The organism is Rhodopirellula bahusiensis (assembly GCF_002727185.1).
Lineage (GTDB): Bacteria > Planctomycetota > Planctomycetia > Pirellulales > Pirellulaceae > Rhodopirellula > Rhodopirellula bahusiensis.
The window spans coordinates 1-215,000 of record NZ_NIZW01000003.1 but is presented as its reverse complement, the minus strand read 5'-3'; the positions used below and the strand labels follow the sequence as shown (position 1 = coordinate 215,000).

167 protein-coding genes are annotated in these 215,000 nt (G+C 56.3%); 90 read left to right on the top strand and 77 right to left on the bottom strand.

The window, feature by feature from the left end; translation table 11 throughout:
• Positions 1-533: 533 nt before the first annotated feature.
• The 7 genes from CEE69_RS06245 (at position 534) to CEE69_RS06215 (ending at position 10,969) form a co-directional block, all read left to right on the top strand.
• Positions 534-2,189, top strand: a complete 1,656-nt coding sequence (locus CEE69_RS06245; RefSeq protein WP_233214909.1) for an ATPase with chaperone activity — start codon at positions 534-536, stop codon at positions 2,187-2,189.
• A gap of 381 nt (positions 2,190-2,570) precedes the next feature.
• Positions 2,571-3,779, top strand: coding sequence for a c-type cytochrome domain-containing protein (locus CEE69_RS06240; protein WP_099259952.1), 1,209 nt, complete (start codon positions 2,571-2,573; stop codon positions 3,777-3,779).
• 2 nt (positions 3,780-3,781) lie between these two features.
• Entirely contained in the window at positions 3,782-6,151 is a 2,370-nt protein-coding gene (gene ppk1, locus CEE69_RS06235) for a polyphosphate kinase 1 (RefSeq protein WP_233214908.1), read from the top strand.
• Positions 6,152-6,163: 12 nt separating this feature from the next.
• A complete protein-coding gene (locus CEE69_RS06230; RefSeq protein WP_099259862.1) occupies positions 6,164-6,526 on the top strand; it encodes a hypothetical protein in 363 nt (120 codons plus the stop codon).
• The gene (locus CEE69_RS06225) at positions 6,523-8,856 is read left to right on the top strand and encodes a hypothetical protein (protein ID WP_099259861.1); all 2,334 of its coding nucleotides are present in this window, start codon (positions 6,523-6,525) and stop codon (positions 8,854-8,856) included. The genes CEE69_RS06230 and CEE69_RS06225 overlap by 4 nt, the downstream gene beginning before the upstream one ends.
• Positions 8,853-9,968, top strand: a complete 1,116-nt coding sequence (locus CEE69_RS06220; RefSeq protein WP_099259860.1) for an ABC transporter ATP-binding protein — start codon at positions 8,853-8,855, stop codon at positions 9,966-9,968. Before CEE69_RS06225 ends, CEE69_RS06220 begins: the two co-directional genes overlap by 4 nt.
• Positions 9,965-10,969 (top strand): class I SAM-dependent methyltransferase, encoded by a 1,005-nt coding sequence (locus CEE69_RS06215; RefSeq protein WP_099259859.1) that lies wholly within the window; start codon positions 9,965-9,967, stop codon positions 10,967-10,969. Before CEE69_RS06220 ends, CEE69_RS06215 begins: the two co-directional genes overlap by 4 nt.
• Before the next feature lie 9 nt (positions 10,970-10,978).
• Here CEE69_RS06215 and CEE69_RS06210 read toward each other — a convergent pair whose 3' ends face one another.
• Entirely contained in the window at positions 10,979-11,764 is a 786-nt protein-coding gene (locus CEE69_RS06210) for a DUF1559 domain-containing protein (protein ID WP_099259858.1), read from the bottom strand.
• A 174-nt stretch (positions 11,765-11,938) separates the two neighbouring features.
• Here CEE69_RS06210 and CEE69_RS06205 point away from each other — a divergent pair, with 174 nt between their 5' ends.
• Positions 11,939-13,531: an ABC transporter permease gene (locus tag CEE69_RS06205; protein ID WP_099259857.1), complete on the top strand. Its 1,593-nt coding sequence runs from the start codon at positions 11,939-11,941 to the stop codon at positions 13,529-13,531.
• Between the two features lie 13 nt (positions 13,532-13,544).
• Here CEE69_RS06205 and CEE69_RS06200 read toward each other — a convergent pair whose 3' ends face one another.
• Positions 13,545-14,924 (bottom strand): hypothetical protein, encoded by a 1,380-nt coding sequence (locus CEE69_RS06200; protein ID WP_099259856.1) that lies wholly within the window; start codon positions 14,922-14,924, stop codon positions 13,545-13,547.
• 41 nt (positions 14,925-14,965) lie between these two features.
• Positions 14,966-16,405 carry an FAD/NAD(P)-binding protein gene (locus CEE69_RS06195; RefSeq protein WP_099259855.1) on the bottom strand — a complete coding sequence of 480 codons (1,440 nt, stop codon included), beginning with the start codon at positions 16,403-16,405 and terminating at the stop codon, positions 14,966-14,968.
• Positions 16,406-16,622: 217 nt separating this feature from the next.
• Between CEE69_RS06195 and CEE69_RS06190 the strand changes: the two genes are divergently transcribed.
• The 4 genes from CEE69_RS06190 (at position 16,623) to CEE69_RS06175 (ending at position 19,638) form a co-directional block, all read left to right on the top strand.
• A complete protein-coding gene (locus CEE69_RS06190) occupies positions 16,623-17,135 on the top strand; it encodes a MarR family winged helix-turn-helix transcriptional regulator (protein WP_099259951.1) in 513 nt (170 codons plus the stop codon).
• Positions 17,136-17,204: 69 nt separating this feature from the next.
• On the top strand, positions 17,205-18,821 hold the full coding sequence (locus tag CEE69_RS06185; protein WP_099259854.1) for a YeiH family protein: 1,617 nt from the start codon (positions 17,205-17,207) through the stop codon (positions 18,819-18,821).
• Complete coding sequence (locus CEE69_RS06180) at positions 18,818-19,069, top strand: hypothetical protein (protein ID WP_099259853.1); 252 nt, start codon at positions 18,818-18,820, stop codon at positions 19,067-19,069. The genes CEE69_RS06185 and CEE69_RS06180 overlap by 4 nt, the downstream gene beginning before the upstream one ends.
• Before the next feature lie 122 nt (positions 19,070-19,191).
• Positions 19,192-19,638, top strand: coding sequence for a GNAT family N-acetyltransferase (locus CEE69_RS06175; protein ID WP_099259852.1), 447 nt, complete (start codon positions 19,192-19,194; stop codon positions 19,636-19,638).
• 51 nt (positions 19,639-19,689) lie between these two features.
• Here CEE69_RS06175 and CEE69_RS06170 read toward each other — a convergent pair whose 3' ends face one another.
• The 3 genes from CEE69_RS06170 to CEE69_RS06160 all read right to left on the bottom strand — a co-directional run bounded on the left by CEE69_RS06170 (position 19,690) and on the right by CEE69_RS06160 (position 21,057).
• On the bottom strand, positions 19,690-20,547 hold the full coding sequence (locus tag CEE69_RS06170) for a pirin family protein (RefSeq protein WP_099259851.1): 858 nt from the start codon (positions 20,545-20,547) through the stop codon (positions 19,690-19,692).
• A gap of 79 nt (positions 20,548-20,626) precedes the next feature.
• Positions 20,627-20,818, bottom strand: coding sequence for a hypothetical protein (locus tag CEE69_RS06165; protein WP_039963739.1), 192 nt, complete (start codon positions 20,816-20,818; stop codon positions 20,627-20,629).
• Positions 20,818-21,057 (bottom strand): hypothetical protein, encoded by a 240-nt coding sequence (locus CEE69_RS06160; protein WP_233214906.1) that lies wholly within the window; start codon positions 21,055-21,057, stop codon positions 20,818-20,820. Before CEE69_RS06160 ends, CEE69_RS06165 begins: the two co-directional genes overlap by 1 nt.
• A 451-nt stretch (positions 21,058-21,508) precedes the next feature.
• Between CEE69_RS06160 and CEE69_RS06155 the strand changes: the two genes are divergently transcribed.
• From CEE69_RS06155 to CEE69_RS06120, 8 genes are all read left to right on the top strand, one after another.
• Positions 21,509-23,044 carry an arylsulfatase gene (locus tag CEE69_RS06155; protein WP_008663678.1) on the top strand — a complete coding sequence of 512 codons (1,536 nt, stop codon included), beginning with the start codon at positions 21,509-21,511 and terminating at the stop codon, positions 23,042-23,044.
• A 180-nt stretch (positions 23,045-23,224) separates the two neighbouring features.
• Positions 23,225-24,184 (top strand): AAA family ATPase, encoded by a 960-nt coding sequence (locus CEE69_RS06150; RefSeq protein ID WP_099259850.1) that lies wholly within the window; start codon positions 23,225-23,227, stop codon positions 24,182-24,184.
• A 43-nt stretch (positions 24,185-24,227) separates the two neighbouring features.
• A complete protein-coding gene (locus CEE69_RS06145) occupies positions 24,228-25,154 on the top strand; it encodes a DUF58 domain-containing protein (protein WP_099259849.1) in 927 nt (308 codons plus the stop codon).
• Positions 25,154-25,666, top strand: coding sequence for a DUF4381 domain-containing protein (locus CEE69_RS06140; protein WP_099259848.1), 513 nt, complete (start codon positions 25,154-25,156; stop codon positions 25,664-25,666). Before CEE69_RS06145 ends, CEE69_RS06140 begins: the two co-directional genes overlap by 1 nt.
• Complete coding sequence (locus CEE69_RS06135; RefSeq protein ID WP_099259847.1) at positions 25,660-26,697, top strand: VWA domain-containing protein; 1,038 nt, start codon at positions 25,660-25,662, stop codon at positions 26,695-26,697. The genes CEE69_RS06140 and CEE69_RS06135 overlap by 7 nt, the downstream gene beginning before the upstream one ends.
• Positions 26,694-27,650 carry a vWA domain-containing protein gene (locus CEE69_RS06130; protein ID WP_099259846.1) on the top strand — a complete coding sequence of 319 codons (957 nt, stop codon included), beginning with the start codon at positions 26,694-26,696 and terminating at the stop codon, positions 27,648-27,650. Before CEE69_RS06135 ends, CEE69_RS06130 begins: the two co-directional genes overlap by 4 nt.
• Entirely contained in the window at positions 27,647-28,273 is a 627-nt protein-coding gene (locus tag CEE69_RS06125) for a tetratricopeptide repeat protein (RefSeq protein ID WP_099259845.1), read from the top strand. Before CEE69_RS06130 ends, CEE69_RS06125 begins: the two co-directional genes overlap by 4 nt.
• A 227-nt stretch (positions 28,274-28,500) precedes the next feature.
• Positions 28,501-29,805: a BatD family protein gene (locus CEE69_RS06120; RefSeq protein WP_099259844.1), complete on the top strand. Its 1,305-nt coding sequence runs from the start codon at positions 28,501-28,503 to the stop codon at positions 29,803-29,805.
• Between the two features lie 347 nt (positions 29,806-30,152).
• On the opposite strand, the gene CEE69_RS06115 is transcribed toward CEE69_RS06120, so the two are convergent.
• A complete protein-coding gene (locus tag CEE69_RS06115; protein ID WP_099259843.1) occupies positions 30,153-31,568 on the bottom strand; it encodes a carbohydrate porin in 1,416 nt (471 codons plus the stop codon).
• A 198-nt stretch (positions 31,569-31,766) separates the two neighbouring features.
• Between CEE69_RS06115 and CEE69_RS06110 the strand changes: the two genes are divergently transcribed.
• The 3 genes from CEE69_RS06110 to CEE69_RS06095 are packed head-to-tail and all read left to right on the top strand — an operon-like array spanning position 31,767 to position 35,662.
• Positions 31,767-32,744, top strand: coding sequence for a hypothetical protein (locus tag CEE69_RS06110; RefSeq protein ID WP_099259842.1), 978 nt, complete (start codon positions 31,767-31,769; stop codon positions 32,742-32,744).
• Positions 32,741-34,690: a mu-protocadherin- cell-suface protein gene (locus CEE69_RS06100; RefSeq protein ID WP_199169805.1), complete on the top strand. Its 1,950-nt coding sequence runs from the start codon at positions 32,741-32,743 to the stop codon at positions 34,688-34,690. The genes CEE69_RS06110 and CEE69_RS06100 overlap by 4 nt, the downstream gene beginning before the upstream one ends.
• 33 nt (positions 34,691-34,723) lie before the next feature.
• Positions 34,724-35,662 (top strand): hypothetical protein, encoded by a 939-nt coding sequence (locus tag CEE69_RS06095; RefSeq protein ID WP_099259840.1) that lies wholly within the window; start codon positions 34,724-34,726, stop codon positions 35,660-35,662.
• Positions 35,663-35,728: 66 nt separating this feature from the next.
• Here the strand turns inward: CEE69_RS06095 and CEE69_RS06090 are convergent, their stop codons facing one another.
• Positions 35,729-37,138 (bottom strand): DcaP family trimeric outer membrane transporter, encoded by a 1,410-nt coding sequence (locus CEE69_RS06090; RefSeq protein ID WP_099259839.1) that lies wholly within the window; start codon positions 37,136-37,138, stop codon positions 35,729-35,731.
• Positions 37,139-37,608: 470 nt separating this feature from the next.
• On the opposite strand from CEE69_RS06090, the gene CEE69_RS06080 reads away from it, so the two are divergent.
• The 6 genes from CEE69_RS06080 (at position 37,609) to CEE69_RS06055 (ending at position 43,909) form a co-directional block, all read left to right on the top strand.
• A complete protein-coding gene (locus CEE69_RS06080; protein ID WP_233214903.1) occupies positions 37,609-37,950 on the top strand; it encodes a DUF3302 domain-containing protein in 342 nt (113 codons plus the stop codon).
• The gene (locus CEE69_RS06075; RefSeq protein ID WP_099259836.1) at positions 37,947-38,132 is read left to right on the top strand and encodes a hypothetical protein; all 186 of its coding nucleotides are present in this window, start codon (positions 37,947-37,949) and stop codon (positions 38,130-38,132) included. Before CEE69_RS06080 ends, CEE69_RS06075 begins: the two co-directional genes overlap by 4 nt.
• Positions 38,129-39,253, top strand: a complete 1,125-nt coding sequence (locus tag CEE69_RS06070; protein ID WP_099259835.1) for an HlyD family secretion protein — start codon at positions 38,129-38,131, stop codon at positions 39,251-39,253. The genes CEE69_RS06075 and CEE69_RS06070 overlap by 4 nt, the downstream gene beginning before the upstream one ends.
• Positions 39,254-39,320: 67 nt before the next feature.
• Entirely contained in the window at positions 39,321-40,727 is a 1,407-nt protein-coding gene (locus CEE69_RS06065; RefSeq protein ID WP_233214902.1) for a hypothetical protein, read from the top strand.
• A 234-nt stretch (positions 40,728-40,961) separates the two neighbouring features.
• Entirely contained in the window at positions 40,962-42,434 is a 1,473-nt protein-coding gene (gene cls, locus CEE69_RS06060; protein WP_099259833.1) for a cardiolipin synthase, read from the top strand.
• A gap of 152 nt (positions 42,435-42,586) precedes the next feature.
• Entirely contained in the window at positions 42,587-43,909 is a 1,323-nt protein-coding gene (locus CEE69_RS06055) for an APC family permease (RefSeq protein ID WP_233214901.1), read from the top strand.
• A 50-nt stretch (positions 43,910-43,959) separates the two neighbouring features.
• Here the strand turns inward: CEE69_RS06055 and CEE69_RS06050 are convergent, their stop codons facing one another.
• Entirely contained in the window at positions 43,960-44,664 is a 705-nt protein-coding gene (locus CEE69_RS06050) for a potassium channel family protein (protein WP_099259949.1), read from the bottom strand.
• Between the two features lie 252 nt (positions 44,665-44,916).
• On the opposite strand from CEE69_RS06050, the gene CEE69_RS06045 reads away from it, so the two are divergent.
• Together CEE69_RS06045 and CEE69_RS06040 are read left to right on the top strand one after the other, a co-directional pair.
• Positions 44,917-46,359, top strand: a complete 1,443-nt coding sequence (locus CEE69_RS06045; protein ID WP_233214900.1) for an efflux RND transporter periplasmic adaptor subunit — start codon at positions 44,917-44,919, stop codon at positions 46,357-46,359.
• 3 nt (positions 46,360-46,362) lie between these two features.
• Positions 46,363-49,473, top strand: a complete 3,111-nt coding sequence (locus CEE69_RS06040; protein ID WP_099259832.1) for an efflux RND transporter permease subunit — start codon at positions 46,363-46,365, stop codon at positions 49,471-49,473.
• 290 nt (positions 49,474-49,763) lie between these two features.
• Here the strand turns inward: CEE69_RS06040 and CEE69_RS06035 are convergent, their stop codons facing one another.
• A complete protein-coding gene (locus tag CEE69_RS06035; RefSeq protein WP_099259831.1) occupies positions 49,764-50,918 on the bottom strand; it encodes an AI-2E family transporter in 1,155 nt (384 codons plus the stop codon).
• A gap of 175 nt (positions 50,919-51,093) precedes the next feature.
• The gene (locus CEE69_RS06030; protein ID WP_099259830.1) at positions 51,094-51,915 is read right to left on the bottom strand and encodes a carboxylesterase family protein; all 822 of its coding nucleotides are present in this window, start codon (positions 51,913-51,915) and stop codon (positions 51,094-51,096) included.
• Between the two features lie 389 nt (positions 51,916-52,304).
• Here CEE69_RS06030 and CEE69_RS06025 point away from each other — a divergent pair, with 389 nt between their 5' ends.
• Positions 52,305-55,448, top strand: a complete 3,144-nt coding sequence (locus tag CEE69_RS06025) for a sulfatase-like hydrolase/transferase (RefSeq protein ID WP_099259947.1) — start codon at positions 52,305-52,307, stop codon at positions 55,446-55,448.
• Between the two features lie 22 nt (positions 55,449-55,470).
• On the opposite strand, the gene CEE69_RS06020 is transcribed toward CEE69_RS06025, so the two are convergent.
• Both CEE69_RS06020 and CEE69_RS06015 read right to left on the bottom strand, forming a co-directional pair.
• The gene (locus tag CEE69_RS06020) at positions 55,471-56,193 is read right to left on the bottom strand and encodes a phytanoyl-CoA dioxygenase family protein (protein ID WP_099259946.1); all 723 of its coding nucleotides are present in this window, start codon (positions 56,191-56,193) and stop codon (positions 55,471-55,473) included.
• Positions 56,194-56,240: 47 nt separating this feature from the next.
• Positions 56,241-60,530: a sulfatase-like hydrolase/transferase gene (locus CEE69_RS06015; protein WP_199169804.1), complete on the bottom strand. Its 4,290-nt coding sequence runs from the start codon at positions 60,528-60,530 to the stop codon at positions 56,241-56,243.
• A 190-nt stretch (positions 60,531-60,720) separates the two neighbouring features.
• Here CEE69_RS06015 and CEE69_RS06010 point away from each other — a divergent pair, with 190 nt between their 5' ends.
• Positions 60,721-61,272: a sigma-70 family RNA polymerase sigma factor gene (locus CEE69_RS06010; protein ID WP_233214899.1), complete on the top strand. Its 552-nt coding sequence runs from the start codon at positions 60,721-60,723 to the stop codon at positions 61,270-61,272.
• Positions 61,269-62,645 (top strand): FecR domain-containing protein, encoded by a 1,377-nt coding sequence (locus CEE69_RS06005; RefSeq protein WP_099259829.1) that lies wholly within the window; start codon positions 61,269-61,271, stop codon positions 62,643-62,645. Before CEE69_RS06010 ends, CEE69_RS06005 begins: the two co-directional genes overlap by 4 nt.
• An 18-nt stretch (positions 62,646-62,663) precedes the next feature.
• Here the strand turns inward: CEE69_RS06005 and CEE69_RS06000 are convergent, their stop codons facing one another.
• The 3 genes from CEE69_RS06000 to CEE69_RS05990 all read right to left on the bottom strand — a co-directional run bounded on the left by CEE69_RS06000 (position 62,664) and on the right by CEE69_RS05990 (position 64,870).
• Positions 62,664-63,641, bottom strand: coding sequence for an alpha/beta fold hydrolase (locus CEE69_RS06000; RefSeq protein ID WP_099259944.1), 978 nt, complete (start codon positions 63,639-63,641; stop codon positions 62,664-62,666).
• 115 nt (positions 63,642-63,756) lie between these two features.
• Complete coding sequence (locus CEE69_RS05995) at positions 63,757-64,227, bottom strand: nuclear transport factor 2 family protein (RefSeq protein ID WP_099259828.1); 471 nt, start codon at positions 64,225-64,227, stop codon at positions 63,757-63,759.
• Between the two features lie 49 nt (positions 64,228-64,276).
• The gene (locus CEE69_RS05990) at positions 64,277-64,870 is read right to left on the bottom strand and encodes a carboxymuconolactone decarboxylase family protein (RefSeq protein WP_008672844.1); all 594 of its coding nucleotides are present in this window, start codon (positions 64,868-64,870) and stop codon (positions 64,277-64,279) included.
• Positions 64,871-65,093: 223 nt separating this feature from the next.
• Here CEE69_RS05990 and CEE69_RS05985 point away from each other — a divergent pair, with 223 nt between their 5' ends.
• A complete protein-coding gene (locus tag CEE69_RS05985) occupies positions 65,094-66,701 on the top strand; it encodes a sigma-54-dependent Fis family transcriptional regulator (protein ID WP_199169803.1) in 1,608 nt (535 codons plus the stop codon).
• A gap of 53 nt (positions 66,702-66,754) precedes the next feature.
• Here the strand turns inward: CEE69_RS05985 and CEE69_RS05980 are convergent, their stop codons facing one another.
• Positions 66,755-67,561: an SDR family NAD(P)-dependent oxidoreductase gene (locus CEE69_RS05980; protein ID WP_099259826.1), complete on the bottom strand. Its 807-nt coding sequence runs from the start codon at positions 67,559-67,561 to the stop codon at positions 66,755-66,757.
• Between the two features lie 177 nt (positions 67,562-67,738).
• Positions 67,739-68,125 carry a winged helix-turn-helix transcriptional regulator gene (locus CEE69_RS05975; RefSeq protein ID WP_008672847.1) on the bottom strand — a complete coding sequence of 129 codons (387 nt, stop codon included), beginning with the start codon at positions 68,123-68,125 and terminating at the stop codon, positions 67,739-67,741.
• 153 nt (positions 68,126-68,278) lie between these two features.
• Between CEE69_RS05975 and CEE69_RS05970 the strand changes: the two genes are divergently transcribed.
• The 3 genes from CEE69_RS05970 (at position 68,279) to CEE69_RS05960 (ending at position 71,139) form a co-directional block, all read left to right on the top strand.
• Positions 68,279-69,265 carry a zinc-dependent alcohol dehydrogenase family protein gene (locus CEE69_RS05970; protein WP_099259825.1) on the top strand — a complete coding sequence of 329 codons (987 nt, stop codon included), beginning with the start codon at positions 68,279-68,281 and terminating at the stop codon, positions 69,263-69,265.
• Positions 69,266-69,409: 144 nt separating this feature from the next.
• Positions 69,410-70,333 (top strand): LLM class oxidoreductase, encoded by a 924-nt coding sequence (locus CEE69_RS05965; protein ID WP_099259943.1) that lies wholly within the window; start codon positions 69,410-69,412, stop codon positions 70,331-70,333.
• Positions 70,333-71,139 carry an SDR family NAD(P)-dependent oxidoreductase gene (locus tag CEE69_RS05960; protein WP_099259824.1) on the top strand — a complete coding sequence of 269 codons (807 nt, stop codon included), beginning with the start codon at positions 70,333-70,335 and terminating at the stop codon, positions 71,137-71,139. Before CEE69_RS05965 ends, CEE69_RS05960 begins: the two co-directional genes overlap by 1 nt.
• A gap of 80 nt (positions 71,140-71,219) precedes the next feature.
• On the opposite strand, the gene CEE69_RS05955 is transcribed toward CEE69_RS05960, so the two are convergent.
• The 3 genes from CEE69_RS05955 to CEE69_RS05945 are packed head-to-tail and all read right to left on the bottom strand — an operon-like array spanning position 71,220 to position 74,146.
• Positions 71,220-72,296, bottom strand: coding sequence for an SDR family oxidoreductase (locus CEE69_RS05955; protein ID WP_099259823.1), 1,077 nt, complete (start codon positions 72,294-72,296; stop codon positions 71,220-71,222).
• Positions 72,296-73,669 (bottom strand): alkyl/aryl-sulfatase, encoded by a 1,374-nt coding sequence (locus tag CEE69_RS05950; protein WP_099259822.1) that lies wholly within the window; start codon positions 73,667-73,669, stop codon positions 72,296-72,298. The genes CEE69_RS05955 and CEE69_RS05950 overlap by 1 nt, the downstream gene beginning before the upstream one ends.
• Before the next feature lie 45 nt (positions 73,670-73,714).
• Complete coding sequence (locus CEE69_RS05945; protein WP_099259821.1) at positions 73,715-74,146, bottom strand: MarR family winged helix-turn-helix transcriptional regulator; 432 nt, start codon at positions 74,144-74,146, stop codon at positions 73,715-73,717.
• A gap of 443 nt (positions 74,147-74,589) precedes the next feature.
• On the opposite strand from CEE69_RS05945, the gene CEE69_RS05935 reads away from it, so the two are divergent.
• The 7 genes from CEE69_RS05935 to CEE69_RS05905 all read left to right on the top strand — a co-directional run bounded on the left by CEE69_RS05935 (position 74,590) and on the right by CEE69_RS05905 (position 86,522).
• Positions 74,590-75,534 carry a nucleotidyltransferase domain-containing protein gene (locus CEE69_RS05935; RefSeq protein ID WP_099259819.1) on the top strand — a complete coding sequence of 315 codons (945 nt, stop codon included), beginning with the start codon at positions 74,590-74,592 and terminating at the stop codon, positions 75,532-75,534.
• Positions 75,531-76,310, top strand: a complete 780-nt coding sequence (locus CEE69_RS05930) for a nucleotidyltransferase domain-containing protein (protein WP_099259818.1) — start codon at positions 75,531-75,533, stop codon at positions 76,308-76,310. Before CEE69_RS05935 ends, CEE69_RS05930 begins: the two co-directional genes overlap by 4 nt.
• 104 nt (positions 76,311-76,414) lie before the next feature.
• Positions 76,415-78,775 carry a DUF1549 and DUF1553 domain-containing protein gene (locus CEE69_RS05925; protein ID WP_099259817.1) on the top strand — a complete coding sequence of 787 codons (2,361 nt, stop codon included), beginning with the start codon at positions 76,415-76,417 and terminating at the stop codon, positions 78,773-78,775.
• A 6-nt stretch (positions 78,776-78,781) separates the two neighbouring features.
• Entirely contained in the window at positions 78,782-80,122 is a 1,341-nt protein-coding gene (locus CEE69_RS05920) for a DUF1501 domain-containing protein (protein WP_099259816.1), read from the top strand.
• Positions 80,123-80,199: 77 nt separating this feature from the next.
• Positions 80,200-81,831 (top strand): PPC domain-containing protein, encoded by a 1,632-nt coding sequence (locus CEE69_RS05915; protein WP_233214897.1) that lies wholly within the window; start codon positions 80,200-80,202, stop codon positions 81,829-81,831.
• Positions 81,828-84,578, top strand: coding sequence for a WD40 domain-containing protein (locus CEE69_RS05910; RefSeq protein ID WP_099259814.1), 2,751 nt, complete (start codon positions 81,828-81,830; stop codon positions 84,576-84,578). Before CEE69_RS05915 ends, CEE69_RS05910 begins: the two co-directional genes overlap by 4 nt.
• A gap of 117 nt (positions 84,579-84,695) precedes the next feature.
• Positions 84,696-86,522: an SHD1 domain-containing protein gene (locus CEE69_RS05905; protein ID WP_099259813.1), complete on the top strand. Its 1,827-nt coding sequence runs from the start codon at positions 84,696-84,698 to the stop codon at positions 86,520-86,522.
• 147 nt (positions 86,523-86,669) lie between these two features.
• Here CEE69_RS05905 and CEE69_RS05900 read toward each other — a convergent pair whose 3' ends face one another.
• Positions 86,670-88,025 (bottom strand): sulfatase, encoded by a 1,356-nt coding sequence (locus CEE69_RS05900; RefSeq protein ID WP_099259812.1) that lies wholly within the window; start codon positions 88,023-88,025, stop codon positions 86,670-86,672.
• 316 nt (positions 88,026-88,341) lie between these two features.
• Here CEE69_RS05900 and CEE69_RS05895 point away from each other — a divergent pair, with 316 nt between their 5' ends.
• The 4 genes from CEE69_RS05895 to CEE69_RS05880 all read left to right on the top strand — a co-directional run bounded on the left by CEE69_RS05895 (position 88,342) and on the right by CEE69_RS05880 (position 94,502).
• The gene (locus tag CEE69_RS05895; RefSeq protein WP_099259811.1) at positions 88,342-89,967 is read left to right on the top strand and encodes an ExeM/NucH family extracellular endonuclease; all 1,626 of its coding nucleotides are present in this window, start codon (positions 88,342-88,344) and stop codon (positions 89,965-89,967) included.
• A 109-nt stretch (positions 89,968-90,076) separates the two neighbouring features.
• The gene (pta, locus tag CEE69_RS05890; RefSeq protein WP_099259810.1) at positions 90,077-92,176 is read left to right on the top strand and encodes a phosphate acetyltransferase; all 2,100 of its coding nucleotides are present in this window, start codon (positions 90,077-90,079) and stop codon (positions 92,174-92,176) included.
• Entirely contained in the window at positions 92,173-93,285 is a 1,113-nt protein-coding gene (locus tag CEE69_RS05885) for an acetate/propionate family kinase (protein WP_099259809.1), read from the top strand. Before pta ends, CEE69_RS05885 begins: the two co-directional genes overlap by 4 nt.
• 185 nt (positions 93,286-93,470) lie before the next feature.
• The gene (locus tag CEE69_RS05880; protein ID WP_099259942.1) at positions 93,471-94,502 is read left to right on the top strand and encodes an aldo/keto reductase; all 1,032 of its coding nucleotides are present in this window, start codon (positions 93,471-93,473) and stop codon (positions 94,500-94,502) included.
• Positions 94,503-94,548: 46 nt separating this feature from the next.
• Here CEE69_RS05880 and CEE69_RS05875 read toward each other — a convergent pair whose 3' ends face one another.
• Positions 94,549-94,869 carry a VF530 family protein gene (locus CEE69_RS05875; RefSeq protein ID WP_099259808.1) on the bottom strand — a complete coding sequence of 107 codons (321 nt, stop codon included), beginning with the start codon at positions 94,867-94,869 and terminating at the stop codon, positions 94,549-94,551.
• 182 nt (positions 94,870-95,051) lie between these two features.
• Here CEE69_RS05875 and CEE69_RS05870 point away from each other — a divergent pair, with 182 nt between their 5' ends.
• Positions 95,052-97,346, top strand: a complete 2,295-nt coding sequence (locus tag CEE69_RS05870; protein WP_099259807.1) for a VIT domain-containing protein — start codon at positions 95,052-95,054, stop codon at positions 97,344-97,346.
• Positions 97,343-98,017 (top strand): rhombosortase, encoded by a 675-nt coding sequence (gene rrtA, locus CEE69_RS05865; protein WP_099259806.1) that lies wholly within the window; start codon positions 97,343-97,345, stop codon positions 98,015-98,017. The genes CEE69_RS05870 and rrtA overlap by 4 nt, the downstream gene beginning before the upstream one ends.
• Positions 98,018-98,351: 334 nt before the next feature.
• On the opposite strand, the gene CEE69_RS05860 is transcribed toward rrtA, so the two are convergent.
• Positions 98,352-99,044 carry a transposase gene (locus tag CEE69_RS05860; protein WP_099259805.1) on the bottom strand — a complete coding sequence of 231 codons (693 nt, stop codon included), beginning with the start codon at positions 99,042-99,044 and terminating at the stop codon, positions 98,352-98,354.
• A 495-nt stretch (positions 99,045-99,539) separates the two neighbouring features.
• Here CEE69_RS05860 and CEE69_RS05855 point away from each other — a divergent pair, with 495 nt between their 5' ends.
• The gene (locus tag CEE69_RS05855; RefSeq protein WP_099259804.1) at positions 99,540-101,369 is read left to right on the top strand and encodes a Xaa-Pro dipeptidyl-peptidase; all 1,830 of its coding nucleotides are present in this window, start codon (positions 99,540-99,542) and stop codon (positions 101,367-101,369) included.
• Between the two features lie 53 nt (positions 101,370-101,422).
• On the opposite strand, the gene CEE69_RS05850 is transcribed toward CEE69_RS05855, so the two are convergent.
• Positions 101,423-102,754 carry a hypothetical protein gene (locus CEE69_RS05850; protein ID WP_233214896.1) on the bottom strand — a complete coding sequence of 444 codons (1,332 nt, stop codon included), beginning with the start codon at positions 102,752-102,754 and terminating at the stop codon, positions 101,423-101,425.
• Positions 102,755-102,944: 190 nt separating this feature from the next.
• Between CEE69_RS05850 and tssK the strand changes: the two genes are divergently transcribed.
• The 16 genes from tssK (at position 102,945) to CEE69_RS05770 (ending at position 124,569) form a co-directional block, all read left to right on the top strand.
• A complete protein-coding gene (gene tssK / locus CEE69_RS05845) occupies positions 102,945-104,441 on the top strand; it encodes a type VI secretion system baseplate subunit TssK (protein WP_233214895.1) in 1,497 nt (498 codons plus the stop codon).
• Positions 104,441-105,085: a DotU family type IV/VI secretion system protein gene (locus CEE69_RS05840; RefSeq protein WP_099259801.1), complete on the top strand. Its 645-nt coding sequence runs from the start codon at positions 104,441-104,443 to the stop codon at positions 105,083-105,085. The genes tssK and CEE69_RS05840 overlap by 1 nt, the downstream gene beginning before the upstream one ends.
• Positions 105,086-105,118: 33 nt before the next feature.
• Positions 105,119-106,864, top strand: a complete 1,746-nt coding sequence (locus tag CEE69_RS05835; RefSeq protein ID WP_099259800.1) for a type VI secretion system protein — start codon at positions 105,119-105,121, stop codon at positions 106,862-106,864.
• Positions 106,865-107,015: 151 nt separating this feature from the next.
• Positions 107,016-108,089 carry a type VI secretion system protein TssA gene (tssA, locus tag CEE69_RS05830; protein ID WP_099259799.1) on the top strand — a complete coding sequence of 358 codons (1,074 nt, stop codon included), beginning with the start codon at positions 107,016-107,018 and terminating at the stop codon, positions 108,087-108,089.
• Between the two features lie 70 nt (positions 108,090-108,159).
• Complete coding sequence (gene tssB, locus CEE69_RS05825; RefSeq protein WP_008656326.1) at positions 108,160-108,684, top strand: type VI secretion system contractile sheath small subunit; 525 nt, start codon at positions 108,160-108,162, stop codon at positions 108,682-108,684.
• Between the two features lie 47 nt (positions 108,685-108,731).
• On the top strand, positions 108,732-110,234 hold the full coding sequence (gene tssC / locus CEE69_RS05820) for a type VI secretion system contractile sheath large subunit (RefSeq protein ID WP_099259798.1): 1,503 nt from the start codon (positions 108,732-108,734) through the stop codon (positions 110,232-110,234).
• 53 nt (positions 110,235-110,287) lie between these two features.
• The gene (locus tag CEE69_RS05815; RefSeq protein WP_099259797.1) at positions 110,288-110,767 is read left to right on the top strand and encodes an Hcp family type VI secretion system effector; all 480 of its coding nucleotides are present in this window, start codon (positions 110,288-110,290) and stop codon (positions 110,765-110,767) included.
• 11 nt (positions 110,768-110,778) lie between these two features.
• Positions 110,779-111,333 carry a type VI secretion system baseplate subunit TssE gene (locus CEE69_RS05810; RefSeq protein WP_008656329.1) on the top strand — a complete coding sequence of 185 codons (555 nt, stop codon included), beginning with the start codon at positions 110,779-110,781 and terminating at the stop codon, positions 111,331-111,333.
• Between the two features lie 180 nt (positions 111,334-111,513).
• Positions 111,514-113,415 (top strand): type VI secretion system baseplate subunit TssF, encoded by a 1,902-nt coding sequence (gene tssF, locus CEE69_RS05805; protein WP_099259796.1) that lies wholly within the window; start codon positions 111,514-111,516, stop codon positions 113,413-113,415.
• 85 nt (positions 113,416-113,500) lie between these two features.
• The gene (gene tssG / locus CEE69_RS05800) at positions 113,501-114,550 is read left to right on the top strand and encodes a type VI secretion system baseplate subunit TssG (RefSeq protein ID WP_099259795.1); all 1,050 of its coding nucleotides are present in this window, start codon (positions 113,501-113,503) and stop codon (positions 114,548-114,550) included.
• A 22-nt stretch (positions 114,551-114,572) separates the two neighbouring features.
• Positions 114,573-116,567, top strand: a complete 1,995-nt coding sequence (tssI, locus tag CEE69_RS05795) for a type VI secretion system Vgr family protein (protein ID WP_099259794.1) — start codon at positions 114,573-114,575, stop codon at positions 116,565-116,567.
• A gap of 84 nt (positions 116,568-116,651) precedes the next feature.
• The gene (locus tag CEE69_RS05790; protein ID WP_099259793.1) at positions 116,652-117,566 is read left to right on the top strand and encodes a DUF6931 family protein; all 915 of its coding nucleotides are present in this window, start codon (positions 116,652-116,654) and stop codon (positions 117,564-117,566) included.
• Positions 117,566-117,856 (top strand): PAAR domain-containing protein, encoded by a 291-nt coding sequence (locus CEE69_RS05785; RefSeq protein ID WP_099259792.1) that lies wholly within the window; start codon positions 117,566-117,568, stop codon positions 117,854-117,856. The genes CEE69_RS05790 and CEE69_RS05785 overlap by 1 nt, the downstream gene beginning before the upstream one ends.
• Before the next feature lie 3 nt (positions 117,857-117,859).
• Positions 117,860-122,281 (top strand): carboxypeptidase-like regulatory domain-containing protein, encoded by a 4,422-nt coding sequence (locus CEE69_RS05780; protein WP_099259791.1) that lies wholly within the window; start codon positions 117,860-117,862, stop codon positions 122,279-122,281.
• A 46-nt stretch (positions 122,282-122,327) separates the two neighbouring features.
• Positions 122,328-123,098 (top strand): hypothetical protein, encoded by a 771-nt coding sequence (locus CEE69_RS05775; RefSeq protein WP_233214894.1) that lies wholly within the window; start codon positions 122,328-122,330, stop codon positions 123,096-123,098.
• A gap of 421 nt (positions 123,099-123,519) precedes the next feature.
• Positions 123,520-124,569 carry a hypothetical protein gene (locus CEE69_RS05770; RefSeq protein WP_099259790.1) on the top strand — a complete coding sequence of 350 codons (1,050 nt, stop codon included), beginning with the start codon at positions 123,520-123,522 and terminating at the stop codon, positions 124,567-124,569.
• Here the strand turns inward: CEE69_RS05770 and CEE69_RS05765 are convergent, their stop codons facing one another.
• From CEE69_RS05765 to CEE69_RS05755, 3 genes are all read right to left on the bottom strand, one after another.
• On the bottom strand, positions 124,570-129,144 hold the full coding sequence (locus tag CEE69_RS05765; protein WP_233214893.1) for a vWA domain-containing protein: 4,575 nt from the start codon (positions 129,142-129,144) through the stop codon (positions 124,570-124,572). It abuts the gene before it with no gap.
• 304 nt (positions 129,145-129,448) lie between these two features.
• Positions 129,449-132,697, bottom strand: coding sequence for a DUF6797 domain-containing protein (locus CEE69_RS05760; protein ID WP_233214892.1), 3,249 nt, complete (start codon positions 132,695-132,697; stop codon positions 129,449-129,451).
• Between the two features lie 130 nt (positions 132,698-132,827).
• Positions 132,828-134,327: a B12-binding domain-containing radical SAM protein gene (locus CEE69_RS05755; RefSeq protein WP_158230975.1), complete on the bottom strand. Its 1,500-nt coding sequence runs from the start codon at positions 134,325-134,327 to the stop codon at positions 132,828-132,830.
• A gap of 124 nt (positions 134,328-134,451) precedes the next feature.
• On the opposite strand from CEE69_RS05755, the gene CEE69_RS05750 reads away from it, so the two are divergent.
• A complete protein-coding gene (locus tag CEE69_RS05750; RefSeq protein ID WP_099259786.1) occupies positions 134,452-134,910 on the top strand; it encodes a hypothetical protein in 459 nt (152 codons plus the stop codon).
• Here CEE69_RS05750 and CEE69_RS05745 read toward each other — a convergent pair.
• The 4 genes from CEE69_RS05745 to CEE69_RS05730 are packed head-to-tail and all read right to left on the bottom strand — an operon-like array spanning position 134,885 to position 139,097.
• The gene (locus CEE69_RS05745) at positions 134,885-136,750 is read right to left on the bottom strand and encodes a YHYH protein (RefSeq protein ID WP_099259785.1); all 1,866 of its coding nucleotides are present in this window, start codon (positions 136,748-136,750) and stop codon (positions 134,885-134,887) included. The genes CEE69_RS05750 and CEE69_RS05745 overlap by 26 nt on opposite strands.
• Positions 136,747-137,484 carry a hypothetical protein gene (locus CEE69_RS05740; protein WP_099259784.1) on the bottom strand — a complete coding sequence of 246 codons (738 nt, stop codon included), beginning with the start codon at positions 137,482-137,484 and terminating at the stop codon, positions 136,747-136,749. Before CEE69_RS05740 ends, CEE69_RS05745 begins: the two co-directional genes overlap by 4 nt.
• Positions 137,485-138,582: an anti-sigma factor gene (locus tag CEE69_RS05735; RefSeq protein WP_099259783.1), complete on the bottom strand. Its 1,098-nt coding sequence runs from the start codon at positions 138,580-138,582 to the stop codon at positions 137,485-137,487.
• Positions 138,579-139,097: a sigma-70 family RNA polymerase sigma factor gene (locus tag CEE69_RS05730; protein WP_099259782.1), complete on the bottom strand. Its 519-nt coding sequence runs from the start codon at positions 139,095-139,097 to the stop codon at positions 138,579-138,581. Before CEE69_RS05730 ends, CEE69_RS05735 begins: the two co-directional genes overlap by 4 nt.
• A 206-nt stretch (positions 139,098-139,303) precedes the next feature.
• On the opposite strand from CEE69_RS05730, the gene CEE69_RS05725 reads away from it, so the two are divergent.
• Together CEE69_RS05725 and CEE69_RS05720 are read left to right on the top strand one after the other, a co-directional pair.
• Positions 139,304-141,151, top strand: coding sequence for an SMP-30/gluconolactonase/LRE family protein (locus tag CEE69_RS05725; protein WP_099259781.1), 1,848 nt, complete (start codon positions 139,304-139,306; stop codon positions 141,149-141,151).
• 814 nt (positions 141,152-141,965) lie between these two features.
• Positions 141,966-143,783, top strand: a complete 1,818-nt coding sequence (locus CEE69_RS05720) for a serine/threonine-protein kinase (protein WP_233214891.1) — start codon at positions 141,966-141,968, stop codon at positions 143,781-143,783.
• A 350-nt stretch (positions 143,784-144,133) separates the two neighbouring features.
• On the opposite strand, the gene CEE69_RS05715 is transcribed toward CEE69_RS05720, so the two are convergent.
• Positions 144,134-145,966 (bottom strand): sulfatase-like hydrolase/transferase, encoded by a 1,833-nt coding sequence (locus tag CEE69_RS05715; protein WP_099259779.1) that lies wholly within the window; start codon positions 145,964-145,966, stop codon positions 144,134-144,136.
• A gap of 287 nt (positions 145,967-146,253) precedes the next feature.
• Positions 146,254-147,630: a hypothetical protein gene (locus tag CEE69_RS05710; protein ID WP_099259778.1), complete on the bottom strand. Its 1,377-nt coding sequence runs from the start codon at positions 147,628-147,630 to the stop codon at positions 146,254-146,256.
• A 320-nt stretch (positions 147,631-147,950) separates the two neighbouring features.
• On the opposite strand from CEE69_RS05710, the gene CEE69_RS05705 reads away from it, so the two are divergent.
• The 3 genes from CEE69_RS05705 (at position 147,951) to CEE69_RS05695 (ending at position 150,658) form a co-directional block, all read left to right on the top strand.
• Positions 147,951-148,250, top strand: a complete 300-nt coding sequence (locus CEE69_RS05705; protein ID WP_233214890.1) for a hypothetical protein — start codon at positions 147,951-147,953, stop codon at positions 148,248-148,250.
• A gap of 292 nt (positions 148,251-148,542) precedes the next feature.
• Positions 148,543-149,643, top strand: a complete 1,101-nt coding sequence (locus tag CEE69_RS05700) for a quinone-dependent dihydroorotate dehydrogenase (protein ID WP_099259777.1) — start codon at positions 148,543-148,545, stop codon at positions 149,641-149,643.
• 79 nt (positions 149,644-149,722) lie between these two features.
• Positions 149,723-150,658, top strand: coding sequence for a ThuA domain-containing protein (locus tag CEE69_RS05695; protein WP_099259776.1), 936 nt, complete (start codon positions 149,723-149,725; stop codon positions 150,656-150,658).
• Positions 150,659-150,743: 85 nt separating this feature from the next.
• Here CEE69_RS05695 and CEE69_RS05690 read toward each other — a convergent pair whose 3' ends face one another.
• From CEE69_RS05690 to CEE69_RS05635, 13 genes are all read right to left on the bottom strand, one after another.
• Positions 150,744-151,439: a class I SAM-dependent methyltransferase gene (locus tag CEE69_RS05690; RefSeq protein ID WP_099259775.1), complete on the bottom strand. Its 696-nt coding sequence runs from the start codon at positions 151,437-151,439 to the stop codon at positions 150,744-150,746.
• A complete protein-coding gene (locus CEE69_RS05685; RefSeq protein WP_099259774.1) occupies positions 151,429-151,896 on the bottom strand; it encodes an Rrf2 family transcriptional regulator in 468 nt (155 codons plus the stop codon). The genes CEE69_RS05690 and CEE69_RS05685 overlap by 11 nt, the downstream gene beginning before the upstream one ends.
• A 219-nt stretch (positions 151,897-152,115) precedes the next feature.
• Positions 152,116-153,339 (bottom strand): IS630 family transposase, encoded by a 1,224-nt coding sequence (locus CEE69_RS31890; protein ID WP_158230974.1) that lies wholly within the window; start codon positions 153,337-153,339, stop codon positions 152,116-152,118.
• 138 nt (positions 153,340-153,477) lie between these two features.
• A complete protein-coding gene (locus tag CEE69_RS05675; protein ID WP_233214889.1) occupies positions 153,478-154,095 on the bottom strand; it encodes a hypothetical protein in 618 nt (205 codons plus the stop codon).
• 384 nt (positions 154,096-154,479) lie between these two features.
• The gene (locus CEE69_RS32765; protein WP_199169802.1) at positions 154,480-154,641 is read right to left on the bottom strand and encodes a hypothetical protein; all 162 of its coding nucleotides are present in this window, start codon (positions 154,639-154,641) and stop codon (positions 154,480-154,482) included.
• On the bottom strand, positions 154,638-155,726 hold the full coding sequence (locus CEE69_RS05670) for a DUF1559 family PulG-like putative transporter (RefSeq protein WP_099259939.1): 1,089 nt from the start codon (positions 155,724-155,726) through the stop codon (positions 154,638-154,640). Before CEE69_RS05670 ends, CEE69_RS32765 begins: the two co-directional genes overlap by 4 nt.
• A 415-nt stretch (positions 155,727-156,141) precedes the next feature.
• Positions 156,142-158,337 carry an ATP-dependent DNA helicase RecG gene (gene recG / locus CEE69_RS05665; protein WP_099259938.1) on the bottom strand — a complete coding sequence of 732 codons (2,196 nt, stop codon included), beginning with the start codon at positions 158,335-158,337 and terminating at the stop codon, positions 156,142-156,144.
• Between the two features lie 9 nt (positions 158,338-158,346).
• Positions 158,347-159,156: a TatD family hydrolase gene (locus tag CEE69_RS05660; RefSeq protein ID WP_099259773.1), complete on the bottom strand. Its 810-nt coding sequence runs from the start codon at positions 159,154-159,156 to the stop codon at positions 158,347-158,349.
• A gap of 69 nt (positions 159,157-159,225) precedes the next feature.
• Positions 159,226-159,495: a hypothetical protein gene (locus CEE69_RS05655; RefSeq protein ID WP_099259937.1), complete on the bottom strand. Its 270-nt coding sequence runs from the start codon at positions 159,493-159,495 to the stop codon at positions 159,226-159,228.
• Positions 159,496-159,627: 132 nt separating this feature from the next.
• A complete protein-coding gene (locus CEE69_RS33625; protein WP_099259772.1) occupies positions 159,628-159,792 on the bottom strand; it encodes a DUF2256 domain-containing protein in 165 nt (54 codons plus the stop codon).
• A gap of 25 nt (positions 159,793-159,817) precedes the next feature.
• Positions 159,818-161,098: a serine--tRNA ligase gene (gene serS / locus CEE69_RS05645; RefSeq protein ID WP_099259771.1), complete on the bottom strand. Its 1,281-nt coding sequence runs from the start codon at positions 161,096-161,098 to the stop codon at positions 159,818-159,820.
• Between the two features lie 156 nt (positions 161,099-161,254).
• Positions 161,255-162,664 (bottom strand): COG3014 family protein, encoded by a 1,410-nt coding sequence (locus tag CEE69_RS05640; RefSeq protein WP_099259770.1) that lies wholly within the window; start codon positions 162,662-162,664, stop codon positions 161,255-161,257.
• A complete protein-coding gene (locus CEE69_RS05635) occupies positions 162,661-163,563 on the bottom strand; it encodes a penicillin-binding protein activator LpoB (protein ID WP_099259769.1) in 903 nt (300 codons plus the stop codon). Before CEE69_RS05635 ends, CEE69_RS05640 begins: the two co-directional genes overlap by 4 nt.
• Positions 163,564-163,834: 271 nt before the next feature.
• Between CEE69_RS05635 and CEE69_RS05630 the strand changes: the two genes are divergently transcribed.
• The 5 genes from CEE69_RS05630 to CEE69_RS05610 all read left to right on the top strand — a co-directional run bounded on the left by CEE69_RS05630 (position 163,835) and on the right by CEE69_RS05610 (position 172,297).
• Positions 163,835-164,317 carry a hypothetical protein gene (locus CEE69_RS05630; RefSeq protein WP_099259768.1) on the top strand — a complete coding sequence of 161 codons (483 nt, stop codon included), beginning with the start codon at positions 163,835-163,837 and terminating at the stop codon, positions 164,315-164,317.
• Complete coding sequence (locus CEE69_RS05625; protein WP_099259767.1) at positions 164,314-165,636, top strand: glycosyltransferase family 4 protein; 1,323 nt, start codon at positions 164,314-164,316, stop codon at positions 165,634-165,636. Before CEE69_RS05630 ends, CEE69_RS05625 begins: the two co-directional genes overlap by 4 nt.
• A 278-nt stretch (positions 165,637-165,914) precedes the next feature.
• Entirely contained in the window at positions 165,915-166,841 is a 927-nt protein-coding gene (locus CEE69_RS05620) for an SMP-30/gluconolactonase/LRE family protein (protein WP_099259766.1), read from the top strand.
• Positions 166,842-166,895: 54 nt separating this feature from the next.
• Positions 166,896-168,233, top strand: coding sequence for a metallophosphoesterase family protein (locus tag CEE69_RS05615; protein WP_199169801.1), 1,338 nt, complete (start codon positions 166,896-166,898; stop codon positions 168,231-168,233).
• Positions 168,230-172,297 (top strand): ATP-binding protein, encoded by a 4,068-nt coding sequence (locus CEE69_RS05610; protein WP_099259765.1) that lies wholly within the window; start codon positions 168,230-168,232, stop codon positions 172,295-172,297. The genes CEE69_RS05615 and CEE69_RS05610 overlap by 4 nt, the downstream gene beginning before the upstream one ends.
• Before the next feature lie 157 nt (positions 172,298-172,454).
• Here the strand turns inward: CEE69_RS05610 and CEE69_RS05605 are convergent, their stop codons facing one another.
• Together CEE69_RS05605 and CEE69_RS05600 are read right to left on the bottom strand one after the other, a co-directional pair.
• Positions 172,455-172,916 (bottom strand): hypothetical protein, encoded by a 462-nt coding sequence (locus tag CEE69_RS05605; RefSeq protein ID WP_233214886.1) that lies wholly within the window; start codon positions 172,914-172,916, stop codon positions 172,455-172,457.
• Positions 172,877-173,833 (bottom strand): HD-GYP domain-containing protein, encoded by a 957-nt coding sequence (locus CEE69_RS05600; RefSeq protein WP_099259764.1) that lies wholly within the window; start codon positions 173,831-173,833, stop codon positions 172,877-172,879. The genes CEE69_RS05605 and CEE69_RS05600 overlap by 40 nt, the downstream gene beginning before the upstream one ends.
• 278 nt (positions 173,834-174,111) lie before the next feature.
• Between CEE69_RS05600 and CEE69_RS05595 the strand changes: the two genes are divergently transcribed.
• Positions 174,112-175,308: a glycosyltransferase family protein gene (locus tag CEE69_RS05595; RefSeq protein WP_099259763.1), complete on the top strand. Its 1,197-nt coding sequence runs from the start codon at positions 174,112-174,114 to the stop codon at positions 175,306-175,308.
• 135 nt (positions 175,309-175,443) lie between these two features.
• Here CEE69_RS05595 and CEE69_RS05590 read toward each other — a convergent pair whose 3' ends face one another.
• Together CEE69_RS05590 and CEE69_RS05585 are read right to left on the bottom strand one after the other, a co-directional pair.
• The gene (locus tag CEE69_RS05590; protein ID WP_233214885.1) at positions 175,444-177,492 is read right to left on the bottom strand and encodes a hypothetical protein; all 2,049 of its coding nucleotides are present in this window, start codon (positions 177,490-177,492) and stop codon (positions 175,444-175,446) included.
• Positions 177,493-177,626: 134 nt separating this feature from the next.
• Positions 177,627-179,090 (bottom strand): tetratricopeptide repeat protein, encoded by a 1,464-nt coding sequence (locus tag CEE69_RS05585; protein ID WP_099259762.1) that lies wholly within the window; start codon positions 179,088-179,090, stop codon positions 177,627-177,629.
• Positions 179,091-179,354: 264 nt separating this feature from the next.
• Here CEE69_RS05585 and CEE69_RS05580 point away from each other — a divergent pair, with 264 nt between their 5' ends.
• Positions 179,355-180,176 (top strand): DUF6690 family protein, encoded by an 822-nt coding sequence (locus CEE69_RS05580; RefSeq protein ID WP_099259933.1) that lies wholly within the window; start codon positions 179,355-179,357, stop codon positions 180,174-180,176.
• A 39-nt stretch (positions 180,177-180,215) separates the two neighbouring features.
• Here the strand turns inward: CEE69_RS05580 and CEE69_RS05575 are convergent, their stop codons facing one another.
• Both CEE69_RS05575 and CEE69_RS05570 read right to left on the bottom strand, forming a co-directional pair.
• On the bottom strand, positions 180,216-181,211 hold the full coding sequence (locus tag CEE69_RS05575) for an NAD-dependent epimerase/dehydratase family protein (protein ID WP_099259761.1): 996 nt from the start codon (positions 181,209-181,211) through the stop codon (positions 180,216-180,218).
• Entirely contained in the window at positions 181,211-182,611 is a 1,401-nt protein-coding gene (locus CEE69_RS05570; protein WP_233214884.1) for a TCR/Tet family MFS transporter, read from the bottom strand. The genes CEE69_RS05575 and CEE69_RS05570 overlap by 1 nt, the downstream gene beginning before the upstream one ends.
• Positions 182,612-182,909: 298 nt before the next feature.
• Between CEE69_RS05570 and CEE69_RS05565 the strand changes: the two genes are divergently transcribed.
• On the top strand, positions 182,910-183,854 hold the full coding sequence (locus tag CEE69_RS05565) for a DUF4261 domain-containing protein (protein ID WP_233214883.1): 945 nt from the start codon (positions 182,910-182,912) through the stop codon (positions 183,852-183,854).
• 16 nt (positions 183,855-183,870) lie between these two features.
• Here the strand turns inward: CEE69_RS05565 and CEE69_RS05560 are convergent, their stop codons facing one another.
• The 5 genes from CEE69_RS05560 to CEE69_RS05540 form a co-directional block, all read right to left on the bottom strand.
• On the bottom strand, positions 183,871-185,184 hold the full coding sequence (locus CEE69_RS05560) for a PQQ-like beta-propeller repeat protein (RefSeq protein WP_233214882.1): 1,314 nt from the start codon (positions 185,182-185,184) through the stop codon (positions 183,871-183,873).
• Positions 185,185-185,485: 301 nt separating this feature from the next.
• On the bottom strand, positions 185,486-185,851 hold the full coding sequence (locus CEE69_RS31885; RefSeq protein WP_143549172.1) for a hypothetical protein: 366 nt from the start codon (positions 185,849-185,851) through the stop codon (positions 185,486-185,488).
• Between the two features lie 391 nt (positions 185,852-186,242).
• Positions 186,243-187,550, bottom strand: coding sequence for an amidohydrolase (locus CEE69_RS05550; protein ID WP_099259759.1), 1,308 nt, complete (start codon positions 187,548-187,550; stop codon positions 186,243-186,245).
• On the bottom strand, positions 187,547-191,056 hold the full coding sequence (locus CEE69_RS05545; RefSeq protein WP_099259929.1) for an amidohydrolase family protein: 3,510 nt from the start codon (positions 191,054-191,056) through the stop codon (positions 187,547-187,549). Before CEE69_RS05545 ends, CEE69_RS05550 begins: the two co-directional genes overlap by 4 nt.
• A gap of 194 nt (positions 191,057-191,250) precedes the next feature.
• A complete protein-coding gene (locus tag CEE69_RS05540) occupies positions 191,251-191,724 on the bottom strand; it encodes a YaiI/YqxD family protein (RefSeq protein WP_099259928.1) in 474 nt (157 codons plus the stop codon).
• Positions 191,725-191,877: 153 nt separating this feature from the next.
• Between CEE69_RS05540 and CEE69_RS05535 the strand changes: the two genes are divergently transcribed.
• The 7 genes from CEE69_RS05535 to CEE69_RS33075 all read left to right on the top strand — a co-directional run bounded on the left by CEE69_RS05535 (position 191,878) and on the right by CEE69_RS33075 (position 202,537).
• Positions 191,878-194,124, top strand: a complete 2,247-nt coding sequence (locus tag CEE69_RS05535; RefSeq protein ID WP_099259758.1) for a sulfatase/phosphatase domain-containing protein — start codon at positions 191,878-191,880, stop codon at positions 194,122-194,124.
• Positions 194,125-194,362: 238 nt separating this feature from the next.
• Positions 194,363-195,538 (top strand): patatin-like phospholipase family protein, encoded by a 1,176-nt coding sequence (locus tag CEE69_RS05530; RefSeq protein WP_099259927.1) that lies wholly within the window; start codon positions 194,363-194,365, stop codon positions 195,536-195,538.
• A gap of 212 nt (positions 195,539-195,750) precedes the next feature.
• Positions 195,751-197,622 carry an endo-1,4-beta-xylanase gene (locus CEE69_RS05525; RefSeq protein ID WP_099259757.1) on the top strand — a complete coding sequence of 624 codons (1,872 nt, stop codon included), beginning with the start codon at positions 195,751-195,753 and terminating at the stop codon, positions 197,620-197,622.
• Between the two features lie 52 nt (positions 197,623-197,674).
• A complete protein-coding gene (locus CEE69_RS05520; protein ID WP_099259756.1) occupies positions 197,675-198,997 on the top strand; it encodes an APC family permease in 1,323 nt (440 codons plus the stop codon).
• 285 nt (positions 198,998-199,282) lie between these two features.
• Positions 199,283-201,040, top strand: a complete 1,758-nt coding sequence (locus CEE69_RS05510; protein ID WP_099259755.1) for an FAD-dependent oxidoreductase — start codon at positions 199,283-199,285, stop codon at positions 201,038-201,040.
• A 138-nt stretch (positions 201,041-201,178) separates the two neighbouring features.
• Positions 201,179-202,315, top strand: coding sequence for a BNR-4 repeat-containing protein (locus CEE69_RS05505; protein WP_233214879.1), 1,137 nt, complete (start codon positions 201,179-201,181; stop codon positions 202,313-202,315).
• A 15-nt stretch (positions 202,316-202,330) separates the two neighbouring features.
• Complete coding sequence (locus CEE69_RS33075; protein ID WP_233214878.1) at positions 202,331-202,537, top strand: hypothetical protein; 207 nt, start codon at positions 202,331-202,333, stop codon at positions 202,535-202,537.
• Positions 202,538-203,168: 631 nt separating this feature from the next.
• On the opposite strand, the gene CEE69_RS05495 is transcribed toward CEE69_RS33075, so the two are convergent.
• Complete coding sequence (locus CEE69_RS05495) at positions 203,169-203,582, bottom strand: hypothetical protein (protein ID WP_099259753.1); 414 nt, start codon at positions 203,580-203,582, stop codon at positions 203,169-203,171.
• Between the two features lie 325 nt (positions 203,583-203,907).
• On the opposite strand from CEE69_RS05495, the gene CEE69_RS32395 reads away from it, so the two are divergent.
• Complete coding sequence (locus tag CEE69_RS32395) at positions 203,908-204,252, top strand: hypothetical protein (RefSeq protein ID WP_158230973.1); 345 nt, start codon at positions 203,908-203,910, stop codon at positions 204,250-204,252.
• Between the two features lie 90 nt (positions 204,253-204,342).
• Here the strand turns inward: CEE69_RS32395 and CEE69_RS05480 are convergent, their stop codons facing one another.
• The 18 genes from CEE69_RS05480 to CEE69_RS05390 all read right to left on the bottom strand — a co-directional run bounded on the left by CEE69_RS05480 (position 204,343) and on the right by CEE69_RS05390 (position 214,892).
• Positions 204,343-204,702: a hypothetical protein gene (locus CEE69_RS05480; protein WP_143549171.1), complete on the bottom strand. Its 360-nt coding sequence runs from the start codon at positions 204,700-204,702 to the stop codon at positions 204,343-204,345.
• A gap of 164 nt (positions 204,703-204,866) precedes the next feature.
• On the bottom strand, positions 204,867-205,412 hold the full coding sequence (locus tag CEE69_RS05475; protein ID WP_099259750.1) for an HAD family hydrolase: 546 nt from the start codon (positions 205,410-205,412) through the stop codon (positions 204,867-204,869).
• A 253-nt stretch (positions 205,413-205,665) separates the two neighbouring features.
• Positions 205,666-206,058: an SMI1/KNR4 family protein gene (locus tag CEE69_RS05470; RefSeq protein WP_099259749.1), complete on the bottom strand. Its 393-nt coding sequence runs from the start codon at positions 206,056-206,058 to the stop codon at positions 205,666-205,668.
• Positions 206,059-206,257: 199 nt separating this feature from the next.
• Positions 206,258-206,587 (bottom strand): hypothetical protein, encoded by a 330-nt coding sequence (locus CEE69_RS05465; protein WP_099259748.1) that lies wholly within the window; start codon positions 206,585-206,587, stop codon positions 206,258-206,260.
• 160 nt (positions 206,588-206,747) lie between these two features.
• The gene (locus tag CEE69_RS05460; RefSeq protein WP_143549168.1) at positions 206,748-207,146 is read right to left on the bottom strand and encodes a hypothetical protein; all 399 of its coding nucleotides are present in this window, start codon (positions 207,144-207,146) and stop codon (positions 206,748-206,750) included.
• A gap of 137 nt (positions 207,147-207,283) precedes the next feature.
• Complete coding sequence (locus tag CEE69_RS05455) at positions 207,284-207,760, bottom strand: hypothetical protein (protein WP_143549170.1); 477 nt, start codon at positions 207,758-207,760, stop codon at positions 207,284-207,286.
• A gap of 137 nt (positions 207,761-207,897) precedes the next feature.
• Complete coding sequence (locus CEE69_RS32390; RefSeq protein ID WP_099259746.1) at positions 207,898-208,248, bottom strand: hypothetical protein; 351 nt, start codon at positions 208,246-208,248, stop codon at positions 207,898-207,900.
• Between the two features lie 170 nt (positions 208,249-208,418).
• The gene (locus CEE69_RS05445; RefSeq protein WP_158230972.1) at positions 208,419-208,922 is read right to left on the bottom strand and encodes a CbrC family protein; all 504 of its coding nucleotides are present in this window, start codon (positions 208,920-208,922) and stop codon (positions 208,419-208,421) included.
• Positions 208,923-209,253: 331 nt separating this feature from the next.
• The gene (locus tag CEE69_RS05440) at positions 209,254-209,538 is read right to left on the bottom strand and encodes a hypothetical protein (protein ID WP_099259744.1); all 285 of its coding nucleotides are present in this window, start codon (positions 209,536-209,538) and stop codon (positions 209,254-209,256) included.
• 159 nt (positions 209,539-209,697) lie between these two features.
• A complete protein-coding gene (locus tag CEE69_RS05435) occupies positions 209,698-210,177 on the bottom strand; it encodes a hypothetical protein (protein ID WP_099259743.1) in 480 nt (159 codons plus the stop codon).
• Positions 210,178-210,315: 138 nt separating this feature from the next.
• Positions 210,316-210,759 carry a hypothetical protein gene (locus tag CEE69_RS32385; RefSeq protein ID WP_158230971.1) on the bottom strand — a complete coding sequence of 148 codons (444 nt, stop codon included), beginning with the start codon at positions 210,757-210,759 and terminating at the stop codon, positions 210,316-210,318.
• Between the two features lie 150 nt (positions 210,760-210,909).
• On the bottom strand, positions 210,910-211,302 hold the full coding sequence (locus CEE69_RS05420) for a hypothetical protein (RefSeq protein WP_099259740.1): 393 nt from the start codon (positions 211,300-211,302) through the stop codon (positions 210,910-210,912).
• 242 nt (positions 211,303-211,544) lie between these two features.
• On the bottom strand, positions 211,545-211,925 hold the full coding sequence (locus CEE69_RS05415; protein WP_158230970.1) for a DUF4304 domain-containing protein: 381 nt from the start codon (positions 211,923-211,925) through the stop codon (positions 211,545-211,547).
• A gap of 193 nt (positions 211,926-212,118) precedes the next feature.
• Positions 212,119-212,466: a hypothetical protein gene (locus tag CEE69_RS05410; protein WP_099259738.1), complete on the bottom strand. Its 348-nt coding sequence runs from the start codon at positions 212,464-212,466 to the stop codon at positions 212,119-212,121.
• A gap of 183 nt (positions 212,467-212,649) precedes the next feature.
• Positions 212,650-213,048, bottom strand: a complete 399-nt coding sequence (locus CEE69_RS05405; protein WP_143549168.1) for a hypothetical protein — start codon at positions 213,046-213,048, stop codon at positions 212,650-212,652.
• Positions 213,049-213,195: 147 nt separating this feature from the next.
• Positions 213,196-213,789 (bottom strand): hypothetical protein, encoded by a 594-nt coding sequence (locus CEE69_RS05400; RefSeq protein WP_158230969.1) that lies wholly within the window; start codon positions 213,787-213,789, stop codon positions 213,196-213,198.
• 167 nt (positions 213,790-213,956) lie between these two features.
• Positions 213,957-214,340 carry a hypothetical protein gene (locus CEE69_RS05395; RefSeq protein WP_233214877.1) on the bottom strand — a complete coding sequence of 128 codons (384 nt, stop codon included), beginning with the start codon at positions 214,338-214,340 and terminating at the stop codon, positions 213,957-213,959.
• 150 nt (positions 214,341-214,490) lie between these two features.
• On the bottom strand, positions 214,491-214,892 hold the full coding sequence (locus tag CEE69_RS05390) for a contact-dependent growth inhibition system immunity protein (RefSeq protein ID WP_099259734.1): 402 nt from the start codon (positions 214,890-214,892) through the stop codon (positions 214,491-214,493).
• Positions 214,893-215,000 lie beyond the last annotated feature (108 nt).

The window sequence follows — 215,000 nt, the reverse complement described above, 5'->3', positions numbered from 1 at the left end:
CCGGAGTTGGCCGTTTTCTTCAAAAAAGTTTTTTGAAAGACACTCGAAAGCATCACAAAAAAACCTTCCGTCTCCCGCTTCTTCTCGGCCACCGAAGTGGCTTGCTGTCAGCGAGGTGCGGGAAGATATGGGTACTCTTCGGATGTCGCAAGGGCCGTTGGTGAATTTATTGCAAATTGTTTTGAAGGTTTCTTGCTCGCACACATCGACAATCGCCGTTTGGCACCGCAAATCACGTGGTTCGTCCTCCTTTTGAGCTCCCGAAGTTTCTTCTGGGCTTCCGGTGCTAGGCCCATCGCTTTGACTTGAATCGATCTGAGAACGTGCGGTTTGTGCCACTTTCCCCCTCCGGGAGAGCGATCGACCGCAGACAAGGTCGATAAAACGCTTGCCTCTTCATCTTCAAAACAAGAGAAGCAGCGGAATCCATCGGCAACGCGAAGCGAGTGAGCACGCATCAATCGCCGAACCGGGTTTCAGCATGGCCGTTCAACTTTGTCCGCCTGATCCTCCTCTTCCTAATGCAACCCGCCATGTCTCAGTCTTCGGGAACCTCGCCTTCAGGAAACGTCGACAGTCAGTTGGACAACCTAATCAACCGTATTCACGCCTTGAGCGGTGATAAATCAGGTGGCGTCCCGTCCGTTTCCGGCAAACCAGCCGTAGCCGGGACCGCACCTGCTTCTCCCGGTAGCCGGCCAGCGGTTCCGCCCGCGACACCCACCCCAGCCCAAACAACTCCTCCGAAGAACGCGGCCCAGCCAAATCCCGCCGCCGCATCTCGCCCTTCGGAAGCGGCACCGGCCCAGCGTCCCCCGACCCCGCCAACTGCAGCGGCCACCCCACAGAACCGTCAGGCCGGACAAAACCGCCCCGCCCCGCCGCGACCTCGGCCCGCTCAAACTGCCGGATACCAACCCAACCGCGATGAACCATGGCGTCCCGCGGAGCCTGAATCGATGCGGGCTGGTCACATCAACGAAACGCTCGTTGAATCGATCATTTTCCGGTTCATCCTCAACGCGGGTGAAGTCGAAGGCCGGCGCATTGCGGACCAAGTCCAGCTGCCCTTCCGCTTGATTGAACCCATCTTAGAACGTTTGAAGATGGACCAGTCGGTTGCTTACAAAAGTGCAACCGCCACCAATGACTATGTGTATGTGCTAACCGAGTCGGGCCGAGCCATCGCCCGCAATCACCTGCATGACTCCACCTATCATGGAAGCTGCCCGGTCAGATTGCCTGACTACATCGAGAGCGTCAAACTTCAAACGATCGAAGGCCAATATCCAAAACGAGAGGACTTGCAGCGAGCCTTCAGCGACCTGTTGATCAATCCAAAAATGCTTCACCGGCTTGGGCCTGCCGTGGCCAGTGGACGCGGGATGTTCTTGTTTGGATTCCCTGGCAACGGCAAGACCTCCATCGCCGAACGAGTGACTGGAGCCTTCGGGAAGTACATCTGGATTCCGCGTGCGGTCGACATTGACGGAGACATCTTGCGTGTCTTTGACCCTATGAATCACGAAGCCGTCATGCCAGAAACCTCCGGTGGATTGCTGAATTCCGGAAGCTTTGACAAACGCTGGGTACGAATCAAACGCCCCACAATCGTGGCGGGTGGTGAACTGACGATGGAGATGCTGGAAGTCCTCAACAACACCACCAGCAACATCAGCGAAGCGCCGCTGCAGATGAAAAGCAACTGCGGAACGTTGGTGATTGATGACTTTGGTCGCCAAAAAATGTCCGTCGACCAGCTATTGAACCGGTGGATCATTCCACTCGAAAAGCGCTATGACTTTCTTAACATGGCATCAGGCAAGAAGATCCAGGTTCCCTTTGACCAATTAGTTATATTCAGCACCAACCTGGAACCCAAAGACTTGGTCGATGACGCGTTCTTGCGTCGGATTCCTTATAAGATCGAAGTTGAGAACCCGCCCGAAGCTGATTTCCGCAAGCTATTTGAAATCATGTGCAAGGTCACAAAGATCCCTTATAACGCCGAAGCTGTCGACTACTTGGTAAAGACTCATTACTTGCCCGTTGATCGCCCGTTTCGCAACTGCCAGCCACGAGATTTGCTGCTTCAGGTTCGGAACTACTGCCTCTACAACAACCTCGAGGTGGAGCTCAAAAAGGAGTACTTCGACTTCGCCTGCGACAACTACTTCTCGGTGATGTAAGCCCGCGAATTCGAGATGCACGCCCGCGAATTCGGCTCCGGCGACCGTCTGGATTACCAGCGACAGACACGGACTCTTCCCAGCGGCACATCAGCAAGGTGATCGATCCATCGGCGGGCTCTATACGCCCACGGAGCAGCTACCCAGATGCTGAAGCTGCCGCATCCCGCTCAAATCGCACCGCCAATCGGCGTGAATAGCGGTGTCGGAGCGAATCGACACTCGCTCCTGGCTTGCCCACCGTCTTCGCTCAGGTTGCAATCTTGATTTGGCAGCCACTCATTCGCCGGTACAATGAGCGGCCCCCCTTCGCTCATTCCAAATGAGTCCCGCCCCCCATTCTGCATTCCCCTCATGTTCATCTTTTCTGCTTTGCTGCCGATGCCCGAACTTCACTGCCGTCGAACCCCTGCCCTGTCAGGCCAACGGTCCGCCCTTTCTCCCCTGCTTTCACTGCTTCTTCTCTTCCCGCTGGTGCACGCCGGAACGGCCAATTCCGCCGAAGAAGAAGCAGCGGAAGCCAACGTGATCCGAATGCCAGTCGATGACGAGGGTCTGGTCGTCGATTTCGAACGGGATATCGCTCCGATCTTCCGGCAACACTGCTTGGAATGCCACGGAGCCGAAGAAGCGAAAGCCGACTTCCGGGTCGATGATCGGGACACCGTGTTTGGATACGTCTATGGAGAGGACCTGGAATCGAGCTCGATGTACATCGACTATCTGATCAGCGAAGACGATGACATGATGATGCCGCCTCGCAGTCATGGGGGCCCCCTCGCTCCAGCTGAGCTGGCACTGATTCGGATCTGGATCGAAGAAGGTGCGAACTGGCCCGACGAAGCCAACGTGGTTCAACCTGACCTGGATGGTTCGGGGCAACCGATTGAACTCGCCGATGGCATCCGCAAAGGAGTCGATCCCACCAACGCTGGTTTGCTAGCCCGAGTTTGGTCGTTCCAAGGTTTCCTTCACCCGGCCACCGTTCACTTCCCCATCGCTCTGTTCTTGATGGGCGGGATGTTTGTCGTGCTGGGATGGAAGTGGCCCACGCTCGGGACACAAATCCCGCTGGCTTGTTTGCTGCTCGGTGCCGCGACCGCGATTGTGGCGACCATGATGGGTTGGTCATTCTCGGTCGAAAAAGGCTACGGCTCTTGGACCAAGGTCAACTTCGATTCCGAGCTGTTCTGGCATCGTTGGTCGGCCATCATCGTGACTGTCCTCTCCAGCATCTTCGCCATCCTCGCTCTGATGTCTTTGCGAAGCGACGATGCAGCGGGACGCCAACGCCTCACAAACGTTTGGAAAATCGGATTGCTGGTCGTTGCTGGCATGGTTGGTGCAGTCGGTCATCAGGGCGGCGAGTTGACCTACGGAAAGGACTTCTACCCCAAAGCGATCAGCATTCTCCTGGGCCAACCCTGGCCGCCAGAGTCTGCTCCCGAAACAGCTCAAGAGAGCGTTTCAGAAGAAGTCGACGCGTCTGAAATCACAGGCGATGCGGCAGCCACCGACTCGACCGCCCAGACCAACACGTCCGTTTCCCACGTCGCCATTCATTTCCTCTCAATATCTTCGCGAGCTTGACGTTGTCCCACGATCCCGCCCCCTCCCAGTCTGTCGGCAAACGTCCTCCCAAAAGCACGAAAACGGCTTCGCGAAAGAAAGTGGACACGGGAGTCGCTGATGCGCCCCGGTTCATCAACCGCGAATTGGGCTGGTTGGAATTCAACGCTCGCGTCTTGGATCAGGGGGACGATCCGTCGGTACGACTGCTGGAACGAGCCAAGTTCCTGGCGATCACCAGCTCGAACTTGGACGAGTTCATGATGGTTCGCGTCGGCAGCTTGAAACTGCAAGCGATGGGAGGCGGTGGACGCCGCGACCCATCCGGTCGTACCGCGACCGAGCAGTTGCAGGCGGTTTCGAAACGATGCCAAGAACATGTCGATCGGCAATACGAATTGCTTCGAAACGAACTGCTGCCATTGCTCAGCGAACACCAGATCAACCAAATCGATCCGGCAAAATGCAGTGATCGACTGCTCGCCGCCGCGGAACGACATTTTCGCGGGGACGTGCTGGCGGTGCTGTCGCCGCAAGCGCTTCACGATCGCCGTTTTCCCATGCTTCCCGGCTTGGGAATCCACCTGTGCGTGCAACTTCGTCCAGGCGATGAGATCGGACCGCAACTGACCCCGCCGCCATCGGACTCACTCGACGACCGAGTCCCCACGAACCAACAGCGGCAATCCGATTCCGCGAACAACTCAACCGGAGACTCGGCTGCTTCCCAAGACGCGGAACCAGAGACCCATTTTGCCGTCATTCCGCTCGGCCGCACCTTGGGCCGCGTGATCCCACTCCCGATCGAAAAAGCTCCCGTCGAAAAAGGCCTCTCCCCCGCGGACGCCAGCGACGACTCGCCCGTCGAATCGGGCTACGCCTACACGCTGCTCGAAGACTTGGTCTCGCATTTTGTTGACGAGTTCTTTCCCGGTCGCGAAGTGATCCAGTGCAAACCGTTTCGCATCACCCGCAACGCTGACATTGAACTACGTGAAGACGGCGCGGGTGACTTACTCGGCGGAATGGAAGAGGTCCTGGAAAGCCGACGTTTGTCTGACGTCGTTCGACTGGAGATCGATGCCAACGCGAACCCCGACATTCGCGACTACCTGACCAAAAGCTTCGAAGTCGATCCGCAGTTCGTCTTTGATATCGATGGCCCATTGGATCTGACGTATCTGTTCTCGCTGCATGGCCTGAAGGGAATGAACTCGCTACGGGACGAGGAATGGCCTCCGCAACGGAGCCCCAAAATCGATCCCGCCGAATCGATGTTCACGTCGATCTCCGACGGAGACATCATGCTGATGCATCCGTACGAGTCCTTCGATCCGGTGGTGCGATTGCTGGAAGAAGCCGCGGTGGACCCAGACGTCTTGGCCGTCAAACAGATTCTGTATCGAACCAGCCGCAACAGTCCGATCGTGGCCGCGCTCATGCGTGCGGCAGAGCGAGGCAAATACGTCACCGCGATTGTGGAACTGAAAGCTCGTTTCGACGAAGCCCGCAACATCGAGTGGGCTCGCGAAATGGAACAAGCCGGCGTGCAGGTCATCTACGGCATTCGCGGATTGAAAACGCACGCAAAGGTTTGCATCATCGTTCGCCGCGAACCTCAAGGCCTCGTGCGTTACGTTCATTTCGGAACCGGCAACTACAACGAAGTCACCGCTAACTTGTACGGCGACATCTCGGTGCTGACCTGCGACGAGATCCTGGGCACCGACGCAACAATGTTCTTCAACGCCGTGACCGGAGCCAGCCAACCGCAACCGCTGCAGCAACTCGGGATGGCCCCACTGACGCTGCGTCGCCAAGTCCTGGATTTGATCCAAGGCGAAACCGAACGTTCACGTCAGGGACAAAAGGGCGAAATCATCGCCAAGATGAACGCGTTGGTGGACACCGAAGTCATCGACGCGTTGTACCTGGCCAGCCAAGCGGGGGTGAAGATTCGCCTGAACGTGCGTGGCGTCTGTTGCCTGCGACCTGGCGTTCCGGGCATGAGCGAAACGATCGAGGTTGTTTCCATCGTCGATCGTTTCTTGGAGCACGCCCGAACGTTCTATTTCCGTCACGGTGGTGATCACGAAATGTTCATCAGCAGTGCGGATTGGATGCCTCGTAACCTGGATCGTCGCGTCGAACTGCTCGTTCCCGTCATCGATCCCGAAGCACGCAAGCGTCTTCGAGAAACGCTGCAGCTGTATTTCCGTGACAACCAAAATGCATGGCGGATGCAGCCCGACGGAAGTTACCAGCGTTTGAAGCCTCGCAAGCACGAAGCCCCCATGCGGGTTCAAGAGACACTGTATCATCAGGTGGTCGAGAATCGAAAAGCGGCCAAGCACGATCCGCAATCGACTTTCGAAACTCATCGTCCTGATTGATCTCGTCTCTGATTGACACAGCGCATGCCTGCCCCCGAACCGATCATCACGCCCACGCCGTCGATCCAACCGGTCATCCGCAGCCGCGTGCTGCCTCGCGTTTCGTTCCGCATGATGATGGCGATGACGGCCGTTGCCGCCATCCTCGCCGCAATCACGCGAGCCGCGGGCAACGGGGCGGTCTTTGCCAAAGCCGTTCTCGCCACCGTCGGTGTTTTCGCCGTCTTTTTCGCAATGGCCGCTGGTGCCTTTCTGGTTTCCTGGTTGGTCGCTCGATTGACCATCGGTCGCGTCGACCAATCTCGCCAAGGCAGCCCATTCGCGAAAGATGAATTGCCGCCGCAATTGCTCAAGCCTCGGGAGAAAGAACTATGAATCGCTCGAAGCTTGCTTTCTGTATCACCGTTGCCTTGCTGCTGGTCGGATTCTCGACCCCCAGCGTTCGTGGGCAGATGTTCCCTGCCAGCGAAGGCATTTGGATCAACGACGGCTACAACACCACGACTTTCTCTCAAGGGAAAACCAATCCACTGGGGTATCGGATTAGCGTCCTGGTATCCGCACCGGACTTGCCTGAAACACAGCGAGTCGAAATTAGATTCACCTCGAGAGTCGGGCCCACCACAGCAGACCAAAATTTCACCTTGGTTCTCCAACCTCGTGCAAATGGGCACAGTCCACCGCAGTCGGCCTTGGAAGTCGAGATTCCATTTCAAATCCCAGAAAATTCCACCACGCAAACCATCATCCGCCACGTGCCAAAAACGTCGTACGGAGATGGCTATGACGTAACGGTTTTGGAAGACGGTCGTTCGATCACGCAAGTTCCCCAAGAGATCGGCAAACTGCTGCAACGGTACACCGCGGTGGACCGCGGAATGAAAGACGAACTGCGTTGGCGATTGATCTGGATCAACTCCGACGAAGACATGGACCTGCGCACCAAATCATTGCAGTCGCTAGTCGAATCCACGTTTGACATGCAGTGGGACGCGGATTCGTTCCAGCCCAATATGATCAAAGTGGATGACGACGGTCACGTCAATGAACCATCCGTTGCCGTGCAATCACACGATGCTGATGACCTGCCTCAGGACTGGCGATCGTTGCTACCGTTCGACGCGATTGTCATTCATCGCGAGGACTATCTCCGATACAAATCGGAACAACCACCATGGTGGAAACCACTGATGCAGTGGGTCCATGGTGGCGGAGTGATTTTGATTCGTGGAACCCAACCCGATCAAATCAACGATACGCAAAAGATCAGCACATCCACCCCCGCACTGGATGCGGGTGCGATCGACGCTCTTGCCATGACCGCCTCGCAGACACTTCGAACCAACGCCGCGAGTATGTCGAGCAACTGGGCTCAACTCAACGCCATCGATCAGCAATTCGGCGGGATCGGGGAAACTGTTCAGAATGAGATCGATGTCTTCGAGAAATTCCGCCTCTCCGTTGAGAACGCGTTGAGCAGCAACAGCCCGGGTCTGCGTCTGGGTTCCTCCAAAGGAATGACGGCGTTTCCGTACGAAGCAGGCTTCCTCGTTCAGCTGCCCGCTCGCGATGCCAATCAACCAGTCGACATACTGGACTGGCGAACAACTAAAAGAATGCTGGGCTTCAACGCCTACCGAACACTCCGCCGTGGCGTCGACCCAATGATCGGCACCCAACGCTTCTTTGAGTGGCTGATTCCCGGTGTCTCTCAACCTCCCGTTTACACCTTCATGGGATTCCTGGGTCTGTTCGTGGTCTTGGTCGGACCGGTGGCCTACCGAAAAACAACCAAGAGCGGACGCAGCTACCTCATGTTCTTGATCGCTCCAGTGCTCGCCATCGCCACCACCGCCGCGATGATGGCTTACGGAATCATCGCCGATGGCTTTGGCACACGGCTGCGAGCTCGACAAATCACCTGGGTCAGCGCCGATGGTGACGCGATGTCTCGAACCCGCTCGACTTACTTCGCCGGCATTCGGCCCTCCAACGGTTTGCAGTTCCCAGCCAATGCCTCGGTCACGGTGCTGCTCGACAACGAAGAAACCAGTTGGGAAGACCGCGTCGATGAACGCTTCGAAACTCGCGGAAGGGTCACGGTTTCCGACGACGAAATTCGCTTCTCGAGCCGCCTGTTGCCCAGCCGCCAACAGCGTCAGTTCGTGGTCGAACAACCTCGCGACCAATTCGGCACCGTTCGAATCACGGAATCTGAACCAGAAGCTGTCAAACGCGTCAGTGTGGAAGTGAAGAACGAATGCCAGCTGCACCTGCAGGAGATTTTGGTCCGCGACCAAGACGGATTGTTCTTCATGGCAGAAAACGTGAGTCCAGGTGAAACCGCTCGCGCCAAGCTACTGGCGTCGCTCGAAGCATCCAAGTTGATGGGAGAATGGTACAAACGCCAATGGCTCGTGAACACGAAGACGAACCGACAATCCGACTCGGCGGATCAACAAACGCGACGCCGAATGCTGACCCAGACATTTGATGTCGTCAACAAAATCAGATCGACACTCAGCCTGACCGCCGCACCCACCGACGGAGTGTTTGAGTACGAGCTTCAGCAACGCATGCAATTGGGCAAATCGCTGCCCAACAACTCTTACATCGCCCTCGCGGACTTGTCCGACGACGTCCCCGCAATCGATGGTGTCTCCATCGAAAACAGCATCCACTTCGTGATGGGAGACCTGCCATGAGCACGACCTCGCAAGACTCCCAATCAACTTCTCAACCTACGAGCTCGGCGACCTCCGTTCATAGCACCGCCGGAGTCCACACGGGCACGGCGGATTGCATCGAACTCCGTCGGCTGCACCGCTACTTTGGCAAGACTCACGCCGTTCATGACATCTCGTTTTCGGTTCGACGAGGACACGTTTTCGGCTACATCGGTCCCAACGGTGCCGGCAAGACAACGTCGATGCGAATCCTTGCGACGCTGGATCTGCCCAGCTTTGGCGATGCGTTCGTCGATGGGTTCTCAGTCGTCAACGATCCCGAGCTCGTTCGCAGTCGACTTGGGTTCATGCCCGACAGCTTCGGCACCTATCGAGACGTCAACTGCGAGGAGTACCTTGACTTCTTCGCTCGCGCCTACGGTTTGACCGGTCGTGATCGCACGCGACGTTTGCGAGAAGTGCTGGAATTCACCGGCACGGTCGGTATGAAGGACAAACCGATTCGTGGGTTGAGCAAAGGCATGAAGCAACGGTTGTGCCTCGGCCGCGCCCTCGTGCATGATCCCGCCGTTTTGATTCTGGATGAGCCCGCGGCCGGACTGGACCCTCGAGCTCGAATTCAGTTGCGGCAAATGATTCGCCAACTGGCCAATCGTGGCAAAACGGTTTTGATCAGCAGCCACATTCTGACTGAACTCGCCGAAATGTGTGACAGCGTCGGCATCATCGAACAAGGTCAATTGCTGGCCACCGGCAGCGTCGAAGACATCCAGCGTCAACGCGTCCAGCACCGCGAACTCACCCTGCGAGTGCTCGAACGCGCAGGAGAGGCCGCGGACTTGATCCGCAATCATCTTGCGGAACAGTCTTCTCAAACTCAATCTTCTAGCTCAAACGGTGCCCCCGTCGAAAATTCATCCGCTGACAATGGCGAACAAACCCTGCCGCCCGCATCCCAAGTCGTCGTTGATGGCGAACTGGTGCGATTCGAGTTTGAAGGCGACGTCCGCGACCAAGCCAACCTGATTGCTTGGCTGGTCGGACAAGGCTTCCTCATCGCCGAAGTCGCGGCACACAAAAAGAGCCTCGAGGATGTCTTCCTCCAGGTCACCGAAGGATTGGTTCAATGAGTGACTTCTTTACCCCGCCCAAACCCGTCACTCCCCTGCCCTCGCCCGAAGTCACCGCTCGACAAAGCGAAGAGTTTGCGGCAAGACTTCGCAAACGTGCCAAACACCTTCGTCGCTGGCCCACGAAACAAGACATCACGTGCTTCCGATTGTACGAACGCGATGTTCCCGAGGTCCCCTTGGTCGTCGATCGATACGAAGACCATTTGCACATCGGCGAATTCGAACGTCCCCACGATCGCAGCGATGAAGAACACGTCGTGTGGCTGGAACACATGGTCAAGGCCGCTGCCAAAACACTGGACGTGCCACGTTCCAAGGTCTTCTTCAAACAACGCAAACGCCAACGCGGAACGGCCCAGCACGAAACCGTGGCGAGCCGACACTACCAGATCGAAGCCAAAGAAGGCGGCTTGAAATTTCAGGTCAACCTGTCGGACTACATCGACACCGGTTTGTTTCTCGATCACCGCATCACCCGATCGATGGTTCGTGATGAAGTCGCCGGCAAACGATTTTTAAACCTCTTCGCCTACACGGGTTCATTCACGGTTTACGCCGCCGACGGGGCCGCGGCATCCACGACCACGGTGGATTTGTCGAACACGTATTTGACGTGGGCGAAAGAGAACATGCATCTGAATGGGTTCAATGGCGATTCGCATGAATTCATCGCCGAGGACGCGATGGCGTTTGTCAATAACCTCCCCGCCACGGCGGTTTTCGATGTCGCTTTCGTTGATCCACCCACATTCAGCAACAGCAAACGCACCCAAAAGGACTGGGTCGTGCAGGACGACTACATCGACTTGCTGCAGCAGACGCTCAAGCACATCGCACGCGACGGAGTCATCTATTTCTCAAACAACTACCGGCAGTTTCAGATGGACGAATCCGCTTTTCCTGGCGCTAATGTCCATGAAATCAGCCGACAAACCGTCCCGGAAGACTTCCGCAATCGCCGCATTCACCGGTGCTGGCGGATCACTCGCACCAGCTGACCGAAACTATCACAACCCCGTGTAGTCTTCGCCTCCGTCCTTGGTCACCAAAGCTTCGAGAAGACCGCGTTCAATCGAATTGGTTATAAATTTGACCGCACCATCGCCAAGCAAGACGTTGCCACCACCCACATGCGAGTCATTCTCTGATCGTTCAAGCAATGTTTCCAAATCAATGTCCTCGGGGCTCATCCAGTGAACCTCGTTTTCATTCTCGGTTTCAACCACCAAAATCGTACTGGCCAAGCCATCGCTTACCTGACCGAACTTGGTCGGGATCGCACCCTCAAACATGCCGGACGGATCCACGACCGCGACGTAAGTCGTCATCAATGGGTCGCCCACCTTGGAAGGACAGGCATAGGCAGGCACCACAATGGATGCCACCGCGGCGTTCTCCGGCGCATCCCATGGTTTCGAAAGATCAATCTGCTGATGCAGGGCTTGTTGCTCCATGAAAGGCAGAATCGCCACTCGCCAACTGTGCAGTCGATTGCCATCCTCATCGACCGTGTACGCCGGCGGCAATTGATTGTACGCGACGTGATAGTTGTGCAGGGCCAGCCCGATCTGCTTTATGTTGTTGCTGCAACTCATTCGCCGAGCGGCCTCGCGTGCTGCCTGCACTGCAGGAAGCAATAGACCGGCACAAACTAGCAATCCGAAGAACCCGACTCCCAACACGGCAACGATGCATCCAACATTGTTTCTCTTCGGCTGAACCAACTGAGCCTCAACCGGCATCGTGTCGGCATAGGGATTCCCAGGAACGAGTGGATCAGACGAATCGGACATGGAGATCTCGATGCGGAAGGATGGAAAAAAATCGCGAATGGGCGAGCACCGGCATTCTACTCTTCTCGCGAGCGGTGTGCTGAACGAGCGAGCATCAGCGTGAACCACCTCATGACGGGGCAAAAACCAGTATCATTCAGGACGCCCCTTGTCCTTCACTTCTGTTGAAATTGCATGAGCACCGCATCGATATCGGAAACAAGTGCCTCCGCCCACGAGAACGCAGCGTCATGGTTGCTGCGTTTGGATGATTGGGCCGAACGAATGGGCGATCGACTCAATCCGATTCTGATCAAAGAAACTCGCCAAGCCCTCAAGAGCCGTCAATTCGTCGTCACGTTTTCTGTGCTGTTGGTCGCCGCGTTTGCGTGGACTGTGATTGGCAGCCTGATGTTGATGCCTCAGATTTACACGTCACCCTCGGCACCTCGGTTGTTGATCGGTTACTACTTCGTGCTCGCTGTGCCGATGCTGCTGATCGTTCCGCTGGCCGCCTATCGATCGCTCGAAGCAGAAATCGATGACGGGACATTGGAACTGCTTTCGATCACTTCGCTGAGTGCCTGGCAAATCGTGATGGGCAAACTGGCCAGTGCGTCGCTGCAAATGATGCTGTACCTGATCACGCTGTTCCCTTGCGTGGCCTACGCCTACACCCTGCGAGGCATCGATTTGCCGACCGTGGGCCTGATCATGGCGATGCTGATCGCCAGCGGCTTGCTGCTAACCGTCGTCGCCTTGTCATTCGCACCGCTCGCTCGCGGTCGCACCGGACGCATCTCAACTCTGCTGGTCGTCCTGATGGTCCTGATGCTTTGCGAGTACTTGGTCGGTGCCGCTGCGGTCGCATTGATTCTCTACGGCAATCCACTGGCCGCCGGTTGGACCACCTTCATCTTCGTCGCTAGCCTGCTCACCGCGATTTGCTTGAGCCATCTGCTGCTGACAACCACCGCCGCCCAACTCACGCCAGAAAGCGAAAATCGATCCAGTGGCATCCGTTGGTCCATCCTGGTTCTCACCGCCACCCTGATCGGATTGGCGACGTTTGCGATGGAGTGGAACCCAGGCGATGACCAAGAAGGATTGATTCTTTGGTTCCCGGTCGGGTTGATTCTGGCGGGAGTCTGGACCGGGGCTGGCGCCATGATGGCGGCCGAATCCAGCAGTCTGACTCCGCGAATTCAGCGAGAGTTGCCCGGCAACTTTCTCAGCCGGTTGACCCTCACGTTCCTGACGCCCGGCCCCGCAACCGGATTGGTGTTCGCCAGTCTTGGATCAATCCTCGTCGCGTCGGTGCTGATGCTGGCCGCCTATCGAGCCGAATCGATCGTCGGGATGCGACTCCCAGCAGGAGCCTACAACAGCTTGTTCCAATTGGTCGTCGCCTACACCTCGTACTTGCTGATCTTCCTTTTCTGCGTCCGCTGGATCGTGGCCTTGGTCCGAATCAACAACAACCCGCGAGTCGAAATCGGATTGGCCGCGTTCATCGTTGTCGCAGTGCTCGCCTCCCTGATCCCCTATTCGATCGGGTTGCACATGAACGACTACCGCCAATACAACTACTCGGCCTGGCAGATCACCAACTGGGTTTGGACCATTGGAATGATCATGGACCGAAGCGTGTCCGACCTCCTGATTGGAGCGTTGGGCACATGCGGTCTGATTGCGATTCTGTTCTCGATCGCTACGGTTGGCGAACGATCGCTGGCGATCAAAACCGCCACTCCGGAAGCCGTCTTGGCCGCTAGGGAAAAGAAGTGACGCTGCGATTGACTCAGGCAGAACGTGCCAAAGAAGACGCCGGCGCCGAGTCGTCGGTTGCCATGGCCACCGCGTCGGGCCTGCCGGTGTGGTGAATACTGACGACGAGCAACGCGAAAACCAACCAAGGTGTCAGTACGAGAATCCACACCAGCGTCACGTTGTTCACGCTCAACGATGGAGCGACCCACAACAATAGGATCGCCGAGGCCGCTTCAACCATCGGTTTGATCATCCCTTTGACGACCACGATCGTTTCCCTGCGAACGTCGTGTCGCAAAATCGAAAAAGCCGACGCTAACCCAGGATCATGCAGCGATCGACGCAGCACGTTCAGCCCGCTGCCAATCGTCACGATGATAAACAGGTACGCAATCTGGGGCGACGCCAGCATCGCCAACGCAACGGCCAGCAACGAAAGCGGATACAGCAGCAACACCCACCCGATTCCCAATCGGTCCAACAATTTGCCTGCTGCCGAAACCTGCAACAACAAGATGATGGCATCGTTGATCGCATAGAACGCGGCAAAGTAAGCGATGATGTGCTCTTCGTTCCCGAGATGATATTCCGTGACGATCACGTTCCACTGATAACCCATGAACGTTAGCGCCACGACTTGAGCCGCCATCAACGCACCCAACGCCCACCGATAGTGGCGAACCCGTTGATAGCGATCGACCAGCGATTCCTTCGGGTCCGGCAAATTGAGCCGCGGCGGTGAACTTGTCCGCGCGGCACTCGCCCGCACCGAACCCGTGCGTGGCAGAAAGCGGATCACGCTGATCGTCATCAGGTCCAACGCAACGGCTCCGTACAGGAACACTTCGCCGGAAACCTGGGCGGCCTCCAATGACAAAAGCCCGCCCATCACCACGCCCGCCAAAGTCGCTCCCGTGGCCACCCACACATAAGGTCGCTTGGTTCCCGCCGATCCAAATGCATCGTTGCTCAGCGTCGTGACATAGACAGAATTCAAGCAACCGCGGACTTCGGCGAGAACAAACAACACGCCGAGCAAACTCAACGAATGAGGCGACAACCCCAAGGTCCAAGCCAGCCCAAGCGAGGCAATTGCCAACGTCGCCCAAGTGAACCCCAGTGCACTATGCGGCGATGATCGGCGTACCACCATTCGGGTCACGGCGGACATCAACACAACGACAACCGCCGCCCCAACCAACGCGTGCGGCAAGTGCGATGTGCCGATGCGAGATAGAAACAAGCCCACACCGACTGCTCGCGTGACGACGTACGAAGCCGCGGTCAAAAACGAAAACAACGTGATCGCGACCGTTCCCTCTGGAGCACTGTTTGCGTTTGGAAACAACGCCGCCAGATGCGAAATCGTTTGCCAGTTCCGTGGTTCGATTTGTGATGCAATCCGATTCACGCCAAACTCCAGGTGACGGCTTAACCAATCGCTAATTCTGATCAGATGCAGTACTCGGTCGTGTCCGGACTCGGAACAACGACGGGTTCTTGATGCAGAATCGACTGGGCGACCAAGTACGCTTGCTGCCGCAGTTCAGGCACCGCGACGCTTTCCCACAACGTGCCTTTCAAGATTGGACCAATCGCGTACATGAAAGGAGTGGGAGCACCGCCTTTCCCGATCACCGTGAAGTCGTCCGTCACGGCGATTCCCATGTCCATCTCATCCGGCCGAGCCAAACCTCGCTCGAACAAATTGCGATACAGCGGCAATGCCGAATCAGAGAACCGAGACTTGGGTCCCGTGCAGTTGATCACCAAGTCACCCTCGATTTGCTTGGCCGATCCCTCGCGGTCAACGATCTGTATCTCGATGCCATGCTCGCCTGATGCCAGTGACTCAATCGTCGCCGGCGTGATCGTCAACTGACCGCAATCCAACGCATCCGTGATCGCATCATGGATCGGTCCCGCAATGCGGTGGCGAATCACATTCCAATCCGCCGAATACTTCTTCAGGAACAACGTGCGTTCCTCCAGCGACAATGCTTTCCACAACTGTTGCGTTCGACCTCGCAACTTGTCGACCGCGATCGCCGGGTTCTGACTGACACCACGCAGTCGCTCACAATCGGAACGAATCAATTTCACCAGTTCTTTCAGCGAACGCGTTTGTCCATCATCCGGGACCGCATGCGGCCATTCGATGCCTCGGAAATGACGTTGCGGCAACATGCCATTTCGCGAAATCGCGGTGACCTTTCCGTTCCAGCCTTTGTTGCGAAGCGTCACGATCACATCAACGGCAGTCAGCCCCGTGCCCAGAATCACGATGTGCTGATCGTCGTTGGGCAGGTTCTCGTGCCAGTCCTTCCAAGGGTTCCCGCAATAACGTCGATCATTGGCTAGCCTCTTCGCACCGGGCAATCCCGCCGGCGGTTGGTTGCCGGTCGCCAGCAGAATGGACTCCGCTTCGATCGGCTCGCCATTTTCCAGCATCACCACGCCGCCCTGGTTCGAACCAGGCTCAACGCCACGCGGAATGACATCCACAGCAGAATCTTCCACCACTTCGCACTGCACATGCGATCGAGGGTCGGCCGTTCCCAAGTAGTGCGACGCCATCCCACGGATGTAATCACCAAAGATTCGACGAGGAATGAACGTCTCACGAAGCGTGTGGTCATCGATCGCATCGAATTCCGAGCGTGAACGCAGCCACTCGAAAAAGTGTGTCGGTTGATCCGGGAACGCGGACATATTCCGAGCGGCGACATTCAACAGATGCTCGCCGCGTGTCGTTCCATACGCGGTCCCCCGACCGAATGGACGTCCGGAGTTGACGATTACAACTCGCTGAGGTGACGTGGCAAAGCGGGCAAGGTTGACGGCGGCCAGCGTTCCGCTGAATCCACCACCGATGATGGCCGTGGTTGGCATGACGACAAATCGATTGAAAAGGAGTGAGCGTGACGTGTCTCATTGACACACGCGGTTAGCAAGAAGTTTGCGGGGAGGCGGGATATCACCCTCTGGCAAATCGATCGAAAACCGAATGCATCAGAGCTTGATACGCGAATACTTTATCGGTAAAGTATTCGTGCGTCAACTGATCTTTCCTTCCGCTGCCTTTGCAAACTTCCCTTCGGCTTCACCGATGAACGATCTGTCCAAAGAACTTCACCGCTGCCAACCATTCGCGAGCATTGACCAAGAAGCCGTCCTCAGCCTCGTGCGCACTGGCGACCAACTCGACAATCATTTGGCACGTTTCTTCCGACAACACGACATGACGTTCTCGCAGTACAACCTGCTTCGGATCTTGGACATGGAGGATCGACCGCTGACGTGCAGCGAGATCGGCGAGCGTCTGGTCCAAGTCGTTCCGGCCGTCACGGCGCTCGTTGATCGACTTCTCAAACGCGATCTCGTCACGCGAGAACGATCCGAAACCGATCGCCGCACGGTCTATGTTGCGATCACCAAGGAAGGCCGCAAACTGGTCACACCCATCGTTGAACATCTTCGCGAACTCGAACACGAAGTCATGAGCGAGCTGAAACGCCGCGAACAAAAGGAACTGATCCGACTGCTGCAACTGGTGCGAACCAGTATGAACAAAGCGGTCGAGCGGCGCGCCAGCGAATCACTTTCAAGTTCCGGCCTCTGATACCGCTCAGCGTCACGCTTCCCTTTCTCCATTTCGTTTTCCCTCCCCTCCCACCTGCCTCTCCCGCCAATGAACCCCAACACACCTTCCGCCGAGAACGGCGACACCGCCCCCGCTGATGATGACGCCACCCTCGCCACCCCACCACCGCGACCGAGTCTTTGGAAAGACATGACAACCAACGAAGACTGGTGGGCAATTTGGTGCGCCGCGTTGCTGCTACTAATCGCCTTCGCGGCGGTCTGGATTGGCCAACCTGAAAACTTGAGCGAATTGGTCGCCGGGTCAGCCACGGAAGAAGTCTCGTCAGTCGAAACGACTCCGGAAAACGCAGCTTCTTCACTTGAAGAAGCAGATGAATCAATCGAGACCGAAGACACGGAATCAACAGAAGACGCTGGGTCAGATCAAATCGAGACGCAAGCAGACGGTGAGCAAGAAGAGGCGGAAGAAGAGCCATATGAATACGCCAGCCCACTCAAGCCTTACCTTGCCAAACCCGGCAAGTGGACCGACAACCCGCTCGATGCCATCTCATCGAGTTGGCAGGGCATCCTCGGCGTCTTTCTCGTCATTTCGGCGCTCTTCGCTTTCGCCAACCAGATGCGAGGCAAATCCGCCTCGGCATTCTTGGCTGCTTTCCCAGTCGTATTCCTGTTGGCAACGCTGGCTTATTGGATGTCAGGCCAAAGTGTGGTCAAAGCCTACAACCTTGAATACGCGTTATGGGCCTTGCTGGTCGGATTGATCATCAGCAATACCATCGGCACACCTGACTTTCTACGTCCTGCAATTTCAACCGAGTTTTTCATCAAGACAGGCTTGGTTTTGCTTGGTGCCGAAGTCCTGATGAGCCGCTTGCTGGCGTTGGGTTTGCCCGGCGTGTTCGTTGCCTGGTTGGTCACTCCCGTTGTCTTGATCACGACGTATTGGTTCGGCCAAAAGATCCTGAAGATCAAATCCAAATCGCTCAACATGGTGATCTCCGCCGACATGTCCGTGTGTGGTGTGTCCGCCGCAATCGCGACCGCGGCGGCGTGTAAAGCCAAGAAAGAAGAGCTGTCCCTTTCGATTGGTTTGTCTCTTGGTTTCACCGTCATCATGATGGCCGTGATGCCCGCTGTGATCACCGCGGTGGGAATGGATCCGATCCTGGGCGGTGCTTGGCTGGGCGGCACAATTGACGCGACCGGTGCCGTGGCCGCCGCCGGCGCGGTGTTGGGCGATGAAGCACTCGAGGTCGCCGCCACCGTCAAGATGATTCAAAACATTTTGATCGGCGTGACCGCGTTCTGCGTGGCCATCTACTGGGTCACGTTTGTCGAACGAGATCCAGCCGGCCCAAGGATCGGGATCTCCGAAATCTGGTATCGCTTCCCCAAGTTTGTAATCGGCTTCGTCTCGATGTCGATTCTGTTTTCAATCCTGTATTCCTACATGACCAACGGTCCCGAACTCATCAATGCGATGATCGGTGGCTCCACCAAAACGCTTCGTGGATGGTTCTTCTGCCTCGCGTTCGTCAGCATCGGACTGGAAACCAATTTCCGGCAATTGCTGCCACAACTGAAGGGCGGCAAGCCGCTTGTTCTGTACGTGTGCGGCCAATCACTCAACTTGGTTTTAACGTTGGTCGTCGCCTACTTGATGTTCAAAGTCGTCTTTGCCGACACGGTGGCTCCATGAGCGTCAGCGAACGTTGCTACCGAATCGGTGCATTTGCCGGACTGATCGCCTTGCTTTCGGTCATTTGGCTGGTAGTCCTTCCCACTTATGCTCGCCAGCCAAAGATGCAGCAGCATTTGAAATGGCTCGACGACCAGGGCATCGACCCCAGTGCGATGTACTACACCGAATTGGAGGTCATGGAAGACATCCTCGCCAAGCAACGGCTGGCAGAACTTCGCCAGAAGAGCGACCGTTCCAGCCGATAGCTTTGCCATCGTGGCAAGAAATCAAACAAAGGCCGAACCTTCATGGCTCGGCCTTTGTCTCTCCGGCCGTATCGCAATGAAGCCGATCTTCAGTGCCACCGACGCTTGCAACCATCCACGGAATGAATCCAGTGATACGCAGCTACGAATCCACCGACCTAGACGAATTGCTAGACGTTTGGACATCAGCCTCAAAAGTGGCTCATCCATTTCTTAGCCCCGAGTTTCTCGCTCAAGAGCGCGAAAATATTCCGGCGATCTATCTGCCCAATGCGGAAACTTGGGTCTACGAATTGGACGGGGCCGTTGTCGGATTCATCGCCTTGCTAGGCAACGAAGTCGGCGCGATCTTCGTTGATCCAACGCATCAAAAACGTGGGATTGGCCGACAATTGATGGACCACGCCGTGTCGGTTCGCGGTGACTTGGAACTGGAAGTGTTTGTCGACAACCCTATCGGCCGCGGCTTTTACGAACACTACGGCTTCGTCTCACTGGAGCAGAAGCTCCACGAGCCATCCGGACACTCCGTCCTTCGTCTGCGATACGAAACCGCTTCGACCGCTTGACGCAAGTTACTTCTAAGCGATCGCATCAATCGCCCTGGCCAAACAAGTCATTCAGTCCAAGCGGCCCATTTTCCCCGCTTGGTAGTCGGTGACGGCGGCGCGGATTTCTTCGCGAGTGTTCATCACGAATGGCCCCTGCCCCACAACGGGCTCGCCAAGTGGCTCGCCGGTCATCAACAAGACGCGGGATTCAGACTTCGCTTCCAAAACCACTGAGTCGCCAGAGCGTTCCAACAACGCTAGCTCAACCGCTTGAAGCGAATTCTCGTTGACCTGCACGGTTCCTTTTTGAACGATCACAACGCACGTGTGTCCCGAGGGAACCGTCAGCGTTGTCGCTGCTTTTCCGGTGAGCTGAATGTCCCACAAGTTGATGGGCGAGAACGTACTGGCCGGTCCCTTTGCATCCCCAAACTGCCCCGCAATCACACGAACCGTTCCGGCATCGTCTGACAACACAACTCGAGGGAACTGGTCGTCACGCAGATCTTGATACTTCGGCGGTGCGGTCTTGTCGGTCGATCGCAGGTTCACCCATAGCTGAACCATCTCCAAAGTCCCTCCTTCGTTCGCGAATCGACGGCTGTGGAATTCTTCGTGTACGACGCCAGAGGCCGCCGTCATCCACTGCACATCGCCGGGGCCGATTGCACCTCGGCTGCCACTGGAATCTCGGTGCTCGAGTTCACCCTGGTAGAGAATCGTCACGGTCTCAAAACCACGATGTGGATGTTCACCCACACCGCGTTTCGCTTCGTCGGGTGCAAAGTCATGCGGCCCGGCATAGTCCAGTAACAAAAACGGATCGAACTCGTTCCCACCGGCGTACGAGAACAAACTTCGAACCGGGAAACCGTCGCCCACCCAGTGTTGCGGTACGTCCCGAATGACTCGCTGAACCGTTTTCATTGCACTTACCCCGCGTGAGAGTTCCGAACTCCTCTCCTTCTACGCCAGATCCGACGCGGCAACAAGCGTCCGAATCTACTTAGGTGAAGTCACCTCGCTCGTTGCCTTCATCGTCGTATCGAATGAACGCAAAGTACACGAACGACACCGGCAAGCACGGCAGCAGTAGCAGGTAGTACCAGGAAATAAAGAACGCAAACGCGAAAATGATCGAGACAAAAATCATCCAGACGATTTTCGTGTCACGCCATAAACCTCGAAACTGTTCCATCAATTCACTTCGTTTGCTTGGCGTTGGTGGGGAGCTTCCGCCAGCCAATCCGGCTGGTGTGCAATTCCGATGACCAATTTGCCAAAGGTGACATCGGGTAGAGAATCTCTTTTTTTACATTCAAATCGATCGCGAAACGACTGCGATGCGAGCAACACGTCCGACAATCCAATCCACTGCGTCGCCGCAAAAACGATTCGCGTCAAAACATTATGCCTTCCAAAGACGTTGATGGGCATGCGTGGTCATCCGGATGCGACGTTCTGTCCCGAACCTCAAAGCAAATGCATTGACTTTGAACGGACACTTCAAACAGATCGCCAAATCGAGCCAGCAACCGCCAACCTCTTTTCAAAGGTGGCGTTGCACCACAAATGATTGCGTTGCGGCGACAGATGCGAAACAAAACCTGCTGGATCGAGATCCTACGTAGACAGACAAAAGGATTCCCAAGTCCATATCGTTTCTCGAACTTTACCCACAGCGTCAGGACTTCGCATCACCGACTCGAGGACGAACGCGCGAGTTCAAATCGATCGACTTGGAAAAACCAACTCACCTCGCATGAAATCTCAGTGAACCCAGTTGAACGAACTGGGTGACTAGCGAAGAATGACGCGGGTTGCGAAATGCACCCTTCTCTGTCCCGACTTCTTTCGGAGCCAACCGATGTCCGTTGTTTCAAGACTCGTGCTCATAGCGGCAGCTGTCCTGCCCGCACTGTCGCTGCAAGCCCAAGACAAGCCCAACATCGTCGTCATTTGGGGTGACGACATCGGCGTGCACAACATCAGCGCCTACAACCATGGTGTGATGGGTTATAAGACGCCCAGCATCGATAGCCTCGCCAAAGAAGGCGCGATGTTCACCGATGCTTATGCCCAACAAAGCTGCACCGCTGGACGAGCCTCATTCATCCTTGGCCAGCACCCATTCCGCACTGGATTGCTGACCATCGGAATGCCAGGGAGTGAACACGGGATTCCCGATTGGACACCAACCATCGCCGATGTGTTGAAAGAGCAAGGCTACACCACCGGCCAATTCGGAAAGAACCACCTGGGCGACCGAGACAAGCACTTGCCCACCAATCACGGATTCGATGAATTCTTCGGCAACCTCTATCACCTCAATGCCGAAGAGGAACCCGAAACCTACTACTATCCAAAAGATCCTGAGTTCCGGAAAAAGTATGGACCTCGCGGGGTCATCCATTCCTTCGCCGATGGTCGCTTGGAAGACACCGGTCCGCTCACCAAAAAACGCATGGAAACGATCGACGAAGAAGTCCACACCAAAGCCATGGACTTCCTCGAACGAGCAACAAAGTCAGAGAAGCCAGCTTTCCTTTGGTACAACTCGACTCGCATGCACGTGTGGACTCACCTGAAGAAAGAATCGCAAGGCCGAACCGGCATTGGGCTGTATCCAGACGGAATGGTCGAGCATGACGACTATGTCGGCAAAGTGCTCCAGAAGATCAAAGATCTCGGCATCGAAGACAACACGATCGTGGTCTATAGCACCGACAACGGAGCTGAAACATTCAGTTGGCCCGATGGAGGCATCACGCCTTTCCATGGCGAAAAAGGCACAACCTGGGAAGGCGGTTTCCGCGTCCCATTGTTGGTCAAATGGCCCGGCGTGATCGAGCCTGGCACGGTCTACAACGACATCATTTCGCAAGAAGATTGGATGCCCACTTTCGCAGCCGCGGCGGGTGAGCCCGACTTGGTCGAAAAGATGAAGAAGGGTTACAACGCGAACGGAAAAGAATTCAAGGTTCACCCGGACGGCTACAACTTCTTGCCATACTTCAAGGGCGAAGCCAAAGAGAGCCCACGCAAAGAGATCTACTACTTTGGTCAAGGCGGCGACCTGAACGCGGTGCGAGTCCAAAACTGGAAGATCCACTTCGCGACCGTCAATGGCAATATTGCCACCGGCACCCGAGAAATCCCGGGCTGGCCGTTGATCATCAACCTTCGCGCCGACCCTTATGAAAAGATGTGGAAAGAAGGCACGCTTGGTTACTTCCGTTGGTACGCCGACAACATGTGGACCTTCGTCCCCGTGCAGAACTACATCCAACAGTTCATGGCGACCATTCCGAAATACCCGTGGCAAGCGGGATCCAGCCTGAACGCGGCCGGCATCAACTATCAAACGTTGAAAGCCCAAGAGTGGATCAAGAAACTCGAACAAGTTTCTCCGCCACGTAATTAGGTCGGCTCTCGTCGATCAGGCTCGGCTGAACATCATCCGCTGAGCCGCGAAACTCTGCATCAACGGCCTCAACCCAATCCTGGGGCGAGGCCGTTTTCTATGGCATCCACACCACGACGTTGCGATGTGCAAGCGAGGCCATTACAACCAATCCTTCCTCTTCTCCAATGGAGTGATTCCATGACGCCGCGGGAAACAATCGAGCAGATCTCCAACGCGATGAACGCGGCCGTCATTGGTCAGCAACCTGTGGTGGAACGAATTTTGGTCGCCTTGCTGGCCAAAGGTCATGTCCTGATGGAAGGCTTGCCCGGCACCGCAAAAACTCGCTCCGTCAAAACGCTGTCCAAACTGGTCGACAGCCAATTCGGACGCATTCAGTTCACGCCCGACTTGCTGCCATCGGACGTCACCGGATCAGAAATCTATCGCGAACAAAATGGCACATTTGAATTTCAAGAAGGACCGATCTTCGGCAACTTGATTTTGGCCGACGAAATCAACCGGGCACCCGCCAAAGTGCAATCGGCTCTGCTGGAGGCAATGGAAGAACGGCAGGTCACGGTTGCATCGCAAACCCACACGCTGCCGGAACTGTTCATGGTGCTGGCGACCCAGAACCCGATCGAGCAGGAAGGGACTTACCCACTGCCCGAGGCGCAAATGGATCGCTTTATGCTGTACGTGCGAGTGGACTATCCCGAGGACATGGACGAAGCATCGATTTTGAAACTCGTCCGCGGCGAAAAGACCGGTGCAACCTCCGCGGCAACCGAAGCGATCTCGCAGCAATTGATCTTTGACGCACAGAAAGAAGTCGGCACCATCCATGTCGCCGAATCGGCTGAAAAGTACATCGTCGATTTGGTCATGGCGACACGTCACCCGGATCGCTACGAAGGCGATCTTCCCAAGTGGATTCGGCTCGGTGCCAGCCCCCGTGGAACGCTGGCACTGGATGCCGCGGCACGAGCCCATGCCTGGTTGGCCGGTCAAGACTTCGTTTCTCCCGACAACATCCGTGCGATGGCTCCGGCCTGCTTGGCTCACAGAGTCCACCTGACCTACGAAGCCGAAGCCGCCGGTGTGACTCGCACCGACGTGATCGATGCTTTGTTGAAGAACGTGGTTCCAGTCTGAATCGAGTTTGCTTTCGAATGCCCGCTTTGAACGAAGGCTGCCCATGTCCGCCCGAGTCACTGTCACATTTCAAGATCTGCTTCAATGCAAAGCGGATGCGCGCGGGTTCTCACTCCAACCGCGCCAACCCGTTGGTTCCCTGCTAGCCGGACGCCACGCATCGCGCCTTCGCGGTCGCGGATTGTCATTTGAAGAGCTTCGCCAATACCGACAGGGCGATGACATTCGCCAAATGGATTGGAAAGCGACCGCGCGTCTGCGATCGCCGCACATCCGAGTTTACAGCGAAGAACGCGAACGCCCGGTTTTGCTGCTGATCGATCAACGCACTCCCATGTTCTTTGGGAGCCAGCGAGCGATGAAATCCGTCGCGGCTGCGGAACTGGCCGCGATGGGTGCTTGGCGTTCGCTTGCCAGTGGCGACCGCGTCGGCGGGTTGGTTTTCAATGAAAACGAAATCGCGGAAGTCCGCCCTCACCGCAGCCAAACTCGCGTTCTGCATCTGCTGCATCAAATCGTTCGGCTGAATCAAACCCTTGCTGCACCGTCGTCCGCGACGACACCGCCGCCCGCTTCACCAATCACGTTGAACCAGGTTCTCGAGAACGCGTCGCGAATCGCTCGGCATGATCACTTGGTAATCCTGGTCAGCGACCTCGACGGAGCCGACGAAGAAACCAGTCGCCTCGTGACTCGGATCGCCGCTCACAACGATGTGCTTGTCACGGCGGTCTACGACCCGCTTGGCATTCGATTGACCGGTGCCCCTGGCATGCTGGCCAGCCACGGCGGACGAACCTGGGAAATCCCGGACCACGCCTCCTTTCCCGAAGACTTCCAGGCAGCGTTCGGGCAAGTCCTCACGCGTTGGCGAAGCGTCTTTCGATCGTTGCAAATCCCTCTGATGCCGCTTTCCACAGCGCGGCCCGTCGCCGAGCAAATCCGCGTTCTCTTTGGGAACACCGCGTGATGAAAGCCAGCGACCCAGCCAGCCTCGATCGCCTGAACGACATCGTCGTTCCCGCTCCCGTTTCGTGGTGGCCACTCGCGCCGGGATGGTACGTGCTGTTTGCCATTCTGTTGACAGTGGGCGTTTGGCTGGCATGGAAGAACTGGCGGACTTGGAAAGCGAACGCCTACCGCCGCGAAGCAATCCACGAACTGGAATCTGCTAACACGGTCGGTGCCATCTCCGAGCTACTCCGCCGCACCGCTTTGACAACCACCTCGCGATCCGAACTGGCGACGAAGACTGGCGACCGTTGGCCTGATTGGTTGTCACAACAATTTCGAAACACAACCCACCCATCGATATCGCCAACCGTTCGCGAGCAATTGGCAACCGCGGCCTACCGCGACGACACGGGGCAAGAATCCCTCGACGAACTGAAGGCGTTCGCCGCTGCTTGGATCGCCCAGCATTCCACCAACCATGCTGCCTCAGCCGACACGAACGCGACCAGCGAGGAACGATCATGTTGACGTTCGCTTACGCTTGGTGCTTCCTTTTGTTGCCGGTGCCTTGGTTGGTGCGAGCGATCTTGCCGCCCAAACAACGCCACCAGGTTTCCGTCCAAGTTCCCTTCGGCAATCGACTGCAACAAGTCTTGGGTGGCACCACGTCGACAACCACCCAGCCGCGAAACTGGTCTCGTCGCCTGATTGCGATCGTCGTTTGGTGTTGTGTCTTGATCGCAGTTGCCCGACCACAATGGCTGGAACCGCCCATCACCAAAGAGATCCCCACCCGAGACCTGTTGCTGCTGGTCGATCTGTCGGGCTCGATGGCACAGGAAGACTTCCAAAACGACGCGGGCAAGAATGTCCCCCGGCTCGATGCGGTCAAAGAGGTCCTCGAAGACTTTCTCGCGAAACGCAAGGGCGACCGCGTGGGCTTGGTCGTCTTCGGCGATGCGGCGTACCTCCAAGCCCCATTCACCACCGACCTGCAACTCTCTCAAGAATTGCTCGGTGAATGCGAAGTCGGTATGGCTGGCCCTCGAACCGCGTTCGGGGACGCCATCGGGTTGGGAGTCAACTTGTTCGACGAAGATACCAAGCGAGCCAAAACCATCATCGCACTGACCGACGGCAATGACACCAAGAGCAAGGTTCCTCCGGTCGAAGCCGCTCGCGTGGCAGCTCAACGAGACATCAAGATTTACACCGTCGCGATCGGTGACCCCACCACCGTCGGCGAAGACAAACTGGATGAACAAAGTCTGAAAGATGTCGCCTCGGAAGCCGGTGGCAAATACTTCTTCGCTGCCGATCGCGAACACTTGGCGGGCATCTACGACGAACTCGACAAAATCGAAACGAAGAACATTGAAACCATCAGCCACCGCCCACGCACAGACATTTACTACTGGCCGCTTCTAGTCGCATTGCTGCTGTCGATGCTTGAAAAAGCCATCGCGACTTGGCGAGGCCGACGTCACACGGCGCCCGCCGAACAAGACCGACGGATCCACGTCAATCCAATCACCGGCGAGATGGAGGTGGCGGCATGATCGACACCTGGAACGCACTTCACTTCATCCGTCCGGCTTGGTTGCTGCTCATTCCAATCGCAATCGGTTTGGCATGGGTTTGGCATCGCAGCCACGATCCGCTTCGAGGTTGGCGAACCCAAATTGATTCGGATTTGCTGGACGCCTTGGCCCACCAAAACGGACCGTCTTCCAAACACTGGTGGCAGAACCTCCCGTCGGCCACTTGGCTGCTGGCGGGCTGGATTTTCTGCGTCGTCGCGATCGCGGGTCCCACTTGGCGAGTGGAAGCCAACCCGTTCGCACAAGACGCTCAACCATTGATCATCTTGATGAAAGCGGACGAATCAATGGCATCGGCGGCCTTGGCCACCACGCCGCTGCAACGAGCCGTCTTGAAGATCGCCGACTTGGCCAAAGCACGCCAAGGCGACCCGTTGGGTTTGATCGCCTACTCCGGATCGGCCCACACGGTTTTGCCTCCCACCGAAGACACCGCGGTCGTCGCTGACATGGCCGCGGAAATCAGTCCCGCGATCATGCCTGTCGCGGGCGATGCACTCGACCAAGCGATCACGGAGGCTGGTCGCTTGATCAACCGCAGCGAAGGCGGCGCAACGTTGTTGATCATCGCCAATCAAGCCAACCTCGACGCGAAGCAAGTCGCCGCGGCTCACCAAGCGATTGGCTCACCGCCGATTGAAATCCTGAGCTTGCTGCCCGAAGAATCTCAAGAAACCGAATCACTGCAAGCCATCGCGAAAACACTTGGCGGCAAGCGAATCGCACTCACAATCGACGACCAAGACATCGAATCCATCGTGCAGTACGCCGAGCGTCGGTCGTCCACAGGGCTGGCTGGACAAAGCGATCGCTGGCAAGAATCGGGTTATTGGCTTTCGCCGTTGCTCGCTGTCATCGTGGCGTGGTCCTTCCGCCGTGAACGCTCCTCCAACGAGGACGCTTCCCAATGAAAACGTGGCTGATTCTAGGCGTGATCGGTTGGTCGACTTGGTGGTGGACACCAGACCAACTCGGTCAGCGATGGATGGAACAAGAACAATACGCCGAAGCCGCCAACGCCTTTGACGATCCAATGAGGGAAGGCGTCGCTTGGTATCGCGCTGGCGAATTTGCCGAGGCAGCGAAATCTTTCTCCCGAGCAACGGGGCCTCAGGCCACTTTCAACCTGGGCAACTGCTGGCTGATGCAAGGCAAGTACGACGAAGCCATCTCCAGCTATCAGGACGCGTTGAAAGCACAACCGGATTGGAAGGAAGCCCAAGAGAACCTGGACCTCGCAATCGCTCGCAAAAAATTGACCGAGTCCAAAGGCGGGGACGCCGGCGACCAACGCTTGGGAGCCGATGAGATCGTGTTCGACAAAGACAAGAAGAAAGACGAAGGCCAGGACACTGAGATCACCGCAGAACAAGCCGTGAACGACGCCTCCGTGCAAGCGGTGTGGTTGCGTCAAGTGCAAACCAAGCCAGCCGATTTCTTGAAGTCAAAGTTCCGCTACCAAATGGCCAATCGTGACCGGGAATCCCAAGACCAACCTGTCGAAGCGAAGACCAGCGATGGAGGAGAACCATGACCGCCCCTTCGCAACATGCTTTTGGTGCCAATCCACTTCGTGTTCTTGCTGGGCGGCGTCACTTGCGTGAGCGGCAAGGCGCTAGCCGCCGGCTTCCCACGGTGTACCGGCGGCTAGCGCCCTGCCGCTCACAAACTCGCCAACTGGCTACGGCAATTCGAATGGTAGCGGCAGGGGCCAAGCCCCCCGGTAACACACCGGGCGGCTCGCGCCGCTCCGCTAAAAACATGTTCAAACAGCTCCATCACGTCTCAGCTACCTTCCTAGCGTTGGCACTCTGCCTGACCGTTTCCCCAGCCATCGCCGAGGACGAACCCCGACCGGTCACGATCGAAGTCCCCACTCCGAAGGCTTGGGTGGGACAACGACTGCCATTCTCGGTGCAAGTCCGCGCCCCTGGATCGTTTGTGGGTGCGACATCGTTCTCACTGCCGCAAATTCCACGCACAGTGATCCTGCAAGTCGGATCGCCCGTGGTGTCCTCCGAAGAAGTTGGGGACGAGTCCTGGTTTGTGCAAACCCACGAATTCGCGTTGTATTCGCAATCCTTCGGCACCGTCAAAATCCCCGCGTTCGAAGTCCGCTACGCCAACCGAGACGGCTTCACAGGACCGGCGACCGATCACACTCAGCAGACCACCGAAGTGACCGTCGAGATCCAAGCACCACCGGACTACGATCCCGATGTCTTCGTGGTCACGGCTGACAAAATCGACATCCAAGAAACATGGGATCCACCGCCGGGCAAAGCCAAGCAAGGCGACGTGGTCCACCGCACCATCACCCAAACAGCCGATCAGATTTCGGGCATGGTGCTCGCTCCACCGCCAACCAACGTTCCCGATGGCATCCAAGCCTACGTCAAGTCACCTCAAGTGAACGACCACACCGAGCGAGGTGAGTTCACGGGCGAACGAATTGACACGGTGACGTATCAGTTCAAAGGTTCGGGAACACTCACTCTGCCAGCAATTCGATACGTGTGGTGGAATCCCGACAACGAATCCTATGGATCGCACAGTTTGCCCGCAGCCACGTTCGATGTGGCAGCCGCTCCTCAGCCTCAACTCGCAACGGTGGAAGAGCCCAATTGGCAACCGTTGGCATGGATGTTCTCAATCCTGGGCGCGTTGGCCATTCTGATCGCAACGCAGTCCCACCGGATCGCAGTTGGATATCGAACGATCCAACATCGAATCAACCCGCCCGACCGTGTCGCGGCTCGCAAGCTCATCCGGGCGTGTCGCACAAATGATGCTCACGCAGCAGAAACCGCATGGAACCAGTGGCTCAACACGCAACCCGAAAACGTCCGTCTCTCTGACGGTCTGCGTTCAGCGGTCTTGGATCTGCATCGATTGCTCTACAGTCACGCTGCCGCGACAAACTCCGCTCCCTCGGCCAAAACGCAAACCGATTCAGCCTGGAAAGGCGAGTCGCTTGCCCAAGCGTTTCAGCAACACCTGCACCAGCGGCGTTCCAAGCACCACACACCCGAGGAACACTTGCCGCCTCTCAACCCCATCGCTTGAGAGTAGTTGTGCAGTTTCGAAGCACTACGGTCGCAAACATCAATTCACCCTCCCAAACGCAGAGGTCGTGCAGTTTTTAAATTGTTGTATTGCCACGCGTTTATCATCACCCTCCCCTTGGGAGGGTCGAGCGAAGCGAGGGGAGGGTCGAGCATCGGAACCAGCGCGTAACCCTCCCCGGCCCGAAGCGGGCCGACCCTCCCAAAGGGAGGGTGAAATGAAACTGCACGACCTCCGCAGCGGGAGGGGTCGGAAAGCGAGCGTTGAGCGAGATTTCCGGAGGAGGGCACTCCGCGTCACCAGAAACTGCACCGCTTCATGCCGGATGCGTTTGACATCCTGCCTTCTCAGAACGCAACGTTCATCCGCAGACCCAACAAGTAAGCATCCGCGACTTGTTCACGGGCTTGATCGATCCACTGAAAGTCAGGTGTCATCGAAATCGATTCGGTCAACTGAGTTCGATAAAAAACCTCCACACCTTGCGAGTCGCCAATCGGTCCCAAGGTGCCGGTCAACAACGGACCGATCTCGTCGCTTGTCCCGCTGTAGTAATACCCCACACCAAACGTGTCTCCATCGCGAATGGGGCTCGCACCGCCCAGACCAGCACTCAGCAAGTAGCTGATCGGGTTTGTGTCGCTGTCGGCGATCCCGGCTCGGGCAAAGTATCCCCAGTGCCGCGTCGAATCACACGGATCAACCCACAACGCTTGGTCCGTGTTCCAGTACACCGACCATGAATCGGACGCACGATTGATCGGCACGTTCGGAAGGATGATTCGAGGGTCTTGTCCCAACGAGACATAATCGCGGCTGCTCCAAGAGGCACCGACCAATTGGTGCCCAGGCGTCCCCAACCAATCCGTCGCCACTCGCATTTCGGCGGACACGGTCACGCCTTCCGCGAACAGTTCGTCAAAGCCATCTGAGTCGGCGGTGTCCGTGGGGTTTATCACCAAGAAGTTGAAGGCAGGTTCACCTTCGTCACCCAGCACAATGAAACCACACCCAAGCGATGCGTAAGGAACTGATCGCAACACAATTGGGTTGGCGACAAACGCGACATTCGAAAACTGCGTGACGCCACGGCCACCGGCATAAGCATTCGTGTCGCCGTCGAGCGTGTCCAACTTCCCGGCGTAGACCGCGAAACGTTCCGAAAGGAATTGCGTGAACAGCACATTGGTCAGGTACAAACTCTCGCTGTCCGCGACCGGCAAGTCAGCGGTCAAAGTTGGTGGCAAGATCACGCCAGCAGATTCGCCGATGCTTTGGCCAAATCGATGCTCAGCTCGCAGTTTCAAAAACAAACCTTCGTGAACACCGAGCTTTCCAAGGTCCATGTTGGCCACATAGTCACCGTGGCCTCCATAGCGGCTGGTCTCTTCGAGGCCACCGCTGACGGTTCCAAAGTAGTACTGCGTCAGGTTGTTAGAAAACGTGATTCCGCTCTCGGCAAAACACTGCCGGATCTTCTTGCAAATGCAACCCTCACCACCACAGTCGTCTCCGCAACACGATGCGGAGTCGCACGACAAAGAATCACAGCCGAGCGAATCGCACGCGAACAATGCAGAACAATCGTCCACCTGAGCGTGCGAGACTTGGGTCGCAAAACCGGCGAAAACGAAAACGACGCAAAGAGCAATCTTTCTAACGTGAAGATTCTGTGCAGATTGGCGTTGGTCCATCGAGGTGCCTCGAAATCGATCGAAAAAGGCTTGTCTATCCAAACAATTCACACCCTCCTTTTCGGTCATCTCCGTCCCGAACCTTGTCTTTCCCACATGCTAAAAACGAATGGTTTGAAATCCCCAGCAGAAGTTCAAGTTCTGCGGATTATCTGGTTTTCGACGGAAGCAATTCGGGGCTCGAGTCTTTAAGATAAGAGGGATGATCGCCAACCGCGTTTGGCCCGGTCTCATCTCCCTCTCATCTGCCGGCTGGAACACTCAAAAATGAACAAAGGCCCAACACTGCTGCTCGGTGCATGCCTCGCCGCCGCGATCTATGGATCCGATGCTCCCAGCCTCGTTGCTCAAGACGGTCAGCCCACCGTTGCTGAAACCACGTCGGCGTCTCCAGTCCGTGACCGCCTGAAACAGTATGCCAATGCGTTCAATGATCGGAAACTCGATTCGCTGGTTCAGTTCCTTGCGTCTGACGTTCGCTACCAAGACAAATCATCCGGACGAGAGGCCAACTCCGCTTCGGAATTGATTGGATTGATCCGAACCGCCGTCGAAGCCGAACCCACGTTGAAACTGAGTGCGAACGTCGACTCCGTTGAGCAGGAAGATTCCGAACATGCGATCGTGCGTGGAACGACCACTCTTTCATCGGATCAAGCTCCTGACGAAGTCTCCTCGTTTGAAATCACTCTCTCGAAGCCTTCGGCGGATTGGGTCATCACTTCGCTCATCGAGAGTTCGATCGAGTCGGGTGAACCTGCCAACCCTGTTGAATCGCTTGGATGGTTGGTCGGAACATGGAAAGAAGACTCGGAGGATGGCCTGCGAAGCAACATCCAATTCATGCCTGGCAAGCGTTTCTTGCGACGCACGTTTCAGATGGGATCCGATCTCGAACCCGTCGGCTACGAAATGATCGGCTATGACCCGCGATCGAACCGTGTGAAGTCGTGGACCTACTTTGTCGACGGCAGCTTTGGCAGCGGCCATTGGGCCGGCGAAGAAGATCATTGGCGAATGGAGATGACTCAGACACTGGCCGATGGCGGACAAGCCACCGCGACGTGCATTGTCCGCCCCATTGATCATGACACGATGACGGTTCGCATCATTTCGCGAGTCGTCAACGGTCTACCTCTTCCTAACGGAAAAGCCGTCACGCTGAAGCGTCAAACGGACACCGACAACGCAACCAGCATGGAACCTTCGGCCGATACCGCGACCCCACCGGGAGCCAACCAATGAATCTTTCGATCAATTCAATGCAGCGTTCGAACTGGCTTGCGGCATTTGTCGCCTTGTCCATCAGCATGATGTTGATGCCGTCGCTGGAAGCGGGCGGATTCGGCGGACGAGGTGGAGGACGCGGTGGCGGAGGAGGCGGCCGTTCGATGGGAGGCGGTGGCGCACGACCCAGCATGGGCGGCGCTCGTCCGAGCATGGGCGGCGGAGGCGCGAGCTTCAATCGCGGAAACATGAGCGGCAACTTTGGTGGCGGCAACCGTATGCCAACCAGTCGACCTCAAACCAGCATGCCACACGTCGGCGGCAACAACTTCAGTCGTCCAAACGCCGGCTCACCCAACTTCAATAGTCGCCCCAGCCCGAGTCGTCCCAACATGGGTTTGCCGAACACCAGTCGCCCTAGCATCCCCAGCACCGGAACACGCCCCTCACGGCCCGATATCTCTCGCCCCGGATCAAACCAGCCTGGGAACACTCGTCCCGGTGGCAACCTGTCCAATCGTCCGGACCGACCGAGCACTCTCCCCGGCAACAGGCCCGGATCAGATCGACCTGGAATCGATCGACCCAACAACGGTCGCCCCAATCTTCCCGGCGGCGATCGGCCTGGTGCCAGTCGACCTGGCGGCGAACGTCCCAACCGCCCCGGCGGATCAAACCGTCCCGACATGCCTGACTTCGGAAAGCTCCCTGGTGGACGCCCTTCGGCTGGCGACGTCGGAAACTTCTTGGGTTTGGATGGTCCTCTGCGTCCTGGCGAAAGTGGCCGCCCAAACTTGTCCGATCGTCCGGAGCGTCCCAACCGCCCTGGAACTTCTGATCGACCTGGATCAGGAAACCGACCGGGCAATGGCGATCGTCCTGGCAGCGGCGACCGACCAGGCGATGGCAACCGACCCGGCGACCGTCCCTCGCTCGCCGATCGACCTGGAAATGGTCCAGGCCCTGGCAACCGTCCCGGCTTGGATCACCGCCCCAATCCCAACGATCGACTACCACCGGGCCGTCGTCCCAACATCAACGTTGGCGACGTGAACATCGGTAACAACAACATCATCAACAACAAAGTTGGTTGGGCAAACATCGACAACAATCGAGTCAACCAAATCAACAACCGCTGGCGAAACCAATTGAATCATGTCAGCAATTGGCCAACCATCCCGCCGCATCGCTTTGACCACTTTCATCGCTGGGGGAATCAAGTTCGCCGCGGCTGGCACTACCACGGCTTTGGACCCAATTGGTGGGGACGTCATCCATTCCGATTCTGCGGCTGGCACTACTTCTATTCGTACAGGTACTACCCATACACGTATTGGTGGAGCACACCGACGTATCCCATGGTCACCAATTGGTTCACGACGAGTGCCCCTGCTGCGACCGTGGAACAACCGGTCTATTACGACTACGGCAGTGAAGGCAACGTGACCTACCAAGACAACCGCGTTTACATCGGCGGCGAGGAAGTGGCGACAACCGAAGAGTTCGCGCAATCGGCTGCTGACCTAGCGACCGTCGAAGCACCTGAAAACGAAGAGAGTGCTGAGCAATCCGAATGGTTGCCCCTGGGAACATTCGCCTTGACAACCGACGCCGATGACGTCGACCCCGACCGTGTCATTCAATTGGCGGTCAACAAAGAAGGAATCATCTCGGGAACGCTTTACAATCAGAAGACCGACGAAACCCAAGCGATCCAAGGTCAAGTCGACAAAGAGACCCAGCGAGTCGCTATGCGAATCGGTGAGAGCGAAGACGTCGTCGCCGAAACAGGTCTTTATAATCTGACGCAAGATGAAGCTTCCGTTTTGGTTCACTTCGGAACGAAAACGCAAGACACTTACTTGCTGGTTCGATTGCCCAGCCCGGAAGACTCCGACCAGACAGCGGCTTCCGCCGATTCGTCGACGGATCAACCAGGCGACGCATCGAACGAAAACAACTGAAATCATTTCCAACCACGCCGATGAGATAGCACCATGCTTCGTCACTTCTTACTCCTCGCCGCGGTCCTCGTGACCGCATCGATCGCAGACGCCAAACCTCGTACTTGGACCAGCGCCGACGGTGCGTACAAGCTGGATGGTGAGCTGATTGGATCCAACGAAACCACCGCGATTTTGAAGCGACGTGGTTCAGGTCGCTTGGCTGCCATCGAACTCGCGGACCTATCCGAGGAAGACCGCAACTTCGTCAAGAAACAAGGCAAGAGCGGATCCAAGCAGGAAGCCGGCGATGACCTGGAGATGCACACCTGGACCTCTCGCGAAGGGCTGAAGATCCGTGCAAAAATCCTCGCCTATGGCAAGAAGGAATACACGCTGGATCGAAAACTAGGCGCCGTGACCATCAACGGCAAAGCCTTTTCAACCTTCGATCCGCTGCACCAAAAACTCATCCTTCGCGTTCTTTCGGTCCTCGAAAAAACGCCGCTGGAAAAGCAATCCGACCTCAATAAATTTGTTTCGCTCTTCGCAGGACAACCCAAGTCCTACCCGCTCGAAGGTGTGCTGATGGAACTCCCATCGGGCGATCAAATCGCGGTCCCTTTCTTCATGTTCAGTGAAAAGGATCTTGAGGTCCTGCAAGCTGGCTGGGAAAACTGGCAGAAATACCACACCGACGAGGATGCTCGGGCTCGCGAAGATTTGATGATGCGTTCCGAAGCATCTCACTACCAACAAAGCATGGCTCAAGAACAACAGCGGCAACAGCTGGAAGTTCTCAAGTTCAACATGGCCGCCGTTCGCACCGGACTGACATCGATCTGGGAAGTCCAAATCGCTCCCAACCGTGGCGTCTATGGCCGCCCCACCAGCATCATGGTGACCGCTCGGGACAGTTTGACCGCGACGCAAATGGTGCTTCCAAACTACCCAGGTTATTCCATGATCGGCGTCCGCAAAGTCAGCTACTGATTCAGGCAAGCAGCAGTCTTCTGGCATATCAGCTTTCGCAATGGCTCGCGGTTTCGACACGAGACCTCAGGGCAGATAGAAACCAAACGACATTTGCAACCGAGTCGCGTCGGCTTGGTCGCCGTCTTGGTTCTCGCGTGTTCCGCACAAGTACTCGATCCCGATGAACACGCGGTCGACTGGATTGTGGATCAAGTTCACTGCGAGGTAGTTGGTCTGCCGTAGGTTGGTGCCAGCCTGGCCAGCAATCGGATCGAGGATCAGCTCGCTGTAAGTCAAATTGGACGTCAGCCGATCGTTCCAAACATGCTTGCACCCGATCATCCATCCAAACATCGGTAAGATGGAAGCACTGTTCGGACCGGTGGACACAACATCGGGTGAACCGCGATAGCTACCGATCCCTTCCCCGAATGTGATCTGGGAATAGACCCGCGTGTCGTTCAACGGTTTGGCTGATCCGGTGAAGTTGAAACCCCAGGCGGTATCGGTGAGAACGGGATCTCCGACCGGTTGAAAGCCCAATTCGCGAACGACAAACGCGGCCTGAAAATCGCCGCGGTCTCGCTCCAACTTCAAGTGAGTGATCACATCGGGCGTCTCCGTCCGTCCTTCTCCCGTCACGCCGTTTGGAATCTCAATCTGAATTCGCGGGTCTTCCAATGACACTGCCCACGACCACCCTGAATCTCCCAGCGGCAAATCCAATCGCACCAAACCTTGGCGACGGTTCACGTTTGAAACGGCTCCTTCGAAATCCAATGTCTGAGGAACGGCCGACGGATGCGTGAACGTGGTCCAGGTTTGGCCCGCCGTGAAGTACCCCATCGTCCCGTAAGCATGACGCAACCGAAACGATCCATTGCCGCCGTCATCACCACCAAAGAAATCGGCTTCCACAAACGCCCGAACCACCTCTCGTTGAACTTTCCAACGGGTGTCGAAACTCAAGCGTGACGACCGAGCATGGAACCGAGAATTCTTCCGGTCGGCGGCTCCAACGGGAATCTCACTGGTGTCGAATGAATCCACCGAGTCGATGGGATCGAAGTCGGATATAAAATCCGCTTTGACGAACCCACCAATCTTCAGTGCCGCCTCTTCGCCAAAGACAACAATTCCACGATCGAAATCGGGAAACGCGGTGAAGTTGTTTTGCTGCTGTTCGCCGAGCGAACGATCAAACGCCTCCGACGTGAATGACCGCCGATTCAAACGTTCCGACGAATCCAAATCCAGTTGCTGCAGCACTTCAGTCACGGGAGATTCAATCGCGTCCAGGCTCTCACCAAACTCCGTGAACTGCGTTAGCAGCAACGGATCTTCGAGCGTATCCTCCTCAGCCATCCTCAACAGTGACGCAAGGCTATCTTCCGAGTGAACCGGGACGGCAAAGAGACACAGTCCGACCATCGGCAGCATCCATCGCAGATCGGCAAGCTCACTGATCGTTCGTGCGATGATTTTGGAGCTCATGCGACTTCGTTCGGTCAGAATCCTTCACCCTTGCCAGCAAACGGCTTGCTACCAATTGCCAGTGCGTTCGTGCCTGGTCTCGTTACTGAACGGACACGCAGAAGTCCATTTGGCAGCTCAGCCGCTTGGTCCCCAGCGGACGGTTGATTTCACCAGCCACACGGCGTTATCCGCGGTTCGCGTCCCTCGAATGAATCGACAAACACGGTGGCAAACTTGAACGATTCTGCGGGATCTGCTGCCTCGCCGGCCATCTGACCCTTCATCAAAACTCCACACACTTTGGAGAGCGTGTTCGTTCAAAAACAGATCCAAAAAACGTCGCAGAACCATTCCTGGCCACCTTATGACTGACAAGCTTTGCTGGTTCTGGATCAGAACCAACGGTATGATGACACGGCGATCTCGGAGTGTTATCGCAAACGAGGTCTTGCTACTTCTCTAACCGCGAGCCAAACATGGAATATGGATTGCAATCTGCCGGACCGGCGCTTCGCATCATCTCATTGATCTTTCTGCTCGTCTTTGCGGCTTTGATTATCGCGGTCGCCGTGGGCCTAGCGGCTCTTCCCGGCCAAATCGCGAAACGCCGCCAGCATCCGTTCTCCGACGCCGTCAACATCGCCGGATGGCTTGGCCTGCCCACTGGGATCGTTTGGGTGCTGGCAATGGTTTGGGCGCACATGAGTCCAAAACCGAACGAGTCTTCCGGCCACGCCACAACCGAATCGGCACAACTCGCCGCGCAAGTTCAACAACTTGAATCGCTGGTGGATGCACTGGAACAAACCTCAAGCGGAAATCAATCATGATCCCTGCCCTCCTGAGTTGCGTCTTCGTGATTTACCTGTATCGGAAGTTGAACGCTCCCGAACCATCCTCGCCCGAACAAGATTCATCAGATGAGAATGATGATCTTGCCAGTCGACTTGATGCACTACGAGAACGGATTGCCCGGTTGGATTTCAACTCATCACAAGGTGAATCATCATGAGCTGGATTCTCAGTGGCCTCTATTGCGGGACGATCTGGCTGATCTTTGCCAAGCTCAAACTCATTCGATTGTCACTTCCTGTGGCCATTGTCTTGGCGTCCGTCGGCCCAGGATTGATCATTGCTTTGCTGTTTTGCGCGCAATACTTTCACCCTTACACAAAACAATCGATTGTCATCGCACAGATCGACCCGATCACCGCTCAACTATCGGTCAGTGGCCGAGTGAACGAGGTTCGCGTTGCACCCAATGAACCAATTCAAAAGGGCGATGTGCTGTTCACTGTGGACCCGGTTCCCTATCAAAATGCGGTGAACCTCGCCAAAGCGGGGCTGGAACAAGCCAAGCAGAACGTCGAGCTTTCGAAGTCAACCGTTGAACTATCGAATGCGACACTCGATCGCGCGAAAGCGGATTTGACCTACGCGACCAACGATCGCGACCGCTATCAAAAACTTCGTGAATCTGGCGGTGCTAGCCAAGACGAATTAGAGCGTGCGGAAACGCAGTTCCAACAGGCTGGCGCTGCATTGAACCAGGCTGAACAATCGCTGAAGCAAGCGAGCATCTCGGTCGGAGTGGCACAGGCAAAGCAAACACAGGCTGAGACAACGCTGGACAATGCAGAATATGATCTTCAGCAAACGACCGTCCGGGCGCCCGCGAACGGCTATGTGACCAACCTTCAACTTCACCCTGGCATGCTGTTGGGTCCCACGACCGGCCCCGTCATGTCATTCATTCGTGACACCGACGAACATAAGCGAGGCGTGATTGTCGCCGTATTCGACGAGAAAAACTTCTTACGGATCAAACCCGAACAATACGCGGAATTGGCAATGGACGCCTATCCAGGTGAGATTTTGACGGGGCAGGTACTCGACGTGATCAGTGTTTCCGGCACGGGCCAGTTGGTTGCCAGCGGCGCCATTCCCACTGACTTGGCGTCGGGAAAACCAACACAATTCGCGGTCCGAATTCAGCTCGATGAGGTTGATTCCCACCCGCTGCCCGGCGGTGCACAAGGGCAAGCCGCTGTCTATACTGGTGACGTCCAAATAGCCGGAATTCCTGTCATGTTTCTTATCCGTGCGAACAGTTGGATGAACTATCTCTTCTAATCGCTCCGCGGATCGAGCCTTTGATCCACCTCCTTTGACGTACCGAGCCGAAACCATGCGAACGCTGATGAATTTGGGCCCTGTGATGGCCCTTGCTCTTCTTTTCTCAATTTCTTCATCTGTCGTTCACGCAGAAGAAAAAGCCAAGATTGAGCTGCTGCTCGACCGATCACCCGCACCCGGGAATGCCATTGGCTATGTCAACGTTCCCGCCCTGAACAAACTGATGAAGGATGCCGGCTTCTCACCCGCCGCCTCTTCCAAAGTCAGCGAAGTCTGGTTTCTCGCGGATCTCGAAATCGCAACCCTGCGTCCCAAATGGGAAGCTGGCTATGCGGTTCTCAACCAACCTGTTGATGCAAAGAAATTGGCGGATCGTTTGGGCGGTTATGTGGACAACGTTGTCGATCATGACGTGGTGCACGCTCCCAACCAAACCTACTTCGTTCCCGGTGAAGACCATCCTGAACGCTTGGGCATTCTTCGCCCCACCGATCGATCGCTCTTGGCAGGGTGGCTGACCCCGGTCATCGATGTGAAGTACACACCGTTCCTGAGTGCTCACGCCAAACAACCTGAGTCGTTTCTGTCATTCATGTTGGCAATTGACTTGGACAACGTCCTGTCACCGGTTCCTTTGAAGACGCGACTCGAAGGACTGGACTCGCTGAAGTCCAACTCTCCGGAGTCCGTCGCCGGCACCCTCGCATCGATCCAAGGCTGCAGCATCATCGTTGGTCGCCGCAGTCTCAACGAGTGCATCGCGAAATTCGAATTTTCTAAATCGCCTTCGTCACTGAAATTGATCGCCCCAGAACTGCTCGCTGAGATCCTTCAACGCAACGGCACCGGTGCTCCCGAAGTGAAACAATGGGAAGTTTCTGTCGAAGGAAATTCACTCTCGCTCAAAGGTCCGATCACCCAATCCAGCCTCAGCGGTTTGATGGGCATCTTCAGCCTTCAAAGCCAAGCTCAACAGGCCGCCGCACGAGCCAGCCTCTCTGAACAGAGCGAAGAACAACGAATCGCTTACGAGTCCAAGCACTACTTCGATGAAGTCAACTCCATCATCGAACACACACGCGACCACAAATCGCAAACCGCTGGTGCGATGGCAAAGTGGAGCGACCAACGAGCTCGTCAGATCGACGAAATCGGCACACTCAACGTCGACCCCGCCATGGTTCAGTACGGAACCAACGTGGCCGAATTGCTTCGCGGCAATGCACTGACCGTTAGGCAAACCAACATCGACGCCGGAAAAATCAAAGCCAGCCAGAGCCTCGACACCGGCTACTACAACGATGGCTATGGTTACTACAACACCAACAGCACCACGGATTACCAACGCGTCACCAGTGCGATTGCCCAAGGCAACGCCTATGGAAACTACCGAGAAGCGCTCAATCAGATTGACAAACTGACCGCCGCAATGCGTCGCGATATGACTCAGAAGTTCAAAATGCAGTTCTAGACGTCTGACGTGGAAACGTGGCCCCTCGTCAGGCAACTGCCGTTCAGCCTGACATCAGAGTTTGACCACGATTCAGCGACGACCGGGTGACATCAAAGCCGATCGACACCAGATCCCAACTGGTCTTGTCGATTGGCTTTGTTCATTTCCCAACATCATGTCGGTTGCGATTGCACGACCAGAAAGCTCTTGACCTCTTCTCCTCGCCAAACCTGACGTCGACTGAACTAGCAAATGGATCTCGGACAATACTTTCAAATTCACATTGACGCGGTTTCGATCGGTCTGGTTGCACACGTTGCCATCGAAGCAATCACGATCATTCGCGTGATGTCGCGACCTCACCGTGAACCTGCTTCACGCATCGCTTGGGTGACTGTCATCGCGGCCGTTCCATTCCTGGGCGTGTTTCTATACGTGTTGTTTGGTGAGACCAACATCGGGCGTCGACGCATGGAACGCATGAAGCAAGTGATGAAATGCTTGCCAGCGACACCGGAGATCAATCCAGAGGAGTCCCGGCACGCGGTGGCGAATGTTCCAAATCGATATCAGCATCTGTTTCGAATGGGCGAGTCAATCAATGGATTCGAAGCGATCGGTGGCAACTTCGGAACACTGATGCACGATTCCAACTCCGCCGTCGATTCCATGATCGCGGACATCGACAATGCGACGGATCATGTTCACTTGCTGTTTTACATTTGGTTGCCGGACAACAATGGTCTAAAGATGGTCGAGGCTCTCAAGCGAGCCGCACTGCGAGGCGTGACCTGCCGGGCGATGGCCGATGACTTGGGTTCTCGAACGATCATTCGCTCGGCTCATTGGAAAGAGATGCAGGACGCGGGAGTGCACGTTTCTCGAGCCCTGCCGATTGGAAACTTGATGCTGCGGGCTCTTCGTGGACGCATCGACCTTCGCAATCACCGAAAGATCCTGGTGATCGACGGAGCCATCACGTATTGCGGCAGCCAAAACTGCGCAGACCCTGAGTTCCGAGTCAAACCCAAGTACGCTCCTTGGGTCGATGCAGTGATTCGTTTTGAAGGACCCATCGTTCGACAGAACCAGGAACTCTTTATCACCGATTGGATGTCCAGCACCAGCGACGACCTGACGAGTCTGCTGGACCGACCGCTTCCTGACACGGGGCCTGGTTTTCCCGCTCAAGTCATCGGCACCGGCCCGACCGTTCGTGATTCAGCGATGCCAGAGGTCTTTGAAACTCTGTTCCATACGGCACGACGGAAGTTGACCATTTCGACGCCGTACTACGTGCCCAACGAGTCCATGCAACAAGCCCTTTGTGCGGCCGCTTGGCGAGGCGTTGAAACAACGCTCATCATGCCAGCCAACAATGATTCGCGAATCGTCGGAGGAGCCAGCCGAAGTTACTACGCTGGATTGCTCGAAGCGGGCGTTCAGATTCACGAGTACACCGGCGGTTTGCTGCATACCAAATCAGTGACCCTCGACGATGAGGTCACTTTGATTGGTTCCGCCAACATGGACCGTCGCAGCTTTGACCTGAACTACGAGAACAACATCCTGTTCCACAATCCCGAACTCACTGCCGATGTCTTCGAGCGGCAGTGTGCCTACATCGAGCAGTCCAATGAGATCACTGCCCGGGCGGTTGCGGAATGGTCTCTTCCCCTTCGCTTGTGGAACAATGTGCTGGCGACGCTGGGTCCGATTCTTTAACTTCCACACACCCTCGCGGGTGAGTGTGGCTCCGTAGCGATGCCGCCTTCCGGCGATTGGATTACATTGGCGATCACCGCCCCCAATCGATTTCGTTCTTAGCATCCGCCGGGAACAAATCGAGCTCGGAACCATCCTAAGAAAGCAGTCGTTTGAGCGGCAAATACGGATTCTGGACCCTCGCGTTTCTGGTCATTGCCAACATGATCGGAGCCGGCGTGTTCACGACGTCCGGGTTTTCGCTGGCTGACTTAGGTTCGCCCGAACAAGTTCTCTGGGCTTGGTTGGCAGGTGGAATCGTGGCCGTTGCGGGAGCGATCAGTTACGCGATGCTGATTCGTGTGATGCCGCAGTCAGGTGGTGAATACCTCTTTCTTTCAAGGGCTGCTCATCCGTTGCTGGGTTACGTTGCCGGATGGGTCTCTCTGATCGCTGGTTTCTCTGGTGCGATCGCGTTCGCCGCCACCGCACTGGAAGGCTACCTGTTGCCGGAAGACTTGCGTCCCGAGTGGATGCCAGCTGGCATTGTCACGATTATGGCGATCGTCTTGGCGGGCTTCTTTCACGGCTTGCACCCTCGTGTGGGAGCCACCACGCAAAACATCGCTGTTAGCGTCAAGCTGATTCTTCTGGGAACGATTCTTGTGTTCGCCGCTTACCAATGGTTTGCGGGCGATTTGGTGATTCGTCCGTCAGCGCGAGAACCGGTTCCTGAAACAAACACCTGGTCGCTCTGGACAGCATTCGCGGGCAGTCTGGTTTGGATTTCGCTGAGCTATTCCGGATTCAATGCAGCGGTCTATGTCGCTGATGAAGTGGCTGATGCAACCCGCGTCGTTCCCCGAGCCTTGGTCTTTGGAACCGTGGCAACGACGGTTTTGTATCTCAGTCTCAACGCCGTTTTTGTTTTTGCACCTCCGGCAGAAAGCATCGTTGGCAAACCTGATGTGGCGGCCATCGCCGCGGCCAGTCTTGGTGGCAACGGCTTCGCACACTTCGTTCGTTGGACGATCGCGTTGTGCCTATTGACGTCGGTGCTCAGCATGATGATGGCGGCACCTCGTGTGTACGCGAAAATGGCGGACGATGGCATGCTGCCGGCCTGGATGCGTTTTCGCGGTGAGGCCCCGTTTGCCGCGACGGTGGTGCAGATCGCGGTGGCGGTCACGCTGGTTCTGATCTCCGATCTGCAAGGCTTGCTGTCGTATCTCGGATTGACGTTGTCTTTGTCCGCGGCTTGCTCGGTCTGTTGCCTGTTCCTGCCATCGATCCGCAATTCAGCCAATGCGGCCCCGAACTACTGTTTGATCGCACCGGCGTTCTATGTTGCCGCCACAATTCTTTCCGCCGCCATCATGACAATCAATGATCCAAAACAATTGATTGCCACAGGAATCACATTCATGGTCGGAGGAACCATGTACGTGCTGACGACGCAGTTCAAGTCGGAAGACTCCATCGATCAAGCCGAGTGAATCATTGCCGTTCGTCTGAGAACGACGGCTTGATCTTCGGCAGCAGGAGATCAATTCTTAAAGCTCACCCCTCGCTGCGAAACCTGCATTCCGACCATCCGAGCGATCACGATCGCCACGTAGAGTTGCCCCACCATGGCCTGCAGCACCGCCAACATTTTCGCTGGCCGAGACATTGGGACGACATCACCATATCCAAGCGTCGTCAGCGTCACGTTGCTGAAGTAAATGAAATCGCTGATCAAACGGGCGTTTTGAGTCAGGCTTTCTTCCTGGACAGGGAACGAGAACGATCCCGGTTCAAACAGTTCAACCAACGTGTAGAGAAACGCCCAGAGCAACCCGATCAAAAAGTAGATCGACACAGCTCCAATAATTCGGTCAGCGTCGACTGATCCCTCACCAAACACATTCACTCCAACGGCGTGGATCAACGAGACAAACACGAACGCGAAGCACACGTCGCTGGCGACCGCCAACCCCTTCATTCCCGCCATCTCATTGGCCCATGAAGCTGCATAGGCCAATCCGCCAATGAACATCGTTGCCCACATTCGCAGCTTGGAACCAGAAAACGACCGGATCGCGGACAACACCACCAAGAAAAACAGTCCATTGATCACCACTCGGTGGACCACATTCTCCGCTGACAAACACGACTGAATGAAGATCAGCGAAACCAGCGCCAGCAACAGCTCCCCGTGACGAGAATGCGTCAGCCAGCGATTCGTTTGGGGTGCACGAGCGAGAATCATTCCGATGTATCCGCAGGACGAGGTGGAGGGTCGAAGATTGTAGTTTGCAATTCCCTCGGCGTTAGCTTCCCGGCCGCAATTGTCACCTGTCCGATTCACTCCGTAGGACGTTCAATCGACTTGGTGTAGGATGCTACGCGGATCCCGCCAACCAGACGATTGCAGGGCGGAACTCCGTTTTCAACATGAAAGTCTCGACTGTCTTCGTTTTCTTTCATTGCAATGGTTCATCACGCTGTCCCCTTTTGACGCATGAACACACTCCTATTCGCCATCCGTCGCTCGATGTCCACTCGAGCAAGACACCCAGCCTACTCGGCGGGCCATCTGAGTTCGTCGGCCGCGTGTTCGCTGGCTGCGAGCGCACTGGCCCTGAGCTTCATGGCATTGAACGGTTGCTCGCCCGCCTCCAACGAGTACCAGGCGCCGCCACCTCCGGAAGTCACAGCGGCCAAACCCGTTCAACAAAGTCTTACAATCTTCATCGAAGAAAATGGCGAGACTGAAGCAGTGGAACAAGCGGACATTCGGGCGCGCGTCGGCGGCTTCGTCGAAAAGCTATCTTTTGAGCCCGGGCAATTCGTCAGCGAAGACCAAGAACTCTACCGGATCGAGCCGGATACTTACGAAGCCAATCGAAACGCGGCCGCCGCATCCGTCGAAGCGTCCAAAGCCAGCATTCAGGTCACCGAAGCGAGTCTGGCGTCAGCACTCGCCTCGGTGCAAAAGGCTGAGAACGACTTGAAACGCGAACGAAGATTGCAAGCTTCCAACGCGGGCTCCCAAGCTACTTTGGATGCCGCCCTCGCCGCTCGTGATTCAGCGTTGGCCGAACAAAAGGCAGCGGAAGCCAACATCGAAGCTGACAAAGCCAAGTTGTTGCAAGCACAGGCTCAACTCGACCAAGCAGAATTGGACTTGGAGTACACCGTGGTTCGGGCACCAATCGAAGGCCGCGTTTCCAAAACCCAAATCAAACTCGGCAACCTCGTCGAAGTTGGCAGCACGCTTGCCACCGTCGTTGATCAACGAAATATATTCGCCAATTTCAGCATCAGCGATCGCAAGCTTCTCGAACTCGTCGAAGCTCGTCCCGAGACCGAAGAACCCGCAGACTCACCCGAGGACTGGTCGAAGATTCCCGTCTATCTGCAACGCGATGGTGACACAGACAAATGGATGCCGGGAAAATTGGACTACGTCGATCAACGTGGCATCGACCAGAAAACAGGAACGTTCGGTCTGCGAGCCGACTTCGACAACCAAGACGGCAAATTGCTTCCTGGGATGTTCGTGATCATCCGTTTGCCCGTTCGCGAAGTTGAGAATGCGATCTTGATCCCCGAACGCGCGATCGTTCGAAATCAAACCGGTGCGTACGTCATGCTGGTGGGTTCCGACGACCAAATCGAACAACGCGAGATCACAATCGGCCAAACCCTGGATGGCTGGGCCATGATCACCGAAGGCCTCTCCGCCAACGACACCTTTGTGCTGGACGGACTGCAACGCGCTCGACCGGGAAGCAAGGTCTCTCCCAAAACGATTGAGCTGTCGACCAAGGACAGCCCCATGTTGCAAGCCGCGGTTGAATCCAACTCCGACACCGCTGAATCGGAACCTGTTTCCGAACCAACACCGACGGTCAATCCGACCCAAGATGAACCCGCCTCCGATTCATCCACCGCGGACTGAACCATGTCAAAGTTTTTCATCGACCGCCCGATCTTTGCCACGGTGATTTCCATCGTGATCGTGATCGCAGGTGCGGTTTCGTTCTTCGGTCTCCCGATCGAAAAGTTCCCCCCGATCACGCCGCCCACTGTGCAGGTCACGGCCGTCTATCCAGGCGCCAACGCTCGCACGGTCGCCGAGACAGTCGCTGCCCCCATCGAACAAGCGGTCAACGGCGTCGAAGGCATGATCTATATGTCATCGACCAGCACCAACGAAGGTCTGTACACGCTGACCGTCACATTTGAACTGGATATGGATTTGGACATCGCTTCGGTGTTGGTCCAGAATTTGGTCAGCAGTGCCGAAGCGACTCTTCCGCAAGAAGTCCGGGCACAGGGAATCACGACGAAAAAACGTTCCACTCAAACGCTTCAGTTCCTTGCGTTGACTTCACCAGGCGGCAGTCACGATGGATTGTACCTGAGCAACTTTTCGCTCGACGTTCGAGATGAAATCAGTCGTATCAAAGGAGTCGGCGACGTTCAGTCATTCGGCGATGGCGACTACAGCATGCGAGTCTGGCTGGATCCACGCCTGCTGAAACAACGTGGACTGACCACCGAAGATGTGGTTGCGGTCATCGCGGAACAAAACGTCCAAGTTGCCGCGGGACAAATCGGTGCTCCACCCGCTAAATCAGGCACCGCGTTTCAGTTCTCCGTCAACACACAAGGTCGCTTCTCCAACGTCGAACAGTTCGAGAACATCATTGTTCGCACGGGTGAAAACGGGGAAGTGCTGCGTCTGGGCGATCTCGCTCGAATCGAACTGGGTGCCGAGGCCTACACGTACTCGAGTTCCTTCACCGGTGATGCAGCCGCAACGCTCGCGATTTATCAGTTGCCCGGCGCCAATGCGTTGGAAACCGCAGAAGCGATCCGGGTCAAAATGGAGGAGCTTTCCACCGCGGCAAACTGGCCCAAGGATGTTGAATACCAAGTCGCCTATGACGCGACCGAATTCGTCACTGCTTCCATCAACGAAGTCTACAGCACGTTGGCGATGGCGATCGCGTTGGTTGTCCTCGTCATCTTCATCTTCCTTCAGGACTGGCGGGCCACGATTGTCCCCGTCGCCGCGATTCCAGTCTCGTTGATAGGCACCTTCGCCATCATGGCGGGCATCGGGTTTTCACTGAACATGCTGTCGCTGTTCGGCATCGTTCTTGCAATCGGAATCGTGGTCGATGATGCGATTGTGGTGGTCGAAAACGTTTCGCGACACATCGCCGATGGACTGTCCAGCCGAGACGCGGCGGTCAAAGCCATGTCCGAAATCACCGGCCCCGTGATCGCGACGACCCTGGTGTTGCTGGCCGTGTTCGTGCCCTGTGCCTTCATGCCCGGCATCACCGGTGAATTGTTCCGACAATTCGCGTTGACCATCTCCGCATCGGTCATCATCAGCACGATCAACGCATTGACACTCAGCCCCGCCCTGTGTGCTCTGTTCTTGCGTCCGGCAAAAGAAACACAGTTCATCGGCTTCCGCCTGTTCAATCAGTTCTTCGATCGCACCACTGAAGTTTACGGTGCCGCCGTTGCGAGGCTGGTGCGTCTGACTCTGGTCGTTTCCGTCGCGTCGATTGCGTTGATCGCGGCAACGGGTTGGATGCTCACTCGATTGCCAACGGGATTCGTTCCCGACGAAGATCAAGGCGTGTTGTTCGTCAACGTTCAACTGCCTGATGCCGCCAGCAAAGAACGCACCGACGAAGTGATCAAGGAGCTGGATGAGGTTTTCCAGCAAACACCCGGCGTTCAAGGTTGGTTGTCCGTGACCGGCTATTCCCTGCTGGGCGGCAGTGGCGGCCCCAATGTCGGGTTCTCCGTTTTGGTTTTGAAACCCTGGGAAGATCGCGACGCGAAAACCGAAAGCGTCACGGCCATTCAGCAATACTTGCAAAAACAATTCGCGTCCGAACAACGCGCGATCCTGTTCACGTTTGCTCCCCCTCCGATCGATGGATTGGGAACGGCCGGCGGTTTCCAAATGGAAGTCCAAGACCGCGGCAGCAATGGTTACCTGCCTCTTCAGAACGCAACCGAAGAAGTGGTCGCCAACGCATCCACCCAGTCCAGCTTGGCCGCTCTGAACAGCTCCTTCCGAGCTACCGTTCCTCAACTTTATGTGGACGTCGATCGGGCGAAAGCCAAGACGATGAACATCCCGCTCAGCAGCGTGTTTGCGACCCTGCAAGCATCACTGGGTTCTTCCTACATCAACGACTTCACGCTCAACAACCGTTCCTATCAAGTCCGAGCGCAGGCCGAAGCACCGTTTCGACGATCGGCTTCCGACATCACGCAGCTTGACGTCCGAGACAACAATGGCAACATGATCCCGCTGGGTTCCATCGTGACCGTGCGTGATGACTTCGGGCCCGACGTTGTTCGGCGATACAACATGTATCCCAGTGCCGCCATCAACGGGTCCGCCGCCCCCGGCATCAGCTCAGGTGCAGCACTTACCTTGATGGAACAAACCGCAGATCAAACCTTGCCCGCATCATTCTCTTACGAATGGACGGGAATGTCATTCCAAGAGAAACAAGCCTCGGGCGGACAGTATTTGATCTTCGGATTGGCGATCCTGTTTGTGTTCCTGGTTCTCGCGGCCCAGTACGAAAGTTGGACCAGCCCTGCGGCTGTCATCGCTGTGGTTCCGCTCGCCGCGTTGGGTGTCGCACTATCGTTGATGCTGCGAGGGAGTGACAACAACACCTACACTCAAATTGGGATCGTGTTACTGGTCGCCTTGGCCAGCAAAAACGCGATTCTGATTGTTGAATTCGCCAGTGAACAACGTGCGGCCGGCAAATCGCCTCGCGATGCGGCCACGGCTGCCGCCAGGCTCCGATTCCGAGCCATCCTGATGACCGCGTTCTCATCAATTCTCGGCTTCATGCCGCTGCTGGTCGCCACCGGCGCGGGTGCGGCGAGTCGCCAGGCAGTTGGAACGGCCGTGGTCGGTGGCATGATCGCCGCCACCATTTTCGCTCTGTTGCTCGTCCCGACGTTCTTTGTCGTCTTCCGAACGCTCTCCGAACGAATGGCCAAGTCGAACAACTAATCTTCCCCCATTGAAAACCGCTCCGATTCAAAATGCCACGCGTGCAGTTTCACTTCCCCCTCCCCGAGGTCGTGCAGTTTTATTTCACCCTCCCTTTGGGAGGGTCGGCCCGCTTCGGGCCGGGGAGGGTTACGCGCTGGTTCCGATGCTCGACCCTCCCCTCGCTTCGCTCGACCCTCCCAGGGGAGGGTGATGATAAACGCTTGGCAACACAGCAGTTAAAAACTGCACGTCCTCCTGCACGGGCGGGGTCCTCAAGGCGTTATTGGCAAAGCAATCCCGGCCGCCGTTCAATTCGCGGCGATGCTCTCGTTAGCACGTGCTCCCAATCGTCCCGCCATCACGCTTGCCACCGGACGAGTGACATCCATCCGGTCCAGGGCAATCTTGATCGCCGCGGTGATCGGTGTTGCCAAGAACATCCCGGTGACTCCCCAAAGAGTTCCCCAGAACATCAGCGCCAACAGGATCACGACCGGGTGCAAATCTGCTGAGTTGCCCATCAGCTTTGGTTCCAACAAATTACCGCTGGCGACCTGGATCGAACACGTCACCACAATCGCACTGACCATCCAAGCCAAACTGCCATCGGGATGCAACAGGATGAACGGCAACGGCAAAATGCTGGCGAGGATCGGACCAATGTTGGGAATGTAATTCAGCAGGAATGCCAGCAACCCAAACGTCAGTGCCATCGGCACACCAAACAACCAAAGTGCCATTCCAAACACGATGCCCGTCGCGAGCGAAATCATTGTTTTGACGAACAAGTAAGATCGAACCTGTCGGTCGACTTGATACGCCAACGTATTCTCTCCGTAGCCACTCAAGTTGCCCAGCAGCAAAAAGAAGACGTAGATCAAAATCACGATGCTGGTCGACCCCAACTGGAACAACTCGCTTGATAGCGTCGCGACCCCGTTTCGAATGAATTCCTCGAGCTGGTTCCGCAAATCCGCCGCAGCATTGGCGAGCAATGCATCGGGTTCGGACTTCGCCGCTGGAGCGACCACTGTTTCAGGAGCTTCGACCAAATCCGCAACCGCAGCTTCTGATCTTTCTCTTGCTTCACTGGCTTCAAAACGCTCCGCAACGTTTTCCTGCAGCCAATCTTCTGCATTGGAAACAATCTCGGACACTCGCATCCGGTACAGCTTGCCTTCCTCGGACATTTGAGCCATCGACAACCAAATGCTCGTTCCGACCAAGAACGTGCCGCCGATCGCCAACACAAACGTGACCCCCGCGGCGACGATGCGGTTCACACTCAAACGCGCTTGCAAGAAATCCAGAATCGGCGTGATCCCGCTGACAATGAACAACGCCACCACGAAAGGAATCAACACCGACCGCAACCAATACACCGCCGCCGTCAGCGCGATCGCGGTGAGAATCAGCAAACAGGCATCCTGCACGGAATTACTTCGTGAAGGCCGGTTCGTCATGGCAGACTTCGCAATGATTGCACTCGAACGATGAATTCAGAAAGGATTGAAGTCAAAGCAACAGTTTCAACATTTCAAACAATCGTGAAAGGGTGCGAGCCCTCCAATGACACCAAAGCGGTTTGCACCACTCTGTCATGACAAGCAGATTCGAAACGCCTGGAAAACGTTCGAACTATTGCTGCAACTGATGCCGCATCAACCACGCGTAGACTTCGGGGTTCGCGTAGGTGGCGGTCCAGCTGTCATGTCCGGCTTCGGGATAGATCGTCAGCTTCACGTCCCCGCCTGCACGCTGAATCGCAGCGACCATTTCTTCGCTCTCGCGGGTTTCGACGACCGTGTCTTTGCCGCCATGAAATGCCCAGATCGGAAGCTTCGCGAGCTCGTCTGCCCACTCCGTCTTGCCACCACCGCAAACCGGGACCGCCGCTGCAAATCGTTCGGGGTGAGTTGCCGCCAATCGCCACGTTCCAAATCCGCCCATGCTCAATCCAGAAACGTACACGCGACTGGTGTCGATGGTGAGATGCTCCTCGACATGATCCAACAGTGCCATTAACTCGTCCACTTTCCAAGACGCGACAACCAGTTCTCGCTCTTTCCCAGGATGTGGGCTCTGAGGTGAGACAATCACAAAGGGAAACTCTTTTCCTTCTTTCGCGACTCGTTTGGGTGGACCATGCACTGCGATCTGTTTGAAGTTGCCATCACCGCTTTCGCCAAGTCCATGCAAGAACAACAGCATCGGTGCACCCTGGCCCGCCACATAGTCGCTTGGCGTGTAGAGCAGATACGGAAGCTTCTCCGGTCGACCTTCCGCGGGTTGCGGAATGGAGAAGAAGTTCTCTGTTTGTTCGCCCGGTTTGATCTGCATTTCCGTCGACGCTCCAGTTGCCGTGGACTCTTCCGCCAACAATGCCTGGGCCTCGAAACCATTCAGCCCCATCGTTGCCGCAGCCAACATCACACCAACCAAGAAATCACGTTTTATCATTTGCCTATCCAAAGGAGCAATCAAAATTCAACCCAAGAAAACGTTCGTCATTCTGTTCTTCCCGGCGGAGTGGCGAAAGCCACCCGGTGCGTCATCGGAGGGCTCGCGCCCAGCCGCTATCATTTGAAATGCCGAAGTTGTTCCCTAACGCAGCATAGTCCACCAACAAACGGTGTTTGCGGCCTGTTGGTCCGTCTGGTGAAACATCGCTGCCGCGCGCATTGTATCATCGACCCGAAATAGGTAGGCCGGATCAAGCCACCCCGGCGATGAGCTTCAACGAACCACTCATCAAACCGACGTCCTCCGAACATCGTTCCAATTTGCGGAACGAATTGAGACTTTTTCTCACGCCGTCCGTTCTCACTCGCACTCAACAAAGATTCGCGATGATGTATCGCTCGCTACTAACCTCGGTGATCTGCATGCTGCTGACTCTTCCGCACGTTTCTGCGGATGAACCCAGCCAGCCCTCCAAACCAAACGTTCTGTTCATTGCAATGGACGATCTGAATGATTGGATTGGCTGCTTGGGTGGGCACCCGCATACCGTCACGCCCAATTTGGATCGGCTGGCTGCCAGCGGAGTGCTGTTCACCAACGCTCATTGCCCCGCACCCGCATGCAATCCCTGCCGATCAGCGGTCTTCACCGGACGAGCCCCCAACCAATCAGGGCTGTATGACAATCGCCAACAAATGCGAGAGATCATGCCCGATGACGTGATCATGCCGCAGTACTTTCGCAACCATGGCTACCGTGCGTCCGGTTCTGGCAAGTTGCTGCACTACTTCATCGATGCGGCGTCCTGGGATGAGTACTTCCCGAAAGCCGAATCAGAAAACCCGTTTCCACAAACGTTCTACCCATCGCAGCGACCAGTCAATCTCAAACGGGGCGGACCATGGCAATACGTCGAAACCGACTGGGCCGCTCTCGACGTGACCGACGAAGAGTTCGGCGGCGACTGGGCAGTCAGCCAGTGGATTGGCGACAAACTTCTCGCCGAACATGACCAACCGTTCTTCCTTGGTTGTGGAATCTACCGACCGCACGAACCCTGGTTTGTTCCCAAGAAGTACTTCGAGCCATTTCCGCTCGAGAGTATCCAGCTTCCGCCGGGATACCTTGAGAATGATTTGGACGACGTGCCCGCCGCCGGTCAACGAGCCGCTCGCAATCGCTACTTCGCTCACATCCAAGAACAAGACCAATGGAAGCAAGGCATCCAAGGCTACCTCGCGTCGATTCACTTTGCCGATGCAATGCTGGGCCGTGTCCTGGACGCCTTGGAATCCGGCCCCAACGCGGACAACACGATCGTGGTCCTCTGGTCGGACCACGGGTGGCAACTGGGCGAAAAGGAACACTGGCAAAAGTACACCCCATGGCGAGCGGTGACCCGTGTGCCCTTGATGGTTCGCGTGCCCAAATCGCTCAGTCCAACGCTACCCGAGGGCACACCCTCCGGCGTTGTCTGCGATGCCCCCGTGAACACTCTCAGTCTGTTCCCGACGCTCCTCGATTTGTGTGAACTGCCTTCGCGGCCGCAAAACGACGGACCAAGTCTACTGCCGTTGCTTCACGATCCAGACTCAAACGATTGGACGCGTGATTCCGTCACGTATCTCTCCCAACCCGAAGCTTACGCGATCAGCGGACAGACTCATCGTTACGTTCATTACCCCGACGGCAGCGAAGAACTGTACGACATCCAATCCGATCCCTACGAATGGGAGAACCTTGCGAACAAGCCCACTGCCCTCTCACAACTCTCCCACTTTCGATCCATCGCACCCACCAAGTTTGCAAAACGAATTGAGCCATCGGTGAAGTCGCTGGCGAAACTTTCGTTTCACCCGATCAGCGAAGGAACCGCTCCGCCGTCCAAACCCGCCGGAAACAAATTCCCGGTGCACTTCCTCAACCAGCAACGCAAACCCGTCGAACTCTGCTGGATGGATGAAGAAGCGAATCTCAAACCCTACGGCACCATCCAGCCAAACCAAACGCAGACCCAATCCACTCGCCCCGGCGCGGTGTGGATGGTTCGAGAACCAGACACCGGCAAACCTCTGGGCTACTTTCGCGTCGGTGACCGCACCGCTCAAGCCGTCATTCCCGCCACCAAACCCAACGTCGTCATCATCCTCACCGACGACCAGGGCTGGGCCGACCTGAGTTGCCAGGACGTCGTCGACGACATCCAAACGCCGCACATCGATGCCCTGGCCGCTCGCGGGGTTCGCTGCACCAATGCCTATGTGACCTCGCCACAATGCAGCCCATCACGCGCTGGGCTGATCACCGGGCGTTACCAACAACGTCTCGGCATCGACACGATCCCAGACATGCCGTTGCCAACCGAAGCCGTGACCATTGCCGAGCACTTGCAACCACTTGGTTACCGCACCGGAATGATCGGCAAATGGCACTTGGAACCCAACGTCACCTGCGCCGACTGGATCCGCCGCGAACTACCGGCGATGGCGAACAAACCACGACGACAAGTCCGAATCCCATGGCCAAAGATCCAACCGTATTCTCCCGCTCAACAAGGTTTCGACGAATACTACTGGGGAGCGATGACGAACTATCGCACCAACTTTGACCTCGCCTCGGGTGATCTGATTCCAAAGATGAAGCAACTTCGCGACGAACGATTTCGCATCGATGTGCAAACCGATGCTGCGGTCAATTTCATCGACCGCAATCATGACCAACCGTTTTACTTGCAGTTGAACTACTACGGTCCCCACACGCCGCTCGAGGCCACCGACGAATACCTCGATCGTTTCCCGCAGACCATGCCCAAGCGGCGACGTTACGCTCTCGCGATGATTGCCGCCATCGACGATGGCGTCGGCAGCATCGTCGACCAATTGAAGACGCATGGTTTGCTGGACAACACCTTGGTGGTCATGACCAGCGATAACGGCGCACCTCTCAAAATGACCAAGGTCGACGCCCCGATCGATGGCGAAGCCGGCGGTTGGGACGGATCCCTCAATGACCCTTGGGTCGGCGAAAAAGGGATGCTTTCCGAAGGCGGCATTCGCGTCCCAATGATCTGGAGTCTGCCCAGCCAACTGCCCAGCGCGATCACCTACAACTGGCCCATCAGCACCCTCGACATCGCCCCCAGCGTCTTGCAGCTCGCCGGTGGAAAACTCGATCCGAAAAGCGCCCCCTTCGATGGCATCAACCTGATCCCGCGATTGAACGACATCCAAATCCCCTCCACACGCACGTTGTACTTTCGCTTCTGGGACCAAGCCGCGGTCCGGCAAGGCAAATGGAAGTACATCTTCGTTGGCGACGGCCGACGTTACCTCTTCGACTTGGAAAGTGACCAACACGAGCATCGCAACCTGATCGAAAGCTACCCAGAACTTGGGAACAAATTGCACGACTCCTTGCGAACCTGGACCTTGGAATTGGATCCGCCCGGTTTGCCCCAAGGCAAGAAAATGCGAGAGCGAGACTGGTACGACTTCTACTTTGACGATCACCCCAGCTCGAAGTCCAAGTGAACGTCACGCCATCCACCGCGACTCAAACACCCGGCGTGACAAAGTCATGCCACTGAACTCCATCGGGTAGCGTGGCCGAATTCGCGAATTCCAAATGCAAGATTCGGCGGTGACGACGCGTGCCCGGCTGGGATGACCCGCTGCTGTGACTGATCAACGGACGCATCGCCAACACGTCACCACCCGCGGCATAGACGGGAACCGCCGAGTCCACACCGTCCCCTTCACAATCGCTCGAGTGATGCGAACCGGGGATGACCTGCAATGGCCCGTTCTCTGTGGTGACTTCGTCCAGGTGAATGCGAAGCGTCAGCATTTGCCGCAAGACATCGTCGCTTGCAATCAAGTGCGGCACGCCAGCCTTCCTCGTCGGCCGAGAAAAACATGCCGACTCCACCGAGTTGTCACGCACGGCGATGGAAGTGTCCTTGTGCCATGGCAGCGCCCACGTTCGATCCGGCGGCTTGTCAAAGAACAACGCTCGCACCAATCCCTGACCGTCGCCCAACTCAGCTCGCAAGAAAGACAGCAACGGATCCGACTGCCAAACGGTGGTCACCTCCGGGATGCTCGCGATTAAATTGCGAGCGGCGTAGACATGCCCGCGACTCGACCGAGCCCGCACGGACTCGGATTCCGCGACCAAAGTTTGCGTGCACACCTGCAACAGATGCTCCACCACGGAAGACACCACCGCCCCACGAAGCAAACAGAATCCATCTCGATCCAACGCGTCGTTCGCCATTCCATTTCCCGCCATCAAACCCCCTCGTCAAACAAGACGCCATCGGATCATTGGTAATCCAACTGCACCGACGCGGTTGTGTCAGCATCGCTGATCGCCCGCACCCAGCACGCTGAAAAGCCCTTCGGAAACTTGTACCGGACCGGCGATCCACTCGGAACCACCAGGCGTTTGGCGGCAACCCAGCGCCCTTCTCCATCGAGGTCGACTTCCAAGGTGAAACCAACCGGTTGCGAATGCTCGTGCGACAACGTCACTGACTTTTGGTCATAACCTCGCATCAAGTAGGCGTCCGAAGGTATCCCAGCCTGAACGGGCGAGTCCTTCCACGGTCCGCCGTGCCCCACTGGCTTCCCGAACTTCCACAAATCATCCACGCCGCCGAACCACAGCCCCATCCCGGACTCCGCATCACGAAAGACATGCCCGTCCTTTTTCGCGTCGGCTTTCACACCCGCCAAAACCAACAAACCGTTCCAAGAACAAAAATCGGTGATCTGTTTGCGATGGCTGGCGATCGGACGAATCAAATTCCAAGCCGGCGGGGCACCGTTGATCACCAACGGAACTTCATAAAACGTCCCATGAATATTCGCGATCGTGCGTTCTGATTCGACTTCTCGTAACGCTCGAGGCCAACCCGACTCAAAGGCCTTGTCATAGATCGCATCACCCTTGGGCAGTCGATAACGTCTTCCTTGATACCGAACAATGACGGAGGCTTCATCCACCGTGAACTCCGGTTCCACTTGCAGCTTCTCCGCCAATTCCGAATCAAATTCATCCGACACAAACTGGAAGTCGCTCTTTGTGAATTCAAATGCCTTTCCATCATCAGTCAGCAGCCGCAAGTCACGACTGCGTTTAGCCGGGTAGACCAATGCATTGGTGGCTTGTGAATCATCCACGTTCGCCAAGCCAGCGAACAGTTCCTCATGACGCTGCTGATTTGGATAAGCGGATGTCTGATGCAAGAACGCCGTCGCCATGCAATCGCGATCCGTTTTGAACCGTACCCAAACGGCGTCCATCTCTTCGGGAAGCATCTCGACAACCGAGTTCTCACCGGCCACCGAAAACTGACGAAAGTCAATCCACTCGTTCGTTCCATTGGGATCAATTTGCATCGTGACCTGAACGGAATCATCCTCAGGCACCGCGATATTTTTGGATTGCTGCGAAGCCTGCGATTTGTTCAACGTCGCTCCCTCACCACGAATCATCTTCACGGCTGCGTTACCATCAACGAACGCGGTGTGTGGCATCCCAAATGATCCAGGCGTGTGCTCGGTTTCATTGGCGGGAATCGAGATTTCCCCTGCCGGGAAGGAACGCTTGTAAACCCGATCGTGGTGTCCATTGCCCCAGCGAACTTCCATTTTCGTTAGCTGCCAGTCCGACGACATGGGCGGGTCGCCTCGATGATCCACGGCCAAGTAAACCGTGACAGGCTGATCGACTTGGAAGGCATAGCCGTGTGCCGGTCGAGTCCAGTTGCCACGTCGTACCGTAACGGTCGGAAGCGCACTCAACTCCTCCGGCATCGATGTGATTTCTTGTTGGTCAGTCGCTCGCAACGTGACCACTGGCTTCGATTTCAATTGGCCAACGGCCAAGTACAAGGTTCGCGATTGGAAACCATCGACGAGAAACGGATCAGACCACTCGTTGGCCTTCACTTCATCATCAATCCAGGGTCCACCATAAGCTGACGCAGGCCCCCAAGTCTTCAAATCTTGGTAGTCACCAAACCACAGATTGCTCTGCGGTTGGCCCGCCAAAGGATTGCCTTGGATGCTGGTCTCATCCGTTGCCATAACCAATTGACCGTTCCAGGCACAGAAGTCCGGAACGTAGCGGAGGTGACTGCCAATCGGCCGAATTCCCTTGGACTGCTTCACCGAAAACGTCTTGGGAAAATCAAAGAACATCCCATGCATGTCCATCATCCAGCGTCCGTCCGTGATCTCACGGATTCGCGGCCATTCGGTGTACCAACCATGACTGGCGTCGTTGCAATAAGCTGCCTTGGGGAGCAAATACGTGTGCCACTTGCCGTCTTCCAACACCTTCAGCCGAACGGTTCGCCGATCCCATCCCATCGTCCAAATCGGATCGTCCCCGTCGCTGCCACCGGTGATCCCATTGGGCCCAGTGACTTCCGTGTACTGCCGACGCTCGACGATCTTCCAAGTCTCACCATCCCACTCCGCCAGCACGCCGCGTTCTTCCTCCGTCTTGGCTTCGCCACCCACCAAGACATCCTTGTAACTTCCCACATGCAATTCCCCGTTGTTGGAAATCACCAAACGTCCTTGCGAAGTGTAGCCACCCTTCCCGTGCCAACCCGGAACGGGCTTCTTGAACAATCGATTGACCTCCAAGGAATGCACGTTGGCTTCCCAAATCGCGCCTTCCATGTCGATGTAGTGCACCATGTTCTCGGGGTCTTTCAGATGCCGCGTGATCGCCGTCACTCGCATCGGCATTTCAGTGGGCGAGATCGTTCGCACGTTGCCTTTGGCATCGATCAGATGATGGCCAATCAGCAACTGCTGTGACTCTTCATGGATCATCCGTCCCGCAGGTGTCCCGCCAACGCTTTCGGGATGCACATTCAAAGGCTTCGTCAAATCGGGATCAATGGAGAACAACTTGTGTTCGCTGCCGCGTGGCATGTGTGGTGCATAGTTGACCATCCAAAGCTTGCCAGCCCACGGCACGATCGCCCCGATCCCACACTCATTGTGGCCCGTTTTCAAATGAGCCCCGTCCTGACTGTAAATGCCATACGTCGTCAGGTGCGGGTAAACCCCGCTGATGAACAGATCCGTCCGAATCGGTTTGGGTGCTTCGACAGCAACGGACTCACCGTCCTGCTGATTCGACGGTTTGGAAACAAGCGTTTCGTTCCATCGATTTGCGGACGCTTCCATGTTCGACCGCTGACGTTTCAACTGAGTTCGCAAGCCCTCCAAAACGTCGCCGTACTTTGGAGCCGAAACCAGATTGAACTGTTCGATGGGATCCTTTTGCAGATCGTAAAGCTCCTCCCAAACCTTCCCTTCTTTTGTTTCGGTGCGAATCAACTTTCGTGTTTGATCGCGAACCGCCCAATGAGGTTGGCTTCCCAATTGAGGCGTGGGGGCTTCGTACAGAAAACTGGTTCGCCAATCGGTGACAGTCTCTCCGCGAGCGATCGGCAACAGGCTGCGTCCTTGTTGCTCGTCACCGGATGCCACACCTGCGATATCCAGAATGGTGGCTGCCACGTCAACGTTCAGCACAATTTCCCGAGCGACCTGCTGCTTGACTCCCGGCCCAGAAATTGCCATCGGAATTCGCATCGATTCCTCGTACGCCAGCACCTTGCTCGTCATGCCATGTTCCCCGAGGAACCAGCCATTGTCGCCCATCAAAATGACCCACGTGTTTTCGCGAATCTCTAGTCGCTCAAGCTCGTCGAACACTCGACCAACCGCCCGGTCCATCTGTTCCACACTGGCGTAATAATCTCGCGTGTGCGATCGGATTTTGTTCGGGTCCTGGTAACCGTACTTCTTTGCTTGAATGCGATTTCGCGAAGTCTTCAGGTAGTCTGGCTTGCCCTTGAGATCATCTTCCCACGTGGTCGGCAAAGGCATCTTCTCAGTTTCATACTTCGCCAGAATTGTTTCTTCGGCCGGCCAAGTGTGCCGATGATCCATGTGCGGGACCTGAGTGTTCATCCACATCACAAACGGCTTCTGTTGTTGCTTCGCTTGACGAATGAACCGGATCGACTCATCCGCCGTTACATCATCGACAAACCCTGGCATCTTCATGGACTCACCATCGACCTTGAACTGACGGTCGTACCAAGTCCCGTTCGAATGACACACCGATGCGAACTGGAAACCAGCTTCTTCCGGCGTGGTCTTGAGATGCCACTTCCCCGTGACTGCTGTCAAATAGCCTGAGTCACGCAACTTGGATGCAAACGTCGATGTCGGGGATCGAAGGCTCACGTTGTCAATCGAGGTGACTCCATTGATGCTTCCGTACTGACCTGTCAAACAAGCGGCACGACTGGGTGAACAAATCGCCAGCACAGCAAACGCATTCTCGAATCGCGTGCCCTGCTCACAAATCCGCTCCAAATTCGGCGCGTTGATCAAACCGTCTTTCGTGGCCGACAAACAGTCCGCTCGATGATCATCGGTCAGCACAAATAGAATGTTCGGACGAGCCGACGAGCGTAACTCCCCCGCGTCAAACTCGGAGTGAACCGTTGTGGGAATCGAGCAAACGGACAGCAGAAACAGGCAGACAAAAACCAGACGCGAACGAGGGTGCATAATTGTGCCGGGGATCGTTGAGCGGGAATCAGGGACTGCAATCAAATAGCCTGGATCGCTCCAATTGGACACCTTCTCGCAAAAGAACGCAAAAAAAGCATTTTCACGTCCAAAGTCCAGGCCAGACGGCTATTTCCCTCCGACGCCATCCCGATACTCGCCCGCACGTCGAATTCACGGAACCCAACGCATGACCGACTCCGACGCTTCGATCACCGGCCCCGTTGATCGCACCGAAGAATTCGTTCGCCTGCTTGGCCACACCCGTCGGCATCGTTTTGCTTACCTGATGAGCTTGATGAATGACCGAAATGACGTCGAAGAAGTCCTGCAAGAAACCGATTTGGTACTATGGCGAAAGTTTGATAACTTCGAACTGGGAACCAACTTCACGGCTTGGTCGTGCCGCGTTGCATTCAATCAGATGAGAGCGTGGCGGCAGAAACAGCACCGAAGTCGATTGCAGTTTTCAAACGAATTTCTCGATGCCGTCGCAACCCAACTGGACACACAAACAGAACGATACGACCAGCGTTTGGAAACACTGCGTGCCTGCGTCCGTTCCTTGCCCGATCGTCACCAGCAACTGATTCAGCAGCGGTACACCGACGGCGACAAAATCGAATCGATCGCCGCTCGAACCGATCGATCCCTCGACGCGATCTATCGCATGCTCAGCCGCATTCATGATTCACTGCGAGATTGCGTGTCTCGCAAAATGGAGGCTGGCCTGACGTCATGAACGACTCCAACCAAAAACGATTCCTGGAATTGCGAGACGCGGCTCTCGACGGTCGCGCCACCCAAGAGGAAATTCGCGAACTCGAATCCATCGCGATGGCGTCCCCCGAACGACTCCGCGAATTTGCTGAGGCGGCTGCGATCCATGGCGAACTGTGTTTGCTGGGCATCGAGGCTCGCGAACAACAACCGACCGCGAATCCAGTAACTCGCGAAACAAAGGGTTCCCGAACCTGGCGAGGCATCACCTGGGCGATGGCCTTGGCCGCTTCCGTTCTGGTGGCGACCGCCCTTTGGAATCACAACGCCAACCCAGCGGATTCCAACGAAACCTTTGCGGTGCTGGAAACAACTGTCGAATGTCTGTGGCAGACGTCGACCGTGCCGCTCGCGGAAGGACAACGACTCGGCGTCGGACACTTGCGATTGGCCAGCGGGTTTGCGTCGCTGCGTTTTGACAACGAAACCCAATTGGACCTGGAAGGCCCCGCCGACCTGCAAATCCTCGATCCAATGCACTGCCGTCTCGCCAGTGGAACCGCAGTCGTCACCGTCCGCGATGGCTTGCGAGGATTCGTGGTCGACACTCCGACTGGCCGCCTGACCGATCAAGGAACCAGCTTCGGCGTGTCGGTCAAATCCGATGGAGCCTCCGTGGTCGAGGTTTTCGATGGACGCGTCGATCTCGAAGTTCGGGAAACAGGCGAAACGCGAAGCCTGACCCAACAAACATCGGCGTGGTTGTTGTCCCAGCAAATCTTGTCACCCAATGAATACCGTCTGCCTTCAACAAACGACGCTCGCCGGCTGACACAAATCTTCACCTCTCAAGGCGACGGCGGGGACGTCTGGATTCAACGCGACCCTGAAAACCGAAAGGGCCCCGAAGATCTGTTGCTCGTCAAAAAGTCCGATGAACTGATTGAGTTCGATCGCCAGATCCGCCTGCGGTTTGACTTCCGCGGCCTGGCTGACCAGCCGATCGAGCGAGCCGCTTTGCAGCTAACCGCGGTTCCTTCGGGAATCGGATTCGCATCGCGAACTCCCGACTCAACGTTCTCGGTCTACGGACGCTCCCTCCCGAACGAAGCACCACCGCTTTCACCCAACACCGTTCCTTGGTTGGATCTGGAAACCGAAACCAGTGACTGGTCTTTGGTGGATCGTTTTGTGATCCCCAAAGGCAGCCAATCGGAATCCCACACCATCGAGTCCGCGTCGCTCAACGATCTTGTGAACCAACACCGCAGCGACATCATTGAACTCGTGATCGTCCGCGACACACCGGAGACAATGGGCGGGGGATTGGTTCACGCCTTCGCCAGTTCGCGACATGAATCCATCCCCGGCCCCACCCTGCGAGTCTGGCAGTAAGAGCCTCGTCGCGAAATGTTAGTGCACGTGCTGTCCCAGGAAACGCCGCATGTGATTCGCGATCACGTCACCGTCTTCTTCCAGTGCGAAGTGACCGGTATCAAGCAAGTGCAGCTCCGCATTCTTCAGATCGCGTTGATAGGGGTATGCACCTTCGGCAGGAAAGATCGCGTCGTTCTTCCCCCATACGATCAACGTCGGCGGTTGATGCTTGCGCAGGTAAGCTTGCCACTGAGGATACAACGGTGGATTGCTGCCATAGCTGTGGAACATTTCCAGTTGTATCTCATCGTTCCCAGGACGATCGAGCAATGGTTGAACATGTCCCCAGTTGTCAGGGCTGATCGTCGCGACGTTGCGGACGCCATTGGTGAATTGCCACTTGGTCGCATCAAGCGTCAACATCGAACGAAGTGCCTCCCGATTCTCTGATGATCGTTCTTTCCACAACGCTTTCACGGGAATCCAAAACGGGTTGTCGATGCCTTCTTCATAGGCGTTTCCATTCTGAACGATCAGCGTTTGAACTCGTTCTGGATGTGCCGTCGCTAGTCGGAATCCGACCGGGGCACCGTAGTCCATCACGTACAACGAGTATCGCTCCAGCTTCAGTCGTTCGGTGAAAACTTGAATCACGCGAGCCACGTTGTCGAACGTGTACTCAAACTCGTCGACCGACGGAGCCGAACTGTATCCGAACCCGGGATAGTCCGGTGCGACCACGTGATAACGATCCGCCAAAGCTGGAATCAAGTTTCGAAACATGTGGGACGAGGTCGGAAACCCATGCAACAGCAACACGGTGGGGGCATCTTTCGGCCCCGCTTCTCGGTAAAAGATCTCCAAATCGTCGATCTGCATCGTGCGATGCATGACCTGTGAATCCGCCGCAACGTGCGAGTGGTCTTCTGCGGTTGCGGTCGTAGCGATGGGACCGGAAGAAGCCACGACGATGGCTGTTCCGATGACCGCGTGGGTGAGTGATTGAATTTTCATGATTCGATATGTCGAGTTGATTGGATGAGTGGTCGGATGGATGTTCAATCGTCTGTTCGTTCGCCAAATGCCCTCGCGGAAACGGTGTTCACGCGAGGGCAAGTGATTGGCGGCTTCACTTCACGAGTTCTTCCAACCCCGGATCGTCCGATGGTCGGACGCCCAAGGGCCAATGAAACTTTCGCTCAGAGACATCGATCGCATGGTCGTTGATGCTGGCTTCACGACGCCGCATCAAACCATCGGGATCAAATTCCCAGTTCTCATTTCCATAGGCACGAAACCAACTTCCGGCTTCGGTTTGGTACTCGTACTGGAATCGAACGGCGATTCGATTTTCAGAGAACGCCCACAATTGCTTTGCGAGTCGATACTCCTTTTCCAACGTCCACTTTCCAGACAAAAAGTGAACGATTTGATCGCGTCCCCGCAGGAACACATCCCGGTTCCGCCATTCGCTGTCGATGGAATACGCCAGCGAAACTCGCTGCGGATCCCGCGAGTTCCATGCGTCTTCCGCCGCACGCACTTTTTGCATAGCGGACTCACGCGTGAAGGGCGGCCGGATGTCAGCTGGGCTTGCCATGTTGGTTCTCCATTGTTTCTAGCGCACCGCTTGGTTATTTCGCTTCGCGTTAAGCGACGCTGCAAGCTTCACTGTGGCAACCGCACGACTCCGTTGCCGAATCATCCGACAACTTTTCAGCCGCCGGAAAATCAACTTCGGTTTGAGCGACATGGTTGAGGTAGTTGGTCAAGATGTTGAGGGAAACGTTGGCAACCGTTTCAGCGATCTCCGCATCCGTCACCCCCGCTTCGCGAGCGGTCGTGACATCGGTGTCGGACACCAACCCGCGTTTCGCGACAACTTGATTTGCAAACGCCAGAATGGCTCCGGCCTTGGCGTCATCCGCTTTGCCACGACGAGCGTCGAGAATCTCAGACGCGGTCAGGCCCGACATCTTGCCGAGCGCGGTGTGAGCGCTGAGGCAGTAGTCACATGAGTTTGCTTGGCCAACCGCCAAGGCAATTCGCTCGCGTTCTTTGGCGGTCAGTTCACCGCCCGCGAGAGCTCCACTGAACTTCAAATACGCATCCAAGACAGCGGCTGAATTGGCCATCACACGCATCAGGTTCGGCGTCATCCCAAGCTTGGATTGGACGGCGTCGAGCAACTCTTTGGCTTTGCCGGTCGCGTCAGCGGGATTCACAGTTTCGATTCGGGACATGGTTGGACTCCATTAGGATCCGAGTGGTTTGGAAAGCACCGACAACAATCGTCGGTTTCGAATCTCCCTTAGGCACGAACCGTGCCAAACAATCCAAACAAAACCTAAGTCACTAACATAGAACAACTTACAAACCACACGCCAAGCAAAACCGCGTCACGAAATCTCGTGGATCCACGAATTTCCGTTGCGAAACCACGAGTTTTCGTGCATTCTGGGCTCCATGATTGAGCAACGAATTCCGCTGATCCGCGACCACAAAGAACTGTTGTTGGCGATGCCTCAACAGCGAAGCGTCGCCGACGTTTTACGATTGGTCGTCGATCACCTTGCCAGCTCACACGCGGTGGCCTTGGCTCGCATTTGGTTGATCCATCCGGGCGAAGGTTGTCCCACGTGCCCGATGCAATCGGAGTGCCCCGACCAAACCGAATGCCTTCACTTGGTGGCCAGTGCGGGAACGTCGGTCGTGGATCCCAACACGGACCTCAGCCGCATCGATGGTTCCTTTCGTCGGTTCCCACTGGGCGTGCGGAAAGTCGGACGCATCGCCGCTACCGGGACTCCGCTGGAAGTTCCCAATATCGATGGCGATCCCGATTGGTTGGTGCATCGCGATTGGGCCCTGCAAGAAAGCATCCTTGGTTTTGGAGGCCAACCGCTGGTTCACCGCGGCAAGGTGCTGGGTGTACTCAGCGTCTTCGCTCGCACCACGATCGGTGATGCCTGCTTTGATTGGTTGCGAATGATTGCGGATCACGTTGCCTCGGCCATCGCCAACGCGCGGGCCTGGGAAGAAATCGAAACCCTTCGCGGACGCTTGGAACTTGAAAACGATTACTTGCAAGAGGAGCTTCGTGGGGAAGCATTCGGTGAGATGATCGGGCAGAGCGATGCGTTGCAAACCGTCGCGCAACAAATTCGTTTGGTCGCACCCACCGACTCGACCGTGTTGGTGATGGGCGAAAGTGGCACCGGCAAGGAACTGGTCGCGCGTGAGATCCATGCTCGCTCCTCGCGTCGCGAACACCCGCTGATCAAAGTCAACTGCGCAGCCATCCCGCGTGAGCTGTACGAAAGCGAGTTCTTTGGACACACCAAGGGCAGCTTCACCGGTGCGTTGCGAGATCGCATCGGTCGTTTTGAACTGGCCGATGGTGGCACCTTGTTTCTCGATGAGATTGGTGAGATCCCCCTGGATCTGCAAAGCAAACTGCTGCGGGTTCTGCAGGAAGGCGAGTTGGAACGCGTCGGCGAAGAACGGACTCGCGAAGTGGACGTTCGAATCATCGCCGCCACCAATCGAGATCTAAAGGCTGAAGCGGAAGCCGGCAAATTCAGACTGGATCTTTACTATCGACTCAGTGTGTTTCCAATCGATTTGCCACCGCTCCGCAATCGAAAAGACGATCTCCCTCTGCTGGCCGATCATCTCCTCACGATTCTTTCCCGACGACTTGGCAAGCCGACACCGAGACTCACACGAGCCAACGCCAATGAACTTCAGCGTTATGACTGGCCCGGCAACATTCGCGAATTGCAACACGTGCTCGAACGTGCATTGATCACGTCCCCGCCCGGAAAACTCAAACTGAATCTCGCGTCGCAACCCGACATCGAATCAAAAAAGACTGCTCTTGTTCAGTCGAATGAAACAGACGAGATCATGACCGCCGTCGAGCTCCGCTTGTTCGAAGCCAACAACATCCGCAAAGCACTGCAAGCGTGTGGCGGCAAAGTCTATGGCGACACGGGTGCCGCCGCTCTTCTCGGCATGAAGCCAACCACCCTTGCATCACGAATCAAATCGCTCGGCATCGCATCTTCGTGAAATGCATGGACCGTTCTCGTGTTCGGGCGATTGCGGGCTGTCGCTCGATTTCGCTAACAATGCATCACGCAACCGCCATCCACGTTGATGGTTTGGCCGGTCACTTCTTTGGCTCGTTCTGACGAGAGGAACACGATCATCGCGGCAACGTCTTCGCTGGTTTGCCAACGGGCGAGCGGAATCACGTTCTTGATCTTTTGATCCGTCCAGTCTTCGTAGGAAAGTCGATCTTGTGGTGGGGCGCCGTCATACCAAGCCTGCCAAACCGAACGGTTCAGAGCCGTCTTCACCATCCCGGGGCAAACCGTGTTCACCCGAACATTGTGCGGTGCCAAGTCTTTGGCCATGCACTGAGCAAAGTTGATGTTGGCTGCTTTGCTGGCACTGTAGGGCGGATCGGTCTGCGATCCCATCTGTCCCGCGATGGAGGCCAGAAACACAAACGTGCCCGATCGTTGAGCAACCATGGGAGGAGCCAAAGCCGCAGCAACATTTGCCATTCCGATGACGTTGACCTCCAGAGTTCGTTTCCATTCACTCGGGGCGACGCGGGTGAACGGGAAGCCAAACTTCCCCGACCCGATCGCAGCGCAGTGCACCACATGATCCAGACGCCCGTGCTGGTCGAGGCAGCATCCGACCGCCTGTTCAACTTGTTGTTCATCGACGATATCGACAACCTGCGTGCCGACGTTCACGCCATGCTCTCGCAATTCGCCGGCTGCTTCTTCGACATTGGGCGAGACATCCCAAAGCTGAATCGAACAACCTTCTTCCGCAAACAGCCTCGCGGTCGCCAACCCAATCCCGCTGGCGCCACCCGTGACCAAAGCGGTGTTGCCGCTCAATTTCAAATCCATCTCTGTTGTCCTGGGAATGATCGGAAGAAGAGTACGGTGTTCAGGAAAGCGGAAGGATTCGTTGCCTCATCCACTACGGTTGCAACCGAAAGTAGCCGAGCTACAAACATCGCCCGCATTCAACCTGAGTTCATGCCGTGACAAAACTCATGGAGATGCATTCAGGGAAAACGTCGGTCACGACGCTTCCACAGCTTTGCGATTTTCGCGTTCCTGCAGCAGTTGCAATGCGTGAGCTTCGCCCCACTTCTTCAGCGTCAGCAACACGGGCGTGAGCGACTCACCCTCTTCCGTCAATTCGTATTCGACTCGCGGTGGCACCTCGGCGTAGACGATCCGATTGACCAACCCGCTGTCCTCCAATTCGCGAAGTTGCTTGGTCAGCATTCTCTGCGTGACACAGCCGACCTTCCGTTTGAGAACGCTGAATCGGAGGCGTCCGTCGACCATCAAATAGTAAAGCACGATGCCCTTCCATTTGCCTCCAATCAGTTCCAGCGTTGCCTCGACGGGACAAGCTGGCAATTCGTAGCTCGAATGCCGGGCTTTTCCATTGGTATCCATTATGTGCCTATGTGCCTTAAAAGTGCGTTCTTGCCGATTTGGCATCTACTCCTATTATCACACCGTACTAACAAACAAACAGTCACGCGACCGCGAAAACAACGAAATCGTGCGATTGCGTCCGAGCCACTCTCGATTCAAAGGAAACCAATCATGAAAGCCATGCTGATCAAGAACTACGGTGAAAACGCAGCCTTCGAGGCATCCGAAGTCGATCAACCCAAAGTCAAACCGGGGCACGTCCTGGTCAAGATTGCCGCTTCGAGCGTGAACACGGTCGACACGATGATTCGCAAAATGGGAAAGGACCTTCCTTTGTCGCCACCCGCCCCAGCCATTCTTGGAATGGACTTTGCCGGAACCGTCGAAGCTGTCGGCGAAGGTGTGCAGAACTATTCCGTCGGCGACGAAGTCTATGGCTGCGCCGGCGGGCTGGCAGATCTGCCGGGCACCTTGGCAGATTACATCGTGGCCGATGCGGACTTGATCGCTCACAAGGCGAAGAACCTGTCGATGAAGGAAGCCGCGGCGTTGCCACTCGTTGCAATCACCGCATACGAAGGCCTGCTTCGAGCCGGCATCCAAGCGGGCCAGAGAGTCCTCGTGCATGGAGGATCAGGCGGCGTGGGCCATGTCGCGTTGCAATTGGCCAAGCACTTTGGAGCGGATGTCTATTCCACCGGCGGCGGTGACAAACAACTTGCACTGATTGAAAAGCTGGGTGCGACGGGCATCAACTACAAAACCGAATCGGTCGAGCAATACGTTGCCAAGCACACCGAGGGAGCCGGATTCGATGTGGTGTTTGATTCCGTCGGAGGAGCCAACCTGACCAACTCGTTCGAAGCCGCTGCCCTCAACGGACAAATCGCGACGACGGTGTCTTTATGCGAACTGGACCTCACGCCAGCTCACTTCAAAGGCTTGTCTTTGCACATCGTCTTCATGCTGATTCCGATGCTGCACAATCACAAACGATCTGATCACGGCGACATCCTTCGCAATCTGACTGAGATCGCTGAATCGGGTGCCCTGACTCCCATCCTCGATGAAACCAATTTCTCCTTGGAAGAAGCAGGCGAAGCCTACGCGAGACTGGAAAGCGGCAGAGCCATGGGCAAAGTCGTCATCGAAAACTGAAGCGTCATGTTGACTGACGTCGGCCGTAGGAAGCATCGCGAACACACGGCTTTCCAATCCTCTTGATCGATCGAAAGTGAGATGTCCTCGGCAACCACCCCCGACACCGTTGAATTCCAATCCATCAACCGTGGCTACAACAGCGTGTTCCATGTGAACCGACTGAGCCTCGGATTGGTGGTCCCAATTGAAACCTACGGTGATGGGCCTGTCCCGGAGATGCACCGACACATCGAACGCGTTCAGCTCGCCGAAAAGCTAGGCTTCTCGGCGGTTTGGTTGCGTGATGTTCCGTTCAATGTTCCGGCTTTTGGGGATGCTGGCCAGACCTATGATCCATTCGTGTATCTTGGAATGTTGTCTGGGATGACCGAACGGATTGCATTGGGTGTTGCCAGCATCGTTTTGCCTCTGCGACATCCGGCTCACGTCGCCAAAGCTGCCGCCACGGCGGATGTGCTGTCCGGAGGCCGACTGATCCTCGGCGTGGCTTCCGGCGATCGTCCCGAGGAGTATCCCGCGATCGACGCCCCGTTTGCCGATCGAGGTGCGAACTTTCGTGAATCCTACCGATACATCCGCAAGATGAGCGATTCGTGGCCGCGTTTCGACAACCAACGCGGCCGGCTTCGCGGCGAAATGGACATGCTTCCCAAGCCAGTCTCGGGCAAGCTTCCGTTGCTGATCACGGGCAGTAGTCAACAGAGCCCCGAGTGGCTGGCCGCTCACGGAGATGGCTGGATGACTTACCTAAGATCTGCCGAATCGCAGGCACGAGTCATTCAGGATTGGCGACAACGAATGCAAGCCATCGGGCGTCGCAACCAACCTGTTTTGCAACCGCTCTACATCGACCTCACCGAAAACCCCGACACCCCGCCCACGCCGATTCATCTGGGATTGCGAATGGGCATCCATCCGCTTCGCGACTACCTGCGATCACGCCAGGAAATGGGTGTCAATCACATTGCCTTGAACCTGCGATTCAACCAAGCCGATATCGAGTCGACCTTGAAAAGAATTGCCGACGAACTTCTTCCCGAATTCCAACACAAAGCGAGAGACTGATGAAACGTATTCTGATCACTGGAGCAACGGATGGCATTGGTCTGGAAACCGCCAAGAGTTTGGTGTCGCTCGGCCATCATGTTTTGATCCATGGACGCAGTGCCGCGAAACTGGAACAAGTCCTGAAAACTTTGCGTTCGCTTTCCGATGACGCATCGATTGAAAGCTACGTGGCTGATCTATCAAACATGAACGAAGTGGAAGCGTTCGCCGATGCGGTGTCCGCCAAGCACGACCATCTCGATGTGCTGATCAACAACGCGGGCGTTTTCTCAACATCCGATCCGTTGACACCGGAAGGACTCGACGTCCGATTCGTGGTCAACACGATCGCTCCTTACCTGCTGACCAAACGTCTTCTGCCGTTGATGGATTCAACCGGACGCGTGATCAATCTTTCTTCCGCTGCTCAGTCACCGGTGGCGATGGATGCGTTTCGCGGCGAGCGACTGCTGAGCGATGGCGAAGCGTACGCACAAAGCAAACTCGCCCTCACCATGTGGTCACGTGCGTTGGCGGATTCACTTGGTCAAGACGGCCCGGCCGTCGTCTCGGTCAACCCAGGCTCTTTGCTCGCCAGCAAAATGGTGCAGAAGGCTTTCGGGGTCCCAGGCAAAGACATCAGCATCGGATCGAAGATCCTCACCCGCGCCGCTCTCGACGACGAATTCGCGAATGCTTCCGGGCAGTACTACAACAACGATGCTGGGGAATTTGGGCCGCCGCATGCCGATGCTCTGGATGCGGAAAAGAACGCCCAAATCATCCGGGCGATCGAAGAACCGCTTGCCAAGCAACTCCACTGAAAAATGGTACACGAGTCACCAAGAAGCCAATGGTGCGGCGCTGCATCGCATCGCCGTGCCTCATCAACCGTCGGGCCAGATCAGTGCTTTCCCGACGGTTCCTTGCTGAAACGTTCGCCCCAAAGCTCATCACGGCTAGGCGGCACAATGCCGGGGCGATTTGGGTTGCAGTACAGCAGTCGATGCACAGCCGATTCACTGCCGCCAAACTGCTTGGCCATTCGGTAGTGCCATTCCGGATCGGTCGGCACCAGCTCATCGTCAGCTGGCCAAGGATCGAACGGTTCAAACCCGATCGCATCCGCTAGCTTGGATGAATCCATCGTCACGTCACCGGCACGCGGCGGCATCGGCCCGGCTTCCACCCGCGGGCATCCTTGCAGGCAATCGGGATCATAACCACCCACGACGCTAACAATTTGTGCGATCTGGTACAGACTCAACCGCCGTGTTCCACCGGCATGAAAAGTCCCTTCGATGGGGCGTGCCAACAGCCGAGCGAACAACCGATTCATGCAGTCGGTGTAGGTCGGCGTTCGGGATTCGTCGATGTACAGCGTGGCCGGCTTGGACTGTTTGAAACGCGACGAAATCCAGTCGATGGCTCCAGCATGCCCGCTGAAACTGATCCCCATCGGCAACGAAATTCGCAGCAGGCACGCGTCCGGTCTCAAGCGACGCACGGCCTGTTCCGCCTCGACCATCTTCGCCCCATACACCGTGACGGGATCGGGCGGATCATGTTCGCGGTACGCCCGATCCTCGCGACCGGCGTAGACCAAATCGATGGACAAATGAATGATCTGCGCGTCGTAGCGAACCGCCGCACGGATCAAGTTTTCCGTGCTGGTAACATTGACGCGATGAGCCATGGCCGGATCCAACTCACACGACTTCAACCGGCAGCTTCCGCCACAGTTCAACAAGCTTGCGAATCGGTACTTTTCCCACAACGCATCCACCTGCTGCGCGTCCTCGACATCGCAAGCCACGACTCCTTCCCCAATCAACGGCCACATCGATGGCTGACGAATGCCGATGACCTGATCACCGTACAACGACCGAAAGTAGTGCAACGCGTTGTACCCTGGCACACCAGCAATGCCGGTGATCAACATGGGAAGCGGTGGCGGCGGACTCACAAGATGCGGGCTCATTATTTCGCGGCGGCTTCTTCACGAAGTTCGCGAGCAACGGTGAGGTAGTAGTTTCTCGCAGTGGCGTTGACCATTCCGCCAGCAAGTTTGCTCAACGCATCGGCTTTCAGCACTTTCGCATCGGCCGAATCACCGTCGATCGCCAACAGATGATCGGCAAGCTGTGCTGCCCATTGGTTGTCATCGTCAGCCAACGCAGCTTTCGCGACAGCGAACAGTTTGTCAGGCCCTCCGGCCAGTTGGGCGACTCGTTCGGCTTCCGCTCGCGGTGACAAACGAAACAAGTTCGATGGGTTGCCGTCGTACCAGCCAAAGTATCCGTTGAAGACACTGCGGACTCCCCATTCAGGATGCCCGTAGAAGGGCTGCAAGTAATCTTTGCTGGCTAGGTTTTCCGGCAACTGGACGTAGCCGACCAATTCGTCTGGCGTCATTCCTTGGTTCATTCCCTCGACGGTTTTGTCATGAATGAACTGAACGGCATCGCGGTAGTCTTCCAAGACTTGCTTGACTTTGCTGGCTCCGAGGATCGGTTTGGTGTGACCACCGACCAACACATCCGCATCGTTGGCCGCTAACTTGCCAAGACTCTCCGCCCACAAACGCACGCTGCGATTGGGAGTCCCACGGATGGCATACAAATTCGGAAACGATCGGTAGAAATTGTCACCGGCGAACAACGCCTTTCCAGCGGGATACCAGACGAACAACTGATCGTTGGTCTCGCCAGGAGACGAAACCAGTTCAAGTTCGACACCTGCAATCTCGATCGTTTGACGGTCCTCTTCCAAAAAGTGAGTCGGCTTGGTGTCCGCTCGCGATGCGAAAGCTTGCCCGCCTAGTTTGGGATAACGAACGGGTGCAACGCCGTTGTTGATACGTTGTTCGCGTGGCAGCTTGAAACCAGCCTGACGTGCACCTCGAACGCTTTGAAACTTCACCCCACCAGCCACCAACGGTTGGGCTTCACTGCCGAAGTTTTTGTGAGCCCAGATCTGTGGTCGCTCTTCCCCAAAGAACGCTGCCGCTCCGTTCGTGTGATCGCCGTGGGAGTGCGTGAAAACAATCCCCTTGACCGGTTTGTCGCTGAACTTGCGAAACTCAGTCACGATCCGGTTGGCATCGTCCAGCGAAATGCCTGTGTCGATGATCACGACTCCATCGTCGCCCTCGATCATCGTGACATTTGAAACACTGTATCCCACCGCGATGTAGACGTTGTCGGAAACATGAACGATCTCTTCTTCGAACTGCTTGGATTGCTGCATCAACTTTGCCGTCGCTGCGTTCTCCTGAGCGACCACGGGTGCGGCCCCAAGCAAGACCAGCGCTAGCAATTTCGCAGCAAACAGTGCGTTTCGTGTTCGATTCATCGGACTTTTCTCTAAAGGGGGTGATGGGTTCATCGACTCGCAACTTCATTCGATCAAGTTCTCTTGCATCCGCTGCATCGTCCGGATGGTGGTGCTCCATTGCTGGGCACTGATTCCAGATTTCAATCGCTGCCGGAGAGATTCCGCCAGCGGCATCAATTTTTCCATTTGCTTCGTCCCTTTGGCGGTCGGGCAAATCAGAACCGCTCGACCGTCATTGGGATCTCGTTCTCGCGAGACCAATTGTTTTTTGACCAAGCCATCCACCTGCCGAGTCACGGTGGTGATGTCACGCATCACCAGTTTCGCAAAGTCTCCCGTACGAAGCGGCTCGCCGGCTTCATGAAGCACCATCAAAATCGAAGATTCTTCGACCGACAAATCCAAACCCGCCTCTTTCAAAACATCGGTGATCCGAATTCGAAACAGGTACGCCAATCGACTGAGCAGAAACCCAGGTCGTTCCTCATGGCCCATGTTCGTCCTCCCGCAAAATCAATCAATCATTTCGTTCCGATCTGAGAATCGGTCGATCCGCCTCGGCCAATTACCTGCATTCCACAGCTACTTACCTGCACTGTACAACAAAGCGCCTCTCAGACAATCCCCTTTCTTTCAAACCGTCCGTCAGCCACGCCCTAGCCCACGAAATCCTCCCTCCTTCGGCAAGATTTTTCTCTCGTATTGGGCCGTGCCGTTTTCTGGTGCTGCGTTTTGGCGGGTTTCTGCATTTGAGAACCTCTCCCGAAACGAAGTTTTGGGGGAGGTCAAGCGACGCCGTCCAGGCGTACGCGAGGGAGGGGGCAGGCATAGGGAGCGTCTCCCATATCAAAGGGAACATCCACCGAACCTTGGGACCTTCCAAACAATCCACTCTCTACAATCAAGACCACCCCATTTCATCGTGCCAGTCGAATCCAATGGCCCATTCACCCAACCTTTCCTTGATCCATTCGCCTGGCACCCAGGTCGTCGTGCAGAAAGACGTCATGACGACGAACGATCGAATCGCGCATCCGGCGGGAGCGGTCGGCGTGGTCGTGCGGTCACCGGTGGATCGCACACACGCCTATCGCGTCAAATTCAGCGACGGGTTTGAAGCGGCCATTCATCACGACCAACTGGTGCAATTGTCGGAGTTCAAAAACCAAACCATCCGTGATGCGAATGCACCGCTGATGAGTTCGGGCCTGTACGACCGAGTGATCTATCGCTGCGTGATCGGCTCGCGAGCCTATGGTCTGGAAGACGAAGATTCCGACACGGATCGCCGCGGCATTTACCTTCCGCCGGCGGAGCTCCATTGGTCACTCTATGGCGTTCCCGAACAACTTGAGAACGATCAAACGCAAGAGGTCTACTGGGAACTGCAAAAGTTCATTGTGCTGGCACTCAAAGCGAACCCGAACGTTCTCGAATGTCTCTATTCGCCAATCGTCGAATCGGTCACACCGCTTGGCAAAGACTTGCTGGCGATGCGCGACGCCTTTCTATCCAAGCTCGTTTTCCAAACGTTCTCAGGCTACGTCGCCTCGCAATTCAAGAAGATGCAAACAGACATCCGTAACCAAGGCCGCGTGAAGTGGAAACACGTCATGCACCTGATCCGGTTGTTGTTGTCGGGAACACATGTCCTGCGAAGCGGCGAGATGGTGGTCGATGCCGGCCAACACCGAGACCGTCTGCTGACCATCAAGCGTGGCGAGACGCTGTTCGATGAGGCAGATGAATGGCGACAAGAACTTCAGCGAGATTTTGAAACCGCCTTCCGAACCACCCCACTGCCCGATCGTCCTGACTACGAACGAGTCAACGCGTTCTTGGTCGATGCTCGCCGCAAAGCCATCCAAGAGAATCTTCCATGACTGACGCCCGAACAATCGACTACGACAAGATGATGCCGCACATCCGTGCTGCACCGTATCCGCTGTTGTTCGCCACCATCAGCGGAGCCCACCTGTACGGTTTCCCGTCCCCAGATTCCGACTTCGATCTTCGCGGCGTGCACCTGCTGCCGCTGAAGACGGTCGTCGGTCTGGAGGATGGCGAACAGACGATCGAAAAGGAAGGTGTTTACGACGGCCTTGAGATTGACTTGGTCACTCACGATGTGGGTAAGTTCTTTGGGCTGATGCTCAAGCGAAATGGTTACGTGCTCGAACAAATCTTCTCGCCACTGATCGTTCACTCCACGCCGGAACATGAGGAGTTGAAGTCGATCGCTCAAGGCTGCATCACTCGGCATCACGCCCACCACTACCTCGGGTTCGCTGCGACTCAGTGGAAACTGTTCGCAAAGGAGACACCGCCACGAGTCAAACCGTTGCTGTATGTCTACCGCGTGCTGCTGACTGGAATTCACTTGATGAGATCCGGCGAGGTCGAATCGAACCTCGTGACTCTCAACGAAAACGCGAGACTCTCGTACATCGACGAGCTGATTGATCGCAAGCAAACGGGGCCGGAAAAAGGGACGCTCGATGCCGCTGATCTCGAATTCCACACGCATGAATTTGAGCGATTGGTCAGCCAACTCGAGGAGGCCCACGAGCAGTCAGAACTACCGGAAATTCCGTCCGCCCGCCCAGCTCTGAACGATCTGCTGGTGCGACTTCGATTGAACGGTAGCGGCGGGCAGTAGGAAGGCGATCTGGCACCGGGCAAAGATTAGTTCCCAACGGAGTTCCGCAATTGGCTATGCTGAGGGTCCCTCCTCAGACCCCACCCACGTCCCGCCCGCCCGCCATGTCAGATCGCCTTTCCCCAAGGTTGTCGCCCATTCACGTCGCCATCGCCGCGACGTTGTTGGGGATCATCCATCAAAGCACTGCCGGCCCCGGCAAAGTGTTCGCGGATCCGACCCAGCCTGCTTCAGCGTCCAGTGCGAACCAACCGAACCATTCGGAATCGCCCAAGCAAGCTCAATCGCCCGTCAGTTTTGAACTGGACGTGCAACCGATCTTGGCCGCTCAAGGCTGCAATGCGGGTGCCTGCCACGGCAAACAACGCGGACAGAACGGATTCCAACTTTCGCTGCTGGGGTTTGATTCCAACTTCGATTACGACGCGATTGTTCGACAGGCCCGCGGGCGACGGCTCACCATCCGGGCACCGGAATCCAGCCTGTTGGTTCGGAAAGCGACGGCAGAATTGCCTCATGGTGGCGGGCGAAAGATCGAAGTCGGCTCGCCGGCCTACCAGACACTGACCGCCTGGATTCGCCAAGGAGCACCACGTCGATTGGCAGACGAACCCACGTTGACCTCGGTTGAAATTGCCAAGACCGACTTCCTGCTCAAGCCATCCGAAACGGCTCAGCTTTCTGTCTTGGCTCGCTTCAGCGACGGCAGCGAGCGAGATGTCACCTCGATGACCGGCTACCTTTCCAACGACACCGCAATCACATCGGTCGACAAGACAGGAAAGATCGTTGCCGGACCGATTCCTGGCGAGACCGCCGTGATGGCTCGCTATATGAATCACATTTGTGTGGCCAACGTCAGCATCCCACGAACAACGGAGTTGCCCGAAGGATTCTACGACCAACAACCGCGTGCCAACTTCATCGATGATTTGGTCCACAACAAACTGAACCAACTTCAAATTCAAGTTTCAGATCCGGCCAGCGAATCTACGTTCTTGCGCCGTGTGTACACCGATGTGATCGGACGAGCACCGACGGCGGACGAGGCTCGCGAATTTCTTGAGTCTCAAGATCCCGACAAACGCGAAAGGCTCGTCGAGCAACTTCTCGATCAACCGGAATACATCGATCACTGGGCCAACCAATGGGCGGACTTGTTGCGTCCCAATCCTTATCGCGTCGGGATCAAAGCGGTCCTGAACTATGACAATTGGATCCGTCAGCAGTTTCGAGAAAACGTTCCCTACGACGAATTTGCACGACGGCTGATCACGGCCAAAGGCAGCACGTGGCACAACGGCGCCGTGACACTGTTCCGAGATCGACGCAGCCCCGATGAAGTCGCCACGCTGGTCAGCCAACTGTTTCTCGGCGTTCGCTTGGAATGTGCCAAGTGCCACCATCATCCATTTGAAAAATGGAGCCAACACGACTTCTATTCCTTTGCCGCCTACTTCGGCAGAGTCGGCCGCAAAGGCAAAGGATTGTCGCCGCCGATCTCAGGTGGCGAAGAGATCGTTTACGTTTCCACCAAAGGAAGCGTCAAGCATCCCGTGACCGACGAAGTGCTGCCTCCCTCGCCTCTGTTTGGCACCGCCGAGGTGGCAGAGGGATCGGATCCGCGTGAGGCTCTAGCGGAATGGATGACGTCCCCGGACAACGAATACTTCGCTCAGGTTCACGTCAATCGCGTGTGGGCACAGTTGATGGGTCGAGGCATCGTCGATCCAGTCGACGATCTTCGCAGCACGAACCCACCCAGCAACCCAGCGCTACTCGATGCCTTGGCCGAACACTTTCAACAATCCGGTTTCGATCAAAAGAACCTGATCAAAACCATCGTCTTGTCCAACGTTTACTCGCTCAGTTCCGTTCCCAACGAAACCAACGCGGCCGACCGACTGAACTACTCGCGTCACTACCGTCATCGATTGCGGGCCGAGGTGCTCGCTCAAGCGGTCGCGGACGTGACCGAAACGTCGGGATCCTTTTCCGGCTTGGCACCCGAATCGCGAGCCAACCAAGTTTGGACGCACCGGATCGATTCGACGTTCTTGGATACGTTTGGCAGACCGGATGAGAACAAGGATCCACCGTGCGAACGCATTCCCGATTCATCCGTCACTCAGACGTTGCACCTGATGAATTCGCGAGAACTCGACGCACGTGTCCGAAGCGATACCGGTCGTGCGGCGCGGCTGGCCAACAGCGACCTGACTCCGGCAGAGATCGTGACCGATCTGTACTTGGCTATTTTTTCGCGAATGCCAAACGACGAAGAACGAAGCTATGCCGAGACATTGATTCGCGACTCCAGCGAAAACACCACCAGCGAGAGCGCCACTGCGAATCAAAGTGGCGATGAAGAACAAAAGGAAACCACCGATGAAGGTCGTCGGCGTGTGATTGAGGACTTGATGTGGGCGATGATGAATTCGCCTGAGTTTATTATTCAAAACTGATAAATCATGTCGAACACTTGGACAAACTGTGAAGGACTGACGCGCCGCGACGGTCTCAAATTAGGCCTTGGCGGACTGATCGGCGGAGGCCTGTCGGGAGCCTTGAGTGCGCAAGCTCGCGCGTCAGAGAACTCCGGTTCCCGCCGTCGCAACGCTCAGGCGGATGCCTGCATCTTGGTTTGGATGGACGGTGGTCCCAGTCACTACGAAACGTTTGATCCCAAACCAGACGCCCCCGTCGAAATCCGCGGCACCTACCAGCCCATCGCGACTCAAACCCCCGGCATCCAGTTCGCTGAACCGATGCAGAAAATGGCGGCGATCAGCGATGACCTCGCAATCGTGCGTTCGATTCGGCACGACCAGGGCAACCACGGCGCCGGCAATCACTACATGATGACCGGAGCCCCGCCTCGCATTCCGGTTGGTTGTGGTGCGTTTGTCAGTTTTCACCCCAGCCTCGGCAGTGTGGTCTCCAAAGAGATCGGTGCTCCTCACGGGATTCCCGCCTACTTTTCTCTTCCTCGCATGTCGCGTTCGGGCGGACCGAATTTCCTCGGCAGCAAGTACGCACCGTTCGTCGTTCCTGACAATCCGAACAATTCCGGCTTCCGTGTTCGCGATGTCACGATCCCCACGGGACTGACCGACGGCCGATTCAGTTCCCGGCAACAAATCCGCCAACGCATCGACACGATGATGCGTTTCAATGACGCCAGCGTCGCCGATCCAACCTTGGCGGTCGACGAGTTCTATCAGCAAAGCCTGCAAATCATCAGCAGCAAAGAAGCCCAAGCCGCGTTCGACATTCACCAAGAATCCGACGAAGTCCGCGATGCCTACGGACGAAACCCGTTTGGCCAGCAAGCCTTGCTCGCCCGTCGATTGGTCGGCGCCGGCGTTCCCTTCGTGACGCTCTACAGCGGTGGCTGGGACCATCACGTCGACATCTTCAATGCACTGGATAAGAAACTGCCACCGTTTGAAGCAACGGTCGCGGCTTTGATTTCTGACCTCAAAAAACAAGGCATGCTGGAACGCACCTTGGTCGTTGTCTTGGGTGAGTTCGGACGGACGCCCAAGATCAACGAACGCGGCGGACGCGACCACTGGTCCAACGCCATGAGCGTCGTGTTCGCGGGAGGTCAGACGCCGGGCGGACAAGTCATCGGGGCGACCGACCGACAAGGTTACGCCGCGGTCGAACGAGTCCTGTCACCAGAAAATTTCGTGTCGACCATCTACGAGAAACTCGGCATCGATCCGGGCCAAATGATGTACACCGGCGAAGGACGCCCCACACACTTGGTCAGCGACGCGACTCCAATCACCGAGTTGATGAGCTAGTGCGTCACTCATTGAATTCAATCAACCACAGGTGCGTCTACGAAACCATCCTTCGTTCACGCCGTGCGAGTTGCTTCGTGATCGCTTCCACACTTCAGCTTCGCCTGATGTGGGCATTGATTTTATGCTGCTTCACCCCGCACTTGGCTCACGCACAAATCAAGCTGGATCGAGTGTTCCCACCGGCCGTTGCCGTTGGTGCCGAAACAGCGGTCGCCGCGGAAGGCAAATTTCCCAATTGGCCGCCCAACATCGATTGCGATGTCGATCAGGTTTCCATCTCGGCTGGCAAAGACTCCGGCAAGTTGACCGTCAAAGTCGCTGACGATGCGGCACCGGGCGTCGCGTGGATCCGATTCCACGACGATCAGTCCATGACCGCGTTGGTTCCCCTGATCCTCTCCTCCGTCGACGTGTTCTCTGAGACGGAACCCAATGACAAACGATCGGAAGCCAACCCAATTGAGCTTCCCATCGTCGTCGCCGGCCGTTTGGCCAAGGGCGGTGACAGCGATGCCTACCGCGTGTCATTGAAAGCGGGCCAGACATTGGTCGTTTCGGCGACGGCCAACCAAGTCTTGAAGTCACCCATGGACGCGGTGCTGCAGTTGACCGATCTTCGTGGCAACGTGCTCTTCCATTCCGACGACGTCCGTGGATTGGACCCACAAATCGTTTTCACCGCTGACTCAGATCAAGAACTCCTGATCCGAATTTTCGCGTTCCCCGAAACGCCCAACAGCACGATCGGCTACGCGGGATCAGCCTCATTCATTTACACGTTGGACGTGACCACCGGCCCGTTTGTGGATCATGTTGCTGCCGACAAAGAGAAGGCCATTGCGTTTGGTTACAACCTCGACGACGCCACCCGGACGGTCTCAAACACCACCGAAAGCCTGTCGCCTCCCGTCGCGATGATCCCCGATGCCTTGGGGTGGTCTTGGGTTCCACCCGTTGATGAATCGGTTCATCGAGTCTTACCCGGTGGCAAGTTCGATGGAACGCTGCCCGCTTTGCTGTTCGGTCACTTCCTGAAAGCAGATGAAACGCATCACTACAATTTCAAGGCCAGCAAAGGAACCAAGTACCGCGCCGAAGTCCGATCCAAGACCAACGGATTCTTGCTCGATTCCAAGCTCACGATCACGGACTCAAAGTCAGGCAAAACACTGGCCAGCAACGACGACATGTCGTCCGGTGGCTATGACGCGGGAGTCGACTTCACCGCAACCGAGGACGGTCCCATCGACGTCGCGGTCTCCGAGATGCTGGGCGAGTTTGGCCCGCGACACTTCTATCAATTGTCGATTCGCGAATTGAAACCGGAGTGCCAACTTTCGATGACTGAAGATCACTTCGTCGTCACTCAGTCCAAACCGCTCGAACTCAGCGTGTCCGTCAATCGCAAGTCGGGTTTCAACTCAAAAGTCAAAATCGCCGCGACGGAATTGCCCGATGGGATCCAGTCGGACGCCGTGGTTTCCGAACCCAAAGGCGACACCGCCAAGACGGTCAAACTGAAACTGACCGCTGCGGACAATGCGATCGGTCACGGTCGCTTTCGAATCGTGGGAACCATTTTGGACGCGAATGACGAGCCGACGGAAGAAACCACTGAGGCCACCTACAACCTGCGGCCATCCATCCCACTGACGGAGTTCTGGCTCACCGTTCCTCCTGCCCCCGCCAAAGAAGCCTCACCATGATCCGCCCAGCCACAAAGACATTGCTCGTCGTGCTGGCACTGAGTTTTGAGTGGAGCGTCGGACTTGATTCGATCGTCGGCACGCCCAACCAAGTGAGCGCAGACACGCTCCCAATCGACGACTTGCCCGACGGCCATGAAGTCCTCTTCAGCCGCGACGTGGCACCGGTGCTGAAAAAAAACTGCGTTGCCTGCCACAACACCAGCGACGACGAAGGCGGAGTGAACCTGGAATCCGGAGAACAGATCCGGACCTCCGACTTGGATGATCTCATCGTTCCCGGAAACCCCGCGGAAAGTCGACTGTTCCTGCTCGCATCCCACGCGGATGATCCCGTGATGCCACCGGAGGACAACGATGCTTCGGCTTCGATTTTGAATCCGAAGGAGCTTGCTTTGCTAAAGCGTTGGATCCAAACCGGCGCCATCGTCGACCAAGCCACCGACGTTCCGGCGGAACAAAAATGGCAACCGCTACCGACCGACTTGCAAACGGTTTACGGATCAGCCATGACCGCCGACGGAAGATTGTCCGCGGTCAGTTTTGGCAACCAGATTCGTGTGTTCGGCACCAAGTCCTCTGAACCAATTGAAACGCTTGCAATCGTCGAAGGCGAAGAAACAAAGCCGGCTCACGATGACTTCGTCCAAGATTTGTTCTTCAATCCGACCGGCCAACAACTCATCTCGGCGGGTTATCGCAACGTCAAGATTTGGGAGAGGACACCGTTCGAACCAGCCACGATTCCCACGATCAATCAAGACGACACCCTGGCGATTGCGATCAATGCCAAAGGAACTCATCTCGCGAAACTCTCGCGTCGTGGAGAGCTGAGTGTGGCGGAAGTCGGCAAAGATCGATGGCTGTGGATGAAGAGTTTCGATCTGCCTGAAGATTTCAAAACAGACGATCCCACCCAAGTCCGAATCATGCTGGATAGCGATGGTCATCAAGCGGCGATGCAGTGGGGCAACACGATTCGCATCGTTCGCGTCGACAGCAAAGACATCGAAACCCTCGATGCGGCAAACGCGGTCACTTCAATGCAATGGACCGGACCAGATCGCTTAGCAACCGCGACCGACGATGGCCAGGTCTTGTTTTGGAACCGAGACGGAGACACTTGGACCAACACAGAGCACAACGTTTTTGACCAAACCGTGCTTGCGATCCTCTCGACGTCCGAGACTCCAGATCAGTTGATCGCGATCGATGCAACCAGCAACGTTGCCAACTGGAATCCAACCAATCAAACGTTCGAAGCGGCCGGCAAATTGCCCGCTCCCGCCGTGTCCGCTTTGCTCTCGCCCGACGGGACCTCGCTGTGGATCAGCACCGCGTCAGGAGCCCTAGGACAATACAACATCGCCGATCAAAGCTATGTCGAAGTCGCGAAAACGGATCCTGTCGCCAAAGCTCAATTAGCAAACGACAATTGGCAAACACTCGTCACCGAAACATTGGTCGCGGCGCAAGAAAAGGATGTCAAGCAAGCCGAAGACGACGTTGCGGCAGAGAAGAAGAACTTGGAATCGATTGCCAAAGAAATCGAAACCAAAACCAAACTGCGAGACGAGAAACAGGCCAGCGTTGAAGAAGCCAAGCAAGCCCTTGCGACCAAAGAGAGCGAACTCGCCGCTGCCGTGACAGAACTCAGTCAAGCCGAGAAAATCAAAGCCCGCGGTGAGGCTCGGCTAAAGGACTTGGAAGCGGAACACAAACGTCATCAGCAGGTCCTCGCGAAACTCAAACAAGATCACGAATCAAAGAAAGCCAAGGCCGCCGCTTCTCAATCACGGCATGATTCATCTCGCGCGACCGATGCCACACTCGCCGTCATGGACTCAGGATCGCGCATCCTCACACACGCCGCCAACACCGACGACGCACCGCAAAACGCATGGAGTCTGTGGTCCGCAACCGGTGACTGGTTGGCCGAATTGTCCGAACTGCCAACTGACGGACAACTGATCGCCAGCGGCGATCGTTGCGTCCTGATTCGAGGGTCCAACGGCGAGACCCAGGCTTTCGTTGCTCCGTCCCGCTCATGGAGTCTTCGCCAGACCATTGGTGCGACGACCGGTCCGAGCCCGTTTGCGAATCGCGTGTTGAGCATCGACGTTCATCCTTCCGGCAAATTGCTGGCCACCGGTGGCGGCGATCCTTCACGGGCCGGTGAATTGATGCTTTGGAAAGTCTCCGACGGTTCCCTGATTCGCGAGATCCCCAACTCGCATGGCGACACCGTTCTGTGTGTCCGCTTTTCGCCGGACGGTAAGATCTTGGCGGCCGGCGGTGCCGATCAAATGATCAAGCTGTGGGACATTGAATCGGGCACGCTGATCAAAACGCTCGAAGGACACACGCACCATGTCACCTCGATCGCATGGAACCTCGATGGTCGTCAACTCGCAACGGCTTCTGCTGATGCCTCGGTCAAAATCTGGAACATTGAAACGGGCCAAGCCACACGCACGATCACAGGATTCAAAACCGAAGTGACGAAACTGGTTTATATCGGCCGCGAAAATCGCGTTGGAGTTGCCAGCGGCGACAGTCACTTCCGCGTCTATCGCACCGACAATGGCTCTCGAGAAACCAACGCCAAGGTCGCTGGAGATTACCTATACGCATTGGATTCCAATCGCGACGGCAGCCAGTTCATCGTCGGTGGTGCGAGCGGTGCGGCCACTCGGATCGACCAATCAGGCAAACAAAGTCTGGAGTATGCATCAGGCGAAAAATGAACAGGCGTAGCCGCTGCACAAACAACAACCGTCGCAACAACTCTTGCTTTGAACAACGGTACAATGCGTCCCGCGCTCGCATATTCAATCCGTCGTTCGAACTGTTGAAAGCCACGTATGTTTCGCATCGCCATTGGAATCATTCCGTCGCTGTTGTTCTGCCTGACCTTCGCAGCGGCAGCGGCGCAGGACAACCTGCCAAGCACGGAACGAGTGTGGAAGGATTCCAGCGGTCGCTTTCAAGTCACCGCGAAACTGATCGAACAGGTCGGCAAGAAGGTCGTCTTGCAGACAAGGTCAGGACGCAAGATTGAGATCCCAAGTGATCGGCTCAGCGACGCCGATCAAACCTATCTGAAAAACATGGAGTCCGCCCCTTCATCTCCGGCCCCGCCTACGTCGGATGCGGACCAACCGAAACCAATCGAAGTTTCAAACGATCCGGAGGCGGAACTCGACTCCGCCCCACGTTTGAAGTTTTCAAACACCGTTTGGAACGTGAAAGTCTCCGCTCCAAAGTCGTCGGAGTTCGAACCCACCCCAGTCGCTCTGCCGAAACCGCATGGAAACCGGCAGGCTCACGCTGCGAACAGCTTGTTGATGAAAGCAGCCGTCAGTGACATCAGCGGCAGTGGACCGTCGGCTCAAACTCGTTTGATGATTGGCGACTTCCGCACCGGTCAACTGACCGAGTTGCCTGCGGTTTCCGGAACCGCCATGCAACCGAACGCCATCCTCGGCGATGGCAGTACGGTCGTGATGATTGGCATGGGCAAGGATCGAACGACCACCAACGAGGACTTGCAATCTTGGGACATCCGCGATGGCAAGGTGCAACGCGGCGATATTTGGAAACCCTACGCGGGTCAATCCAACCCCGGTATCCGTTTCGCGACCGCCGGCCCCGACAACCGTTTGATCACTTGCAGCAAAGGTGGGCACATCGTGGCTTGGCAAATGCCACAACGACGTGCACTTTGGCAAATCGAAATGGGGTCGCCACCCTACTGGCACACGAACGCTAACCTGAGCCAATTGGCGATCGCGTCAGCAACGCAACTGGTGATGGTCGATCTGTTGGAAGGTAAGGTCACGGGGTCACAATCTCTGAGCGATCTCGGACGCATTTACTATCCCAAGGTCTCCTTCAATCCCAGCGAAGACAAACTCTATTTGTCTTCGATCGGTCGCGTTTTGATTCTGGATCTTCGCAGAAACGAGTGGATTCAAGACACCGAAATCAGCGGTGTCGGCACCAGCAACGGCGCGATCTTTTGCGACGACGATTATGTCTTGATCGATGGCAGCACACTGGTCGACTGGAAGTCCGGAGCCAAAGTCGACCAATACAGCGGGCTGGGTGCACCGATTCCAATGGGCCACTTCGCGTGTGTGGTTTCAAGTTCGGAACTGCGGGCTCTCGATCTACCACTGAAACCGGTCGCCGAGAACGGAACGTCACCAAAATCGATGGCAACCGATTCGACCAGCCAGCCCAAAGAAGTCGCCGCCGACAAGCCCGCTTCAGAATTGCTTGGACGCTGGAAATTCGAACTGGAGGAAACCTACGCCAGTGGGAACAAGGGAATGAATCGAAGCACCTATCGATTTGCTCCCGACGGTACCTATGAAGTCTATTCCACGCTAGCAATGTCCAGCGGAAGCAACAGCCAACAACTCTACAGCGTCACCAGCCGCGAACGGGGAACGTGGACCCACGAGGGGAAGAAGTTCTGCATGACGGAGACGAAAAGCGACTTGGTTGAATTCCAATCCTCCGTCCCTGAGGTTTCCAGACAAACGTTCGAAACCGCAATTGCGCAGAAGTCGCCACCGGTCTGCTATGCCGTCTTCATCAAAACCAAGAACTTGGTCGAATTTCGCGACACGCAGGGCAACGCAATGCCGCTGCAGCGAATCACCACCGAACTCAACGTTCGATAGCGGTTGTGGTTGGCAAATGAGAAGCGGATCGAAGCAGGCACGCAGATGTCGTTAGTTAAATCAGCCGTTTGGCGTTAGCCACGGTTCCCACGCACGATCGGGGCGACTGCCCAAACGGCTCACGGGATCAACCCCAATCATTTCTGCCTACTTGCTTCGCTTCTTTGGGATTCCGGCGCCGGTCGTCTCGAGCCATTGAATCAGGCGAGCTTTCAAATCCTTGGTCACCTTGGGGTGAACCTCAGCCAGATCATTCTTCTCGCTCAGATCATTCTCCAAGTCATACAGTTCAACGGAATCATCGTCGTGACGGAGAATGAGCTTGTATTGGCCGCTGCGAATCACCGAACCAGGACGATTGTCTTTGTGAAACGCGAAGTGTGGGTAGTGAAAGTACAACGCATCACGCTGGAGATTGCCACCGCTGAACAACGGTTGCAATGTTTCGCCATCAAGTGATTCATCGCCGGCAAGCCCGACCCCTGCAGCATCCAAAACGGTTGCTGTTAGATCCATGCTGATCACAGGAGTTTCATTCACCGTCGCCGCTTCGGTCACGCCAGGCCAGCGAACGATCAAAGGCACACGCAAACCACCCTCGAACAGATACCCCTTTCCTTTTCGCAGCGGTCGGTTGTCAGTCGCACCGGACCAACCACCGTTGTCACTGGTGAATACCACCAAGGTCTCGTCCGAGATACCGAGCGAATCCAACTCACGCAGCACGCGTCCGACAGCGCGGTCGGTGGCTTCGATCTGGCCGCCGTAAATGGGGTTCTTCAGGCCGGGACCTTCTTTGCCTTTGTAATATTCGATCAAATCCTCCGGCGCCTCGAACGGATAGTGTGGGTTGTAAGTCCACAGGCACACGAACATCGGCTGGTCCTTCTCACGCCGCATGAAATCGATCGTTTCATCGGCCAAACGATCGCTCAGGTACTCGCCTTCTTTGCGAGGCGGCAACGCGGGAATGCGATAAGGATCGAAATACGTCGGAGGTCCCCCTAGCCCGCAACCGCCAACGTTGACATCAAAACCATGTTCGGTTGGCCAGTACTTTTTGTCGCTGCCCAAATGCCACTTGCCAAAGAATCCAGTGGTGTACCCCACCGCTTTCAATCGCTCCGCCATCGTCGTGGTTTCGTGAGGCAATTCATGTTTGGTCGACGGAGGTTGAATCAATCGATCTTCCGGCCAGAAAGACTTGCTATCCGCCCCGTGCTGGGTGATGTGCAATCTCGCGGGAGCAAGCCCTGTCATCAGAGCCGCACGGGTTGGAGAACAGACCGTGGAAGCCGCGTAGGCGTTGTCGAAACGCACCCCTGATTCTGCCAATGCATCGATGTTGGGCGTCCGCAACACGTCGTTGCCCTGGCAGTGCAAATCCTTCCATCCCATGTCATCCGCCATGATGAACAAGACATGCGGTCTTTCAGCCAACCCAACCGAACAGGGCAAACCACTCAGAAGACTGGCGGACAGAAAAATTAAAACGCTTCGCATTGAATGGCTCCCAGGTGTGCGGTCCGCAACATCCTATCCACAATCGAAGGAAGACGAATTGCCCGAACCTCGGTAAAGCCTGATTTTTCGATGAACCGACGCTCGCTTTCTACGGGCTAGAAGCTTGAGGCAGCGAACGATCCATGAAGAATCGGTTTAGAAAGAACGTTTGCCAAACCAGAGCCTCCTTAAGAGCGTTTATCACGATTGACAGGCGAACCACCATCTCGAAGATCATGTTCAAAGAATCCCTAGCGTGGAGATCATTGGGTGAGGACCGCTCCCCCTCTTCCCGCTACAGCCACTTCTACGATTCATGAATCAATTGAACAATCCAATTCGAATCGCCCTAATCTTTTCGCTAGCGTTTGGCTTGCTGACATCATTGGGATGCAAACCAGCAACAGCACCCGACGTTTCCATAGACACCACGCTTGAAACACCAGAGTCGCCCGCTACCTCAGCATCGACCGTCACGTCGGATTTGCAGCAGCCTGAAACTCGAGCATTCAGCACCGATGAAGTCGTCATTCGCGGCGACTTGAGCTCGGTTGATTGGCAATCGCTGGTCGGAAAGAAGGTCGCCATCGAAGGTGACCTCGTCATCGTGGACACCTACGATCTCGTCCGCCGGGGACAGATCAACGTGGCCCGCCAACGGCTGTATGTGCCGACCAGCCGAGTGGACCCAAACGACGCTGATCCGAGTGCCAACTCCTTTGAGGGCGGCAGCAATGTTGCCAAAGTGACCGAGGCTCAGAAATTCAACGACACCGCCATCATCACGCTCGATGATGGACCGGCAACCCAAAATATCTTTCCACCATTGTTGTTCCCGAACTTGGGGACAACGGATGCGACAGTCCGTCTCGGATCGGTCTTGCATGGCGTCTCAGGAAAGATGGTCCAGGCCGGCAGCAAACTTCTTCTCGTTGCAGATCAACCTCTGCGATGGACAGCCGCCCGGCGACCGCAACGCCCCGACGTTGGTGAAGCGGATGTGACCGTGGCCAGTTTCAACGTGCTGAACTACTTCACCACACTCGACAATGGAAACAACAATGCTCGCGGTGCGGACTCCGCTGCAGAACTGAAACGCCAGGAAGTCAAACTCGTTTCCGCGATGGTTGCGTTGGACGCCGATGTCATCGGCCTGATGGAAATCGAGAACAACCTCGACGCTGAGAAACTACTCGTTGCGGCGTTGAACAAAGCGATCGGCAAAGAAGCCTTCCAAGGCTGTGGCTTGCCCGATGACTTTCGAGATGCACCCGGTGGACGAGACGCGATCCGTGTTGGAATCATCTATCGATCCGATCGAGCTTCACCCAACGGCGATGTCGCCATCATTCGCGACGACGCCTTTCACATTGCCCGAACTCCGATCTCACAATCCTTCCGACCAAACGATGGAGGCGAACCATTCACAGTGATCGTCAACCATTTTAAATCGAAGGGCGGTGCAAGCGACGCAGAACCAGACAACAAAAACAAAGGTGACGGGCAAGGTGCCTTCAATGCGGGAAGACGTTCTCAATCCTTGGCGATTTGTGATTACATCGATTCGCTGAAGTCAGATGGCACAGAACCAAGAGTCCTCGTCATTGGCGACTTGAATGCCTACCAACAAGAAGACCCGATCGACGTCTTGCGAGCCAATGGCTTGGTGGATTTGCAGGCACGCTTTGAGCAAAGCTCTGAAACCGGTAATGAGAAGACTCCCTATTCGTACGTCTATTACGGGCAGTCCGGCATCCTCGACCATGCCTTCGCCACCGAGGCATTGGCGAACAACGTTTCCGGCGTCGCAACATGGCACATCAACGCTGATGAGCCGCGATCTTTGGACTACAACCAAGAGTACAACCCTGCCGAACTCTTTCATGCCGATCCCTATCGCAGTTCGGATCATGATCCGGTTCTCATCGGAATCCGACATTAGGCTGTCCGGCGAAGGTCGCTTCTGCCGCAGTTGCCGCGGTCTGCGGGGGCGTCTACGTTGACGACTTCGTGATTCGGATGGGCGACTCAAACTGCGGCACGGTAGACCTGTGATTCAACGAAGTATCTACATCGGCACCAATGGCAACGCGACCGGCAAACGCATGGTCGCCTTGGGCATGATGGAACTGGCCGCTCGGCGATTCGGCCGCGTCGCTTTCTTTCGCCCAGTCGTTCGTGTCGGCCCTGACGAGGACCAAAGCATCCGCATGATGCGATCTCGATACGGGATTGTCACTCCGGCCGATGAGATGTTTGGCGTCACGCGTGCGCAAGCCCGGCAAATGCTGGCGGATGACCGGTATAGCAATCTCATCCAGCTCATTCAACAACGATTCAAGTCACTCGAAGCGAAAGCCGACTTTGTTGTCGTTGAAGGCACCAGTTACCAAGGCCTGGCACCCGAACTCGAATTCGAATTGAACGCGGACATCGCCGCGAACATCGGTTCCCGTGTTCTGTCGGTTTACGCGATGGGAAATCGCTCGGTCGATGAGTGCGTTCAATCGGTGCTGATTGGAAACGAAAGTTTCGTCGACCGAGGTGCTCAACTGATCGCGACAATTATCAACCAAGTCCCCGACGATCAATCGACCGCATTGAACGCGGCAATCAAGACATCCAAATTGGACTCCAAAGCACCTCTGTACTTCCTTCCCGAAGAACCGCTTCTTCGCCAACCAACCGTTCGCGAAATTCAGCTCGGCATCGGTGCCAAACTGGTCTCCGGCGATGAATCCTCGCTCGACCGAGAAGTCGCGGTTCGCAAAGTCGCGGCCATGCAACTGCCCGGATTTCTGGAACGAATTTCCAACGCAGCCCTCGTGATGACACCCGGTGACCGCAGCGACATCCTGGTCGGCTGCGTGTTGGCATGTTCGCAACCCGATGGCCCTTCGCCGGCGGCCGTCGTGCTGACCGGCGGAATCCTGCCGCCTCCTTCTATCCGCCGTCTGGTCGAAAACGCCAACGCGTTGCCGATCCTGGTCGCGAACGAAGACACCTACACGGTCGCCTCCAAAGCCGCCGAGGTTCGCGCCGAGATCGGTGATCATTCCCCACGGAAAATTGAATCCGCGATTGGAGTGTTCGAGCGACACGTCGACACAGACTCGCTCGCCGCGCAACTGCAGGCTCCCGTGGTCCCGCGAATCACACCGATGCTGTTTGAACACTCACTGATCCAACGAGCGAGACAGCAACACGTCAAAATCGTGTTGCCCGAAGCGACGGAACCGCGGATCCTGCAAGCCGTCGACGTGTTGCGACGACGCGATGTGACCGACGTGATTCTGCTCGGCGATCCCAATCTGATTGCCGCCGCGGCAGCACGGGCTGGTGTCATGCTCCCCAACGACGGACTCGAGATCATCGATCCCGCGACCAGTCCACTCAGAGATTCGTTCGCCAGCGAATACTATCAACTTCGAAAACACAAAGGCGTGACCACCGACATCGCTCATGACCGCATGATCGACGTCACCTACTTCGGCACGATGCTGGTGCATCGAGGCTTGGCCGGCGGTTTGGTTTCGGGTGCGATTCACACCACCGCCAACACGATTCGTCCCGCGTTTGAATTCATTCGAACACGCCCCGATGTGAACGTCGTCAGCAGTGTGTTTCTCATGTGTTTGAAGAAGGGGGTGCTTGTTTATGGTGACTGCGCCGTGATCCCCAACCCCACCGCCGAACAACTGACTGAAATCGCAATCAGCAGTGCCGAGACCGCGATCCAGTTTGGCATCGATCCGAAGATCGCCATGCTGTCCTATTCCACCGGCGAAAGCGGGCACGGCGAAGACGTCGAAAAAGTCCGCGAAGCGACAGCGATGGTTCGCAAACGACGGCCTGATTTATTGGTCGAGGGCCCCCTGCAATACGACGCCGCCGTCGACCCCGACGTGGCTGCGACCAAGATGCCCGGCAACCCGGTCGCAGGCCAAGCCACGGTGCTGGTCTTCCCTGACCTGAACACCGGCAACAACCTTTACAAAGCCGTCCAACGATCCGCCGGTGCGATCGCAATCGGTCCCGTCTTGCAAGGGTTGAACAAACCCGTCAACGATCTGTCGCGGGGATGCACAGTGACGGACATCGTCAACACCGTCGCGATCACGGCTATCCAAGCACAAACGGTGGCTTCATGAATGTCCTGGTCTTCAATGTTGGCAGCACGACGCTGAAATACGCGTTCATCGATGCCAAAACCGAACAAGTCAGCGAGTCAGGGCTGGTCGATCGAATCGGACAACCCGGCGGAGACGCTATCAATCACGTGGTGGCTGCCAAGATCGCCATCGATGAAGTCGGGCTGAACAACGTTTGCGTGATCGGCCACCGGATCGTGCAAGGCGGTGACCTGTTCCTGGAACCCGCACTCGTCACACCAGATGTCTTGGAACGTCTTCGCACGCTGGACACACTGGCTCCTTTGCACAACCCAGCCGCACGCTCGGTGGTGGAAGGTTTGGTCGACATCGGAACGCCCCAAGCCCTGGTCTTCGACACGTCCTACTTCGCAACCCTTTCGCCGGCTGCCTATCGCTACGCCGTCCCGGAAGACTGGTATCAGAAACACGCCGTCCGTCGTTACGGTTTTCACGGAACGTCTCACCAATACGTGACCGAAAAAGCGATCCAGTTCATCGATGGTGACGAGACGTCCCGCATCATTTCGTTGCATCTCGGAGGCGGTGCCAGTGCAACTGCATCAATCGGCGGTCGAGCCGTCGACACCTCGATGGGAATGACACCACTGGAAGGTCTGGTGATGGCAACGCGATCAGGCGACTTGGACCCAGCCATCGTGCTGCACATGACCGAACACGCTGGGCTCGAACCGAGCGAGGTCCGAAATTCGCTGAATCGAAAAAGCGGTCTTCTCGGGTTGTGCGGCGACCCAGACATGCGGACGGTGCTCGACCGCCGACGCGCAGGCGATCCAACCGCGACGCTGGCGATTGACATTTATATTCGCCGAATCATCAAGACGATCGGCAGCTACATCGCCATCCTGGGCGGCTTGGATGCGTTGGTCTTCACCGCCGGAGTCGGCCAGCATTCTCCCGAGATACGCTCGCTGGTTTGCCAGTCGCTCCAGCATTTTGGAATCACATTGTCCGCAGATAAAAACGAAGTCTGCTGCGACGACCCAGCCGACATTTCGGCACCGGACGCACGTGTTCGCACGCTGGTGGTCGACACCAACGAAGAACTGGCCATCGCAAGACTCGTCCGCAACCGCGCAAAATCATGAGCTCACCCGCGATCCATTCCACTGAAATCCATTCTTCGTGAAAACGGTTCGTGCTTGCGGGGCACAACCGACACCCAAACTTTCCGTCAACGACAACTTGCCAACATCCACTGACCATCGCGACAGAACCTTCCAATGCGGAAGCATTCGGCAACGTCCAACACAAACTCTCAACGCATCCAATCATGGAAACTCGACGACTCGGTCGAACCGACCTTCAAACCAGCGTCCTTTCAATCGGCGGACTCTACACCTCTTCTCTCGCAGGCGGTGTGGCTGAATCCAAACGCATCCTGCAACGAGCGATCGACCTGGGTGTCAACGCTCTCGACACTGCACCTGCTTATGCAGACAGCGAAGCAACCGTGGGCGAGGCGATTGCGGGAATCGATGCGCCGCTGATAGTGACCACCAAACTCGGCGGCCGACCTCAGCCGTTCGATCCTCAGGACATCAACGGACTGCGTCATTCGGTGGACGAAAGCCTGCGACTGCTCGGTCGCGATCACATCGACATTTTGATGGTGCACGAACCCGACCGACCGCAGCAGTATCCTTGGTGGTCCAGCTACGAACCATTGGAAGGTCCGGCATTGGACCTGATGGACGAACTGAAAGCCGCTGGGAAGATTCGCTACACCGGTTTGGCGGGCACCACCGTCACCGAGTTGACATCGTTGGTCAAAAGCAATCGGTTCGACGTCGTGTTGACCGCGTTCAACTACAACGTGCTGTTCCGCGAAGCAGCCGAATCGGTGATCCCCACCGCTGTCGAAAATGACATGGGCATCGTTCTGGGGTCGGCGTACGGGCAAGGCTTCTTGACCCGACGTGCTGACACCGAAGTCCTTGCGAAACCAATTTGGTTGGCCGAAGCTCGCCAACAACAATTGCTCGCTTACTACGAACTTCTCGACCAAGCGGCCATGCCCGCGTTCGAGATCTGTCTTCGCTTCGTGTTGTCGAACCCGGCGATCTCAACCATTCCGATCGGTTGCAAGACAGCGGATCATTTGGAAGCCAGCGTCAAGGCCGCCGCCAAAGGTCCCTTGCCGACTGACATCCTGCACCGACTCGACGAGATCGCTGCCATGGTGCCATGCCGTCCGTGGGAAGAACCGATGATCTTGCCATTTGGAAAGTCCTACTTTGGCCCGGGCATCGCCAACATGGGCGCGGCGGTTCAGGTGGGAAAACTAAAACCCGACCAAAATTGAACGATCGATCCTCCGCAGCGAACGGGCAACACTCGGGACTGAGCAATCAGTCTTCGTTCGAATCGCGACGTCGAGCCTGGTCCCAAACGCTGCCCGGTTTCGCAGGAGTCTCTGTTGCCTCAGGCGGTCGCTTTCCCTTCCGCTCGTCGTAGCTGATCGAGTCCAGGTACAACCGCTCCACCTTGGCACGAGCCCAATCCGTTTTGCGAAGGAACTTCAAGCTGCTGTTGATGCTCGGGTCGTAATTGAAACAGTCGATGCGAATTCGTTCCCCCAACCGGTCCCAGCCATACTCGTCGACCAGGTATTCCACCATCGCTTTCAGCGTGACGCCGTGCAACGGATTATTGGGCTGGGGATCATTCATGATTCCTCAAAGATATCGCAGAAAACGAGGCCCGCAATGACTGCCGCTCAGTCGACGCGAGACGCTCCGAGCGTTCAGTAGCACTGAAAACGAGAAGTTTCACGATTTCGCGCTCCGCCACCCCAGCAACGGGATCTTCCTAGAGAGTCACTTCGATTCTCAATCCTGGAGCACCTCGTCTCGTGAACGCTCAATCCCCCGGCCTTCGGACGCAATCGATGCGATTGCCTTTGATCACGCCCATCGTCGTTCTGGCCTCCGCCTTCGTTTTTTCCGCCGTCGCACAGGCCGGCTACACCGTGCTCGGCGGAATGCCCGTCACCCAGGGCCAAATGCGAGTCGGTGAGGACGATTTGGAGCGTCTCAAAACCAAGCTCCCGGCACCCAGTCCCAGCTTCACGCTCAAAGAGACTCGAGTGGAAACGGAGATCTCCGGAGTCCTCGCCCGAGTTCGCGTTTCTCAGGTGTTCCAGAATCCACATCCTGATCGCTTGGAAGCATTGTATGTGTTCCCGCTGCCCGAGGACTGTGCCGTCGACGCTTACTCGTTTCAAATCGGCGAACGTGTGATCGTTGGCGAAGTCAAACGCAAAGAAGAAGCCCGGCAAGAATACGAACAGGCTCGCAACGAAGGCCGCAAAGCTGCCCTGTTGGAACAAGAACGTGCCAACGTGTTCTCTCAATCCGTCGCCAACATCCCAGCGAACAGCGAGGTGACCGTTCACATCGAATACGTTCACCCGCTGGAGATCGACGAAGATCGCTACGTCTTCCGATTCCCCATGGTCGTCGGTCCCCGTTACATCCCAGGAACCCCGGTGACTCGTCCGAACGTGGGACGCGGCTGGGCGGCCGACACAGACCAAGTCCCCGACGCGTCGCGGATCACGCCCGATTCCCTTCCCGAAGGAATGCGAAACGGCAACGACGTGTTCGTCTCCGTCAAGATCGACGCCGCGATGCCGATCCAGCAAATCGTGCCGGTCACTCATGAGCTGGACATTCAGCAAACCTCGGAAACCCACGCGGCTATCACGCTGAAGAACCAATCCACGATCGCCGACAAAGACTTCATTGTCGAATATCGCTTGGCCGGAGACGACAGCACTCTGGCTTCGTTGACCCATCGCGAATCCGAGGCAGAAGACGGTTACGTGATGTTGGCGTTGCAACCCAAGTGGTCGATCGAGCCAACCGAGATCACACCTCGCGAAGTGATCCTGGTTCTGGACACCAGCGGATCGATGAACGGGCCCGCGATCAGCCAACTGCGTTTGTTCGCCGATCATGTGCTGGATCACTTGAACCCCAACGATGAATTCCGAGTCATCGCGTTCAGCAATCGTTCAACCGCGTTCCAACCCGATGCCGTCTCAGCGACGGACGCCAACATCCAATCCGCCAAACAATTCGTTCGCAGCTTGCGAGCGAGCGGCGGAACCAACCTGTTGCCAGCACTCAAGTTGGCACTCGGCGGCGAGGCAGACGAATCAGCCCGCCCACGCTACATGGTCCTGATGACCGACGCACTGGTCGGCAACGACCACTCGATCCTTCGCTACCTGCGACAACCTGAATTCCAAGACGCTCGCGTGTTCCCCGTCGCATTCGGAGCCGCACCGAATGATTATCTGATCAGCCGCGCCGCGGAGCTGGGACGCGGGTTTTCGATGCAAGTCACCAACCAAGACAACTCACCCGAGATCGCTCGCCGGTTCCATGAACTGACCAGCCAACCCTACATGACTGACCTGCAAATCGACTGGGGAGGATTGGTTGTCAAAGACCAAGTGCCTTCGCGGCTTCCCGATCTGTACGCGGGCAAACCGCTGATCGTATTGGGCCGCTACGACACACCAGCGAGTGGCACAATCACGCTGAAGGGCAATGTGTCTGGCCAACCTGTTCAGATGGGAATGGAACTCGAACTTCCTGAACAAGAAGCCGAGCACGACTCGATCGGTCCCGTTTGGGCTCGCCAACGAATTCGACAAATTTGGAACCGTGACGTCGGTGCCGAAACACCAGCGGGCCGCGCGGAGATCACCGAGTTGGGACTGAAGCATCAACTGATGACTCAGTACACGTCGTTCATCGCCGTTGAGAAAGAACTTTCCGAAGCACCTCAAGGACAACTGATCACCGAATCGGTTCCAGTCATGACACCGGAAGGCATGACGCAGGAATCAGCCGGCCGATCGGTCGCCGCGGCGAAACCTGCACCTCAACACCAAGCGTCCACGAACTCCACACCCGCTGTGCCAGCCGCCGCTGCCCCGGCAACAGTCTCAACACCGTCGCCCGCCTCCACCCCCTCGTCGGCTCCTCGATCGAGCGGCGGCAACTACGGGGGCGGCGGTGGAGGAGGCGGCGGACCGATTGGCCCGATCACCGGGATCGTTTCGCTCGGCGGTGCGGCCGCCGCAATGATGCGTCGACGCAAGTCGCGAAGCAACAAACAGGATGTGGTCCGATGAGTGCCAGCGAATCACTGCTTGCAACGCTTCCCAAGACCAACGGCACATCAATCCAATCGATGTGCCGCCTGGGAAGCGGCTGGCTCCGGCGGATCCCTGTGACGCTGCTGGTGTCAGCCATCGCCCTCGCGGGGTTCGCCTTCCCCAGCCTGACCGCTGGTTTGCAATTGGACTTTGCCTCCGTCGAATCCGGACAATGGTGGCGTCTTCTGTCCGGTCACCTCACCCACTTTGGCGGCGGTCATTTGTTTTGGGACTTGCTGATGTTCGCGGTCTTGAGTGCTGCTTGCGAACGACAGAATCCACGTTTCTATCCCATCGCGCTGATTGCGATGTCAGTTGGTATCTCCGCGACCATCCTGTTCTTGTGCCAAGACGTCACCACCTACCGAGGCCTGAGCGGCATCGACACGGGATTGTTTGTTTGGTTCCTCGCCAACCAAATCCGACAATCTGTCGCCGACCGAGACCGCACGTTCACGTGTTTCTGGACCGCCGCCGGAATCTTGCTTCTCGCCAAGCTTGGCTACGAATTCACCACCGGCGAGATCCTCTTCGTCAACGCCGAAGGTTTTACACCGCTGGTCGAATCCCACCTCTCCGGCGCCGCCCTCGGAGCGATCGCTGCCAGCGCCACAATGTTCTTCCCCCGCGAGCCAGAGCTCCAGTAGCTGACCGAGACCCCTCGGTCAGCATCCACGTCCAACCGACTGAGAGGCCTCAGTCGGTTACGTTTCGGAACGATACTGCACTCGTTCCACGCCGGCGCATGCTGACGAAGTTCCCACCGAACGAATCCAAGCCCTCACCACATGTAGCCGACTGAGGCCTCTCAGTCGGCCGAGCACTGAAAAACAACCGCGAAAACGAGGATGGCTTTCCGACTGAGAGCCTCAGTCGGTTACGTTTCGGGACGATACTGCACGCGTTCCACGCCAGCGCATGCTGACGAATTCCCAACCGAACGAATCCAAGTCCCCACCACATGTAGCCGACTGAGGCCTCTCAGTCGGTTACGAAGTGGGCGTCTTGGAGGTCTGGGAGATACAGCCTGAACTCGCTTTCTTTCAGCCCGGCTTTCACAGAGTTGTTCTGAATGTACTTACGGAATTTCTGGAAGTGGTCCCCGTCCCGCACGAGATGATCGAAGCTTTCAGGTTGCCACAACCGGCCTTTGTGCCCGAGCAACTCGTTGATCCGTAGCGACTGGTAGTGTTTCCAATTTCGACACTGGTCCTTCAATGTCACGTTGCGATCAAAGCACACCAAAACGTGAACATGATTCGGCATCACAACGAAGCCACCCAGGCTGTATCGCGGTCCATCGAAACGCAGGAGGTTCTCGGCGACGACGTTGGAAACGTTTGGGTCTCGCAGCGGGCACGCCCCGTGCAATTCATCGAGACTGGCTTCCAGGATCGTTGCGAATTGTCGAGCGAACTGGCGTCGGACTCCCCAGTCCAAACGACCGAATGCCGCAGTCCAATCGGAAGCGTTTGGATCAATCCCAAGCCGCCGGAGCGCATCGGCTCGCTGTCGCTGCCACAAATCGAACACGGCTTGCGGGATCGAATCGCGAGTGCGGTAGGTGATGAAGTACGTCGCCCCCGGCTGTTCCCAATGGGGAAGAACACCGTATGTGACGGAGTACTCCTGCTTCGGATCAAAGAATCCAAACTGGCGACGAACGTTCGACATCCACTCAATTTAACCCCCAACCACCCACCATGTAGCCGACTGAGGCCTCTCAGTCGGCCGAGCACTGAGATTCAGCACTGAAGATGCGGGGTGGGCCTCCGACTGAGAAGCCTCAGTCGGTTACATATTGGGGATCGAGTCCTGCTCCGGACGTCCTCCCTTCCTCCACATGATGAATTCCCATGGGACGAAGCCCAGCATCCTCCACCACGTAGCCGACTGAGGCCTCTCAGTCGGCCGAGCACTGAAATTCAGCACCGAAGATGCGGGATGCGTCTCCGACTGAGAAGCCTCAGTCGGTTACGGGAAGCGTTCTCGATCGCGTTCCATCCCCCCGAGCTGATCCGTCATATCGGAGGATAAACGGACGAAAACGACCGGTAGATTCGCGAAACGCTCCCCTACCTCGGATTCTTTGCCGTCGCTTGAAGACGGTTCGCTGAGGTGACTAAGCTGATGCGGTCTCGCCTCGATCTCACCTGGGTTTTCACAACCATGAAACGCCTCTGCTCGCCCGTCCTTGCACTCCTGTTTCTCGCGACCTCACCTGTCCAAGCGAGCGATCTTCAGATCCCCGTCATCAAAGATGGCGAGGCACAAATCATCAAGGAACTGGAAGACTCGGACTACTGGATCCGCCATGACCTGTGGGTGGAAACGGAGTTCGACTTGGACGGCGATGGGAAGCTCGACCGGATGCACGTCAGCGTCACGCGTCCAACGCAAACCGATACCCAGTCGCTGAAGCTTCCGGTCATCTACAACTCAAGTCCTTACTTCGCGGGGACCACCGGTGCCGATGAATCCTATTTCTGGGACGCCCGACAAGAACTCGGTGCCGAACCACCCAAACGATCCGCTGCTCCCGCGATTGAACGCGAAGGCACACGCCCGATCATCTCCAAACGACATGTCAAAGACTGGCTGCCTCGTGGGTTCGTCGTCGTTCATTCCAGTGCCCCAGGCACCGGCCTTTCGCAGGGTTGCCCAACGGTCGGTGACGATCCCGAAGCGTTGGCTCCCAAAGCCGTGATCGATTGGTTGTGCGGACGCGGCAAGGGATTCACGGAACCCTTCGGTGGCGAACCCGTGGAAGCCTATTGGTCGTCAGGCAAAGTCGGCATGACGGGGACCAGCTACAACGGGACGATCCCGTTGGCAGCCGCAACAACAGGAGTCGAGGGACTGGAAGTCATCATCCCCGTCGCTCCCAACACGTCTTACTACCACTACTACCGTTCCAATGGATTGGTACGCCATCCCGGTGGTTACCTCGGGGAAGACATCGACATCCTGTACGACTTCATTCACAGCGGTGGCGATGAAGAGATTCGAGCGTACTGCGATTGCCATATTCGTGACGAACAGATGATGGCCAACCAAGACCGAGCGACCGGTGACTACAACGATTTCTGGTACTCACGCGATTACTTGAACCGCGTCGATGGAGTGAAAGCGGCGGTGCTCATGGCGCATGCCTTCAATGATTGGAACGTCGTTCCCGAACACAGCATCCGGATTTACGAAGCGTTGAAAAAGAACGGTGTCGAAACTCAACTGTTCATGCACCAAGGCGGGCACGGCGGGCCTCCACCGATCAGCATGATGAATCGCTGGTTCACTCACTATCTCTATGGCGAAGACAACGGCGTCGAAAAGGGTTCGAAGTCTTGGATTGTTCGCGAAAAAGATGAGCGGACCAAACCAACCGAGTACCCGGAATACCCGCACCCGGAAGCAAAAGACGTGATGGTCTATCCGGTTCCTGGTGCTCCCCAACGCGGGCGTTTGCGGACATCCCCCCTCACCGAACCAATCACGGAAACATTGATCGACAACTTTTCGTTCCCAGGCGAAGCGTTGGCACAAGCCGAATACACCGAACATCGCTTGATCTACGCCACGCCCGAATTGAGCGAACCAGTTCATCTCTCAGGAACACCGCGAATCAAACTGCGACTTGCGTGCGATCGTCCCGCCGCCAACCTGAGCGTCTGGTTGGTCTCGCTGCCTTGGAACACAAAGAAGAACTCCAAGATCACCGACAACATCATCACTCGCGGATGGGCCGATCCTCAAAACATCGAATCCATGCGAGAAAGCAAACCGCTCGTCCCGGGCCAGTTCTATGACATCGAGTTCGACCTGCAACCCGATGACCAAGTCATCGCCAAAGGACAACAGATCGGACTGATGGTCTTTTCCAGCGATCGCGATTACACGCTGCATCCCACGCCGGGCACCAAGCTCACGATCGATCTTCAGCACACTCAACTGAGTTTACCTGTTGTCGGCGGAACGCTTCCGCTCGAATCGCAGGACTGATCAGCGAGCTCGTCAACTGAAGACGACTTGCTCGCGGAAGTCGTCTTGGTCGCTCAAAGCGATAGGCGAAGATCAAACACCATGCGGGTGTCGAACCAGTCGTCATCGGCGGCGGTGATGCCGGTCGCGAATCCGAATTCCCACAACCCCATGTCGTTCTCGGGTCCCAGTACAAAGCGGGCACCCGGGTAGAATTCGATCGCGGTTTCACCGTCGACGGCCTGCAGCGTGCCCGCTGAATCGTGATAGCCGCCATACAGAAACGATAGTGTTCGTACCTCGAAGGTCGGCAAGAATGCGAACACATCGCTTTCCGCTGCGATCGTGCTGACACCCCAGCCCGTGGTCAACACATCTCCGGCGACGCCAGCGGTTCCTTTGATGGGAGTCCAATATTTGACTTCGCCGAAGACGTAGGTTTCTGGACGAAGACAGCGTCGACCCAGCAATCCAAATTCCAGCGACGTGTGACCGGTTCCCAGGCCTCGGTCGGCGGGACCGCTTGCCAAATAGGTTCGAAAGATTGTCGCAACCTTCGTGCGTTTGCCATCAACCAACAGAGCTTGAGCACCCAGGACGATGTCACCGAAACCGGTCGTGTTCCCGTTCACTTCCGGGTCCACGGACCGCATCGTGTACTGCGTCAACGCCATCAATCGCTCCGTCCCCGCAGCAAGTCGAAAGATCAGATCTTGCGAGTTCACGCCCGACTCATTGTCTGGCGGGTCGCCCCAGTAATACTCCGCTCGATCCGGCGTTCGCAGCCCGTGGTCGACTTGGTAGCGGATGCCCACGTGAGCTGGAACGATCGCTGTGTCCAAAACGTTGGGAGCAAACATCACTCGTTCGTAACCGATGCCACGATCACGCGAACGATTTTGACGAAAGTGAGCTCCGGGGCTGAGACGTTCCAACGCTTCGTGAATGTTTGGGAACGAGAGATCCTGCCAAGGAGTCCACTGGCTGGAAACCAGTTCGCGGCATTGATTGCAGCCGCAGCCCACATCGCACCCCGACTCGCAATTGCAAGTTGACTGACAACCACAACTCGAACCAACCGGGTTGTCACCGCCAATCGCCAACCAATCCGCGGATTCGCCGACGATGGGCTCAGGGTAGATGCTCGGTGAGCCGATCGAAATCGACTCGATTTCGCCACGCGGGACGGGAAGCGGTTCAAAAAGAGGTGCTTCGATCAAACCTTCCGCGTGCAGCGGTGCGTCCGAGAGCGAGTCATGGCGCAGCAGCGGGGCACCGAGGTCGTTCCACACCACCGGATCTTGAGCCGAAAGCGGAAACGCCAACACGGCGTGCGAAAGCAGCAGAGCGATGAGGACGGGTTTGATCACACTTCGTCGCGGGGCCTGGATGTTGCGGCAGTTCACTTCGCGAGTCAAAGTGAAGTCACGACAACCGTGAAAGCATGTCGTGAAACTAAGAGTGGCTGTCTGTATCGGTAATATCGTCTGGAAGTATGCACGCAAATTAGCTAATCTCCGACCGCATACCAAGATTGGGGCTTGCTAGAGTCAAATGGATTTGACGGCACCCAGCCAACGTTCGGAAAGGAATCCGATGCAGAATCTTGCGGTCCATTGGCACGAGGGACTGTTCCTCCGACCACACCATCTTCAAGCATGGGATCGCCATTGGCAGGAAAGCCAAGCGGCGTCTTCACGCTGGCAGAACCCCTACAGCTATGGACTGGCGAGCATCTCGATCAATGCGGATGCGCTCGCGTTGGGATTTTTCCAACTCGACGGCGTCCGAGCCAAAATGCCGGAGGGCACGTTGGTGGAATTGGCCGTGGGAGAATCAACCGAACGAGTTGACCTGCGAGCTGGATTTGCCGTTTCCGGTGCCACTCCCTCGACTTCCGAAACATCGGACGCTGCTCACGAAACCATTCCGGTTGGTGGCGGCGACAGCGTCGACGTGTTCCTTGCGGTTCCTCGGTTACAGCTTGGTGTTTCCAACGTGGCCGAAGGCGATCAAGCCGAAGGAGCCCGTTTTCGACAACTTCAGATTCATGTTCCGGACGAAACCGATGGCGCCAGCGTCGAGCCCGTCCTGTTTCGCCGCGTCAACGCCGTCCTCAAACTTTCGACCGAAGACCTGACCGGTTACGACGTGTTGCGGATCGCTCGTGTGAAACGAGGCACGGTTGGGGGAGCGATCGCGGAACTGGACGAACGGTACGTCCCACCGTTGATGGATTGTGCCGCATGGTCCCAAATGAGACAGCGGTTTCTGCGGCCGATCCACGACATGATGATGCTCAAGATCGAACTGTTGTCGCAGCTTGTCAATGATCGCAGCGTTCGAATGGACGCCGAGCAACCCGGTGACCTCCAACGCATCTTGATGCTTCAAACGCTCAACCAAGCCGCTGCGGTTCTCGGTGTTCTGAATCAATCCAGCGGCGTCCATCCGTGGAACGCTTACGTGGAACTCAGCCGTGTCGCCGGGGGTTTGGATCTGTTTGGTGAAACACGATCTTTGCAGGCGATCGCCGCTTACGATCACGATGCAATCGGCCCGCTGTTCCAAGAGTTGCGACGACGAATTGAATCGCGAATCGCGTCGGTCGGCCAGAACGCCTACCAACAACGCTTCTTCATCGGAGCAGGTTTGGGCATGCAGGTCAGCCTGGACCCGCAATGGTTGACAAGCGATTGGCAGTGCGTTTTGGGCGTGCGTCGTGGCAAACTCTCCGCCGCGGGACTCGACAAGCTGCTCTCGCCTGGTTTCCTCGATTGGAAAATGGGCAGTGCCCGACAAGTCGAAACGCTGTACAGCAAACGCGCGATGGGATTGGAACTGAAACCATTGCGAGAAGTCCCCCGAGTCTTGCCGTCTCAATCGGACTGGAGCTTCTTCGAGATCAGCGGTCGCGGCCCGGCCTGGACCGACGTCTTGGACACCGGCACGATCGCACTTCGAATTCGCGAACAATTGATTGACGATCCGCAAAAGTTGGCGGGCAATCAAACCCTGAAGGTTCGCATGGACGCTCACACTACTTCCTTGCAATTCGCGATCTTCGCGACCAAGCGATCGGATTCAGTGTGATGAATGAATCACTCGAACAATTTGCGGACGACTACACCGAATGCGTGCTGGCGTTGATCGACAGGTTGCATGCCGACGAGCCCTTGGATCCCGTCGCCATTCACCAAACTTTGTCGCAACGTTTGACCGAAGCGCGGCAAAGTCATCATCACGATGATCGCTGGGAAGAAGCGATGTACGCGTTGGTTTCCTTGACCGACGAGTTGTTGCTGGAGATGCCATGGTCCGGTCGATCTTGGTGGAACGATCACGTGTTGGAAGCCAGCCTGTTTGGTTCACGTGATTGCAGCGAACGCTTCTATCAGATGGCTGCCGTCGCCAGTCGTGAATCCTCCAACGGCGTGTTGCGAGTCTTCCACGATTGCGTCCTGTTGGGATTCCGTGGCGTGTACTCCATTCCAGGTCTGTCAGAAGCCACCACGAAAGAACTGGGTATTCCAGCAACGTTGGAACTTTGGCTGGAAAAGACACAGCACCAACTCAGCAGCGATGCTGCCGAGATGGCCCCTTCAGCGCGCCTGCACCGATCTCTGAGTGGAGCGGCACCGAACACGACGCGACGAAGCATCGTTTGGTGGACGGTCGCGGCGGCAACGATGTTGATCGCCAACATCACGATGTACACGCTTTCGGCGGGAAAGTAATGCCAATCCCATACAACTCGACGAGAACGATTGATGTCCGATGAGCCAACGCCCAGTCTGAAAGATCGCCTGAAATCGCGACTGAACGTGTCGTTGGCCGCTATGGTTGCCGCGTTGGTGGGAATTGGTCTGCTGGTCTTGGCCGCAGCCGCTTGGTTGGTCTACTCAATCGACCCGACGCGAATCGCTTGGGGCGACTACATGACGCTTCAGCGTGGTGTTTGGTTGCTGGCTCTTTGGGCACTTTCCTGCGTGGTCACCTATGTGACGGTACGTATTTGGATGGCGGACATTCCGCTCGGCGACGCTCGCGTTCGCGCCGGTTGGAAAACGGGCATGCAGTTGCTATCGCAGCATAGCGTGGGACTCAACCAAATCCCTTGCTTCTTGGTGTTGGGCTGTGAAACACGACATCAACAAGAATCGTGGCTCGGATCCGAAGGGGCTCCCGTCGCTCAATCCACGTCGGAAGGCTCTCCCGCGATCGATTGGCATCTTTCCAAAGATCGCTTGCTGATCTTCTGCCGAGACATTGGTGTGTATGGGACACTCCTGCGAAGCGGAACATCGGACGAACACGCCGAGCAGCCAAAATCAGTTCCAGACCATGTCGCCGAAGCATCTGATTCACCGTCCACGTCACCGTCGGATGCAAACGCCAGCGAAGAGCCCGTAGTGGACAGCGACGAATCATCCATGGGTGATTCAATCGACGACGCGGTAGAAACGGAACCTCGCGCCGAACCACTTGCCGCCGGTTCAAACCCATCCGCCGTTGCCGTGGCTCAGCCTCAAACTCAGGCAGCAAAGACACAGTCCACCTCCGTCGCTCACGCCATGCAATCGCTCGAACGAGCCGATCGCTTGGTCCAAGACGCTCAATCGATCCGACCGATGGCTCAGCCCACTCGGGCGATCCCTGATTCGCTGTCCTCCGTTCGCACCACGCAATCACAGCAAGAGCTATCCGATTTGTGTGCACGATTGCGAGCCGAACGATTTCCTCACGCACCAATCAATGGCACGCTTGTGATGGTGGATTCGCGAATGATCGCCGAAGGAGGCTCTTCGCCCGGTGAGTCGGGCCGAAAAATCGGACGAGCGATCCGTCGCGACCTCGATCAGATGCAATCCGAATTGGGAATCGCCAGCCCGGTGACCATGATGATCGCCGAAAATGATCATCCCGACGACTACAAAGAACTGCAACGACGCTTGCGGATGGTGGAACAACAATCGTCGGTGGCATTGGGCAAACCATTTGTCTCGGAAGAGATTCCCACCGGCGAAGCAATGAACCAATTGGCAAATGACACGATTCGAGAGATCGAAAATCGTGTCAAACAGGTTTTCCAAGTGCCGCGTTCGCTCACCCAACCTCAAAACCATCGCTTGGTTCGCGTTCTGATCCAGTGTCGTCGCTGGCGTTCCTCGCTGCGAAGCATGATGGTCGAAAGCTGTGCAGCGAATCCGGTGGACATGTCGTCTTCGCATTCCGGAAGCATTTCGGAAGTCAACGCACCAATCGTCAGTGGTCTGTTTGTCGCATCGCCAGGCCAGCGTTCGGCCAAGAGCAACGGAGCGAAGGGACACTTCTTTGAGTCCATCGTCGCACACATGATCGACCAACAAAATCATTTGGCTTGGACGTCGGAAGAACGACAGGCCTGGCGACGTCACCAGCGATTCGCGGCGTCGCTGATGGTGGTCACAGGAATCTTGATCGCACTATTTCTCATTCAACTTTGGACCTTGTTGCGACCCATCATTTTCACTTGATGCCATTCAGCGCTTTTGGATGATTCCACGCATTTCTTAAAAAAAGGAATCAAAGTGACTCAGGGTTCAGAATCGAAAAGTCGATTCAATCGCTACAGGCAAATATCCAGACAGTGATGAGTGTCCGCCAAACCAAGACTCGACTTCGTTCATGACAATTGCCGAACTCTCAATGCTGACCGCTCCCGTGTCTCCGGACTCGCCTTCTGGCGAAAGTCTTGAGTACGACGCACGGTTTGTTGAGATGACTCGGTTGGCAGAAGGCACTCGGGAACAGCAATACGGCAAGACTGTCATTGCTGCTCAACCGCCGGAATGGCGGACCATTCACCACCTTGCGATTGAGATGGCGAGCGAGACTCGTGATCTGCGATTGGCCGTTCTTTTGGTCGAAAGCCTGACGCACCTAAAGGGACTCGACGGCCTGACCGAATCGATGACGCTTCTTCGCGATTGGGTCCGCGACCATTGGGACGATGTTCATCCGCAACTGGATCCCGAAGACAACAACGATCCGTTCATACGAATCAATGCCCTTGGTCGTCTTTGCGAACCCGAGCGATTGCCATCGATGATCGGCCGGATGACCTTGGTCGAATCGCTGCCTCATGTGGTGGTGACGCTCAACGACGTTCGTCGGTCGCGTGGCGAGCTCAATGCGAGTTCATCCGCGGATTCCCCCACGCCGATGGAAGTGGAAGCCGCTTTTTTGGCGTTGCCGGTTGCCGAGCTTCGACATCGCTATGAAGCCTGCCAACAAGCCGAAAACGCACTGCTTGAGACGGTGGAATTCCTGGACCAGCATCTCGGAACCGGGATTTGGGAAACCAAAGAGCTGTCGTCCTGCCTGTCCGCGTGCAGCCAATTATTCAAGACACACCTTCGACAACGTTTGTCCGTTTCGGATGCCGCGGTCAAAGATGTCAGCGGCGATGAATGCGAGCCAGCCGCTTCCCACGACACTTCCAATCAGTGGGACTCCGGGGATGTTGACGAATCAATCATCAGCCTCAGCCGTATTCGGGTTCAGTCACGTGAAGAAGCCGCGCAAGTTCTCGACGCGGCGACGAAGTACTTCGAGTTGTACGAACCATCCAGCCCGGTGCCGTTGTTGCTGCGTCGGGCTCGCCGGATGATCAACCAAGACTTCGTCGACATCATTCGCGAACTCGCACCCGATGCGCTCTCGCAAGCAAGAAACCTGGCTGGCCAGTTTGACGACTGAATCCTAGCAGTCATCAAACCCAACCATTCACAAATTCACCCTATCGCCGCTGTTCTGAAAAGGAAAGCTGATGTCCGAAAGCAGCCAAAAATTCATTGCTCGTAACCGTCCGCCTCGCGTTCAAATCGAATACGACGTGGAAACTTACGGTTCCGAGAAGAAGGTTCAGCTTCCTTTCGTGATGGGAGTGCTTGCTGACTTGTCGGGCAATCCGTCCGAGCCACTCGAAGACGTCGCCGATCGAAAGTTCCTGGAAACGGACATCGACAATTTCGACGACCGTTTGAAATCGATGAAGCCACGCGCTGCGTTTCAAGTGGACAACACGCTGACCGGCGAAGGCAGCCTGAACGTCGACTTGACCTTCGAGTCCATGGACGATTTCACACCTGGCCAAATCGCCAAACGTGTGGAACCACTCAACAAGTTGCTCAACGCACGCACGCAATTGGCTCAGTTGGTGACCTACATGGACGGCAAAGCCGGCGCCGAAGAATTGGTGTCCCGATTGATCAACGATCCTGAACTGTTGAAAGAGCTCGCTGAGAAGCCGCTCGAAATTGATGAATCTGATTCGGCCGCAGAAGCCGCCTGATCGAATCGTCACACCAACACCCACCACCAATCTCGAAGGACTCAAGGATGAGCGAAACACAATCGGAAACCACGGAAGCCGCTCCCGACGTCAGCGACACCATCACACTGGACACGTTGTCTGAATTGTTGGAAGCCGAATTCAAGCCACGCACCGACGACGCCGGGCTGGCTGTCACACGAGCCGTCAACACGCTCGCCGCTCAACTTGTGACCAGCGAAATGGTTGCCGAGAGCGACGTGATCAAGACGATCGAAGCCTTGGTGGCGGAAATCGACGGCAAGATCTCAGAGCAAATGAATGAGATTTTGCACCACGATGACTTCCAACAACTCGAAGGCGCATGGCGTGGTTTCTCACACTTGGTGAACAACACCGAGACCGATGAGATGCTGAAAATTCGCGTCTTGAACATCTCCAAGAAAGACCTTCACAAGACGCTGAAGAAGTTCAAAGGAACCGCTTGGGATCAAAGCCCGATCTTCAAGAAGCTGTATGAAGAAGAGTACGGCCAATTCGGTGGTGAACCCTACGGTGCATTGATCGGTGACTACTACTTCGATCACTCGCCAGTCGACGTCGAATTGCTGGGCGAGATCGCCAAGGTCTCCGCCGCCGCACACGCACCATTCATCACCGCCGCAGCACCTTCGCTGATGCACATGGATTCGTGGCAAGAACTCGGCAATCCTCGTGATTTGACCAAGATCTTCCAAACTGTCGAATACGCTTCATGGCGTTCGCTTCGCGACGACGAAGATTCGCGTTACGTCGGTTTGACGATGCCACGCTTCCTGTCACGCCAGCCTTACGGTGCCGCGACAAATCCCGTCGAAGAATTCGCGTTCGAAGAAGAAACCGCGGGTCCTGACCACAGCCGATACGTGTGGTCCAACAGTGCCTACGCGTTCGCTGTGAACATCAACCGCTCGTTCAAAATGCACGGCTGGTGCTCACGCATTCGTGGCGTGGAATCGGGCGGAGCAGTTGAGAAGTTGCCCGTTCACGTGTTCCCAACCGATGATGGCGGCGTGGACATGAAGTGTCCAACCGAAATCTCGATCAGCGATCGACGGGAAGCGGAATTGGCGAAGAACGGAATGATGCCATTGGTGTTCCGCAAGAACAGCGATTTGGCCGCCTTCATCGGTGCTCAGTCACTGAACAACCCCAGCTTGTTCGAAGACGACGACGCAACCGCCAACGCTCGTTTGTCGGGTCGTTTGCCGTATCTGTTTGCCGTCTGCCGCTTTGCACACTACTTGAAGTGCATCGTCCGCGACAAAGTGGGTTCGTTCAAAGAACGTGCCGACATGCAAGTCTGGCTCAACAACTGGATCAGCCAGTACGTCGACACCAACCCAGCAACCGCATCGGAACTGGACAAAGCTCGTCGTCCGTTGGCAGGTGCAGAAGTGGTCGTCGAAGAGATCCCAGGTAACCCGGGATACTACACCGCCAAGTTCTTCTTGCGTCCTCACTTCCAACTGGAAGGTTTGACCGTGTCATTGCGACTCGTTAGCAAGCTGCCGTCTGCCAAGGCCGCTTGATCATTCGTCTTTGACACCATTCCAAACAACATTCATTCCAGGAAACTGAAACCATGATTTTTTTGAAGTTCACCACCGAAATCAAAGGCGACGCAAGCGTCTCTGGTTACGAAGATCAGATCAAGTTGACCTCGGTCTCTTTCGGTGCCAATCGTACCGTCGCAAGTGTTGCCGGCAGCTCGGCTCGTGAGACCGGTTCGCCCGCGTTCACCGAGCTGAACTGCTCGAAGGACTTCGACATCGCCTCGACTGAACTGTTCATGCAAAGTGTCTCGGGTGCTTCGCTGCAAGGCGCAACCCTGACCTACTTGCAAACGGACAACGAAGGCAACCCACAGGTTTACTTGACCGTGACATTGGTTGACCCGATCGTCACCAGCTACTCACAGTCGAGCATGGGCGACAGCAAGCCTTGCGAAAACTTCACGCTCAACTTCACCGAGATCAAAATGGCGTACACCAAGTACGACGGCGACTCGGCGAAGAAAGCAACCGAGAAGGGCTGGAACCTGTCGGAACAGAAAGCCGCCTAGGCTGAGCTGTCATGGCATCCAACGAACCGATCGAACAACCGTCATCCTCGCTACTGGATCGATTGATCCGTGGCGAGAACGGTGGCGGTGGCGACGTTCGTGTGGTGCCAAATCCCGGATCGCGCGGCGGTGTTTCACGCCGTCAACGTCGCCAACAGATGGCGATATTGAGTTCGCAAATCGAACGCGATCTGTTGGCGTTGTTTGGAACACGCCGAATGTCCGAGGACACCGATCTGTCGGCTTGGCCGTTGGTTCAAAAGAGCGTTTTGAACTATGGCGTTCCTGATTTGACGGGCAGGACCAGCAGCGGATTGGACCTGCGACTTCTTCAACGAGAATTCACCGAAGCGATTCGGTGTTTCGAACCTCGTTTGCGAGCGGACACTCTGAATGTCACGTGTCGCTTGAACGAATACGTGCGTGGCGACGTGATCGTGCAAATCCAGGCCCTCTTTGGCCCCTCCGATGCGTTGGAGTCCTTTGCGATGGGCATCTCAATCTGCCTGGGCAATGGCCAATGCCAAAAAGTGGTGCCAGGAAACGGCCAACGCCGAGCGGCGTAGTTGGATTTTGGTCAGCGAATTACCTCTTGGGACGCAAGGCCCAATTGTGCTATTCAGCAAGAACCGTGATGAGTGTCACGGTCAAAAAGACCACAGCCCACGAGTTTGTGCTGGAAAGATGGCTTGGCCAATCATCCGCGCCCACTCGACTCCTTCGTTCACCTCGGTTGGATTTGACGCATGGAAGCTCAGTTCCTCGATCATTACAACCGAGAACTCGGCTACCTGAGAGAACTGGGGGCGGAGTTCGCACAAGAATACCCCGCGGTCGCCGGCCGCTTGGGCATGGACGAATTCGCCTGCGCCGATCCTTTCGTCGAACGATTGTTAGAAGGATTCGCGTTTTTGGCGGCGCGAGTGCATCGCCGCTTGGATTCCGAGTTTCCACAACTCACCCGCGGATTGCTGCAATCGATCTACCCGCACTACACGCGGCCGATCCCATCCGCGGCGATCGTTCAAATTCACCCGGATCCCGACGAGGGATCGCTGGCCAGCGGCTACCGTTTGCCCCGCGGCTCTCGTTTGCAGGGTCCGTCCAGCCAAACCTGCCCGACGCCTTGCCGATTCGAAACAACCGCTCCGGTTGATTTGTGGCCGATCCAATTGGTGGACGTTGAATGGGTAGAACGTGGCACCGCGACCCGTCGCCCGATGCCTTCCATCATGAAGGGCATGCCCTGTCGTGCGGCACTGCGAATCACGCTTCAAACCACGGCTGGTTTGCCGATGTCGGCACTCGACCTGGACAGCCTGCCGATTCATCTTCGCGGTGGCGAAACCGCGCACCAGTTGCTTGAGCTACTCATCGCCCATCAGAACGGCATCGTTGTCGGCGACGCCGCTTCGGATCAATGGCAACGACTGGATTCGGCATCGCTGGTCGCTGGTGGTTTCGATGACGCAGAAGCATCGCTACCCGGCGAGCCTCGTTCGTTCAGTGGATACCGATTGCTGCAAGAGTATTTCTTGTTGCCCGAAAAGTTCCTGTTCGTAACCCTAAACGGGTTGTCCCACGCGGTTTCGATGGCAAAGGGAAACCAGCTCGAAATCATCATCGGAGTTGACCAATCGCAGAAGGATTTGGTGGGACGTCTCAACCGTGAACACTTGGCTTTGCACTGTGTCCCAGCAGTCAACTTGTTCAAGCAACGCGCGGATCGAGTCCCGATTTCGGAAACCAAATCCGAACACCAACTGTTGGTCGACCGCAGCCGACCGATGGACTTTGAAATTTGGTCGGTCGAACAACTGCTTGGTCACGGAACATCGGCTCAGCAAGAAGTCGAGTTCCTGCCGCTTTACGCGCCACCAACCAACATGGCCGCTCGTCAGCAACACGCGGCCTACTACACGCTCGATCGTCGTCCTCGGCAACCTTCGACGAACCAACGTGAATACGGTCATCGCTCACCGTACTTGGGAACAGAAGTCTTTGTGACGCTGACGGATTCGAGTCAACGACCATCGCGGCATCCGATTCGCCAACTGTCGTCCACGGTCTACTGCACCAACCGCGACCTCGCCCTGCTGAAACCTGAAGCGGGTTGGCGGGACGCGTTCACCCTGGATGGCCCCGGACCGGTTGCCTCCATCAGTTGTCTGTCCGGCCCAACCACTCCCCGAGCACCGCTGACCACCGAAGATGGCGAGACGTGTTGGCGACTGGTCAATCACTTGACGTCAAACTTCCTCTCGCTGTGCGATCGCGAAAAGTCGACGGATCCCAACTCGAATCATGCGGCGGCGTTGCTGCGGCAAACGCTGTATCTGTATTGCCCAGAAGACTTGCCCGCGACACGTCGCCAAGTGGACGGGATTCTATCGGTGACCAATCAAGCGGTCACACGGCAGATCCCCATGCCCGGCCCCATCGTTCACGGTCGAGGCGTGCACCTGGAATTGGAGTTGGACGAGTCAGCGTTCGAAGGCGGAGGTGCGTTCTTGTTAGCGGGAGTGCTGGATCGTTTCATGGCACGCTTTGTGTCTTTGAACAGCTTCACGCAAACGTCGCTCCGCACGCCCACACGTGGCCCGGTGCATCGATGGCCAGTTCGCACCGGGAAAACCGCACTGATCTAGCCACCGCATCAACCTCGCCATTGGCCGGGTTCCAACCCTCACGCCGAGACATTGATTCGCCGTTCTCGTTTTGCCTGACAAGTCCATGACCACTTCAGACTCCACCGCCACCTGGGAACAGCGTCTCACGGAAGAACTCGGGAAACCGGTTCAGTCGCTCGATTTCTTTCAGGCGATGCGACGAATCGAAGCCGAGTCACCGACGCTGCCACGAGTTGGTCACGCCAGACAAACGAGCCAAGAGGCCGTTCGGATCCGGCAAACATCGGCACTGGACTTTGCCCCGGCAACGATCGATCGAATCGATTCGGGACACGATGAACGCGCCCACATTAGCCAACGATTCTTTGGTCTGCTGGGGCCCGGAGGTCCATTGCCTCTGCATATGACCGAGACCGTTCGGCATGAAACCAGGCACAACGCTGACCCCACGTTGGAATCGTTTCTGAACCTATTCCATCACCGCATGGCAACGCTGTTCTACCGAGCGTGGAGCAGCAGTCGCGGTGCGGTCCAGCGTGATCGACCAGAAACGGACCGGTTCGCAGCGTACTTGGGTTCCATCTCGGGCACGCTGAATCCCGGAGCAGAATCCAACGCCGCCCCAACCTCAACTGACAACTCAGGGCTGTACTTCAGCGGCCGATTTGGGTCCACACATCGCAACGCGGAAGGTCTCGCGGCGGTGGTTTCCGCGACCGTGCATGCGGATGCGAATGTCAAGACATTTCGATTGCGGCAACTCCGTTTGGAACCAGAAGACCGAACGGTGCTCTCTCGATCGGAACGGCCATCTGGTCGCGGAGAAACCGCGGGCAGGGGTGGTCGCCTGGGACAAAGCGTTGTGCTCGGACGCAGTGTCCCGGATCGTTGCTCGATGATCGACTTGGACGTGGGTCCGATCGCGTTTGATTTGTTTCAACAACTACTTCCTGGCGGCGAGTCGCACAACACGCTTCGTGAATTGATTCGTGGTTACGTCGATCCCGGATTGGATTGCCGCGTTCGTTTGATCTTGGATCGCCACACGATCCCACGTTTGTCACTCGGACGAATCGGTGCTCTCGGCCGAAGTGCTTGGGTTCATGGGAAAGCTCCCCGCGCCGATGTCGGCGACTGTCAATTCATTCTCTAGCGTTGCACACGATTTCACCATCATGACTCTGACCCAAGCCAACCGTCCGATCGCCGTCAGCACACCGCTGGATGACGATGCGCTCGTGTTGACCGGTGTGACTTGGACAGAACAACTCGGGCGCCCCTTTGGTGGGACGTTGGATTTGGTCAGCTCTGAAGGCGACATCGATCCGCTCGACCTGCTCAAAGAACCAGTCTCGATTCGCATCGGCGATCCAGACGACTCGCCCGAATACCTGCACGGCTATGTCACACGTTTCGGTCAGGTTGGCACCAGCGCGGGCTTGTACCAATACCACGCCACACTTGCTCCCTGGATGGGATTGCTGCGACATGTTGGCGGATCGCAAGTCTTTCAACAGCAGACGGTCGTCGAAATCGCCAAAGCCGTGATCGAATCGCGAGGCTTCACCGGCGAACTGGAAGACCGACTCACGCAAACGTATCGCCAACGAGCCTACTGCGTGCAATACGGCGAATCGGACTTCCAATTCCTCAGTCGACTGTTTGAAGAAGAAGGCATCTACTACTTCTTCGAATACACCGAAGACCAACACACGCTGGTGCTTTGCGACGACGTCAGCGCCCACCAAGCGTCGGCGTCGTTTGGTTCGCTGCCCTATCACGCGGTGGAACAACCGGGCACCGAAACGTGTCTTTCGCAGTGGACCTATGAGCGCGACTTCAACACGGCGTCGTACGTGTTGCGAGACTACGATTTCCAAAAGCCTCGCGCCGAAATGACCGTTCGTCAAAACGCGTCGGACACGGCAAGCGACTGGGAATGGTACGAATTCCCGGGTCAGTTCTTCGAGACCGACGACGGCCAACACTACGCTCGCGTTCTGACCGAAGCCGCCACGTCAGACCAACACGCCACCGCCGCGGACGTGTCGACTCCCTCGGTGATCGCCGGCAACCTTTTGACGATGACGTCGCATCCCGTCGATGATCTCAATCAAGAGTACCTGATCGTGGGCCGGCATCTGATGATAACAACCGGCGATGTTTCGGCCGGCAGTGGAGGTGCACACTCCTTTCACCTGAACAATCGACTGCGGTTGCTTCCTTCGTCCATTCCCTTCCGCAGTCGACAAACGACCGAGCGGCCGATCATGGCGGGCCCTCAAATTGCAACGGTCGTGGGTCCCGATGGCGAAGAAATCTGGACCGACGCCTATGGCCGCATCAAAGTCCAATTCGCTTGGGATCTGATTGGCACCGGTGACGACCGCAGCTCCTGCTGGATTCGCGTGACGCAGCCTTGGACTGGCAAGGGATGGGGTGCGGTATCGATTCCGCGAGTTGGCGAAGAAGTGATCGTCGCGTTCTTGGACGGCAACGTGGATCGACCGATCGTGACCGGGCGGGTCTTCAATGCCGATCGCATGCCCCCGGAAGATCTGGCCGACGGGCAAGCCAAAACGGTCTTTCGCACACGCAGCACCCAAAAAGGGGACGTGAACTGTTTCCATGAGTTGACGTTTGATGACACGAAAGATGCCGAGCAGATCTACCTGCACAGCGAACGCGATTTTGTTCGAGAGGTCGAAAACAATGATTCATTGAAGGTCGGTTTCGACAAATCAGACAGCGGCGACCAAACGATCGAGATCTACAACGACCAGAACGTCCAAATCGGAGTCGGTAGCGGATCGGGAAGCCAGACCACCGAGATCGGACAAGACCGCACGACCACCATCGACGCGGGTAACGACAACCTGACGGTCAAACAAGGCGATCAAAATGTATCGGTCGAAAGCGGCGCGATCACGATCGAAGCGGCCAAGTCGATCACGATCAAGTGTGGTCAATCTTCCATTGAGCTGACGCCGTCGGGCATCAACATCCAAGCAAGCGAGATCGCCATCAAGGGTGATACCAAGATCAGCATGGCGGCTCCCGAAGTCGACGCCGCCGCTGATGCATCCATGACACTGAAAGGTAACGCATCAGCGGAACTGAGCTCCGGCGGATCGCTCACAGTCAAAGGAGCCATCGTCCAAATCAACTAGTTCGCCCCAAAAAGGGGTCAGACCCCTTTTGGGACTGAATTGGCTCACGCGTCCCTCCACTTCATTCCAATCCTTCGCTTCATCATGCCACTCTTACTCACCGCTCATCCCGCTGACGACACCGACGTGCGATTGATCTTGCGCGTCGGTCAGGAAGCACGCGTGGGCAGTAGCGAGTGGGTGGAAATGAGCCTTCCCGATGACGCCGCGTTGTCACCGGAACACTTTGTCGTTCGCTGCGGAACGGACGCGGTGATCGAGGTCCTCGAGGGACAGAATGCACTGATCGTTGCAGGAGACTCATGCGATCGGCTCACGCTGTCAGAAACGGGCCAATGCGAAACCGAATTCGTCGCCGGCCAAACCGCGTTTTCGGTTCGTTGGTCACCCGACGTGACGACCGCGACACCCAAAACGAATCCACAACAACTGGCGACTTCCGACGAAACCATCAACGATCACGCGACCATCGCCTCGCTTGCAAAAGTGATGTCGATGTCGGACGGGGCCACAGCACTGATCCAATCGCCCGATCAAACGATGGACTACCTCCAGCGTTTGATCGATGCCTCCTTGAACGACGATGCGATCCGGTTTCTCGCTGGTGCGTTGCCGGTCCGAACCGCCATCGGATGGGCGATCGATGCATCCGGCTTCGCCGATCGCGCGAGCAGTACGCTCGACCAAAGCATTCTGGCTTGGCAGACCTCGGGCGACGAAACCGACCGCCGCAAAGTCCGCGATCAACTGGCCATCAGTTCTCCTGACAACGTCACCCGTTGGATCGCTCAGGCGATCATCTTCAGCGGCGGCAGCCTGGGACCGGATGATCAACCGCCCATTCCACCACCATCGCATTTAAGCGGCGTCGCAATCATGACCTCGCATCGATGGTCCGTCGCGGCGGAGCCAGATCGAGACACCGCGATGCAGCAATGGTTGCAATCCGGCAGCGCGTTGTTGCAACGCGAACAAGACACCAAGCAAGGAAATCAGTGATGCCGCCTGCTGCTCGAATCATGGACGAACACAGTTGCCCGATGGTCACAGGCGTCGTCCCGCATGTCGGAGGCCCCATCATCGGTCCGGGAGAACCCACGGTGCTGATCGCGGGAATGCCGGCCGCGGTTTTGGGCGATGAGGCCGAGTGCACGGGCCCGCCCGACACTCTTTCCAAAGGCTCCGCCACCGTCATGATCGGCGGCAAACCCGCGGTTCGAATGGGTGATCCGACAGCACACGGTGGATCGATTGCATCCGGTGAACCCACCGTTCAGGTTGGTGGCTAGAACATGAGCAAGACCAACAACAGTCCCAACGTGACCGAATCGCGACTGCGAGATTGGCGAAACCAGCCAACCGCATCGGGATCGCGACTGCGCATCAAGGTTGCGCTGACAATCGTCCTCGCGTCCTTGCTCGGGATCTTTGTGGTCTCGGTTTGGCGTCCGCTTGAATCACCTCGTCTGTTGATTCAATCGATCGGGCCGGTGCCACCTACAAAGACACAACCTGCCCCGGTGATTCCGGCGCAGGCCGTTGCTCTTGCATCGCTGGATGCCTTCTCCTCATTCGGTCAGGCAATGCCGACGGCCAGCGTGACTCCAACGCTCTCGCTCTCCGCCGCCAATCAAATCGCACAAACCGATATCACGAACGGTACCCGACTCATTCACCTTGCCGGCACAGCGTTGGTGGTCGACGGCCATGCGATCTTGTTGTCGTTGAATTCCGAGTCGACGTTGCAAACATCGCCGCTGGACGTCTCCGAACTCCTTCGACATCTCAGCAAAACTGAAACGCCCGTGATCGTGTTGATTGACGCGATTGAAAGCGTCGGCGATTCAATCGGACGGCTGCCCGAGATGAACGCCTGGCAGTTCGCTCAGTGTCTCGATCGAGAAGTCTCCGCGTTGAGCCATTCGAATGTGTTGGTCGTCACACACCACAGCCAAATCAATCATGAGCTGATCGATCCAGCCCAACATGTCACGCCGCTGACACAAGCCGCGATGAACGGCTTCGAAGAATCCGCGGACATCAACGCTGACGGTGTGGTCTCCGTCGCCGAATGGTTGAATGTGGTCAGCCCCGAGCGTCCCGATGGCGACGACCAAGCAATTCCCCATTCCTTTTCCAGCATCCCGCGAGGACATTGGAAACGCTATTTGTTGGCGCCGGTGCAGACTGCTCTCGATCGCAAAGACGACGCAGCACCCGCGGCGAAAGCCGAAGCGATTGCGACGACATCGACAACGACCGACCTACCCAGTGCCACTCGGTCCGTTGCCGCACCGCCGAATGCCGCCCCAGAACAAGCCAAACATCACACGGTCGATGTGACCGCACCAACGCTGGCTGTTGCAATTCAGATGCACGCGGATGGCATTCGCACCAATCGCAGTGACCAGTGCAGCGAATTGTTCGAGGGACTGCAAACGCTGCTCAACGCGGATGCCACCGAAGCCACCGCGAAAACTTGGATTGACTCGCCGATTCCAGCCAACGCAACGTGGGACGAAGTGGTTTGGGCCAGATCCGTGTTGCAGCAAAACGCACCTTGGTCACTCAAGCAATCACTGATCAAGTGCCGTGTGCTCGCCAACCAAGCCGCGATGAACTCGACAGTCCGCACATGGTTCGAACCCGAACTAGCAGAAACGCAATGGGTGCGACTGGACGCTGAACGGAGCCTGTTCAGCCCCGTGCGTTCGGACTATCTGGCTCATGTGCAAGCACAAACCGAAAAAGCGATTCGCGCGTTCACAAGACTGCAAAAGGATGCGTTGGCGATCGATCAAGCCGGTGAACTGCGAGATGAAATCATCGATCACTTGAATGCATTTGTGGCGATGCCCATTCGATCCAAATCGCTGATGGATGATTCCGTTTGCCAGTTGCTACTTGAAACGATCGCATTGCAACGATGGCTGGACTCTGCCAACAGCGATTCGATGCACCAAGGCGACGCGATGATCCAGTCCGTCAAACATCGTTTGTCGGGTTTGCTGATTGAACTTCAATTGCAACAGGACCAATCATCGTCGACCATTCAAACGGTCGCGGTTTCGCGGTCCAGCGAAGGGTTCGTTGAAAGCACACGGACCCGAATCCAACGTTCGACATTGGCGGCCCAACTCGAACTAGCTGGGACGTCGAGCAAACCTGGGACCCTGGATCGATTGCAGAAAGCCGCCCAGACCGCGAGCCAAACGCTTCTGAACGCGTCAACATCCGAAGATGAAATGGTCACCGCCGTCGACCAATACAAACAACTCGTGCGTGCCCTGAAATCGGATATCCAAACGCCCGCCAAGCAAGCCGCTGCGGCAAAAGAACTGGACGCGGCAACGCAGCGTTGGTCGCAAATTCTGCCAACGCTCGTCGCCGACACGCGTGCATGTGCCGTCGATGCAACCAAAGACGAACGAGAACGTTACGCGATCTCGAACAGTCGCTACCAACGACTCGCTGCTTGGATTGGATTGCCCGCACTGCCCCGAATCGAATCCAACACCAACGTTGACGTGACCGTCCAAGGCTCGCTGGCAGTGTCAGATCGCGTGATGTTGAACATCGCGGTCCAATCGACTTCGCAATCGATGGGTTCGGGAATCTTGGGAATCGAAACCGATGGTGGTTGGTTGCAAATCAACACACTGGCTGATTCGACCATCACACCCGTGCAACGAGTCTCAGGTGAAACTGATTATCGCTCGATCGTTTCGCAAAGAGCCACATCGACCGCAACGGCGTCAGAAAAGCTGGGCCTGTTTTCGAAACAAAAGACCGCTTCGATCGAGATCCGTCGAGCGTCGCAGGCTGGAAACGCGAAGACGCCGGAAACATCCGCGATCAACCTTCGTTGGATCACTCAGAACAATATCTTTCGCACCAGTGTGCCTTTGGAATTGCCGCTGTCCGAATTTGCGGCCGCTCGATCCAGTGCCGGCGACTCGTGGATCATGCACGCCAACCGAGACCTCTTTGCGCCGTTGTGGATCCAGCCACTGGATTCGTCGTCGCAGTCCTTGCAGGTCCGTCTGCTGGGTTGGTCCGAACCGGGACGAACTTGCCCGCCGACGATGAAATCGGAGCAAGCCAAGCGGTGGCTCGCCACCCAAACGCCTCCAACCGAGTTGGCGATCCAGCCCAAACTGGCGACGGCGTTGGGACAATGGACGAAGGTCATGTTCCCTGCTTCCAAACTGGAACCCGACTCGCCGCCAATCACAGTCGCATCGCTTTGGTGCGAAGTCACCGACGCTGAAAACGATCGCGTGCAATGGATTGACTTGAGTCCTCGGGTGTATCGCCCGGACTCGCTGATTCAGCCGGTCGTGGCTTATGACCACAACGCTCGCAAAGTCGATGTGTCGATCAGCGCTCTCGCTGGCGTCGATGGACCGACACATGTTCGCATCGAACTGGTCGACTTGCTGACTCATCAGACCGTTGCCCATGGCGAACAAATGATCGCCCCGGATTCTCGCGTCACCAAATCGTTCTCGTCCGCCGCTTGCGATGGGCACCCCATCGGCGTTCGAGTGTTGAGCGACCAGTGGCCGAGTGCCTTTGTGTTTCACTTGGCGGGCAATCGCAGCGAGCAATTGCTCACGCCATCCGACGACCACGCCGCCATCGTCATCGGGGCTCCTTTGTTGCCTGATGCACCGGCCTCCCAGGACCTTCCGCCGGTGATCGTTTCCAAAGACGCTGAAACAGTCTCCGCCGATGTATGGGTTGACCTCAGCGACAAACTGTTCCACTACGGCAGCGACGTTGTGACATTGGGATTGGATCTGAATGGTGATCGCTACTTGCAGAACGAACCAACCGTTTCGGTCACCACGCCTGCCGCGATCGAATTCACTTGGGCCGGTGTGGATCCACTTGGCCAACCGGGATTAAAAAGTCGTGTCCGTCCACATCGACTCAGCGTGCCGGTGGGTGTGGTCCGAAACCAGCGTGCTCCGCTGATCGCCAGCCTTCAACGAGGCGAGCAACTCGTTTGGAGCAACCCGATCACGGCTGTGTTTGACACGTTGCCACCCAAGCTGAAGGACATCCAGATCCGATCACCGCTGCCAGCGATCTTGGGCGGGCCGGTGGAAGTTCGTGTCACTGTCGATGACGCGGGACTCAGCGAAGCGGCCTCCATCCAAGCGGCTTGGGCAACCGCCGGCCAACAAGAGTTCACGCCCGACGTGAAACCCGTTCCTGGCCAACGACTCGGTGATGGAAGCTGGGTCGTCATTCTGCCGACGGACAAACTGGCATCGGGAACACACACGTTGCTGATGCAAGCAACCGACGCAGCCAATAACCCGGGCCTGATCAAAACGCTTGCGATCGAGTTGCTGACCGAAGCCGAGTTGCAAGCTCGCCGCGAAGCCGAAGTCACCGTTCTGCAAGGCAAAATCGCCTATGTGACTCTGCCAGTCGCAGGCATGAAAGTCGCGCTCAAAGCGTTGCCAAAAGAAAAGCCTGACAATTCGGACGAAAAAAGCGTGGAACAACCCTCCCAAGCGTCGAATTTACCCCAAGAGGCACTGACCGATGCGAGCGGTCATTTCGTGTTTCCCGCCGTGAAGGCTGGCCAATACGAATTGACATTGGAAGGCCTCTATCGCGGGGATCGCTATCGCAAGAGTGTGGAGGTCGCCGTGAAACCGCCTCAGCCAACTGACCTCCCCACCATCCGCATCGATTGAAGACGAACGCCCACACATGAACGCGAGACGGTCAACAACGAACGGCATGACGGGAGCCACCCATGCGTGGCCGTTGCTGCTCGCGTGTGGCTGTCTGGTTCTCGCATCCGGCTGCACATCGTTGAACGTCTTGGAGCGTCAGGCCACCACGCCGGTCTTGATCGGCCCGGATGGAGTCGCCACTCCGCCGGCCCCGGTTCCTATGACGCTGCCGCGTTTCTTGGGAATCGATACCATCGGTCGTCGCTGCATTCGCAAGACGGTGCTGCTCGGCCAAATCACCTATGAAAAAGCAGCGACCGCGGTTCCCGCGTTGCAGCCGCCACCGATGAGTCTGCCGTCATCGCACCCTGCCAATGCGGCCTCGCCTTCACCTGCCGTCGCGGGTGCACTGAAAGTGAAAGAAGCGAAGGTCGCCACCGCCGCCAAGGTAAAAGCCCTCGGTGTTTTGGCCGGCGAAGACTGCTCCGTCAATCCACATGTGGAAGAAGCCATTCTCGCGGGACTGGACGATGTTTCGGCAGAGGTCCGCATCGCGGCCATCGAAGCGGTCATTGCCTCGCGTCGAGGATGCGATCCCGGTTGCGGAGGATGTTGCAGCATCCCGATCCGTCAAAAACTCACTCGAATGGTGTTTGAAAAGACCGGACCTTGCTGTTGGTTTGAACCCAGCTCCAAAGCCCGACGTTTGGCCCGCTTGGCACTCGATGCCTGCGGAGGCCCGGTCGAACCCGACGCCTGTGGCTGCGAAATTCAAACGGACTATCCGATTGAAGGACCACCGCCCGAACTGATCCAACAGATCCTATCGGAATAAAGTCAAGATGTGGTCACTCCGGTCAAAACCGGTAGTGGACACGACTAAGCAGGTCGGCAGGAATGATCGGGCATAATCATGTGAGCCGTTTGGGCGTTAGCCCCGGTTGCACGTGGGAGCAACGACGCTTACCGAAATAGTCCTAATGCCGTCTCTACATCCGACTCTTGCCCCACGGAAGACACCACATCCATTGCCATAGATCGTATCTTTGAATGCTCAGCCGCTACGGCCTTGAGCCACCCGCTTTCGACCGGTGTGTCGAACATTGACGTGGACAATTCAGAATCATCAATAGTGGCAAATGAAAGCTTCATTCCGCTGCTTCTTTCCAGCAAGCAACGAACACACAGAAACCGAACATCGAAGTTAGCAACACAAACAAAACATCGAAACTCAGTCCACCCTCTATGCAAAAAACATGAACCACTTCCAGGCAGTACCGAGACTAAAAGACAATGCCTACCAGATCGCATTGGCACGAATCATACTTATCTCCTCTGCCTCTTCTCAGATCACAATCCCGCAATCGGAATTAGCCACATCCCAAGCCCGCATTGCCTCAATGTCGACCGGGGAACTTGAAACAGCATTAGAAGCAAATCCCGACGCAAGACGTGAACATTCGAAAATCAATACCAGCAGACTGCGTTCCAAATTTTTCCAAGACTTCAAAGAACTTGGGTTCGACGACCTCCGGATCCAAATCTTCTGGGGCCTGTTTCAACTAGGTGTCAAAGAACAACGCAAAATCACTGATCCGCAGGGATTCTTGCCTGCCAAAACTGGACCGGGAACCAAGTTCTCAAACAGGAAATTTGCTACCATTGCCCAGACATGCGCATCCGCAGGATTGTTGTCGAACAACAACAAGCTTGCACTTTGGTCCGGCGGATACGCTGTCAGTGAATACGCTCAGAATCTTGGCTACACTTGCTTGGAGTCGACCCAACTAGGCGCCCTTCTAGAACGCGGCAAGTACTATCACCACGAAAAGGATTTGTTTCGCCTGTGGAATTATCTTTCCGATGAGTTTGTCAAGCAAGCGAGCGAATCTGACGTTCACGTATTCTGCCGAAACTTTGATCGCACCAGTGTACTATTGCGGGTTGAGATCCCGAGACTTCAAAAAGTCATGCGAGAGAAAGGAAAACAAATCAGAATCTTCTGGCATGTAGTAGTAGGCGCTTCTTCGAACCCTCATGATCTGAGGGCACTTCGCAAGGACGGAACACTAATGAAAGAACAGGCAGGAAACGAATCATTTTTCGACAATCCAGTGCTGGCAGAATTATCCATGCGGCATTTCTATCTAAACTTAACGAAAGAAGAACGTGCAAAACACGAAAAATGGGAACAAATCCTTTCAGCTAGCTACTGCTCGCCAAACGACTACCGTGTAAAATTCCGCAGTCTGAAAGATGTGGCTTTTAAAGCAATGGGTTGTTTCTCAACGTCAGACGAAACTTAGTCATCTACTGCGTCGCGGACCCATTGTCGCTCCCAGCGTCGCAACACTTGGGAACATCGAACCGTCGACTGGCTGGATCGTGCGAACCGATTGACGCTTCATTTCCGCGATCGATTGCATTTCGACCTGCACCTCTGCGGTCGGGTCGGTTTGCCGGAAAACATGAAAGCTTCGCCGGCCGCTATCGTCATACCAATGGTCTTGCGAACCAGCACCTTCGACTTGGACGATCAACATCGAATCGTGATCAGGGGCCTGCGAGGTCGGATACTCCAACCCAACCGAAACCTCGTCCCCTTGGCGACTCAGATGAACCTTCACGCCAGGAAAGTTCGCCAGCGTCTTGGTCTGTTTCGGTTGTGATCCCGCAGCAATGGAAACGCTTTCGCTCGCTAATCGCTTGGCCGAACACCACGTGTTGATCTGATAGCCAACCGCATCGCTTGGCCAACCCAAGCAATCGAATTCGGCGACCGGACACGGCTTGCCTGCCACCCACTCAAACGCGCCGTTTCGATAAGCCACTTCGGGCGATTGCTTCTCACCAGAGTTCCCCTGCCGCACCGGATGAACCTCCACCCACATCGAAAGTGGACGGTCAGCAACCTGTGCGTCGGTGCGTTGCATCGACAACTGAAAACGACATCGATTCCCTTCGACCGACGGCGTGTGCACTCCCATCCGAACCGAAGTGGCATGCCCCTCGGGCGTTGCCAACACACTGAATTGGGGAGCCCCATTGAGATACGGCAGCGTCGCCAGTGGGTGCTCCATCTGGTTGGCGATCAAATCCAACTGGTCGCCCGGCGATACGGCGAGGACCGTCGATTTGTCGCCAACGGTCGCGGTCACGGCCGTGTTGACGGACTGAATTCCAGGCAGCGTGATCGTGTCGCCAAACGTACCAACGTGTTTCGTTCCATCCGCCAATTGCAACTCGAACGTTTCGGACGATGACAACTCCTCCAATCGTTTGAGCAACTCCGTCGCTTCTTTGATATCCGTGATCGATTGACCGCCGGTGCCGCTCGCGAGAGCTTCGAACTCAACCGCTGCGGCCGCGGCCTCGTGGCTGGCCAGCCCATACCCAATGACATGCACTTGGACGCCCAGTGTCTTCGCCCGAGTCACCAACTGACCAATCGAGAAGATCGCTTCGGGGGTTGGATTGAATTGGTAGTTGCGACCGTCAGAGATCACCACAACGTCTTTGCGAACACCGTCACCCGTTCGGCTGATGTCCTCCATCGCCTTCCAAATCGACAGATAAAGCGGCGTCTGTCCCCAAGGAACGGCCGCATCGAAATGCTGACGAGCGAGCTCCAACTCCGCGATGTCAAAGCGTCCAGTCGGCAGCGCCACCTCGACATCTTCGAATGGTTGGATTGTCGGTGGGAATGGAAAACGCTTGTGATAGCGTTTCTGCAACAGTGTTTTCTGACCACCTCCATCGCCCGAATCCTTTGCTGGATCGCCCGCACGAATTGCCATTCGATGACCATACAGAACCAAGCCAACCTGTGACGGTCCAGGCTGCAGCCGACGCATCATTTCGTAAACGGCTGAACGAGCGGCTTCGAACTTGCTCGCACGTTGTGCCCCCAATGCGGAACGCCCCATCTCTTCGCCGAGAGGATCGTTCATAGACGCCGAACAATCCATCACAAACGTGATCGCACGCCCTGAATCCATCGCATCACGAATCGTGACCTTGGCTCCCTTTTGAACCGTTTGACCTCGACTGGTCACGCCAAACGCCGTTCCCGACGACATGACGGAGGATTGATAGCGATTGCCGCGAAAGTTCACCTCTGCCAACGAAGCCCGCTTTTGATCGACGGCCAACGTCAGCTCCACGTTGGTCGGTGCATCGGTCGCTTGGATCGACACCGCTTGCTGAGCATCAGACGTTTTGATGCCGTCGCGATGAATCGACATCACCGCGATTCCCTCGGGAAGATCCCCCTGGCCGTCCGCCGTATCAAGCTTCACCGAAACCGATTGGGTCTGTTGATCCAAAAAGGATGGCTGCGAAGTGGCACGGACGATCAAGCCCTTGATCGACGCCGTCCGGCGGGCCTCCATCTTGGCCGTCACGGAACGCTCGATCGATTTCCAATCCGGAGTCTCATTGTCTTCGGGCTTGGCCAACTTCAACAACGTTTGAGCGGTTGCATCAAAGTAGGCCGTGCCGTTGCTCGTCGGTGCGTACCAGAAATCGCCCAGCACCTCGTCGATTCGACAAGCCAATCGCCACTGCCGAGACGTTCGTTGATGATCCGCAATCACCTGCGAAAAGGCTTCGTCCACCACGATCGAAACCACATGTCGCCAGGCGTGATCGTGATCAACCGACGTCAACGAACGCAAACGTCGCCGCACGTCGGATGGGCTGGTCTCATCCGGATCCAATCCCAACAGAACCGCCAAGAAATCGTTGCTGATGTGTTTGTTCGATTCGGATTCGTGCTCATGCTCGTGATCATGTTCCAATGACTGAGACAATGGCTCGAAGGGCTCCATCGCCAGCTTTTCATCCGTCTCACGAAGCTGTTTCTCCACCCGCATCGCCTGATAGGGATCGGAAGTCAACAACATCGACGCCGTTGCCGCTTGAAAAGAACCGCCGATGTGTTCCAGGAACTGGCCTGCCCGTTTGGATGCGATCACGATCTGGTCGTGAGTCTTCGTCGACCAAACCTGTTTGCCATCGATGAACTCATTCAGCAGCGTGTCCAGCGCGATGACGTCGTTCAAGTTCGCCTCGTGAGCGTCATGTTCGTCATGCGTTCCGAAGGTCGTTGCCTCTTCATCGATCGATTGGAACAGATACGGCAGTTCCGAAAACGCTCGATCTCGCGTTTGCCATGCATCGACCAAACCCGCCAAAATGTCTCGGCGTTCCTTGACGACACGCTCGAAATCCGCCAACGCTGACACGACGGAATCGTGTGCGCCTCCATCCTGTCCATGCTCGATCGAATTGACGTCCGACGATACCGTGGACGCCAAAATCGTATCCGCCAGACGTCGTCGACTTTGTTGCACGTCCAACGTGATCTGGTCGACGGCGGGAAAGATCGCATCGGGAAGACGACGCACCACGTGCAACCATTCTGTTTGCGCTTTTGCCGTGCGTTGGATCCAATCGGGATGTCTCCAAAAGCTCAATTCAGAAGCATTTGGATCCTTTCGTGAATGCTCGCCCGCTTGATAAATCGCGTACAACATCGGCACTGGCATCACTTTGTCGTCGTCCAAATCGGCCAGCAATTCAGCCGTGGTTTCGCGAGTCGGTTGCTTTGCGATCGTCGACCAAACTCGCTCCGCCTCACGATCCATTTCGACATCAACAAAGTGAGACGACTCACTCGCCCGATTCGCGATTTCCTGGCGGAGTCCCTGCAACTGTCGATCAAGCCGACTGTACCATCGAGCACTCGATGCCTTCGCGGCTTCTCCACCGTAGACCGATTGAGTGATCGCGTGCATCGTGCGTTGGATCTGCGACCAAGCGTGTGCGTCGACCGAACTTGGGTCGTGTTTCTCGAGAACGACGACTGAATCAATCGCCGCTTTCAATCGATCTGTTTCATCCTTGGACGGAGGAGGCGTTTTGACATAGGTGGCCCCGAAGCGTCCGCGACTGGCGCGTGCGACGGTGACCGGATTGGACGACGCGGTTCGATGCAGTGTCGGGGTTTGAGCCACGCCGCGATGCTGCTGCGACCACCCGCCAACTTGCTGGCGGACGAAACGATGCAGTTCCTCGGTGTCGACCAAACCATCCGCCCGGCTCGTTGTCCCATAGCCGTCCGCGGCACCCGCCAATCCTTCGGCAACGTACCGGGTGAAGACGTCTCCATCACCGCGCCGGGAATAGAAACTGCGCTGCCCACGTGCTGTCGACGACAGGATCGTGACGTTGGACTCGGGATAATTGCGAGCGTGCTGGGCCAGTGTCTCGGTCAATCGATCATCGAACTCGTTGTCGGCAATTCCCGCGGGCCAGTGCGACCGCAGCCGACCGCATTCGAGCAGCAACAACATCGGCCGAACGTCGTCACGCGACTGAATTTGGGCGACTCGATCCAAAAAATCATTGATCGGAAACCAAGTGGAACCATCCACGACCGAACCGTTGGGTGGCACCCAGCACGCTTGCCCATCGTCATTCACAACGCCGTGCAAATTGACATAGAAAATCAGTGGGCGATCACTCGGACATGAAGCGAGCGCCGCTCGAATGGAGTCGTCGGCCTGATCCCAAAAACCACCCGCCAACTCGCCAGCACCGGGCAAGGCCTGGACCGAGTACGTGCTTTGGCCCAACGTCCGAATCCAATTCAAGTCTTCCGCGACCCAAGCGTTCACGTCCCACTCGGGACCGTAAACACCCGTCAACGTGAAGATCGGTGTCCGGGCGGAGCGCGACAGGACCGACGTGACAAATCCCCCGCTGACCAAGACCATTGCGATCAAACAAAGGCCTAGCAACAACGGTTTGCGACCAGCGGATCCCTTGGTGGCAAACATGGACGATTTGGCGGTGGCGTGGCCGGGATTACTCGTCATGCAACAACACTCATCAGCGATTCGAACTGGACGCCTCCCAATCAGCGGCAGTGCCAAAACGGACTACCACTCGTTCGAATCATCGGAATGCGAGCAGACGACATTTCGCTTGCAACGGGAAAAATCGGAATGACCCCAACCACCGCCCGCATAATCGGTACAACTCAACGAACCCGACCAACAGGCCTTTCCTTGATTCGCGAACGATGCCGTCGTTGCGAACGGTCACCGATCAAGCGAGTTTCACGCGGTTCCGCGCTCTGCCCGATCCGAGCAAAGCGATTCCAATTGCTGCACCGGTCGATCAATTCAGTTCGTGGATCGTGTTGTGGATCACGCGATGAATCGGCCCTCCGTCCGCACCTCGCAATTCCATCTGAATCTCCATGCACCACGTCGGCTTCAACCCGGGAAGCTCCAGCACGATCTCGCGTTGCTCAGCATCCCAATGGGCCGACGCGACCTCGATGGTTTGCGTATCAAAGTGCTTGGAACCGTAGTTCTTCGATCGCTTGATGTTCCAACGGCTGATCAAAAAGCTTTCTGGCAAAACCGACTCAGGATCAACCTCGTCGCTCAAACCGATTCGCACGGTCGTTCCACGACAGTTCAGACTCACCGGCACGTGGATCGGTTTGCCGGTGTAGCGAACCCGGTAAAAACCACCGTCGGCTTGTTGGGTTCCCGCCCACGAGTACATGCCGGTCACGTACAAGTCACCATCGTCGGGATGGAATCGTCCACGCATGATCCCGGTCGGGAATTGAGGCAGCGGCAATTCACACATCCCACCCTGCATCTGGTCGCCAATGATTTCATGCGGGGCAACATACAGTTTGCCGTAGCCGTAGGACATGTTCAGCAGAGAACCTTTCAGCGGCCCCCACTTGTCACTGGTCACCCACAGCAACTCCGCCGGCGAACGGTCGAACGAGTTGGTGATCCAGCACATCGGCGGCTCCATCGCGGAGTCGCTTGGATCGGTCACGTCGTGATACCCCAGCATGTTGCCATAGAACCGGCCCGGACGAACCCAGTTGATTCGATTCTTTGGATTCCAATGCCCTTCTTGGTCCGTGACGAAGAACGTCCCATCGTCGTTGCGGCAAACGCCGTTGGCGGCACGAAAACCATTCGCGAGAATCTCGGTCGACGATCCGTCCGCAGAAACCTTCAACAACGTTCCATGATGAGGAACGATCGCGGGCAACGCGTGGCAAGCTGACTTGGCATAGTAAAAGTTGCCATCGTCATCGCATTGCAATCCCATCGCGAATTCATGGAAGTGGTCGGTGACGTAGTGATCGTGGTTGAAACTCTCGTAGTAGTCCGTTTCACCGTCGCCGTTGAAATCATGCAAGCGGCAAAGCTGGTCGCGACAAGTCACGAAGATCTCACCGTCGCGAATTTTGATTCCGAGCGGTTGAAACAAACCCGATGCGATCCGTTGCCAGGTCACCTCCGGTTGATGCAATCCGGTGACCTTCCAAACGTTCCCGTCCCAGTCACTCAGGACGGCGGATTCACCATCGTCCAAGAAGTCGACACCGGTCAATCGCATCCGGCAGAACCACGGATTGTTCACCGGGTACTGAATCGTATCGACCGCGAACGGTCCGCCATCGTCCGCGGTTGTGATCTTCGTGGTGACGATTTCGGGCCAGCGTTTCTCATTCTCGCTGGTGGACGTGGCCCATTCCTTTGCCGAGCGAGCAGCCGGATCGATTCCTTCGATAAGTTCGCCAATCGTTTGCTCTGCGTCTGCTTTGCTGTCGCACCGAAAGGCATGGACCGTGAAGTCTCTTGCATTCGCGTTTGGCATCAATGCCAGTCGAATTTGACCGTCGGCGAATTGCCACTCCAGTTGGCTGACATCCCCCGTGACGGCGAATACCAACGCCTCAGAACCATCCTCGGAGCTCGACCAGACCGCCTTTGTGTGGTCCGCGTCCAGAAACACTTCGCCCTCTTCACGATCAGCCACCCGCATCGTCAACCGACGCTCATTGGCATCCACGGAAAGCGTCCGTTGGAAAATGGCTTTCTCGCCCAGTTGTTCCAGCGTCGGCCGCTCGTGAACATCGATTCCACCAACGCGGTAGTGCAGGATCGTTTCCATCCCGTTGACGTAGGTTCCTTGGTAGTCGATCCAGTCACTCGGCAACGGGCCATAGAAGCGACCGTCTCGTCCCGGTTCACGGACCTCGTCGAAGGACTCGTTTTCAGGGTTCGCCCACCCAGGACCGTTTGCGTTTTCAAACACCACCTCGCCGACGATGCGCGGGTGTCTCCGATGGACACCGTTGAAGTTGATACCGTTGTAATCAATGAACTCATCGCCCAACCAAGCAGCCGCCACTCGCATGGTGTCGTGCTCATAAACAACGCGATGTTCTCCTCGGGTGATCCCGCCCCGACCTTGGTCAAGACGAATGGCGTGCCCCTTGTAAGCAAAGTTTTTCGCGTCGTCGCCGATCTCAACCGTCGCCATCAAGTTGGGGCCGTAGTCCATTTCCCGCCAGGCCTCAATGAGCGATGGTTCCGGACCGCGTGTATCACCCTTGGGCAAACTCGCCAGGTAGTCTTCATCCACCCTAGCAAACTGAGTTGGGTTGTGATCCTTCAGGTACGCATGCCGGATGTAGTGAATCACGTCGTACTTCTGCTGCGGCACCAAGTTTCGTTGCGGCAGCATCAAGCCAAACCCTTTGGTGATGGTTTGGTACATGCTGTGAGGATCAAATCCGTTCTTGAATTTGCCAGACGCAAATCGCAACGACGTCGGCAATGAACCTGGGGCATCAACTGTGCCATGACAATTCACGCACGTCCGGTTGTAGATCGCTTCGCCACGTTTCATCGCTTGCTGATCCAGCGAAGCGAGAATGCCGGCGTGGTCGATGTGCGATTCGTATTCCGGCAATGGCTCGGCCGTCGGCATGACCTTCGGTTGCAATTCGGCTGCCCGCGCCGCACCACCATCGCGAATTTCAATCAGGTACCGCACCAAGTCCAAAAACGCTTGGCGGCTGCCGATTTGGCCCGCGACACCTTCGGGCATGACTGACAATTCACTCGTCGCGACGTCTTCGATGTCATCTGCGCTGACTTCGATGGTTTTGCCTGTCGATGGATCACGCAATTGGACCGACTCATCGGACTGAGCGACGAGAACACCGGTCAGCACTTTTCCATCGACGGTCAAAACTTGAACCGTCTCAAACCCCTTTGCGATACTCTTTGACGGATGAAGAATCGCATCGACGATCCCGGCATCCGACAGGTCTGGATTTGGCGAGGCGAGATTCGGCCCCACGTTGGCTTGCGACTTCTCCGCCGAATCATTGACGGCATGACAATTGGCACACGACATCGTGGGGGTGAAGAACACCACCGCTCCACGTGCGGCATCTCCACCGGACACAGCAGCCTCAGCAAGCTTCTCCGGCGATTCGAACATCAAGGCCTGTAAGACCGCTCGGTCACCCTGTGCCCTCGCGGTGGATCCAATGCCGAACAACAGCAGCATTCCGAAAATGGTGATTCGATTCACAAATCGTTTTCCCTTGGAGGCCAGGCAAAGCATCGCTGCCCAAAACAGTCGACTACAGAATAGTCATCGCAGCGATTTCTATCTTCTGCTTTTTGGAGCAGACGCACCAGGAGAACGCCTTCAGACACCTTCAGACACCTGCAGACACAACGGACGACGATCTGCCGATCGTGGAAGTGGTCTCAAGCCTTTTTCGAAACTGCACATGTCGACGTCGTGTGAACTCGACCAACGGTAGCCACGCCAGATGGGTCAACCGGTTTTGGATGAGCAGGTGCCAGTACCAATTGCTCTTCTTGTACAGGTACGACATTGCCAAGTAGGCAGGAACGCTTCGCCAATCATCTGGGCGTCGACGCCAAATCGATGGCGCAGAGAACAATCGTTCATAGCAATGTTCGTAGCCAGCTTGCAACTGCTCGACGGTCATGCGTTTGGGCTGAAAGACGACATGTGCGGTGTCGTATCGGTTCCAATCCCGATGCAGCAGTCGATTCTCGGATTCCATTTGAGCGAACAGGGGTGTTCCCGGATATGGCGTCAACAAGTGAAAGGTTGCACATTCCAGTTGCTGCTCTTCTACCCATGCAATCGTTCGATCAAACACACTCTCGTCGTCGTGGTCAAACCCTAAGACGAAGCTGCCATTGACTTGAATCCCATGATCGTGAAACGTCTTGACACGTTCCGCGTAGGTCGACGTGTTGGGACTGCGTTTGTTTTGGTCACGGATGTTGTCGTTGCTCAGCGACTCGAACCCTACAAATACTCCCGTGCAACCTGCCAACGCCATCTCGCGAACGACGGACGGATCATCGGCCACGTCCACCGAAACGGCCGCACTCCAAATCTTCTCAAGCGGTCGAAGAGCGAAGCACAACTGACGCAGGTACTCGGGCTTTGACCCCAAGTTGTTATCGGTGAACACGGCACAGGGAGATTCGTCCGCTTGCCACTGGTCGACGACCTGTTCAGGTGGCAATGTTTGATAGGGCATATGCAACCCTTTGGTCGACAAGTAGCAGAAACCACAGCGGCTATGGCAACCTCGCGTCGCGTTCAAACTGGTGGTCGTCAAAAAAGAACATTTGGGGACCAACTCCCTTCTTGGCGGTGGTTCATCGGCGTAGGGTTCGCGAAAACTTCCGATGTAGTGATCGCGAGCGGCGCCTCGTTCGATGTCCGCAATGATTTCTCGCCAAGCCATCACCCCTTCACCGACCGCCAGGATGTCTGCATGAGGCCGAACTTCCTCCGGACACGACAGGACGTGCAGCCCGCCGAGCACCACAATCGCGCCTCGCTCTCGGTACCACTTGGCGAGTTCGTATGCGCGCTTGGCAAATGTCAGGTGAACGGTGATCCCGACGACCTGCGGGAAGGGGGTGTGCGGAGGTGGACCTTGCAACAAGTTTTCGTCCCAATACTCCACCGTCCAATTTGCTGGCGTCGCACCGGCAATGGATGTCAACGCGAGCGTCGGGGTCAAAACGTGCTTCCCGAAACTCGCGTGTGAATCCTTGGCATAGAACGGGTTGATCAACAACGCATGACGCTCGCGAACCGCTTCAGTCGACATCGTCGAATCAAGTTCAGGTGCTTCGGTAAAGCATCGAGGAATACGTTTCATGGTTCGATTGTAAACCTTTCGTATCGCCGATGCGGAGCATTCCCTTGTCATGCGATTCCAGGCTAGGATATCCCGACCACAATCCCTTTCAATTTGGGATCTTCAGCTCACTCTTTGAGACGATATGAAAGCCGCTACGATCAGTCAGTTGAAGAAAGAACTCGTCAAGCTGGATGAGGATGAGCTGCTCGACGTTTGTGTCCGAATGGCCAAGTTCAAAGTCGAGAGCAAAGAACTGCTGACGTACTTGCTGATGAAAGCGGACGATGAACCAGCGTACGCGGATGAATTGTGCGACGAGATCGACGAGCACCTCTGCGTCTCCGGCAAAATCCACAAAAAGACGCTTCGCAAAATCGTCCGCTGGATGGACAAGTCACTGCGGTTCTCCGGCGACAAAGAAACCGAGCTGCAAGTCCGGATTCACTTCTGCCAGCGAATCAAGGAAAAACGAATCAGCTTCGGCGGTTGCCGCGTCAGCCAAAACATGTACGAGACGCAGCTCAAGAAAATCGACAAGGCGATCGAAAAAGTCCATCCCGACCTGCAGTTCGATTTCAACCGGCAACTCTCGGGACTGTGAACTTCTTCAGACTGAACCACGCTCCCGCCAGCAGAGCGACAACCCCGATTCCAATCAGAATCAGGAATGAACGACTACGGGATCGAGTGTACTGAAAGTCCAACGTGCCCTCGGCCAACGTGATGTCCGAAATGCTTTCCAGCAACTCGTCACGCGTCACTTGGTCCGTCGCAAACTCTGGCTTCTCGGACAACGCATAGACCGTGATGTGGTACTGCTTCACACCCGGCCCCTTCGATTTCATCGGGTCGTATCCCGCGTGGCCTTTGTCGTTGATCCCCACCGTCCCAATTCCACTCGCGTTTTGCGGCAGGCTGGCGACGTCCGCTGGAATGTCATAGACCACCCAGTACGACTTTACATCGTCAGGTCCAGGCGTGTGCCAAAGATTGAGTGCATAACACTGAGTCCCTGCGGGCCCTTTCGACCAAGCAATCGGTGGTGACTCACCCGCCCCATCGCCGGTGAACTCGAGCGGCAATTCGTCGCCGGCAGCAAACGCCGGGCTGGTGACTTTCAATCGAGACGATTGATCGGCGCCGGGACCGCCTTCTGTTCCTGAGCTGTCGGCTTGCGGAAGAAACGGTTTGCCCATGCGACTGCGATAGGTTTCGCTTCGCGTTTCACCCGATGGTTCCTGAAACGTGAAGTCGACCGTGCTATCGTCTTTGACGACATAGGTCACCGATCCCTGTCGGCCTTCCACGTCATACACCAACTCAAATCGATTGCCCGTCTTGCTGAATCCCGTGATCACGGCGCCACGCAGCGGTCGCAGATCAGGACGAATCGGTTCGGCACGCGGTTGTGGATCCACCTGACCGCCACGCTGGGTCACTTCCCCGTAGAAGCCACCATTCAAATACGGGTAGGTCTTCTGTGCGTGATAGTGGTAGTTGCCCGACGCGTCCTTGTGCCCGCCGAGATCATCGAGCGGTGCAAAATCACTCGCCTTCGCATCTTGATAGCCAAAGATCGGGTAGCCGTCCAAGGCATAACCAATCGGTTGGCCTTTCCCTGTTGTCTCCTCCAGATGAACCGGAGCGATGTGGTAGTGGTAATCATCCCCGCGACCGCAATGACCACCGTATTCATCCAACTCGCCAAACAAGTAGGCATCATCACCACGATTGTTCAGCGGGTTGAAGATCGGCACGCCGTTGACGGCCAGAGCAATCGCACCACGCAGAAAATCGTTCTTGGTCGACATCGGATTCTTTGCGGGAACCGGATGCAACGGAATCTGCCACGCATTGTTCCCGAGGTACTTCTGCGGGATCGGCACCTGTTGCTGCCACGAACGAATGCCAATCATCATTGGATGTTCCGGCAACCCGTTGGAACCGACATAGAGAAAGTCCTTGTCCCAGCGAAGCTGCAACAATTTTTCAAAGGGCTGGAAGTGCGCCCCGATCGCTGGCATCGTCTCGTTCGCCGCAGCATTCTCTGAGCCAGCTTGCACCGGTTGGTTCACCGCCACGAGCCGAATCGCGTGCTGTCGATTGAGAGTTTGAATCTCTTCCACGCGTTCCTGAACCCAGGCTTGGTCTGCAGCAACCAGGCGTTCGATTGCGATGTCCGTGAGTGTTCCATCCTCACGACGGATTTGAACCTTGCCATCCCTCGCTGAAACAAACGATCCGTGCAGGTGCGATCCATTCGATGCGATCGACCAAGTTCTTAATGGAGTCGACGAGTGGGAATGCCCGTGATGCCCGCCTTCGTGAGCTGCGACGTGCGTGGTCGCCATCAGACAAAGCAGGCTCGCGATCGCCGGAATGAGAGAGTGTGAGTTGATAAACATGGCATTCACTTCAAGGATGGTTCGGAAAGGGGTCACCGAGGTCTTCGACGAGGCCCACTCGGAACGATGTCGTTCAAATTGGAAAAGTCAGGGCGAGCTTTTCCGTCCGGCGGTGTGGTCACGACATGTCGAAAAATGACGGTGTTGTCGATCTCGACATCTTCCGTCCAAATGAAACGCGCGCCCTCAAAGTCGTGCTCGAAGAACGGTTCCTTCGGATCGATCTGCGACTGCGTGTACTCCGTCGCTTGGTCCCATGATTCATCGTCAAAATCGACCGCGTACCAGTCTTCCGGGATGGGAGTGTTTTCAACCCTCGGATTCTTGGTGTCTCGATCGATGGGACCTCGAGAAAATGCCTTGGCTTTCCAATCGCCGTTGGTCACCGTGCCATCGCCAAATTTCAAGATGAACCCGCCGTCGCCAATGCTCGTGTTGGCGTATTCCATTCCCGTTTTGGCGTCGGCATTGTCCTTGGCCATCACCGCAATCGTCATCGGGTAGTCCGGAAGGATGTCAACGGAGATGACGTTGTGCGGCATGAACTGGATGGAGTCGACCGCGACAAGCTCGCCATTGATGTACATGATGAACCAGTTGTCGGCGTACATGTTCGCCTGCACCGTGTCACTGATTCGCGGCTTGCCAACCTTGCCTCGACTCTCTCCCTGGCTGTAGCCCGCCTGCATCCAAACGAAACTGGTGACGGCGGTCACGCAAACGAGAGCGGCCAAACCCAAGGCGGGTTTTAGAATTCGTTTCCTGTTCATCTATTCAAACTCCACAATGCGTTTCGGGTCGTGATGGGATTCATGATCAAAATGGTCCGCAGCAAACGTCTGTTCCTCCATCAAAGTCATCTTCAGCGTGACGATGTTCCGTCCGTAGGGCATGTCGACAAATCGCATCTCACGAATCTGGCCACTGGATGCGGTGTAAAGAATTTCAACTCGTTCCGGACCCAAGTAACCTCGCCTTTTAAAGGCCACCATCCGCCGACTGGTCGCCGTGTCAGCTTCGACGTCCTGTTCGTGGACCTCGTTTGTTTGGCCTTCCACCGGCAACAATTTCAACTCATAGGCGGTGTACAAGGCGTCCAAACCGTCTTCGATGTTGTTGATCGGTAGCGATCGTTCGTGCCCGGGCAAGTCTCGATTGAATCGCGTCAGGTCGTTGCTCAGGCGAACCGGTCCGTCCGGACGAACCGCCCAACTGGTCGTGCCGTTGCTGCCGGTGACGAAGAAGACACCTGGCTCCACTTCCCGCTTCAACACGAACTGATCCGAACCTCGAACATCCAAGATCGCGTTGTTCAAAGAAGGCTTCGGCGGGCGTCGATACTCCGGCGAATCGCGTCTTAGATCTTTTTGAGCCGCGCTCTCTTCCACGGAAATCAAGAACGTCCGATCCAATGACTGGCGGTTGGCCGCGATGATGCGGTTGAGTTCCATCACCGCTGCGGATGCCGAAGTGGTCCCCAAGCCATTCCAAAGCAGAGCGACGCTGATCAACACCAAGCACGCGGTCGTCGCCAACGCTATCGCGGATTGCCCCCAAACGTTTCTAGAGTGACTGGTCGGAGCGACCACGTTGGGCCGCTCGTCTGCTTGCTCGGGCCCTGGATCATTGACCGTGGATTGCCCGGCTGTCGATTGCCCGGTCATGGAATGCTCAGCTATGAACTCGTTCGTCGTGAATTCCTTCGTCGTGAAGTCATTGCGAAGCCGATCATGCAGCAACATCGCCGAGGCAAACCGCTGAGCGTTCAGCGGGTCGGACTTGATCCACTGATTCAGTTGCTGAAATTGTTCCTGCGACAGCGATTCGTCCAAGTAGCCATCAATCAAATCTTCGCTGGCAAAGCTCATGACATCGCCTCCAGACTCTTGCGTTCAACACATGTTCTCACGCGATCTCGAATTCGTTGGAGTGCCTTGGCGACGGAATTCGCTGACATGTCCACTCGTTCGGCAATGGCCGCGGGCTTCATGTCTTTCTGATATCGCAACTCGAACAGGTGACGAGCACGGTTCTCCAAACCGCCCAGGCATTCCGTAACAAAATCCAGTTTCGCTGATTCTTGCTGAGCCACGGTTGGAATCGCGATCGCCAGACAAGCGATCGCATCGTCGTCGAACACCAACAGGTCTTTCCGTCGGTTTCGCATGTACAAACTCACCTGATTGCGAGCGACACCGATCGCCCAGGGCACGAACGGAAGCTCGGGATCATAGGAGTCATACGACTCGATCACAGCGACGGCGACTTCCTGCAGCACATCATCGCGATCACGGAAATCACGAACCATCGACGTCACAAACGCCGAAACAGCGGGCTGTGCCAGTGTCCATTGCCGAGTTGCCTGTCGTGCGGTTTCGTCCATTCCATCCTCCGTCCAGAGAAGTGCTCACACCGTTACTTAACAAGACGGTCCAGTTCATGACCGAGAAAATTTCTGAAATGTCCGAAATCGCCCACGGCACGACGCATTCCCATTTGCCACCGCGACGCAAAACCGCTTCGCCTCGACTATCTTGGTGGCCCCCTCCAACTCTCCCCAGAACATTCTCCCCCCATCCACGAATTGACATGACATTCGCAATTCACCGCCGCGTCCAATCACGACGAGCCAGATCCTTCCTCCCACTCCTCGCCGGAGCCAGATTCCTCTCAGGAGCCAGTGCACGAATCTCGTTCATCTTGTTCCTGCTGCCCGCGATGGTAACGTTGGCCCAAGAGAGCTATCCAGTTCACCCCGACACCGTGGCGAAGGAAGGCGTTCCCCGAGGAGTGGTGACGGCCCATCGATTCACCGACAGCACGGTCTATCCAGGCACCGAACGCGACTACTTCGTTTACGTGCCCGCCCAATACGACGAGTCCTCCCCGGCCGCGTTGATGGTCATGCAGGACGGTGCCAAGTACGTCCGCGAAAAGGGCGAGTATCGATTGCACCATGTCTTCGACAACCTGATCCATCGCGGCGAAATGCCGGTCACGATTGCCGTCTGCGTGAACCCCGGTGTCGTTCCCGGTGGCGAGGGGGCTCAGGATCGTTTCAATCGCAGCTTTGAATACGACACCGTGAGCGATCGCTACGCTTCGTTCCTTATCGATGAGTTGATCCCCGAAGTCCGCAAATCCTATGCGATCACCGACGATCCCAACCTGCGAGCCCTCGGTGGCAGCAGCAGTGGCGCGATCGCGGCGTTCGGTGTGGCCTGGCACCGGAGTGATCAGTTCCGCCGAGTCTTCAGCACCGTTGGCACCTATGTTGGGCTGCGAGGCGGAAACGAATACCCAACCCTGGTTCGCAAACACGAACCCAAACCGCTGCGAGTATTTTTGCAAGACGGCAGCAATGACTTGAACATCTACGGCGGCAGTTGGTGGCATGCCAACCAAACGATGTTGGCATCGCTGCAGTGGGCCGGCTATCAAGTCAAAAACGTCTGGGGTGAAGGTGGCCACAACGGCAAACACGGCGCAGCGATCTTTCCCGATGCAATGAAATGGCTGTGGAAAGATTTCGATCGTCCCATCGAAACCAACGTTTCAGAACATCCTGAAATCAAAGACCGCTTGATCGAAGGCGAATCGTGGAAACTGGTCAGTGAAGGCCACAAGTACACCGAGGGCCCCGCCGTCGCGCCCAGCGGCGACGTGTCCTACATCGATGGACCACGAGGCGAAATCTGGAAGATCGCCGCCGGCACGAACAAGGCGACCAAGTTTGTTGACGACCTGCCGGGCGTTAGCGCGTTGATGTACGACGCGGCCGGCCGTCTTTACTGCGCACGGAACAAAGCCCTGACCGTGACGCGAATCGACCCCGATGGCCGACGCACTGATCTGTGCTCGGGCGTTTCCTGCAACGACTTGGTTGTGCTGGAACATGGCATCTACTTCACCGGTCCCACCGAACAAGCCGTCTGGTACTTGCCGATCGATGCCGACGGCAAACCCCGAGGTGACGGCAAGCCAATCCAAGCCGGCAAAGGACCCAAGAAACCAAACGGATTGATCGTCACGCCTGACCGACGATTCTTGATGGTCGTCGATGCAGAAGGCCGCTACGTGTGGTCCTACAAAATCGACGCCGCGACGGGAAAACTCTTGTACGGCCAGCCCTACAGTTACGTCCACACGCCGCAAGACGACATGATCGGCGGGGCCGACGGAGTCACGATGACAAAGGATGGATCACTCTTGGTCGCCACCAAGCTGGGCATTCAAATCATCGACCCGCCCGGCCGAGTCCATCTGATCCTTTCGCGCCCCAGTTTGTCGGGCAAGCTCTCCAACTGCGTTCTGGCCGGTGAGAACATGTCCACGCTGTACGTCACCTGCGGCAGCAAAGTGTTTTCAAGAGCGACCAAGCTCGACGGCATCGCCCCCTGGCAACCGGCGGTCCAACCGCCCAAACCACGACTGTAGCGAAGCCTCAAACAGAGATCCCAAGTCGACGCGTTTTCAAGTTGCGCTCTGGGCCCCGACACATCCGGCAAAGCCTAAGTCAGTTCCAACAAATATCGGAGCCAAAGGCCAAACGGGACGGACCAATCCAGACCTGGTGTGATCTTTCAGATGGATGGCAACTGTCTGTGAAGTAGGCCGTACCAAGGAGCAACGCGACGCAGTTCCGGCCTACGCCAGCCAGCACCGGGTTTTCAATGTTGCCCGCAAAAAGGAATCCGTCACAGCACGATCGAACCACCACTTCGTGCTCTTCGCGTCCTTCGTGGTTCCAACACCACCGAAGTCCCACCGATCTCTGAAGTCCCCTTCCTGTTGAACACATTCAGCGGCTTCCTTGGGAACCTTCAACTCAAAGATCGGTTCGCGGTCATCGTCCGCCGTTTCGTACTTGCTTCGCAGCATACTGGGGCAAACAAGAGATCTTGGCCAGCAACGATACGATCCCTCAAGCTCCTTCCGAAACTCGGCGTAGCCCGTGCTTGGCTCAAGTATCGCCGGGCAGATCGTTTGGTTTCGAATAGTAAATCGAACGTGACTCGTGTCTCATGATTGACCTCATGCCTGCGGATGCCAACTGCCACACCATATCTTCGATCGGCCAACCCACTTGAAGACACCTGGGTTCACCACTTCGTGGTATCGAAACGAAGAGCCGGGCAGCTACCATTGAATACGCCCGCACTATCCAACGACTCCTGTCACCAAAGCACTTCCGGATCGGCTATCATCGAATCTCGCGAAGAAATATCCCCCACGTATTTCGAAGTCTTTGATGACCGCCCCCTCTCCGCATTCGGATTCTGAAAATTTTGGCGAACGCGAAACGGCTGACGAAAATCTAGCGGTCGGTGAGGATTCAGGGTTTTCACTCGCCAATGAAGACACTTCACCGTTGTCTTCCGTTTCCGCTGAGCTTGTCTCGCATCCACGCTACGAAGTGCTCGGTGTAATCGGACAAGGCGGTATGGGTAGTGTCTACAAAGCACGACATCGCCTGATGGATCGCTTGGTGGCAATCAAAGTCATCAAACCTGAATTGATTCGAAACGCAAAGGCGATCCAACGTTTCCAACGCGAAGTCAAAGCCGCTGCTCGATTGGCTCACCCCAATATCGTCGCCGCCTTCGACGCCGAACAAGTCGGAGAGCTACATCTGTTGGTGATGGAGCATGTTGATGGGATCGATCTGGCTGAACTGGTGAAGCAGCGAGGACGTTTGTCCGTTCCTGTTGCCTGCGAGTACGTCGTGCAGGTTGCTACTGGCTTGCAGCACGCCTTTGAAAACGGCATGGTCCATCGCGACATCAAACCACCGAACCTGATGATGTCCACCGCGGATGAGGGCTCCAGTGATGATGCCTCTGAATTGTCGGACGTCACGATCAAGATTCTCGATTTCGGCTTGGCTTCCTTTGCTGTGCCGGATGATTCGAATGAAAGCGTGCGGACCGCTGACCATAGCATCACCGCGATTGGAACGTACATCGGAACGCCAGCCTACGTGGCACCTGAACAGGCTCAAGATGCACGCCAAGCGGATATTCGTAGTGACATCTATTCGTTAGGAGCCACGCTACATTTTCTACTGTTCGGCAGGCCGCCAAGTGTGCAGGAAAAGACGGGCAGGCACGACATGGATCAAGCCGACGCAGCATCCTCCGAAGGCTTGCTCGATGAAGACACAATTCCCGACAGCTTGCGAGACGCAATCGGTCGGATGGTGTCTCCTGACCCGAAGAATCGATTTCAAACACCCAACGATGTGATCCAAGCTTTGACGCCATTCATTGCTGCCGCACCGGACGCTTTGCCGACGAGTAGGCACAGCGATGCTACTGCGGCCTCGCGACGCACAGTGAAATGGTGGCGAATAGTAGGCGCTGTTTTGTTGACATGCTGCGTCATTGGATTTTTCATTTTCGTCAACCCTTGGCGTTTCGATACAACGGAGACTGGATTGCCGGCAACCAATCCGATGCAACCCAGTGAGGCTCCTTTGCCAGCAGTGCCAGAACCCGATCAGAAGCAGCGAAGTATCGACGCGATCAACGAATTAGACGTGATCCGGGACAGCATCATCGGTCAGTGGCGAATAGAGGCGGGTCAATTGTTGACGCCAGATTTCCAGCGCGGACTTCGCGCCGTACTTCAACTACCTGTTGAGGTGCCCGTTCAATACGACTTGAGCCTCGTGGTTGCGCGTCGCAGTGACGCCAACAAACTCTATGGTGGGTTGAACATCGCTTTTCCATTTGGTGATTCAAGCGGCATGCTCGCGGTAGGTACACACCGTGACGTTGGTGGTTGCTTTATCGAACGCATTGACGGAATCGCTCGGCATGAATCGCTACCGACTTGGACGGAAGGCTTCTTTTTCGAGCAAGATGAACATCGCACCGTTGATCTGAATGTCCGCGAAAATGAGATCGTGGTTTTCATTGATGGCATCGAAGCAATTCAATGGAGCGGAGATTCGACTCAAATTGAGTTGCCACCGGGATGGGAAATCCCCGACACAAAGTCGATCTCCCTTGGTGCGACTGGCGAATTCGTCATCGACGAAATTCAATTCACGCCGATATCCGATTAGCCGTGCAGTCAGTCTCCTTGTCTGACACGAGCCTGCATGTTGACGACGTAATTTGCCGCTGCTCTATCTCACTGTGAAATGATCCGTCGGTCAGATTTCATACGTTGCCCAAGGCAATCTGATAGAGACGGTCAGTACACTGACCAAGCGACTTGAAGAGTCCCCGTTGATGAATGGCTTGCTCGTCAGCCGTGCCCAATCCAGCCCAGGTTCTGGACTTCGTAACGCCCATACATCTGGTACAGAACAGCATCGAAGGACTCAAATTCCGTCTGGTAAGTCGTGTTGAAATCAGCGATGCGATCGCGATATCCAGACGAACACGGCCGGCAGGAACCAGCGCCACGAAGTCACCAGCCTTCCACTTCGGCAATGCGCTGGAAGATTCCGATTCCGTATCGCCCCTTCTTCGCCAAGCCCTTGTTCACATACTCTTTGATCAATGGCAGAGCCGGTTCACCCATCCAATCGAGCACGTTTTCAAGCATGATTTGGTTGTTCGTCCCGTTGAACAAGAGTTCTCGGAGACAAGCCATTGCCTCCGTCTCTTCGCCGAGCTTCACCAAGGTCCACGCCGACATCATCCGCACTTCGTCCGACTCATCGTCGAGCGCCTTCTTCAATGCATCGATCGAGGGTGCAGCGTCATCTTCCATGAGGTGCAGCCCGACACTCGCCCACCAACGCATGCCTTCGTCCTCGTCCGACATCTGCCGGGTGAGTATGTCCAAGTTCGCTTTGTCGCGAAGCAAAGCCATGTCGGCCGCGTCGAGGTACTTTTCCAATGGATACAGCTTTGGATCACGGACCATTTCGTAAATCGTTATGTCATGTTCCTTCGCGCGACGCATTCGCATCTGTTCTGGGAGCAACCCAGAATCGAAAAGCTCCAGTTGCTTTTGTCGCATGGCCGAACGCAACTCGGCGATCTTCTGCTGATGTTCGGGCTGGTCGATCAGATTCTTCACGTTGTCGAAGTCGTCATCCGTATCGTAAAACTCTTCGGAAACGCGAGCACGGAAGAATCGTCCGGTGACTTCGTTCGTTTTTCCCTCTCGGTGATGCTGTTCCCAAGCCGGCGCCGCCTCCGCCTTCCAGATGTAGGCCAAATGCTGACCCGCCGGGGCGAACGGGTAGTAATTTTTGTAGTAGGCGAACTGCTTGTCGCGGATCATTCGCACATGATCGAGGCGCTCGTCGGCGCGTTCGCGAAAACCAAGGTGGTACGTGGGTTCCGGTTCAATGTCATCGCCCAGAAAGATAGTGCCTTGAAACGTTTCCGTGATCTCCGCATTCGCGAGGCTCAGCCACGTTTTGGGCATGTCGACAAAACTGACCAACCGGTCGACTGTCATCCCTGGCTTCTCGGCTGGCCACCACTGCTTCCACTTCTCGGGAATGCGAACGACCATCGGGCAATGAATGCCGCTGGAGTAGAGGAACCGTTTGCTGCGAGGCATCACGCCGCCGTGATCCGAGCAGTAGACGACGATGGTGTCTTCATAGAGCCCGTCTGCTTTGAGCTGATTGATCGTTTCCCCGACGATCGCGTCCATCCGCTCGACGGCGTCGGCATACTTCGCGTAGGTCCTGCGGATCGCGGGCAGGTCGGGGTGATAGGAGTACAGCTTCATCGTCGCGGGATCGTTCTTCGTGTTTTGGTTGTCGCCGTGCGCATTACTCTCGTGACTTACGCCGATGTTGACGATGCTGAAGAACGGTTGACCGGCCTCGCGTTTTCGCCAGGCCCTCGACCCACGTCCGGGGTCCCAGCAAGCATCATCATCGCGTCCACCAATGTTGAAGTCGGTCTTGCCACCGTTGGTGGCGAAGTACCCAGCCTCCCTCAAGAGGTCCGGGTAATACTTGACCACGTCATGCGGGATAACATTGCGGCTTCGCATTGGTTGAGTGCCCAGCGAGATGGCATGCATGCCTGTGATCCAAGACGAACGCGTTGGAGCACAGACGGCCGCGTTGTCAAAACAGTGCGTGTAGCGAAAGCCCTCCTTGGCCAACTGATCGATCGCCGGGGTCTTGCTGTTCACGCCTCCGTAACAACCGATCCAAGAAACGCCGTTGTCCTCGCTGGTGATCCAAAGAATGTTCGGTCGATCGGCCGCCTCAGCCGAGCCCAGCAGGCAGGCAAAAATGGCGCAGGCGAGTGTCAAGCAGAGTTTCATGTCGCTTCCTAAGATGGTCGTGGTTCGGGGGAATCTAGCAGGGTGAGAGCAGTCTTTTGGCATGTTAGCCGCTTGGCGTCAGCCACGGTTTCCACGTGCAACGTCGGCCAACATCGAATTGCCTCAAAAGGTTAATCACAATCGTTCTTGCCTACCTGCTTGGTATTGATTTCTCGTTTGCGAGGGGGCACTCTCCGCCATGCGAGCGACGATCCCACTGGCCTCATTAAGATTGACCAATGATTGAACATCTAAATCGCCAAATTTAGCTTGGCATCATGAAGCGGTCAGTTACCACCAACTTCGGGTGCCGCCGGTGAGGGCTTTGACTCGAGCCCCATCGTGTTCACGGCAACCACGGAGTAGTCATGATAGACACCAGGCTCAGCTGTCCGATCGACGAACTCCATCTTTGCGAGCGGTTGAACGGGAGTGTCGCTGTATTGCAGGTTCTGAAACAACGGGCGTCCGAAGCGATTCTTGCCGCGACCGCCGACTTCCGCTCGAAATTCTCCATCGCGAAGAATGATGAATTTCTGAATTCCGCTTTCGACATCTGCTTCCGCAATCCAATCCAACCGGTTTCCATCACGCTGGACTTGTGATGGTGCGGGCGGCGGTGTGGTATCGACCACGTTTGTGTCTTTTCGAAATTGCATCCACGCTTTGGCAATGGTCTCATCGGGTAGCCACCCTGCCTTGACCGGGTCGCCCTCGAATCGGTTGGCGGGTATGGCGGTCGCACCGGTAGGCTCTGCCAACCACGCTCCTTCGAGCGAAATCTTCTGCAACGCCTGCCCTGACTCCAAAGGCAGTCGCAGCGAGAGACATTTATCCAGCCAAGGAATCGCCAGGTATCTGGAGTTTCCGCATTCGTGTGCGGTTAGAGGATCGATGGCAACCCCGAGCAGGCCACCACGACCGCGAACGTTGTTGAAGAACGCGAGGTTCGCTGGCCAAACATTGGCGAAGCGCCCGTCTTTCACTGTCACGCCTTCTTTGGTGCCGGGATTGCACATCATCGGAATGCTGAGTGCCGCTTCGGGCAAGGCATGCGGCTTGATCGCTGGTCGATCGGGATTGACTCCCAACAGAGGCACACCGGAGCGAAGCCATGCGGCGGCGATACGTTCGGGCTGGGTCATCACCATCCCGCCGCACCAGTGTCCACCTCCGCTGTGCCCCCAAAGGGCAAGTGGCACGGAAGCGAGTTCCGGGTGCCCCGACATTTTGCCAAAATCAACGAGCGAGCGATCGAACGCTGCAGCGGAACCGTTGCGTGGATCGCACCACATCTGACAATCCGCCTTCTGTGGCTGTTCATAAGCCGGAGACAGCAACGCACAATCGTGTTTCGTGGCCAGAGCTTGCCAGTGAAGATCGTACGCACCGGTAAGGCCGGAGCTGCACGATCCTTCACCGCACCCATGTTGATGCACGACAATGCCGCGAAGTGTTGCGACACCTTTCGGAATCCAAATGGTGTACCTCACCGGATAGGTCAGCTGACCAGGTTCTTTGGACGCCTCATAACGAACCGAGTAGTAGGGCGGCTCGGCTTCAGGGAACACGTCGTAGGGAGATTCCTGCGCGGATGAATCGACGATGAAGGCCAGCGAACATAGAACGACGAGGGCAAGGTAGAAACTGGTAGAAGATCGCATCGGTGAAGATTGGCTCTGACGGGCGGAGGGGACTTTGTCCAAATGGTACCTCAAGCAGACCGGTAGGACTGGTTTCTACCGGCCAAAATGCGATTCCATGCCACCAACGAAAGTGGTTGGTCGTTCGGGCGTGGTGCTAAATTGGTCGCAAGCCCAAACGAGCACGGCCGGTAGAATGTTTTGTTCGGGGACATGGGTACCTGATGGGCGCGAACGACGGGAAGCCGGCCGACATACGTGAACATTTTCGTGAAGCTCGCCGGAACGGATCTCCACGCGCGTGGGTTTGGTTGCCAGGTCAGTCGCACTGGCCCAAAGGAATGCACTTCGAGAAAGACGAAACATCTGTCATCGATTGGCGAGCGTGGGCTGCCCACGACATCGTCATCCAATGGACCGAAGCCATGATCAAACTTCGACTGCCAATGAATGTTGATCCTCGCAAAGGATCGGTCGATCTGTTGCCGGTTGACCTCACAAAGGGTTGGGTGGCTGATGTCGCTTCGAAGGAGCACGGTCCCGTCTCGAAACTCGATGCAATCGACTCAGCAAAATCTTGGCTCCCGAATGAGAAGGTCACTCAAGCCTGGGCAAGCGACTCCATTTCAGAGTCAGACTGAGAACAACCAATCCGCTGAACGCGGTGCTGGACTGCCGGGACGTTGCTTCACTTGGTCCCGCCTACGGTTCATCTCCTCCTGCGTGCTTCGGAGTGACTTGGCTGAATAACTCGTAAGATGCGTGTACCTTGATGCACGATAAACTCACTTGGCATCGCGCGAGCAAACAGTGGGATAGGCTTCCAGCCTGTCAGGAATGCATTGACAGGCTGGAAGCCTATCCCACACGCCAGATGATTGATCATGCGAGGCTTGGCACGACAACCAAAATCCTGGAACCGAAGCGACAGCGATGACTTTTTACAAGACGCTCATTCGCCCGCTGCTCTTTACACTCGACGCGGAAACAGCTCATCACTTGGCAGTGGAAGGGTGCCGATGGATGAGCGTGTTGCCCGGGGTTACCAATGTCGCACGACGGTGCCTGGAGTCTCACGATCCAATCTGGAAGACCGAAGTGGCTGGGCTCCGATTCGACAATCCAATCGGGCTCGCGGCTGGGTGGGATAAGAACGGACGCGCCTTGCGAATGCTGGACGCGTTGGGATTCGGGTTGATTGAGATCGGTTCCGTATCGGCCGGAAGGTCCAGCGGCAACCCAAAGCCACGCCTGTTTCGGCTACCTCAGGACAGCGCCGTCGTCGTGAACTACGGACTGCCCAACGATGGCGCCGAAATCGTTGCCGAACGACTGAGATCGCACCGCGGTCGCGTCCCGCTTGGTGTCAACATCGTCAAGACCAACGATGGAACAAACGCACCCGCGTGCAGCGACCAGCAGATTCTGAGCGACTACGAATTCAGCACGCGGCGACTTCATCCTCATGCGGATTACCTGATGTTCAATCTCAGTTGTCCCAACGCCCAAGGCGGCAAGAGCTTCTTTGCCGAGCCTGGCAATGTGGAACGTTTGCTCGAACGTTTGGCTCCGCTGCAGATCCAATCTCCCGTCTTTCTCAAGATTGCACCCAACAAGGATCCCGATCATCTGGATCGCTTGCTCACTCAGTGCGAACGCTTTGACTTTGTGCGTGGCTTCTGTTTCAACCTTCCCTCTCAAAAGCCGCCGCTTTCGGTCGCCCCAGAACATCTAATCAACAAGCCTGGTGCTGTGGCGGGCCGTCCCGTCGCTGCAATGATCAACGATTGCATTTCGGAATTGTACCGCCGGATGGATCGCGATCGATACATTGTCATCGGTGCCGGAGGTGTCTTCACCCCGCAAGACGCGTACGACAAAATCCGTCTCGGTGCTTCGCTGGTTCAGGTTTACACCTCCATGATCTACCAAGGCCCCGGTATCGTGAAACGTATTTGCACCGGTTTGGCGGAGTTACTCAAACAGGATGGCTTCAATCATGTGAACGAGGCCGTCGGGAGCGCACACAGGTGAACATCGCCATGCTCGATCACTTACCATCAAAGAACTTGCAGCGTCGACTCAGATCGCATCACTTGGAGCAACCTTCGAAATGACGAACCAACCCAACCGCTCGGCAAGCGAATCGCCCCATGCATCACGCAGAAAATTCATCCAAACGACATCCGGACTCGTGGCCGCCAGTGCTGCGGTATCGCCAACTCATGGATGGTCCGATGAGTCGGCTGATGGTTCCACGCGAGTCCTGATCATCGTCGGCCCCAGCCGCCATCCGCCGGGCACGCACGAGGTCGCCGCCGGTGGCCGGCTGATGAAACACGCCCTCGAACAGATCGAAAATCTGTCGGGAATCCAGGCGGACGTGGTCGAAGGCTGGCCCGAAAAATCTCTTCGCGACGCCGCATCAACGGTGGTTTTCATCGGCGATCTGTTCCCGCCCAACCGTCTCCCCAACCCGCAGCAGAACCTTGCCGACCTGGATGAAATGATGCAGCGAGGCGTGGGCATCGCATGCATTCATTATGCGACGGGCTTGCTGGGCGATGACGTCACGCCCGACGGCGACCACCCGCTGTTGCGATGGATGGGCGGTTACTTCGCCAACCGTTCTTGCCCGCACCACGAATCGTTCGCCAGAGTCTTCCCCAAAGCAACCATCACTCCCGCGGAGACCGACCATCCGGTCACGCGAGGCTGGAAAGAATTCACCCTTCGTGACGAGCCCTACTTCAACAACTACTTCGGTGCGGATGGAAATCAAGTTGCCCCAAAAGCAACCGTTCTGGCGACATCGATGTTGCCACCGGAAGCTCCCGAGCGAGAAACAGTCGCATGGTGCATCGAAAGAGAAGACACCGGCCGCGGATTCGGCGTCGTGATGCCACACTACTACAAGAACTGGCGTGACGAAGACCTGCGCCGCCTGATCCTCAACGGAATCGTCTGGAGTGCCACAATCGATGTTCCGGCGGGAGGCGTGAAAACCGATTCGCCAAACCTAGCCGACTTCGACCCCAAGGCTGTCTAGCTGGACAACGCCAAGCGGCTCACATCTCGCAGCCGCGAAAACGGCAGTCGTTGCGTCTCGTCGATTCATGGTGATTCTCGTTTTGCTATGCATAGGAAACCCAACCTCGAAAAGCGAATCCGGCATAGAACAAACTGACGTCGGAAAATCCCGATTCACGTAACAGCGTTTCGTCATGCTCGGGGTCAAGAATGGTGAGATGAGAGTCGATTGCCTCGCGAGCTTGCGATGCTTTCTCTGGATCTACACCGGAGCTGGTGACGTAGGCGGCGTATCGCGACAACCACTGGGATCGTGCCCCATTGGTTTGCGGAAAACTCAAGTGAACCGCAATGAAGGGAGCATTTGGCTGGAGCCGCCGGCGAACGGCGGACAACATCTGCCTTCGTTCATCGAGGTCCGCGAAATGCATGGTCAAGATGCAGGTCGCTGCATCGAATGGTCCGTCTGGCGCGACGTCGACCTTGCCTTCATGAAGTGAGACTCGCGAGACGAGAGGCCCCAGCGTTTGCTTGGCGAGCTGCAGCATGGCGGGCGATGGATCGACCCCATCAAACGTCCATGTCGGCTGGGCTTCGGCAAAGACCTTGAGCTCCAGTCCCCCGCCCGCTCCAACAACCAGAACACGCCCATTGGTGTTCACGCGTTCGGCCAGCAACAACGTTGCCATCCGCTGCATGTCGACGAAACCGGGAAAGGCCATCCGAGGCGAATCCGCGTAGTTGGCAACCGCCTGCGGATCGTGAAAGGCAGCCTTCAAAAAGTCTTGATCAGACGCCATGTGAATTCCTTTTTGCCTTGAGCGAGATCCCTCGGGCTTGCAGTCGTTCGTGGCAATCGGTGCTGAGCGACGCCAGCGTGACTTCCCCCAGCCTCTGCAGCAGCAACTGTTCTGCTTCGTCGAACGTTTTGCCAAGCGCAGCGTTCACGGATTGCTCGACCAAGCATCCTGGTGCCTCCGTGCGATTGCCGATCGCGAGCAACGACGGACTGCCGACCGCCTGATAGATGTCCAGCAACGTGACTTCCTCGAGGTCACACGCCAACGTCCAACCGCCACCATGTCCCTTTTCCGACCGCACGTAGTCCTGCTTGCGCAGCCCAGCCATCAGACGACGCACAACGACCGGGTTCGTGTCCATGATCTTCGACAGATCATCCGACGTCACCGGCTCATCCAATTCCGCCATGTGCAGCAGGATGTGCAACACACCGGAAAGCTTGCTATCTCGTTTCATGTAACTTACGTTATTACATGATTCAGCAAGAGTCAACTGCAACTCGTTTCACTCCCATCGGAATGACTGAGCGAGCAGAGACCTCCTTCAAGCCATTGTGAACAGTCGGTCTTCGACTCGATGAAGTCTCGGCTTGATAGACTGGGACCGGCGTGATCGCTCACCTAGTGCCTCCGGAACGATTTTGTGCCGCTTGATGACCTCATTTTCACCAGATCCTCAAGCAGCCAGAAGCGTGCCCTGATAGGTCCACTTATATGGCCTTGCCAGCGTGCTGTTGTAGTATTCGATGAAAGCCAGGATTCGATCTTCCAAATGCTCGATCGATGTGAAGCTCATTCGCCTCAGCAGTTTTCGACGTAGCGTTCCAAACCAGATTTCAATTTGGTTGAGCCATGAGCAATGGCGAGGTGTGAAGATAAATTGAATCCGATGAGACGGATCACTGAGGAATTCTCGACGACTGGCTGTCGACTGCAATATCCCTTTGCGGCCCTTGAGCCCAAGGTCGCCCTCAAAGCCGATCATCGTAGCGATCATCTTCACCAGTGTTTCACTGCAGTGAGTGTTTAGATTGTCCATCACGAACCGGTAGGTTGCGTCTTCACCACCTTGGCTGATTACATTGTTGATGTTCTCGAGCATGTCCAGTTCGCCACGCGTGTCTCGAAGAAGCGGTGCCCAGATCTGTCCCGTTGCAACGTGGAGATTGCCAAAGAGCCCTGTTGTTCCATGGCGTTGGTACTCGTATTCCAGGCGAGCGACATCGTGACGGCGAACCGGTAAGTCCGGGGCAATTCGCTGGAGAGCTTGGATGCCGGTCATCTCATCGACGCAGATCGTGTGAACACCGTCGCGACAATACAGCTCGATTGCTTCGGCATAGGCAGTGCAAATCGCATCGACCTTGACCTCAAACATTGGGTCCTTCGTTTTATCTTTGGAGAACAGCCAGTACTGATGATGATGCGGCCGGATGTCCATGCGGGCGAGAAGCTCGCGGACCCAACGGCCGCTGATGGTAAACGCTTGGCGGATGCGGCTCATCTCGTGGGCCAACTCATCGCTACTCCACTGACTGATTGGCCGCCCTGAATCCTGGGGATCTTCGCATGCTTTGGAGGCCAAGTCTGCTTGCTGTGTCTGCGTAATTCGTGGACGTCGGCCCGACCGCTTGATATCGCTGAGCAATTCGACGATCGCTTTTTTCAATGCCGGAACGCCTTCGCCGCACTCGATGCTGATCAAACGTGGCCAGTTGTCCCTCCATCGACGTCGCCAAGTTCCAACCGCATCATGTCCAAGCCCAACGATTGCTTCGATCGCCTCATTGTTGTGCCCTTGGCGAGCGAGCAAGATGATACGACAACGCACTTGAAGTCCGCTCGGCGTCGACCTGGCCGCCACGAACTCCTCGAGCAACGCCAACTGTTTCTCAGTCACTACAACCTTCGCCGCCTTGCCTGACATATCCCACTCCGTGAAGATGCGAAAGACAAGCAGTTTCCATCGCCGGCAAGCTTCACGCCAGATCAAATCGTTCCGGAGGCACTAGGCAAGTCGAGTACCGATGTCGTCTAGCTAGCGATCCAGACACATCGACTCAATCGCCTGCCGCAACACGTCGGATGTGATGCCGTGACCGGAGACTCCATCCTTCTCATCGGCTGAGCCTCCTTGGTGCATTCCAGCAACAAGGCCTGAATCAAACAGGAGCGGCGCCCCATCGGTGGCTTTTAAAGACAGACGATCACTCTCGAATCGATATCGTATCTTTCCTTCTTCGACATCGGTCACCTTCAATGCGTGACACTTCTGACTCGGCGAGGCCCCCGCGAAGACCGCGGTGACCATCCAAAGCCTTTGCCCCACTTGAACGGTTTGCTCAGACAGCTCCAGCAACTCTGGCTTGAATCGCCCAACAAGGTCAAACGCCACGACATCCATCTCAACGATCTTCTGCTCGTCCTCTTCGTCACACGGCTCATAGGGCGAACCGATTTGCTTCACACCATCCGTCGCACCAAAAACATCGCTCAGAAAGGTCGACTCAACCGAACTTTGAAGCTCGTTGGGAAGGATGTCCTTCTCCAGCCCATTCACTGTGCCGAGCATGTGCAACGTGGTCACAAAAACCGGCGTGGACTCTTCGCTCAATTGAAAAGCGAAACCGGTGCCCACCATGTCGCTTCCACTCACTACCCCATAGTCCGTCGTGAAAAATGGACGCCAAGCAGTGAACTCCTTCACGTCCGGCGCCCCCTCCGGCTTCTTAACACCCTGTCGCACATTGGAAGCAGAAGGCTCCGGCGATGAGGGGACACATCCAAAAACCGCAATCAGCAAAACAGATGCAGATAGAACAGCAACGGGTCGTGACTTTGCCAAGCAAACAGCATCGATCAAATTCGCACACATAAGAAGTCTCACTCGATTGAATCCAATCAATACTGTTCGCAATACCATCCAAGCAGATAGCAGAAGCCTCAAACAACGTCAGCCGCATGGCGTTAGCCACGGTTCCCGCACACAACCGAGGCAAATGCCAAAACGGCTCACGGGATTGACCTCAAACATCCCCGCCTACATCGCAGATTCTTGATCCGCGACCAGCTTGTCTTCCTGCTCAATCTGTTGCTGCAATTCTTCGCCGAGCGGCGGTGGAGTTTCCGCCCCACCGCATCCGATCAAACCAAAACAAACAACGACGAACGCCCAGGCGAGTTCTTTTCGTAATCGACTCATAGTGATTCTCCTCCGATGATTTCGCCGTCATCACAGACGCACAGGTTTTTCCATAGCTCTGCATCGACGTTGTAGGAAAAGAATCGAACCGATCCATCACAGAATGCTGCATTCAAACCCGACGCATGAGCGGCCCCGAAGTAGCGATTCCAATTTGTGAATGCGTCATAGGACTCTGGCGGCAGCGGCGCCACCGTTTGGCGGTCGTGTTTCGGCGGAAAATGCCAACGAACCACGCACTCATCCCAGCCTGCATTGTTCCATCGTTCGTTGTCACCTCCGTCACGGCCATGTTGCGATGTATGAAGTGACTTCTCAGCGAATACAATCGTGTTCGACGTTCCATCCAGGATGTCTGAGAGAGTCCGTTTGTCACCTTCGCCGGGCCAAACGATTGCTCCACCCTTCGAGTACTCGAGCCCACCATTTGTTTTCGACCGTGTTGAAACGGCTGGGGCACCCAAGGGAGCTTCCGGAATGAAGTCGATGGTCGAGTCTGGGCGACCGCTATAGAACCCTGCACATCCCGCGTAGTCGACCCTTCCGAATCGTGCACTGCCGTATCCCTTTGGCGATCGCCGTGATGGACAGTAGTAAGTTGACACCAACGACTGAGCGACATCGTCCTCTCCGGCGTTGTTTGCGACGTATGGCCAGTATGGCGGATCATCTCGCCCAAGTTCGTAAATGTTGTTCCCTTCCAAGAATGGAAGGATCTTGTATTGAGTGCTCCACCCAGTCCGCGTCGCCGCTCGGCAACACGTTCCATTCTTGGGATACCCAGCAGTATTGGGATCGCCGCTCGTGGTAATGGCATCCGGGGCACCATCCAACGGCCCTTCCGGCAATTTTCTGTAGGCGCTCTCAAAGTTCAGAGCAGCCAATCCCATTTGCTTCAGATTGTTCGAACATTGCATTCGCCGCGCGGCTTCCCGAGCAGCTTGAACCGCGGGAAGTAGCAAACCAACGAGAATCCCGATGATTGCAATCACAACCAACAGTTCGACCAGCGTGAACCCCGAGGCCACATTGCCTCCGTTCTTCACTTGCCTTCTTGTGTGGGAAGTGACGCGACCGCCATGCATCCCCTGCTTCAATCGCAACTCCATCAATCCTACTCCCTGTAACAAAGTATGAGTTTTTGGGCATCCAGCGAGCTCGTTCGAAACACCGCCGCGACGCCCCAAGAGCATTCGCTCAACCACCAAAATGAACCGATCAATTCATGTTGGCGAGAAAGATAGAAGCAAACGAAACATGTTCAATATGAACATGAGCCAATTCACAAATGCTTCACGCGATGCAAGCGAGACTTCGATTCATTGAGTGCATCGCGTTAATACCCAATGAAGCAACAGCTCCACAGAGGGAGGTGAAGCAGCCTGGTTTCCCAGCACATCAGCCGTTTGGCGTTAGCCACGGTTTTCGCGGAAGGAATCGTGGCTGACGCCATACGGCTAACTCGATCAAGTGGGTCTCATCCGTTGCGATGCTGTCCAGCTACGCACCGTCGCTCAGGTCGAGATGGTTGCCATAGCGGCGGAGGACTTGAGACTTGAGATCTTCCAGGCCCTCGGATTCCATTTCTGGGTCTTGGTCGATCCAGTCCTGGGCCATCTCACGAGCGACTTGCAGGATTTCAACGTCGCGATGCAAATCCGCGATTCTCAGACGAGCGTCGCCGCTTTGACGCTGCCCCAACACGTCGCCCGGACCTCGCAGGCGAAAGTCCGCTTCGGCCAATTCGAAACCGTCGAGCGTTTGCTCAAAAACCTTCAATCGCTCGTCTTCTTGCGGCGGTTTGTCACCATCGACGAACACACAAACGTGGCCCGCGTGGGTGCCTCGGCTGACACGCCCGCGAAGTTGGTGCAATTGAGCCAGCCCAAACCGGTTGCCACCCAGGATTGCCATCACAGTCGCGTTGGGCACATCGATGCCAACTTCGATCACCGTGGTGCTGACCAGAACATCCAGTTCACCCTCGGCGAATGATTCCATCACCTGCTGCTTCTCGTCCGAAGCCATGCGGCCGTGCAACAAACCGACTCGCAAGCCTTTCAACGGTCCCGTTCGAAGTTGTTCATAAGTTGCATGCACCGACGAAATGTCTTCCGCCGGCGGTTCCGTCGCGTCGATGACCTCCAACAACTCTTCGTCTGCCGCCTCAACCTCCGGCCCGACTCGCGGAGCGACGACAAAAGCTTGCCGGCCTTCCGCCACTCGTTCTTTCACAAACGACCACCATCGGTTACGCCAACTGTCACCGGCCAAGTACGTGTGCACGGCACCGCGACCGGCGGGCTTTTCTCGCAACGTGCTCAGGTCCACGTCGCCGAACTGGGTCATCGCCACGCTTCGTGGAATTGGGGTGGCAGACATGACCAGGTAGTGCGGATCCACACCGCCATCGCGAAGCGTCACGCGTTGCTTGACACCGAACTTGTGTTGTTCATCGATCACGCACAGCCCCAAGCGATGGAACTCGACGCCGTACAGCAACGCTTGCGTGCCGATCACGATGTCCAATTCACCAGTCCGGATCTTTTCGACCGTGTCGCGTCGCTCGGCCGCACCAAGCGAACCGCACAGCAATCCGATTCGCACACGACTGTCCGCCAACATCCGCTTGAGCGTCGCGTAATGCTGTCTCGCTAGCACTTCCGTCGGGGCCATCAAGGTGGATTGGTGTTCTCCCGCCACAGCGACCAACATTGCGAAAATGGCGACGACGGTTTTGCCGCTACCGACGTCGCCTTGCAGCAAACGGTTCATCGGGAACTGTCGAGCCATGTCGGCCGCTATCACATCCATCACACGACGTTGATCGCCGGTCAACTCAAACGGGAACCGCCGCAAGATTCGATTCCGAACGGTCGCGGAACACTCCAGCGGCGGAGCACGCAATTCGCTGGTCAACGAACGACGTCGCATCGCCAGCGCCAACTGCATCACCAACAACTCTTGAAACACCAATCGAGTTTGCGCCGCGGTCAGGTCTTCTTTGCTCTCTGGCAAATGAATGCCCCGCAAGGCCTCCGAGATATCAGGCAACACATCGGGCAATTCCAACCCAGCCGCATTCAGACGCTTGGCCGCGTCGGATCGCAATCGTTCGGGCAACACTTCGGTCAGTTGACCGGCCAATTCACCCACCAACGGACGAGCCAAACGGCGCAGATCCGACTGTTTGATGCCTTCTGTCAACGGATAATTGGCCAGAATCAAACCACCGGGTGCGTCCTCGTCCGGCAGCTCGCCCTCTTGGACGACTTCGTACTGAGGATGTGTGAACTCCCAACGCAACCCGGCCAGTTTGGGCGTGCCGCTGATTCGAACCTTCGTCTCAAACGTCAATTGTTCGGCACGGAAAGGTTGATTGAAGAACACGATGCGAACTGCACCCGAATCATTCTCAACGATCGCGGCAAAGATCGATTTGCCGGGCGTGCGAGAGACCAACTCGGCATCGGTGATCGTTCCGATGAAGGTGGCCGGTTCGCCATCGGCCAAATCCGCGACCTTGGTCGGCGGAGGCGGGAACGTGTGGTTCCGCGGGAACAGAAACAGGATGTCGCGAGCGATTCGCAGTCCCAGCTTGCGAAGCTTCGTCGCTCGCGCCGGCCCAACGCCTGGCAAATACTGAATCGGTGTGGTCAGCGTGAGCGTGGATTCGCTGCTGCTTGGCTCGCTCACAAAATTCAATCACCGAGGCGTGTAGTGAAACTGTTTGCTCTTTGAAAAGAACTCAACCGGGTTGTCGTGCACGACTTTGCGAATCAACGCTTCGTCCATTCCACGACGTCGCATCGTGAAAATCAAGTCGGGCACGGCGGTCGGTTTGCTGATGCCCCAATCGCCCGCCGAGTTCGCCAGCAATCTCTCACCGGCATGGCGTTCAATCATATCGGCAGCACGATCGGGCGTGCACTTGGTGACCGGATAAAGCGTCATCCCGGCCCAAAAACCACGATCGAGCACTTCGCTGACGGTGTGCTCTTCCACGTGATCCACCAACACGCGATCAGGATTGACGCGTGAATCGTCACACAACATGTCCAAGATCATTCGCGTCCCTTGGTATTTGTCTTCCAAGTGCGGCGTGTGAATCAGGATCGGCTGGTCGTACTTGATCGCCAACTCCATGTGTTCCAAAAACACCGTCGCTTCGTTCTTGGTGTTTTTGTTCAATCCGATCTCACCGATCCCCAGCACGCCGGGACGATCGAGGAACTCGGGGATCATCGCGATGACTTCGCGAGACAGCGAGACGTTCTCGGCTTCCTTGGCGTTGATGCACAACCAACAGTAATGCTGGATGCCGAACTGAGCCGCTCGTTTTGGTTCGACCGCGGTGAGCTGTTCAAAGTAATCGCGAAAACCGTCGACCGTGCCGCGGTCAAAACCGGCCCAGAACGCTGGTTCGCTGACAGCGACGCATCCCATTCGAGCAAGCGTTTCGTAGTCGTCCGTCACACGGCTGACCATGTGAATGTGCGGGTCGATGAAATCCATGTTGCTGGTCAGTCAGTCGGAGTGTTTGTAGGTGGGCAATGGAGCGATATCAGCCGATGGCCGCGGGGCTCATTTCGAGCTCGGCGTTTCAACACCGAGGTTGGTCTTCCAATCGGGATCGTATTGCCGAGAGAACCAATGCTGAACTTTCGCTGCGCGATCAGGATCATCGGCCAACAACATCTCAATCGCTTGCGTGAGTTGATCGCGTCGAGGTGAGCGTTCGGTCCCGCCCGGGGCACGGTCCAACCGATCCAGCACCGCTGCCAGTTCCAAGACTTTGGCTCGAACTTCCAGGTACGACGCGTCCAAGATTTCGTCAGCGGTCTGTTGGCTCATGGGGCAAATTCGATGTGGAGGAAATGGTTCGTGATGGAATTGCAATCGGGCCATCCATCACGGAGCCCGGTCAATTCATTGGAAGGCGGGTCAATTCAACGGAGGCCGGCCAAATCAATTGTACCCGACAACTCATGGATTGGTTCTTGGCGTGGATGCCTTTTTCCGGCACGCATTGCTGCAATAGCGGACTTTGCCCCAATCGCGAGCCCACTTTTTTCGCCAAGCGAACTCCCTCCGACAGACCGGGCAGATCTTCGTCGGAAGGTTCCGTTTCGCATCGCGATGTGCGGACATGGATTCGAACTCAGGTGGTCAGTGATCACTCACATTCCAAAACGTCACAGCCAACCCATGGCCGCAAAATTTCAGGAACGTTGATCGTTCCGTCAGCACGTTGGTGGTTTTCCAAAATTGCAATCATGGCTCGTCCGGTCGCGATGGCGGTGCCGTTGAGCGTGTGAACAAAGTCGGTGCCCTTCTGGGTGTTGGACTTTGATCGCACATTCAATCGACGAGCTTGGTAGTCGGTGCAATTGCTGGTGCTGGTCACTTCGCCCCAGTCACCCGCTTCGCCACGTCCAGGCATCCAGGCTTCCAAGTCGTACTTGCGATATGCGGGGCCGCCCAAGTCACCCGTCGCGGTGTCGATCACTCGGTAAGGCACTTCCAAGGCGTCAAAGATTTCGCATTCCAGTTCACGCATCTCTTCGTGCATCGCCGTGCTTTGGTCGGGCAACGTGAACGCGAACATTTCGACTTTGGTGAATTGGTGAACCCGGTACAGCCCCTTGCTGGCTCGTCCGGCCGCACCGGCTTCGGTTCGAAAGCAGTGGCTCAAGCCACAATAACGAAGTGGCAATTCTTCGCTGGCGAGCACTTGTCCGCTGAGCATCCCGCCCAAGGGAATTTCGGCCGTTGCGACCAAGTTCAGCTCAGTGTTTTCGATGCTGTAGATCTGCGTTTCAGGTCCACGCGGGTTGAACCCAGTTCCTTGCAGCACGCTGGTCAGCGCCAGATCGGGCGTTGAAACGGGCGTGAAACCTTTGCCGGCCAAGTGCGAAATCGCGAATTGTTGCAGTGCCAAGTCCAAACGCACGGCGGCGTTTTTCAAGAAGTAAAAACCGGAACCGGCAACGCGGGCTCCGCCTTCAAAGTCGAACAAGTCGTGTTTCTCGCCCAGCTGCAAGTGATCCAGCGGTTGGAAATCCAACTCCGGCACCGGCGTTTTGCCGCGACCGATTTCATTCGCATCGTGCTCGCCGCCCTCGGGCACATCGGGGTGCGTCATGTTCGGAAGGATGGTCTGCAGCTCGTTGATTTCGCCTTCCAAGCGATCTTGCTCGGCGCCGGCGGCATCCTTTTGCTCGCGAAGGCTGCGACCTTTCGCGATCAATTCCTGACGCTCGTCATTGTCCTTCGCGGATTTGATCTGCTTGCTGACTTCGTTGGCTTGCCGATTGAGTTCTTCAGCTTGCTTCAACGCGTCCATCCGTTCGGCTTCGAGACGGCAGATCGCGTCAACGTCGACGGAAACGCCTCGCTTGGCGGAATTTTCAGCGACAAGCTGGGCGTTTTGCAGGATGAATTTGCGATCGAGCATCGTGGACAGTGGGGTGCGGGAAAATGGACGTCACAATTGTCCCCACAACTTAACGAAAGAATCCCGATCGTCGCAGCCCAGGAAAGAGTCGAGATTGGCGGGCTGAGTGCAGAGCCAGAAGCTGCCGTGAATTTCTGCTTCGTTTCGACTCCTGCGTCACGGAGTCGCCGCGGTCACGACGTAGATCTGCTGGGTCGGAGCGACGATCAACACGTAAGTGTTCTTCGCATTGTGAATTCGCAGCGGCAGGCGACTGGGCGCCGCGATCGGCTGACCGTCGTAGCGAACCGGCGCGAACTCGACCGTGTGATCTCCCGCAGGCAATTCGGCGCGCAAGACCTGGATCTCTCGCGGCAGCAAACCCCAGCAACGCGTGTCCGCAGTTTCGGTCGCGGTCCAGGCCGTCGAGGTTGCGAATTGGAACATCGTTCCGGCTGGCCCAGTCAATCCAAGGTTTTTTCGCACGGAGGCAACCGCCAATTCTTTGCCGCCTTGCCGGATCATTCCGCGAGCGATCGTCCATGGCATCTCCGCGTCCACTTGCTGTTGCACCATCCCGGCGACGTCCGTCAGTGGCTGAGTCGCACCGTGCAGTTCATACAGCGGCAATGTGTTCGGCCCGGTCGGGATGTAGCTGGCAACGGTCACCGCCGCGATATCGCTGGGCGGGATCATCACACTGGGCACTTTCACGGAAGTGATCTTGGGCAGCGTGTCGACGTCGTCTTCTTCGTTCTCTTGATTCAACATCAACGCGTTGGCGACCGTCATCGCAGCGGTGGTTGCCGGAGCCTCGACGGCTTCCAACACCGGTCCGCGACCGACCAATGAGAACACGTACAAAGCACCGTGGCCTGGTTTGCTGTGCACACCTTCGGTCGCTCGTTTCAAATCATCTGCCGCGGGCAGAAAGCTCGGGCGAATCGCACTGACCAACTGATAGTTGCGACGGGCGTCATCCAAATCGTGCAAGTTCTCTTCTCGCAAAACGCCCCGCAGATACGGAGCCAACGCCAACTCTTGATGCGGGTTCGCCGTCAGCTTGTCCGCAGCGACCTCGCCGAACACGCTGCTGCGTCGCTCGTCGTGCTCCTGCTGCAGCTTCGCTTGCAACATCGCAGCTTGGTTGATGTAGCTCTCCGCGTCGTCGCCATCGCGAACCAGCGAACACATCGCCAACATCGTGCGGATCATGACTTGCTCGTAGCCCGCCGGACGGAACTTCCGCGCGGTGTCGTCGGTCACCATCGCCGCCGCTTCGTGCAACGGCGCGACCTTCAACGACGCATCAAATTCGTCGCGAAGTTCACGCAGCGTTTTCTCGGCGGACGTCGCATCGCCCACGGCCAAATCGACCATCGCCAAATCCAACTTGGCCGGCGTCGCGAAACGCCCACCGCCGTCAGCGACTTTTGACAGAACCTCGCGAGCCGTGTCCGGATCCCCGGAGGCAAATGCATTCCGAGCCGTGTCGATGTGCGCAAGCTTTGCGGCGCATCCCGCCAGCGTCGTCGTCAACAACGCGGCGATCAATGGAAGCGTTCGAAAGACGATCGCAGGGATCATCCGTCGGCTTGGTCGAACAAACCGAAGTTCCACCACTTGCCCGCTCGCGTGTTGTGATAGCCCTTGCGGATCTTCGACGACTCTTTGATGTAGTCGCCTGATTCCAAGTTGACCATTTCCAACGTCAGCAAGTAGTCCCGCTGAGTCGACTTGTTTCGATCCGTCGTGCCGGACGTGATGGTTGCGTACAGCAAGTAATCGACCGGGGTGCCTTGCCGCCCTAATGCCGCGGCGAATGCACCTCGGTTCTGTGGCAAGAACAACGAATCGGGACGCATCCGAGTTTCGATCAACGCGGCATCGACCATTCGGCGGCTGATGCTACGGAAAGAGCTGCCCGAATTGAGTTGCGAATCGATGCGTTCGTACAGTTGGTCTTTGAAATCGACCAGTTCTTCGGCGCTTTTGTTTTCGATGCCAATGAAGCAAACCTTGGCCGGACCCTGCACCAAAGGAGCGGATCCCGGCAACGAAACTTGCGATCCGATGATGGCTTCGCCAGTCGCGGGGTCGACCATCGACTCGGGCGAAGTCTGCAAATGGCTCGCCATTTGGGCTGGCGTTCCGTTGTCGGCAAATTGCCCCGGAAAGATCACCGACTCGTTGGGCGGCGGGCAACGACTCAAAATTTTCGCGACCGCTTCGTCCACCAACGGGTTCCATGTTGCGGCGCCCGCTTCGTGGCTGCCGACCATGTCTTTGTCGTCGCTGGCGAGCAAATGCCCGTAGCGTCGCGAGGCGCAACCAGTGGTCCCGGCACCTACAATGGCGACTCCGGCGGTCATTCGCAGCATTGCGGCCGCGAGGATCCCCCGACGGGAAATGGGTTCGCTCAAAGAAATCTCATCGTTGGAATTCGATGATTTTTGTGCGGATTCGTTTTGGAAAGTGCCATCCATGGCGGTCGATCACCCGGTGTTGAGTGGGCCGAAACAACGTCATTGACCGGAAAACCTGATTCAGAACGGGTTCTGTCAGCGAATTTCCGAAAACAATTCCGGCTTGTCGGCTTGTGAATGCTGTGCCAGTTAGCAAAATGATCGACCCCGCGTCGACCCGATCCTCGATCGAATCCTTGAAACCCCCACGGTTCACCAAACCGTTGCGGACTGCGAGAATCCCCCAGTTTCTCACGCATTCATCCTCCACACCCGCATTTCCAATCTGTTCATGCCTGCCACCCTGACCGCCCCCGTTGCTGATTCTGTTGCTCCCGCGAATTTGGGAATCGATGCAACCGATCCGCTTCTCATGTCCGGCACCCTGTTGCCGGGCACCTCGGTGACCCAAGGCGTGGCACCAACTCCTGGTCACTCCACCTCGATCGCAATTCCCGCCACCAGCCCCACGTTGGCGGATGATGATGACGACGACTCCGATGACCAAGACGACAACACGGATGACGACAGCCCCGATATCGGCGATGACCTCGACGACATCGATGACGACGTGGATGAGTTCGATGACATCGACGAAGATGACTTCGACGACGATTTCGATGACGACTTCGAAGAAGAACTCGAAGACGACTACGAAATCGAAATTGATGACGAGATCAGTGCTGAGTTTGGTTTGAACACCGCCGGCGATGACAACGAAGAAGGATTGGACGACGACCTGGACGACTTCGAAGACTTTGAGTCAGTTGATTGAAAATTGTCTTCCTGACCGCCGGTGCCGCAGGGATGTACTGCGGCAGTTGCATGCACGACAACGCGATCGCCAAAGCGTTGTTGGCCGGTGGGGATGACGTTCTTCTTCAACCGGTGTACACACCGATCCGGACCGATGATTCCACCATCGCGTCCGACCGAGTTTTCTTTGGCGGCGTCCATGTCTATCTCTTGCAGCAAATGCCTTGGCTGCGTTGGTTGCCGCGGTGGACACGATCTTGGATGGACCGCCCGGGTCTGATCCGGATGTTGACTCGCAAAGCAGTCAAAACCGACCCGGCCAAACTCGGTGCTCTGACGTTGTCGATGCTTCGCGGCGAACACGGACGACAATTCGAAGAAGTCGGCCGGTTGGTCGATTGGTTGGAAACAGACATCCAGCCCGACGCGATCATTTTCAGCAACCTGTTGATCGGTGGTGCGATCCCAACGATTCGTCGACGCCTGCCCAACACTCGCTTGGTCGTCACGTTGCAAGGCGATGACATCTTCCTGGATCACTTGCCCAACGATGCTCGGTCAGAAGCGATCGTGCTGTGTTCGCAATTGTCCGAGCAAGTCGACGTGTTCGTGACGCACAGCGAGTTCTATCGCGACAAGATGGGAGCCATCCTCGGCATCCCGCACGAGCGATTTGATGTTCATCCACTGTCGATTGACATGGCTCCATTCGCGAATCTTGATTCCGCCGATTCATCGAACACGCAATCGACCGCGACTCCGAGCAAACCGGACGGCGAGTTCCGCATCGGATACTTGGCAAGGCTTGCACCGGAGAAAGGCTTGCATCACTTGGTCGATGCTTTCTTGAGAATCGGTGCCATGCCGGAACACGGCAACGTCACGCTGCACGCCGCCGGATGGCTGGGTGAACACAATGTCCCCTACCTCCACGAATTGCAGTCTCGCGTTGCAAAAGCGGGCCTGTCGGACCGATTTGTGGTCCACGACAGCCCCGATCAAGCGACCAAGATTGACTTGCTGCGGCAGATGGATGTGCTCAGCGTCCCGGCGCCGTACGAAGACCCCAAGGGGCTTTTTCTACTGGAAGCGATGGCATGCGGCATTCCCGTTGTGCAGCCTGACCACGGAGCGTTCTCGGAAGTGGTCCACTCCACGGGCGGAGGCATTTTGTTCCATCCGGAAGACACCGACGCTCTCGTTCATGAGTTGATCAGCCTAAAGAACGATCCCGAGCGACGAGCAAGGCTGGGCGAAATCGGCCGACAATCGGTTCGCCAGAGGCACCACATCGAAGCCGCCGCCGATCACATGCGCCGCACCTGCCGGCGCACCTGATTCGCAACAACCGCTCGCACAAAAAACCTGAAGCACGGTGGTCCCCCACCGTGAACACCTCCACAACCGAGTGCAAAAACATCCAGGCCGGACACAGTGCTCGTCTCGGTGGAGGACCACCGAGCTACAGGTTTTGGAATGCTCGACTCGGTGGGGGACCACCGAGCTACAAGTTATGGATTCGAAATGGCGCGATGGAACTCTGCTTCGCTTTCCCATCTTGGCTTGATCTACAATGGCGGCGTTCCCTCCCCATCTCGCCCCAAGAATGAGCCTCCATGAATTCGCGAATCATCCCTTTGCTCGTCTCGATGTTTGGCATCCTCTCCACCGCCCAAGCTCAAACGATCCAGCCCACCGGTCCGGTCCAACAAGTCCACACGGGATTCCAGTTCACCGAAGGGCCCGCCGCCACCGACGACGGCACGCTTTACTTCACCGACATACCCAACACCGCGATTCATCGCCTTTCCAAAGACGGCGAGCTGTCGCTGCTGACCGATCAATCCAACCACTCCAACGGATTGTGGCCTTTGTCGGACACCAAACTACTCGCGTGCGAAATGGATGGGGCTGTTGTCATGCACGACCTGTCCGGTGACTCTCCCAAACGAATCGTGCTGGCGGATTCATTCAACGGCAAACGTTTCAACGCCTGCAACGATCTGGTCGTCGACAACCATGGCGGTTTGTATTTCACCGACCCGCAATACCGAGCCCCTGAACCTTGGCCACAAACTGAACGCTGCGTTTACTACCTCGCGAATTTTGAGACCGATCCGAAGGTCACTCGCCTGACCGGTGACATCGAGGCACCCAACGGAATCGGATTGTCGCCCGATGGAAAGACGCTGTACGTGATCCCGTCGATGCAAGCCGAGATGTTGGCCTACGACGTTTTGGGGCCTGGCAAAATCGGTGAACCGCGAGTGCTCTGCACGGTCAAGCAAGTCGAAGGCGAAACCTCGCGTGGCGGCGACGGGATGGCCATCGACGTCGAAGGCAACCTCTACATCACGACCCATTTGGGCATCCAGATTTTTTCGCCCGAGGGTGAATCACGCGGCATCGTCGCGTTTCCCGAGATCCCCGCAAACGTGACCTTTGGCGGTCCGGAATTCAAAACGATGTACGCCACAGCGAGAAAGTCGCTGTATTCGGTCGAAATGCCGATCGCCGGATTCCGCGAGTTTCCCGCAAATTGATTTTGCAGGATCTTCGATGTTTCGCTACAGTTTCACGCGAGCGCAGGACCAGGATTGGTTTGCGCGGCCGAAAAACGCCGTTTCAAGGAGGAAACGATGCCCGGAGAATCTTTCCGATTCATTCATGCCAGCGACTTTCACCTGGAAACCCCGCTGGGTGACCTCGACCATCTGCCGCCTCAATTGCGGAATGCGATGGCGACCGCTCCTCGGGATGCTGCGGCGGCGGTCTTCGAAGCCGCTTTGGCCGAAAACATCGACTTTCTGGTCTTATCCGGCGACTTGATGCACCCCGTCGCGGCTGGGCCGCACGGCATGTCGTTGCTGCTGGATGGCTTTGAAAAGCTGCACGCCGCCGACACCGCGGTCTACTGGGCCGCCGGAATCGCAGACGATCCAAAACAATGGCCCGAAGCGGTCCCGTTGCCACCCAACGTGACGCTGTTCCCTCGAGACCGCGCCGTCGCGATCCCACATCAACGAGCCGGGCGAACGGTTTGCTCGGTAATCGGACGCAGCAGCGAAGGCCGGTCGACTTTGCACGTCGCCGGATTCCAAACCGAAACCACCGACGAATTCACCGTCGGGATCGGACACGGGATCGCCGACGCGAGTGCCCTGTCAGGTGCCCGCATGGACTACTGGGCTCTCGGCGGACCTCATAACCACACCGAAATCGAAGGCGGCGCCACCGCGGGTGCTCTCGCCCCGGGATCACCGCAAGGTCGCAACAGCGACGAATCGGGACCACACGGCTACGTCGTCGTCGACGTTGACGCGGAACACACCGCTCGCGTTCGCCGAGTCGAAACGGATCGATTTCGCTACCTGAACGTCGCGATCGATTCGGATGAAATTCGATCCGCCGGCAGCCTTCGCAACCTGCTCGGTCAAAAGATCGCCACCCTGACCAACGAACACGGCGGTCGACACCTGCTGATTTCTTGGGAAGTCACCTTGGACAACGCCGAAGTATTGCCATCGGTCGGCGATCCAACGGAACTGCTTCGCAACCTGCGTCGCGACCACGGCACAACCAATCCCGCGGCCTGGACGACTCGTTTGACCGTACGTCCGCCGCACAACTATCCCAAGTCCTGGCAAGACGAAGACACGATCCTTGGCGACTTCTTGCGAGCCAGCAAGAAATTCGCCGGTGCTCGCGTTCGCGGAACGGCAACCTCCAGCGACGATGCATCGACCTCGCCATCAAACGGCGATCGCTTGGATCTGATGCCATTCACGGAAGAACACTCGGACCTGTCCAGCACCGCGTCGTCTTTGTTGGGTGACGTGCCCGCCGACCAACGCGAAACGATCCTCGCCGAAGCCACTTTGATGGGCGTGGAATTGCTTCGCGGTGGCAAACCCTCTTGGGGACGGAAATCATGAAGATCAAAGACATCCAAATCGACGGTTTTGGCGTCTGGACCGGATTGTCGGTCGACTCCTTGCCCGAAGGCATGACGCTGTTCTACGGCCCCAACGAAGCCGGCAAAACGACGCTCATGCAGTTCTTGCGAGCGATGCTGTATGGCTTCACCGAAGAACGTCGCCAGAAATATTTGCCGCCCATTCACGGCGGGACTCCGGGTGGTGCGATTCGAGTCACTGGGCCCGGTGGCGGCTACGAAGTCCGGCGGCACAGCCAACTGACCGACACCGATGTGACCGGGCGTTTGACGGTCACCGGATCGGACGGCTTGGCCCAAGGCCAGCACCGACTCGGAATGTTGCTGGGACAAATCGACGAACCGATCTTCACCAACGTTTTCGCGATCGGCATTCGCGAATTGCAAGAGTTGTCGACGTTGGATGACACCTCCGCCGCGGATGAACTCTACAAACTCAGCAGCGGTTTGGACCGCGTTTCGCTGGTCGATGTGCTGCGCAGCCTCCGGTCCGGACGCAGCGAAGTCGTCGGCAAACGAGAAACGGAATCCGACGAAAACGAAGCTGCGATCGGCAAGCTCGCGTCGATGATGACGAAACGCGAAAAGTTGCGTGACGAGATCCAGCGACTGTCGGGCAGCACGCGCCGGTGGAGCGAATTGGCGACTCAGCGCCGCACGCAAAGTCAAGAAATCGAAACCCTTCGCGGCCGCATGATCGCCTGGGAACGCGAAGCTCGCTGCGTCGAGATCGCGACCAGCGTGTACGACAAGTGGCAAGAACGCGATCAAATCCGTGAAGAGATCGACGCCATCGAAGGCGAAGCCGCGTTGCCCGATGAAGCTCCTGGTCAGCTCGTCCAAATCGAAGCGATGCTGGAAGAGCGTCGCACCAAGATGGAAGAGATCAAAACCAAGCGTCGCGGTTTACGAGATAAGTCCGAACAACTTCCGATCAACAAACGTTTGTTCGATCTGCAAGGCCGCATTGAAGCCGCTTCGCAACAAGCGACCTGGATCGAAGCCCTCGAAGAACAGATCGATCGGCTCGAAAATCAAATCGAAAAGGCTCGCAACCAAGTCGATGCCGATGCGGATCGATTGGGCATCGAAGAAGACGAGCGAGTCCGCCTGGGCGATGGCGACGACGGCGATCTGCCTGACCTGTCTCGATCGACGCTGTCCGCTCTGTCGGCACCGGCCAAGCATGTCAAAGAGCAAATGTTCTTGCTCAAACAGGCTCGCGCCGAAGGCAAGACTCACAAGGTTCGCAAAGAGAAACTCCAAGATCAATTGCAGGAAGTTCTCCAGCGAGCACACGCGACGGATCTGCAACAAGCCATCCGCCGCGAAAACGACAACATCTCCACGTTGCGTCAGCGCATCCAGCTCGGCCAGCACCTCGAGAAATTGAAACGTCACCACAAAGATCTCGAACGCGAATCGGTGGAGTTGACCACCGACGAAGCCGTGCCGATCGATCGCTTGTGGTTGCTGTCGCTGCCGTTCATCGCCGGCGGCATGTTGCTGCTCTACGGCATGTTCAACGTCTTTCGAATTGAGACGTTTGTGGCGGAGCCCAATCCGACGCAGGGCATGTTGTGCATCATGTTTGGTGCGATGGCTTTGCTGGTCTACTACCTTTCTCGCGAAAAAGGCCAACGCAACACGGCGCGCGACCTGGATGATTGCGAACGCCAGATCGACTCGGTCAAACGTCAGCTTCGCGAAATCGAATCTGAACGAGAGGACTTGGACTCATCGCTGCCCGTCAGCAGCGAATCGCTCGAAGGCCGCCTGCGAGAATCGGAGTCCTTGCTGGTAGAGCTCGACGAAGCGATGCCGCTGCATCACGCTCATGAAGCAGCTTCGCAGTCCTACCAAGGTGCCTACAAGCGAGCTCAGAAAGCCGCCGAAGGCCTCAAGACCGCACGCAAAGAATGGACTGCAACACTCGATCGTCTGGGATTGTCGACAACGTTGTCACCCAAGAGCGTTCGTGTTCTCGGCGATGGCTACGAAGCACTGCAAACCAGCATGCGTCGTTTGACCGAACTGAAAGACGAACGCGGCCAACGTCAACGAGAACGCCAATCGCTCGCCAAGCGAATCGAGACGCTCTACCTCGAAGCAATCGACGCCTCGGACGATGCCTTGCAAGCTCTCGAAGGCAACGATGAATACGAAACGTCAGCCAAATCGAACGAATACGACAACGAGTATTCGGACGGCTACGAGTCGAATGAGTACGAAGACGTCGAAGAAGACGACTACAGCGAATCGTACGCTCGCTCGCAACGAAAGAACCAAAAGAAGAACCGAGGCGACAAACGCAATCGAAATCGTGACCGCCGGGACGACAATCGTTCCAGCGAATCAGAAAACAATCGCAGCAAACGTCCGGTGACGATGCGGTCCAATCCTTTGGATCAACTCAACCACCTGCACGAAGAGGTTGCTCGTCAGCAACATTGGGTCAAGCAACGTCGCCAGCTCAAAGAGCACGACGTGCAACTGAAGAAGCAACAACTCACTCATTCGCGAGCGATCGAGCGAGCCGAACAGCAACGTCGCGCGTTGTGGGCCAAGTGTGGTGTCGCGACTCCCGAACAGTTCTACGAAATCGTCGATCGCAAATCATTGCTGGTCGAACACAACGCCCAGTTCGAATCGATTGATCAACAAGTCCGTTCGATGATCGGCAACAGTGTCGAATACGACGATGTCGCTCGCGAAATCGAGGGTGCCAAATCGACCGATTTGGAACGTCGTTGGGATTCTCTGACAACCCGGATGACCGAGACCGAAGCTCGCATTGCCACACTGCAAACCGCGCAAGGCGAATTGGCTCAGTCGATGAAGCAACTCGGCGACGACGATCGATTGATGACCGCCCGGTTGGAACTGGGCTGCGTCGAACGACAACTCAATCAACTGTCCCGTCGCTGGCAAACGCTTTCAATGGCCAGTTGCTTGCTGGAAGACGTCTGCGGAACGGTCGAGAACGAGCGACAACCCGAAACGCTTCGCGAAGCCTCGTCATTCCTGAACCAGTTGACCGCTGGCAAGTACGTTCGCATTTGGACGCCGCTGGGATCGAACCAACTGAAGATTGACGACGCCGAGGGCAAAGCACTACCACTGGAAGTCCTCAGTCGTGGTACCGGAGAAGCCGTCTTCATCGCACTGCGTTTATCGCTCGCGGCAGCCTACGCTCGCCGTGGTGTGATGTTGCCATTGGTTCTCGACGATGTGCTGGTCAACTTCGACGGCTCACGTGCCGAACACGCGGCTCGCACGTTGAAAACGTTCGCAGAACTTGGACATCAAGTCATGATGTTCACCTGCCACGACCACATCGTTGACATCTTCCACGGGATCGGCGTCGAAGTGCGTCAGATGCCCGCCCAGGGAACTCCCGGTCGCGCTCACATTCTTTCGCCGCCAGTGGAAGAAGTTTACGAAGAGGAAGAGTACGTCTACGACGAAGAATACGTCGAAGAAGAACCCGAATTGGAAATCGAAGAACCGGTTGCGGAACCTGAGCCAGAACCCGTTCCTGAACCGCTCCCGATTGTCATCGAGGCACCCAAACCGGAACCCGTCGTGGTGGTTGCTCCGCCGATCGTCAAACCAGCTCCCAAGCCAATCGAACTGGTTGTGGAAGATCGCCGTCCGGTCAAACCAAAATCAAAGTTCCGCTACAAATTCCAAGACGTGGCCCGGCAACGCCGTCGCGTTCGTCGCCCAGAGTTTGTCATCGAACGACCGATTCGACGACCGGAACCCAAGGTCGATATTGTCGAGGAAGTCACCTCGCCCGACGCTATCGGATGGGCCTGGTTCCAACGCGAACCCGCCGACGGCCGTATCGATGCCGATGAAGCAAACGCGGAGGCCGCACGCAACCAATGGTTGGACGAAGAGGACCGCGAAATGCAAGCGGTTGTCAGCGAAGCGGAAGAAATCGGCCACCTGGTTCACGACGAGGCAACTCGATCGAAACCCGACGGGTCTTCCGACAGTTCATCGTCTTGGTGGACCGGCGAACGAACCAAGTCCTAGTTCGACTTTCGACCAACGGCACTTAAGTACGCCGGACTTCCAAGTCCGGCGGATGTCGTAGGCGACGCAGGCTCTGCGTCGCAAAATGAGTAACCAACGCAGGCTCTGCGTCGCGAAACATACAACCAACGCGGGCGCCGTGTCGGATCAAAACAACTCAGGCGTTTTCCACTTCGGCGAAACGACCGCCGACGACAAAGGCGTCCCGTGAAGGGCTGTTTCGATGCAGCAGCCTCATGCCAATCTCGAAGCATTTGGCTTGGTGCCGGTAAGCCCGAACCACTCGCAGTTGCAACCAAAACGTCGGCAGAATCAGCCGAACTTCTTCCTCCGGATACAACTCCACGGGAGAGAGAATCCCGCAGGCGTTTTTCGAAAAGTCCCGGGTGAATATTCCGACAGCGTGAAATGCCCGAGGGAAACTTGGCAGTGCTTTTTCAAAGTACATCAGCCCGCACGTGCGTACGATTCGACGTTGAGCCTGCCGCTGATCGCAGTAGTTCACCGGTGCCACACCGGACTCATGAAAGTAGTCGTCCCAAGCTTCCGGAAGATCGATCTTCCAGTTCGTGGCCCTGACTACTTCGGCATAGTGCTGTGGATAATCGAAATCCAGCATTCCACCATCTCCGGGTCGAGGGCTTTGCCGCTTTCGCGACGAATCAGGTTACACGCATCTTCGCGTGACATTGGTGTTCGGTAAGGTCGTTGGCTCGTCACGGCTTCGTAGATATCAACCACAGCGCACAGACGTCCCCAGGGGTGAATGTCGTCGCCAACCGTCCCAACGGGATAGCCACCGCCATCCATTCTTTCGTGGTGTTGATACACCATCATCAATTGACCAAACGTCAGGTCATCCCGTAGTGCCAGTTGCTTGAACCCATCACCGGGATGCTTCTTGATCAGTGCAAATTCGTCTTCGTCCAGCCGTCCAGGTTTGGTCAGAATCTGATCGGGGATCTCAAGCTTGCCCAGATCGTGAAGCAACCCGCCGGCAACAACCAATTCCACTTCGCGTTCGGTCATCCCCAACGCATTGGCCAACATGCCGGCATACAATGCCACGTTGGCACTGTGAGTGAAGGTCGCATAGTCATGATTCAAGACACGGAACAAATCGCCCGCCGCGAAGTCTTCTCGCGAAACCAAGCTCGCAGCGATTCCACCTAGTTCACTGGCGGCGTTGACCGTCTCATCTTCATTGTTGTTAGCAAAACTGCCTTGCAACACATCCAACACAACTTCGTTCAGTGCCGCGGATCGCTGGGAATTGGTGGCTGACTCATCGCCATTTCCCGCCGCCATATCACGCAGATATTCCTGGTAGCTGGATCGACCTTCCCGTTCGATGAACAGTTTGGTCACGCCGCGGGACTTCAGTTTGTTCAAGTCCTCCGGCTTCATCGGGTAGTTGGCTCCCCGATAAAGCTTCACCTCTTCCGTGGATCCGACACGGCAATACAGATCCGCACCAATCGCCGATGAAGGCGACAGCGTCGAAACACTGATTGCGATGAGATCCGAGGTGAGCATTGCTGACTAAGACACCACACGATTGAGGGGGCACTTCCCCATTTAGATACGGAGACATTCAAACGTACAGTGCATATCCAGACACGAATGAGTTCCCCCCCCATTCTTTCAGGTTTCCAAGATCCATAGACCTAAAAATCCGACCATTCGGCACCAGCAATCCACGCGGACTATGCATATTTTGCACTCGTTGCCGATTCGATGACATTCGATCAAACTGCTGAGTTCACGGCATTGGTGCCGGAGACACACGCCTCTCGACGACGGAAAAGGTTGGCATGCCAGACTTTTATCAACACGACATGATCACGACGATCCACGATCTTCGGTCGGCCAAATTGGACAACCTGGAGTCGATGCTTCGCGAATCAACCGAAAATCATGACATTGGACTCGTGTTGCCGGTCACCGCTTCGGACATGCGAGCCGAACCCTTCGACGTGATCGTCCGAGAACTGGCTCAAGCCGACTACATCGCGTCGATCGTCGTCAGTCTTGGCGTGGCCCCTGACCAAAGCGATTACGACGAAACATGTGCCAAAATTGCTCCTTTGGGCGACCGAGCCAAAGTTCTCTGGACTGATGGTCCCGAGGTCCAAGGCCTCTACAACGAGCTGATCGACTCGGGCATCGATGTCTCCGTGCCCGGGAAAGGCCGCAGCGTTTGGACCGCCTTTGGGTATCTGTTGGACGATCCGAACATTGAAACGTTCGTGCTGCATGACTGCGACATTGTCGACTACGACCGCCAACTGCTTTCGCGGTTGTGTTTGCCGATGGTTCACCCAGGGTTGGACTTTGAATTCTGCAAAGCCTACTACGCCCGCGTCACGGACCGTATGCACGGCCGCGTCGTTCGATTGCTGGTCGCGCCGCTGCTGCGAGCTCTGATGCAGTGCTTCCCCGACAATCAATTCGTCCGCTTCCTGGGCAACTTCCGCTACCCGCTCTCGGGCGAGTTCTCGCTGACACGCAACCTGGCCCGCACCAACCGAGTCGCCAGTGATTGGGGCTTGGAAGTCGGCACGCTCGCGGACGTTTACCGAAACACATCGCACAAACGGGTTTGCCAAGTCGACTTGGCTCGGCTCTACGAGCACAAACACCAAACTCTCGCGGTGGACCAACCCTCCAGCGGCCTGATCAAGATGGCACTCGACATCCTGACAACGATCTACCGAACGTTGGCCAGCCAAGGCATCGTGTTCGGAGAGTCCACCTTTGTCACGTTGCGAGCTTCGTTCTTGCGAATCGCTCAAGACTGCATTCGCCAGTACGCCGCCGACGCGCGAGTCAACTCGCTCAACTACGACCGGCACTCGGAAGAAATGGCCATCGAAGCGTTCGCTCAGTGCGTCACGCAGGCCGGTGAAATCTTCGCAGCAGATCCCAGCGGTAACCCTTCCATTCCAAACTGGACGCGAGTCCGAGCCGCCTTCCCCGATTTCACCTCGCGGCTACGCGACACCGTTTGAGCAGGCAAAAAGATTCGTCGGCATATCAGCCGCACGGCGTTGGCCGCGGTACCTACACGCGCACTCCCACACGGCTCACCGTTGTCCCCATCCATTCCAGCTCTACTGCATTGAGAACATTCGAAGAGTGATACCTCACTCTTCGGTGGATGCGGCGATCGCGTCGAGAGCCAACATGCGGTAACGCATCCGGTCACTTGGCGACAACGTCGGCAAATGAGCGCGTCGGCGACTGTCCAACAGGATTTCGTACAACCCAGCGGCAGACCTTGGTCGCGGCATCGATCGAATCACGCCGGCTTTCAAGGACTCATCGCCCCAGCGTGTTTGTCCAATCAGTTGCAGATCCAATGTTCGGCGTTTGGTCCAATCGCGGTCCACTGCTCCATGAATCAAACTGCGTTCGATGGCGATATCGAGCGAATCGATCCCGCCACGGACACCAAATTGATCGGGCAAATTGGCATCAAACTCTTTCTGCGCCTCGGTGCGTCGATCGATTTCATCTTCAATCAATTCGGGCTTTTCGATGATGGGCGCGGGCGAATAGATCAGCAACGGAACGTCACGTCCCACTCGCATCCGCCGGACAACATCGATCATCTCGATCGCGGACGCATCACGCGGTTGCTCCTTCGAAACAATCAATCGCACGTCATCGCCGAGTGAAAGCCTGCGTTCGAGAGCGGCGACCGAGTAGGTGATTTGCGGTTCGAAACCCGCTCCGGCCATGATTCGCTGCCACGACGAAATGATCTCGGGCCGGTTTTCCAAAATGATCGCGACACCTTTTTCACCCAGCGTTGCCATTTGCTGCCAACGATCTTGAACGCGTGACATGCCCGCGAAAGTCAGTTTGGGATCGGATTGCATCAAGCGAGCGATCGTGGCCGCGGCTTCGTAACGAACGGTCGCGTTGGGATGATCCACGGTCTCGACCAAGACACTCGCATCGGCACCTTGTCGCAACAACGACGCGGCCAAGCCGCGACTGATTTCGCCATCGATCAATCGCAGCACACCAACCGCAGCAGGATCGTTTTCCGACGCGACACTGTTCGACAGCACCGGTAATGCCCAGGCGGCCAAAACTTCTTCCGCCGAAGCCGTTCCGAAAAATCCTTGGATGAACTGATCGCGATTCTTCGCATCTCCCCAATCCGGATCATTCGCGACTCGGTACGCCAACTGTGCGGTCAATTGCTGAACCATGCTGCTCGGATCATCGTCACCGACCCGGCTCAATCGTGATGCCGCATCGGCCGCATTTCGGAACGAGACCACCCAGGTCGCGGCTTGAGTTGGGACCACTCCGTCGCGTTTTGGATTGATGGCCCAAACCGAGACATCACCAAAATCATGTTGGCTCGCGACAGCTTCGTTCATGGCATCCTGAAGAGCCAATCGCATGATCTTCAACGCGGGCTCTCTTGAGACTGAATCCGAAGAGGCCTCCAACCGACGCGTGAGCAAGTCGACTTGCACTTCGTCCGAGCCCAGCATCGCCAGGGCGTCGAGTGCCTTGCCTCTCGCCGAATCGGTTCCGTACAACGCAACGCGACGCAGCCCAGCGATTCCAGCTTTCCGATCAATCTTCAACAGGACTCGCAAATCTTCACGACGCTGATCCAGATCGCTCGTCCGGACGATGTCGCCAATCAACGCCGCCGAAGCGTACTCACCTCCACGAAACAATGTTCGATAGGCGGCGAGCTTGTCGTCATCTTTGGAAGAGGTCAGTTGCTTGATCGCGGCTTGCAAACGGCTCGGGTCGCGAAGCGTTTTGGCTCGAGCGTCAAAGATGGCGTCAAGCGCCGACTTGGCTTCGTCCGAGACATCCACCGCCGACGAAATTCGAATCCGTTGATCCGTGCTGATCTGTGAAGCGATCAGTGCGGCTCGGTCCGCCGCGGGGGCGCTGGTGGCGAGCGGTTGCAAAAGTTCGTTGACCGCCGACCAAGCCTGAACTCGTGCCAAAGCGTTCACGCTGCGTCCGAGTGCCTCGGGTCCGCCGCTGGCTTTCAACTTCAATTGCTCGACCGCTGGGTCGGGTGGCAACTGATCCTGTTCCTCCGCATCGGCCCCGGTCTCTTGAGCGACAACGCCATGCTCGCCCGAACTCGCGAAAATCCAGCAGGCGACAAAAAGGACGGCGAGGAGGCGACTGAAAAAGCGGTCAGCCATTCGGGAAATCCGAGGGTTGGCGAGGATGACGAACGAGAAGCGTCCCCATTCTAATCCGTCCCACCGCGGATTCACCTTTCTTCGGACCAGCTTTCTGAGGCTAGAAAGGCCTCAAAACGGGTTTCGCCACCCATTCAGAAATCAGATTGTTCCGTTTGTCGCAATTCTTCCAATCGTGCGTGGGCCTCGTCCGCCCAAGGGCTGCCTGGCGAAAGCTGCAGGAATCGCCGCCAATGGTGCTCCGCCTCGACGCTGCGATGCAGATCTTCCAGGATGCGGGCAAGGTTATAGTGCACGTCGGGGTAGTCGTCGTGCAACGCCAATGCCCCGCGATACGCCGCGACGGCCAGTTCGGGCTGGCCCGTTTCAGCCAACACGCCCGCCAGGCTGGACCGAGCCTCCACAAAATCCGGGTCGACCTCGAGCGCCGCGTAGTACCGCTCTCTCGCAGCGATCGTTTCGCCGATTCGATACAGCAATTCACCGATCTGAAAATGAATGTCCGACCGAGCCCCGTCGCGAGCCAGCACCGCGTGATAGCAATCAATCGCGGTTTCCAACTCGCCCGAATCCTCGGCTTGGTAAGCCGACATCAGCAGGTCGTCTTCTTCCTCGGCCATCTCATCCGCTGGAGGAAACTGCATCGAATCCGGATTCGTCGTTCCCGCAATCTCAGTGGCTCCCGGAACCGTGATCGAGTTTGGGAACGCACCCGACGATGTGATTCCAAACTCATCCGCCAAAGAATCATCTGGTCGCGAAAACTGCAGGATGGGTGTGTCCGACTCGGAGTCGTCAGCTGCGGAGTCGGTGTCTTCCAACGCATCAAAGTCGAATCGCAACTGACCGCCGGGTTCGATCAGTCCTTCGCCCTGTCGAAGCAAGACGTGCTTGCCTTCGACCAAAATCGACAACTGATCCAACGGACGTCGCAGGTTCGGAACGACTTCGACCCACTGCATGATGCGGCGTTCGATCGCCTCGGGGCTGGCCCCGGACGCGACCCACGCGGCCAGACGTCTCGCCGTCGCCACCTCTTGAAAATCAAAGTACGGCAACTTGTGCAACGTTCGCACCGGTTGAATCAACCCACGACGATGCCAACGCCGGATGACTCGCACGGACACGCCCAACAAATGGGCCAGCATGGCGGGTGTGTGAAGCTTGCGAATCGACTGTTCCGCGTCGACCAATCCGAGCTGTTGCCACAAATCGGTTTCGTGCAAAATCTGCACGTCGGAATCATCTCCCCTTCGCTCGGTTGCCTTCTCGATCAACTCGGCTTCGGCCAGCGGAGATTCTTCCGCGCCGACCACGATGCAGTCGACCGATGACGCTTCACTTTCGACCACGACCGCACCATAGGATCGAAGCAGGTTCGTGGCTTCGCGGCGATTCATGCCACCCAATCGCCCGACGATCAACATTCGTCGACCTGACAACGCATCGCTCGGCAGCGACGAGTCCTCCGACACGACATCCTCGATGTCCGACGAGTCCACATCGAACTCATCTTCCAGCGTGTCGCTCAGGTCGTCGTGCGGCGATTCGAATTCGTCGTTGGAATGCATGATCCCGACAAGATATCCGATCAGCATCTGCCGACCACTCCGGATTGGCTTTGCCCGGCAGATTGTCACCGGACTCGATGAACAAAGTCTCACCGATCTGGAATGAAATTGCGGACCGGAATGAATCGCTTGTCCCCGAGGTAACGAACACGCCGATTGCCTCGTTCTTCACGGTTCTGCAACCCGATTGAAAACAGGGCGACTTTGCTGGCGAGAAAAACCGATATCGACGAAGGGTGTTCTTTTCACGACACGCAATCTCCTCCCAACTCGTTCGCAGGTTCTTTCGTCATGCTTGTCACTCGCTTAGGCAAAATCACGGTGCTCGCCGTCGCCGCGGGAGGCCCCTACGTCGCTTCGGAAACCGATTGGGGACGCAATGCCGCGGGCTCCGTCACGAACGTTTTCAGCGGCGAAGGCATCTCCACAACGGGATGGGGATCCGGAGAAGCACCGGTCGGCGGCGTCACAAACTCACCCGAGTCCGACCGATACCCGGTTCACTCGCACCACCAAGTCGAAACGCTTCGAGGCGTCGCGTCACAGCGTTATCGCTATGAACCCGAAATCGCGAAAAAGCTGGGGGCTCTCCCGGCCACGGACGATGCACCTTCGCTCGCGGGAAACAACGTCGCCGACTTGCGAGAGGTCCTGCGTTTTGACTTGACCACCCACGCGATCCTCAATCGTTTTTCGCGTGTCTCAACGGTGCTGGCGGACCTGCAACTCGAAGGCCTGCGTGTACCGATCGTGACGGGCACGCAAGCCACTGATTTGGCCGGCACATTGACGTACTACTTTGATCGTTCCGGTTCGATCCAACGCATTTCGTTGCACGGATTCACCGGCGACCCATCACGATTGATGACCACGATTCAGTCGCACTACGGATTGGCTCGCGAACCATCCCTCGAAGCCGGCGTGTTTACGAAGCGTTGGAACGGCACCCCCGTTCACTTCCTGCGTTTGACTCACGCTCCAGTGGTCTTCAGCGACGCGGTGCACCAAAAGTACACCGTGTTCTTGGAACTCAACCAACCGAACCTGACGTACGGCATCAGCGACGAAGCCAAACGAATCGTCGTCACCGACCAGTGGACAGGTCGCTGGTAGTGGTTGAGTCAACGCTCGAGCAATTCAGTTCTCGGGCGATCACCGGTCAACGGATTCACCATCAAGCGTCTGCAGCCCCGCTTCCATGTTGATGCGAGGCCGATAACCCAGCCGCTCTTTCGCGGCCTTGATATCAAACGAATGATCTTTCGCGAGCTGCGACGCGACGAAACGGGTCATCGGCGGCTCGCTGCTTCGGCCGGTCACTCGGTACACCGTTTCCAACACCGCACCGATCCGGTACGCGGCCGCGAAGGAGATGGACTTGGTCGGCGGATCGACTCCGTGAACGCGACACAGTTTCGCGATCCAGTCCCAACAATTGACCGGTTCGTCTTGCGTGATGAAGTACGCTCGTCCCGCCGCTTCATCCGGCCGAGACCGCAAAGCATCGATCGCGTCCAAGTGAGCCGCGGCGGCATTGGTCACGTGCACCGTGTCGATCACGTTGTTGCCGTCGCCGATGATTCGCAACCGACCACTGCGAGCCCGCTGCAGAACTCGAGGAATCAGGTGCGGGTCATTCGGGCCCCAAATCAAATGCGGACGCAGCGACACCGTTCGCATTCCGCCCGGCTGATCCGCAGCCAAAATTTCGCTTTCCGCAATCGACTTCGTGTGCGGGTAGTGGCACATCCATGTCTCAGGATACGGTTCCGACTCATCCACGTCGCGTTGATCGTTGCCATCGAACGTGACGCTGGGGCTGCTCGTGTAGACCAACTGCGAAACGCCAAACTCCTGGCAAGCATTCAGCACATTTCGTGAGGCGACCACGTTGTTGTCAAAGTAGTGCTGCCAGCTTCCCCAAACGCCAGCGACGGCCGCGGTGTGAATCACCACATCGGCACCCGCGATCACGCGACTCAGATAGGTTTGATCCAGCAAGTCACCTCGGTGGTGCGTCATCCCGGATCGGACCAAGTCCGGAGTTTCGCGTCGGGAAAGCCCAACGACTTCGCAGTCACGCTGCAGCAACTGGCGAACGATTTCGCCGCCCAGGAATCCGCTGCAACCGGTCACGACCACCCGCATCAAGTCGACTCCAAAGCGGGCGACTGCGTCGGTTCCGAATCGTTCCCATCACCGCCATCTGACTCGGTTGTGGATCGATCTTCCGAAACGATGGCGTTCGGATCGCCAACCGGATCGTCACTGGCAGGAAATTTGATGAACACGCGAGCCAACACAACCACCGCGATCGCCAACAACAGCGAACCGAACACAAACGGAGCCCCGGGAAATTCAAACGGAGCACTCTCCGAAGTGAAGTACCCAAGCAAACCGCTGGTGAACAACAAAGGAGCCGGGATGTTGGTCAGGCTGATCAACGATGTCAGCGAGCCTTGTACTTTGCCCTGTTCTTCGGGACTGACTCGGCCCGCTACCAAACTTTGAATGGCGGGTCCAGCCAATCCGGCCAACGATCCAAACACGACAATGCAGGGGATCATCCATCCCTGCGACGCGAGTCCGTAGCCAAGAAATGCCAAGCATGAAACACAGGTTCCCATCACCGCCGTGCGACGTTCGCCCAAGCGTTTGATCATCGGTCGGACCAAGCCACCTTGAACAATCGCAGCCATCAACCCGACCAAGGCCAACGTCAAACCATTGGTGACCTCATTCCAACCAAATCGATATCCCATCGACAGAACCCAGACGTTTTCCAATCCACGTTGTGCCAGCGAAGAAAACATGGACGCGACTGCCAAACCAGCGATCATCGGATAGTTTCGAAGTCGTGCGATCGTCCCCAGCGGATTCATCGCGGCCAACGAAATCGAACCACGTTTTTCTGGCGGCAAGGACTCGGGCAAGACAAAGAATCCGTACAACCAATTCACCAACGACAAACCAGCCGCGACGAAAAACGGCAACCGAATGTGGATGCCGCCGAGGACACCGCCGAGCGCGGGGCCGATGATGAATCCCAACCCGAACATCATCCCGACCAACCCAAAGTTGCGAGCCCGGGTTTCTTGCGTCGAGACATCCGCGATGTAAGCGTTCGCGGTTGAAAAACTGGCCCCCATCACACCGGCAACAATTCGGCCGACAAACAACCATCCAACCGTCGGTGCCAATCCGGTGACGATGAAGTCGACGCCCAGCCCAAACAGCGACGCCAAAATGACGGGGCGGCGTCCGAATCGATCCGATAGTGCTCCCAGAACGGGGGCAAAGAAGAATTGCATCAGCGAATACGTTGCGCCGATCACGCCGACGTACCAACTGGCCCGCGATGTGTCGCCGCCCACAAACTCTTTGATCAATTCCGGCAGCACCGGAATGATGATTCCGATCGCCAAAATGTCGATCAACAACGTCAACAAGATGAATGCCATCGCCGCCGAACGTCGCTGGTGCGGAGGCGTGATCAAGGCATTCTGGGGGGCAAGAGTGAGGCGAGACGTCGGATAGCGGACCAACACCTTACGATCCACTTCGCTCGGCGTCGAGATGGGCGTTCTCGAGCGATTCCCGCGTTCAACGGGAGATTACCATTCAAGGGCAAAACCATCGCGAACAAGAGCTTCGGACGTGTCCGTTCATTCCGGTGGCAAGCTGCGCCCCGGCTTTCGAGCGTTCTACCGGCGGTCTAAACTGTGCGGTTGGTCCATCTCTGGCGCGTTGGAAATGCGCCCAACGCAAGAACTTCTCCGCGGTGATCTGTCTCACCGTACTTCTTGCGTTGCCAAACGGATTTTGCTCCTACGAAGGTTCTCTCGGATGCCCCAAGGCTTCTACACTCAGTGCGTCGTTGTTCTGCTGCGCGAACGCGTGTCGATGCGCAAGATTGCCGCCGCGATCGATGAATACGAACCGTCTGATCCCCTGCCCGCGACGGCGGACTGGGCGATCGCCGGGCCGTCCCTGATCATGGACATGGATGAGGAAACTCCCGGTCACTTGGCAATCGATCTGGTCGACAAGCCTTGGCCGGACGACATGCAATTCGACGACGCCGACTCGGCCGTTCGCCAGGCATGGTCCAACGGTTCCTTCGGACCGCTGACGTTTCCTGGATCGCTGAAACGTTCTCTCGAACAACTGTGGGTCTGGGACGAAGGCAAGGAAGAAATCCCGCAGCACACCGCGTTCTTGAGAATCCGCAGCAGCTACATACTCAAAACTGACGAAGCCGACGCTCCACTGGTTCCCGAAGAATACGAACCGTTCGACGAACTCGCTTTGATCACCGAAGTCGCCGCGGCTCTGACCGAATTGCCACAAGCAATTGCTTACTTCAACCCCGCCGGCGAAACGGTTCGCAACCTGGATGGCATGAACCAAGTCATCCAGGAATCCGAGGACAACGATTTCCCGCCACTGGATCTCTGGGCCAACGTTCGGCTCTACAGCCTCGACGATGGATTCGCAGCGATGGACACGGTTGGCAATGGGCAACTGGACTTACCAGACATCGAAGCTTTGTTCTTCGCAGAAGCCTATGACTTCAACGACATCGACGAACTGCTTCGGTTGATCACTTGCCACCTGATCGAAAGCGAAGAACCATTCGAAGACGGTGACACGGTCCAAGGTCCCAACGGAGTCACCTGGGTCATGCACCAACAACCCGACAGCATTTCTGATCCACCGCGATCAGTGCTGCGTTTCCTCCCGCAAGACGACCATCCCCTGCCGGCGCAGTTTCAACCCGCCGCGGAATGATCTCTCGGCAAATCAATCACTCGCCAATGCAGTACAAGTACTCTTGGCGTTTGCCGCCTTCTTGCTTGCCGACACGCAGGTAAATTCGCCCGCCACTGATTGTTGGTGTCGACATCACCGAATCACCGAGTTGGTTCTCACCAATCGACTCGAACGACTCCGTGTCCGCTCGGAAGATGTAGCATTTGCCTTCTTCGTTGACCGCATAGATCCGGTCGTTGACCAAGACTGGCGACGAAGTGAAGTCACCGCCCAGGCGAGCTTTCCACTTTGTCTCACCGGTTTGGCAATCAACGCACATGGCGACGCCCGCGTCCAACGTCATGAACAGGTGGCCGTCCTTGTGCAACATCGATGGCACATAAACTCGCGTGCCAACTTCCCACGCGACTTCACCCGATCCATCCGCCACGACGGCGGAGATGTGATTGTCGGGGTAACCGCCTGATGAGAAAACGTGCGTGCCATCGGTCACAGTGGTCGTCACACACTCCGTCGTCGCACCTTCGATTTCCCAATTCACGTCGCCGGTCAGCGAATCCAAACTGGTGACCAAATCGCAACCAGTCAAAAACAGCTGATCCTTGCCGGCGACGGTCAAGACGACCGGCGATGCATAGTTCGGTTCCTTTGGCCGCTGGTGCCTCCAAACAACTTCGCCCGTGACTCGGTCCATTCCGACGACTTGGCCGCCCGCCTTGTTGTCCGCCGATGCAATCACCAAATTTTGATAAACCGTCGGTGATGATCCGTATCCTTGATGAATCTGATACGGGCAAAGCTTTTGCTGCCACAACAGTTCTCCCTCGAGACTCACCGCGGAGGTGTAAACGGCTTTGTCAAAGTAAAAATTGACAAACACACGCTCACCATCGGTCGCGGGTGTGCACGATGCCCAGGAGGCTTTCGTGTTCGGTTCGCGTTGGTGGGTGGCGTCGAATTCGCCTTCGTGCACCACCGATTCCCACACCAACTCTCCCGAATCGCGATTCAAGCAAACCAAGAACTGTGATTCGCGAGCTTTGTCCGCGACTTGAAGGTACACCCGATCACCGAGCAGAATCGGAGAACCGTGCCCTCGATCGGCGAGCGGAACTTTCCAAACAATGTTCTGCTTCGCGTCGGCAGAATCACTCCACCGGGTTGGTGGATTCTGTTCACCGACGGCATGTCCTTGGCGGTCGGCACCACGCCACCACGGCCAGTCAGTTTCTGAAAAAGTAGGTGTCTGTGCCCACGTGGATCCACACGACATCAGAAAACAGACGAGTCCCGCCAAAAACATCTTCTTCATCCCATCACCGTCCCGTTTCACTGTGTTGACAATCATCGCGAAAGAACCCGCCCGATTCGCAAGTGAGTGAATCGCAAATCTCTCCTGCTGGCGCAGCGAGCCAGTATATCAACCCATCACTTTGCCCGGGGCAACGGAGTGCTCAGCGAAAAGGAGACCGGAATGATTCGACGGAGAGTCCAACGAGGTCGCGTCTTCGCCAGCATCGACTGGGTCGAAATGCTCGCTGTTAAAACACAGCGTGTGGCCCATCCTGCGGCCTCGGAACGAGCCCCAAATCCAAGCACGCCCCTAATTGACCCCCGTCCCCTTTCGGGTCGCAATGCCCCCGTGGCAACTACTCAATTCGTTCAAACCCAGTTGCTAGAACCTTGTATTTTACGGGCGTTCCATTCGGCAGATTGCAGCTGACTTGCAATTGATAGGGGTGGGCTCCTGAAACCGAAAGGAAATTTTTAATCATCACGTGGTCGACAATCTCAAATGATGTGAAATCAACAACAAACAGCACTGATTTGGATTCTCGTAAGAAAGCCTTCGTTTTTTTCATGGAAATCGGTTCGTCCTCTTCGTATTCCCGCTTTTGCGTATACCAGAGCAGCTTTATTTCTGGCGATTCCGCCACGTCAATCATCTTGCAATTGAGGGATCCGGCTGGTGTCATGTCAAGAAAAGTGAAGACGTCGTTGTCGGTTCCGGACAACGCCAATCGACAAAGCACGCTGGTACCGAACCGGGAATGAGCCAAGTTCACATCTCGACTCTCAACCAAGCATTTGTAGGATTCGACCGTTTTGGCTAGCTCGGAAACCTCGGATTTCAAGGTGAGGTTTTCGCGATACGATCGCGCGAAAAAAGCGGAGACAATTGCAGTGATTGCTAAAAGCAATGCGATTGGGACACGTTTCATAGGCTAGAGGGCCATCAAAAGGGACGCAGCAGTTCAGCCATCTTACTGCACCGGAGAACTACGGTTGCATTCTTGCTACCGGATCGTCGGACGCTGCCAGTAAGCGTCGTTCGGTTCAACAAGGCCCGGAGGGTCGACAGATCCATTGCCGGGGTCGTCAGGCCCCGGATCGATAGGCGATGCGTCAGGGCTTTTGTTCGTACTTGCGATACAACTGCTTGTGCTTGTTGCCCAAGTCAACCTTGCGTCCTTGAACATAAGCGTCCACCACTCGCGTGCCAGATTCTAATACATCGCCATCGGCAATGATCAGTGTCGCGTGATGTTTTGCCGCTAACGTCCCAACTCGATCGGCAACGCCCAGAATCTCAGCGGCCGATTTAGTGATCGCACGGACAGCTTCCTCTCGAGGCAAACCGTGAGCCACCGCAATTCCCGCATGATACGGCAAGTTCCGAATGTTCGAAGCTCCGCCGGGATATCCTGAACCTTCACCAGCAATCGCGAATCGAACGCCCGCTTCGCGAAGTTTCGATGGCAGCGAATACAACGCGTCGACCGGATCCGAACGTCGACGGGGCAATCGATAAGTCGCGATCAAAATCACGGGAATGTCGTGAGCGGTCAGATGATCGACGCAGTGCATCGCATCCGCTCCACCGCACAAGATCATTGGAATGCGGCGAGACGTGAAGAACGAGATCGCCGATTCGATCGCACCCAAACGGTCGGCTTGAACAAACACAGGCCGTTCGCCGTTGATCACCGGAAGCAAACTTTCTAATCGAACATCCGTGGCAACGTTCTCATCGGTTTCGAGCGATTCGCCATACCGGCGGGCTCGTTCGAACAAGTCATCCAATTCTTGAATTTGCTCGTCATATCGCTTGGCTTTCTCTTTGGAATCGCCGCCGCGTGGAACGATGGATTCCCAGTTCACGCACAAACCAGTCGGCCCTTCCAGCAACATGTCTTGGTACGACCACCCGTCAAGCTGCATCACGCCCGACTGGCCCTGCAAAGATCGACCACCAGGAACAACGTGAGCCAACATCACACCGCCGGCTCTGCCAACGGGAATCAATTCGCTGTCCGGATTGAAAGCGACCCAAGAACGTACGTTGGGATTCAGATCCCCTCGTTCAGTGTTGTCGATGGTCACATCGACCGCCGTGATCTCACGCAGACCCAGATCGGTGTACGCATCAATCAGGCCCGGGTAGACGTGCTTGTCACTGCCATCGATGACCTCAGCGGAGTCTGGCAATCGGACAGATGCTCCCACTTCGCTGATCAATCCGTCTTCGAACAGAACCGCGCCGTTCTCGACGATGGATCCATTTCCCAAGTGCAGCGTCGCGTTCCGAATCACGATCGCATTGGTTTGCGGCGCACCGGGAACCATGTCGTGCGCCCGCGCCGGTGGCAACACCGAGCAAGCACCAACGAGAAACACCAGCGCAACAGCGGATACGTTATTCAAACGGCTCATTGGACTGCCTCCGTTCCTTGCGACATCGTGTTTTGTTGGGCACTCTGCTGGGCGCCGCGTGAATTGCAGAACTCGTCGTATCGCAACCAGCGATCTTCTTCAGCCATTTGCATCAAGCGACGCTCGGCAACTGATTCATCGTCATCATCTTTCGATGACTCGTCGGGATCGGACTTGGGTTTGCCATCCAACAATTCCTGAATCAGTTCGTTTCTCCACGCCTGATCGCGGCTCTGCAGTTCAGCCTCATCGTCCAAGCGGAACATCGGCCGACCATCGATCCAAGTCTGCTCGCAACGGCTGGTCGTCGACATCGGTGGACCGCTCCAAACGACCAAGTCCGCGTCCTTGCCAACGGTGATCGACCCCACACGGTCGTCGATCCGAAGTTGCTTGGCCGGATTCAACGTCACAAACTTCAACGCGTCGGTCGGTGGCACGCCGCCGTACTTGATCGCCTTGCCCGCTTCCGTGTTTAGGTGGCGTCCCATTTCCGCGTCGTCGCTGTTGTACGAAACCACGATGCCCTTGTTGTGCATCAGAACACCGTTGTAAGGAATCGCATCGTAGACTTCGAACTTGTAAGCCCACCAATCCGAGAATGACGACGCCATCGCCCCGTGCTCAGCCATGCGATCGGCGACCTTGTAACCTTCCAAGATGTGCTGGAGCGTTCCGATCCGGATGCCAAATTCATCCAGCACGTCGAGCGTCGCCATGATCTCGTCTTGGCGATAGCTGTGACAGTGAATCCAACGTTTGCCATCCTGAATCTCCACGAGAGCCTGCAATTGCAAATCCACACGCGGCGGCAACGTGTCTCGTTGACCAGAGCTCCAACGTCGATGTGCGACCGCATACTCTCGAGCCGCGAGCAATTGATCGCGAAGCAACTGCTCCACGCCCATGCGAGTGTTCGGGTACCGAGATGTAGAACGCTTGACGTTTTCACCCAAGGCGAACTTGATCCCCAGCGGAGCGTCTTTGAATCGGAAGTCGTCCATTGAGTCGCCCCAACGGAACTTCACGACTTGGTTTTGACCGCCGATCGGGTTCGCAGAACCGTGCAAAATGTTGGCCGTCGTGACCCCGCCGGCAAGTTGGCGGTAGATCGTGATGTCGGTGTTGTCGATGAAGTCACCGACACGAACCTCCGACGTGACAACTTGCCCGGACTCATTGATGCCACCGTCCGTCGCGGCGTGCGAGTGACAATCGATCAAACCGGGCGTGATGTGTTTGCCCGATGCATCGATGACCGTGCAGTCTTCGCCGGTCGGAACCGTGATGTGTTCTTCCACTGCGACGATCCGGCCGTCTTCGACCATGACATCCATCGGTGTTTCAGGTACTTGCAAGTCGTCGCTGTCCTCACAGGTCCACACCAACGCCCCTCGGAACAAGACCTTGGATGGACGCGAAACAGGTTCGGTCCGACCATAAACCCCAAGCGGGCGAACGATCTGCAACTCAGCCACGGAAGATTCCTCCTCCGCCAGCTCATCCGATTCTTTCGCGGGTTCCTCCGAGGCCAGCTCGCCAGTCTCGGGCTTCTCCGCGTTTTCGTCGTTTTCAGTTTCGTCTTTGTCTTCCGCTTCGTCGTCACCGTCCGACGACTTATCGTCCGATGGTTGCTCGCTCGCTTCTTCTTCCTCTGACTCGTCGTCTGCTTCGGGCTCGATCCAACTGGTTTGAAACCGGCGAGCGGATTGCCCGATGGGATAGAACTCGATCGAAATAGGCTCGGATTCCGACACCTCGGCCAGAGCCTTAGCACTCGAACGAACCACGATACGATGCGTGCCCTCCGGCAATCCCAAAGCTTGGCACAATGCGTCGCCGGAATCCTCGCAAGTGATCTGGCCAGCGAACTGATCCAATCGCTGAACGATCTTCTTCAGCTTCTGTTTGCTGGTGTCTTCCTTCGCTTCATCCTCTTCCACGTCAGATTCTTCGTCGCCATTTTCCTCCGCTGTCGACTCTTCTTCACTCGTATTTTCTTCACCCGGCTCTTCCTCGCTCGTCTCTTCCACGGGAGTTGTGCCGATCAATTCTGCCGACAATCGGCCATCCTTTTGCGAGATCGCCAACTCCACTTCCGTCGAGGAATCCGCTGGCATGCGAAGCTTCCATGAACCGACCAACGAAGCGACTTTCGTTTCCGGTTCTTCGTTAATTACGAATTCCTGACCGTCGACCAAGACCTTCCATAGCTTCGTCTCTTTGTCGAACAGATCCCCGTCGGCCACAATCAAGTTGGCTGACATCCCACCGGCGATGCGTCCATGAGTTCGATCCAGCCCGAGCAAACCGGCCGGTGTGGTCGTGAGCGAGGCGATCGCATCTCGACGTGACAAACCTCGCTTCACCGCGGTTCGCAATCTCGCTAGAAACTTGCCTGGATCGTCCAGTCGATCCGCGGTCAAGCAAACCGTCGCCCCTTGGCGAATCATCTCGGCTGGGTTGGTAGGAGCATACTTCCAATCCATCAAACTGACCAAGTCAACTTCGCGAGCGGACTCGGGCGTCGACACATCGGGAGCCTCTGGAAAATCCAACGGCAACAGCAACACTCGATCCAGTCCCGCGATCGCTTCCGCCTCTCGGTACTCTCGCCCCGAACCGCGAATGATCGATCGCATCGAAAACTCGTTCGCGACTTTCTGAGCCCGCAATGCCATCCGCTCGTTCGGGCAATCAAATACAAACGTTGATCCCGCCAAAGCCTGATGCAGCGTTTGCAACGTCTCGCTGTGATCAGGTTGAGGCAACGAAGGATTCGCATCGTGTGCCGCTGATGCGTCGCGGTACCACTGCGCGTCGTAGAGCGACTGACGAAGCAACGCCACCGCGCCCATCGGTGAATTGGGATAGCGTTCACCGGAATCGTTTCGTCGTGGCACGGACAACGCCGCCGTCATCCATTGCAAATCCGTGATCCGTTGCGGGCCCGCATGCGCGTTGTCGGCTTCGTCTTTGGATTCATTCAATGACCACACCGAGGGCTGGCCACCGACGATGCGTCCTTCAGGAGCCAGCACCGTCGTTGTGAACCCTTGACTGCGAAGCTTGCCAGCATTTGGGACACTCGACAGATCGCGAACCTGTCGATTGGCAACGATGTTCGCATTCCAATAGTCATCGCCGGATGTCAGCGAGTCACCGGATACCGCTTGCCAAGCGTTGATCCATCCGGCGTAGATCGTTTTGCCCGAGCAATCCGCGACACGGCAACCCGGCGTAGGCTCAATCGAGTCACCCACCGCGACGATACGACCGGCTCGGATCAGAACATCGCCCGTCGCTGCATTTTCCTCGGAGTCCCTATTTCCCTCGGAGTCTTTGTCCGACTCTTCCGAGTTCCGATCATTCAAGTAGTAATCGGGGTTGGTCACCAACATGGCCCCGGTCAGCAACACGTCCGTGGGCGAGTTGGATCGGAGTCCGACGACAGGGTCGACTCCACGAATGTTTTGGGCGTGGGCAACAATGGCGACACTCGCCATCAAGATGGTCAGCAGCGGCCGACTCAAACAATTGTTAGATCTCAATGAACTCACTCGATTGAGGCTTGCGGACAACGATCGCCAGGCACACGCAATCTGTCTGCTCCGAGCGTGCAAAGTCCGCCAGAAACGCATCGGTTGTGAACAGATTGGGCCGTCGCAGGATAATCGCTCTTGCGCTGCAACGCGAACCGCTACTCCGAGGAGGCCTGAGCCCTCCGCAGAGCCTTTGTGAGCAATCGATCAAACGTCGACGCGAACGCCTTTTTGTCTTTCGGGCCGTACGGAGCACTGCCGCCGGTTTCCACCCCCGCACCCCGAAGATCGTCCATGAAATTTCGCATCGACAGACGGCCAGCAATCGTCGCGGGTGAATACTCTTCGCCTCGCGGATCGATCACAAACAAACCTTTTTCCACCAACAACCCCGCCAGAGGCAGATCCGCCGTGACGGCCAAATCCCCCTTCTCACCATGGTTGACGATGTACCGGTCCGCTTGATCGGCTCCTTCGCGAACGACGACGGAGCGAACGGTGGTTGCATTGGCAGGAGCACCAACGGGAGCATTCGCGACCAAGATCGTTTCAATGTCCAAACGTTTTGCGGCACGAAAAACGACGTCTTTCACGTCTCGCGGGGCGGCATCGGCATCGATCCAGATTTTCACGTCATCGGGTTCCGGTGTGGGTGTCGTTTCCGTTGTGATTGATTGATCCAACCGCTGATTGAGAAACACTCTACGGTGCCACAACGGTGCCTTCGTTTCGGTTTAAACTAGCCGCTTCCTACCAACGTTCCCACCACTGACACCGGCACCACCATGAATCAGCTCCTGGTTTCTCGCCACATTCCTCACGCAACACGACGCCACGTCGCGTTTGTGCTCATCGCGTTCGCGTTGTTCGGCGGCCTTCTGCCCCAGATAACCTCCGCCGATGAGCCCGCCAAAGCCAAACGGCCCAACATCGTCTTTGTGTTTTCCGATGACCATGCACTGCAAGCCATCGGTGCCTACGGATCCAAGATCAACAAAACACCGAACCTGGATCGAATCGCCAGCGAAGGTGCCGTCTTCCACAACTCATTCTGTGCCAACTCGATCTGCGGTCCTTCAAGAGCCTGCATCCTGACGGGCAAGCACAGTCACATCAACGGATTCCTTCGCAATGGAAATCGCTTCGATGGATCTCAAGTCACGTTTCCGAAACTGCTGCAAGACGTTGGCTATCAAACCGCGTTGATCGGCAAGTGGCACCTGGGCACCGATCCGGTCGGATTCAATCACTGGGAAATCCTTCCCGGACAAGGCAATTACTACAACCCCGACTTCATCCAAATGGATGGATCACGCAAACGGTACACCGGCTATGTCACCGACATCATCACCGAGAACACGGTCGATTGGCTGGAGAACACTCGCGATAAAGACGCGCCGTTTGTGTTGATGTGCCAGCACAAAGCGCCGCACCGAAACTGGTCGCCTCCGCCCCGTCACTTCGATCTTTACAAAGGCGTCGAGGTTCCCGAACCAGAATCCTTGTTCGACGATTACGAAGGTCGCTCCAAGTTGTTGCATGAAAGCGAAATGTCGCTCGCGAACCATTTTTATTGGGGCCACGACATGAAGTTTCATGGCGAAAGCTTGTTCCCGGAACACTTCTTGCCACGCTTGGGCAACGGTGAATATCGGCGGATGAACGACGAGCAAAAGGCTGCGTGGGACGCCGCTTACGAACCCGAAAACCAAAAACTGATTGCCGACATGCAAGCTGGCAAATTGTCCAGCAAAGACATCACCAAATGGAAGTACCAACGCTACATCAAGGACTATCTCGGCACGGTACAAGCGGTCGACGACAGCGTCGGTGAATTGCTGGCTTACCTCGATGAAACAGGCCTCGCCGAAAACACGATCGTGATCTACAGCAGCGACCAAGGGTTCTACCTTGGTGAACACGGTTGGTACGACAAACGCTGGATGTTCGAAGAATCGCTTCGCATGCCGTTCTTGATTCGCTGGCCCGGCGTGATCGAACCCGGCACCGAAAGCACCGCTCCGATCCAAAACATCGATTACGCACCCACGTTCCTCGAAGTCGCCGGCGCCGAAATCCCCGAAGCCATCCAAGGACGCAGCATGGTGTCAATGATGAAGGACGGCTGCCGAGCCTCATCGACTTGGCGTGACGCGGTTTACTACGCCTACTACGAGAACGCAGCCGTGCACATGGTCCCCGTTCACGACGGCGTGCGAACCGAGCGTTACAAACTGATGTTCTTCCCGCGAGGTCGCCATTGGAATTTGTTCGATTTGGAAACCGACCCGCAAGAAATGAAATCCGTCCACGACGATCCCGAATACGCGGACATCTTGGCTGGCCTACAAAAACGCTACTACGATCTGCGTGATTTGTATGACGTCAACACCGCCACCATTCCCGCCACGCGAGGCGATGAACCAGGCTGGCAAAAACGCAATCTGTCGATGTCAAAATTGGCCAAGACCGCAAAACCGAAACTGGCTTTCATCGGTGATTCCATCACCCAAGGCTGGGAAGGTCGGGGCAAGAAGGTCTGGGAAGAAAACTATGCCGAACTGGACGCCATCAACCTTGGCATCGGCGGTGATCGCACCGAGAACATTGTCTGGCGTTTGACTCACGGGAACCTTGGAAAGATCAAACCCGAAGTCGCGGTGCTGATGATCGGCACCAACAACACCGGTCACTTCATGCAAGACCCAACCCAGATCGCAGAAGGTGTCGAAAAGATCCTGTCGATCCTGCAAGAGAAATTGCCGAAGACGAAGATCGTGCTGCAAGCCATCATGCCGCGAGGCAAAACCAAGATGGACTTGATGCGATTGAACAACATCGCCGTCAACGATCGCATCGCGAAAATGGCCGATGGCGAAAACATTGTTTACGTCGACTTGGGCGATCACTTCATGAACGAAGACGGTACGATCGATCCCGCGATCATGCCCGATTACCTGCACCTGTCCGAAAAGGGCTACGAGATCTGGGCCGATGCCTTGTCTCCCACCCTCCAATCACTCGGCCTCTAAAGTGGCATAGGATTCCAGCCTGAGATTCACCCCGAACCAGCGAAACAAGGTTCGGGCAACACTCGACCAAGGGCATCCACATTGTTGGATGCCCTTTTTTCCTGCGCACATCACGACGAATCACGATCTTTCCCCCCAATCAAAACCACCGGATTGCCGTGGCAGTGAAACCGCGAATCCAGGTAATGTCGCAGGCACATTCTCACCCGCGTTTCCGGAATCCCACTCGCAATCCAAGATGAAAATCGCACTGGCTTTCTCGGGAGGCGGCGTCCGTGCCACGGTGTTCCACCTGGGTGTGCTCGCGCGACTCGCCCGAGAAGATCTGCTGGGAAACGTCCACATGATTTCCAGTGTTTCCGGTGGCAGCCTCGCGGCGGGACTGGTCTTCGCCGCGACCAACAATCGCTGGCCGAGCAGTGCGGAATACCTTCACGAGGTCGTCCCCAAAATCCTGCACCTCCTGACCACGCAGAATCTGCAACGTTCTTATGTGATCAAGTCACTGATGTTCCCGTGGCAAATCCTCAGTGGCCGCGCCGCTGTCCTTGGTGACGAACTGGAACGCCGCTGGCAAATCAACGGTGACTTGTCCGACCTTCCCGAATCGCCTCGCTGGTTGATCAACGCGACTTGCTACCAGACGGGAAAGAACTGGCGGTTCCAACGCGACTTGATGGGCGACTACCAAACCAAATACATCGTCGACCCAAAGCTTCCACTGTCGCATGCGTTGGCCGCTTCCGCCGCCGTGCCTGGATTGATCGGACCGCTGATCGTGAAAGCCAAACATCACCGTTGGCAAGAGATGCGAAACGACGAATGGCATTCCATTCCCGCCAAGTACAAACGGCTGCACCTTTGGGATGGCGGTGTGTACGACAATCTCGGAGTGGAGGCACTCTTCAAACCAGGCATCGGATTGGTCGATGGCACCGACTTCCTGATTGTCTGCGATGCATCGCGACCCTTGGGAAGTGAATCGCGTCGATCGAAATGGCGACCGGGATACCTGAAAGCCTCGATGCGGTTGGTCGATGTGGCGACCGATCAAGTCCGCAGCCTGCGTGCTCGGATGCTGATCGATCACTTCAAGAAGAACCCCGGCAGCGGCGCGTACTTGCGTCTTGGTCTGAAGAGCAAGCGACCAACCCTGCGTGCCCACACACCACCAGAAGCAACTGCCAGTTCCTCCGGAATCCGCGACTCGCACTGGACCGAGCAACCTTCGCTGACAGACGAAGAAGTCGATCGCGTCTCGCGGATCGAGACGACGCTTCGCCGGTTGAACCATCAAGAATTCAGCATGCTGTTCCGACACGGCTACGAAGTAGCCAACGGAACCCTGGCCCGCTACGGCGGCGAATCACTCGACCAACTCCCCCGAAGTCGAGTGCTCTTGCGAGCGGCCTGAATTCAACGTTCGCAGGCAAGAACGTTGAACGCAGCATTTCAGGCTGTCGCACCCTGACGCTGTCATCGAACCCCAATTTGTGGGGTGAGAAATTGATTAGAAAAGAGGCTATCTTCGCTGCGTTGCGAATCATGCTGGTTCGCTACCTCCATTCGGTCGGCAACGTTCCACTGAATCAGCTCGACGACTTTCTCACCTAGACAATACGTTCCATGACGAAATCCAATTCATTGAGTTGGCTAGCCCTCCTGCTGTTGATCACCCCGGCCGGATTCGCGAAATCAGTCTCCGGCGATGAGACCAACTTGCCAACCAAAGCACCCGCCGGTGGTGAGCGGTTGGTCCTGGCGGAATCAACGAAACCTGACAGGATCGGATCGTACGTCGCTGATAGCCTCCAGCACGACATCGTCACCGATCAGTCCGCCTCGATCGGCCAAACAGGATTGAAGAACGTCGAGACCGTTGCGATCACGGTATTCGATCAACCGCGAAACACCTGGGACGCGAGCCTATCGGCCAAGTCCGATGTCGCAATCGCCAAGGGAGACCAAGTTCTGATTGGCCTGTGGGTTCGCGGTGAATCGCTGTCCAAAGAAGGCACCGCCATTGAAGGCGATGGCGGCGTCGTTGAAGTGGTCTTTGAGAAACGCAGCGACCCGTACACCAAGAGCATCCAGTACTTGGTCGAAACCAAACCCAACAACGAATGGAAACACGTTTGGATTCGGTGTGTTTGCAAAGACAGCTACGAGGCCGGTGAATGCGGAGTCGGACTGCAGATTGGTTACTCACCACAGCGGATCGAAGTGGCTGGTTTGGAAGTTTGGAAGTACCCCTCCGAAACCGACATTGAAACGCTGCCCATGTCGCCTCGGTCGTACACCGGCCGGGAACTCGATGCCGCCTGGCGGGTCGAAGCGGATCAGCGAATTGAAAAGTATCGCAAGTGCGATATGAAACTGACGATTGCTGATGCCGATGGCAATCCAATGCCAAATCAGGTTATCTCCATTCGCCAAACCAAACATGCCTTCCGATTCGGAACCGCAGCCAGCGTTGGAATGATCGGACGCACCGACGATGACGCGCAGAAGTACCGCGAAGTCTTGAAAGAACTCTTCAATGTGGTGACGGTCGAAAACGGATTGAAGTGGGAGTTCTGGGACAATAAAACCAGCCAAGACCACAATCAAGTTCTCTCCGCGATGGACTGGTGCAACGAACACGACATCGCGGTGCGTGGTCACGTGCTCGTCTGGCCAGCACAGAAAAACTCACCGAAGTGGATCACGTCGCTGTACGACGACCCGGTCGCTTTGAAGCAGGTCGTCAACACGCACATTCGCGAAATGGGCTTCGCGACTCATGACCGCGTTGCCGATTGGGATGTGCTCAATGAAACGTTCGACAACCGCGAATTCGAAGAGCATCTCGGGGCCGAGTGTTTTTCACAATTCTTCCAAGAGGCCGACGGCGTCTTGCCCAAAGCAGATCTCTACTACAACGATTACGCCGGTCTGGTCCGCGCGGGCGTGAACACCTACCACAAAGATCACTTTGAAATGACGATTCGTCGTTTGATCGATGAGGGTGCCCCCATCGACGGGATCGGGATCCAAGGTCACTTTGGCGAGATCTTGACCCCGCCGCATCGACTGGTTCGCGAACTGGATCGTTGGGGTCAATTCGACAAGAAGATTCTGATCACGGAATTCGATGTCGGCATCTCGGATCAAGAACTGATGGCAGACTTCACCCGCGATTTTTTGACCGCGTGCTTCTCGCACCCGGACGTGGATGGGATCATTACCTGGGGATTCTGGGCCGGCGCACACTGGCGCCCCGGATCGGCGTTGTACGACAAGCAGTGGAACCTGACCGCGTTTGGAAAGGCCTGGGTCGGGCTGACCAACCAAAAATGGATGACTGACTTGAAGACCGAACTGGATAGAACGGGTTCGGTGAGCTCACGAGTCTTCAAGGGCGATTATCAAATCACCGTCGGCGACCACACTTGGGATATCTCCGCGACGGAAGACAGCGAAATGACGCTCACGTTCCCCTCCGCTGTTGAGAACTGAGCTACGATTCGTCTTCCCGGCTTCCCGACCTTGATTCCCCCGCCCTTCGCACATGCCCACTGATTCGCAACCTGCCCGCAATCAGAGTCAGGGGCAACTTCGACGTGACGTGGGTCTGTTTGGTGCCATGATGATGGGGCTGGGATCGATCGTCGGCACGGGTGTCTTTGTCAGCATTGGAATCGCGGCGGGAATCACCGGCCCATCCGTCGTTTTCGCGATTCTGATCGCCGCGATTGTCGCGACCTTCAATGGACTCAGCAGCGCTCAATTGGCGGCTGCGCATCCAGTCAGCGGCGGCACCTACGAGTACGGCTATCGGTGGCTGACACCATCCATGGGATTCACCGCGGGTTGGATGTTCCTGTGTGCGAAATCCGCTTCGGCCGCAACCGCCGCACTCGGCTTTGCCGGCTACGCCCTGCAACTCTTCCAAGTTGGCCAGACCGACTGGACGGTGCCGCTCGCGATGGGTGCGGTGCTGGTGACAACGTTGCTGTTGCTCGGTGGGATCCGGCGATCCAATTGGACCAACATCGCCATCGTCAGCACCACGCTGATTGCACTGGTCGCCTTTGTGCTGGCTGGATTGCCCGTCGCTTTGGAATCAGGTCGCGTGAACATGACGCCACTGTTCGCCTCCGACCAATCGACAACGGCGGCGAGTCAATTCCTGGAGGCTTGCGCATTGATGTTCGTTGCCTACACCGGCTACGGCCGAATCGCGACGCTCGGCGAAGAAGTCCACAACCCGCGGCGAACGATTCCGCGAGCCATCATCGCCACGCTGCTGGTCTCGTCGCTGTTGTATGCGATTGTCGGCGGCGTCGCGGTCGCCGCAGCAGGCACCGATATCCTGAGCGGAACAACCAATCGTACCACCGCTCCGTTGCAAATCGTCGCCAACCAATTGAAGTCCCCGTTGATTGCCAAACTGGTTGCCGTCGGAGCCGTGACGGCGATGCTGGGCGTTCTTCTCAACCTCATCCTCGGTCTTTCCCGAGTCGTTTTCGCGATGGGTCGTCGCGGTGATTTGCCAAGCAAACTGTCCGCGGTATCCACCCGGAGTGCGACTCCCTACGTCGCAGTCCTCGCCGTGGGAATCGGTGTCGCGACGATCACGCTGATCGGTGACGTCCGCACGACGTGGTCATTCAGTGCTTTCACCGTGTTGGTTTACTACGCCTTCACCAACTTCGCGGCAACACGACTGACATCAGAAGAACGCTTGTTCTCGCCCATCGTGCCATGGTTGGGATTGGCCTCCTGCCTTGGATTGGCATTCTGGGTCCAGCCCCAAATCTGGATCATTGGACTCGCATTGATCGTCGTCGGCCTGATGCTCCAACGACTGATGCAATGGTGCAACCGCTAAACATCGCGTGAACGACCAGTGGGAGTTACTTCCATTTCCTGACCTCGCGCACCCAGTCGATTGGTTCGATGTCGAGTGTCACTTTGTTTCCGTCTTTTTGTCCATTGGGCGATTCTTGACGAAGCCGTTTCGGTTCTTCGAAGAGGTTATGATGCTCGGTTTTCGCACCGGGCCTTCTTGTGGAGTTTCAGCATGAATCGTTTGACGTGGCTGGTCGGGGCCATGGTTTTGCTCACCGGTTTCAAAACAACTCCAGCGGCGGCGGTCGACTCGGAGGTCGACGTCGTGGTGTACGGAGCCACACCGGCAGGCGTTGCTGCGGCGGTGGCAGCAGGCAAATCGGGCCAGTCGGTTCTGTTGGTCGAACCCACCCAACGCATCGGTGGCTTGGTGACCAGCGGTTTGTCGCACACGGACTTTCATTCCCTGGAAAGCCTCAGCGGGGCATTCCTTGATTTCGCGAATCGGGTCGAAAACCACTACGCCGAAACCGATGGCCCTGAATCGCAATCAATCAAGGATTCCTATCACGGCACGTTTGGTGAACCCAAAGTCAACCTCGCGGTCTTCCACACCTTGTTGGATGAACAACCCAGCATCGAACTGATCCACCATCACACGCTCAAAGCGTTGAGCCTGACTGAAACGAAACCACAAAACCGCATCGAGTCAGCGACCTTCGTCGACCCTCATGGCAACACGCGAACGGTTCATGCCCAAGTGCTTGTCGACGGCACCTACGAAGGCGACTTGATGGCCATGGCTGGAGTCGATTGGCGAGTCGGCCGAGAGAGTCGCGATGAGCATGGGGAATCCTTGGCACCAGAAACGGCAGACTCTCAACTGCAAGCGTACAACTTTCGGTTCATCATGACTCGTGACGAAGCCAATCGGGTGACCCCCGTCGCTCCGCCTGGTTACCGACGCGAAGATTTTGTGGGCGTGTTGGATGCGATTGAGTCCGACAAAATCCAACGTGTCTTCGACTATCCCAGCAAGTGCATTTTCAAGGCTCACCTGCCCGTGTTGCCCGGTGGCAAGTACGACATCAACGATGTATCGCGAGGCAAGGTGCGGCTGTCATTGCCAGGCAAAAACCTCGGTTGGCCGAACGGCACGCCTGAAGAACGCCAAGCGATCTTTGCCGAACACTTACGAGACCAAGTCGGCCTGCTGTACTTTCTGCAGAACGACCTGGAGGTTCCCGACAAGTTTCGCCAGGAAGCGTTGCAGTGGGGATGGTGCCGTGACGAATTCCTGGACACCGACCACCTGCCACCGCAACTGTATGTGCGCGAAGCTCGTCGTATGCAGGGAGCCTACATCTACACGCAAGCGGACAGCGAGTACGCGGAGGAAGGCACCCGAACTGTGTTCCACCGCGATTCGATCGCTATGGCGGATTATGGAAACAACTGCCACGGAACCCACCACGAAGGCCCTCGTTTCGGCGGCAAACACAGTGGTGAGTTCTACCATCCCGTGCCACCGTACCAGATTCCCTACGGAGTTTTGCTTCCCAAGGACATCGACAATTTGTTGGTGCCGGGTGCCGTGTCGTCGTCGCACGTTGGCTTCTGTGCGTTGCGTTTGGAACCGGTGTGGATGTCGCTGGGACAAGCCGCCGGGCACGCAGCGGCTCTTGCCGTGCAGCAAGACCAACCCGTGCAACAGGTCGACGTCGCGCATCTGCAGCGTCAGCTTCACGCGGATGGTTCCGCCACGATCTATGTCAGCGATGTGTTGCCGGACTCGCCTGACTTTGACGCCGTCCAGTGGTGGGGTGCCGGTGGAGGATTGTTGAAACTGTATCCCGCGGGGACACCTCGAAAGCCACGTGGAAAGAAATTGCACGGGCAATACAGCGAAGCGGCACCCGGTCATGCCGCCCAACTCGACCTACCGCTCGACGCCAAACTGGAACAACGCTGGAGAGCGTTGGCTGTGTCGATCGGCGTGCCGCTCGACGCTCTTCCGAAGGCAAATGACACCACCACACGAGGCGATTTCATTCGCGCCGCGGCAACGGCAGCAGGTGAATAGCCAGGCGTCTCAACTCGAACGCCCCCAAAACATCCTCGCCATTCAAGAAAGCACCATGAAGTCACATCTCGGACTGCCCACCTTGCTGATCGCAATGACTTCGCTCTTTTGCGCTGACTTTTCAGTGCGGATGAACCGGTGACGTTGAACCAAAAGGCCGATGGCTATCGCGGCGTTTGGTACATGAACCAACCATCGGGCGACGAGTACGTCTACAAGTACAGCGGAGGTCTGGGAACCTACTGCTCCAAGCACAAACCATTCGCGATCTACAGCGAGCAGGTCAACAAAACGTTCTTCTGCTTCGGAGGCGCGACGGCCGACGACAATCGTAAATTGCTTCACATGGTTTCGTACTACGACCATGAGACCAACACCGTTCCCCGCCCCACGATCCTGCTGGACAAGCTAACTGACGACGCCCATGACAACCCCGTGATTTCCGTCGACGACGAAGGCCACCTTTGGATCTTCTCAACGTCTCATGGACAATCGCGTCCCTCGTACATTCACCGCAGCAAACGCCCCTTCGATATTACCGAGTTTGAATTGGTGAAAGCGACCCGGGCCGATGAGAATGGGCGAACTCCGATCACCAACTTTTCCTACATGCAAATGTGGCACTCGGGCAACGGCTTCCAAGCCTTCTTCACTCGCTACAACTACCCCGCCGCTCGCACGATTTGCTTCATGAGCAGCGTCGACGGTCGCGAGTGGAGCGCGTGGCAAAAATTGGCCGCGATGGGACAAGGGCACTACCAAGTCAGCGGCATCGGCGAGTCCAAAGCCGGATCGATGTTCAACTATCACCCGCAAGACAAAGGACTCAACTGGCGGACCAACCTGTACTACATCGAAACGCCGGACAACGGCCGAACCTGGACAACGGCAGAAGGAAACAAGCTTTCATTGCCGCTGAAGGAGGTCCACAACAAGGCTTTGATCCATGACTACGAAGCCGAAGGATTGAACGTGTACCTAAAAGATCTCCGCTATGACACGAACGATCATCCCGTGCTGCTTTACATCACTAGCCAAGGATACGAAGCCGGTCCGAAGAACGATCCGCGCACGTGGATGTTGGCACGTTGGACGGGTAGCGAATGGAAACGCTCTCCCATCACCACTTCAGACAACAACTACGACGCCGGAGAACTATGGCTGCTGGCCGACGACGACTGGCGAGTCATCGGGCCAACGGAAAAGGGACCGCAGCCCTACAACCCGGGCGGCGAAGTCGCGATGTGGAAGAGCGCCGACCAAGGTGCAACTTGAATCAAACTGAGGCAAATGACCAACAACAGCGAGATGAACCACACCTACGTCCGACGAGCCCTCCACGCACACCCAGACTTCTTTGCCATCTGGGCCGACGGGCACGGACGAAAGCCGTCGCACTCCCACCTGTATTTCTCCAACGCCGCCGGCGACGTATTCCAACTCCCACGGAACATGACATCCGAAACGGCCAAACCAACCCGGGTCGAACTGAAGTAACGTCACGGCAAGCTTCGCCAAACTGTGCCACACCCCAAGCCTGTGCAGCGAATGGCTATATCCCTGAAGTCAATCGCAACGCAATCAGAAAAGGGTGAGGAACGGAAGTCGCGACATGCGATCCAGCGAAGTCGCCCAATAGAAGGTTTTTGCAACACCCAATTTACCGGAGTGTCCCCACCGCAAAGCGACTCGTTTGAAACAAGGATTGACGTTCAGGCTCGTACCTCGCTGACCCCAAATACCAAATAACTGTGCAGCCAGTTAACTATGCCTCAGAACCAGCATTCCGTTGAATCACAACCGATTCGTCAAGACGTTCGAGCTTGAACCAATTGTTTCCGAACGACGACGCATCCACGCGCACAGAATCGGAAGAAATGTGTCGAACATCAACGAAGAATGTGACGAGGCCACCAGGGGCGGTTGCCTCGGTCTCAATTGGCGGTTGGTCAGCCAAAGCCAGCAATTCATAAAATGGCAATGCGCGATGATGGGCGATCAATACCGACTCAACCGAAGCAAAGGTGGTTTGAATCGGATTTGATTGTGCAATGAGTTCAAGGCTGGCACCACGACGAAGGTGTGTCCGAAGGGCCTTTGCGTACAACCCATGTTATCCGCCGCTGCGCTACGGGGAAGGTGTCCATTGGTCTGGATTAGAATTCCAGCCGTCCGCAGTGTGCCAGCGAATTTCGGACACGCCCGAATCATCGGACAGAAATCGGTGGATTGCATTTGCGACCGTGTCAATTTCTGCGTCATAGTTCTTGCGCAGGAACCAGTCGAGAAGGCCGCGACTGGGGTCGCACGAGATGAGCCATTGTCGTGGAACGTCGTCAACGAGTCCGACCATTACGTAGCAACGGCGAGAACTGGCAGGAGCGAATAGCGTGAATGCATAGTCGAGGGAATCAAGGGACCAGTCGCCCAGCCCTTGAGACGCAAAGGAGGCAACCATCGCAGCGGCAATGTCCTCGCCGAACGGTTGAGCATCGTTGTTGAGTGTCGTCGAATCACGTTTGAAACTGACGTGAGTCTTCATTGATCTGCGGCGGACAACGGAAGGTTTTTACGACACCCGCCTCATACGAAGCTAGAAGATGTCGAATTATCAAGAAACATACCAAAGGTTCGCTGCTTGAACAAAGAGCGAGGGTGTGCCGCTGTCTCCGTCGGAGGAAAGTGTCAACGAAGCTATAGATGTTCACAGTCAAAAGCGGTTACCAGTTGAGAGCGGCCCTTGCGTAAACACCCTGTTATGTGCCACCACGCGCTGGCGGAAGGTCGTCAGTCGACACGAAACCGTTCCACCACGGTAGAGCCTCGGATTCGAGGTCAGCAACCGCGCGGCCAATCGAACCATCGACATGGTCGACGTATTTGCAACGGTAGAATTCTTGGTTATTGAGCCAACGCCCGTTGGGCGCACAAGGCGTCCAATCATCATCCGGAACGGCCATGACGCCATAGCAAATCGTAATAGCATTGGATCGCATTTTTTGGAAGAAAAACACGTCGCGGATTGGGCCACGGTCGCGGATGAAATACGTCGTTGCGCGGAGTTGCGAGAAGCCGTGCGCGCCGACGCCGTCAACGAGCCTGCGAATGATCGCACGCTTCACTCTGGGAAACGGGTCGGCATCAGGCATGATCGGTGGCACATAACGGAAGGTTTTTACGACACCGCCCTGAACGAAGCGAGCGATGTCTGAATTATTGGAGATTGTACCAAGGCCAGCCCGCGTTGACAAAGTTGGAAGGTGTGCCGCAGGACCAGCGTAAAAACCATGTTGTACGACCGGTCAATGCCAAGCAATTTTGGCCGAGAGTTGACCGGTGATGGCAGTATCAAGAAATGCGGCAATGCCATCCGCGGTTGAAACACATTGGGACAGTGGGAAATCGTCGATCTGTCCGTTTTCGAGTCGGAATTGGTCACAATCGTCGTCGGATGCGTTGGGAGTCTGTGACCACGCACCATCAGAATCACGGTAAACAGCGGCGCGACGTCCGTTAAGAAAAAGTGCCAGTTCGCAGTCGCCATCGCGGTGCAGCCAGAATGCGCCAGTGCCGTCCGGCGCGATTAAACGGTCGATCAAGCCAGCAAGGTCTGACGCGGTGTTTACGTCATGGAAGTCCTGCATGGATTGAAGTTTGAGCATCTACTTCGGTAGGTCGCACAACGGAAGGTTTTTACGACACCGCCCTAAACGAAGCGAACGATGCCTGAACTACCGGAAATTGTACCAAGGCCAGCCCGCGTCGCCAAACAAGGAAGGTGTGCCGAAGGCCTCAGCGTAAAAACCATGTTGTCGGACGCGATGCGCTACGAGTGAGTTCTCCATCCGCGTTTTTCCATCCGTCGATAGTTGTCGGCAGTGCGAATTGAGCCGAGATATCCAGTCAATTTCTCAAGTTCGTCGTCCGGTTCGCCCTCGAAGGGCGAAACATAGACAGCGTTCCCATAGTTTCGTTGCATTTTTGACGGGGTATCGTCAATGAAAAGGATTCGACGCATGTCGAAGCCAAGGCGTTTGACCTTGCGGAGGTCTTTGATGAAGACGGTCTCGAAACGTTCAGGGTCCATGCGTTGCACACAGCGTTCCCGGCCCCAAACGAATTCAAATTCAACGTTTTGAGGACGTATGGCGGCGGCGATTCCGGAGACGTAGTCGTTGGTTGCCGACGACCAAATCGCAAGGGTGTACCATTCCGCAACGGCAGCAAGAAACGAATCGAGGTGCGGTCGGCGGTAGATGTGAAACGGCCCAACGCGAAAGTCGGCTGGGCGATCCAGTTCCCGCTCGGAACCGTAGATGAGAGTCTCGTCAACGTCGAGTATCAGGAGTCGTTGTGGATCATCGTTGGTCATAGGGCTGCGGAACCAATCGACTAGCGTCCGACAACGGAAGGTTTTTACGACACCGCTTTCTCACTGAAGTCAAAAAGCGTCGCAACACAAAACAGTTTACCAAAAGGTACCCACGTTGCCAAAGAGGCGGTGTCCACGGCGTTGCAAACCAACACGCGACAACGGAGCGAACAAACGTGGCAAGCCGGGCGAGTCTCCAACGACGAAGCCGTGGCCTTGCGTAAAAACCATGTTACACGCCGCTTGCCCCGCGTTACAGGTCTCCAAAGTCATCCGCAACCTTGTGAATGTCGCCAGTTTCGTGATCCCACCAAAAGACCGCGTGATTGAGCAGTTCCGGATGATCGGCTTGCGGCATCAGGATTAGTTGGTCGCCACCGCCATTAGCACCGATTGCAACTGCATTGGGCGGGAAGTCGGGCCAGTCATTTGCGGCCTTGGTCTCGCGCACGACGTCATTGCACGTTCTTTTGAGGCGCTTTTTGTCGCTGGTGTCAAAGATCGTGTAGAGCATCCACGCGTCGGGAGGAGTCTCCACGCTGCCGCCGTTAGATTTCAACATCGCGTTGACGTAAGCGGGCGGAAATTTGACGCCGAGTTTGCGTTCAGTCTCGGTGACGAACTTGATGTCGACGGGAAATGGCATTCGACTGCGGCGTGTAACGGAAGGTTTTTACGACACCGCCCTAAGCGAAGCAGTGGAGCTTGAATCACGAAAAGCTAATGATACGCCAGCCAAGCTTGAAGTGCAAAGGAAGGTGTGCCCGAAGGGCCTAGTGTAAAAACCATGTTGCACGACCGCCGCGCCGCCAGATAGGTATCCATCCGAAAGCGCATGCAAGCGATCATGGCGATCCAAGTGTATCGGCAGAAAGCAAAGAGGGATCATGAACCGCCGTGATCGTGCCGCGTGCGACAACGCGAGCACCCTCGGCAATGTCGAAAGCGAGGCCAACGTGAAGACGCCCAACGAACGATGGAAGAGCGTGAAATGAGAATGCAACGCGACCAGTATCACCGCCAGCCATCGACTCACGGTCGAGCAACGTGATGGTCAAGCCATCGTAAGCGTCGTCGATCGTGATACACGGTCGGTATCCGGAAAAGAACGGCGAGTGTCGCCCGCCGTCAGATTCGGGCGACGCAAACAGTTCCGCCTCCGCGTGTGTGTCCATTGATTTGAGGTCGTGCAACGGAAGGTTTTTACGACACCGCCCTAAACGAAGCGAGCGATGCCTGATCTACTAGAGAGTGTACCAAAGCCAACGCCGGTTGCCAAAGAACGAAGGTGTGCCGAAGGCCTAGCGTAAAAACCATGTTGGCAGACACGGCGACCTACGAAGCCGGTATCCATGTGTGAGATTCCGCAAGTTCCGAGACGTATTCGCGCGAATCGGTCTGAATGACGCCGCGACCGCGCCAGTCGAATGTAATGCCCCGTTTCTTTTTGGGCGGTGGAACCCGAACCAAGTCCACGAAAAGCATGGCGGATTTAATATCCGCCAGCGGGATTCCGCGTTCGTCGAGTTGATGCTTGAACCACGCGGACATTTCTCCAGCGATGTACGTTTCGAGCGCACCGCAGGAATCGTGGACACATGTGCCAGCGAGGACATCCACGGTTAGCGCGCCATCGGGCAGCGCAGCGAACGTTTCGAGGTCAGATTGCATCCGCCAACCGTAGAACATCTGGCAGAAGACGTGAGCGTGATCTTTGAGGACTTTGTGGCTCACTAGTGTCTGCCAACGGAAGGTTTTTACGACACCGCCCCGAACGAAGCGAACGGTGCCTGAACTACGGAAATTGTACCAAGGCCATGGCCCGTTGCCAAAGAGCCAAGGTGTGCCGCAGGCCTAGCGTAAAAACCATGTTAGGTGCCACGGCACCATGCGAGAAAGCGTTGCCAAAGTGATTTCGGCTGGTCTTTGGTTAGGTCAAAAGTCGCATTAAAGCTACCAGCTTCGTTGACGGTCAATTCATCAGCATCGCCAAAGAGTGCCTCGAACCCAGCCATGGCGTCCTCTTCGGCGGCCGCCTGAGGAGCACGATCCTCGTCGGAAATGTCGACGCGATGAAAAACGGGATAGCCTGGAACAAGTCGCTGTGCATTGTCCCAGTATGATTGGTCATCGTCGGACAATTCATCACCAGCCCAGAGTTTGAAGCGAATGCTGAATAGGCGAAAGATCAGATCGCGGTCGGATTTTGGGACGTCCATCAACGTGCGGAAGTCGGGGATTTCGTCAGCCCAGTAGATGCCGCCCATGGGAATCATGCAGCTGAGACGCTCCGCGTCAGGGTCAAACGTGAGCGGTCGGAGGCAATCAATCGCTCCATCACTCAACATCTAGTGGCACCTAACGGAAGGTTTTTACGACACCGCCGTGCGATGCCATTCAAGTTTGAACAACCAGAGATTCTACCATTAGAGGGAGGCCTGAACAAACGACAGCGGTGTGCCGAAGGCCTAGCGTAAAAACCATGTTATGTGCCACTTGAAGCGGCATTTCGGAACAAGCGTTCGCAAAGGTCAGCGGCATACGAGTCGGGAAATTGGGTTAAGCCCGCGATTGCGTTATTGAGTTCTGAGGTGTTTTCGTGCGTGACGGCAGCATAGCCAGTGTCATCAGCGATGCCATTGAGCCAAATGCCAATGGGCACGCCGGTAGATTGCACTGCGGCAATGTACCGCTGTGCCTCCGGGTCAGACGGCAATCCATGTTCGTCTAGTGTCGACAGCGGAAACGCGAAGAACGTCCAGTGACATACGCCGTCAACGGCCAGCGAGTCGAGGTCGACCAAAGTATCGAGGTCGATTGGGCCATCGTACGGCATCGGCGATTATCTGTGGCACATAACGGAAGGTTTTTACGACACCGCCCTGAACGAAGCGAGCGATGCCTGAACTACCAAAGATTGTACCAATGCCAAGGCTCGTTGCCAAAGAGCCAAGGTGTGCCGAAGGACCCAGCGTAAAAACCATGTTGTGTGCCACTGAAGCGGCATTAATCGCAGTCTTCATGAAAACGCAAGCCACCGCACGAAACGCATTGAAAAACGTAGTAGGTGAGCGATCCGAAATCATTGTTGCCAATGGAATCCCAGTCTGGTGCTTGAAACCAGTCCGCGATGGCGTCCGCAGGAGATTCGGAGTCCGGAAGCGCGCCTGCGGGGAGCGAACCGAGAAATGCACACGGGCGTTTGCAGCAGAATTGCCAGCGTTCGCCCTGCCATGAGTAGTAATCCGGCGTCCGAATGATCTCGAACAGATACTCCGAGTCGACCTGGACATGGAACCACGTTTCGTCGGGGAAGTTTGGATCAACGGGTTGCGGAATAAGTTTGTAGTCGCCGAGAACAGGTGGATTGCCGAGTGGAAGCCCGTGAGTGCGGCCCAACCGAGCATCCTCTACCCGCACCATCCCGAGTTCCGTGTCGACAGTGTGGTCAACCTTGCCGCCGCGAAAACACTGGTAACAAGCGTCACAGAATCGAATTGTTGTTGGCATACTGCAGACGCAACACGTACCAGCGGGATCGGTTCGGGCGTGGGCCACTGGGGCCTTGAACAACGGGAACGGCATGCCAAGGTCGTCAAACGTTTCCATGAATGATTAACTCGTGGCACACAACGGAAGGTTTTTACGACACCGCCCAAAACGAAGCGAGCGATGCCTGAACTGCGAGAAATTGTACCACCAGAGGGCAGCTTGAACAAACGACAGCGGTGTGCCGAAGGCCTAGCGTAAAAACCATGTTGTCGGACCGTCGCGTTGCTAATCAGTGCTCCATCACCTGACGGTCGCAAGCGACCGCGCACAGACCGACAATTCGGCATCGCTATTCGATGATTTTGCCGCACCAGAGAAAGTCCGCGAACATTCGCCAGCTTGGTTCGGTCTCGGGCGGGGACAGCGGCCGGTCGGTGAAGTACTCGCAGGCGGCATAGAGGTATGAGGAGATGTCGCCGTTTTGCCAATCATGCGCGCCCCCGAGCATGTAACGCGTCGGTTCGTCGCGTTCGAGTTGCTGAGCGGCCTCGCGTTCGTCAGCCAATGCGCGGACGAAAGCGAGAAACGTGTCGCGATCGTTAACGTTCTCCAACAGGTCGTAGAGTTGCGCCATGGAAACTGAGGTCCGACAACGGAAGGTTTTTACGACACCGCCGTTGACGAAGCGGTGGATTTTGAATCACGAGAGATTGTACCAATGCCAACGTACGTTGCCTACCAACGAAGGTGTGCCGAAGGCCTAGCGTAAAAACCCTGTTGTGCGGCAATTGAACTACCGGATCCAGTTGATTCCGTGATCGCCCATCTGCATGAACCCCGGATTGACGCCGGAAATTGGGCCATCGGTTGAATCTAAATTGGATAGGAAGCGAATCGGAAAGACGTCGTCGGCGTTGCGTCCCAGCAGGCGATACGCGGAGTCCATCCAGTCGCGAGTTGGTTCGAGGACGCCCCACCAAAACATGATTTGGCCGCCATCAGTGACGATGACCGGTTGGGTCACACCCAAATCGTCATCAGATTCGCATGGCGGTGTCACGTACCCAACAGCAGTGGAACCGTCAGCAAGTGTGAACGTCGCGGAAACCACGAACATGCCAGCAGTCGCGTTTACCTGTCCACGTTGAGTGGATGGGCGAACGGTGCATTCGTCCTGTCCTTCGTTACCTTCCTCATCGGAGGCAAACTCCCAAACGGGAGACGCGACAAGGTCCGCAGCAGTGAGTTGGTCGATTTGTTTTCGATTTGTCATTGCCGCACAACGGTAGGTTTTTACGACACCGCCCTGAACGAAGCGGACGATGCCTGAACTGCCGGAAATTGTACCAAGGCTATGGCCCGTTGCCAAAGAGCCAAGGTGTGCCCGAAGGGCCTCAGCGTAAAAACCATGTTAGGCGGCAGACACGGGAGCGGGTGTCGGTGTGCAGTTGTCGTGATCCGCAAAGTCGTCCCAGCACCAAAGAGTATCCGAAAAACCGCTGTTGGTGAGGATGGAGTGGACGTCGGTAGCGAGTTGATGAACAGAGTCAGGCAATGCCGATGGAACAGCGCCGAACAAACGTGAGATCATCGAAGGAAGTCGGGTGGGTGCGAGTTGAAGAATCCAGCGGTCGTCATCACCGTGAAACGGCAAGAGGACGAGTTGGAGCGACTGATCGTCGCGGTTGACCGGCAAGCAAAAGCCCGAATCACGCCAATCGTCGATTTCGCCAACTGACCAATCGCGAGCGGAAAGGTTGGAATGCAAAATCCTCGCGATGGATGCGCCGCGAATACGGCGTCCATCAGGTTCAGGCTCAGCGCCACGAAATGTTGCGTTCTGCGAACGGGCCACCGTCTGCCGCCTAACGGAAGGTTTTTACGACACCGCCCTAAACGAAGCGAGCGACGTCTGAACTACGAAAGATTTTACCAACGTCGGCGTCGGTTGCCTACCAACGAAGGTGTGCCGAAGGCCTCAGCGTAAACACCATGTTGTCGGGCACTAGCAGCGGAGTGCAGCTCGCCATTTGTTGAGCGTTTCGTCCTCAATGCGATCACCGAATGTACCGCGACCGCTGGGCTGCACGAACACATCTAGATCAGGTAGCGAAATCGCATGCGGGGCAACAATCGCAAGTAGTTCGAGGAGGAAATGCTGCGGTTGTTGCGTAACAGCGCCCATATGAACCGACATGTAGATTTCGGTCAGGTTTTCGACAGCGTGATGGAAGTCGCCGCCAACCTCATACGGCAGTTGGGCAGCGATATCGGGCGGCGGCAGGTCGCCCAACCCGTGTAGGTCTAGCAGTGCCAAGTTTTCGCCCCAATCGCAGATGTCGCATTGCGCGAAAGAGTCAACATACGCTATCAGTTCGACGACTGCGGGATGGCGCACGCCAATTACATCGCAGTAGCGTGCAAAGAGTCCGCCACCGATGAACTGTAACGCGCGAACAGAGAGGTCATTAAGGTTAGCTATGGTTTACGCCTGTGCCCGACAACGGAAGGTTTTTACGACACCGCCCTAAACGAAGCGAGTGATGCCTGAACTACGAAAGATTGTACCAAGGCCAGCCCGCGTAGCCAAACGCGGAAGGTGTGCCGAAGGCCTCAGCGTAAAAACCATGTTAGCGGACACTAGGCGCTCCAGAGCCGGTCTCCGTCTGAATCAAGAAACGCAAGCACCTCGGTAGCCGACAGGTCGCAACCATTGTCGCGGCCAGCAAAATCGAACCAGTGATCGTCCAGCGGGTCAGTCGCCCCAAGACGAAATCGGGATCGTGGGCTGAGGTAGGTGACGTTCATTTTGGACTGCGGGATAACCGCACCGTAAGAGGTCGTGAAATCGCCAGATGCACAGTGGCCAAGTTCGACGACAAACGATCCGCCGGACGAGCGGAATTGGAAGGTGAGCAAACGCAGGGTGTCGTCCACAACGCATCGGAAGTGGGGCATCGAGCCACGGAAGCCACGTTGACGCAAAACAGGAACAACGCGGTCACGCAGCACGTCGTTCATTGCGTCTCGATCTGCCAATAGTCTGTGTCCGCTAACGGTAGGTTTTTGCGACACCGCCCTGAACGAAGCGAGCGACGCCTGAACTACGGAAGATTCTACCACCAGATGGAGGCTCGAACAAACGGCAGCGGTGTGCCGAAGGCCTAGCGTAAACACCATGTTGGTGGACGCTGAATCTCGAACACGGTCACAATCACGCCTGCTCGTTCAACGGCCGCCAAGAAAGTTCGTTGCCGCGAGAAAACACTGGAGCAAGGTGGATCGGATGCCGTTCTTGGGAATCAATCTCGATGAACCAATTGGCTTTGATGATGTCATTGAAGGCGTCAAACTCATCGGCGTCAGGGCCGTCCATAGGGTCTGCAGCCGTTCGATCATTCCAATCCTCGCAGAACAGGATGTATTCAAGAATTCGACGATGGGTCGGATCGTCGGTAACCGCCAGTAGCTTAATGCTGCCGAACCAAGTGACATCACTGTACTGAGTATCGAACAGATCGCCGACGAGTAGCTTTTCGCAATAGAGTTTCTTGGGAGTCACGAGATGCTCGAATTGCGGGACCAGTAAGGCGTGTCCACCAACGGAAGGTTTTTACGACACCGCCCTAAACGAAGCGAGCGATGCCTGATCTACTAGAGAGTGTACCAAAGCCAACGCCGGTTGCCAAAGAACGAAGGTGTGCCGAAGGCCTAGCGTAAAAACCATGTTGGCAGACACGGCGACCTACGAAGCCGGTATCCATGTGTGAGATTCCGCAAGTTCCGAGACGTATTCGCGCGAATCGGTCTGAATGACGCCGCGACCGCGCCAGTCGAATGTAATGCCCCGTTTCTTTTTGGGCGGTGGAACCCGAACCAAGTCCACGAAAAGCATGGCGGATTTAATATCCGCCAGCGGGATTCCGCGTTCGTCGAGTTGATGCTTGAACCACGCGGACATTTCTCCAGCGATGTACGTTTCGAGCGCACCGCAGGAATCGTGGACACATGTGCCAGCGAGGACATCCACGGTTAGCGCGCCATCGGGCAGCGCAGCGAACGTTTCGAGGTCAGATTGCATCCGCCAACCGTAGAACATCTGGCAGAAGACGTGAGCGTGATCTTTGAGGACTTTGTGGCTCACTAGTGTCTGCCAACGGAAGGTTTTTACGACACCGCCCTGAACGAAGCGAGTGATGTCTGAACTACGATAGATTCTAGCAATAGAGGGAGGCTTGAACAAACGACAGCGGTGTGCCGTAGGCCTAGCGTAAAAACCATGTTGTGTGACCTACGCGCCGGGAGAGCGTAGCTGTGGGAATCTGTCGAGTAACGCGTGGAAATCGGGTTGCGATTCATCGTATACGCGATTGACATTGAACATGTCAGGGTCGTCATAGTCGAGTGACCATGCCAGCCAATCGTCAATCACGGCGCGACCAGTGCCAGAGATCAATATGCCGTGGGTCAAGCGGCCGAGTACACGAAGCATCGTTTGGTGCAGAAAATCGACAACTGGATCGAGGTTTACCTTTGCGCGAAAAGTAATCGTTGGCAACCCAAGTTGAAGCCGTTCGACATCATCGAGCAGCCAGTCGTAGAACTCGGCCTGCCGTACGATTTCGTGCGTCAAATCGGTGTAGCCGATCACGACAGCGGATTTCCAGTCAGCGTCGGGCACGCCGAAGGAATGTGATGTCGCGTCGATTTCGCGATGTTGGAGTGCGACGCCAACCTGAGAAGCGTGGTCTACGATTGCAGAAGGAGGTGAATTGGCAAGCGTCGCAGTGGGTGACACAACGTGCGAGAAGAAGTCCTCAATGCGGATGGACTGTTCAGCTTCGCGTCGCATTCGCTTGCGTTCTTCTTTTGACGGTTTGCCCATGGGAAGACTTAGGTCACACAACGGAAGGTTTTTACGACACCGCCGTTGCGATGCCATTGAAGTTTGAACGACGAAAGATTCTAACAGCAGATGGAGGCTTGAACAAACGACAGCGGTGTGCCGAAGGCCTAGCGTAAAAACCATGTTGTGTGACGCTACGCGTGGTTTCATCCCAGCCATGATTCGGCAAGAGTCCGAGAAATTGAGGCATCGGGAGTCGATTTACCGTATTTGGTTGCGAGCAGTTCGATGTGTTCGGAAATCTCGGCCATCGCAAACGCATCGGTGTCGGAAATCATCTCACGTTCTGTGCAGGGAACAACGTAGACCAAGAATGGGTCGTCGAAGATCGTGAAGATTGCAACATCGTGCGTGATGATGAAGTTGACGAAGGGTGCTGCAATATCGCTACCGTGAGCGACCTCATCAGCGTAGATGTCGTCGCGAACCTCACGTGTGTGCCGACGCAGGTTGGAAGCGGTGAAAGTATCGCAACCAGCCTGACGGAGTGCAGCGGAAACAGAACGCTCGAAGCTGGATAGATCGTCCATCTGCGTCACACAACGGAAGGTTTTTACGACACCGCCCTAAACGAAGCGAGCGATGCCTGAACTACGGAAGATTCTACCAAATCCAAGGCCCGTTGCCAAAGAGCCAAGGTGTGCCGAAGGCCCCAGCGTAAAAACCATGTTATCCGCCCGCTACGCTGTCCATCGGACAATGAACGCAAGGCATTTGCCCCGAATTGCGTCATTGTCGGTTGTGTCGCGAGCAGACGTAGCCACAGGCAGCATCCGGGTCAGCAGGTCGTCGTGAGAATCCCAGAATGTGTCATCGAGCGAGAGGACATTGCGTAAGAGATCGCCGGGAAAAAAGTCGCCCTCAGCGAGCGGTTTCGATTCAAGTCTCGCGACGGCAATCGGCATTAGGTGCGGCAGACCAACAGATTGACCAATCGTGATGCGTAAGTCCTCGATGGTGAAGTGACCAATGGGTTTGTGTCGCAGCGGATGGACGGTGGCAACGAGGTGAGAGTCAAACGTTGGGTCACCCCAGTCGTTGCCCTCGAGTTCGGTGAGCGTCTTGTCGAGTGTTTGGCTCACGGAAAGCTCGGAGCGGATAACGGAAGGTTTTTACGACACCCGCCCCGAACGGAGCGAACAAGTGTCGAATCACCAGACAGTTTACCAAAGGATCGCCGCTTGAACAAA

Bases quoted from the DNA above. Each gene is read 5' to 3' on its own strand.
- CEE69_RS06120 (WP_099259844.1), top strand. From the start codon at position 28,501: ATGTTCAAACAGCTCCATCACGTCTCAGCTACCTTCCTAGCGTTGGCA.
- CEE69_RS05740 (WP_099259784.1), bottom strand. From the start codon at position 137,484: ATGAACAGGAAACGAATTCTAAAACCCGCCTTGGGTTTGGCCGCTCTC.
- CEE69_RS06175 (WP_099259852.1), top strand. From the start codon at position 19,192: ATGAATCCAGTGATACGCAGCTACGAATCCACCGACCTAGACGAATTG.
- CEE69_RS05400 (WP_158230969.1), bottom strand. From the start codon at position 213,789: ATGGGCAAACCGTCAAAAGAAGAACGCAAGCGAATGCGACGCGAAGCT.
- CEE69_RS05445 (WP_158230972.1), bottom strand. From the start codon at position 208,922: ATGCCAACAACAATTCGATTCTGTGACGCTTGTTACCAGTGTTTTCGC.
- CEE69_RS05690 (WP_099259775.1), bottom strand. From the start codon at position 151,439: ATGGCGTCTGATCAAGACTTTTTGAAGGCTGCCTTTCACGATCCGCAG.
- CEE69_RS32390 (WP_099259746.1), bottom strand. From the start codon at position 208,248: ATGCCGTACGATGGCCCAATCGACCTCGATACTTTGGTCGACCTCGAC.
- CEE69_RS06030 (WP_099259830.1), bottom strand. From the start codon at position 51,915: ATGATAAAACGTGATTTCTTGGTTGGTGTGATGTTGGCTGCGGCAACG.
- CEE69_RS05635 (WP_099259769.1), bottom strand. From the start codon at position 163,563: ATGGATGGCACTTTCCAAAACGAATCCGCACAAAAATCATCGAATTCC.
- CEE69_RS06215 (WP_099259859.1), top strand. From the start codon at position 9,965: ATGAGTGACTTCTTTACCCCGCCCAAACCCGTCACTCCCCTGCCCTCG.
- CEE69_RS05885 (WP_099259809.1), top strand. From the start codon at position 92,173: ATGAATGTCCTGGTCTTCAATGTTGGCAGCACGACGCTGAAATACGCG.
- CEE69_RS05520 (WP_099259756.1), top strand. From the start codon at position 197,675: ATGCCCACTGATTCGCAACCTGCCCGCAATCAGAGTCAGGGGCAACTT.
- CEE69_RS05415 (WP_158230970.1), bottom strand. From the start codon at position 211,925: ATGAACGACGTGCTGCGTGACCGCGTTGTTCCTGTTTTGCGTCAACGT.
- CEE69_RS05840 (WP_099259801.1), top strand. From the start codon at position 104,441: ATGAATGAATCACTCGAACAATTTGCGGACGACTACACCGAATGCGTG.
- CEE69_RS06185 (WP_099259854.1), top strand. From the start codon at position 17,205: ATGAACCCCAACACACCTTCCGCCGAGAACGGCGACACCGCCCCCGCT.
- CEE69_RS05475 (WP_099259750.1), bottom strand. From the start codon at position 205,412: ATGACCAACGATGATCCACAACGACTCCTGATACTCGACGTTGACGAG.
- CEE69_RS05785 (WP_099259792.1), top strand. From the start codon at position 117,566: ATGCCGCCTGCTGCTCGAATCATGGACGAACACAGTTGCCCGATGGTC.
- CEE69_RS06210 (WP_099259858.1), bottom strand. From the start codon at position 11,764: ATGTCCGATTCGTCTGATCCACTCGTTCCTGGGAATCCCTATGCCGAC.
- CEE69_RS05970 (WP_099259825.1), top strand. From the start codon at position 68,279: ATGAAAGCCATGCTGATCAAGAACTACGGTGAAAACGCAGCCTTCGAG.
- CEE69_RS05620 (WP_099259766.1), top strand. From the start codon at position 165,915: ATGAATTCGCGAATCATCCCTTTGCTCGTCTCGATGTTTGGCATCCTC.
- CEE69_RS05725 (WP_099259781.1), top strand. From the start codon at position 139,304: ATGACATTCGCAATTCACCGCCGCGTCCAATCACGACGAGCCAGATCC.
- CEE69_RS05815 (WP_099259797.1), top strand. From the start codon at position 110,288: ATGATTTTTTTGAAGTTCACCACCGAAATCAAAGGCGACGCAAGCGTC.
- CEE69_RS05935 (WP_099259819.1), top strand. From the start codon at position 74,590: ATGGCCCATTCACCCAACCTTTCCTTGATCCATTCGCCTGGCACCCAG.
- CEE69_RS06240 (WP_099259952.1), top strand. From the start codon at position 2,571: ATGCCCGAACTTCACTGCCGTCGAACCCCTGCCCTGTCAGGCCAACGG.
- CEE69_RS05925 (WP_099259817.1), top strand. From the start codon at position 76,415: ATGTCAGATCGCCTTTCCCCAAGGTTGTCGCCCATTCACGTCGCCATC.
- CEE69_RS05655 (WP_099259937.1), bottom strand. From the start codon at position 159,495: ATGAGCCAACAGACCGCTGACGAAATCTTGGACGCGTCGTACCTGGAA.
- CEE69_RS32395 (WP_158230973.1), top strand. From the start codon at position 203,908: ATGGTCGACGTATTTGCAACGGTAGAATTCTTGGTTATTGAGCCAACG.
- tssK (WP_233214895.1), top strand. From the start codon at position 102,945: ATGCAGAATCTTGCGGTCCATTGGCACGAGGGACTGTTCCTCCGACCA.
- CEE69_RS05755 (WP_158230975.1), bottom strand. From the start codon at position 134,327: ATGAAACGTATTCCTCGATGCTTTACCGAAGCACCTGAACTTGATTCG.
- CEE69_RS05605 (WP_233214886.1), bottom strand. From the start codon at position 172,916: ATGCTGGATTTCGATTATCCACAGCACTATGCCGAAGTAGTCAGGGCC.
- CEE69_RS05705 (WP_233214890.1), top strand. From the start codon at position 147,951: ATGCACTTCGAGAAAGACGAAACATCTGTCATCGATTGGCGAGCGTGG.
- CEE69_RS05975 (WP_008672847.1), bottom strand. From the start codon at position 68,125: ATGGATACCAATGGAAAAGCCCGGCATTCGAGCTACGAATTGCCAGCT.
- CEE69_RS06140 (WP_099259848.1), top strand. From the start codon at position 25,154: ATGAAAGCCAGCGACCCAGCCAGCCTCGATCGCCTGAACGACATCGTC.
- CEE69_RS05580 (WP_099259933.1), top strand. From the start codon at position 179,355: ATGCTTGTCACTCGCTTAGGCAAAATCACGGTGCTCGCCGTCGCCGCG.
- CEE69_RS05585 (WP_099259762.1), bottom strand. From the start codon at position 179,090: ATGCTGATCGGATATCTTGTCGGGATCATGCATTCCAACGACGAATTC.
- CEE69_RS05595 (WP_099259763.1), top strand. From the start codon at position 174,112: ATGCCAGACTTTTATCAACACGACATGATCACGACGATCCACGATCTT.
- CEE69_RS33625 (WP_099259772.1), bottom strand. From the start codon at position 159,792: ATGTCCGCACATCGCGATGCGAAACGGAACCTTCCGACGAAGATCTGC.
- CEE69_RS05395 (WP_233214877.1), bottom strand. From the start codon at position 214,340: ATGGACGATCTATCCAGCTTCGAGCGTTCTGTTTCCGCTGCACTCCGT.
- CEE69_RS05600 (WP_099259764.1), bottom strand. From the start codon at position 173,833: ATGCTCACCTCGGATCTCATCGCAATCAGTGTTTCGACGCTGTCGCCT.
- CEE69_RS05855 (WP_099259804.1), top strand. From the start codon at position 99,540: ATGAAACGCCTCTGCTCGCCCGTCCTTGCACTCCTGTTTCTCGCGACC.
- tssB (WP_008656326.1), top strand. From the start codon at position 108,160: ATGTCCGAAAGCAGCCAAAAATTCATTGCTCGTAACCGTCCGCCTCGC.
- CEE69_RS05960 (WP_099259824.1), top strand. From the start codon at position 70,333: ATGAAACGTATTCTGATCACTGGAGCAACGGATGGCATTGGTCTGGAA.
- CEE69_RS06220 (WP_099259860.1), top strand. From the start codon at position 8,853: ATGAGCACGACCTCGCAAGACTCCCAATCAACTTCTCAACCTACGAGC.
- CEE69_RS05905 (WP_099259813.1), top strand. From the start codon at position 84,696: ATGTTTCGCATCGCCATTGGAATCATTCCGTCGCTGTTGTTCTGCCTG.
- CEE69_RS05440 (WP_099259744.1), bottom strand. From the start codon at position 209,538: ATGGCGCAACTCTACGACCTGTTGGAGAACGTTAACGATCGCGACACG.
- CEE69_RS05465 (WP_099259748.1), bottom strand. From the start codon at position 206,587: ATGGACACACACGCGGAGGCGGAACTGTTTGCGTCGCCCGAATCTGAC.
- CEE69_RS06170 (WP_099259851.1), bottom strand. From the start codon at position 20,547: ATGAAAACGGTTCAGCGAGTCATTCGGGACGTACCGCAACACTGGGTG.
- CEE69_RS06070 (WP_099259835.1), top strand. From the start codon at position 38,129: ATGAGCTGGATTCTCAGTGGCCTCTATTGCGGGACGATCTGGCTGATC.
- CEE69_RS05435 (WP_099259743.1), bottom strand. From the start codon at position 210,177: ATGACAAATCGAAAACAAATCGACCAACTCACTGCTGCGGACCTTGTC.
- CEE69_RS05750 (WP_099259786.1), top strand. From the start codon at position 134,452: ATGAAAGCCGCTACGATCAGTCAGTTGAAGAAAGAACTCGTCAAGCTG.
- rrtA (WP_099259806.1), top strand. From the start codon at position 97,343: ATGAGTGCCAGCGAATCACTGCTTGCAACGCTTCCCAAGACCAACGGC.
- CEE69_RS05530 (WP_099259927.1), top strand. From the start codon at position 194,363: ATGAAAATCGCACTGGCTTTCTCGGGAGGCGGCGTCCGTGCCACGGTG.
- CEE69_RS05860 (WP_099259805.1), bottom strand. From the start codon at position 99,044: ATGTCGAACGTTCGTCGCCAGTTTGGATTCTTTGATCCGAAGCAGGAG.
- CEE69_RS06160 (WP_233214906.1), bottom strand. From the start codon at position 21,057: ATGCCCATCAACGTCTTTGGAAGGCATAATGTTTTGACGCGAATCGTT.
- CEE69_RS06095 (WP_099259840.1), top strand. From the start codon at position 34,724: ATGCTTCGTCACTTCTTACTCCTCGCCGCGGTCCTCGTGACCGCATCG.
- CEE69_RS06205 (WP_099259857.1), top strand. From the start codon at position 11,939: ATGAGCACCGCATCGATATCGGAAACAAGTGCCTCCGCCCACGAGAAC.
- CEE69_RS06150 (WP_099259850.1), top strand. From the start codon at position 23,225: ATGACGCCGCGGGAAACAATCGAGCAGATCTCCAACGCGATGAACGCG.
- tssC (WP_099259798.1), top strand. From the start codon at position 108,732: ATGAGCGAAACACAATCGGAAACCACGGAAGCCGCTCCCGACGTCAGC.
- CEE69_RS06075 (WP_099259836.1), top strand. From the start codon at position 37,947: ATGATCCCTGCCCTCCTGAGTTGCGTCTTCGTGATTTACCTGTATCGG.
- CEE69_RS05495 (WP_099259753.1), bottom strand. From the start codon at position 203,582: ATGAAGACTCACGTCAGTTTCAAACGTGATTCGACGACACTCAACAAC.
- CEE69_RS05900 (WP_099259812.1), bottom strand. From the start codon at position 88,025: ATGCGAAGCGTTTTAATTTTTCTGTCCGCCAGTCTTCTGAGTGGTTTG.
- CEE69_RS05470 (WP_099259749.1), bottom strand. From the start codon at position 206,058: ATGCCATTTCCCGTCGACATCAAGTTCGTCACCGAGACTGAACGCAAA.
- CEE69_RS06020 (WP_099259946.1), bottom strand. From the start codon at position 56,193: ATGGCGAACGACGCGTTGGATCGAGATGGATTCTGTTTGCTTCGTGGG.
- CEE69_RS05455 (WP_143549170.1), bottom strand. From the start codon at position 207,760: ATGTTGAGTGATGGAGCGATTGATTGCCTCCGACCGCTCACGTTTGAC.
- CEE69_RS06040 (WP_099259832.1), top strand. From the start codon at position 46,363: ATGTCAAAGTTTTTCATCGACCGCCCGATCTTTGCCACGGTGATTTCC.
- CEE69_RS05950 (WP_099259822.1), bottom strand. From the start codon at position 73,669: ATGAATCGAACACGAAACGCACTGTTTGCTGCGAAATTGCTAGCGCTG.
- CEE69_RS05930 (WP_099259818.1), top strand. From the start codon at position 75,531: ATGACTGACGCCCGAACAATCGACTACGACAAGATGATGCCGCACATC.
- CEE69_RS05660 (WP_099259773.1), bottom strand. From the start codon at position 159,156: ATGGATTTCATCGACCCGCACATTCACATGGTCAGCCGTGTGACGGAC.
- CEE69_RS06050 (WP_099259949.1), bottom strand. From the start codon at position 44,664: ATGATTCTCGCTCGTGCACCCCAAACGAATCGCTGGCTGACGCATTCT.
- CEE69_RS05525 (WP_099259757.1), top strand. From the start codon at position 195,751: ATGACGAAATCCAATTCATTGAGTTGGCTAGCCCTCCTGCTGTTGATC.
- CEE69_RS05565 (WP_233214883.1), top strand. From the start codon at position 182,910: ATGCCCCAAGGCTTCTACACTCAGTGCGTCGTTGTTCTGCTGCGCGAA.
- tssF (WP_099259796.1), top strand. From the start codon at position 111,514: ATGGAAGCTCAGTTCCTCGATCATTACAACCGAGAACTCGGCTACCTG.
- CEE69_RS06010 (WP_233214899.1), top strand. From the start codon at position 60,721: ATGACCGACTCCGACGCTTCGATCACCGGCCCCGTTGATCGCACCGAA.
- CEE69_RS05670 (WP_099259939.1), bottom strand. From the start codon at position 155,726: ATGCATGGCGGTCGCGTCACTTCCCACACAAGAAGGCAAGTGAAGAAC.
- CEE69_RS05630 (WP_099259768.1), top strand. From the start codon at position 163,835: ATGCCTGCCACCCTGACCGCCCCCGTTGCTGATTCTGTTGCTCCCGCG.
- CEE69_RS05715 (WP_099259779.1), bottom strand. From the start codon at position 145,966: ATGAAACTCTGCTTGACACTCGCCTGCGCCATTTTTGCCTGCCTGCTG.
- CEE69_RS06195 (WP_099259855.1), bottom strand. From the start codon at position 16,405: ATGCCAACCACGGCCATCATCGGTGGTGGATTCAGCGGAACGCTGGCC.
- CEE69_RS06130 (WP_099259846.1), top strand. From the start codon at position 26,694: ATGATCGACACCTGGAACGCACTTCACTTCATCCGTCCGGCTTGGTTG.
- CEE69_RS05765 (WP_233214893.1), bottom strand. From the start codon at position 129,144: ATGACGAGTAATCCCGGCCACGCCACCGCCAAATCGTCCATGTTTGCC.
- CEE69_RS06135 (WP_099259847.1), top strand. From the start codon at position 25,660: ATGTTGACGTTCGCTTACGCTTGGTGCTTCCTTTTGTTGCCGGTGCCT.
- CEE69_RS05775 (WP_233214894.1), top strand. From the start codon at position 122,328: ATGACGGGAGCCACCCATGCGTGGCCGTTGCTGCTCGCGTGTGGCTGT.
- CEE69_RS06110 (WP_099259842.1), top strand. From the start codon at position 31,767: ATGAACAAAGGCCCAACACTGCTGCTCGGTGCATGCCTCGCCGCCGCG.
- CEE69_RS05695 (WP_099259776.1), top strand. From the start codon at position 149,723: ATGACGAACCAACCCAACCGCTCGGCAAGCGAATCGCCCCATGCATCA.
- CEE69_RS05685 (WP_099259774.1), bottom strand. From the start codon at position 151,896: ATGAAACGAGATAGCAAGCTTTCCGGTGTGTTGCACATCCTGCTGCAC.
- serS (WP_099259771.1), bottom strand. From the start codon at position 161,098: ATGCTCGATCGCAAATTCATCCTGCAAAACGCCCAGCTTGTCGCTGAA.
- CEE69_RS05875 (WP_099259808.1), bottom strand. From the start codon at position 94,869: ATGAATGATCCCCAGCCCAATAATCCGTTGCACGGCGTCACGCTGAAA.
- CEE69_RS05575 (WP_099259761.1), bottom strand. From the start codon at position 181,211: ATGCGGGTGGTCGTGACCGGTTGCAGCGGATTCCTGGGCGGCGAAATC.
- CEE69_RS05610 (WP_099259765.1), top strand. From the start codon at position 168,230: ATGAAGATCAAAGACATCCAAATCGACGGTTTTGGCGTCTGGACCGGA.
- CEE69_RS33075 (WP_233214878.1), top strand. From the start codon at position 202,331: ATGACCAACAACAGCGAGATGAACCACACCTACGTCCGACGAGCCCTC.
- CEE69_RS05700 (WP_099259777.1), top strand. From the start codon at position 148,543: ATGACTTTTTACAAGACGCTCATTCGCCCGCTGCTCTTTACACTCGAC.
- CEE69_RS06165 (WP_039963739.1), bottom strand. From the start codon at position 20,818: ATGGAACAGTTTCGAGGTTTATGGCGTGACACGAAAATCGTCTGGATG.
- CEE69_RS05710 (WP_099259778.1), bottom strand. From the start codon at position 147,630: ATGCGATCTTCTACCAGTTTCTACCTTGCCCTCGTCGTTCTATGTTCG.
- tssA (WP_099259799.1), top strand. From the start codon at position 107,016: ATGACAATTGCCGAACTCTCAATGCTGACCGCTCCCGTGTCTCCGGAC.
- CEE69_RS06045 (WP_233214900.1), top strand. From the start codon at position 44,917: ATGAACACACTCCTATTCGCCATCCGTCGCTCGATGTCCACTCGAGCA.
- CEE69_RS06005 (WP_099259829.1), top strand. From the start codon at position 61,269: ATGAACGACTCCAACCAAAAACGATTCCTGGAATTGCGAGACGCGGCT.
- CEE69_RS06145 (WP_099259849.1), top strand. From the start codon at position 24,228: ATGTCCGCCCGAGTCACTGTCACATTTCAAGATCTGCTTCAATGCAAA.
- CEE69_RS06025 (WP_099259947.1), top strand. From the start codon at position 52,305: ATGATGTATCGCTCGCTACTAACCTCGGTGATCTGCATGCTGCTGACT.
- CEE69_RS05780 (WP_099259791.1), top strand. From the start codon at position 117,860: ATGAGCAAGACCAACAACAGTCCCAACGTGACCGAATCGCGACTGCGA.
- CEE69_RS06115 (WP_099259843.1), bottom strand. From the start codon at position 31,568: ATGACCGAAAAGGAGGGTGTGAATTGTTTGGATAGACAAGCCTTTTTC.
- CEE69_RS05790 (WP_099259793.1), top strand. From the start codon at position 116,652: ATGCCACTCTTACTCACCGCTCATCCCGCTGACGACACCGACGTGCGA.
- CEE69_RS05640 (WP_099259770.1), bottom strand. From the start codon at position 162,664: ATGATCCCTGCGATCGTCTTTCGAACGCTTCCATTGATCGCCGCGTTG.
- CEE69_RS05590 (WP_233214885.1), bottom strand. From the start codon at position 177,492: ATGGCTGACCGCTTTTTCAGTCGCCTCCTCGCCGTCCTTTTTGTCGCC.
- cls (WP_099259833.1), top strand. From the start codon at position 40,962: ATGGATCTCGGACAATACTTTCAAATTCACATTGACGCGGTTTCGATC.
- tssI (WP_099259794.1), top strand. From the start codon at position 114,573: ATGACTCTGACCCAAGCCAACCGTCCGATCGCCGTCAGCACACCGCTG.
- CEE69_RS05480 (WP_143549171.1), bottom strand. From the start codon at position 204,702: ATGCTCAAACTTCAATCCATGCAGGACTTCCATGACGTAAACACCGCG.
- CEE69_RS06090 (WP_099259839.1), bottom strand. From the start codon at position 37,138: ATGAGCTCCAAAATCATCGCACGAACGATCAGTGAGCTTGCCGATCTG.
- CEE69_RS05770 (WP_099259790.1), top strand. From the start codon at position 123,520: ATGAACCACTTCCAGGCAGTACCGAGACTAAAAGACAATGCCTACCAG.
- CEE69_RS06190 (WP_099259951.1), top strand. From the start codon at position 16,623: ATGAACGATCTGTCCAAAGAACTTCACCGCTGCCAACCATTCGCGAGC.
- CEE69_RS06245 (WP_233214909.1), top strand. From the start codon at position 534: ATGTCTCAGTCTTCGGGAACCTCGCCTTCAGGAAACGTCGACAGTCAG.
- CEE69_RS06225 (WP_099259861.1), top strand. From the start codon at position 6,523: ATGAATCGCTCGAAGCTTGCTTTCTGTATCACCGTTGCCTTGCTGCTG.
- CEE69_RS05980 (WP_099259826.1), bottom strand. From the start codon at position 67,561: ATGGATTTGAAATTGAGCGGCAACACCGCTTTGGTCACGGGTGGCGCC.
- CEE69_RS05810 (WP_008656329.1), top strand. From the start codon at position 110,779: ATGGCATCCAACGAACCGATCGAACAACCGTCATCCTCGCTACTGGAT.
- CEE69_RS05535 (WP_099259758.1), top strand. From the start codon at position 191,878: ATGAATCAGCTCCTGGTTTCTCGCCACATTCCTCACGCAACACGACGC.
- CEE69_RS05730 (WP_099259782.1), bottom strand. From the start codon at position 139,097: ATGGACGAAACCGCACGACAGGCAACTCGGCAATGGACACTGGCACAG.
- CEE69_RS05945 (WP_099259821.1), bottom strand. From the start codon at position 74,146: ATGGGCCATGAGGAACGACCTGGGTTTCTGCTCAGTCGATTGGCGTAC.
- CEE69_RS32765 (WP_199169802.1), bottom strand. From the start codon at position 154,641: ATGAGTCGATTACGAAAAGAACTCGCCTGGGCGTTCGTCGTTGTTTGT.
- CEE69_RS06035 (WP_099259831.1), bottom strand. From the start codon at position 50,918: ATGACGAACCGGCCTTCACGAAGTAATTCCGTGCAGGATGCCTGTTTG.
- CEE69_RS06180 (WP_099259853.1), top strand. From the start codon at position 18,818: ATGAGCGTCAGCGAACGTTGCTACCGAATCGGTGCATTTGCCGGACTG.
- CEE69_RS05990 (WP_008672844.1), bottom strand. From the start codon at position 64,870: ATGTCCCGAATCGAAACTGTGAATCCCGCTGACGCGACCGGCAAAGCC.
- CEE69_RS06100 (WP_199169805.1), top strand. From the start codon at position 32,741: ATGAATCTTTCGATCAATTCAATGCAGCGTTCGAACTGGCTTGCGGCA.
- CEE69_RS05880 (WP_099259942.1), top strand. From the start codon at position 93,471: ATGGAAACTCGACGACTCGGTCGAACCGACCTTCAAACCAGCGTCCTT.
- CEE69_RS05720 (WP_233214891.1), top strand. From the start codon at position 141,966: ATGACCGCCCCCTCTCCGCATTCGGATTCTGAAAATTTTGGCGAACGC.
- tssG (WP_099259795.1), top strand. From the start codon at position 113,501: ATGACCACTTCAGACTCCACCGCCACCTGGGAACAGCGTCTCACGGAA.
- CEE69_RS05920 (WP_099259816.1), top strand. From the start codon at position 78,782: ATGTCGAACACTTGGACAAACTGTGAAGGACTGACGCGCCGCGACGGT.
- CEE69_RS06015 (WP_199169804.1), bottom strand. From the start codon at position 60,530: ATGCACCCTCGTTCGCGTCTGGTTTTTGTCTGCCTGTTTCTGCTGTCC.
- CEE69_RS05735 (WP_099259783.1), bottom strand. From the start codon at position 138,582: ATGAGCTTTGCCAGCGAAGATTTGATTGATGGCTACTTGGACGAATCG.
- CEE69_RS05895 (WP_099259811.1), top strand. From the start codon at position 88,342: ATGAATCAATTGAACAATCCAATTCGAATCGCCCTAATCTTTTCGCTA.
- CEE69_RS06000 (WP_099259944.1), bottom strand. From the start codon at position 63,641: ATGAAAATTCAATCACTCACCCACGCGGTCATCGGAACAGCCATCGTC.
- CEE69_RS05985 (WP_199169803.1), top strand. From the start codon at position 65,094: ATGATTGAGCAACGAATTCCGCTGATCCGCGACCACAAAGAACTGTTG.
- CEE69_RS05995 (WP_099259828.1), bottom strand. From the start codon at position 64,227: ATGGCAAGCCCAGCTGACATCCGGCCGCCCTTCACGCGTGAGTCCGCT.
- CEE69_RS05545 (WP_099259929.1), bottom strand. From the start codon at position 191,056: ATGGCGAGTGTCGCCATTGTTGCCCACGCCCAAAACATTCGTGGAGTC.
- CEE69_RS05955 (WP_099259823.1), bottom strand. From the start codon at position 72,296: ATGAGCCCGCATCTTGTGAGTCCGCCGCCACCGCTTCCCATGTTGATC.
- CEE69_RS06065 (WP_233214902.1), top strand. From the start codon at position 39,321: ATGAATTTGGGCCCTGTGATGGCCCTTGCTCTTCTTTTCTCAATTTCT.
- CEE69_RS05550 (WP_099259759.1), bottom strand. From the start codon at position 187,550: ATGAGCCGTTTGAATAACGTATCCGCTGTTGCGCTGGTGTTTCTCGTT.
- CEE69_RS05560 (WP_233214882.1), bottom strand. From the start codon at position 185,184: ATGATTGTCAACACAGTGAAACGGGACGGTGATGGGATGAAGAAGATG.
- CEE69_RS05910 (WP_099259814.1), top strand. From the start codon at position 81,828: ATGATCCGCCCAGCCACAAAGACATTGCTCGTCGTGCTGGCACTGAGT.
- CEE69_RS06125 (WP_099259845.1), top strand. From the start codon at position 27,647: ATGAAAACGTGGCTGATTCTAGGCGTGATCGGTTGGTCGACTTGGTGG.
- CEE69_RS05835 (WP_099259800.1), top strand. From the start codon at position 105,119: ATGTCCGATGAGCCAACGCCCAGTCTGAAAGATCGCCTGAAATCGCGA.